Consider the following 229057-nt stretch of genomic DNA (forward strand, 5'->3'; position numbering starts at 1 on the left):
CTCGGTGAGCATTGTCAGCATGCGGGATACGGCGAACACGCTCGCCACGACGCCAGAGGCGGTCGCGGTAATGGCGATCACAATCGTGAACCAGAACCCTACGCGGCCAAGCGCGGGTTCTGCAGCGGCCGCCAGCGAGTAATCCCGCGCCTCCACGATCTCGTCGATACCAAGGCTCGCACCCACTGCAGCCGCAACGAGGAGGTAAGTCACGACGCAGATGCCAATGGCTATCATGATCGTGCGCCCGACATTGCGGTGCGGGTCAACGATCTCGCCGCCGCTGTTCGTGATTGTCGTGAAGCCCTTGAAGGCAAGGATCGAGAAGGCGACGGAAGCAACCATGCCTTCCCATCCGAATTGGCCTGTCGGCTCGGCAAAGACTCCACCCGAAAGCCCGCTCACCCAGAGCGCGGCGATGGCGAAGATCGCGATACCCCCAATCTTGATCGCGGACATGACAATCGAGACCATGCTCACCGAGCGGTTGCCCGAAGCATTCACGAGATAGGCGAACACGATCAGCGCCAGTGCGAGTGCCGACTGCAGCAGGCCGTTGTCCTGCATCTCGAAGGGACGTAGCGCGTAGGTGGAAAATGTGCGCGCGACGAGGCTTTCATTGATCACCATAGAAAGTGCCATGAGAAGCGAAGCCGCAGCGGCGACGGTGCCGGGGCCGTATGCCTTTTGCAGGATCATCGCGATGCCGCCTGAAGATGGCCAGGCGTTCGACATCTTGATGTAGCTGTATGCCGCCAACGCAGTGACGATGGCACCGGCGATGAATGACAGCGGGAACAATGGTCCGGCGAGTTCGGCGATCTGTCCAGTGAGTGCGAAGATACCCGCGCCGATCATCACCCCGATGCCCATGGCGACAGCGCCGCCGAGCGTTATGCTTCCCTTTTCTTCTGATCCGCCGTGGGAATGCTGACTAGCCCTGTGGTTATGGTGCGCTTCCGTCACAGCCTTGCCGTCCGCAAGCGCAGGGAGTTGAGGACCACCGAGATCGAGGATGCACTCATCGCAAAGGCAGCGAACATCGGACTGATGAGCATGCCCATGACCGGATAAAGCACCCCTGCTGCAACGGGCACGCCCGCAGCATTGTAGATCAGAGCAAAGAACAGGTTTTGCCGGATGTTCCGCATGGTCGCCTGGGCAAGTCGGCGGGCGCGGACGATCCCGTCGAGATTGCCTTTCACGAGAGTGATGCCTGCGCTTTCGATAGCGACATCGGCGCCGGTGCCCATGGCAATGCCGACATCGGCCTGTGCCAGTGCGGGGGCGTCATTCACCCCGTCGCCTGCCATGGCCACCCTGGCTCCGCCATCCTGCAATTCGCGAATGATGCGAGCCTTGTCTTCGGGCAGGACGTCGGCACGGATTTCGTCGATACCGAGCCGCGCGGCGACAGCCTTGGCGGTGCGCTCGTTGTCGCCCGTCGCCATGATGATGCGGAGGCCAAGCGCGTGCAGTGCCCTGAGCGCATCTGGCGTCGTTTCCTTGACCGGGTCAGCCACGCTGACGAGCCCGGCAATCGCTCCATCGATGGCGACGAACATGACCGTCTCGCCTTCATCACGGCGCTTGTTGGCCTTTTCGACCAGATCACCGGCGGCCAAGCCAAGGTCTTCGATCATCGCCTTGTTACCGAGTGCTACCGCGTGTCCATCTACCTCACCCTTAACACCTTTGCCGGTGATCGCCTCGAACTCCTTGGCATCAACCAAGGCGATGCCTCGCTCCTCGGCACCGTTCACGATCGCTTCTGCCAAGGGATGTTCGGAGCCTCGCTCGAGCGAGGCAGCCGCTCGCAATACTTCTTCTTCATCCTTTCCAGGCTGGGGCAGGATGGCCACAAGCTTTGGCTTGCCCTCGGTGAGCGTTCCGGTCTTGTCGACGATCAGCGTGTCGATCTTCTCGAAGCGTTCCAGCGCTTCGGCGTTCTTGATCAGCACGCCAGCTTGCGCGCCCCTGCCGGTCGCGGTCATGATCGACATGGGAGTGGCCAGGCCAAGCGCACAGGGGCAGGCGATGATCAGCACGGCAACTGCGGCGACCAGGGCATAGGCCAGGGTGGGTTCTGGTCCCCAGATGGCCCAGGCGATGAACGCGAGCACGGCCACCCCGATCACTACCGGCACGAACCAGCCGGCGACCTTGTCCGCATATTTCTGGATCGGCGCGCGCGAACGCTGCGCGGCTGCCACCATCTCGACGATTTGCGAAAGCATGGTGTCCGATCCAACCCGCTTGGCTTCGATCACGAGGCTGCCAGTGCCGTTGATCGTTGCCCCGGTGACGGGATCGCCAGCGACCTTCTCGATCGGAACAGGCTCGCCAGTAATCATGCTTTCATCGACGGAGGACCTGCCATCGACGACTTGGCCATCGACCGGCACTTTCTCGCCGGGTCGCACGCGCAGGCGGTCGCCGACATGGACGTGTTCGAGCGGGATCTCCTCCTCGCTGCCATCATCACGGATGACCCGCGCGGTCTTCGCTGCAAGGTCGAGCAACGCGCGGATTGCCTTGCCTGTGCCTTCGCGAGCACGCAGTTCCATGACTTGCCCTAGCAGGACCAGCGTCACGATAACCGCTGCTGCTTCGAAATAGACGCCGACATGGCCCTCGGCATCGCGGAAGCCGTCAGGGAAAATATCCGGAGCTATTACAGCCACCACGCTGAACAGCCAGGCCGCGATCACGCCCATCCCGATAAGCGAGAACATGTTGAGGTTCATCGTTCGGAACGAATTCCAGCCGCGTACCAGGAAAGGCCAGCCGCACCAAAGGACCACCGGCGTCCCCAATACCAGTTCGATCCAAAGGGTGGCGCGTTCTCCAAGGAATTCGCGAATGCCGGAGAACCCTAGCAGTGGCCCCATTGTAAGGACGAGCAAAGGAATTGTGAGAACCGTTCCCACCCAGAAGCGCCGTGTGAAATCGACGAGTTCCGGGTTCGGTCCCTCATCCAGCATCGCCGCGGATTCGAGCTCCAGACCCATACCGCAAATGGGACAGGAGCCCGGGTGCGTTTGCCGCACCTGCGGGTGCATGGGGCATGTATAGACCGCACCGGCGTAACCTTCCGGGACGCTATCGTAGCGTCCATCCTTCGGCGCCTTGTCGCCATGACCGTGTTGGTGGCAATGATGTTCGTCGTGTTGAAGTTCTTGCTCGTTCATGGGCGTTACTCTTGGGTCACGTGTTATCGGTTAGTTCGGCGGCGGCATCGGACAAGGGGCCAGCCAACGAGATTGCGTTGCTCTCATGGAAAATGGAGTTGGTGGTGACGATCCGCGCAGCACCAGCATTGAGGATCTGGTTGTAGGCATCGCCCGAAAAGACAGCGTGGATGACAACGCAAATGGGCGGGCTGCATCCGGCATCGGCCAGTCGCGCGATCGCCTCGATCATCGTCCGACCCGAGGACGCAATATCGTCTAGGATGACGGGCGTTCCACCCAGCAGCGCCTCGCTTTGAGGAACGCTTACCTGCACCTCGCGATCTCCGCTGCGAACCTTCTCCAAGACCTCGAATGGACGGCCCGCGCGCTGTGCGACCTCGGCAACCCACTGCCGGCTCTCGCCATCCGGGCCGAGCAACACTGCGTCAGGCACGTTCGGCTTGATCCATTCGGCAAGCAGCGGTGCAGTCTCGACGCGCCGCGTGGGGATTTCGAACAACTCGCCAAGCGAATGAACCCGGTGGAGGTGCGGATCGGCAGTAACCAGCCAGTCGATGCTCTCCTGAAGGAAGCGTGCGAATATCGGCGCGCTGACGGCCTGACCGGGAGCGAAGCGCTGGTCCTGGCGCATGTAGGCAAGATAGGGCGCGATGAGGCCGACGGACCTTGCTCCGAACTCCCGCGCAGTGCTGGCTGCAAAGGTCAAAGGGAGCGCGAGGGGGTCTGGTTCGTGCAGCGTTGCGAGGATAGCTACGTCCTGATCGACAAGCTGTTCGGGCAAAGTGACGAGGGTTTCACCGTCTGGAAAATGGTGCAGATCGACCGGGTGGGCATGATTCCCGGTTCGCTCGACAATCTGCGTGGCAAGCGCTTCCATCCCTGGAAAGACGAGAAGGACGCTCATTGCCCATCACCAATCGTGAACGCCGTAGCGCTCGAGCGCGCATAGTCTCTTGCCCAATCGAGCTCGCCCGAGGTTTCGGCGTGGATTTCGTAGAGAGGATCGCCCTGATCGACACGCTCGCCAGGCCGCTTGTGCAATAGTACCCCGGCGGTCTTCCGACCGGGCGCGCCGGCGAGTTTGGCGATCCGCGCGATCCTTCGGTTGTCGATCTCTGCGATCACACCGCCAACAGGCGCCGTCTCGACCGCATGGAACGGGGCAAGCCCGGGCTCGAAAAAGCCCCCTTGTGCCTCGCAGATTGCGCGAAATTTGGCCTCCGCTGCACCGCTGGCGAGGAGCGCTTCTGCTTGTTCGCGCCCGATCGGCCCATTGCCCTGAGCAAGCTCAAGCAGCGAACCGGCAAGATCGAGTGCACGTTCGCGCAAGTCCGAAGGCGCATCAGCCTGCCGCCTGAGGACGGCGAGCACGTCGCGCGCCTCGAGCGAGGGCCCGATACCGCGCCCGACTGGCGCCGATCCATCGCTCACGTGAATGCGCAGATTGAGGCCGAGCGCAGCAGCAACAGATTCCATCCTGGCTGCCAACGACACAGCCGCTCCTGGCGACCGAACCTTGGCGGTTGGTCCCACCGGAATGTCGATAAGGACGTGGTTCGAGCCCGCAGCAGCCTTCTTGGACATAACGCTCGCCACGAGCTGACCGTCGCTATCGAAATCGAGCGGGCGTTCGATCCTTATCAGCAAGTCGTCGGCCGGGCTGAGGTCGAGCTCGCCGCCCCATGCAAGGCATCCTCCTTCGGCTTCGACTACCCGGCGCAGGTCCGCGATCTTGAGCGCGACCGGGGTCATGACCTCCATGGTATCGGCGGTCCCGGCCGGAGAAGTGATCGCGCGGCTCGAGGTCTTGGGGATGCGGAAGCCCGCAGCCGCTACGATGGCGACCACGATCGGCGTAGTGCGATTGCCAGGAAGGCCGCCAACGCAGTGCTTGTCGAGGACCATCCCCTCGCCCCAGTCGAGGGTTTGTCCCGCATCCTGCATTGCGCGGGTCAGGGCGATTGTCTCATCGACGTCCAACCGATCTCCCGCGCACGCTGCGATGAACGCGGCCAGATCGAGATCGGAAAGGCGGAAGGCCAGAACATCTTTGACGATTGCCCCAAAGTCGTCCTGCGCCAGCTTCTGGCCATAGACTTTTGCGCGAATGGCAGATGTGCTCTCTGCCGGTTCTGCGTGTCCGAAGAAGCCCTTTTCCCCCGGCCGGACACCAAGACTGGTCCATGCTGAGTTGCTGAGAGCTGCAATGTCCGGCGCGAGCCAATCGGCATCGGTGACCACGTTCAGCGAAGCGATGATCTTCCGTTCACGAAGTGTGATTTCGACCCGGGTCAGCGAGCTGAAGCCCTCTGCCCGGCAGAGGTGGCAATCCTTGTGCATGAAGACCACCGGTTGGCGGTAGGTATCGATACCGGCACGAACAAGCGGAATGGAGTGAACATTGTCGCTCATTGCGGGGACCTGATCGAAACTCGTTCGAGGTGTTCTGGCACACGGACATCCCAGCCGAGCTCGTGTTCGATCCGGAAGCGCAAGGCATCTGCGGCATCAGGTTCACCATGCGTCACATAAGTCATTTGCGGCGGCTTCGCCTTGCCCATCCAGGCAAGTAATTCGTCCGCATCCGCATGGCCGGAAAGTCCTTCAAGCTGGATAACTTCAGCACGGATTGGAATCTCGTCACCGAAAATTCGAAGCGTACGCTTTCCTTGAACGAGCGCAGCACCACGGGTGCCCCCGGCCTGGAAACCGGATAGTACGATCGCGTTCTTCGGGTCTTGGCCGAAGCTGACGACGTGGTGCAGGATGCGGCCGCCGGTCAGCATGCCGCTGGCGGAGATGATGATCTTCGGGGTGGTCACCCGATTCAACGCTTTCGATTCCTCGACCGTGCGGACTCGCTCGGCGAGGTCAAACATGGCCTTGCAATCATCCCTGCTCACGCGATGCTCGCCGTGATGCCGATGATAAATGTCGGTCGCGTTGGCGCCCATGGGTGTATTAAGATAGACTGGAATGTCAGGGATTTCTCCACGTTCGCGCAGCCGCGCTATCTGAAGCATAACCCCCTGGACCCGTCCGACAGCGAATGCCGGCACGAGGATTGTCCCTCCCCGGCCCACAACTTTATTGATGACCTCGGCCAGTTCGGCCTCGGCATCGACCGAAGGATGCGTGCGATTGCCATAAGTCGACTCGCTTACGAGTATGTCTGCTCCAGAAAATCGATCGGGACTGCGCATCATCGGGTCTGTCGGCCTCCCGACATCGCCGCTGAAATGGAGGACGCGCCCGTCGATGGTCAGCCGTATCGATGCCGCGCCCAGCAGGTGCCCAGCAGGTATAAAGCGCGCCGATATGCCGTCGCCCATATCGAGCGCCGTATCGAACGAAACCGGATCGAAATGCCCGAGCGCGGCCTTCGCATCATCCAGCGTGTAAAGAGGCTGCGGGTCGCGATGCTTCGAAAAGGCCTTGCGCCTTGCATATCGGGCTTCCTCTTCCTGCAGATGCCCGCTGTCGGGTAACAGAAGGCCACAGAGTTCGGTGGTCGACGGCGTGGCGTGAATCTTGCCGCGGAACCCGTTCCGAACAAGCGCGGGTAAATAGCCTGAGTGATCCAGGTGAGCATGCGTAAGGAGCACATCGCTGATGCTTTCCGGCGGTACCGGAAAGGGGTTCCAGTTGCGGAGGCGCAACTGCTTGAAACCCTGAAAAAGACCGCAATCGATCAAGATCCGCCGTCGCCCCTGTTCGACGAGGTAGCGGGAGCCCGTGACAGTCCCGGTTGCGCCGAGAAAAGTGAGCGACGGTTGATCTTTCTCTTGCATTGCCCTTGCCTCTATCTCGAGAATTCAGGCGCCCCGCTTGCTGAAGTACCTATACAGCGGGACCGCGATGACGGCGATGTACCAGCCATAAAGAAAGCTGCCGATCGCCCCGGCGGCGAACCCAAGGGGCGTCAACCACTCGAAGCCCGGCAGGAGGGGTGCCCATGCTTCAACCATGTGAAACCTGCCAGGAACCGCGAGGCCGAAGCCTATGCAAATCAGATAGGACGCTAGGAGAAAGACGCTGAGCGTCCATCCCCACACCTTGATGCTCGGAACATCGGACGAATTCGACATGTCGACTCTCCTCTCAATATACTGTAGGGGGGTATAGTATATGACCTACGGAAAATCAAGTGTCGTAACGCCTCGGGGGAGATTGGCGCGAGGAGACAAAGCTGGCATGGAACAGCGTATGAAGACGAAGTTCGAGAAAGAGATCGCGCGCATGCGCAGGATCGAAGGCCAAGCTCGTGGCATTGCCAAGATGATGGAAGAGGACCGGTATTGCATCGACATCCTCCAGCAGTTTGCGGCAATGGAGGCCGCCTTGCGCTCAGCCCGCATGGAAGTGCTCAAAATCCACGCGAGCCATTGCCTGGAAGAAGCGGTCGAACTTGGCTCAAAGGATGATCAGCGAACCAAGATCGCCGAACTTATTGCCCTGCTGGAAAAGCAAGCTCGCTGAACTGCTCGCCCAACAGGGCTATGATTTTTGTGTCATGAGGTCGGCTCAACCCGGACCATGACCCTTATGCGTCGCGTGATCTTCTGCAGGCGCTTCCGCAGACGGAGTGTCACCATCGGGCTTGGCGCCTGACTGATGATCACCCATCATACCATGATCCATCTTGGAGTGGTCCATCATACAGCAGGACATCTTGCCATCCTTGCCCTTCATCATCATGCCCTGCATTTTCATCCCGTTGTGCATCATCTCGCACATCTCGGGCTTTTCGCCGGATGCCTGAGCATCGCTTGCGGGCGCCTCGCTTGACTGCGCCAGAGCGGGTCCGGCCAGCGACAGACCTGCGACCAATCCAATCAGTATTTTCATGTCGATTCTCCTCGTCGTGATCAGTTGTAGGTATTGAAGACGGTACGGCCTGATTTGCCGAAAGCGATCACCTGATAGGGTTGGGTCTGGCCGTTCATTTCCATGCCGGGCGATCCAAGAGGCATTCCGGCTACAGCCAGTCCCTCGACGCCCGCAGGGCGCTCACGAAGAAGGCGCGCAATATCGGCTGCGGGGACATGGCCCTCGATTACATAGCCATCCACTACCATCGTGTGACACGAACGCAGCTCATCGGGCACCTGATGCCCGTCCTTGACGGCTGCCATGTCCGGGCTGTCCTGTACGGCAACCTCCGCAGAAAGGCCTGCGCGAACATGATCTGCCCAGTCTTCGCAGCATCCGCAACTGGGATCGCGGAACATGGTGTAGGTGGCGGCTTGGGCGGCACCGGCGCATGCTGCAAGCAGCATCGCACCGAAGAGCGGAAGCAGGCGACGAGTTTCGAAGGCTGGCTTTGTCATGATCACTCGTGTCCCATTGCTTTCATGTCTTCGTCCGACATGCCGGTCATGTCGTGACCGGCGTGCGGATCGTTCGAGGCGGTTGGTGAGGGAGCCGGTGCTGGCCGGGCGGGCCCGGGCGTCGCCGCACCAGTCTTGGGCTTGGCTGGCGCTACTGCGGGCTTTGGACTGGGCGATGGTGCGGCAGTGGTGGTCGGAACGGGATCGTCACTCACAGCAGAATTCGCGACCGCAGCCGGCGTGGCTGTTGTCGTAGCAGCGGGCGTGTCGATTGTTGCCTCGCTCGCCGCGCTCTTATCAGGTGCAGGGTCGGAGGGCGCGTCGCACGCGGCCAGGCTGGCGGTGATCAGAGGAAGCAGGCCTAGTGTCGGCATCCGCTTGAAAAAGGTCGTTTGCATAGAGGTTACTCCAAACCAAGATGATTGGGGCCAAACACCATTTCGCCGCCGTGATAGCCCTGGATGACCAGGGCAACCGCCAGTAGGGCGATTACGAAACGGAGTGCCTTCCTGCTTCCAGGGCGGAAGGCCAGCCATGCGGCCATGATCGCGACAGCCGCGATTGCCGTCCCGTTCCATCGATGGAGAGCGAGTGTCTCCGAACGATCTTCCAGGCGCCAGCCACCGGCAAACCAACCGAAGACAGCAGCCGCTGCAGCGCCGGCAGCTCCACCGGAAACGAGAAAGCGTACGGTTATTTCAAGCCCCCATGCTGGACGCATGAACAACAAGATTTCAGCGATTGCAGCCATCAAGAGCAGGGCGATGGGGAAGTGTGCCGCAACGGGATGAAGTCGCCCGAGCAGGTCCCCCGCAGAGGTTATCCGGTTCTCCGCGATTTTCGCCTCGAGAGCCTGCTCGGCCGTCACTGGCGTTGCAGCCGTCGTGGCGGCGGGTTCGGTCTTTCCCGAGGCCAAATGATCGCGAGCCGCCGACGGCGCTCCATGCATGTCCGCGTCTCCATGCATTTCCATCTGCGCCATCTCGGCATCGCTCATGTCTTTCTTGTGGCCATCGTGCGCACTGGCATCAACTGGCAAGGAAAGAGCAGCGACCAGCAGGATGGCGAAGTGAGACCGAAGGATGCGAAGGACCGTCATGCTCGAAATACGCGTCAACCATTCGAAGCCCTCGAAAAAAATTTCGAGGGCCAAATGCGCCGACTTCGTATAGGTAGCGAAGGAATTGAACCGAATGAACAAGAACGAACTCTTAGAGCACGCGTTGGCGGACCTGGGGAACATGCCCGCCCCGTCGGTGTCCGACGGCTTCATGGACGGCGTCTGGATGCGAGCGGGTCAGCTCGAGGAAAGGTCTTCGGAGCGTACACGCCTGGCGTTGTTTGCGGCCATGGCTTTCGTCGGTCTCGGTGCAGGTATTGGTGCTACCGCAGCGCCGGCAAGTGCCGAGGCCGCAAGCTTCCGCCTTGTCGATGGTGCAGACCTTTCTCCTGCTGCGTTGCTCCACGTCGAACCATGAAGATCAGCGCATTCCAATTTGCAATTGCCGCTCTTCTTGCTTTGGCGGCCGGGTGTATCGGAGCGTTTGCCATAGGCGAATGGCGCGGTGTCGCACATCCGCAGACGCTGCACGACTTTGTCCACGAGGAGCTCGACCTCGACGCTTCACAGAGGGAGCGGCTCGAGCGGCTCGAGGCGCGGTTCACCGTCGAGCGAAATGAACTTGAACACTCCCTTCGCGCAGCTAATGCCAGGCTCGCGGTCGCCATGGACGAGGAGCACGAATACGGCCCCAAGGTAGCCGCAGCCATCGACGATGTGCACGGTCGCATGGGCGATCTACAGAAGGCCACAGTTGGCCATGTTTTCGCGATGCGCGCTCTGCTGAAACCCGAGCAGAAGGCGCGGTTTGATCGTCAGGTTTCCTTGTCGCTGACCGGCGAAGCCGACGAATGACCATTCGTGCAGGGGCTCGACGACACTATTGAATCCGGCCTCGTCGAAAAGGTCAGGGCTGGTAACAGGACGGCATTCGGCCGGCTTGTCGAACCCCATTTGCCGCGACTGCTTGGGCTCGCCCGCCGAATGCTTGGATCTTCGGAAGAGGCCGAGGACGCTCTGCAGACTGCTCTTGCATCAACATGGGTAGCTCGAGCCAAGCTGGACCCCGCCAAACCGATTGCGGCTTATCTTACGACCGTAACACTCAACAAATGCCGCGATAGGCTCCGGCGACGCAAGGTCTCACAATTTTTGGGCATTGGATCGTTCGATCCGGAGATTCCGATTGCCTCTGACGAGCCAGGCACCGAAACCCTGGTTGCCGACCGGCAAATGCTCCATGAAGTCTCACGGGCAATCGAAAGGTTACCAGTCCGACTACGTGAAGCGCTGGTCCTGGTCGCCGTGGAAGGACGAAGCCACCGCGAGGTTTCGCAGTTACTTGGCGTGACGGAGAAGACGGTCGAAACGCGCGTGTACCGTGCCCGTCAGCGCCTGCGCGAAAAAAACTCGGATATGTTTGAGGCCTAATCGCAGTTCATGCGTAAGGCTGGGTATGAGCAACACGAAACGCACTCAACAATTTGCTTTTGACCGCCGCAGATTTCTGACCCGTAGCGCCCAAGCCGCGACGTTTATGGGGCTAGCGCACACCGTCCCGGCATGGGCCCGAGGAGGTGATCTGCACAACGGGGCGATCCGCCCCGGCTTCGACGAAGTGTCGGGCCGCGACATCGCACTGACGATCGGCGAAGGGCCTCGCGTCGTGCAGGGCCGCCGCGGACACGCTGTTGCCGTCAACGGTAGCGTGCCGGGTCCGCTGGTTCGCCTCCAGGAAGGTCAGCCGGTTCGGATCGCGGTCACGAACACGCTCGACGAAGACAGCTCGATCCACTGGCACGGGCTGCTTCTGCCATTCCAGTACGACGGCGTACCGGGTGTCAGCTTTCCCGGCATCAAACCTGGAGAGACTTTCGTCTATGACATCCCCGCGCTGCGACAGAGCGGCACCTACTGGTGGCATAGTCACTCGGGGTTGCAGGAGCAGGCCGGGCACTACGGCCCGATCGTGGTTGAACCCGCCGGGGCGGACCCCGTGCAAACGGACCGCGACTATGTTCTACTCCTGAGCGACTTCACGCCTCTTCACCCCCATACGATCATGGACAAGCTGAAGAAGGGCGAAGGCTACTTCAATTACCAGCAGAACACCTGGACCGACGACTATCCGCTGTCGGGCGAGGACCGCCGGATGTGGGCGCGTATGCGCATGATGGCGACCGACATCCTCGACGTGACCGGCTCGACCTACACCTATCTCGCCAACGGGCGCGGCCCGGAAGAGGGTCTGGAGTTCCTGTTCAACCCTGGAGAACGGGTACGGCTGCGCGTCATCAATGGCAGCGCGATGACCTTCTTCAACGTCCGCATTCCCGGCGTGAAATTCTGGGTGGTCGGCGCCGACGGCCAGAACGTGCGCCCGATCGAGGTCGAGGAGTTCCAGATCGGCACGGCGGAGACCTACGACATCGTCGTCGAGCCGACCGGCGAAGCCCGCACGATCGTCGCCGAAAGCATGGATCGGTCAGGCATGGCCGTAGCTACCTTGGCATCCCGCCCCGGCGCGCGGGCAACCGTGCCGCCCCTGCGCGATCCGCCGCTGCTGACGATGGCGGACATGGGTATGAATCACGGGTCGGGCGGGATGGACCATGGCGGCGGCGACATGGCCGGCATGGATCATTCGGCCATGGGCCATGACATGCCGTCGCAGGGTGGGACTGCCGAGCCGATGGCCGGGATGGATATGAGCGGCATGAACATGCGAGACACGTCCTTGCTGCCGCCCAGCGTGAAGGTCGGCCCCGGAATCGACATGGTGTCGATGAACCCCGTCGATCGAATGGGCGATCCGGGCCTTGGCCTGGACAACGTTCCGCACAAGGTTCTCAACTACAAGGATCTCGTGGCGCTCGAACCGAACGACGATCTGCGCCGCCCGTCACGGAGCATGGAAATTCACCTGACCGGCAATATGGAGCGCTACATGTGGTCGTTCGACGGCAAGAAGTTCACCGCCGTCAGCGACGATCCAATCCGCTTCGCCTATAACGAGCGAGTCCGGGTCAAACTCGTCAACGACACGATGATGGCGCACCCGATCCACCTGCACGGCCATTTCTTCGAACTGGTCAACGGCGCGCCTGCCGATCGCCAGCCGCAGAAGCACACGGTGATCGTCCAGCCCGGCGGCAGCGCGACCTTCGACCTCACCGCCGACGAACAGGGCGACTGGGCCTTCCACTGCCATCTGCTCTACCACATGCATTCGGGCATGTTTCAGATCGTGACCGTCGCCAAGCCGCCTTCGGCACCCGATGTGAAGCGGGTGGGAGAAGACTGATGCGCCTGGTCGTCGCCATGCTCCTCGCGAGCGCCGCAACTCCCGCTATCGCACAGGACCATTCAGGTCACGCGCTGCCTAGCGCGCAATCGCCAGCCCAGACCGAATGCGAACAGGAAGCCGCACGCCATCGCGCCATGGGCCATCCGGTGCCCGAGGGGGCTTGTGAGCCTGCCACGCCACCGGGGGAACCAGTCTCCGCCGATCGGCACGAGGGCCATTCTGGCATGGATCATTCGCAGATGGACCACGCTCAAATGGAAGGAATGGACCATTCCGCCATGGACCATTCGGCGATGGATCATAGCGAGATGCCGGCGATGGAACATTCCAATATGGAAAGCATGGACCACGCGGCGATGGGCCATGAAGGGATGCAATCGTCCGGCCAAGCGCCGATGGACCATCAGACGATGGACCATGGAGACATGGACCACGGAGCCATGGACCATGGCACGATGGACATGACACCCATCCCACAAGGACCGCCTCCGGCAGCGGCGGGATCGGGACCGCCCCGCGCCGCCGACGCGATCTGGGGCGCCGAAGCGATGCGCGCCTCGCGCGATGCTCTGCGCGCCGAGAACGGCGGGATGAACGTGTTCTGGTTCCAGGGCGATCGGGCTGAGTATCGCGCACGGGAAGGTGGCGATGGTTACTTGTGGGACGTGCAAGGCTATTACGGCGGCGACCTCGACAAATTCTGGTTCAAGAGCGAGGGCGAAGGTACCTTCGGAGAGAAGCCCGAGTCCGCCGAAATCCAAGGCCTTTGGAGCCACGCGATCGGTCCTTGGTGGGACCTGCAGGCTGGTGTTCGACAGGACCTGACCGGTCCCGAACGCACCCATGCCGTCATCGGCGTGCAGGGACTTGCACCTTATATGTTCGAGATCGACGCGGCCGCGTTCCTGTCCACCAAAGGCGATCTGACGGCACGTGTGGAAGCCGAACTAGACCAGCGCATTACCCAGCGCCTGATCCTCCAACCGCGCGCCGAAGTGAACCTGTCAGCGCAGGACATTCCCGAACTGGGTGTCGGAGCAGGTCTCGAATCGGTCGAACTCGGACTGCGGCTGCGCTACGAATTCGCGCGTGAATTCGCGCCCTATGTCGGCGTTGAACAGGAATGGAAGGTGGGCCAAAGCGCCGACTATGCCCGCATTGCGGGCGAGGATCCGAGCGTGACCAACTACGTTGTGGGCGTCCGATTCTGGTTTTGAACACCGCCGCTTAGTGTGGGCGAATGGCGGGCCTTCATTTTTGATGTGTTCAATTTAGGACAGCTAATGAACATCCTATTTGGATGATCACGTAGCTTTTTTGGGACTCAACATTGGTTCTGCGGCTACTGAAGTCAGGGCGGGATCAATGTACGCCTTGCACCTCATTTCGGTCTTCTGAGACTGCATCCAATGACGTCCAAAGCCGACCCTCCGCCAGTCATTGTCAACGCATGGGGCGCGCGAGGCTTTCGAGAATGCGACACTCGCCTACACTGTCCGAACGGCAGGAATGAAGAAGCTGCCCAAGCTCGCCATGGAGTGACTGCAAATCTAAGATCTTGCGTTCGACATCCTCGAGATGATCCCGCACGATTTGATCAACATCTTCGCAGGGCTTGTCGTCGTGATCGGAAAGCATGAGCAATTCTTTCACTTGCACCATGTTGAATCCCAAGCCTCTAGCCCTACGCACGAAAGTCAGGGTAGCCAAATGGCTGTCGGAATAATCACGGTAGTTACTATCAGTCCTGTCGGCGACGGGCAGAACACCTTCACGCTCATAATAGCGGATGGTTTCCGCCTTGGTGCCGGTGGCTTTGGCGAGTTCTCCGATACGCATCGCTTGACCTTGTAGTTGCTACAAGGTGCATATGTGCTTGCGACTCGAATGTTGCAAGGAGAGCCGCATGGCCAAGTCCTGCTGCCAGACACCGGAACCCGATACCGCTGCGCACAATGAGCCGCGCTGGCGCCGCGCCCTTTGGATCGCGCTCATCGCGAACGCAGCCATGTTCATAGTCGAAATGGTAACGGGTATCGCTGCCGATTCCCGCTCCCTTCAGGCCGACGCGCTCGATTTCTTCGGCGATGCAGCGAACTATGCGATCAGCCTGGGCGTTGCCGGGATGGCGCTCGCATGGCGGGCGAAAGCTGCTCTGATAAAGGCAGCAACCATGCTCGCCTTCGGTATCTGGGTGATCGGCTACGCCATCTATGGCTTCATAGCAGGTGCCGATCCGGAGCCTTCGACGATGGGAATAGTCGGCACGCTGGCGTTGGCGACCAACGTAATCGTCGCACTTATGCTTTTCCGCTTCCGCGAGGGCGATGCGAACATGCGGTCGGTCTGGATTTGCTCGCGCAACGACGCCATCGGGAACATCGCGGTTCTCGGGGCCGCTCTCGGCGTTTTCGGAACGGGTCAGGCATGGCCCGACCTGCTGGTCGCCTCGATCATGGCCGGACTGGCGTTCTGGGGAAGCATCGAGGTATTCGGGCAGGCGCGGCGGGAGCTGGCCCATGAATAGCAATACCATCAGTAGCAGGAATGCATTCCTCGCAGAAGAATACCGACGCGCAGCGAAGGCCGCGAAGGAGCAGAATTTCGAGGAAGCCTGGCACCATCTCGAGCGCGCCCACGTGGTCGCTCAAGACCGTTTCGGACCGCACTGCGTCGCGCATTTGCGCATGCTGCGGCTTGCCTGGAGAGTAGGAGACTGGCGGGAGGTCCGCGGTCAGATGTTCAGGCTTGCGCTCGCTCCCCTGGGTAACGCTACAGGAAAGCTGCCGGTCGGAAACACCGGCCGTTCCAATGTCAGTGCTTTCACCCGGATGGAAATAGAGCCGGAGATCAGACGCGTGCTCGGTCTATCGCCAACTCGAAATGATTGCTCATCAAAGAAAAGCGTTTGGTAGAGTGGGCGATATTGTCATGACATCACATTTCGTCATTCAAGATTGTTCTTCCTTGGTGAAGCTCGCGCTGCTACCGGACACCCGATGACCCGGTTCTTCGCCCGTTCTCCGTTGCTACGGCTTATCACGCTGTGCACCGCGCTCGGTGTCCTATGGGCACCGGTGGCGGAAGCGGCCGAATGCGCGGGAGAGCCCTCGGTAGCATCCCAACTCGAGCAGCACGACGAGCCCGGCGATGATGACCGTGGCCCGGAGAAGCACGGCGCATGTGCGCATGGCCATTGCCATCATGCTTCGCAGGCCGTCGGACGGTCGTCTGACGCCGTCACCTTGGGCTCGGTGATGAGCGGCCTACGCGCTGGCGACCAGCCCTCGTTCGCGTCCAATCTGACCGAACTGGCAACGCCCCCTCCTCGCGGCTGACGTTCGCCGCGCGTCGGACCTGTTTTCCGACGCTAACTGAACGTCACCAAAGGAATACCCATCAATGTTCGCCATATCGTGGCGAGCAGCCCCCGTCTGGGGGCTGATACTCGCCCTGTCCACGGGACCTGCCAGCGCGCAGGACCCGCGTGTCGTCACGCTCGACGACGCCCTCGAACTCAGCGGGGTCGCCGCTGAGGCCGATACCGCCACCACCAACCCTCGCCTCGTGGGTCCCCGCGCGGAATCCGAGGCGGCAGCGGCGCTTGTCGATCAGGCTCGCCTCCGGCCTAATCCCGAAGTGTCCTTCGAGGTCGAGAACCTCGCTGGCAGCGGGGCTTTTTCCGGCCTTCAGGCGACCGAGTATACACTCTCTGTAGGACAGCGTCTCGAACTAGGCGGCAAACGCTCCGCCCGTGTCAGTGCGGCTGAAGCCCAGGCGGGACTCGCATCCCTCAGGGCCGATCTGACCACGGTCGAACTCGGCCAACTGGTGCGCGAGCGATACCTCACGGCTGTTGCCGCAGCTGCCAGGGTCGAACTTGCGCAGGATGTGGTCGCGCGCAATGAAGAACTGGCGCGTATAGCTGGCGTCCTTGTGGAAGTCGGCCGCGAGCCGCCTCTGCGCGCGCTGAGAGCGGATGCAGCCCTCGCCGAAGCGCGCGCACATCTGGTCGAGGCCGAGGCGGAGAGCCTGTCGGCTCGAACTGCGCTCGCCGCTCTATGGGCGGGCGGTGAAGCGCCCTTCGTTCCAGCTGAATTTCCGAATGTTCTCCCGCCCGCCTCACTTATGGCCGATGCGACGGAAAGTCTGACCTACAGGGTCGCGCGTGCCGAAAGCACGGCTGCTGCGGCGGAAATTGAGCGGCAGCGAACTCTGCGTATTCCGGATCCGACAGTCTCCGCGGGCGTGCGGCGCTTCGGGGAAAGCGGCGATAACGCCTTCCTCGTCGGTGTTTCGATCCCGCTTCCCTTTCGGGATCGCAACCAGGGCAACGTTGCGGCTGCCGAGGCTCGGTTGCGGGCAGCGAACGCTCGCGAAGCCGTAGCCCTCGCGGACTACGAGCAGGCGGTCGCCAGCGCCCGCGCAAGGTATCTTGGTGCCGAAGCGCGCGTCGAGACCCTGTCGCGGACATCGCTCCCGCAGGCGGAGGAGGCGCTACGCCTCGTGAGCATCGGATATCGCAACGGACGTTTCCCCCTGATCGAAGTTCTCGCTGCCGCCGAGGCGCGCGACACGATCCGCGAGGCGCTCATCGCCGCCCGCGAACAGAGGGGCCTGGCCGCAGCCGAACTGATCGGGCTGGCCGCACAATGAAAGATACATCCATGATACGCAGAAATCTGGCGATCCTCGTCGGTATCGTAATCGCGATCGGCGCGCTGACGCTGATCTTCTGGCCGACCGCCAAAGACGACGACCATACGGAGGAGGAAGCGGAGGCGGAGACACCCGAGGGGGTGGTCACACTGAGCGAGGAGCAGATCAGCGAGGCCGCGATACAGCTGACCGCCGTGCGGTCTGGCGCCGCTGTCGAGCTCGTCTTCCCGGCGACCGTCGCTGCAAGCCCCACCGCTTCCGCGCGGATCGACGCCCGTGCTTCTGGCGTCGTTCGCTCGGTGGGCAAGACGCTCGGCGACTATGTGTCGCGCGGGGAAACCGTCGCCCGCATCGAAAGCGCGGACGCTGCGGCTCTCGCCTCGCAGCTCAGTGCCGCGCGTGCGCGGGTGGGCGAGCTGTCGGCCGCCTACGAACGCGAACGGCGGTTGTTCGAAGCAAACGTCACCGCCCGCCAGGACCTGGAAGCCGCGCAGGCCAATCTCAGCGTAGCGCGTTCGGAACTGCAACGGGCGCAGGCGGCAGTAGCAGCAGCCGGTGTCAGCGGTGATGGGCGATCGCTGGCAGTCACCTCTCCTCTGGCCGGCAGAATCACCGCGGCACCCATTGTGCTCGGAGCCTTCGTGAACGCCGGCGAGGAGCTTTACAGCGTGGTCGATCCGAACGGGCTTCAGATCGAGGTGGCGCTCCCTTCCGCTGAAGCCTCCCGCATCCAGCCTGGTGACGAGGCCGTGCTGGTCGTCGGCGATGGCCGCGAAATTGGCGCCCGGGTGCGTTCGGTCACGCCTTCTCTCGATCCGGAAAGCCGCAGTGCCACTGCGGTCCTGTCGTTGTCGCGCGGTATTCCTGGCCTTCAGCCGGGCGCGTTTCTCCAGGCGCGGATCAGACCTTCGGGTGAGATCGACCGCGACCGCATCGCGGTGCCGGAGGACGCTATCCAGGTGGTCGAGGGGCGCGATGTCGTTTTTGTCCGGACGAAGACCGGGTTCCAGGCCCGCGAGGTCCAAGTCGGAACTCGGTCTGCGGGCATGGTGACAATTCTCTCCGGCCTCCAGGAGGGATGGCGGATCGCTGTCGCCAACGCCTTCCTGCTCAAGGCCGAACTCGGGAAGGAGGGCGCCGAACATGGTCACTGAGACACGGCCCACGCCCGAGGTGGGAAACCACACCGGTTCGGCCAGCCATCGCCACGGTTTGATCGGGGCTATCCTCGACATCGCCGTGCGGTTCCGCTGGGCGGTCATCGTCCTCACCGTCTTCGCCGCGATCTACGGCGCCATGAACCTTTTGCGCCTGCCGATCGATGCGGTGCCGGACATCACCAACACGCAGGTGCAGATCAACACCAGCGCGCCCGCGCTCTCCCCGTCGCAGGTGGAGACGCAGGTGACATTCCCCATCGAGACCGGGCTTGCCGGGATCGAGGGGCTCGAGATGACCCGCTCGATCTCGCGCAACGGCTTCAGCCAGGTCACGGCGATCTTCGAAGAAGGCACCGATATCTACTTCGCGCGCCAACAGGTGAACGAACGGCTCGCCCCGATCGGTGCCTCGCTGCCGGAAGGAGCGGAGCCCACGATGGGACCGATCTCGACGGGCCTGGGCGAAGTGCTCATGTATACGATCGAATACGAGTACCCGGGAGGTCGCGATGCGCCCAAGGGTGGTCGAACCGGCTGGCAGCCGGACGGGAGCTTCATCACCGAACGCGGCGAGCGCCTCGACACCGAAGTCGCCAAGGCAGCCTATCTTCGCACGGTGCAGGACTGGGTCGTTGCACCGCTCATGCGCTCAATCGATGGCGTCGCAGGCGTGGACTCGATCGGTGGCTACGAGAAGCAGTTCCTGGTCCAGCCCGATCCCGCCCGGCTGACCGGCTACGGCCTGTCGTTCGACACCCTGATCGATGCTCTGGAAGCGGCGAACCTTGCTGAGGGCGCCAATTTCGTCGATCGCGCCGGAGAGGCTCTGCTCGTCCGCGTCGATGCGCGGCTTGGAGGCACGCAAGATATCGAACAGGCGGTCGTCGCGACCCGCGAGGGCGTTCCGATCCGGATCGGAGATGTCGCCTCGGTTCGCATCGGCGGCGACCTCAGAACCGGTGCTGCCTCGCTCAATGGCGAGGAGGCGGTTGTGGGTACGGTCCTCATGCGCAGCGGCGAGAACAGCCGCACCGTGGCCGCCGCCTCGGCCGAACGACTGGAAGAAGTTCGCGCCTCGCTCCCTGCCGGAGTGGTCGCCGAAATCGTCTACAACCGCTCGTCGCTCGTCGATGCGACTATTGCAACCGTTGAAAAGAACCTCGTCGAGGGCGCGCTCCTGGTTATCGCAGTCCTGTTCCTGATGCTCGGCAATATCCGGGCAGCGATCATCGCCGCATTGGTCATTCCGGTATCCATGCTGATGGCCGCCGTGGGAATGGACAGGCTTGGAGTGTCGGGCAATCTGATGAGCCTCGGGGCACTTGACTTCGGCCTCATCGTCGATGGCGCGGTCATCATCGTCGAGAACAGCGTCGCGCGGCTCGCTGCGAGGCAGCACCACGAAGGCAGACTGCTCAGCCTCGGCGAGCGGCTGACCGAGACGCGGCTGGCGGCACAGGAGATGATCAGGCCGACCGTCTACGGCCAGGCGATCATCCTCTTGGTCTATGCGCCGCTTCTCACCTTCACTGGTGTCGAGGGCAAGACGTTCTCGCCCATGGCCATCACGGTCATGCTGGCGCTCGCCTCCGCCTTCGTGCTGTCGCTGACCTTTGTCCCGGCGATGATCGCGGTGCTCCTCAATCGCAAGCTGACCGAGAAGGAGGTCAAGCCGGTCCGGATCGCGAAGGAACGCTATGGCCCGGCCCTGCGCCGTGCCATCGCACGCCCATGGCCGGTGATCGGAGCGGGTGCCGGGCTGTTTGCCGTAGCAGCTTTGATGTTTACCTTTCTCGGCAGCGAGTTCACGCCCCAGCTCGACGAGCGGGACATCGCGGTTCAGTCGCTGCGGATACCGTCGACCTCGCTCGAACGCTCGCTCGCCATGCAGAGACAGGTGGAGGACAAGCTCGAGGCCTTCCCACAAGTAGAACTGGTTTTCTCGCGCACCGGCACGGCCGAGGTCGCGAGCGATCCGATGCCGCCGAACGCGTCCGATGCCTACGTCATCCTGAAGCCGCGCGAGGAGTGGCCCGATCCCGACCTGTCGAAGGACGAACTTGTCGCCGAGATGGAGGAATCGCTCAGCGGTCTGGTCGGCAACCTCTACGAGTTCAGCCAACCCATCGAACTGCGCTTCAACGAGCTGATCGCGGGTGTTCGCGGCGACGTGGCGGTCAAGCTCTACGGAGACGACCTCACGGCGCTGACCCGGTCAGCCGGAGAAGTGGCCGGGGTGCTTCGCGGCGTCGAGGGTGCTGCCGACGTCAAGGTCCAGCAGGTCACCGGCTTCCCCACGCTCGACATCGCCTTCGATCGACCGACGATTGCCCGCTATGGTCTGACCGTGGAGGAGGTCGCGCAGTCTGTGGCCATCGCGCTGGGCGGCCGCCCTGCGGGACTGGTGTTTGAGGGTGACCGCCGGTTCGATGTCGTCGTGCGGCTCGCCGATGCGACCCGGGACGATTTCGATCAGCTCGGCGCTCTTCCCATAGTGCTCGAAAACGGGGTCACCGTTCCCCTTCGCACGCTGGCGGATTTCCAGGTAGTCGACGGCCTCGCCGAGGTCCGGCGCGAGCAGGGTCGCCGGCTGGTGATCGTGTCGGCGAACGTGCGCGAGCGCGATCTCGGCTCGTTTGTCGAGGAGGCCCGGGCGGGCGTCTCCGAGAACGTCAATCTGCCGGCTGCCTCCTTCATCGAATGGGGCGGACAATACCAGAACCTCCAGGCCGCGCAGGCGAGGCTCGGGCTCGTCGTTCCGGTCTGCTTCGCGCTGGTCTTGCTGCTGCTGTTCATGGCGCTGGGCGGGTGGGTTCCGGCACTCGCGGTGTTCAGCGCGATACCGATGGCGCTGGCAGGCGGAGTGTTCGCGCTTGCCTTGCGGGGGATGCCGTTCTCGGTGTCCGCCGCGGTGGGCTTCATCGCTCTTTCGGGTGTCGCGGTGCTGAATGGCCTCGTGATGATGACGGCAATCCGACAGCGCCTCGACAAGGGAATGTCGCTCGATGACGCGATCTGTGACGGTGCGCTGGCAAGACTGCGGCCAGTGCTGATGACTGCGCTGGTGGCTTCGCTCGGCTTCGTGCCCATGGCCATCGCGACTGGAACCGGCGCCGAAGTGCAGCGTCCGTTGGCTACGGTCGTGATCGGCGGATTGATCACCGCGACCGCGCTTACGCTCTTCGTCCTTCCCGCCATTGCCAGGCTGGTGCTGCGGGAGAACGGTCAAGATGTCGGATGGCGAGAAAAATGGCGAGCGATGCTCCGGCTCAACCTGACCCGCGATGAGCGCCGCGAATATCCCACTGGGGAGATCTGAATTTATGGCTGACAATCACGATCACGCGCATGGGGCTGCCAAGCTTTTCGGCCTGCCCGTAGAGCTGGCCTTCGCACTCCTTTCCGGCATCACGCTGGCCGTGGGGTTCGCGGTGGAAAAGCTGGTGCCCGCCGCGCCGGACTGGTTGCCTCTCGCAGGGTATGGTGCCGCCTACTTTTTCGGCGGACTGTTCACGCTGCGCGAAGCAGTCGAGAATGCGCTGGCGCGCCAGTTCAAGATTGACTCGCTCATGCTCGTCGCGGCGGCGGGCGCGGCGATCCTGGGCGAGTTCGCGGAAGGTGCACTGCTGCTGTTCCTGTTCAGCCTGGGTCATGCGCTAGAAAGTTTCGCCATGGGCCGCGCGAAGCGCGCGATCGACGCGCTGGCCGAACTTGCACCCGAACGCGCGACCGTGCTGCGCGACGGATCGCCGGTCGATGTCGCAGTCGAGGAACTTGTCGTCGGCGACGTCGTGCTGGTCCGTCCCAACGAGCGCCTGCCTGCCGATGGTTTCATCATCAAGGGTCAGTCTGCCATCAATCAGGCACCCGTGACCGGCGAGAGCATTCCGGTCGACAAACGTCCGGTTGAGGATCGTGCCGCAGCGCGCACGGCTGCCGGCGCCGTCGATGCCGTCTCGCGCGCCTTTGCCGGGACCATCAATGGCAGCGGCGCGCTGGAAATCGAGGTGACGCGTAAATCGAACGAAAGCACGCTCAGCAAGGTTGCCGCGCTGGTGGCTGCAGCGGAAACCGAACGCTCGCCCACCCAGCGGATGACCGACAAGTTTGAACGCGTATTTGTCCCTCTCGTGCTACTGCTGGTCGCGCTGTTGCTCTGTGCGCCGCTGGTGATCGACGAGCCTTTCAGCGAGAGTTTCTATCGTGCCATGGCCGTGCTGGTCGCGGCCAGTCCCTGTGCCCTGGCAATCGCCACGCCCAGTGCCGTGCTGTCCGGTGTAGCCCGCGCGGCACGTGGCGGCGTGCTGGTGAAAGGCGGCGCAGCGCTGGAAGACCTCGGCACGCTGAAGGCCATCGCCTTCGACAAGACCGGCACGCTCACCGAAGGTGAGCCGCGGATAACCGATGTGATCCCGGCCCCGGGCATTGATGAACGTGAGCTGCTGCAAGTCGCCGTGGCGGTCGAGGCGCTGAGCGACCATCCACTGGCGCAAGCGGTCGTTAGGGATGGCAAGGCGCGTCTGGACGCACCAGCGGATCGGAAAGCCGAGGGCCTGGAAAGCCTCACCGGACGCGGTGTGAAAGCCATGCTCGAAGGTGAGACGGCATGGATCGGCAAAGCGGAGATGTTCGGTGCGGATGGGCTCAAACCGCTCGGCACACCGTCAGCCGACGCCATCGAGAAGCTGCGCGATAAGGGGCGCACGACCATGGCCGTGCGCTACGGCGGGCGCGATCTCGGCGTAATCGGGATGATGGATACGCCGCGCGACGGCGCGCAGGAGACGCTAGCCGAACTTCGCAGGCTTGGCATTGAACGGATGCTCATGATCTCGGGCGATCACGCCAAGGTAGCCGAGGCGATCGCTGCCGAGGTGGGGCTGGACGAGGCGCGCGGCGACCTGATGCCCGAAGACAAGGTCGCGACTATCGAGGCGCTCAGCCAGGAAGCGAAGGTCGCCATGGTCGGCGACGGAGTGAATGATGCGCCCGCCATGGCGCGCGCCACAGTCGGCATTGCCATGGGCGCCGCCGGATCCGACGTCGCGCTTGAAACGGCGGACGTCGCCTTGATGGCGGATGATTTGCGCCATCTGCCCTTTGCCGTCGGCCTGTCTCGCAAATCGCGCAGCATCATCCGCCAGAACGTCTATGTCAGCCTGGGCGTAGTCGCTCTGCTGGTCCCTGCCACCATATTCGGCCTCGGGATCGGGCCCGCTGTCGTGATGCATGAAGGATCGACGCTTCTCGTCGTCTTCAATGCGTTGCGACTTCTTCGCTACGATCCATAGCTGAGCGTTTTTTGCGCTCCGGACAGGCCAGATTCCCCGCAAGCAAGCAGAGCCAGTGAGCGAGATGAAGGGCAAGATTGCGGCTACGCTCATCAATCTGACAACGTTGAATACCGCATTCGACCTGCCAGAGGAGGCGGTCCGGAATACCTGTGATTTCGGGCCATGCTGCCAAGTCCCCGGCGATTTCCATTGTCCTGCAACCAAATTCTTCCGCATGACTATCGCGCTGAGCCCGGTGAACCTTGCGGCAGCGCGAGCGCGGTCGAGTATGCAGAAATCGATTTTGGTGTCTGACATAATCCGGGTAACCCGGCCCATGTCGTAATCGGCTTGCATTAGACGCTGCATAAAACGCGACACGTACGACCGGGCTGCACTCATCCGCTCATCAACGGTTAGATAGTCCCCGTCCCACGCGGACTGTCACTCACGTAAGCGGATGGGCTCTGCCCGAGCGAACGCTGCGGTCATCGATCCGTCAAGCAAACTGGTTGCATATACCGGCAAGCGCAGAGGCGCTCTGACGCAGATCAGGAAAATCTTGGTTCGACAACAATCGAAATATCGATTGACGCGTTGCGTGCCACATCATATTTCGATCAATCTAGAAGGATCGACAAGTCATGGTAGAAACGAGCGCTCAGGACTGGTCTGTCGATGCACTCGGCGCACTTGCCCACGAAACACGCCTGTCCGTTTTCCGGATGTTGGTAAAGGCGGGACCCGAGGGTTGCATTGCCGGCGCGATTGCCGAAAGGGCGGGCGTACCTCCCTCGACCATGTCGCATCACCTTGCGACCCTTGAGCGGGCGGGTCTGGTTCAGTCGGAACGTGAGAGCCGCCTCATTCACTACCGCGCAGACTTTGGCGGTATGCGCAAGCTGCTTGCTTTCCTGATGGAAGATTGTTGCCAAGGCGATCCGCTGGTCTGCGCCAACCTGTTCGAACTTAGCGCCTGCAAGCCCTGACTGCAGATCAGAGCTCACCTTCCCGAAACTGCGCGAGGCTTCCATGTCCGACAAAATTTACAATGTCCTCTTCCTCTGCACGGGCAACTCCGCCCGCTCGATCCTGGGCGAAGCGTTGACGAACAAAATGGGCGGAGGTCGCTTCCGTGCCTACAGCGCGGGTAGCCAGCCCAAGGGCGACGTACACCCGATGTCGCTCGAAGAGCTCGATAGCTTCGGTTATCCGACCGAGGGCCTGCACTCGAAGAACTGGAACGAATTCACCAAGCCCGGCGCGCCCGAGTTCGATTTCATCTTCACCGTCTGCGACAACGCCGCGGGCGAGAGCTGTCCGGTATGGCCAGGCAAGCCGCTCACCGCGCATTGGGGCGTCGAGGATCCCGCCGCGGTCGAGGGCGATGGCCAGCGGCAGGCTTTCGTCGATGCGCTCAGCTATCTCAAACGCCGGATCGAACTCTTCCTTATGCTGCCGCTCCAGAGCATCGACGATATGGCAATGCGCAGCAAGCTGGCCGCCATCGGCCGCCATGAAGGCGCGAGCGCCAAGGCCAAGGAATCCTGAATGACCACCGACATCGTCATCTATCACAATCCCGAGTGCGGCACTTCGCGCAATACGCTGGCGATGATCCGCAATGCCGGGATCGAGCCGCATGTCATCGAGTATCTGAAGACGCCGCCATCGCGCGCCATGCTCGAAAGCCTGATCGAGCGCGCCGGACTTCGTCCCAGGGAGCTGCTGCGCGAAAAGGGTACGCCTTATGCCGAGCTGGGACTGGGCGATGAGAGCCTGAGCGATACAGCGCTGGTGGACGCGATGATGGAACACCCGATCCTCATCAACCGACCACTCGTCGTGTCGCCGCTCGGCGTCGGCCTTTGCCGTCCGTCCGAGGCGGTGCTCGACATTCTGCCAAACCCCCAACAGGGTGCCTTCACCAAGGAGGACGGCGAACAGGTCGTGGACGCGGCGGGCGAGCGTATCGCCTGATGCTGCTGGCGATCGCGATCTTCGTGGTCACCATCACGATGGTGATCTGGCAGCCGCGAGGACTCGGCATCGGGTGGAGCGCGATCGGCGGAGCGCTTCTGGCTCTTGCCACCGGCGTCATCTCGCTCGCCGACATTCCGGTTGTGTGGGACATTATCTGGAACGCCACCGGCGCCTTTGTTGCGGTGATCCTGATCAGCTTGATCCTCGACCGGGCGGGATTCTTCGAATGGGCTGCGCTGCATGTGGCGCGGTGGGGGCGCGGCGACGGTCGCTGGCTATTCGTGCTCGTGGTATTGCTGGGTGCGGGCGTTGCCGCGATCTTCGCCAATGATGGTGCGGCGCTGATCCTGACCCCGATCGTGATCGCGATGCTCCGGGCGCTGGGATACAACGCCAAGGCGACGCTGGCTTTCGTCATGGCGGCGGGTTTCATCGCCGACACGTCGAGCCTGCCGCTGGTCGTGTCCAATCTCGTCAACATCGTGTCGGCCGATTTCTTCGATATCGGGTTCGGCGAGTATGCGCTGGTCATGGTGCCGGTCGATATGGCGGCTATTACCGCCACGCTGGCAGCGCTGCTGCTGTTCTTCCGCAAGGACATTCCGACCAGCTACGACGTCACCCAGCTGCGCGCTCCCGCAGAAGCGATCCATGACCGCGCGACCTTCTGCGCCGGCTTCGTTGTGCTTGCCCTGCTGCTGATCGGGTTCTTCGTGCTCGATCCGCTCGGCGTGCCGATCAGCGCCGTCGCTGCCGTCGGTGCGCTGGCGCTCATCGCTATAGCTGCGCGCGGCCACGTCATTCCCACGGGCCAGGTCATCCGCGAAGCGCCCTGGCAGGTCGTGATCTTCTCGCTCGGCATGTATCTGGTCGTCTACGGCATGAGCAACGCGGGGCTTGCTACCGCGATCGCCGGCCTTTTGGAGCGCTCTGCCGAGGGCGGCATATGGGGCGCGGCCTTCGGAACGGGGCTTCTATCCGCCGTGCTTTCCTCGGGCATGAACAACATGCCGACCGTCCTCGTCGGCGCGCTATCGATCGATGCCACCAGTGCCACTGGCCCGGTTCGCGATGCCATGATCTACGCCAACGTCATCGGCTGCGACCTTGGGCCGAAGATCACCCCGATCGGATCGCTCGCGACCCTGCTCTGGCTGCATGTGCTGGGACAGAAGGGCGTGAAGATCGGCTGGGGCTATTACTTCCGCGTCGGCATCACGCTGACGACGCCGATCCTGCTGGTGACCCTGGCAGCGCTCGCCCTCCGATTGAGTCTCGCATGAAACTGTTCCTCGTCTATCCGCTTGCGGCGCTGTTCGAAATCGCCGGTTGCTTCGCATTCTGGGCCTGGTGGCGGCTGGAGAAGAGCCCCTTGTGGCTGCTGCCCGGCATGGTGTCGCTGGCCCTGTTCGCATGGCTGCTAACTCTCGTTCCGACCGACGCCGCAGGTCGCGCCTTCGCAGCCTATGGCGGGGTCTATGTTGCCGCGTCGCTGCTGTGGCTGTGGATCGTCGAAGGCACCACGCCCGACCGGTGGGACTTCATCGGCGGCGCAGTCGTGCTCGCCGGCGCTGCCATCATCCTGTTCGGCCCGCGCGGCTGACGACCCGAATTCGGAGAATTTCCTTGTCCCGCCTGCGTCCCTTGCCCGATCCCGACACCTTCCCGGCGCTCGATCCGGCCTTCGTCCATGCCCGGCCCGCCGAAGGTCTCGGTGACGACCAGCCACCGCCGCGCATCTTGTTGCTCTACGGCTCCCTGCGGGAGCGCTCGTATTCGCGCCTCGCGGTCGAGGAAGCTGCTCGATTGCTCCAGCTGTTCGGCGCCGAGACGCGCATCTTCGATCCCTCCAACCTGCCGCTGCCCGATCAAATTAACGGTGACGACCATCCTGCCGTTTACGAGCTGCGCGAGCACGCTTTCTGGTCCGAAGGCATGGTGTGGTGCAGTCCAGAGCGCCACGGTCAGATCACGGGCATCATGAAGACCCAGATCGATCACCTGCCGCTCAGCATCGGAGGCATGCGCCCTACTCAGGGGCGGACGCTGGCAGTCATGCAGGTCTCGGCCGGCTCGCAGTCCTTCAACTCGGTCAACACGCTGCGACTCCTAGGCCGCTGGATGCGGATGTTTACCATCCCTAACCAATCCAGCGTGCCCAAGGCATACGAGGAGTTCGACGAGGCCGGCCGTATGAAGCCATCTTCGCTCTACGACCGCATCGTCGATGTGATGGAAGAACTGGTCCGCTTCACGGTGCTGTTACGGCCACACGCAGAACAACTCGTTGATCGCTACTCCGAGCGCAAGGATCGGAATGAGCCAGTGATAACCCCGGCCGACGATGCGGCTATCGTCACAAGAACATTGTCCGAAGAAGAGAGACGATGACCAGGACTGTTTTGGAGCAGGTCAAAGCGTTCGTTGAACGTCTTAAGCCTGAGGCGGTTTGCGACGACTGTATCACGGAACGTCTCAATTTGTCGGTTCGGCAGCACGCCAATCACAAGACGCGCGAGCTTGCAGGAATTGCTGGCTTCCAACGACAGATCGGCCACTGCGCCCTGTGCAACGCGCAAAAGAAGGTAATCTGCGTCATGCGCACGTGAAGCGCGAACAACCAATCCGCTCCTTGTCCGGTATGAAGCCAGCATCGGGCTGAAAAATATTCATGCGACTGTGGTGCGATCACGCCTGGCGCAATTTATCCCGCAATTTCCGATTTCGAGCGATTGCGGGATAAGTCGCAGAAATCATGGCATGTGCGAGCGTCATGGTGGTCCCGACAGAATCCTGTGCTTCAATCAAAGCGAACACATGAGATCGGCTTCGACAGGCTTTTCTAAGCCTCGTCAATTGGCGAAGATCCTGCCTGGCACCTCAAGCCCAGTCGGCCAAAATTCAAATCAAGATCGTGCGTGAGTGGTGTAATAGCCTTCATTTAAGCCGCGTCGCTATCCAGGCCTCCACTTCATCTTCTGCCCATGCCACCGAGTATCCACCCAGTGGCACCGGCTTTGGAAACTTGCCCTCGCTCATCCAGCGATAGATCGTCGAACGGCCAAGCCCGACACGGTGCTGAACCTCGGGCAAGCGAATGAGACGAGTGACCCGACGGGATTCGGTCGCTCCCTTGTCGATCTCTTCACCCACGACGGCCTCCTTCGCCACCCGCGAAGACATCGCCAAGCAGCGCATCCTTGCGCTCGAGCTCGTCGATGTGGTCGGAGAGCAGGCGCGCAACCCGGTGCGCGGTGCCTTTGGCCCAACGCGGCTTCACGTCATGAACCTGGTTGCCCAAAACACGTTCGAGCGCTGAAGGCAGTTCGCCGGAAAAGTCCTCGAAGAATTGCGCGAGGTCCGATTGCAGCCACGCAATCGCGTGATCGCCGCTGCTGACGAGGAACAGCAGCAGGTGCGCATGAGGAGCGACGCCGCACGCGGCGAGAATTCGCAAGGCTTCGCCGAGGCTAGCCGAGCGTTCGCCGGCAAGGACGCGGCGCAGCGCATCCTTATGGATCTGCGCGTCGCGCGCGATGTCGCAGCGTGCACGACCGCTGGCTTCGACGGCTGCCAAAAGCAGCCGGGCGAGGTCGGCGCGAACCTGTTGTTCGGCAAAGAGCGCCATGTTGGTCATCGACGAATCCTTATCTCTAGAAGTGATCGACTCACCGCTAACCGCGAAGGAAGCCTGTAGGAAAACAAAAAGAACATTAAGAGAACATAGAGGAAGGGCCGAATCAGCTTCCTTCGACGATTCGCGCGCATTTCGGTCGTGTTCGCGCTCATCGCGGCTCGCTTCGCTCAGACGCCGGCACAGTCGGCGCTGCTCCGCAATCGGCTTGCGCGAATCCCGTCCATCGCACCTTCCGATGTCGCTTTTTGCTTGGTCGCCACCCCCAAAAATCCAGTTCCCGATTTCCTACAGCCCGGCTCCGGGGAGAGGAAAGAACATACAGCGAACGCATCGCTGGCTGATGTTCAATCCTCTCGGAGTTTCCATCCATGACCACCAAGACCGCCCTTCCTGCCCAAGGACGCACGCCCAACCGCGTTCGGGGCCGCGATTACGTCCTCCCGGCCTGCGTGGCACTCGCCTGCGCCGGTGCCGCCTTTGCCGGCGCAGATACCACCTTCGATCCCGCGCTCACCAAGTTCACCGACTTCCTCGAAGGCTCCGGCGGCAAGATCATCACCGTGCTCAGCCTCGCGGGCGGTCTGATCGGTCTCGCCTCAGGGCGCTTTTCGCTCGGCCAGGTCGCAGTCCCGGTCGGCGTCGGGATCGGTGTAGGCACCGGCGTGCCGATCGTCACCTCGGTCGTGACCGCGGTCATCTGATCAGCGGATCCGGTCACGACAGGAGGGCGGCATGGCCGACAGGTACCTTGTTCCACGGCGGCTCGACGACCCGGAGCTTATCGGCTTCTGGACCATCGACGAGTTTGCAGGGATTCTCATTCCCTTCGCCTGGGGCATTCTCTCGCAGCATATCTTCATCGGTATCGGCCTGGCCGCCGGGGCCTGGCTTGCCTTGCGGAAGGCAAAGGCACGCGGCGCCGGTTCGGCACTGGTGCATGCTGCGTACTGGTACCTGCCCGGGAGCTTTCTCGGGCTGAAAGCCACGCCGCCCTCCCACTGCCGCCTGTTGGCGGGCTGAGGGAGGCAAACCATGCGAGCAGAATTCGCACACGAACAGGCGCAGACCTACCTCCGGCAACGCAACCGCTTTGCCGGGTTGGCAGGTGTCCTGGGCCTGACCACGCTGGTCAGCCTCGGCGCTGCGGTCACCCGCGACGAGCAGGTGGTGCTGGTGCCGATCACCGCCGAGCGGATCACCGTCTCGAGCGGCGGGATCGACGCGCCCTATCTCGAGCTCGTCACCCGCGACACCTCGCTGATGCTCCTTAATCGCGCACCCGAAAGCCTCGACTACTGGATGGCGAACATCCTGAAGCTCGCCGATCCCGCCGCGCACGGCCGCCTCAAATCCGAGCTCGTCAGAATCGTCGAGGAACAGCGCGGCTCGGACATCAGCCAGGCCTTCGTGATCGCGGAAATGCATGTCGATCCCAAGGCCCTGACCTCGACCGTCACCGGCACGCTCAAGACCTTTGTCGGCGCGCAGGTGATCGCGAGCCAGCGCCGCTCCTTCCGTTTCCGCTGGTCGAAGCATGGCCTCAGCCTCGCGCTCGCCGGCTTCGAACAACTTCCCACCGACAAGGAGGAACCCGGCCAATGAGCCTTCTCCCATCTCCCCTCGCTGCTGCGCTTGCCGGAACCGGCCTTGCCTGTTTCGCGATCGGCGCGACAAGGCGCCCCGATCCCGGGCTCAAGCTGACCGGCCTCGCCGTAATCGCCTTCGCGCTCGCGCCGGTCCCGGCGCATGCCGACCAGTTCGTCGAAGCTGCCGACAATGCGACCATCGACTGCGAACTCGCCCGCGGCGAACTCACCCGGATCGCGCTCATCGATGATGGCTTTGCCAATGTCTCGAAGATTGCGAGCGGCTTTCCCTACAACGACTTCCAGGTGACGCACGAGCCGGTGCGCGGAGACATCTATATCTCCGTGCCCCCGCAGTTTGCCGCTGGCCGGGTCAGCTTCTTTGCGACCAGCAAGGCGGGCTATGTCTACAAGTTCGCCTGCCGCCTCGGCGGTGAGGAAGCGACCCAGCTTTTCATCACCAATCCCGCGCTGGCTAAAGCCGCGGCTACCGAATGGGAAACCGAGACCGGCCCCGAGGACGCTGCGATCCGCCTGATCGAGGCGATGGCGAGCGATGCCGTCCTGCCCGGGTTCACTGCCCGCGCCGAACTCTCTGCTCCGCGCCGTACCGGCGGGATCGAGGTCCAGCTGGTCGCGGAATACCAGGGCGATGAACTCACCGGACAGCGCTTCCTCGTACGCAACCTCGGCCAGGAGAGCCTTGCGCTTGGCTCCGAGCGCGAAGGTCCCGCAGGCGCGCTCGCCTTTGCCTATGGCCGCGATGCACTCGCTCCCGGTGAAGCGACCAGTGCCTTCCTTGTCTTTGCCAAGGGAGGGCTCGACTGATGGCCAAGGCAACACAGAAGGACGCCGAAAAGAGGCCTCTGCCGGGCTCGCCGGAAGCGCGAGAACGCGGACGGCGCAACCTCAACTCGCAGATCGCGCAGCGCCAGAAGATGCTGCTCGCCGGGATCGGGGCCATCGCGCTCATCGGCGGCGGGATGTTCATCTTCGGCAGCGATGGCGGCAAGGACGGCACCGATGCCAATGGTGCGGCGACGATCGACACCGGCGGCCTCGTCAATCGTAACCTCTCGCAGCGCGAGTTCGTCGCTAGCTACGGTAACCGGCTCGATGCACAGGGCCGCGCGATCAAGGATCTGCAGCAATCGCAGCTGCCGCGACCCGAGATCGAGCAGGAGCTCGAAGCCCTTCGCAGCGAGAACGCGCAGATGCGCTCCGACGGCCAGGCAGCGATCGACGCGATCTCGGCCGAGAATGCCAATCTGCGTTCGCAGCTTAGCGACGCTGCAAAAGCACCTGCAGCCGCACCGCCGCTGCCGCCGCCACCGGCCTATGGCCCCGGCGTCGGCACCGGCGGAGCTGTCCAGCCACCACAAGGAGCGCCGGAAACGCAGGGCGGACAGCTCAGCCTGATGAGTTTCGGCACGGAGACAGGCAAGGACGGCAAGCCGCGCGCGGCAGAGACTGCGCCGGCCTTGCTGCTCGAAGCAAGCCGCGATTACCTGCCGCCCAACAGCTACGCACCGGCAACGGTCATCGTGGGCGTCGACGCCTCGACCGGCGTTGCCAGCCAGAGCGATCCGCTTCCCGTGGTGCTCCGGATCACCGGACCGGCCCGCTCGGTGATGCGCGGCAACATGCTGCTCACCACCGACATTACCGGCTGCCTCGTCAATGGCGCGGCGCGCGGCGATCTCTCGGCGGAGAAGGTCTACGTCAAGCTGGTGCGCATGACCTGCGCGCAGCCCGGTGGCCGCTTCGCGGTCAGCGAGGTCAAGGGGTTCATCTCCTTTGCCGGAAAGTCGGGTGTGCGTGGCCGCGTGGTCAGCCGCGAAGGCAGCCTTGTCAGCCAGGCGCTGCTGGCCGGGATCGTTGGCGGCTTCGGGCGCGGATTTTCCGCCAACGCCAACGGCATCTTCACCGGCCAGGTCGGCGCCAACGGTCAGCGCGAGGCGCTGTCGCCGACCGACATTCTCGCCGGTGGCTTTGGCCAGGGTGCCGGCGAAGCCGCCGACACCGTCAGCCGATACCTCATCGAACGCGCCGAACAATACCAACCCGTCGTCGAGATGCCGACCGGCATCGAGGTCGAGATCGTCTTTCTCGACGGCGTCCACGTCAGGAGCCCCTCCAAATGAACTACAATGACTCGCCGCCGGGCCTGAAGGCCCGCGCCGCCCACCTTGCCCTTGCCCTCTCGAGCGCCGCCGCCGTGCTGACGCTCGGCGTCTCTGCCGTCACCGCCATGCCTGCGAGCGCTGCCGGCATGGCCAGCGATGTCGCGCAGGCACTGAAACTGCGGCTGCCCAAGACCCCGATCGATGCGATCAGCTGCGACACGCTGGGCCCCTGGTGCGAAGTCGTCTCGGGCGACACGCTGTTCTACATCGACGAGACCGCCCGCTATCTATTCGTGGGCCGTCTCTACGACATGGAAGAGCGGCGCGACGTGACCGCCGCCCGCCTGCTCGAACTCAATCCCGACCTGCTTGCGGCCGGTGCGGCACGCGTAGCGAGCGATGCGCCGGCGGGACGCGACGAAGCGCCTGTGCAGGCGGCCGCCAGCCATGTCGACCTCTCGTCGCTTCCGGTTGCCGGCGCGATCCATTGGGGCAACCCCAAGGGCGAACGCCTGGTCGTCTTCTCGGATTTCCAGTGCGGCTACTGCCAACGCCTGACCGCTGAACTCGCCAAGGCCAAGGTTATGATCGAAGAGCGGCCGATCTCGATCTTTAACGCGGCGAGCCGCAAGATTTCCGAGGCGGTATTGTGCGCCAAGGATCCGGCAAAGGCGCTGCATGCGGCCTACGCCGGTCAGGCACCGGCGAGTGCCAAGACCTGCAAGGACGCCAAGGCGCTCGATGCCAACGAAGCCTTCGCTAAGGCCAACGGGTTTGCCGGAACTCCGGTCATTGTGCGCGCCCGCGATGGGGCGGTGCTTCATGGCTACCGCGATGCCGCGGCGATCCGCCGCTTCGTCGCCGAGGGCAAGGGAGAGGCGCAATGAGCCGGCTCCCGATCCTTCGCGCCGTGGTACTCGCCGCGCCGCTCCTTTTGGCCAGTGGCTGCGCCAGCCTTGGCGGCAACGTCAAAGGCAGCTTTGCCTGCCGTGCTCCCGAAGGGACCTGTGCGCCCACCTCCACGATCGATGCCGGGGCGACCGGCATCAAGAAGGCTGACACGTCTGGCGCGCATCGGACGGTGACCCCGACCGGGGAAGCGGTTCGCCGCCTGCAGATCGTGTTGACGGGATACCGTGACGCGGCGGGCCGCGACCATGAGGCGCGCGTCGTTCACCTGACGCTGCCCGAACAGGCAGGCACAGGCTGGCGCGCCCCGCAGGGCCGCCGCGAAGTGCTGCGCTCGCTGGCATCGACCATTGCCGCGACGCGCGAGGGCAACCCCGCACCTGAATTCCAACCCACAGACACATTGCCGGAACAACTGTTCATCCCCTCGCAGCCCGTTCCGGCGATGCCCGGCGCTGACGCGCCGGAACCCGGGGGACCTGGCTCGTTTTCTCCTCCCCGCGAGCCGGTCCCCCAACCTGACATGACCGAAGGAGAGAGCCAGTGACGCTATCCCTTGCTGCCGCGCGCGACGCACTCTCGCGGGGCCTGTTTGCCGACACGGCTCGGCCCGAAAAGCCGCAGGCGCATTTCGGGCTCGATATGCTCACGGACTGGCTGCCCTACCGGGTCTATGACGAGGGGGCGAAGCTCTATCGCAACGCCCGCTCCAAAGGCTTCGTGCTCGAAGTCACCCCGCTGATCGGGGCCGACGAACGGACCGGCGAGATCCTCGGTCAGTTCTTCTCCGAAGGCCTGCCGCAGGGCGCCTGCCTCCAGGTCCTGAACTTCGCATCTCCGCGGATCGGCAGCGTGGTCGGCCCCTGGTTCGCTCCGCGCTACGAGCAGGGCGGGATCTACGAGGCCATCGCCAGGGCGCGCACCAGGCGCCTTTACGATCTCGTCTGGAGCTCGGGCTCGGCGCATGCGCCCTTCCATGCTCGCAACGTCCGGCTGATCGTCTCGCTCGGCGTGCCGGTGCCCGGCAGTGTGACCGATGCCGAACTCTCCGAATGCCGCGAAGGGCTGATGGGCATGCTCCATTCGCTCGGCCTCTCCGCGCAAGAGCTGCGTCCGGGCGGATTGCTGGCGCTGATCGACGAGCTTACTTCGCCGACCACCGCGCACGAGACCGACATCCATGCGTGGAACCCGCACGATACGCTCGATGTCCAGGCCATCCGCCGCGACATCGAACTCGAGGTCGGCGACGATCGCCTGATCCTCAGGACCGAGCGCTTTCGGGAGACGGGCCGAGACGAGGAGGGCAATCCTGAAGTCGGCGAATGCTATCCCGACCATTTCGACGTGCGGCATTATGCCGTGCGCTCTACCCCTGAGCGCTGGGCACCCTGGGAATGCGCGCGGCTCATCGGCGACATGTTTACCGACAAGCTGCGCTTCCCCTGTCCAACGGCGACCATGCTGTGCCTCGTCTACCCCGACCAGGAAGCCGCCTCGGCGCGCGCTGGCTTCAAGTTCATGCGCACGACCAGCCTCAGCCAGACCAAGAGCGCGCGTTTCTTGCCCAAGCTCGCCGAACAGTCGGCCGAATGGCGCCACGTCCAGGCCGAACTCCAGGCCGGCAAGAAGCTCGTCAAGCTGTTCTACGGGCTCACTTGCATCTCGCCGCTCGGCCAGGGCGACGCGCACGAACGCATCATCAAGGCGATCTACAAGGCAGCTGGATGGGATCTGGCCGACGAGCGCTTCCTCCAGCTGCAGGGCCTCGTGGCTGCCTTTCCCCTGAGCCTTGCCGATGGCCTCGCCGACGACATGGCGCGGCTAAAGCGTCTCAAGACCATGCTCTCGACGACAGCGGCACATATTGCGCCGATGCAGGGAGAATATCTCGGCGGCGTGATCCCGCACCTGCTGCTCGTCGGCCGCCGCGGCCAGCCTTTCTGGTGGTCGCCGTTCGAGAACGGTGCCGGCAATCACAATATCGCGATCTGCGGCAAGTCGGGCTCGGGCAAATCGGTGCTGCTGCAGGAGCTTTGCGCCGCCCTGCGCGGCGCGGGCGCCAAGGTCGTCGTGATCGACGACGGGCGCAGCTTCGAGCATTCGGTCAAACTGCAGGGCGGACGCTTCGTCGAGTTCACGCTCGCCTCGGGCTTTTCCCTGAACCCCTTCTCGATGGTCGACGATGCCCGCGCGCACGAAGACGAGGATTACCGCCTCGACTGCTTTGCCATGATCAAGGCGATTGTCGGCCAGATGGCCCGTCCCGGCACCGCGCCGAGCGACACCGAACGTGGGCTGATCGACCGGGCCGTGACTTTGACCTGGGAGGCCCTGGGAAGCGGCGCATCGGTCGACGATGTCGCGCATGCGCTCCATGGATCGGAAAGCGAGGCGGGCCGCGATCTTGCTACCGCGATCGCGCCTTTCTGCCGCGGCGGCAGCTACGGCGGGTTCTTTGCAGGCAAGGCGAGCTTCGCGCTCGACGATGATTTTACCGTCTTCGAGATGAGTGACCTCGCAAGCCGCGAAGAACTGCGCAGCGTCGTCCTTTCGGCGATCATGTTCATGACCAGCCAGGCGATGACGCGCTCATCGCGGGCGACCAAGAAGTTGCTGCTGATCGACGAGGCCTGGGCCATGCTCAAGGGCGGTTCGATGGGCGAGTTCGTCGAGACCTATGCCCGCACTGCGCGCAAATATGGCGGCGCGCTCGCCACCGCGACCCAGTCCCTCAATGACTATTACAAGTCCGATGGCGCGCGCGCCGCGCTCGAGAACAGCGACTGGATGCTGGTGCTCCAGCAGAAGGCCGAGACGATCGCCGATTTCAGGGCGAACGCGCGGCTCGACATGGACGATCGCACCGAGACGCTGATCCGCAGCCTCAAGCGTTCGGGGACCGAGTACAGCGAGGTCTTCATCAAGGGTCCCGAGACCGAGGCCGTCGGCCGGCTCGTGCTCGATCCCTTCTCGGCGACAATCTACTCCTCCGATCCCGACACCTATGCCGCGATCCAGGACTGCGAGCGGCGTGGGCACAGCCTCGCTGATGCCATTCGCATCGTGGCGGGAGGCGGACAATGATGGTCTCGCATCTCGCCGACCGGACCCCTCCGGCAAACTTCCGCAGCCTGCTGCCGTTCCTGCAAGGGAGCTGCTTCGTCCTCATCGAGACCGCGCGCTTTGCCGCGACTTCGCTGCTGATTGTGCTGGGATTGCCGCTCGCGCTGTTCCTGTTCGTTGCGGGCTGGGACCTCGGCGGCCTCTTCACCCAGCTCGCCAATCTGTCGGACCGCTACCTCGAAGCCGACGGCCTGCGCCGCAGCCTGTTCAGCCAGGACCTCAAGGGCTGCTTCCTGGTGCTGACCGGTGCGGTGACGCTGTTTCGCATGCCGCGCTTCCTGAAGCAGCTCGTGGCCGATCTCGACAACCATCCGGCCCGGGAGGCAAACCGTGACTGACACGCGCAGATTACAATCTCTTAATCGCCCGCTCTTGCTGAGAATTCTTGCGGTGCTCGCGCTCGTGGCCGCACTGCTCTGGGCAGCCTGGGTCAGCCGCGAACTGTCCGAGCCGAGCCAGCAGATCGTCACCGTCCGGCTTGCCGAGACCATCGCCGCATTCGTCGATGCCGAAGCGCGCGGGCAGCAGGATCCCGAAGCCAGTCAGGCGCGCGTGCTCGCCTTCCTCCAGGCGTCCGAGCGTGCCGTTGCAGAAATGGGAACCGATGGCCGCGTGGTGCTGGTCGGCGAAGCGGTGCTCGCTGGCGATGCCCCCGATGCCACCGATGAACTGCGCATGCGGATCGCCCGCCAGCTTGGGCAGGGAGGCGGTCAGTGACGCAGTTTGCCTCTCGCCTTGTTCGCACGATCAAGCGGCCGTTGGTCCTAACCGCGCTGGTGTTGTTGCCGCTCGGATGGGGCGCGGTCGACGCCTTCGCGAAAGACCATGCCTTCCTCATCAACGCCAGCCCGAGCCTGCCCAACTGGGCCTTCTGGCTCGACAAGCACGCGCGGATCGAGCGCGGCAGCCTAATCTTCTTCGAGCCGCCGGCAAGCAGGCTCGTCGAAGTGCATTTCGGAAAAGGCGCGCAGCTCTTCGGCAAGCGGGTGCTGGGCGTGCCGGGCGATGTCGTGAGCCACCGTGGCCACGAGGTCTTCATCAACGGTCGCAAGATCGCCGCGCGGCTCGATGAGACCCGTCTCGGCGTTGCGCTTCACAAAGGCCCCGAAGGACCGATCCCCGACGGCTGCTTCTACACCGGGACCAGCCATCCCCGCGGCCTCGACAGCCGCTACGCCGAGATCGGCTTCGTCTGCCGCGGCCAGATCCTCGGCAGCGGGAGGGCGATCCTGTGAGCAAGCTCATCCTCCCTGCGGCGCTGCTTGCAGTTCTGCTCTGCCCTGCCGAGGTGCAGGCGCGCGACTATGGCCAGCGCGGCACGGTGTTTCCCGTGATCGAGCGCGACCTCCTCGAACAGATCCATTCGCGCCTGACGCAGATGGAACGTTCGGGCGAGACCGCGCGGCTCAATGAAGACCTGAAGCGCCGCACGATCGCGCGGGTGAACCGGCCCGACCCTGTCGCCGGGATCGTCCGGGCGAGCGAAGCCCGGCGCTGGCACTTCGATCCGACGATCACGCTCGCTGCCGATATCCGCGGGGCAAAAGGCGAGCTGATCCATGCCGCTGGCACGAGGGTCAATCCGCTCGACAGCGTCGGCCTTCGCGCGGACCTTCTGTTCCTCGACGGCGACGATCCAGACCAGCTCGCCTGGGCGCTCAAGCAGGGTGCCAATGCCAAGCTGATCCTGGTGAAGGGCGCGCCGCTCGAGCTGATGAAGGTCCGCCAACGCCGCTTCTATTTCGACCAGGGCGGCAAGCTCACGGAGAGGTTCGGGATCAGGTCGGTGCCTGCACGCGTGCGCCAGCAGGGCCGCCTGCTCGAGATCAGCGAAATCGCGCTGCCCCCAAAACGGAGGACAGCCCAATGAGCCGTCTAAGAAAGCTGGCGCTCATTCTGGCCGCTATTGTTGGTCTCGCCACCGCAACGCCCGCCATGGCCGATGCCGGTCCCGGTCGCTGCACCGGTAGCTTCGTCAACCCGATCACCGACATCTGCTGGTCTTGCCTGTTCCCGATCTCGATCGGCGGGCTGGACATCTGGCCGTCGAGCCGGCCCGATCCGGATAACCCCGATCTGCCGGTGTGCCTGTGCGGTCTGAGGCCCGGGATCGCGATGGGCTTCTGGGAGCCGGTGCGGCTTGCCGATGTCAGCATGAAGCCGTGGTGCTTCGTGAACCTCGGCGGCATGAAACTCGATCCGGGCTTGGATATCGGCTTCCGCTCGATCTCGGGTCCATCGGCAGTGGGCGGCGCGAGCCAGTATTATTCGAGCTGGCACGTCCACTGGTATGCCTATCCGCTGATCTACTGGATGGAGATCGTCGCCGATTTCCTGTGCCTGGAATCGGGCTCGATCGATATACTCTACATCTCCGAGATCGATCCGCTGTGGCAGGATTCCGAGCTCACCGCGATCATCAACCCCGAAGCCGTGCTCTTCGCCAACCCGCTGGCGCTCGCTGCCTGTGCAGCCGACTGCGTCGCCTCGACCGCGAGGCTGCCTATTGACGAGATGTTCTGGTGCGCGGGCTGCCAGGGTTCGATGTATCCGATGAACGGCAATGTCTCGGCCTCCATCGGGCACGTCCAAGCCTCGCGGCTCGTGCTCTCGCGCTTTGCCTACAAGCTCCACCGCGAACTCGTCTCGTGGGGAACGATGGGGTCCAAGGGCCTGTGCGGCAAATACCTGATGCCGGTGATGCGCAAGCAGCAATACCGCTTCCAGGCCACCAACCCCAGCCCGGCGACCTCGGGCCGTTACGCCTGCCCACCCATCGGCGCCTCCACCACCTTTCAATCGGCCGGACAGGTCATCCCCGCCATCGGCGAAGACATGGGATACCTCGTCTGGCGCAAGCGGAACTGCTGCGCGCTATGAACAAGCACCTCCTCGTTTTGCCCGTCGGCCTTGCCGTCACCCTCGGTGGCCTCGCTCTCGCCCAGAGCGCGCCCGACGGCATCGACCTCGAAGCGATCCGCGAGCGTGCGGCCGAACACGCCGAGGATGCGCAGGCGCTCAGCACCAATGTCCGCCAACGCGCCCAGGCGCTTACCGAAGACGCAGAGGCTATCCAGGCGCAAGCGCAGGCCAATCGCACCGCCTATGCGGACAGCATCGAGGCAATCGAGACCGACGCCGTCCTCGACTTCGACGCGATGATCGCGGGGCAAGCCGCCGCCGAGAAGGCATCGCTCGGGGGAGCCCCGCGCTTCATTGCCTTTGCCAGCCTGTCGATGCCGCCCGAGGCGCTGAAGGAACTGGTCCGCGACATGACCAGGGCCGGAGGCGTCACCGTGCTGCGCGGCTTCCCGCAAGGAAACAGCGAGGCGTTCAAGAAGCGCCTGGCTGCCATCTGGAGCAGCCGCGACGCGGCCGGTTCGCTCGGCATTGATCCAAGGCTGTTCCGCGCCTTCAACATCGAAGCCGCACCGAGCTTTGTCATGCTGAGCACCGAGTTCAGTCCCTGCGACGGGTTCGATTGCACCAGCGAAGTGCCGCCACACGACCGTATCGCCGGCAACATCAGCGTGGGCGAAGTCCTCGAGACCTTCGCCTCGGGCAAGGGTCCGGGCGCCGAGCTTGCCCGTCTCCATCTGCGCCAGCTCTCCAGGGAGGAACGGCCATGACCGGCAGAACTCTCGCCAATCTCCTTGCCGCACTCATCGTCCTCACCGGCGCGTCGTCACTTCACGCTCAGACCCGCGATGAAGCCCGGGCGGATGGCAAGGACTTTGCCACCGAGCTGCTGGGCGAGGCGCGCGAGGCAGCAACGACCAATCCCGACGCGGCGCGCGTTCCCAATTTCGATCCGCAGGCGACGCGCGACCTGCAGGATCTTGCGCGCGATCCTGACCAGATCGAGGCCCGCGGACGCAGCGCCGCGACGACCAGCACGCCGATGCGGACCATCCGCGACAGCATGGCCAATCGCGCAAGGTTCGAGCCGAATGAGATCGAGGAGGTGATTGCCCGCAGCCTCGCGATCAATGAGACGCCGCTCGACTACACCAGCGGCATGGCAATTTCGGGCAGCCAGGGATCGTGCGTTTCGCTGCCGCCCGGTTCGGGGTCGGCAGGCACCTATACCGCAACCTGCAATATGGGCACACGGATCGATCAGTCGGTGGGCCAGTGCACGGTGCCGCTCGTCGCCGCGGTCAGCCAGCGACCGCAGTATCATTACCTCTGCAACCGCTTCGGCGATTTCAACGGCTCGGGCGAGCCCGAATGCGCCGGCTTCGACGGCTATTCCTGTCGCGTGACAGGACGGCGCGACACCTGCCTGCAATGGAGTTCGTCGGGCGGACGGCCCTGGTGTTCCGAACCGGGAGATCCGGTCACCGAACTGACCTGCGACGATCAGGTGCCGGGGCAAACACCCTACATGATCACGACAGCGGCCACGGTCACGACCACACCTAACGAAAGCCAGTGCACAGATCTTGCGGACAATAGCGATTGTACGCTGGACGCAGAGATCTGCACCGATAGCGATCCGCAGACCCGGGTGGTCGATGGCGTCACTGTCACACGCCCCTGCTGGGAATGGCAACGCAGCTACACCTGCATTGTGCGCGAAGCGGCGACCGACTGCTCCGACATCGAAAGCCAGGGAACCTGCCGCTTTGTCCGTGAGGAATGCCTTACCGACGAAGACCCCTGCGAGACCTGGGAGCGCATCTACGAGTGCCCGCTTCCCGGTACCGACAGCTCCACCCAGTATGTCTGCGACGGCGATGTCTATTGCATCGACGGCAGCTGCGAGACGATCGAGCGTACCGCGAACAACGAGTTCAAGGATGCTGTCACCGCGCTCCATGCGATGGACGAGGCCCGCGGCCAGTTTGATCCCGAGACGCTGACGCTGTTCCGCGGCACGCGTAACACCTGCTCCTCCAAGGTCTTTGGCGTGCTCAACTGCTGCAAGGGCAAGGGCTTCCCGCTCATCCCCGGTATCAGCCTACTGGTCGCGCTCGGCTGCAACCGCGAAGAAGTGCTGCTCCACGAGCGCGATGCGCAGGGACTGTGCGCTTATGTGGGGACCTATTGTTCGGACAAGTTCCTCGGCGTCTGCCTGACCAAGAAGAAGGTCTACTGCTGCTTCGAGAGCAAGCTCTCGCGGATCCTGCAGGAACAGGGCCGACGCCAACTGCCCAAGCCGTGGGACAAGCCCAAGGAAGAGCAGTGCGAGGGTTTCACGCTCGACGAGTTCGCCCGGCTCGACCTCAGCCAGATGGATTTCAGCGAGGTCTATGCCGAATTCACCGAGGCTGCACGGCTCCCCGACGAGCTCGAGACCAGCATCCTCATCCAGCAGAAGATCGAAGACTATTACGCAAGGAGTGGCCAATGACGCGCCGCCAATCACTGCCGATGCTGGGACTCCCAGTATTGGCCATGTGTCTCGCTGCACTGCTTCCCGTTCGGGCAGCTGCCCAGGAAGCGCGCCAGGCAGAGCCAGCTGCCTCGGCAGACAGCCTCTACTGCGAGCAGCGCAGGCTCGGCTACTGGTTCTATTGCATAAAGCCGGTGCCGGCAGAGGAGCCGCAGATGGCGCAGCCACCGGCCCAGGTAACCGCCACGCAAGAACTTGACGCGGTCACGGGGGAACTGCGCGAGCTCAAGGCACGCGCGATCCTCTATCCGACGCCGGAAAACGTCACCGCCTATATCCGCTTCCAGCGTGCCCAGCTCGACCGGGCTTCGCTGTTCTCCGATGTCTGGCAGCGCGCGATCTGGCAGGATCCCGATCTCGACTATACGCTCGAACGACCGGTCGGCGCGCTCGCCAAGAAGCAATGGCAGGACGCGCGCGCTGCCGACCGCGATGCGGTGATGGCCAGGCTCTCTGAGCGCTATGGCCTGTTCTACTTCTTCGCCCAGACCTGCGGCGCATGCGAAGTGATGAGCCCGATCGTGCGCTCGGTGGCGGACCGCTGGCATATCACGGTCCGGGCGATCTCGACCGATGGCGGACCGTCCCGGCACTTCCCCGACTACAAGGTCGAAAGCGGTCAGCGGCCGCGCATGGGGCTCGAACCCGGCATTACCCCGGCACTCGTGCTGTGGGACAGCGTGGCCAGGCGCCCGATCCCGATCGGATATGGCGTGCTCTCGGCCGACGAGCTGCAGGATCGCATCTACCTCCTCACCTCGAAGGAAGCCGGACATGATTACTAGCATCCGCAATGCGGCGCTCACCATAGCTGCCGCCAGCATGGTCGCGTCGCCTGTCGTCGCAAACGTCGGCGACAGCATGGACCGCTTCATGGACGACATGGGCGCTGCGGCCAATGTCACCGGGCCGAGCGCGTTCGAAGGCCAGTCGGCGGGCTATTACAGCCTCGGCAATGTCTGGACGCGCTTCCCGCAGAAAACGACCAACATCGCCAATCTCCAGCTGCCGCGTGCCCGCGCTGGTTGCGGCGGTATCGATATCTTCGCCGGGTCCTTCTCCTTCATCAACGCAAGCGAGATGGTCGCGCTCTTGAAGGCCGTCGCGAACAATGCGGTTGGGTTCGCCTTCAGCCTCGCGATCGACACGGTCTGTCCCGAGTGCTCGAAGATCATGCAGGAGTTCAGCCAGAAGGCGCAGCTCATGAACAACCTCTCGATCAATTCCTGCGAGATGGCGCAGGGGCTGGTCGGCGGCATCTGGCCCAAGGGCGATCTCGCCGACAAGGCAATCTGCGAAGCGATCGGCAATTCTGAAGGCATCTTCACCGACTATGCCGCCGCCAAGCATGGCTGCGGCACGCGCGGCCAGCGCGCCTCGACCAACGAGGGTGCCGGCGCCGCCTATGCCGACGTCAATCCGGGGATCCCACGCAATTACACCTGGCATGTCCTCAAGCAGAGCGCCTTCTTCAACGTGGGCGGCACCTTCGACCGCGATCTCGCCGAATATGCGATGACGCTCATCGGGACGGTGATCTACGTGCCGCCCCGCGACGACGAGCCGGGAAAATTCGTACCTTTCGCCGGTGATGCCTCCTCGACGCTGGTGACCGCGCTGCTGGACGGGACGCAGGGCCAGTCGGTGCGGGTTTTTCAGTGCGACGAGCCCGACCAGTGCCTCAACCCGACTTTCCAGCAGATGAGCCTCTCGAGCGCGAAGGCCATCCGGCCCCGCGTTGCCCGGCTCATCGGCAGCATGGTCGAGGCCATCCGCAGCGACACCGCGATCGGCGACGAGGAGAAGGAGCTGCTCCAGGTGGCATCGGTGCCGCTCTACAAGATCCTCACCGTGCAGGCGGCCTATGGACGCGGGATGGCAACCGACGACCGCGACACGCTGGCCGAGATTGCCAGCATCGATCTCCTCTATGCCATTCTCGAGCGCATCACCGCCGAGGCTGGACGCTCTATGGCGAGTTTCATCGCCGCCGATGAAGCCAAGCTCGCGATCTGGCGCGCGCAGGTCGCCGAGGTCCGGTCAAGCCTCGCCCAGCGGCAAGCGACCGGGCAAGCCCGGGTCTCGGCGATCATGCAGATCATTGAGAAGACCGCGATGATCGAGAACATGCTCGCCGCTTCGATGTCGCCGTCGATGGCCGCCGCGCTCGACTGGTCGCGCGGGATGCAGTCCCGTTCCATCGTTCCATAAGGGTCAGACAACGTGGTCGAGATTTTCACGGTCGGTGGCGGCGAGTATATCGTCAACGTTCTCAACGCCGTTGCCGCCTGGACCGGTGCGGGCGGTTACAAGAGCCTGATCCAGGTCGCGCTGGTGATGGGCATGGTGCTCGCGGTCATCGTGGTCGCGTTCAACCAGGACTGGCGCGCCTGGCTCAACTGGTTCCTCGGCGCGACGCTCATCTACATGTGCCTGATGGTGCCGCGCATGGACGTCCATGTGACCGACCGGGTCAATCCCAGCCTTGCCCCCGCGACGGTGGCCAATGTCCCGCTCGGGCTTGCCCTTATGGCCAGTTTCACCAGCCAGGCGGGGGATTACCTGACCCGCTCGGCCGAGCTCGTCTTCGGCCTGCCGGACGACCTCAACTACTCGAAGAACGGCATGATCTATGGCGCGCGGCTGCTTGAATCGACGCGCAGCTTGCGCATTTCCGATCCGGAGTTTGCTGCGAACTTCGACGAGCATGTCCGGCAATGCGTGTTCTACGATCTGCTGCTCGGCCGCTATTCGATGAAGGAGCTGTCCGAGAGCGATGACATCTGGACGACGATCGAACCGGGGAGCGCGGCGCGCGCGCAGAAATTCCTGACCCGGCAGGCCGACGACAGCGTAACGGCCTCGATCATCACCTGCCGCGAAGCTTACACCGCTCTGTCGGGGCAATGGGCGAGCCTCATCGACGAGATGACGCTTGTCGCGGGGCGCCAACTCTATCCGCGCCAGACCGAAGCGCTCGCCAAGGCCAAGCTCATGGCGGACCTCCCGATTGCTTATCAGTATCTCACCGGCATCTCGCGCAGTGCGAGCGACATCTTCCGCCAGGTGCTGACGATCAATGCCATGAACCAGGCCATGCACGGCTTTGCAGGTGCGAGCGGCACCGGCAGCATCGACGTCTTCGCGCAGACCCGGGCCGATATTCAGACCGAGCGGACCTATTCCTCGATCGCACACAACGCGATGAAATGGGTCCCGATCCTCAACGTCGTGCTGACGGTGGTGTTCTACGCGCTGTTCCCTGTCCTGTTTCCGCTGTTCCTCATGCCGCGGACCGGACCCGTTGCATTGAGAGGTTACGTCACCGGCTTCTTCTACCTTGCGGCGTGGGGACCGCTCTTCGTGATCCTGCACATGATCCTGATGTTCAAAGGCGCAGGCGATGTCGCCGCCGCTGGCGGCAGCACGGGCCTCAGCCTGGCGACCTTTGCCGGCATGAGCGACGTCAACAGCGATATTGGCATTCTAGCGGGCTATCTTGTCGCCTCGATCCCGTTCCTTGCCGGCGGGGTGGCGCGCGGTGCGCTGGCGATCTCGGGCCAGGCAACGAGCTATCTCAACCCGAGCCAGAATGCAGCCGAGGAAGCCTCGCGCGAAGCGAGCACCGGCAATGTCTCGCTCGGCAACTCGAACATCGACAATTCGACGGTGTTCTCCCGCCAGTTTGCCCAAGGCAATCTTGCACCCAACATCGCCTATGGCGCCACGCAGACGCGTGGTTTCAGCGACCGCGGCACGCAGACGACCAGTTTCCCCGATGGCGAGTTCGCTGCTGTCCCGAATTCAAGCTATCCGTTCACCCCGACACTGGGGCAGGACTTCACCGGCCGCCTCGGAACGATGGCAAGCCAGAGCCGGACGCAGAGCGAGACCTATGCCAACCTCGCCCAGCAATCGACGAGCTCTGCGCTCACCCGGTTCAGCGAGATCCGCAACGCCTACAGCCAGGGTCAAAGCTCCGACACGGTCAGCGGCGTCGGCACGAACGACAGCATCGGCACGGCATTCAGCGAAGTCGACAATGCTTCAAGGACGCTTCAGCAGCAGTTCGGCCTGTCCCGGCGCGCGTCCGACGACATTACCGTGTCTTGGTTCTTGAATGGTGACGCTGGCATTGGCCTAAAGGGAGAAAGGGGACCGGTACAGGCGTCTGCGGGTTTGCGGGGTGGTCGCAATCAGACTTGGACGGACAGCGATATCGGGATCGCCTCGGAAGATCGCGGCAGGATCATGGGTGCGCTGCGGCAGCTTTCGGATAGTCGCAATTGGTCGAACACGCGTGAAGGCTTCCTGCGCGAGACGAGCTCGAGCTCGGTATCGCAAGTGTCGACGAGCTCGTCGGGTCTCAGCCGATCGCTGACCGAAGCCGAAAGCTACACGCGAGAGGCGCGTCGGGCCGAAGAGATGGCCAGCCGCCTCGAAAACCAGGCCAGCTGGTACGAGGCCAACAGCGCCGCAGGCACGCTGAACCTGAGCCAGGCCTATCGCGAATGGGGCATGGCCGAGATCGAAGCCAATCGCGACTATTACGGGCCGGTGCGCTTCGACGACATCGAGTTCCAGATGAGTGCGCGCGGCCAGCAGCTGCAATCGCGGTTTGTCGAAAGCTATGCTGATCGCCTGCAAGACGACATCGAAGCCGACCTTTCGCTGCCGGACTTCGCTCCTGTCAGCCGCCCCGGGATCGGAAGTGCTGGGCAGGTACGTGCGAGGGGTGCCGTGGGCTCTGCGGATGGTCGCTCAATGCCCGATGCTCCTGATCGGTCTGGCATCACCGATGAAGTCGAGCAGGTTCGCCAGCAGGGTCGTGGTAGGATTGGTACCGTTCGAGGTTACCTCGACCGCCAGACGCAGGGCGCAACGGGTGCAAGCGAGGAAGCAGCTGACGACGTGAAGGAATGGTAGGCGGTCAAAGTACCAAATCGTAGATCACGACATAAACGATGAATGCCAAGAATAGGAGCGCGAAGGCGATGAAACCGGCTCTCCCCCACGGGTCGGCCCAGGCCTTCTTCCATGAATAGGACGTTAGGCGGTTTTCAGAGATGGCACGGTCAATATCCTGCAAGCCTTCCCAGCGATGCTCCGAGTTGTGCGGGGGGTCTTTGCGCCCAGCCATGACGTTCTCCAATCGAAGAGAGTTTAATGTATGAAAATCGAGACATAAAGCCGGAATTCAGACTTAATGCGTCGATTTTGACACCTTATCTCTCGCAGAGCCATCAGCGGCTTTTCGGCGCGTTCGCGCGCCTCCATTTTTGACAAGCCGTGGCGAATGAACGGACCGTCTTGTCAAAATCGCACTGCAGCATCGCGGAAAGTAGGTCTTCGTAGCTAGCTTTCTCGACCTCGATCCGGATGTCGGTCACCCCGCCACCCTTCGAGTCGAGTTCAAGCCAAAATTCGAGCTTCTTGTCGTGTGTCGCGATATTGACTGGCAGGTCCCGCTGGTACCAATTGTTCGACGATTTCCCGCCACGGTCTGCCTTGATACCCATTGGGTATGAACTCCTAGTTCTTGACGCGACGCCCCTTGCGCTTCTTCCCGCCGAGTTCTGTCGATACCTTGAGCAAGCGCTCGACGTGGAAGTTGAGCTCGTCGCGGTCCAGCGTTGCGAGCGGCAAGCTTGCCATTGCAACAACTTCCTCGGAGTCGCCGACCTCGCGGAGGGCGACGGTCGTGGCGTTCTCCCAGGCAGCGGACATGAGCTTCTTGAGCGAAGCGACCGTTGGGCGAGCGCCGAGTGTAGCGATTGGCAAAACCAGGTTCACGATCGGGTTTCCCGGTGACGACCGCGAGCAATCCTCGACCATGATAAACTCGCCCTTGGCGCTGCCTGGGCGAATGCCAATCTGCCCGGAGGCACCGTCCAGTTCGACCTTGTAGCCGGCCTCTTGTATCCTGGCCTTGAGCATTACCATGTAGGCTGGCGGTTCTACCTGCCGTTCAAGCACGCTATTTCCGCCAACCTTGATGACCTGATGGCGGGTCAGGTCAGCGCCGGTCTTGGATGTCTCGATCTCGACGCGAACGGGTTTGCCCGTGGCTATTCGATCTCCTAGCTCGAGCACGGCTTCCATTCTTGGCGCAGGAGACTTTAGCCTACTGTCGATCCGCGAAAGCCCGGCGAAGGCGTAAACCGCCGCAGTGACCAAGGCTCGTACCCGCGGGCCAGTTTCGAGGTTGCTTTCGAGTTCTTCAAGGCCCGACGGCTCGTGAGACAGGATAATTGCGAGCGCAGCACGGCGACCGATCTTTTCGCTGTCTGCCAGGCTAGGAATGTCAATCTCGGCATCGATGACCTTTTGGCATCCGCGCACCCAGGATTCTGCTTCTGGGCCATGATCTGCCAAGCGGCCTTCGACATCTGCGAGGAATTCGCGCCGATCAAAGCCGCGTTTGCCGAAACGAGATCGCAGCGCCTCGATAGTAGCTGTCCAGATCGAGACATCGACCTGCGAAGTACGAGGTTCGAGCGCAAGCAGGAGGCGTCGACCGTTCTCAGCAAGATCGGTTCCCGGCTCTTTGAGGAAGTGGCAGATCGCTTCATCGAAGGTGTTTTCCGCCAAGAGATCGATGATTCCCGCCGCGAAACCCCCAAGAAAGTCGAGGTCGCTTCGTCTGCTCGGCTGCTCGACCGGAAGCTCTTGTAGGTCTGTAGGGCGTTCGCCAGATTCGCAGACCGGCCACTTCGCTGCAAGTTCGACGATGTTCATGGGAACGTCGGGAAATGCATCGTAAGATGCGTTGAAGTTCGCCAACGAGGCCTCGTCCCGGAAGTAGGCCGACCTGACCGTCGTTATCCTCTCAGGGCCACCAAGCAATTCCATGGTTCCAGGTCCCGGAGCAGCCTCTCCTTCTCCTGCGAGGCTGAGCAGGACCCTGTCCCCATCTTCACCCTCTGAGATTGCCCAGGCGGGAACCTCGCCAATGAAAGCGAACAGTCCGTTGGCAGCGTAGCTCTGCAGGTCCCGTGCCGCATCGCTTTTCAATGATCCACCAAGGTAGCCAGACGCCAACGCAAGGGCAAAATTGTCGGCGTGGATCGGCACGAGGAGTTCCCAGCTTGATGCCTTGCCTTCGGCTTTCGGTTCGAAATCGAGCTCGAGTTCGCGCTTATCGTCTGTCACTCGGCTGCCTCCATTTCTTCGAAATCATCGTTGGCCTCGATGGCCTCTTGGAACACCCCGACGCTTTGGTCGAGTGATCCGAGGCCCACATACCGGCACAAGTCCATGCTTGGACGAGGCAGCAAGCGGAACGATGCGGGTGGAGCGGCCCTTGGATCTATGTCCTTGAACGCGATGTAGAGCTCGGAACGGGCACGGGAACTCATAACGTAAAGTGCCATCCGCTCGTTCAAGAAGCCCGAGGTATCGACACTCATTCCTTCCATGCCGAGGAAGAAAACGATGTCGAATTCTAGACCCTTGGCAGACTGTGCATGGAGGAAGGTAATCGTGTTGCCACTTTCAAAGTCCAGAGACTGGTCGGTGTGCGTACTGTTTCCGCTGAGGTACATCTGCAAATGCGGGGGCTTGGCCAGCTCGCCAACCCGCGTTTTGACCTGGTTGTAGGCCCGCTTTACGTCCTTGGTTCCACCGTAGACGATCACGCCGACCTGCTTACCGGGGTTGATCTTCGCCTTTCGCGCAATGAAGTCAGCGATTTCACGGTCATTGGCAGCGAAGACAACCTGCGGGTTCTCACCATCAGCGTCCGGCAGTTCCGCTATGCCGCTCTCGTTTCCGACTTGGAAATGCTTGGCAAACTCGGCGATCGGCCGCGTGTTGCGAAAGTTCTTTTTCAAGTTGAAAACGCGATCGGCCGCGGCACCGAGGAAAAGGTAATCCTTGATATCCTTGATCCGGCTATTCCGGTCAGCCTGCAAACGCTGGTTGTCGTCCGCGAAGATCGTCACCTGCGCCGCGACACCGTGCGCTTCCATTTGCTTCAGCATCATCCCTAGGGCCATGTACATCTGGGGAGGAAAGTCTTGCCCCTCGTCGATGATGAGATGTCCCCAGGTAAACTTGCGGCTGGCACCCTTCTGGAATGCATTGATCGCCCGGGCGCATATGTCGGGCCAATCGTGGGCCCAGCGATCACCGGCGATCATCGGAGGCCAAGAGCCCGTCGCCCGCTTCCACCACTTGCCTGCCCAGGTATGCATCGTGCTCACGCCAACATCGGGAGCCACGTTTGACCTGCTGGACGTGTACTTGGCCAACACCTTGTTATACATGATAACATGCGGATCTTGACCAAGCTTTCCGAGCTTCTGGGCACGGTGAAAAGCCATGACCGTTTTCCCGGTGCCGGGCGGGCCCACGACCAAGATCGCACCGTCGGCAGGTGCATCGCCGTAAATGCGACGCTGCTCTCGGTCGAGATCACTTAACGAGGGAAACCGCATCCTTAGACCTCTAGAACCTTGCTGAAGTAGCCAACCGGCTCGCGAACACCGCGACCATTCTTCCGTCCGTCGCCGGACACCAAGACACGGTCGAGGAGTACGTTCGAGAAAGTACAGCTTGTCTCCGCGACAAGCGAACACGCGTGGCACGCTGCACGGTTCAAGCCATCGACACCTTGCGCGTCAAGCTCGCGGCAGACCGGGTCCCCGGAACACCATTGGCTGCGTGACACGGCGCGGTAGATGACATCCTCGAGCCTTTCGGGCGCACCCATCTCGCTCAGGCCACCCATAGATCCCTCGGCATCCGAGTCGGCCGTGTAGATGAGCAGTCCGGCATACGGCTCGGAGTCCGTTCCGCAGTAAATTCGCTCCCTTAGCGAGGTCGAAGAATATCCGCAGTCGAAAGACAGCTGGTTCAGGAGCAAGTGGGCAAAACTGTGGACCATGATGAATGTTGGATTCGCGTTGAAACCCATGCGCACCGGCAATCCCAGCGCCTCGGCACCCACGAGGTGTGACTGGGTGAACTCCTCGATTTGCTCTTCGTTCTCCTTCCTCCAGCCAGCGATCGCGGAATTAGAGAATTCCAAGAAGACGCCTTCGCCAAGCACCATCATGGCCGGCAACCAGTCAGGCTGCTGCCGTCCCAGCGAGGGCGAGATCATGGCGTGTTTCTCGGAGACGTTGCGCCGCTGGAAGCCTCGGAATGCACGGACCTCACGGAGTCTTTCAACCCTAACGAAACGCTCGAACAGCTCATCGAGACCGAAGCGCGAAGTTGGCTTCTCCGGCCGGGCTATAAGCCACCGGGAATTCTGTCCCTTGGGGTTCGCAAGGACGGGAAACTCCTGGTCGAGAATGCTTTGCTGGCTGATCTCGCCTGCCGGAGGGGTGGGTCCAGTTTCGGCTGGACTAGTTCCTAGGTCCGCTTCGAAGCAAGCAAGCGCATCCTCGACGGAAATACCAACATCGTTGGCGCGTGCCTCGAGGCTTGGGCGGCTTGTCTGGATCGCCATGGTAGTATCGCCGCCCTGTAAGCCCGCGAGCATCCGCGCAGTTTGCAAGGTGTTCTGGTAGATCGCGTCGGTACGGAGCTTTTCCCAGCTATCCTTCTCGGTGTCGCCGTCGATATCGAGCGCGGAGATCACTGACGCGTAGTGAAGAGAACTGGAACCTCGCGGCTCCATGTAGAGCGGCTTCGGGGCCCCGGGATTTTTCTTGTTGTCCGGGTCTACGCAAGTCGATGATTGCTCTCCGGGTTGGTAGCCACGGCATTTCTGTGGGAGCGGGCCATCTGCTATCCCCTCCAAGTTACCAGATGATCCGCAACTGCACCGTATGACCATGCTCGAGAAGTCACCGCCGCTCTTGCCAGTTACCTCGAAGTGGAGCCTCGATGTTTGACGGCTGCATGCACCATGTTTCGCGGGCTCGTGTGACCGGTGCGCCCACCAGTACCAATCGATCTCGTCGATGTGGCCATTGTCGCAAGCCGCAACGAACCGCATGGGAACCAGCCTGGCGTTCTTGCACTTCCCGCCGTCACAGGTTGGCTTGGGAAGACTGCCGTCGTCCTTTAGGTTTTGCTTGTCTTTTTCCGGGGTCCACCGGGTCATCTTGCGGCATTCCGGGCAAAAGTGCCAATGCGGGAACCGCAGTATAGCGACCGATTCCGTTGGTTTTCTCAGCTGGCGAGGCCGGAGCCAATCGGTGAGCGATCCCACCTCGATCTTCTCGAGATTGTAGCCCTTCGCCCAGCTTCCCGTGCCGCGGACAAAAAAGGACTGGCCGTCGATCTCGCATAGCGAGCCAACACCGAATGGGCTTATGAGCTGCGCGCTACGAATTGTTGGCTTGGGCAAGTGCCATATCCTCCAAGATAATTTCCTTGTCGACGTGCCGCATCGATTGCAGCGTGTGCCAGCCTGCCCCGTCGATCTTCTTGTTACCGTAGCGAACGAGTAAGTGCGGGCGCTGCTGGTTGCTGGCAAACGTGTACTGCAGCCCCTCCACTGCGCTTGCCCACCCGGCCCACTCCATCACCTTCTCGGTCAATTTCGTCGAGATGCGATCCCGCTCTTCGGCTTCGCGTGGTCCATCGTACGCCCTCAATAGGCGTTGCTCGAGGCGCTCGATGATAGCTGCAATCGCATGCTCAGCGGGATCGAACTGCCTTGCTGCCGCGTTTTTTCGTAGTCTTGTCCCATGACGCACGACCGTCACCAAGGCCGCGTGGAGGCCCCTTTCGATCGCCGGCAAGGCTCCGGGCGTGACGCTCGTTGGCTCGACGAAGCTGTAGAAGCGCTCGTGGTAGTCGCGGAAAGACTCGTAATGCGAGCGGTCCCTTGGCTTGCTCGGAGAATAGGCTGCCAAGACGAGGCCGGGCACTGCGCCACGTCCCACCCGGCTGGTCGCCTGGATGTATTCTGCACTGAGCTTGGGTTGACCGTTCACCATCATCATGCCGAGACGGTCGATATCGACGCCGACGGAGATGATGTTGGTGCAGGGGACCACGTCGATCGCGGGTTGTTCTGGCCTATGCCGTCGGGCCAATAATTGCCTCGCCCTCGGTACCGGTGTCTCCGCGTGTGCCTTCAATTCTAACACCTGGAAGTTCGATGGCCTCTCCACTTCCTCGTCTGAGGCATAGACCTTCATGCGTGTCGGAATTTCGTCTCGGGTGGCGTTGACGATACGACCCAGCTCGCGCTTGCTGTTATGGTAGGCCACCAACGTCCAGTAGGAATCCGCCTCGTTCGCTGTTAGCTCGCCTGCTTCTACGAGTTCGTATGACGACTGGAGTAGCGTTGCCATCGTCCAAGAGGCCGCGACAGTCGATCGAAGGCCCTGCGCCATTACCCCTGCATAAAGTCTCGACCTTTCCTTGTTGCCCCTATCGAGCTTCGAGAAAAACGAATCCTCCGCGCGCAGACCCGGTGACGGAAACACCATTGATGGCCTGCCGTATATCCTCCTGCATTGGACGGACGCGTTCCTGATGGTTGCTGTCGAGGCAATCACTTTCGGCGGCTTCCCACCGGATGCCATCAGGGTCTCGAAAGCCGCTTCGTAGATTCCTGCCAGGGTCCCGAGTGGACCCGAGATCAAGTGCAGCTCGTCTTGGATCACGAGCGAAGGTGATGACCATTTCGTGCCGAGCCCGAGCAGGACCCCGCCGTTTTCCTTCCACGGGATCATCGCAAACTTGTCGATGGTCCCGAGCAAGAAGGAAGGCGGTGCGCGGAGCAACTGTTCGTCGATGAAGTAGACAGGCAATCCCCCGTGGAACGCGCAGTCTTCTTCCGGGCACCTCGTCGTGAAACTGTTGGCGGTCGCAATGAACCCGTAATAGGCCTCGTCAGGGCTTCCATCCGGCTTCGTTTTTTTTTCTTCTGGAACAAGCAGGGTCCCGCACGATGGGCAGCTCTCGATGGGGTAAGGGTTCGCATCGCGGGGTTGGCTTGAATCCAGGAGCTCCTGCGTCCTCGACATCGCCCCGTCATGGCTGCCCGCGAAGGAATTAGGGCTAACTTCGCCCCCAACGAATAAGCCGATCGAGAATTCTTCTTCGCCAACCGATGGATCGCCGGAAGCGGTCAATTCGCGCCTGATCATTTCCATGGCACAGATCACGCCGGCAGTACGCTGGAACTGGTCGGCGGTCAGGAAGCGGTAGGTATAGCGGTTTATGACCCCGGTTCCGCCACCTGCTTTCCCATCGAGAATCCGCCTCCTGAAAAGCTCGAAGGTAGAGACGAACAAGTATGCTTCCGTCTTACCTCCGCCGGTCGAAAACCAGATGACATCGACAAGATCACGATCGGGAAGCTCGGCTCCGGCGAGCGACGGCAACACGAGAAGAAAAAACGCCAGCTGGAACGGGCGCCATTGAGCAGGATTGTCGAAATAGTCGATTGGGCCAGATTCGGCCTTTCCAAGCGCGAAGGGGCCTTGCATTCCGTCTTCGCGCCCCCGGCCGGTCGCCCGGCCCGCGTGGGACATAGACATGAGCATCGCGCGGTTCGCCAACATGAAACAACGGGCAATGCTCTCGTCGCTTTGAAGGATGCGAATACCTTCCTTCATGCGTTCGGCACTTCGCTCGCATCGTCCAATCATTCTGGAGGCGTCGGCTTCCAGTTCGGAGTCAACCGGTATCGCAGCCTGGGAAGCTATCCATTCTTCGTAGAAATCGACCAATCCAGTCAGGCGCTCGATTAGCTCGGGACCAGAAAGGTCACCGTTGGCAAGGGGCGCGATCTTGAACAATTCGTCGTCGTCGAAGGAAACGAGTTCACCGTCCCTTGCGATCGACAGGTTGTCGAAGACCGGTCGCCAAACGTGGGCGGTGGGAAGGGCCTCGGTGCAGACCCATTCGCACATGTCATTTGCAAGTTTCCAATCGGTCGCCACCCCGTGCCCCACGGCATAGGGGCGTTGCTCACCGTAAATGACCCGGAGTTCACGTTCCTCGTCCGTGGGTGGAACGTAGCGGGCCGCCGGGTACTTGAGGATTTGGCCTTCGAGGGGCTCGGCTCGAATTGAAACCTGGTAAAGGGTGTCCTCGCTTGATCTCGCGTTCTTCGCCTCGTGGACGTTGGAGAGGCTAGTTGTCAGGAGAACGTCGCCACTTGGCAAGGTTCGCGCGAGCACTTCCAATGTCGCGTGATCCTCGAGGACGAGAGTCGTCTCCAAGCCGCTTGCGTCAACAGTTTGCGATGCCGGGGCCAACGCGCGACGTTGCCACCGCCCATCGGCCTTGCTTCGCCGCTTCGCTGCCTTCTCATCGCGAGGTGCATCTGCTGGTACCGCGGCGTCCGCGGCCTTTGCCTTTTCCTTGGCTACCTCGGGGTTCTCGGCATCTTCCCTCGGCTCGACCTGTTCGTAGACAGCTGCGTCGACCGTGATCTGCACCTTGCTGCCCGGCGCAATGCATAATGACATCCCCATCGAGGCCGGCAGCATCGCGTTAGACATGCTCAGCGGATCATCAGCATCCTCGTCGGAGGCGTCCTCCGCTTCGTCCCCGCCAAGGTCAGCAGGGGACCGTTCGGCGCGCGGGAACAACATGCCTTGCATGTAGGCGAGGCTCATGCGCCCTTCGATGATCTCGTCCGCGTGGGTCCCGCTGGGTCCGGGCTTGCCGAGACCCGGCCCGATGAGCCTGCGCCGCGTTTCGCGAAGGATCTTGTCCCTGCCTAGCATTCAATTTCCCCCCTACGACGCGCCATGGTTGGCGGCCTTGCCGGTCAGTTCGGCGACAGCTTCGCGGGTCGCGACCAGTGTGAGGCCGTGGTTCGCGCGCGAAATTCCCTTGTAGGCGCTCGAGGCAAAACCGTGCTCCTGCCCCAGTCCTGCCACGCAAACGAGCGGTCGTTCCAAGCCCTTGAAGTCTTCGATCGTCGCAACGAGTACACAGTCACGAGGTTTCCCGCCAAGGGCCCGCTTGCTCAATGCTTCTGACCGCACGTTCTTCGAGTCGAGGAGGTCCACCGCCTTGTCGATTTCAACACTGCTAGGCACCAGCAACGCGATCGAGTTTCGCGGCAGTTGCTCATCGTCACTCAACCATTTTCGGACCGCTGCAACTGCCCGGGGAAGGATTTCGCTTTCGGCCTCAACCAGCTGAAGGTCGACGATCCCGCTATCAGGCTTGCTGCTTGGCTTGCCGACATCCGCTCCCGCCAAGAGCTTGATTGCCTCGACGATTTTTCCCGCGTTGCGGATATTGTTCTTGAGGTTGGTCGCAACACCCTTGGACTTGAGGTAGTCGAGGCAATCCTGATCCACCGGGAAACTCGGGGAGACCTGGTAATTGGGATCGCCGAACCAGCGCCAGCGACCGTTCTCCCAGCCTCCTGTCAATACGCCGTCCACGAGGTCGATGCATTCTAAAGAGCAAAGGTCTTGCCCTTCGTCGACCACGAGCACGTCCCATGTTTTCCCTTGATCGTGAAACCTCTGGACCTCGTCGATCGTGGCGACGGTAACCCCGCTGGGCAATCCCTGGTTGGACAGGAAACCAGCCAGGTAGCTGCTGCGGGTCAGGAAGAGAACCGAGCGCCCCTCTGCTTCTTCGTAACGTGCGCAAGCGGCCGCTACGAACGTCTTGCCGGTACCCGCGCCACCCGCGACGAGTATCCGTTCGTTCTCGGAAATGGCGTCAAGCTTTTCGTATTGCTCGTCGGTGAACTGGTAGAGCCTTTGCTCCATGTCACGCAGCTGGCTGTTCAGAGAAGGAACGCGTTCGAAGTTCGGCCGCAGCGAATCCGAGATCGCCTTGACCAGCTGCGGCGAGAGCTCAACCGCGTTCCTTTGCTTTGATGCCCAATGGTCATAAGCCCTCGCCAAGAACTTCTTGAACGAGTTGTGACCCTTGCAGTCTTCTTCGTAAGCCGTGATCTCGTCTGGATGCTCGGGCAACAAGGTTGAGCCGTCGTTGGCGAGCCTAGGGATATCGGTAAACACCACCGCCCAACCGCGGGGCACTCCGTGCAACTCGCGGTAGAACTTGGGATTGAGGTAGTTCTTTTCCAGCGAAAAATATGCAGACTTGGCCTGCTCGGCGGGGCCTTCCTTCTTGCGGTTCGTTTCGTTGTTGCGGTTGGTGAATTCCCACATACCGTCCTTGCATGCGACCCGACCGCCCTTCACCTCGAGAAGGAGAATACCGCGCCGCCCGACCAGGAAAAAATCCGCTTCGCCCCATCGCTTGTACTCGTGGTGGCCGATGTTGAGTGAATGAAGCGCAACGTCGTAGGCACTAAAGCCCACTTCCGTGAGAAATCCGAACACCCTCCGCTCCGCAGCGGAATCGCACCCTAGGATTTGCGCAGGAATTAGCCTCATGTACCCCCGAGATCCGGTGCTCCCCGAATGCCAAGTGAAATAGGCGGGGACTTGTTAAGAACCGTGCAAGAGATTGGTAACCCGGCTAGTTTTTTTACTCAAGCCGGGTTCCCATGCTAATTTTCCTTGTCGCAATACTAAACCAAGCAGGAAGGAAGGCAGCACCACGAACTCCAACGGCCTTCGACATCGATCAACTGAAAAGTCGAAAACGGGGCGAAACACCTGGACCGCCGTCAGGCCCCGTGCTAGCAAACTAGGCATGACTCTAGACACCACGACTCTCGACAAGGACGGGACGACCGCGGCCCCGCTGACTTCCGCCGCAGAACCGACGACGACTCGTTCGATATATTCCGCGGTCGACTTGTTCGCCGGGTGCGGCGGGCTCGGCACCGGGCTCGAGAACGCCGGCTTCACAACGGTCTTCGTTAATGAGCTCGATAAGGACGCGATGGCAACCTACCTGCGCAACCGCGGGCACGAGCTCGGCGGCATGCGTTTCTCTGACAATGCCGACCTTCGCTGCCACGACGCGCACGAGCTCAAGGGCAAGCGGCTCGAGAAGCTGGTCAGCGATCTCGGATCGATGAGCGAGGTCGACTTGCGCTTCGAGCAAGCCAGCCTTTGCAAGCTCAGCAACCTTGACCTCGTTGCCGGCGGCCCTCCTTGCCAAGGATACTCGGGCATCGGGATCAGGCGTTCTTACGCGGTCGACAAGGAAGCCCTGCCTTCCAACCGGCTTTACGCGAGAATGACCAAGATCATCGACCGGCTTCGTCCGCGCATGTTCCTGTTCGAGAACGTGCGCGGGCTCTTGACCTCCCGTTGGACGCGCGAGGGTTCGCGAAAGATCTTCCCGGATGTCTTGGAAGAATTCCGCAAGATCCCCGGCTACGAGGTCCGGTGGTCGCTGGTCTACGCCAAGGATTACGGAGTTCCGCAGAACCGGCCGCGCGTGCTGCTCGTCGGAATTCGCAAGGACGTTCTCGAGGCCTGTAGCTTCCTCGACAAGGACGCGGACGCGGAAGACGCTGTCGCATGCGGGTTCTTGCCGCCGCCGAACCCGGGAGCGTTTCCCGACCTCGTCGACCTGCTTGGCGACCTCATCGATCCCAAGATCACGAAGATCCTGCGGAGCGGTGCATTTCCCGCCGGTTCGTTCGAGACCACTGCGTACCCGCGCAAGCCGATGAACGAATTGCAGGAGGGTTTTCGTACCCCGCCAGCCTGGGCCGCAGCACGGGCAGGCAAGCTGACGGAGCAAGAGTACAGTAAGCACAAGCGCGAGATCGTCGAGAAGTTCGACTACATGCTGGCGAACGGCGGCGAGATACCCGCCCATGCGCAAACCAAGAAATTCTCGCAGCGCGTCTTGAAGCCGCGTTGGGGGAATGGCGAGCCGAACATGACCGCGACCTCGCTTCCGGACGATTACGTCCATTTTAGCCAGCCGCGCATCCTAACCGTGAGGGAATGGGCGCGGCTCCAGATGTTCCCCGATTGGTACGAGTTCTCGGGCAAGCGTACGACGGGTGGTATCCGGCGGGCCGGTAACCCGCTCGAAGGTAACTTCGACCGCGAAGTTCCCAAGTACACACAGATCGGCAATGCCGTGCCCGTTGGCCTCGCCGAGGCCGTCGGCAAGCATTTCCGGAAGGTTCTCGACGAGGCCGTGGGCACCCGTGCTTGAGAAGAGCGACACGGACGTCGGCGATGTCCTCGCCACGTTCACGCGACACGAGATCGAGGTGGCACTCTTGGTCCCCACCGAAACGGGGCTGAAGAAGTCGATCATGGATGCGACCGCCAACGTGCGGGATTACCTCCTGTCGACCGGCATCCATGATTTCGACGACCAGGCGCAAGGCCCGGAGAACAAGGTGGTCCGCAGGGCCTACTTCGTCGAGCCCGATCGCCTCGTGGAATCGACGGTGTCCCTGTATCGTCCCCAGACGAAGTCCGGTGATCCGCGCATCTGGTTTGCCCTCCTCGGGCGCTACGCCGATCCGTACAACCTGCTCGCCGTCTTCGAACAAGAGGGCGACCTCTACGTTGTCAACGCGAGCCGACCCGAGGTCTTGGCCTCGCTCGACATTGCTGGCAGCCCCCTTGGGCATATCGCGGCAAAGTATCGACATGGCGAGGACCCTGTCGTCGGCGAATTGCTCGATGCGCTGAGGGAGATTTCCGCGCAGGGGTTCGTTCGCACGCTGCGTCCGGGCGACACCGGCGTCGGCATGACGTTGGAGACGTTGCTCGGCATCGCTGCCAATGCCGAGAAGACGCCCGACTTCAAGGGGATCGAGCTCAAGGCGAAGCGGATCAAGCGGGCTCCCACCAGGTCCACGCTCTTCTCGCAGTCGCCCGATTGGACCGTCAGCCCGGTCGGCTCGGCGTGGAACCTGCTCAGCACCTTCGGCTACCATCGCAACGGCAAGCTTCGCTTGAATTGCGAGATCAACGCGAAAGCACCAAACTCCCTCGGCTTCATGCTGAGCGTCGACACGGAAAAGGACTGGCTGAAGCAGGACCACGTCCGGGCCGAGGAAGAACGGCGCTCGCACGTGGTCACTTGGCCGCTCGAGGTCTTGAGGGGCAGGCTTCGCGAGAAGCATCCCCAGACATTCTGGGTCGGTGCGCGCTGCCGCGGTAAAGGCGCAGACGAGCATTTCCATTACATGCAGGTCGAACACACGCGCGCCCCGAACGTCCGTAATTTTCAAGCGCTCTTGGAAAGCGGCGTGATCTCGGTCGATTACCTCATGAGCCAGAGGGGCGAGAAGCAACTGGTCAGGGACCACGGCTACCTCTTCAAGATCAAGCAGAAAGACTTCCCGGCACTGTTCCCGCCATCCAATGTCCATGTCCTCGCCTGACACGGTTCTGGGGGCCGGCGAAAAGCGAAAGCTGACGCTCCTCGCGGCCGATCTCGCGGACTGGTACCGGCAGGGTGGAGGTCGATCCTTTCCATGGCGCGAACCGGGTACGCCGCTCTACCAGCTCGTTTGCGTGGAAGTTTTGCTCCAGCGGACACGGGCCGAGACGGTCGCGAGCTTCTACCACCGGTTCTTCACCCGATTCCCGGGTTGGCACGAACTCGCGGACGCACCAGCCGAAGAGCTCGAGGAGTTTCTCAAGCCGCTCGGCCTATGGAAACGCAGGGCCGCCTCGTTGCGCGCACTCGCGGCCTATGCTGCCGATCACGACGGCAAGTTTCCTAACCGTTACGAGGATCTCCTGCAGGTGCCTGCCGTTGGCCAGTACGTGGCTCACGCGATCTTGATGTTCCAGAATGGAGAGAGGTTTCCGCTCATCGACGTGAACATGGCGCGCGTGGTGGAGCGTTTCGTTCGTCCGCGCAAACTTGCAGACATCCGGTACGATCCTTGGCTTCAGCAAGCTTGCAAGTGGCTCGTGAGGCGAGGCAACCCGACAACGATCAACTGGTCTGTTCTCGACCATGCCGCGTTGACCTGTCGCGCTCGCAACCCCGACTGCCAGTCTTGTTTCGTCTCCAATAGGTGTGCGTTCAAGGCTGCCTAGGACCCTCGCGAGGCACGGTCGGCTTAGCAAATGACGCCAAGTAGGTTTCGACCTTCTCGATCGTTCGGCGCCGCGGTCGCCTCCCGAGCCTAAGGTCCAGAACGAAGCGGGGGTCACCGACTGCTCGCCTCCCGAAGCGCGTCGCGGACATCCGCGATTCCCGCAAGTGGCACTCGATCCTATCCAGCAGCTTCATGTCGTCCTCGACTCGCCTCGCTCTTGCGTTCTTCTTTTGTTCTTAGTAGGAAGATCCCATTGAGTCTAGGAAATTTCCTTCACCCCGGTGTCGACCGGAAGGGACGCGAGCGATGGAACAAGTACGAGAAGAACTCGATAGGCTGATCCAGCAAAGGCGGCTGGGATACTCCGCGATCTCTCGCATGATTGGACGTAACTCCGCGTATATCCAGCAGTTCATCAAGCGAGGATCTCCTCGTCGGCTCGATGATAACGACCGGCGAACGCTGGCAAGTTTCTTCGGTGTCGATGAGCAGGTCCTAGGTGGCCCACCGTTGCCGGCCCGCGACGGCTTGATCGAGATCCCGGTGCTCGATGTCGATGCATCGGCCGGTTTCGGGGCGATTGCCGAGAGCGAAACGGCGCATACCCGGTTCGGCTTCGACGAACGGTGGCTCAAGCGACTTACCCCGGCGAAGAGCCCCAGCCTCTCGATCATCCACGTCTTGGGCGATTCCATGGAGCCCACGCTCAGCGACGGCGACGAGGTCATGGTCGATGCGTCTGACCACGGTTCTCGCCTCCGCGACGGGATCTATGTCCTGCGGGCCGACGATGCCCTTGTCGTAAAGCGCGTCACCCTCAAGCCCGGTGGACGCAAGATCACGATCAGCAGTGACAATCCCGCCTACCCCAGCTGGGACGACGTCGACCGGTCAGGAATCCAGGTGGTCGGCCGCGTGATTTGGTTTGGTCGCGCCATTTGATCATTTCGACTTGATCCTGTGCGCGGGATCATGGCGTCGTTGGCAAACCCTCGACGAAATCTACCAGTTCACACGCGACCTTGAACTTGTTGGCCACCGAGCCTCGCGTGACGTTATTCGTATTTGCCTCGTTCCCATGGGCAATGTCATTGCGCCACTTGATGATCTCGTTCACTTCCTTTTTGCGCTCATCAGCCTTGACCCAGCCGTCGAATTTTTCTCCCCAAGAGGGGTCGAATTGGTCGAGTATCTCGCGGATAGCATCGGCCTTCATGTTCTTTGAGTTCGGCCAACCCGTTTCAACGTATCGCCTCACCCTAGTTTGAGAATTTGCGGTTACGTGTTCGAGCAATATTTCCTTGATCGCTTGCTCGAGATACCCGGAGATGAGCACGCAGTTGTATTTCGCCCAATGCGCTTGGAGCTCAAGCTCAAGGGCGACGTCATCGGCAGTTCCGACGTCCTTCTTCAGTAGCTCGGTTATCCGTTGGCGATACCTAATCCGGTTCGCGACACGAGCGACCATGGATCAATCCCCAAATATGGCTCGGGCGCGTTCGAGACGCTTCTTGACCCGGTCCGTATCGTTCACGAACTCTTCGATTGACCATTGATAGTCGGGGTCAGCCTCAAGTTCTTGAAGCTTGGCCTTCAATTGCTCTGCGTCGGGCTCAGGGTGCGCAATAAGGTATGCGTCATAGCCTGCCATGACGGCATCGAACCGCGAAACGGTAAGCGTGTTCCCACTTCGTAGGCCTTCACGGCCGATCGTATTCGCTACCCAGGTCGTGACATCCCGAAATGCTTGCGCGACTTCCTCGACCTTCTCCGTAGACATCTCTCGATGCTCCTCCATGAAGGTGTCCAAGAAGCGCGGCATCGGGGACTTGTAGCCATCGAGATTTTCCTTCAGCGCTACGAAGCGAAGGATCAGTTCCATGTCTTTTAAGCGCGAGTGCGGTTTTCCGAACAGTTCGCGCCATGGCTCGAAATTGTTTAGATCCCGGATCATCGTGTCCAGCGGGCCGTAAAAGATGCTCGTCCGGATTTCGTGCGCCTGTAGAGGCTTTCCCGAGGTGTTCAGGCGGCGGAAAATTTGCACGATTGCCTGATTGTATTCGTGTCCCCGTTCTGGATCATCGTGAGTCGGATCAGGCTTGATAACGATCGAATGGAGCACCGCGTCAGCAAGTGCCCTAGCATCGCTATCGCTCAAGACCTTCGAAGTCGGCGCCTTCGCTACATCTTTCGAGAAATAGCAGCCCCTAAGATCTTCCTGGATTTCCTTACCCGTAAGGTAGAACTTTCCATCCATGAAATCGCCGAGCGAGCGCAGTCGTTGCTGGCCATCGACTATGTTGAGGCTCTTGGTCTTAGCATCCTGTGCCAAGAACACGTTCGGCACTGGCAACCCGAGAATAAGGGATTCGATGAAGCGAGATTTCTCCGGCCCGTTCCATACGAACCCACGCTGGAAACCTGGAATGTAGATATCTCCGCGCTTGAGCCTCTTGACCAGACCTTCCACGTCAGAGTCCCATCCATAGCTGCTAACATTGTAGCGCTTCGGTGGCTCCGGGAGTTCCTCAGATTCCTCGTCTACTTCCTCATCGTCGAATTCTTGCTCCTCGCTGTCAGCCGCATTTTGCAACTCAGCTTCGTGCAAATCATCGCTCTGTGACTCTTCACCTTCAGCCAAGGTGCATCTCCATCAACATTCATCGTCCAAAAAATGACCCTTTGCTAGTCTGAATTTCCCTTGTCGAAAAGCGATCTTTCCCAAGCAAAGGAGAAGGCTGATGGGCATTAGTCGAAGCGGCCCTGGGAGACGCCATCGGCAGCACCGACGATCGCTAAATCCCGATCTCGAAAGGCTTTACCCTTTCCTTTGTCAGTTCGGACTTGTCACTTGCAGGCGAAGCGCTGCCAACATCCTTGTCTTGTGATAGGCCCCTGGCCGCTGCCGCCTTGAGCCTTTGCGTTACTTCGAGGGCCGATGCTTTCTCGCCGCTGTTGGACTTGATAGCCCGGCCGAGTTTTTCGGCATTATCTGCAATCAGCGTAAGGCCGTCGCGAAGCCGGGTGACCGTGACCAGGAAGGTCTGCCGATTGGCGAGATTGCGTTCGCGGCTGTCCATCACCGCGATCCCGCGATCAGAGGTCAGTCCCTGCGCCATATGCGCATTGAGGGCATAGGCGAGGTCCATGCGTTTGAGCATGGGGTCGCCGCGGCTCAGGCGGAGCTCTTTGCCCGCTGATGTCTCCACCAATATGCCCTTCGTATCGATGGCCACTATCCTCGCCTGGTCGGCGTTGAACAGCCCGCGCTTGTGGTCGTTGTCGGTCCAACGGATCTTGTCACCTTCGATGATGGACAGCGATTTGCGATCGAAGAGCGACAACCGGCTTTCGTTTGCGCCCGGCCGCAAGCGCGCGGGATTGAACTTGCGAAGACGCCCTTTCCTGTCCTCAAGCACGAGATGCTTGCGGGCATGGTCGATGGTCTTGACGGTGTAGTCGCCCTTGGAGAGTTTCTGGGTGCTGTCGCGCGACCGAAAGTTGAGGACCATGCCTGGTTGGTAAGTGCGAAGATAACGCAGCTCCTCGTGTGTCACATTCACCCGCGAATGAACGGTCAGCCGGCCCGATCGTGGGCCGAGCTCGCCGTTGGCCTTGAGTCCGCGCTGGACAGCCTCGTTGACCGCAGACCGTAAGGCCCGTCCCGACGCGTAGATCGACGTCCGATCCCGATCCGCCGGGCTGAGCGAAAGCCACTTTTCGGCAGCAACAATCGCGCTGTCCCCACGAGCCTCGATGGTTGAAGGAGCAAGAGCCTGGAGCGCATCGTCGATTCGTCCCTCCTGCGCGGCGGCCTGGGCTCGCCGCAGTATGGGATCGCGGGCGCGTAAATTCACATCCATGTTGGCGCGCGCGATCCCGGCCTGCTGTACGAGGTCGAAGGGCTTACCGGCATCGACGGCACCTAGCTGTCGCTTGTCGCCGACGAAAACAAGGCGATGAACGTCTGCAAGGTTCGCCAGCCGTACCAACTTGGCCTTGTCGTCGTTCGACACCATCGAGGCCTCATCGAGCACCAGGACATGGTCTCCGAGCGCGCTCCGAGCCTCGCCAAGCAGGGAGGCATTCCCCGGCTCGTGCAGAAGCCTGCCCCATTGCGCGAGAAAGCGGGCGATGGTCATCGAACGGATGCCGGTGTCGCGCTCGAGCATCTGGACGAGCGTGTTCTGCACGGCGAGCCCCAGCACCTGCTTGCCTTCCTCGCGGAGCAGCTGGGCGACCGGCTTCATCACGCTGCTCTTGCCCGCCCCGGCTATGCCCTGGATCGCTACGATCCTGTCACGCGACGAAAGGACAAGGCTCGCCGCATCCTCCTGCCCTTCGTTGAGCGAAATTCCGTGGTTGATCGCAGCAACAGCCTGAACCCGTTCTGCAGCGTCCGTCCGATCCAGGATGGGCGACACCGCACCTCGTCCCTGGTCGACATTCGCGAGAATGGTGCTTTCAAGGTCAAGCGCCTCCCGGCTCGCCAGCCAGCCCTTGTGCTCGCCTTTGCCGGACTCGAGTGCGCCGCTTCTGACCAATGCGTTCACACGGGTTTCGACGTGGTCCACCGTTGTCGGCAGCCCAAAATCGAGCGCCGCCTTCAGCAATCCCTCACGGGGAAAGGCTGCCTCGCGCTGTGAGAGATGACGCACCGCAGAGGCCACGGCCTGTGCGGCCGCGATCGTCGGTGCATCCTGCTTGAGAACATGAGCAGGGATCAGCGGATTAGCTGGATCGCCTTTGATCCGCTGCGCGAACTCTCTCAGCTTCGTAATCCCGCGCTGAAGGAGGCTCCCTTCTTTCGAGCTGGGAATGTTCTTCGTTGCAGCCCGCATCTGCGACGCATCGATCAAACCGGCAAGGTCAATTCCAACTTCCTGGGCTTTCTGCCGCCATGCATCGAGAAGTCCGTCCCGGTCCCTGACGGGCGCCTTACTCTTCCTTGTATCGAGCACAGCGATGTCGCGGGTTTTCGGGGTGTTCTCACCCAGATGGCGTACCGCGTCGAGGACTTCTTCGCGCCGCGTTGAAAAGGCCATGACCTGCTCGCGGGCAATGCCCGCTGCTTCGAAGTTGCCATGCTTTCCAACCGGCCCAGCCTCGTAGCCCATCTTCTCGACTGCCAGACGAAAGCGAGCCATCGTCATCGAGTTGAGCAGCGTGTTGAACGACCAAAGCTTGTCGTTGCGAAGCGCGCGCCACTTTCCGTCGCTGCCTTGCGTGACATTCGCCACGACCGCGTGAAAATGCAGGTTTGGCTCCTGGTTGCGGTTGGTGTCGTGCTGGAAAAGACCAATCGTCAGGTTATCTGTCGCGACCTTCCCGTAACCAGCCTGACTTCCCATCCGGGTCTGCGCCGCGTTCTTTTCTGCCCAGCGCACGGTCTCGATGACGGCCTCCCGATAGGCATCGATAATCCGCTGGTCGCCGCCCACCAGCGCGAGCAGCGACCAGCTTTTCGGGAGCGAGAACGTGAGGTCGGTTCCCGGCCTGTGGGCCTGACCCGCGTTGCCGACCTGGATACCTCCGGGAAGTTCTCCCCGCAGCAAGGCATCGAACTGCTCGGCGTTTACGCGGCCCTCAAGACCAAGACGTTCTGCTCCCTTCCCGACCCAGGTTCCGGAACGATCGGCATCGGCGCCGGTGTAGTAATTGTCTGCCGCGAAATAGCTCGCGGCAGCCGAAGGCGAACGCACATTGGCGACGGACAGCATCCAGTCTAATCCTCGTCGGGCTCCCCTCGCGGCCAGGTAATTCCCTCCCCATTTGCCTTTCACATATCGGGTTCGAACTCGCCGAAGTCCTTTTCCGGAGGATCTGCGACCGCACCTTCACGCAGGTCTTTTTCGACCGGCGTGAGCGACTGACGCCTGTTGGCCGCCGCACGGCCTCGTTGCGTCGAACCGCCCTTTCCAGCTGCATCATCGCCGGCGGTTCCTGGTTCGCACGGATGCTGTTCCGCGCCGATTGCTGGTGCATCCTCACCGGTTTGCACGGCAGCGAGAGGTAGCGTTGGCCCCCCATCCGGATGAGCATCGGAACGGGTTTCGGCACCGAGATCACCAACAGCGCGCCCTGCATTCAGCTTTTCAAGCGGCACAGGCTCCTGCCGATCTTGCGATTCATCGGCGACACGGTGCTGCCCCTCGAGGTCGAATTTGAGCTGCTTTGTATCGACAGGCTTACCGGCACCGTCATCATTCGAAGCGGGATGCTCGTCATTCGGTTTCGAACCCGGGTTCGCTTGGGGCGTCGCTGCCGCAGGACCCTGGCCAGGCTTTATGAGCGGTTTCTCGCGGGCGATGAAACCTTCGGCAATACGACCACGTGTGCGCGGAATGAGCGAGACCGGCGCAGCGGGGAATCCGTCGGGAAACTTGATGTAGGCCGACAGCCGCGGAAGGTTCATGAACTGGTCGGGCAGGAGCAACGGCTCGATTTGTCGCCGGGGGGTCAGGCTGACTGCATCGCGCGCATTGTTGTACCCGTAGCTGTAACCCTCTTCCATGTCGCGCACCTGCCGGTGACCGATGAAATCGGAGCACCAGGTCGCTGTCTCTCGATCGGCCGTCGCCAGGATGAGCTTGGTTCGCGCAAGCGAGGACAATGTCATGGCCATGTTCTCGCCGTAGACTTCCTTGAGCTTGGCAAACGCATGCACCCCGGTGACGATCGCACCGCCGAAGTTGCGCGCGGTTTGCAGCCCCTTTTCAAGCGCCGGTAGTCGGTGAAGGGCGCCGAGTTCGTCGATCAGAAACCACATCCGCAGGTCCTGTGTGCGCTCGAGCGTCATCAGCGTATTCATCGCCGTGTCGAGCCATAGCGTGAGCAACTGCGAGGAGATGCTCATGTCGACATAGCGGGCAGAGAGGAACAGGATCGAGCCCGCCTGGCAGTCTCCTTTGACCCAGTCGCGGACCGAAAAACGCGGTCCGGATGAGGGCAAGAGCTTGAGCACTTTCGCATTCGCATTGAACACCGCGCGGATCGATTCCGCCATGCGGGCCGCCTCCGGAGCGGTCAGCGGATCGGCCATCGTTCCTCGCATCAGCTTATGCACTTCGGACAGGTCAGCGGTCATCAGCCGCCGAGCCAAGGCCTCGTTGGTCGCTGTGCCGGCACGGGCAAGATGGAGACACATCTCGACGAACAGCATGCGCGCCGCGAGCACCCAGAATTGTTCGGAACCACCCCCGTCATGGGGCACGAGCGCTTCAGCGGCGGCATGAAACTCAGCTTCCGTCGTGCAGTCGTTGAACACGCTCCATAGCGGACACCGAAGATCGACAGGATTGAGAATGATGTCGCGCGCGGGATCGTAGAAGGCCTCAATGAAAGCCCCTGTGAGGTCGAAAATAACCGCGCGCTGGCCGCGTTCACGCGCTTCGGCAACAAGTTCTGTGAGCGCCACCGTTTTACCGGTTCCGGTCGTGCCAATGAGCATGGCGTGGCTCTGTTCGAGCCGCCACGGCCAGCTCACGCCGGCGAGATGTGCGGGTTGATAATGGCCCGCTTCGGCAAGCGCCGACGAGCTCGCAAGCCGCCACTTCCAGCCGAACTTGCGTCCCAATTCCTCGGCCCGGAATGCCTTGTTGTGACGCTCGATTTCTTCTTCGAGTTCGTCGAGCGAAACAAGCATTGCGCCGCGCTCGTGCTTGCGCTCCTTCGACCGCCCGCCAAAGCGCTCGGCGAACCACCAGAACAACACGAAGGCCGGGATCAGCAGTACCGCCGAGACCAGCAAACCCTGCTTCACTGCCGAACGGAATGCTTCGACCGCCTCGCGCATTGGCGGGAACTCGCGAACAATGCCAAAGGGGAGGCCGACCCTTTCGCCGTCAAGCAATTCAAGGTTGACCAGCTTGGCCGGATCGAACTCCATGAAGGCATAGAGACTGGCGTAGATATGCATCCAGACTAGGTAGATCTGGTGATCACTCAGAGCCGAACGCACTTCCCAATAGCAGGTGCCGACGGCAACCAGGCCGGTGACAATCAGTGGACCCTTCAGGCCGGCTGCAAACATGAAACCGAAGTGGCCAAGCAGCTGGCTCCCGCGGGTGAAGTTCAGGAGATTATGCTTCATGGGAATGGCCTCCCATGTTCGCGTTGACGGGGAGGCCAAGACGCTCGAGGCGTCGCCGGTACGCCTCATGGGTACGGTCGCGCAAACTCGCGTCCGAATGACTGGCCAGAAGCGCATCGAGCGCCACCGAAATGAAGATTGCCTGGCGCGCGGGATCAAGCCCTGCGGGGCGTTCCTTCGTCTCGTTATCGCGCTGCCACGCTGCGACAATGAGGTCACGGATAAAGATGCTGACACTGACGCCATGGTCCGCGGCACACTGGCGAACCCAGTTCCCTACGGAGAGAGATACGAATGTCTGAAGCCGATCTTGTCGGGTCATGAAACAGGTTCCTTGTCGGGCCGACGGAACCTGGCTCACCTTGCGGAAGGTGCTGCTGAGAATAAATCGTGAACAACTCGCAGTCAATCGAAAGATTCAGACATTATTTCAGTGTGATAAAGAGATGTGAGTTGTCAGCGGATCAGCGCAGAGCCGCTCTACTCGCAGACGGGTTGATTTCGCCCAAAACAACATTCTTTAGCAGTAACAGAGAGATAAATCCCGAAATCGCGGGGTAGGGTGTGCTCTCTTGTTCCCAAGTGCGCGAGGTGGTCCAGTCAGTAAGGGGGATTGATCAAGGATGACTTTTCCCGATCTTCATGTTGGAGCGCGAGCAACCAGGCCTGGCACCTCTTCGGATGCAGATAGAGAGCACTTCGACGCCTCCCGCCAAAGACAGCACCTGCGAAAGAGGCAGCGGCCAAGGGCGCGTGGGAAACAAGGCAAGCGGGGCATGTCGCGTGCCCAGCTTCCCGCCGCCCGACCCGGTGCCGGTTCGCAAGTGCGCGCGGGGCCCAAGAACAAATTACGCCGCACCCTCAGGAGCGCATCGCAAGATGCGCGGGACAGAGTGCGTCCACAGCCCCGCTCCATTTATCGGGCGCCGCCGCATTGTGGTGGGCGGCCGCCAGAGCAACCGACCGAACCTGTTTCTTATGCTTGATTGGACTACCCGGCGAACAAGAAAAAAGGGCAGGAACCGTTCCCGGTTCCCGCCCTGTCGGTCGTCTCAGAATTCGTCGAGCATGCCGCCGTGGACCGTGTGGACCACCCGCGCTGCGAGATGCGCTGGCAAGATGTTGTAGTCACCTTCGTCGAGGGCAAAGTACCCGAGTTCATCATCCTCGATAACGTGCTGATCGAAGAAGCTGTGCAGCGCTCTCTTCTCGGCTGTTTCCAGAGCCTCGAAATAGCTCCGGGACGGAAGTGCGCAATGCATCGAATAAGCCATGATAATCCTCCTGATTTCTGTCGTGAGACGACAGGAGGTGCGCGCGATGGTCTTGTGCATCCCGGGTCAGGGATCGCCCGAATGGGCGACCGCGATAGCGGCGGTGGGGGTAACGATTTTGTTCGCTGCCGGATGCAATCCGGTGGCGGGCAAAATGGTGGGGCCTCGCCGTCCTTGAGGCGGGAGGCGCAAGGCCATCATGCTAGGAGAACCGTGAGCAAGAACCCACAACCTCCGCCCAATATCAAACATCTCCTGCGTGCGAATTGCCTTTCCTACACCCCGGTGACGCGGGCATGGAAACAACCGGGGAGCAGATCCGAGGGGGACAAAAGGACAAGACACATGCCCCGAAACAGGAGCGCGATTGCAGCCCTGCAAAAGCTCGAAGCAGACCGCGAGGCGCTCGACGCCAAACAGCGCGAGCTCGAAGTACAAGCGGCCAGAGAACTCGGAGAAATCATCCTGGGAAGCGGCCTCGAAAGCTTCTCGAAGAAGGGCCTGAGGGAGGTTGCCGATGAACTCGGGAAACTCGGCGAGGATGCCGCGATCGAGAAACTGACTGGGCGCGGTGCAACCCGTGCCTCGAATGCAGCGCCGGGAACCCAGTAACCACAGAAGAAGAGGCCCTGCCGCTTGCGGCAGAGCCTCTTCGTAAGGGGACGATCGGGATCGATGTCAGTCGATCTCGGGAGCGTCGGTGTTGTCGCCTTCTTCACCCGAGCCGTTGCCGCGGGAGAGAAAGTCGACCTTGTCGGCGAGGATCTCGGTGCCGTAGCGCGTGACCCCGTCCTTGTCCTCCCACTGGGTGTAGTGGATGCGGCCCTGGACCGATACCAGCTGGCCCTTGGAACAATACTGGCCGACGGTCTTGGCGAGGCCGTTGAAGCAGGTCACCCGGTGGAACTCGCTTTCCTTGGCGGTATAGCCGTTCTCGTCCTTGTAGGTCTTGCCGTCCTTGTCGCGTGCGGGGCGATCGGTGACGACGGTAATCCCGGTGACATTGGTGCCGCCCTTGGTCTCGCGGGTTTCCGGATCGCGAGCGATGCGGCCGGTGAGGATTGCGATATTGGTCATGGTGATAATCCTTCAGTTCCTCAAACCGGAGACCATCTCCGGCTTGCGAACATCCAGAAGAAGCAGGGCATGGGAGGTCTGCACCGCAGGCCTGAAGGGCCGAAGGGAAACCTGTTCATGACGGGTGGTGCGGGCAGGCGCGCGAAGCGCGACCACACGGCCGGAAAGGAACAGGTTGCTGTCCTCAGCTGACCTGGTTCAGGACTGTTCGCGAAGAACGCCGGATGGGTATCGGGTGTGGGTCTTAAGGTGCCAAGACCCTACTGCAATCAGCCTGCTCCATCGCCTTCCGATGCCGCCAGGAGATCCATGAAGTTGCGCGCCGCCTCCCGGTCTTCCTCGCTTTCGAACGCCACGTCGAGGTCGGGGGCGGACCCGAACATGTGCAGGAACGACCACAGCGCAAAGCGCTTGCCCCGGTCCTCCTCAAGGCCGAGATCGACCCGGCAGTGCTCGATGCCAGCTGACAACGTGTCGGGGGCAACCCGGGAGAGGTCGGTGGTGGCAAAGTATCGCTGCAGCAGATCGTCAAGTTGCATGACCCGTCCATAGTCGGGTCGGCGCCGAATGCACATCCGGGCATTTCGGATATGGATGATGAGGAAGGGCCCTCACGACCCGGGAGAGGTGCCCAAGAGGCCGCGACGATCGACCACGGTGATCCGGCGCATCTTGGCATCGATCACCAGCCTTTCGGTCACGCCATTGCCCGGAAAGGCGACGACGTAACGCGGACCTAGCGAAAGCATCTGCTCGTTGCGCTTGAACCCAGCGCGAGCACCAAGCCGACGATCAAGCGAGTAGGTCAGCTGCTGCACTTCGCGGCGTTCAGCCCAACTCGCGGCCAGGCGATCGGCTCCCTGGCCGTCGCCGCCATGGACCAGGAAGAGATCGGGAACCACATCGCGAACCTTGTCGAGCGTCGCCCAGATATTGTCGGCGTAGACACGCGCATCCTCGGCGCTCTCGAAGCTCTGGCGACCACCGGCAAAAACGACCGGAGTTCCTTCCGGGATCAAGGCGTGGCGCCGGTTCTCAGCGCGTGCGCGGAGGAAGTCGCGGGCATCGATCACAGCCGAGGTAAGGTGGCGCGAATGGCTCGCGCGCGACCCGGAAACGGGCTTCCACGAGGAACCGGTCTCGTCGCGATAGAGTGCTGCCGCCGCCTCACGCATCTGCTCGAAGGCCAGCATGCTGGCTTCGGCAGCCTGCGCGCGCTCGACCTGCTCTTCGAGATTGCTCGAATGCACTTCGGAGCCATCGGCGGATGCAAGCAGGACACGGATCTCGTCGCTGGCCCGGTCAAGTTGAGCCGACTTGCGGCTGGCTGCGCGGTGGAACAGATTGACCATGCCCCAGGCAATATCCTCGGCATCGGCTTCCAGGGCCGTGTCGGAAAACATCGCGAAGAGGTCGGACCATACGGCGCCAAGCGTCTGTTCGATCGCATCCTCGCAGGGAAAGTCGGTTTCGTTGAATGGGGCCGGCCTGATGTTGAGGCCTGAAAGGTCAAGGCCGCTCAACTGGTCGATGAAGCTGTCGTACATGGGGTGTCTCCTGATCGCGGGGACAAGGAGAGGAGGCACCATTGCCTCGGCCCTGTCCGCCGGAGCCCGATCAGGGCCGGGAGAAGGGGCGAGACGCACCGCGCAGCGGGAAACCTGCGGCCCTAGGCTGGCGCGGGCAACACGGGCCGACGGGCCGCAGGTTGCGGCGCGCCCCGACCGGCCCAAGGGCCTCTCCCGGCGGTCAGGGACGAGGCAGGATCAGCAGCCGGTGTCGCAGGCGGATCGGGAGCGCTCGAAGATCGCTTCGCCATTCGAGAACCGCCCGACCAGGCGCAGCTCACCGAACAGGTCGATGAACCGCCCCGACACCTGGCCAAGCCAGTGCCGTGCTCTCGCCGTTCGTGGGTTGTCGAAATCGGCTTCCCAATAGCGAGCGTCATCGCGCTCGGCGAGCCAGATCGCGGCGAGCCCGCAATAGGTCGATATGCCGCAATCGGCGAAGGCGTTGCGCAGGAGGATACGGTCCTCGCGGCCGCGCCATCCCTCGAAGCGCTCGAAAGAAGGAAAGGCCGCCTTCGCGGCATCGATGACCTCTTCGACGAGGCACTCGTAGGCCCAGTCGACATCGTCGTCTTCGCCGTCATCAAGCAGGCGAAAGGCAACCACGGAGCCAGTTGGATAGCTGACGGAACGTCCCATTTCACCGCTCCTTAGGCTGCATCAGCGAGATCGACATCGGTCTCGCCTTCGCTTGATTGGTATCCGCCCAGTCCGAGCAGCAGGCTGGCCGCTTCCTCGGCCTTGGCCGCGGCGGTGAGGATCGCGCGCTCGTCCGATTTGAGGATCTGGAGCCAGGACGCGATGTAGCTGGCGTGATGGTCGAGGTGGGTGACCGGAAGGCCCAGTTCTGCCCCGAGAATGGCGGAGGACAGTTCGGCGATCAGTTCTTCGGCAGCATAGGCGTCGCTGCCGAAGCGGTTCTTGAGGTCGCGGTCGAGCCGCGAAGAATGACCCGTCCAGTGCGACAACTCGTGTGCGAGTGTCGCGTAGTAGTGGTCGTAGGCTTCGAAGAGTTCGGCTGGTGGCATGGTGACTCGGTCGCGCAGCGGCTCGTAATAAGCCTGCGCACCGTGATGGCGCAGGTCTGCGCCGATATGAGCAAAGAAGGCATCGAGCCGGTCTTCGCGTCCTTCGGGCGCAAGTGCGGCAACCAGCGGCTGGGGATGGTAAAATGCTGGGAGGCCATCGCACTGGTCAGCGTTGAACACGGCATAGGCCTTGAGCACGCGCCGGTTCTCGGTGTCAGCTTCGCCTTCGGCGTTCTCGACCTCTTTGGTGTAGCTCTTGTAGAAGATCGCGATGGTCGATTTCTCACCCTTGCGGACCTGTCCGCCGAGCTTCTGGCACTGGCGATAGGTCATCCAGTAGGGCGAGGCGTAGCCACAGCCGTCGGCCACCATCCACAACCAGAAGGTGTTCATGCCGCGATAGGGCGTCCCGCAGGATCGCAAGGGCCGCGAGACGGGTACACCGCGCCACGGCTTGACCCAGGGCTTTGTGCCTTGCTCGAGCTTTTCGATGATGGCGGCGGTGATGCGCTGGGAAGGCGAAGTCGAAGCAGTGCGGCGGGACTTGGTCATGGGAGTTCTCCTGATCGCCGAGACGGACATGTCCCGGTTCAGGAAAAGCAAAAGCTTCCTCCCCTCTCGTCTAATGATGACGGCTTTGCGCCCCAATAGCGGCCATAAAGTCAGGCGAGGACAAGCCTGAAAGCTGCCGTTCCAAAGTTTCGTCTGATTGAGGAAAATGAGCCTTCAATCGCAATAGGTCGAAAAATTTTCTTCGCGATGCGTCTTGGTCGCTGAAGTGAGGCGTATGAAATCCTCGTTAAGTTCGGCTTTGCCGTAACGTGACCGTGCACGAATTAAGTTGCGCCGTCATTATGATTTTCGGACGAGCACCACCCCAGCAATCGCAAGCGCGCCGCCAGCCAGAGGCCAGGATTGATCGACAAGCAACGCGCTAGCCACGATCAATGCGGCAGCTAGAGGGCCTTTCAAGGACTGACGCTCATTGCGAAGTCCAGCGAGCTGCTCGATACTGAGGGGATCGAGCTGAACCGGCACATATCCAGACTTTGCGATCGAGTTCGCAGTGGCAAGTATGTCGGGCAAGGACGCCGACAACCCCAGCAGCTGACCGCGAAGTTTCTTCAAACCCGACCGAGCGCTGCCGAGCGAGAACCGCTCGGCGAGAAGCTCCGTCATGATCGGCCGGGTGTCCTCGGCAATGTTATAGTCGGGTGCCAGTGATCGGACGACACCCTCTGCCGTAAGCAAGGTACGCAGAAGGATAGCCAGATCGGGTGGCAGGACCAGTTGATAATCCCGCAAAAGATCGAAAACGCGGGAGAAAATTTGCGAGAACTCGATTCCAGAAAGCACGGTCCCCCTGAACTCTCCGATCAAATGATCGAGATCCACCGCGAGCGCATCGCGATCCACCTTCGGCGCCCCCGCCCATGCGAGCAGGACATCCGCGACTTCGCTCGTTTCCTCGCCAGCGATCGCAAGCACGAGCCGAACGATCTCGTCGCGCCTCGTCTTGGTGAGCGTCCCGACTGATCCGAAGTCGATGAAGCCGACATCCTGCTCGCCGATCAGGAAAACATTGCCGGGATGAGGGTCGCCGTGGAATTCGCCGTTCAGGATGATCATGCGCAGGACAGCGTTGGCATAGCTTTTAGCGAAAGCCGCCACCCGCGGGTCGCCGGATGGGCTGCCCAGCGAAGACGCGGGCCTGCCGTACAGGCGTTCCTGAACGTTCACCCGCAGCCCGGTCAGTTCCCAATGGATGGCCGGGGTCCTGACGCCGATGGTATCGAGATATGCGCCGATCCGCTCGCAGGCTCGGGATTCCGCAGCGAGGTCCATCTCCCAGGCAAGATTGCGGCCGAAGGTCCGCAGAAACTCGACTGGCCGGTAACGCGCGATGTCAGGCGAGCGTGCTTCTGCGATCTCGGCAAGACGCACAAGCAGGCGCACATCGGCTTCCATGCGCGCGGCGGTGCCCGGGCGGCGAACCTTCACGATGACCTCGCTACCGTCCCGTAGCTTGGCGGAATAGGTCTGTGCAATCGAGGCGGACGCCAAAGGCTGTTCGTCGAACTGCGCAAAGTCGTTCCGCCAGTCCTCACCCCAGCTTGAAGCAAGTACGGGCTCGATATCTGCGAAGGGTACTGGCGACACCTGATCGTGCAGGGTTGAGAATGCCGTGATCCAGTGTTCGGTAAACAGATCGCTTCGTGTGGCGAGGAGCTGCCCCAGCTTTATACCAACTGGCCCGATGTCACGGAGGAACGCCACAACTGCGGCCGGACGAAATTCGCGAGGATCGATGACATTGCTCGAAGAGGGAATAAATCCGAGGGCTCCGGCAAGATTCTTCGCACCGTGCCTCATTAGGATTTGGCCGATCTCCGCGGCGCGAGCGATGCTGCTGATAGGCTTTTCCGGGGGCGATGCCATGATTTTACTCAGCCTCGGCCCGGAGTTGGTCCAGATTTTCTGATACCCTTGCAAGAATCTGCTGCAACGTTTGCTTCTCGTCGGCGGCAATGTCGCGCCAAAGCAGACCATGAAGCCTATCCGCGGAGCCTCTCAGTTCGGGCAGCAGATCGTCAAGCTGCTCCGTGAGGATGAGCTGCCACGCTCGCCGATCCGTCTCAGCTTGAAGCCTTTTCATCAGCCCGCGTGCGCAAAGACCTGCAACCGCCTGGCCGATGGTCGCCGATTCCAGTTCCAGTTTCTTGGCGATTTCAGCCTGCGTAAGGGCAGGATCGCGAAGAAGTTGTCCGATGATCCTCCACTGTGTCTGATTGAGACCGATCCTGGCGACCCTCGCATCGTACACTCTGCGCGCGCCGCGACTGATCTCGTCCATAAGATAGAGAATGCGGTCATCATCGGTGATGACCTTCTGCCGACGCTGAGACCGTGACATGGTATCTGGTTTTTCATCCATAGCGCTGTGTAGTCGGATAGCCTCGGATGCCCAAATGCAAACTGCTAAATGCCTTTACTATCTGGCTCACGGCTCATAGGGCGCGAGACGCGTTCACCTTTTACTGAGGCTGCCGAAAGAGTCAGATGACCGATAACTCCAACCAACCGGAGCAGGAGGGCACAACCCCAACGAAACCGCAATCGCGGCGTGGCTTGCGCATCGTGCTAATCCTCGTTGGTCTTGCCGTGCTGCTTGGCGGGATCTGGTGGTACTACCGGCACGTAAGCTACGGACAATACATGCAGTCGACCGATAACGCCTATGTCGCTGCCGACAGCGTCGTTATCTCTTCCAAGGTAGCGGGATACGTCGAAGAGGTCTTCGTGGGGGAGAACGAGCAGGTTGCTCTCGGCGGAGCCCTCGTACAACTGGATCTGCGGGATTATCAGGCGCAAGCGCAACAGGCGCGCGCACAGATCGCTGCGACCCTGGCCGGTGCCGACACAATCCGTTCTCAGGTAGCTGAACAGGATGCAGCCATTCGCCAGGCGCGGGGCCAACTCGCCGCCGCGCGCGCAGCACTCGACCTCGCGAACGACCAGGTGGCGCGATATCGGCCCCTTGCCGCGACAGGAGCCGAACCGCGGGAAAAGCTCGATCAGTATGAGGCGCAGGCGCGGCAGGCGCGGGCCGAACTCGCCGCTGCGCAGGCGGCGGTCGCTGCCGCGACCGCTCGCCGGGGGACCCTGTTCGAGCAGATCAGCCAGACCCAGGCGCAGGCGGACGCTGCTCGCGCTCAGCTGGAAACAGCCGACCTTACGGTTGAATCGACCTTGCTGCGCGCCAGCAAGGCCGGCCGCGTCGGCGATCTCTCGGTGAGGGTGGGCCAGTTCGTGCAACCGGGTCAACGTTTGATGACGGTGGTTCCGGTGAGGGCGATCTACGTGACGGCAAACTTCAAGGAAACGCAGGTCGGCCTGATCCGGGCCGGCCAGAGCGTCAGGCTCGAAGTTGACGCCCTGCCCGACCTTGAGATCGCGGGACGAGTGGTCAGCATATCGCCGGGAACGGGCGCGGAATTTTCCATCCTCCCCCCCGAAAATGCCACCGGCAACTTTACCAAGATCGTTCAACGGATACCCGTCCGCATCGCTATCGATGCTCCCCCTGAAGTGCGGCGTCTGCTCGTTCCCGGCATGTCGGTAGTGGCTACGGTCGACACCCGGAATGCTGCCGGCGAATTGGAAGAGATCTCGAGTCGGACTCAATGACCGAGATACTGGCAGCGCAGGACACTTCGATCGGGCCGGCCGGGAGCCGAAAGAACGCAGACGTTACTGCCTGGGTCGCTGTGGCCGCGGGCGCGCTCGGCGCCATGCTCGCGACGCTGGACATATCAATCGTCAATTCCGCACTCCCCGTCATTCAGGGCGAGATCGGTGCCACAGGCGCCGAAGGCACCTGGATTGCTACGTCATTTCTCGTTGCTGAGATTGTCGTCATTCCACTGAGCGCTTGGCTCGAACGGCTGTTCGGTCTGCGAACCCTCCTCATCATCGCGGTCAGCGCGTTCACCGCATTTTCTGTGCTATGCGGTGTAGCCACCGACCTTACGACCATGATCATCGGCCGCACGGGCCAGGGCTTCATGGGCGGAGTCCTCATTCCGACCGCAATGACTATTGTGGCTAAACGATTGCCGCCGCACCAACAGCCAATCGGAATGGCGCTGTTCGGCATGACTGTGGTTCTTGGCCCCGTGATGGGGCCATTGATCGGCGGCTGGCTGACCGAGAACCTGAGCTGGCACTATGCCTTTTTCGTCAATGTGCCAGTCTGCGCAATCCTGCTGCTCCTGCTGTTTATCGGGCTGCCTCACGAGAAGCCCAAGTGGGAATATCTCACGGACGCCGATTGGGCTGGCATTCTCGGGCTGATCCTCGGACTGGGCGGTCTGACTGTTGTACTCGAGGAAGGGCACCGTGAGGAATGGTTCGAGTCCTCACTCATTCGCTGGCTAACGGTGGTGACCATTATCGGCTTTGCCTGTTTGATTTACGGACAAGTGAAAGCACGCAAGCCGGTCTTGAAGTTGCAGCTCCTGTTCAATCGACAGTTCGCCAGCGTCGCGATCATGGCGCTCGCCCTGGGCATGGTGATGTATGGTTCGACCTATGTCATTCCGCAGTTCCTCGCGATCATTTCTGACTATAATGCTTTTCAGACGGGACTGGTCATCTTCTGGATGGGTGTCCCGGCCTTTCTCCTGATGCCGGTTCTGCCTCTGATGATCCGCAAGGTGGACATCCGCATTGCCGTCGGCACCGGAATGCTGCTGATGGCGATCAGCTGCTTTGTCAGCACGAGTCTGACCGCCGAATCCGGCGGCGCTGTCTTCACTGAAGGTCAGCTTATCCGCGGGGCCGGAATGATCCTTGCGATGATGTTCCTGAATCAGGCAACGGTGGCTTCGGTGGCCAAGGAAGACGCGGGCGATGCCTCGGGCATTTTCAACGCGGCCCGCAATCTTGGCGGATCATTCGCCCTCTCGGCCCTCGCTTCGTTCCAGGACCAGCGGATCTGGCATCATAGCCGGCGGATGGAAGAGACCCTGAATGCGAACAGCGTTTCGCTACAGGACTATCTCGAAGGGCTGGCGCGAAACTTCGGCGGCATGGAGGGGGCGATGGCCGTCCTGAGCCGCACCCTCCAACGCGAGGCGTTCATAATGACCTACAATGACGTGTTCCTGGTTATGGGGATTCTGACCCTCGCGACGGTTCCGCTGGTCCTCTTCCTGAGGCCGCTTCCAAAAAATGTCTCCCTTTCGATGCACTGAGCCCTACACGATGCGCCACTTGCTACCTCCGCTTGTCACTATCGCCTTGCTAGCTGGATGCACGGCAGGGCCCGATTATGCAGGCCCCCCGGAAGTTGTGTCAGCAGACACGGGCACTCGCTTTGTGCGCGCTGGCAGTGATGTGAGCGCATCTGATCCGGTTGTCGCTCAATGGTGGCTGCTGCTCGGCGATCCCGAGTTGACGCGGCTGGTGGAGGCTGCGCTGTCCGGCAACCCCTCGCTCGCCGCAGCGCAGGCGCGCATTGCCCAGGCACGGGCATCCATCAGGCAAGACCGTGCGGGTCGAATGCCATCGCTTGGGGCACAGGCCACCACCGTGCAGGGCCGGCTTCCTGGTCTCGACCTTCAAGGCGGGGCGCCCCCCCCGTCAGAGCAAACCAATTCCGACGCAGAGACCGATGACTCGCTGAGCTTTTACAATGTGGGCCTTAACGCCAACTGGGAGCTGGAGTTCGCCGGTGGCTCGCGCAGGCGCATTGAGGCCAGCAATGCCCAAGCTGCTGCAACGGTGGCCAATGCAGAGGACGCAAAGGTCCAGTTGACTGCCCAAGTGGCCAGCACCTACGTCAATTTGCGGGAGGCCCATTTCCGCGCAGAGCAATTTGAGGCGCAGATTTCGTTGCAGGAAGAGATCCTGGCGCTGACATACCAACGCTATCAGCGCGGTGCATTGCCGCTTTTCCCGGTAGGCACCGCGAATGCCGAACTGGAGATGCTCAAGTCACAACTTGCCGAAGCTGAAGCGGATATCGCAGTCCTGTCTGATGCACTCGCTATACTGACCGGACAGGTGCCGGGATCAGTTGATGCAGCGCTCACGACTGCGCGCTCCATTCCCATGCCGCCAGAGCAGGTCGCGATCGGCGATCCGGCAAGCCTGGTGGCGCGTCGGCCTGACATAAGGGCGGCCGAACGGTCTCTTGCCGCGTCGACGGCGCGGATCGGGGTGGCCGAGGCGGCGCGGTTCCCGAAATTGTCCTTCACAGGGATCTTGGGCCTCGGCGGATCCTCGTTGGACGACGTTGTCGATGTCGGCGAATTCTCCGCACTCGCGATCCCGCGCCTCCAGTGGAATTTTCTGGATTTCGGCAGGGTAGACGCTGCGATCGACCAAGCCGGGGCAGCGCGCAACGAAGCAGTCGCCAATTACCAGCAGACGGTGCTTCTGGCACTGCAAGACGCCGAACGTGCCTTGGCTCGCTTCGGCCAGCAGCGTGTTGCGCTCGCTGCCAGTATGCAAATCAAGAAGCAGGCTGACGTCGCGGCAGACCTGAACCGCCAACGTTTTGCCGCAGGAGCGATCTCGAAGGCTGACCTCAACCGGGCCCTGCGAGAACAGCAGCAGGCCTCAGCAGACCTCGTCCGGGCAAAAGGTGCCCTTACGCTGGCGTGGATAGCGCTGCAGAAGTCGCTGGGCCTTGGGTGGCAAGAGCCTGTTCGAGATCAATAGTCCCGCCGCGCTGATCAAGTGATCCGGTTGACGAGAAGTAGGCGCCCCTGCCGCTGGCGACCAACTTGTCGTCGGGCTCGAGAACCCGGGTTTCGGCCACCGAAGTCTGTCGCCCGATCTTCACGATCTGTCCGTGAGCAGTGAGAGGTCCTGAGGTTGCAGGACGGTGGTAATCGACATGCAGATCGGCCTTCGCTCTCGCCGCGACGCCCCCGGCAAGCAGAGTATAAAGCCCGGTGAGGTCGACCAGTGAAGCCAGGATCCCTCCATGCGCCGACCCAATCATAGGGTTCGACACGATCTCTTCGCGCCATGGCATGGTGATCGCGATTGACTGGTCGGAGCATGTCGCAATCTCCAGCCCAAGCCATCGGTGAAACGGCGCGATATGCAGCATTTCCTGCAAGCGCTCTCGATCGATCATAGCTCCCTCGTCCCCTGTGGCTGAGCCGTATCGGATGAGTGATGGCGCCCTAGGAAATCGACGATAGCGGCGGAGAAGGCATCGTTCGCATCGCCCACGACCATGTGCGTGGCATCGGCAATATCGGTGTATTCTGCATGGGGGGCGAGTTGTCGCAGATGCAAAACGGCCTCTTCGGAAACAAGATCGCTAGAGCCGCCTCGGATGAGGTGAAGCGGAAGCGTGAGATTCGCCGCAGCTTGGCTCAGCATTGCCGATTGACGTTCTTGGCTGTCTGGGTCGCCTTGTCTGGCTGACATTATATTACGGATAAACACCGGGTCCCAGTGCCAATAGAAGCGCCCATCCGACTTCTGCCGCAGATAGTTTTTCAGACCATCGCTCGCGCCCCGCTTGGGACGATGCGGCATGTAGCGAGCGATCACGTCGGCCGCCTCCTCTGGTGAGGCGAAGCCGCTATCGACATGCTCTTCCATGAAACCAACCACGCGCATCACACCGCTGGGCTCCATGCGCGGGGCAATGTCGACCAATGTGAGTGAAGCAAAGCTACCTGGAGCAAGCTCCCCTGCGGCAATCAGTCCAGCGAGCCCGCCCAGTGAAGCGCCGACCAGCGCTGGCTTCTGGTCCAGGCGCGACGCTGCAGCGACCAGATCCGCCGCGAAGTCGCGCATTTCATAAGCTCCGCATGGCGACCAATCGCTGTCTCCGTGACCGCGCATGTCGAAGGCGATTGCACGAAAGCCGGCTTGAGCCAGCTCGCTGACCACCCTTCTCCACGCGCGCCGTGTCTGCCCGCCGCCGTGCGCAAGAAGGACGGGTTTAGCGTAGGCATCCCCCTCAGCCTCGGCTGTAAGAGAAATCGCGCCTGCGCCCTCAATCGTAAAGGTTTCTCTCGCCATCTCTGGATGGTAGGAAAGGCGCGCTAAATAGTAAACCGATTTAGTTTGTGGCTCTCGGCTCCGTGTTGGCTGTCCTGCAGGGCGTTTCAACGACGGCAAAAGTCTATGCCAAGAGGGGTTTCTCCAGACCATTCTCTAATGCACCGGCTTGCGATTCGGTCAGCAGTCGCTGTCCGCTTAATCCGCTCAAAGATATAAAAGCTGCCTTTCCGCTTCCGGCCCACCTCCCGCCAAGCTGCAACCGTTCTCTTTGTGGCCAATCATGGCCGAGGAGAACGACAATGGGCTATTCGAGATTTGATCCTGCCATACAGGCGCGTGCAGCGTGGAATGCTGGCAAGACCGTCGGCACAAAGCGACCACTGACACAAAAACAGATTTGGGCAATACGCTTCCATCTGGATCGTGAAGGTCGGCTACGGGATAAGGCGCTATTCGACCTAGCAATCGATAGCAAGTTGCGCGGATGCGACTTGGTCAAGATCAAGATCGGCGACGTCATAGCTGGGACCGACATCCGCACTAGGGCAATTGTCGTCCAGCAGAAGACCAATCGGCCAGTTCAGTTCGAGCTCACAGCCGATGTCCGTTCAACCCTGCTTTCCTGGCTAGAACGTCGGGGCGGCTCGACCAGCGAGTACCTCTTTCCAAGCAGGATCGACCACGCCGGACACATGAGCACGCGCCAGTATGCGCGCTTGGTGGATGAGTGGGTTACTGCGATTGGCCTACGGAAATCTGAGTACGGGACGCACTCGCTTCGACGGACGAAGGCCGCGATGATCTACCGCGCTACGGGCAACATCCGCGCAATTCAGATACTTCTAGGTCACACCAAGATCGAGAACACCGTTCGCTATCTTGGGGTCGATGTCGAAGACGCACTACTACTGGCGGAGCGCACGGAAATCTGACACCTTCGGGCGGTCGACCTCACCTGGTCGACCGCTTTCGGGTTGCGCCTGGAAAGGTGCGGCCTTGTCCTTGTTGGCAAGGTGCATTGTGCGAGGTTCACTTGGCGTCCTTGGCTCTCACCCCTCCTATCACCTTCACCGAACTTCTCCGGGCGTTCACCCGCATCGGCCTGCTCAGCTTTGGCGGGCCTGCTGGGCAGATTGCGCTGATGCACCGCGAGCTGGTAGATGAACGCAAGTGGGTCGAGGAGGAAGATTTTCTCCACGCGCTCAATTTCTGTCACCTGCTGCCGGGCCCCGAAGCGCAGCAGCTTGCCACGTGGATCGGTTGGCGGTTGCATGGCTGGCGCGGCGGTCTGGCAGCGGGGTTGCTGTTCGTCATTCCGGGCGCGGCCATCATTCTGGCGCTGTCGGTCCTGTATGCCATTACCGCCAATCTCGCATGGGTCGAAGCACTGTTCCTCGGCGTGAAAGCGGCGGTGCTGGCGATTGTGGTGCAGGCCTTGTTGCGAATTGCCGGACGTGCGCTGGATACGGTGTTGAAGCGTGCGCTGGCGGTGGCCGCGTTCATCGGGCTGTTCCTATTCGACCTGCCGTTTCCGCTAATCGTTTTGGGTTCCGGGGTGATTGGAATGGCAATTGCGGCCTGGCGTCCTGACCTGTTGGCGCTGAAACCCACTACAACTGGCGGTGCTTTACCCGAACGACCGTGGCGCACCACAATCCTGTCGATCGTCCTTTGGGGAGCGGTCTGGGCTGCGCCAATGGCGCTGATCGCGCTGACGCTGGGCCGCGAACACGTTCTGTGGGAGATCGGCGCATTCTTCTCGCAGCTCGCCATCGTCACCTTTGGCGGGGCTTATGCAGTGCTCGCCTACATGGCGCAGGAAGCGGTGCAGGGGTTCGGGTGGCTGAAACCCGGCGAAATGGCCGATGGGCTGGGCCTTGCGGAAACCACGCCTGGGCCGCTGATCCTGGTGACACAATTCGTCGGTTACCTCGCGGCCTTCCGTGCGCCGGAGCCGTTCACGCCTTTCGTCGCGGGATTGCTGGGGGCGGGGCTGACCACGTGGGTGACGTTCGCGCCGTGCTTCATGTGGATCTTTGCCTTCGCGCCGTGGATCGACCGACTGGGTAACGCCGTGCGGTTGAAGGGCGGGCTCGCAGCAGTGACGGCGGCGGTTGTGGGCGTCATCGCCAACCTGACCGCATGGTTTGCGCTGCATGTGCTGTTTGCTGAGGTGGGCCAGCGCCAATTCGGCCCGCTGCGGTTATATTGGCCGGACCCGGCGAGCTTCGAATGGCGCGCAGGCGTGCTGGCGGCAATCGCCTGCGCAATGGTGTTCGGGCTGAAATGGTCAGTGCTGCGGGTTCTGATGGCCGCCGCGCTGGGCGGCATGGTTCTGGTCTTGGCAATCTGAGGAGGACGACATGAGCATCATCACACGCAGGCAAGCAATCGGCACAGCAGCCCTTTCGGTCACGGGTATCACGCTGGCAGGAACGGCAAGCGCAGCGGCGGCGCAAGACCCTGCCGCAGCCGCTTCCCGTGCCGCTGCCTTTGCCGGCAAGCACACGCCGAAGCGGCTGCGGTTCAACCCCGCCAAGCTCACCGGCCTGTCCGAGCGGCTGATTACCTCGCACTGGGAGAACAATTATCAGGGCTCAGTGCGCGGGCTCAACACCATCGAGACCCGCCTCGCCGCCGCCATGGCCGATCCCGACTTTCCGCCGGTTGCTTATGCCGGGCTGAAGCGCGAGGAACTGCACCGCACCGGATCGGTGGTGCTGCACGAATATTACTTCGATGCGCTGGGCGGCAACGGCAATCCGGCAGGCTCGATCTACGAGGCGCTCGATGGCTGGTTTGGCAGCTTCGCCGCATGGGAAGCCGAATTCCGCCGCACCGCAATGTCACTCGCGGGTGGATCGGGCTGGTGCATCCTCAGCTACAACCGCCACACCCGGTCGCTGCATAATTACTGGGCCTTCGATCACATGCATGGTGCAGCCACCGGCGCGCCGCTGATCGCGCTCGATATGTATGAGCACAGCTTTCACATGGACTACGGTGCGGCGGCAGCGAAATATGTCGATGCCTTCCTGGCCAACCTCGATTGGGAGGTGGTGGAGGCACGGTATCAGGCGGCGATGGCGTAGGAGGGCACGATGACAGAAGAACCCCAGCGGCACTGGGACCGGGTCTATTCCGACATGGCACCCGGCGAGGTCAGCTGGTTCCAGAGCGAACCGCGCCCTTCGCTTGCCGCGCTGGTACGCTTTGATGTGCCCCACACGGCCCCTTTCGTCGATATCGGAGGGGGCGCCTCCAATCCCGTTGATGCCCTGCTGGCGGGTGGATGGCGCGATGTGACGGTGGTCGATATTGCCGCCCCGGCTCTGGCGGCGGCACAGGCCCGACTGGGAGAGGCGGCAGCGGGCGTCCACTGGGAGATCGCTGACATAACCCGCTGGAACCCGCCGCGCCGCTATGGGGTGTGGCATGACCGGGCCGTGTTCCACTTCTCACAGAGCCGGAGCAGCGGGACGCCTATCGCCGTGCGCTGGTGGCCGGAACCGCGTCCGATGCGCTCGTCATCATCGCCACCTTTGCGCCTGATGGGCCAGAAAAATGCAGCAGCCTGCCGGTGCAGCGCCACGATGCGGCAAGCCTTGCCGCTGCACTCGGGAGTGCGTTCACATTGCTGGGCGACTGGCGCGAGGAACACCTCACCCCGTGGGGCGCCGCGCAGAAATTCAGCTGGTGCGCGTTCCGGCGAGAGGCATAGCCCCTCTCGCAAGGCGCTCTGCCGGGACGCAGACTGCGGTTCCTTCGCTTCGGTTGTCCTGTGCAGCAGGTGCGCGCGCAAGCGACATCGCGGCTCCCACCAGAATCAGCGCCGGACCATCCCCCAGCGCAGTCCGTGCGGCGAGCGGCAGCAGTTCGAGGCAGGTGGTGAAGATCCGTTCCTCCGGCAGGCTGGCGTTTTCGACCATCGCCACCGGCGTATCGCAAGCTAGGCCAGCGCGCTGCAATTCGCGGGCGACCAGCGGGGCTGCCGCTTTGCCCATGTAGATCGCCAGGGTCGCGGCAGGATCGGCGAGCGCGCTCCAATCGAGATCGAGCGGTTCGGTGCCGCGCGCATGGGCGGTTACGAAGGTCAGGCGCCGGGCCAGCCCGCGCAGGGTCAGCGACGTGCCAAGGCTGGCGGCCGCCGCGCTGGCGGCGGTCACACCGGGGCAGATGTGCGTCCGCACGCCTGCGGCCCGGCAGGCGGTGAGCTCTTCTGCTGCCCGCCCGAAGATGGCGGGATCGCCGCCCTTCAACCGCACCACCCGCTCGCCCGCCAGCGCGGCGGCGACCAGCAGCGCGTCGATCGCTTCCTGAGGTTTGGAATGGCGGCCTGACCGCTTGCCCACCGACACCCGGCGCACGCCCGCTGGGATCAGATCGAGCACGCCGGGGCCTACCAGCGCATCGTGGAACACCACGCTGGCCGATGCGATCAGGCGCGCCGCCTTGACCGTCAGCAGATCGGGATCGCCTGGGCCAGCGCCCACCAGCCACACCTCGCCCGGCACGATCATGCGGCGGTATCCAAGGCGCACGTGCCTGCCTCAGCCTGACGGCGCGGCGCCAGCACCGCTTCGCGCAGCAGGAACAGGCGCCCGCTCTCCACTTTCAAGGGGATCGTCGGCGTGCAGCCGCGATCATCCCCCAGCGCCTCGCCCGTGCGAAGCGAGATGCGCCAGTTGTGCAGCGGGCAGGTGACGCTGTCGCCGTGAACCAGTCCCTCGCTCAAGGGCCCATGCTTGTGTGGGCATTTGTTGACAAGCGCGAAATATTCCCCGCGGGTGGTGAGGAACACCGCGATTTCCTCGCCTCCCAGCACGGGAAGCGTGCGCCCAGTGCCAGCCTTGATCTGGGTGACGGGGCCGATATCGAGCCATTGGCCCGCAGTATCGCTGTTCATTGCGCCTTCTCCAAAGCAAGCGGGCGGACTTCGGCGAGGTGCTGGTGCAGATCGGGATGCGCTCCGGCCGCGCGGCCTGCCCAGGGGTCGATCTGCCAATATTTCTGCGACAGCCGGAACCGCGCAGCCAGCCTGCTGATGCGGTCAGGATCAGTGAACAGCTGCGCTTTCAGCCATTCCAGCCCCTTGCGTTCGATCCAAGGCGCGGTGCGTTCGAGATAGTGCGCTTCCTCGCGGTAGAGCTGGATAAAGGCGAGGCAGTGCTCCATCGCCTCGGCTTCGGTCTCGACCTTGCACAAAAGATCGGTGACCCGCACCTTGATCCCGCCATTGCCGCCGACATGGAGTTCATAGCCGCTGTCGACACAGACGATGCCGAAGTCCTTGATTGTCGCCTCGGCACAGTTGCGCGGGCAGCCGCTGACGGCGATCTTGAACTTGTGCGGCATGTAACTGCCCCAGGTGGCCTGTTCGATCTTGACGCCGAGCCCGGTCGAATCCTGCGTGCCGAACCGACACCATTCGCTGCCCACGCAGGTCTTCACTGTGCGCAGCGCCTTGCCATAGGCGTGGCCCGATACCATCCCTGCGGCGTTCAGGTCGGCCCAGACGGCGGGCAGATCCTCTTTCCTGATGCCGAAGATATCGAGCCGCTGGCCGCCGGTGACCTTCACCATCGGCGCGTTGTATTTTTCCACCACGTCGGCAATCGCCCGCAATTCGCGCGGAGAGGTTATGCCGCCCCACATGCGCGGGACGACGGAATATGTGCCATCCTTCTGGATATTGGCGTGGAGCCGTTCGTTGACGAAGCGGCTGGTCTCGTCATCCGCATATTCGCCCGGCCAGGCGCACAGCAGGTAGTAATTGAGCGCCGGGCGGCAGGATGCACAGCCTTCGGGGGTGGACCAGTGCAGCTCCTGCATCACCTGCGGGATTGATTTGAGATTACGCTCAAGGATCAGGCGGCGCACGTCATCATGGGTGAAGCTGGTGCAGCCGCACAGGGTTTTAGGCCCGGCTTCGACCTCAGCGCCGAGCGTCAGTGCGAGCAGGCTTTCGACGATGTTGGTGCACGATCCACAGCTCGCCGAAGCCTTGCAAGTCGAACGGAGGGCAGCGACGCTGTGCGCGCCTTCGTTGATTGCGCTTATGACGGCGCCCTTGGAGACGCCATTGCAGCCGCACACCTCGGCATCATCGGAGAGCGCTGCGACAGCGGCGTGGGGATCGCCGCCCGCGCCGCCTGCGGCATAGGCCTGCCCGAAGATCAGCGACTGGCGGATGGCGGCGATGTCCTCTTGCCGGCGCAGAAGATCGAAATACCAGTTGCCGTCCGCCGTATCGCCATAAAGCACTGCGCCGATCAGCCGGTTGTCCTTGATAACGAGCCGTTTGTAGATGCCATGCGCCGCATCGCGCATCACCACATCCTCGCTCCCCTCGCCGCCCGAAAAATCGCCCGCAGAGAAAACATCGATGCCGGAAACCTTGAGCTTCGTTGAGGTGACCGAGCCTTCAAAGCCGCGCCCGCTGCCGACGCCGGTGAGGCAGTCGGCCAGCGCCCGGCACATCTCCCAGATTGGAGCGACCAGACCATAGCACGCCCCGCGATGCTGCACGCATTCGCCCACGGCGAGGATCGCGGGATCGCTGGTGACCATGTGATCATCCACGACAATGCCGCGCTCGCAGGCAAGGCCCGCCGCTTTCGCCAGCGCCACGGAAGGCTTGATCCCGGCCGCCATCACCACCAGGTCGGCGCGGATGCGGGTGCCGTCCTCCAGCACGATGCCTGCCACCCGGCCCGCCGCGCCAAGGATCGCCTTGGTGTTGGCGCTCGAAAGAATGGTGTGCCCGCGCCGTTCGAGTTCCTGCCGCAGCAGCCATCCGGCCGCTTCATCCAGCTGACGCTCCATCAGGGTGGACATCAGGTGCACCACGGTCACCTGCATTCCGCGCAGGGCAAGACCGTGCGCTGCCTCCAGCCCCAAGAGGCCCCCGCCGATGACCACAGCGGCGTTGCTGCCTTCGGTCTCGCCCGCTTCGGCAGCGGCGATCATGCGGTCCACATCATCCAGATCGCGGAAGGTGACGACGCCGACCAGATCATGCCCCGGCACCGGGATGATGAAGGGATCAGAGCCGGTGGCGATTACCAGCCTGTCATACGGCAGCACCAAGCCCCCACGCGTGACGACAGTGTGCGCCTCGCGGTCGATCATCTCTGCCGGATCACCGCTGATGAGCGCGATGGCATTGTCCGCATACCACTGCGGGCCATTGATGATGATGTCGTCAAACGCCTTCTCGCCCGCCAGCACGGGTGACAGCATGATGCGGTTGTAATTGACCCGCGGTTCGGCCCCGATGATCGTGATGTCGAACCGGCCGGGCGCGCGGGCCAGCACCTCTTCAACCGTGCGGCACCCGGCCATGCCATTGCCGATCACCACCAGCTTTTCGCGGCTGCCGGGCGTATCGGGAAAGGGAAAAATCGCGTTCATGCGCTGTGATCCTGTGCCGACAACGCACGCAAAAAAGCCGCCAGGTCATCCGAAAGACCGGCGGCGCCATTGCCACGTTGTGATGGGGAGAAGGTAAGGTCAGGCGCGTTCCTTCGTTGGAACGCTGACGAGTTGGAAACTACCTGAGTCGCACCGGCTTGCCAACCTCCTTTTTGCATTGCAGCATAATCACCGGATCAGCGCGATCATCAGCGCCGCCGCCAGCACTGCGCTGACCACTTGCCACAGCACAACCGGATTGCGAATCAGAAGCGGCGCAGGCTGGGGATGGGTCAGCGCGGTGTTGGGGACGCTGAGATCATGCACAAAGGCGCTGACGTGCTGGTAACGCAGATGCGGTTCCACGTGCAGCGCATGGGCAATGGCGGCATCGGCCCAGTCAGGCACGTCATCACGATATGTCGCGACCGGCACATACCGCAGGCGGCGCTGGCGCGACAGGGTGTCAGCCGCGCCCGCGCGCGGGCCATAAGGCAGGTGCCCGGTCAGCAGGAAATAGGCCATCGCGGCGAGCGAATAGAGGTCGCTCTGCTCGCTGGCGGGCAGGCCGCGATAGAGTTCGGGTGCGGAAAATTGCAGGGTTCCGGCAAAGGCATCCTCGCCCGCCCTCGGCGCGTGTTCGGTCATGCCATCAATCCGGGCCGACCCCAGATCAATGATGTTCGCCGTGCCATTGGCATCGATCATCACATTGGCCGGGCGCAGATCGCGGTGGATGATCTGGCGGCGGTGCAGCGCATACAGCCCGCGCGCCACCTGAGTGATGATTGCGCGCACAGCAGCAATATCAGCGCGGGGGTGATCTCGCTGCCATTGTTCCAGCGTGATGCCATTGCAATAGCCGCTGACAGCATAAAGGAACCGGCGCGGGCGGGCGCGCGGCGGGACGCTCAGCACGTGCGGGCTGCGCACCCGGCCAAGCGCCCATTCCTCCAGCAGCAGCTCGCTGCGCGCCTGCGGATCGCCCGCGCGTTCGGCCGAGAGCCGCTTGATCGCCGCCGCAGCCCCGGTGGAATTGTCGCGGGCGAGCCATACGTGGCTGCGGCCACCGATATGGAGCGGGCGCAGCAGGGTGTAGCCATCGCAGTCCAGCCCGGCCTGCCATTCCGGCGGATCGGGCAGCCGGGCTTCGGCCGCGAGCAGATCATCCGCCGCGCCCTGACGAACGCTGTCCACCTGCACCAGCTGCACGGTGAGGTTGTCCTCGGCCCCTGCCGCCAGTGCAGCCTCGCACATCTGGCGGGCGGCGGCGCTCATATCCGGGTTGGCGTGGACGATCTGCGCAATCTCGCGGTCTGTCAGGCCGTCGCCAAGCCCGTCAGTCGCCAGCAGCAGGATATCGCCAGGCTGGACGAAGATGCGGCTGTGATCGATCTCGACATGGCGGCCCATGCCCAAGGCGCGGGCGAGCAGATGCGTGCCGCCACCAGCGGGCACACGGTGCGCCTCGGTCAGCCGTTCGAGGCCGCCCGCGTTCACCCGCGCTGCCACCCCGTCACCCAGATGCAGGATGTGCGCGGCGGCATCGCGCAGGATCAGCGCGGTAAAGGTGGTGATGAGACCCTCGGCCTCACGCGCCCGGTCACTGTCGGCGTAACCGGCAGCCATTCCGACGAGCGCGGCGTTCTGGCCGTGCATCCAGCTGTTGATCGCTGCAATCACCCGCTGGGCGCTGGTCTGGGGCGACCAGGCATCGGGGGTGGCATAGTAATCGGTGAGAAAGCCCGCCACCGCCGTTTCCGCCGCCTCGCGCCCGCGGCGACTGGTGCTGATCCCGTCGGCCACCACAAAGGCCATGCCCTTGTAGATGAGCAGATCGCCATCGGGGAGGATGCAGCCGTAAAAATCCTGATTGGCCAGCTTGGCCCCGGCACAGGAATATTGCCCCACCGTCACGGTGAGCCTTTCGAGCGGCGCATTGCCTTGCGCCGCCCCCACAGGTTCAGCCCGTTCAGGCGGCAATCTTCAACTCCGCCGCATTGCGCTTGGGCGAAGTGCGGTAGTGGGTCGAATAGAGCATCAGCCCGGTGAACGTCAGCCCGCCAACCAGATTGCCCAGCACCACCGGCACTTCATTCCACAACAGGTAATCGGCGATGGTGAATTCGCCGCCCAGCATCAGTCCGGTGGGGAACAGAAACATGTTCACGATCGAATGTTCAAACACCATGTAGAAGAACAGCATGATCGGCATCCACATCGCAATCACCTTGCCGCTGACCGTGCTCGACATGCTGGCGCCGACCACGCCGGTCGATACCATCCAGTTGCACATCACCGCGCGCACAAAGATCGTCAGCCACCCTGCCGCGCCATATTCGGCATAGCCCAGCGTGCGCTTTTCCCCGGTGATCGCCATCGCCTGGCCGACCGGATCAACCTCTGCGGCAAAGCCATAGGTCCAGTAGATCGCCATCATCACCGCTGTCACCAGCGCACCGGCAAAATTGCCGACGAACACCAGTCCCCAGTTGCGCAGCACGCCGCCCCAGGTGCAGCCGGGCCGCTTGGCCCACACCGCCAGCGGGGCGAGCACGAACACGCCGGTGAGCAGATCATAGCCCAGCAGATAGAGCAGGCAGAACCCCACCGGAAACAGCACCGCGCCCGCCAGTGGCTGGCCGGTCTGAACATTGATCGTCACCGCAAACGCCGCCGCCAGCGCCAGAATTGCGCCTGCCATGAAGGCGCGGATCAGCGTGTCCTTGGTCGACATCATGATCTTGGATTCGCCCGCTTCAATCAGCTTGGGCACGAATTCACTTGGGGCAAGATAGGCCATATTGCGTCTCCTTGAGGTCAGAATGCGATTTCGGTCTGGAGCCAGAATTTGCGGGTGTCGGCGGCAAAGCCGTCGGCCCGGTAGCTGGCAAAGCGGGCGAGGAAGGATGCGCGGCCCACCGCAAGGCCGGCGGACAGATCGATCTCGTCGCCGTAATGCCGACTGCCGAAATCGCTGTCGAAGCGGTGGTAAACGGCCAGCAGATCGACCGTGCCGAGGCCCTTCACGGCAAATTTCTTGCCCGCGCGGGCGAAAGTGTCGGTCAGCCCGGCATCGGGCGTGCGCAGGAACAGGTCGGCCCAGCCATTAAAGGCAAACAGCGTGGCCAGCGGGGTCTGGAACGCGCCGCGCCCGCCATCACTGCCGAGCTGTTCGACCCCGGCCCCCAGCGAAAATCCGGCCCAAGTCGCACCCAGCTCGCCTTGCAGGTAATGGGCGGTATAGGCGACCGGGTTGCCACCGGTATCGGACTGGGTGGCCAGCGTCGCCCTGGCGGTCAGGGTCGCCGGGCCGACAGGCAGTTTGAACGCAGCCTTGGCGCCGAAGGTGTTGCTTGACGCGTTCAGGCGGGCGTCGAAATCGAGAAGATAGGCAAAGCCAGTGATCTCGCCGCGGGCCAGCTTCACCCCGGCGTTGAGGAACACCAGATCGCCGTCATAGCGGAAATTGGGGCTGTCCGCGCCAAACACGGTCTGCACCGCGCTGGCATAGGTTGCATCCACGCGGACCGGGCCGAGCGCGGTCTGCCCGCGCACGGCATCAAAGGTCTGCTCGTTCTGTCGCCACACGACATTGCCGACGAAGCGGGCATCATCAAGAATGATCCGCTGACGACCCAGCGTGACGCTGCTTGCGCCATCGCGCCAGGCGATCTGTGCGCGGTTGAGTTCGAGGTTCTCAGGATCGGCCACCACCGAAAAGCGCGTCCGGCCATTGCCGGGGATGGTGTTGTTGAAATTGTCGGTCAGCTCCGTTGTTGCCTCGCCCTCGATCAGCAGCGAGACCGCACCGCTGGCGATTTCAAACCCTGCATGAAGGCGCGCAGTAAGTGCATTGGCGGGCTCAATCGGCTTGTCCTCGTCAACCGTCTCGCGGCGCACCTTTAGGGCGAGGATCGGGTCGAGCGTCACGCCTTCGGCGAGGGTAATCGGGTCGCCGGGAGTGGCCAGCGCCGGGACGCTGGTGGCGGATGCTGACAGGGCAAACAGGCAGTAGGCAAATGCGCGCATGGATCACCTCTCTGGCTAAAGCCGGACCATGACCGGCCACGAGAGGCGAGCGCCGTTGCCCGCCGGATGAAGCATCAGCCAGGGCCGACGCCGGAAATCAAAAAAGCCGCCACGATTCGCTACCTTTCAGAAGCGGCTCGGGCGGCGTCGTTGCCTTAAGAATTCGTGGGTGGCTGCTCGCATTGCGGGTCCGACATTGGATCACCCAGCAGCAACATCGCGAAGACTACGCCAGCTTGTGCAGCCTCGTAAAGGCCTTTTTTGCAGCGCAGCAAATTTTTCAACTCAGGGCAAGCTGGCGAGATAGGCTTCAATCTGGTCAGGATCGAAGGTCAGCCCATCGAAAAAACGGTTGGCCGACAGCGTCAGCGTGCCCTGCTGCGCGCCGACCTGTGTCATCTGCGTGACGCTGCCTTCGACCTTGGAACTGGCATTGGGCAGATCATCGCCGGTATCGATCAGCGCAGCGCGGTAGATATCGGGCCGGAACACCCGCATCGCCCGCGCCGCATCGGCCGGATCGAAGGCGATATGGCCCCAGCGCGCCATCTGCGAATAGAGCCACGCGGCCTGGCTCATCCACGGGAAATTGGCCGCCTCGCTGTGCTGGAACATCAGATCAGGCAGGTGCACCGGCGCAGCGCCGTGGGCCAGAACCAAGCGGTCCGATATCGCCCGCAGCACCAGCGCAGGGTTGGCATCGAGATAGGGGGGCGAGGCAAGGATGCGGGCATTCTCGGCGAAATTGGCCGGGTCGATGAAATGGCGGCCCGCCCGGCGCATGGCCCGGATCAGTGCAGCAAAGGCTTCGGCCTTGTCGGCCAGCACCGGCTCGCGCACCGCGAGCACCTTTTCCACCCCGCGCCGCCAGATTTGCGCGGAAGCCAGCACGATTGTGCCGACATCACGCTCGACACAGACTGAACTCCACGGTTCGCCCACGCAAGACCCGTCGATCTCCCCGCTGGCCAGCGCATCGGGGACAAACGGCGGGGCGATGGTGACGATCTCGACATCGTGATCAGGCCGGATACCGCAGGCGGCGAGCCAGTAACGCAGCTTGTAATTGTGGCTGGAAAAGCGGTGCACCACCCCGAACCGCAGCCGCCGCCCCTGCGCCTTGGCCGCCATCGCCGCTTCGCGCAACCGCGCGCCGACAGCCGCCGGATCGCCATATTCGCCCGGCGATGCGACCATCGCGGCCAGTGGTTTGCTCAAAGTGATCGCATTGCCGTTCAGACCCAGCACAAAGGGCGCGGTCAGCGGCTGCGCCGGGCGGCCCAGCCCCAGCGTGGTGGCAATCGTCAGCGGCGCCAGCATGTGCGCGCCGTCGGTATGGCCGTAGAGCAGCCGGTCTAGCACGGTGGCCCAGCTCACATCGCGCACGAAGGTCAGCGCCACGCCCTCGTCAGCGGCAAAGCCATGTTCGTGAGCCAAAATCGGCAGGCAGGCATCGACCAGCGGCAGAAACCCGATGGTAAGCGTCGCGTCGGCCATGGTCAGTCCCCTCCCAGCAGATCATGCGCGGACACGACCGCTTCGGCGATTTCGGCGATCCGCTTGTTCGAAGACATCGCCTTGCGCCGCAATTCGGCATAGGCTTCCGGCTCGGTGATACTGCGGCTGCGCATCAGGATCCGCTTGGCACGGTCGATATGGTCGCGCTCGGCCAGCTTGCCCTGCGCGTCGGCCAGATCGGATTGCAGCCGGGCAAAGGCGTGGAACCGCTTGATGCACAGATCGAGCAGCGGCTTGATCCGGTGACTGGCGAGGCCATCAACCACATAGGCCGAAACCCCCGCATCGATCGAGGCGGCGATGGAGGCATCGTCGCTTTCATCGACGAACATGGCAATCGGGCGCGACAAAGCGCGGCTGACCGCAAAATATTCCTCCAGCACATCGCGCGACGGGTTGCCGAGGTCGATCAGCACCACATCCGGCGCGATCCGTTCAATCGCGGTGAGCAGCCCGTGGCGCTGCGTGAGCGTGAAGATTTCGGCATTTTCGAGCTGGCCCAGGCCTTCTTCGATGATCGAAGCGCGTATGGAGCTTTCATCGACGATGGCGATCTTCATACGGCCACATTGCACCCCGATTGCGCGAAAACAAGCAGCTTTGCCGATAGTCAGAAGCCGGTTACGCCTGTGGTATCGCGGTCGGCACTGTGCCGGACATGATCGGGGCAAGGCTTTTGCAACCAGGTGAACACAGCAGCGATCGACATCGCCTCACGCAATGGCGGCCCGAAGATCCCGCTTTCTGGCAGGCGCAGGGCGAACGCATCGCGCGGCGCAACCTCTATATCTCGATCCCCGCCCTGCTGCTGGCCTTTGCGGTGTGGATGGTGTGGTCGGTGGTGGTGGCCAAACTGCCGCAGGTCGGGTTTGCCTATAGCACTGATCAGCTGTTCTGGCTGGCGGCCTTGCCCGGCCTTTCGGGGGCGACCTTCCGCATCGTCTATAGCTTCATGGTGCCGATCTTCGGCGGGCGGCTGTGGACCACAATATCCACCGCGTCCCTGCTGATCCCGGCCATCGGCATCGGCTATGCGGTGCGCAGCCCTGATACGCCCTACACCACCTTGGTGGTGGTAGCCCTGCTGTGCGGGCTTGGCGGGGGCAATTTCGCCTCGTCGATGTCGAACATCAGCTTCTTCTTCCCCAAGGCGCAGAAGGGCAACGCGCTGGCGCTCAACGCCGGGCTGGGCAATCTGGGCGTGTCGGTGATGCAGTTCGCCGTGCCGCTGATCATCACCGCAGGCGTGTTCGGCGCGCTCGGCGGGGCTGCACAGCAGACGGCAGATGGCGGCCCGCTGTGGCTGCAGAACGCAGGCTTTGTGTGGGTGCCGTTCATCATCGCCAGCACCCTGCTCGCATGGTTCGGGATGAACGACATTGCCGATGCCAAGGCCAGCTTTGCCGACCAGGAGGTGATCTTCCAGCGCAAGCACAACTGGCTTATGTGCGGGCTTTATACCGGCACATTCGGCAGCTTCATCGGCTTTTCCGCCGGCCTGCCGCTGCTCGCCAAGCAGCAGTTTCCGCAAGTGGACGTGCTGCAATTCGTTTTCCTCGGCCCGCTGGTGGGGCTTCCTGGGCATGTTCATCTTGATGTTCTTCATGACCGGGGTGGGCAATGCCTCCACCTTCCAGATGATCCCCAACATCATCCGGCAGGAAGTTCCGCACCTGATGCCCGAGCTCGCCCCTGATGCCGCGCTGCGGCAGGCCGAGCGGGAATTGGCGGCGATCATCGGCTTCATCTCGGCGATTGCGGCCTACGGCGCCTTCTTCATCCCCAAGAGCTTTGGCAGCGCTATTGCGGCGACCGGATCGCCGATGGCGGCCTTGTGGGGCTTCCTGATCTTCTACGCCAGCTGCGCCGCGCTGACGTGGTTCGTCTACAACCGCCGCGGCGGTCTGCTCCACGACATCGAACGCGGAGCGGGCCACGCGTCATGATCGTGATGCAAAGGCGACTGCCCGGCAGGATCGACCAAGTCTTCTGGCCAAAAGGGGGTCGGTTTGCGAATTTCCGCTTCTGGCGAGAAATCCGTCGAAGCGGCCCGGCAGGTGTCAGGATCGCGGTGCGTTCCCGCTTATGACCGCAGAGAGGGTGGAAAACGGACATCAATTGTTTCCGAAGTGCACTGCCTGTGGCTGCCAATGCTGTTGGCTAGGCTTGATGCCCTTGCCCATTACTTCAAGCGTCTGTGGTAAGAAGCGGATCAGGGCGAGGTCGTCAGGATAATTGGGCCATTGTGACCGATAATGCTCAGGGGGACCATGAGCCGCAATCGACGGAGCGTCTGTGTGAACCGAAGCGTGCCCAGTGAAGCTCGCGTAGTAGGCATTCTTCGTACCGTTTGCGATGTCGTCGAGGCCGAAGTGAAGAGCTGCTCTGGGGTTTGCCATGATCTGCTTCGTCTTTCGGCTTCCTCGCCTTGTCGACATCCATAAGCTCCAGTCGTCTGTCGGGTCATTGACACCGACAGGGCGGGCGCGAGGCATGCCAGTCTCATCGATTGTGATCAGTACGCCGACCCAATCTTCCTTCATAATTTCGCGGGCGGCGGCCATGATAAGCTCGGGATCATCGACCCGATAGAGGTCGTGTGACACGCCTTGGGCGACCGCCGCTTTTGCCGCGTTTCCAGAGAGCAAATTCACCAGGCCTGCAGCTTGCGCAGCCACGAGCAAATCCCGCCTTCTCAAGTTCATGATCCCCCCCGCGAGCTGCGCAGACCGCCCACAAAATGCCCCAATCTCTAAACATCCGCAACGGCGTCGTTTGCGGAACGTCGGCCTTGGTCGTCGCGGCGCCTGGGAGCGGACAGACAATTTACGGCCCAAAATTTGACATGGTAAAGGCGGCCCGTCCCGATTGGGACGGACCGCCCGCCGAGTGACCTGGACCTGTCAGGAGGGGTCAGGCAGCCTGCTCGGCAATCTCGCCAGTTCCTTCTGCGTTGGCCACCTCGTCGCCTTCGTGGTCGGCCAATTCGACATCTCCGGTACCACCGAAACGCATGATCGAAGGAACCCAGGCTTGTGCCCGTTCTTTAAGCTCGGCCTCGCCGATGAAGTTGCCCGAGAAGATGCGCTCGGCTGCGCTCGCAAGCTCAGCCTTCTTTGAGGCAGCGTAGCGACTGACCAAATCGGCACCGCCGACGGCGTCGAGTGCTTCGAGCGTGCGCGCCTTGGCCACGCGGTCGAAATAGTTGGCAGCGCTAGGACGCCACCAATGCGCGGTCTCGATTTCGAGGAGCGAGCCGAGCGCCTCGTGCAGTGGCACCGAGCGCTCACCGTAACAGGCAAGGCTGGCAACCAGCGTGCGAGAGACGACATGGCCGAGCCAGGCCGAGCGCGCCTCGTCGGAAAGGGTCCGGAATCTCGCGAACCGCTCGACATCGTTTGTCCCAGCACGCCAGCTTTCATCGAGCGACCCGGCAAACTCGGCCAGAGCAGCGCTCGCCGGTGCATTCTTGGCCTCGAACCCAGTAATCGGGCCGGACGCGGCCGAGCCGACAAGCGTGGACGCCTTCTTGGCACGCCAGTCGTGTCCATCGGCATCGGCCAGCGTAAAGACCATGAAGTCGAGCGCCAGTGACGGATCGTTGGCGAGATGGATTGCCAGTATGTCGCGCCGCTGCATCGCGAGCTCGTCGAGCAGGCGCTGCGACAACGAGCTGCCCTTGGGCTTTGCCGCTCCACTTTCCTCGATTGCTTCGACCACACCTTCGTCAATGATGACCTCGGTCTCGGTGTAGTACTGCGGGACCAATGTCGGCTCGCCATTGCGCGAGAGGACAAGGAAGGCACCAGCCTCGGATTTCAGCTCGTCGGCAAGCACAGGGGGACGATCATTGAGCTCGCGCATGGCGCGGTCGATGACGACCAGTTCGCGTTCGGCTTTGGCGATCTCCTCTTCGTCGCTGTCCTCGTCTTCGAGCACGGCGGCGACGCGGTCGTAGTCGGCCTCAAGTTCTCCGAGTTCCCGTACTTCCTGTTCGGTCATCGGCGCAGGTTCGCAAGGCAAGCGGCTCATACCTTCGACAAGGTCATGGCTGACATAATTGCCAAGCGTCGGACGCACCCAGGCAAGGCCATATTCAAGCGCGGCCTTTTCTGCGGTTTCTTCCATGGCTTTGTGCGCGAGGCCTTCGAGCAGCGCGACATCGATCCAGCTCTCGCTGGCATCGTCGTCGAACAGTTCGCGTTCGATCCGGCCACCCGCAGCGAGGTAGACATCGCGACCGACAAGAACAGCGCGTGGATCGGAACCGCGCACCGTGGCGTCGAGCACCATGCGGCGGATCGTGTCAGGCGTGATCTGGTACCAGGCGTCCTGCAGCTCGGCATAGACATGCGCTTGGCGCTCCACGTCGGAGATCGCGCCGTAGGCCTTGGCCATGTCGAGCGTGATCGTGCCTTCGGCGAGCGCTTCGAAGACGCAAGGCGCGAGACTTGCCAAGCGCAGACGTCCTTCGACGAAACGGACAGTGAGGCCGAAGCGGCGCGCCACGTCTTCGGTGGTAGCGCCTGCCTCGATGATCGCCGCGAAGGCCTGCGCCTCGTCGGCTGGGTTCATCGCGAGACGCTGGAAGTTCTCGGCAAGGCTGGCCTCGCGCACTTCGCTTTCCTCGCCTTCGATGACGAGGCAGGTGACCTCATGGCTTTCGGGCAAGGTGCCCTCTTCGGCCAGTGCCTGCAGCGCGGCGAGCCGGCGACCGCCGGCCTCGACCTCGAACTTGCCGCGCTTTCCTTTGCGCACGACGAGGTTTTGCAGCAGACCGCGCGCAGCAATGTCTGCCCGCAGCTGGAGGTCGGCCAGCACGTCGCTCGACTTGCGAACGTTGCGCGGGCTCGGAACGAGCTTCTTCAGGTTGATCGACTGAATCATGGGTGTTCTCCTGATGGATTGAAGGCGCAGGTGAGGATCACGAGGCCCACAAGCCCAATGGGCTCCCTCCACTCTCATTCTGAGATTGGGGTCTGCCCGAGGGATCAGGCGGCAAGCGCGGGGAGGACCGACGAGGCTGCGGAGACTGGCACGAACAGCCGCGTGCGGTAGCGGATGATCTCGGTGAAGCAGCCCTTGCCCTTGTACCAATCGAGCCGATCGGGCGAGAACCCGGTAAGCTCAAGGCGCTGTTCGCCGCCGACCAGCGAGCGCTTCACGGTGAGTGGATCGTGGCTTGCAAGGCCCAGCGGCTTGCCGCTGGCGAGAACGAGGTCACCGAGCTGCTCTGCGGCTGGTCCGGCAACCCCGGAAAGGCCATAGGTCTCGGCGATTGCTGCGAGATCGATATCGAGCACTTCGCGCCCGATGACCGATTGACCATCTTCGGCAACGAGCCGGGTGACGCGGACGTGATCGCCGGGCAGGCGCTTCCAGACCGGAAGCAGAAGTCCGGTAGCGAAATGGACTCGCTCAGTTACCGGTGAAACGGCAGCCTCCTCTTCCTCGGCCCGCCAGGCGCTCGTGAACGCAGCGACGCCAATTTCATTCCAATGGCTTTCACCGAGTGCCTCAAGTGTCCAGCTCGCGGACTTGAGCGGACGCAAGAGGCGCCGACGTTCTATCACGGCCCCGTCGTCGGCGATCAGGCGCCGGGCAGGAACCGACAGCGCAACCTTGCCCGAGCGCGCATTGCGCATCGGGATCGCGTGCGGGCTGCCAATCTCGTGCATCCGCACCAGGCGCTGCAAGCGTAGGGGCCGAAGGTGCCTTGTCACTTCGAGCGAGACGAGACGGGTCTCCGCTCCGGTCACGGGGTCTGTGCGCAGGAACTCATCGGCGAGGACCATGAAGTGATCGACCCTCACGGTTTCCAGCCCCTGGTCGAGCGTTCCAGCTTCGCGCGCGGCTTCAATCCGTGCTTCGACGAGGCCAAGATATTCATCGAATATGGCATTCTGCAGCGCGATCGGAAGCGCGAGGATGCGGTTTAGCCAGCGCTGGATCGTGGGGAGATTGTCGCTGAGCCCGCCGTCGGGGTTTTCAAGCCGTAGGCCAGTGCGCTCGACGAAGTTGGCGAAGCTCGTGGCTTCGAGCTTGCCGTCATAGAGCAGCTGGAACCAGCGGCTGAGCGCGTCGCGCGCATAGTCGCTTTCGAGATTGTCTGCCGGGTCGAACAGGTTCTGACCGCCGGTCTGGCGCTGGCCGCGCGTCAGCGCGCCCAAGGCATCGAGCCTGCGCGCAATGGTCGAGATGAAGCGGCGTTCGCCCTTCACGTCGGTGGTTACCGGCCGGAAGAGCGGGGCCGAGGCTTGGTTGGTGCGGTTGGTGCGGCCGAGACCCTGAATCGCGTTGTCGGCGCGCCAGCCCGGCTCGAGCAGGAAATGAACACGGCGCTGCTGGTTCCGGCAGCCAAGGTCGGCGTGGTAGGAACGTCCTGTGCCGCCCGCGTCCGAGAAGACCAGGATGCGCTTGGTCCCTTCCATGAAGCTTTGCGCTTCGGCGACGTTGGCGCTGGGGCTACGCCGTTCGAGGCGCTGCTCACCATCGCGGCCCTGGACCAGCCTCCGGGTTCGGCCCGTGACCTCGGCGACGGCGTCGGTTCCAAAGTGCTCGATAATCGCATCGAGCGCAGTGGCGATGGGCGGCAGTGCGCAAAGCTGTTCGATCAGCGCATCGCGCGCAGCAATGGCGCGCGGGCAGAAAACGGGATTGCCCTCTCCGTCGCTCATCGCCTCGGAGCGAAGATTGCCGTCTTCGTCGGCGAAGACCTGCATCAGGCGCACCGGGAAGCTCTTCGAAAGGTAGTCGATCACGTATTCACGCGGAGACAGATCGATATCGAGCGCTTCGCGTTCTTCGTCGGAGAGGTCGGCAAGGCGCCGGTCGAGCATGGTCTCGGCGGTCGAGACCAGCTGCACGACAACCGAATGCTCTTCGCCAAGCGCTGCTTCCATCGCGGGGATCAGGCTCGGCAATTTCATCGAGAGCAGGAGCTGGGCAAAGAAGCGCTGCTTGGTGCCTTCGAAGATCGACAGCGCTGCCGCCTTGGCGTTGCGATTGAGCGTATCGCCGCTGTCCTCGTCGACAACGCGGGTTGCTTCTAGCGCTGCCTCGAGGTTGCGGTGAATGATCGCCCAGGCCTCGGCATAGGCGTCGTAGATCCGCACCTGCGCTTCGGTCAGGCTGTGTTCGAGGATCTCGTACTCGACCCCGGCGAAGGACAGCGCGCGGGCGAGATAGAGGCCCTGGGCCTTGAGATCGCGAGCGACAAGTTCCATCGCCGCGACGCCGCCAGCGCGGATCTCGGTCATGAACGCCTCGTGGGTCGGGAAGGCAGTTTCGGGTCCCCACAGGCCGAGCCGTGAGGTGTAACCGAGGTTGGCGATGTCCGAGGCGCCGGTGGCCGAAGCATAGAGCACGCGGGCGCGCGGGAGATGGTTCTGCAGCCTGAGGCCCGCCATACCCTGTTCGGACCCCTTGACCTTGCCACGGGTTGAAGAGCCCCCGAGGGCATTGGCCATGGCGTGGGCTTCGTCGAAAGCGATCACGCCGTCGAAATCCTCGCCCGCCCAGGCAAGGATCTGGTCGAGCCGCGTATCCTCGGCGCGCCCCGAGCGCAGCGTCGGATAGGTGACAAAGAGAATACCTTCGGACATCGTTACAGGGTGGCCAAGTTTCCAGCGCGAGAGCGGCTGGATATCGAGCGGCAGCCCGCCAAGCGCTTCCCAGTCGCGGCGTGCATCTTCAAGCAGCGCTTCGTTCTTGGTGATCCAGACATGCCGGCGCTCGCCTGCGAGCCAGCGGTCCATGATGACCGCGGCGATCTGCCGTCCTTTGCCCGCTCCGGTCCCGTCGCCAAGGAAAAAGCCTTGGCGGTATGCGTGTCCATCTTCGGAGAGTTCCAGCGAGGTGCCTTCCTGGCTAACCTTGAACCGGCCCGGAAGATCGCGCGCAAATGCCTGGGCAGCGTAGACCAGTGTTTCGCATTGCGCTTCGGACAGCAGGCCATCGGCCTGCCAACCTGCGGGAAGCCGCGGGCAAACATCGGGCTGCGGTGCCGCGACCGAACCCATGGCAACCGATTCCACGAGCGGAGTAGGATGAACCGGCGCGTCTTCGAACGCGATGCGGCTGGGGCGGTAAGGCAAGTAGATGCCTGCCTGTTCAGGCACCGGCGCGGGGTCAGCGAGAACAGAATAGGCAAGATTGACCGCATTCGCCTTGGCTGCTGGCGTCGCAGCGAACGGCGCTACCGGTCGGACCGGCGTGCGTTGGGTCGAAGGTTTGCAAACAAGGCGCGCTGGCTTGCCGACGGGCAGGCAATGGAGGCCGGCGGAGGTCTTCGCTCGTGGCGGCAGCTCGGTGACAAGTTCGCCGAGCGCAATCAGGTCGCAGGCATCTCCGATGATCGTTGACGAGGATGCAGTCGGCACCTTGTCGATCACGACCAGGCGAACGGCAATCCCCGTCCCTGTCCGGCGAAACATCTGCTCCAAGCGGACATTGAGCAGGAGCGACGCTTCGTCCTGTGCTTTGGCGAACGTGGAAGCGTCAAAGCCATCGGGCATGATGGCGATTATCCTCGCCCCATTCGCGGCCGCTCGGATCGCACCGCGCAGGTGACGCATAGCGGTATCGCCGTCCTTGCCGCGTTCATGGCTATGAGCGAATGGCGGGTTCATTAGCACGGCAGACGGAACAGGGCCGCGAAGCAAGTCGGCGATCAGTTCCCCGTCATGCGCAGTGATGGTGGCCGTGGGGAAGACGTGGGCCAGACCGTCTCGTCTTGCCGGATCAATCTCGTTGAGGAGCAGCGAAGCGTTCTGGAGGTAACCCCACAGAGCAAGGGCACCATTGCCTGCGGACGGTTCGAGGAGCGTGTCTTGCGCGCAGACAGCTGCGGCCTTCGCCATCAGCCAGGCCAGCATTGGCGGGGTCGAGAACTGCTGGAGCTCGACCTGTGCTTCGCTGCGAACGTGCCGTGGCGGCAAGGCTGCTTCGAGCCAGTCGAACCGCGCTTCGACTTCGTGTACGTTCGTCGCCAGATCGATCCGTGAGGACTCTCGAAGCCAGAGTAGTGCGCCGATCTCGACCGCGCTGTTATAGTCGTCGATCGTCCAGGCACCTCCCCAGTCCAGAACACCGGTCTCTTCGGCGAACAGCCCGGAAATGTCGGTACGGGTAAGATGACGTCCCGAAGCAAGAAGCGCGGCAACTCGGGTGCCAATGGCATAGGCCAAGGGCATGGACGGCAACTGCTCGCCGCCGGGAAACAGGTCTGATTGAAACATGGCAATTCGTCCTCCTGATGGGGGCATCGGGACACGCCCTCTGCCGGATCAGGAATTCGAGAAGCCCTCTCTCCTCTACCGCGCCGCTTTGCGGCGCAGCCATGATGTAAGTTCATCGTTCCAGTCGGTGTCGCGTGAGGATGGTTTGCGAACGTGGATCGTCCGTCCATCGCGTGCATAAGCGGCCAGGCCACGCGACGCGGCCAGTTCGCCGCCAGCATCATGATCGACGAAGAGGTGGAGTTCGGTCAGGCTCTCGGGCACGCTCACGAGACCGAAGCGCTCATTGCCCAGGGTCGCCCAGACGGGAATGCCGGTGAGAGCATAGGCCGACATCGCGCTCTCGATACCCTCGGCGAGGCCGAGCTTGCCGGAGGCCGGAGCGAACAGACGGACAGCAGCTTCACAGAGCGCGCCGAGCGCGCGTTTCGGCTTTTCGAAAGCGGCCTTGCCTGAAGCCTCGGTAGACAGGAACGTGCGGTGGATGGCGATCGGCCCCTTGTCGAGGCTGACCGCCGCGATCATGGCGGGCAAAAAGCGGGTGCGTCCCTTCGGACCAAGCGGCGTTCGTGGATGGAAGCGGAGCGCCGGAGATGCGGCGAGGATGCCGCGGCTTTCAAGATATGCCTTTGCCGGACTGGCACGCAAAGCTTGCGCTTCGCGCCAGATCCTCAGCGCTACCGCCGAGGGTTTGCGGGTGCTGGTCGATTCGGGTTCGTTGGTGGTCGCCGAACCTGCAAAAAGCGCCGGTGCCTCGAAACCTTCACGCGCCAGAGCAGCCAGCACGCTCTGCTGATCGCATCCCGCGAAACAGTGGAAGAGGATGGCCTGTCGGCCGAGCGACACACCGAGTGACGGCGTGCGGTCATCATGCGCGGGGCAACAGGCCATGCCCTTTGTGCCGGACCATTTGCCCCCTCGCGATTCGCAAATGCGACGGGCGGTCTCGGCAAGCGACCGGTTGGGATGAGTTTGGACAGACAGGGACATGCGAGCTCCTCAGCATGCAAAGTGGCCCCCTCATCAGCGTTCCTCTCCTCTCCCAAAGGCAGGCATTCGCGGCTTTCCTACAGGCACATGTTCTTTTTATGTTCTCCTTCGATTCGAATCAATGGAGCACAAGTCGAGATGAACTGCCTCAATTGTCTGACCGCGCTAGCGGTCGCCTGTCTGGTAATGATCGCGACCTCCTCACAGCAAGTTCGCGCCCAGGATTTCACCTTGTTCGAGCACGCGATCGTTCCGCCGAAGACGGACCAGCAGCCGGCAAGGGAATATCTTCCTGCAATCTACCAGGCCGAGCCAGCAAACGTATCCTACCGGGAAGGCTTGTATATGGCGGCGATAGCCGAGGCTGAACGCCGTTACGGGCTTCCGACCAACCTGCTCCGTGCTCTTATCTGGGCTGAGTCCCGCTTCAATCCGATGGCTGTTAGTCCAGCCGGTGCTGCCGGGCTGGCTCAGCTTATGCCGGCCACGGCGAGAGAACTGGGCGTCCGGAACCGTCATGACCCTCTTGCATCGATCGACGGTGGCGCCCGGTACCTTCGCGATATGTTGGACCGGTTCGACGCAGTCCACCTGGCCTTGGCTGCTTACAATGCTGGCCCAGGTGCCGTCTCCCGATCACGCGGCATTCCCAACAATGGTGAAACGCCGCAATATGTCCGGTCTGTGTTGGGACGTTGGCAAGCAATTGGTACGTACAATTGACGAAACTACCTGATTTCCGGCTATTGTCTGAAATCATGTGCCGGAATGAAGACGGACAACGCCAGTGAATGAGACCCCCGGTGAGCCGTTCGATTTTCGCAAGGCGTTGAAGGCAAAGAAGCGCCGGAAGCTTAGAAAGGAGATCGCGTTGGGTTTGGGAGCATTCGCGATCGTATTTGCTGGAGGGATGCTGGCACTCAACTGGCCAGTCCATGATGCCAGCCTTGCTGACGGCGATCAGCAGCCTCAGGCTTTATTCCAGCAAGCAAGCTCCCCACAATTCGACATCTGCGGATCCATCCGGCGCACATGCGTCGTGGATGGAGATACTTTCTGGCTTGATGGCGTGAAGATCCGGATTGCCGACATCGACACTCCCGAGATCAGCGAGCCTCGTTGCGACTATGAATACCAGCTCGGCATGCGCGCGACGCACCGCCTTGTCGAATTGCTCAATGACGGGCCCTTTGAACTGACGACTATCGGGAGCAGAGATGAGGATCAGTACGGTCGCAAATTGCGGGTTGTAACGCGCGGCGGCCGCTCGCTGGGCGATCAGCTGGTCAGCGAAGGGCTGGCGCGGACCTGGACCGGGAGACGTGAGCCATGGTGCTGAACCGCGATCAGGAATTGTGGGCCGTCGCGCTCTGGGTCGAAAAGAACCATGGCGAAGAGGGAACCGCTTATATCGCGCAGCAAATCCAGCGGCTATCCAACGAAGGGGACGAGGCAGGCATAGCAACGTGGAAGACTGTTGCTGAACGCTTCGATCAACTTAGCTGCCAAAGCTCTACGAACTGAGGCTCGGCACGATGCGGAATTGGCTTCGAATCTGGGGCATCAGAATTGAGTTCGCCGTGCTGGCGTCAGTGTCCCTGATAGGGCTGATCCTGAGCCTTCAATCCTGCATTGGCTGAGAAGAAATTCGATCTCCCGATCAACCCTTCGCAAACTTCCCCATGATGACCTTTCCTCCTGTCCGCAGCTCATCGAGGTAGTCGCTCCACCATTGAGCCATTCGCACGCGCTCGTCCCAATGTTTGCCGCGATGGTAGATGCCACGCACAACATTGCTGTCGCCATGTGCCAGGGCACGCTCGATCGCATCGGGATTCCAAAGGCCCGACTCGTTCAGGAATGTCGATGCTGTCGCACGGAGTCCGTGAGCGGTGACTTCTTCTTTCGAGTATCCCATGCGACGGAATGCGGCATTGAGCGTGTTTTCACTCATGGGACGCTTGGAGCTGCGCGCAGATGGGAAAACATATCCTTCGCGGCCGAGCATCTCGGCCAGATCAGTGAGATAGCCTCTAACCTGCTTGGAAAGCGGGACGGCATGCGCTCGGCGCGCTTTCATTTTACCGGCAGGGATCTTCCAGACCCCATCGACGAGGTCGATCTCATGCCATTCGGCGTGCCGGAGTTCGCCGGGGCGTACGAACACATGCGGCGCTATCTGCAAGGCTAACTTCGTCACCATGTAGCCAGTGAAGTCGTCGATTGCGCGGAGCAACCCGCCTAGCTCGGTGGGCTCGAGAATTGCTGCATAATGCTTGGCTCGCGGCGTTACGAGTGCACCCTTCAGCATACTGGTCGGATCGGATTTGCAACGGGTCGTTGCGACACCATAGCGAAACACGCGGCCTGCGAACGAGCGGCATTTCTTCGCAGTCTCGTGCTTACCAGTAGCTTCCAGTCGTTTCAGAGGAGCCAGGACTTCGAACGGCTCGATCTCGTTGATGGATCGGTTCCCGATGGCAGGCGCAAGCTTGTCGAGGAAATAATTGGCCTTGACGATCGTGCCATCGGCACGGCCATTCTGGACCATCATCTGTTCAATATACTCACGTGCGACTGCCTCGAACGTCTGTGCAGAAAGGAACTCGGCGCGGATTTTCCGCTTGCGCTTCTCAAAGGCCGGGTCGCCCCCTGAAGCAACAGCTCGTCGTGCCTCGTAGGCTTCGTCTCGCGCTTGCTTGAGGCTGATTTCGGGATAGCTGCCGATGCAGAGCTTCTTTTGCGCGCCGCCGATCCGGTATCGGAATCGCCAAAGTTTGCCGCCGGTCGGCGTGACCTCAACATATAGGCCGCGCTCATCGGTGACCTTGTACGGCTTATCCTTGGGCTTGAGTGCGCGGAGGCGAGTATCTGTCAGCGGCATGTGGGGGCCTTTTCATCTGGGCCTTTGCGAAACGGCCTCAAAAGGCCCACAAAAGTGTCTGGAAGCCCCGAGAACAGGCGGGACGATCCGGAACGATCCAAGGGCCAAATCCCTAGGATTTCTGCGGGTTTTATAGATTATTTGGGAGAACGTGAGAAGAACAAATGGTGCCCAGAAGAGGACTCGAACCTCCACGCCCTTGCGAGCGCCGCCACCTGAAGACGGTGCGTCTACCAATTCCGCCATCTGGGCACACTGTGCGTCCGGTCATCGTGGTCCGGGCCGCGGGTAGGGGCGGGCCACTACGAAGAGTCGCGCGGCCTGTCAACGGTCATGTCACGGGGGATATCGTGGCGGTTGCGGGACGGGCCCGCTTGGGGCATGGCGAGCACGCAATTGCACCCACGGATTCTCGACACAGGATTGCCTCCCGATGCCTGCCATTTCCCCCCTCGCCAACAAGCTCGTCACCGTCTTTGGCGGTTCGGGGTTCCTCGGCAAGCATGTGGCGCAGGCGCTGCTGGAGCGCGGGGCGCGGCTGCGCATCGCCAGCCGCCATCCGGAGAAGGCCTATACGCTGAAGCCGCTGGCCAACCTCGGCCAGCTGCAGTTCGCCCGGTGCAATATCCTCGATGAGCAGAGCGTCACCGCCTGCCTTGCGGGTAGCGATGCGGTGGTCAACCTCGTCGGCTCGTTCGAGGGCGACCAGGTCAAGTTGATGGGTAAGGCCCCGGGCGCGATCGCGCGCCTCGCGGCAGGAGCCGGGGTGGAGGCTTTCGTCCAGGTCAGCGCCATCGGGGCCGATCCCGAGGGCGAGACCGACTACGCGCTGGGCAAGGCCATGGGCGAGACGCGGGTGTTGGAAGCGTTTCCAAAGGCCACAATCGTACGCCCGTCGGTGATCTTCGGCGAAGACGACAACTTCATCAACATGTTCGCCGGGCTCATTGCCAGCCTGCCCGCTTTGCCGGTGTTTGGCCCCAAGGCAAAGATGCAGGCGGTGTTCGTCGATGATGTCGCTGAAGCCATCGCGACAGCTCTGGCCAACCCTGTGGCGCATGGCGGCAAGACCTACGAGCTGGCTGGACCCGAACAACTGACGATGCTGGAGATTCACCAGCGGATCGCCGAGGCGCAGCGCCGCAACCGTGCCTTCTTTCCCATGCCGGATTTCGCCAGCGCCACTTTCGCCGCGCTGCCGCTGACACCGATGAGCCGCGACCAGTGGGCGATGCTCAAGGCGGGCAATGTCGCCTCGGGCGCGCTCCCGGGGCTGGAGAAGCTGGGGATCGAACCCAAGCCGCTGGGCCTGTTCCTCGACGACTGGATGGTCCGTTACCGCAAGCACGGGCGCTTCAACGAAGCGCTGGTGTAGGGTGGTCTACGCTTCAGGAAGGGCGGGCTTGCCCGCTTCGATCGCATCGGCTGGCGCAACGAGAAGGATCGCGCCTTCGCTTCCGGTCACGCGCACGCGCTCGCCCGCTTTCATGTCGATGCCCTTGGCGAGCCATTCGCTGTCGCCCAGCTTCACCCGGCCGCTGCCCCCGGCGAAGTCCTGCACAACCACGGCGGTCTCCCCGACGAGCCTTGCGCCGCGCTTGTTGAGCAACGGGTCGGCGCTGAAGATCGGTGTGTCGCGCAGGATGCGCCGGGCGCTGAACGCGATGATCAGCGAGAGGAATACGAAGTTGACGATCTGTAACGGCACCCCGGGGTCGAGCACGAACGTCAGCACCGCGGTGAGCAGCGCAGCCACGGCCAGCCAGATCAGGTAGACCCCGGGTAGCAATATCTCGGCCGCCGCCAGCAGCAGGCCGATGGCGGCCCAGAACCAGTAGGCCTCGATCCCGTCGAGCATCGCGCCTTACCCCTGGTCGCGCGAGCGCGGCACGCTGGTGCGTGGCCGTTCTGGCGGCAGCGGCGTGCCGGTGTTGACGGTCTGGGTATCAGTGCCCAGCGCGCCCTTGACCAGCTCGCCGATCCCGCCGAGCGAGCCGATCAGCTGGGTCGCCTCCATCGGGAACAGGATGGTCTTGGCATTGGGGCTGTCGGCGAATTTGCCGAAGGCCCTGGTGTATTCCTGGGCGATAAAATAGTTGATCGCCTGGTTGCCGGAAGACGCGATGGCGTCCGACACCAGCTGCGTCGCCTTGGCTTCGGCCTCGGCGGCACGCTCGCGGGCCTCGGCGTCGCGATAGGCGGCTTCGCGCTTGCCTTCCGCTTCGAGGATGGCCGACTGCTTGCGGCCCTCGGCGCGCAGGATCGAGCTGGTCTTGTCGCCCTCGGCCTCGAGGATTTCGGCGCGCTTGAGGCGTTCGGCCTTCATCTGCCGCGCCATGGCTTCGGAAATGTCGTGCGGCGGGCGGATGTCCTTGATCTCGACGCGCGTGATCTTCACGCCCCAGGGCGAGGTCGCGTGATCGACCACGCTGAGCAGCCGGGCGTTGATCTCGTCACGCTTCGACAGGGTTTCGTCGAGATCCATGCTGCCCATCACCGTGCGCAAATTGGTGGTCGTGAGCGCCATGATCGCCTGGTAGAGGTTCGATACTTCATAGGCGGCCTTGCCGGCATCGAGCACCTGGAAGAACACCACCGCATCGACCCCGACCATGGCGTTGTCGGCGGTGATGATTTCCTGGCCCGGGATATCGAGCACCTGCTCCATCATGTTGATCTTGCGCCCGACGCGGTCGATGAACGGGATCAGGATATGCAGGCCGGGTTCTGCGGCGTTGTGGAAGCGGCCCAGCCGCTCGATGGTGTAGACGAAGCCCTGCTTCACCACCCGCACTCCCATCGCGAGGAAGACGAACAGCAGGAGCAGCAGTGCGGCCAGTACGAATTCCATGGCGGACATTCTCCCTGAGAACAGTTCCGCCAGACTAGCGCCATTCCGGCCATGGACAAGCGCGCAGTGGTCCGGCACAAAAGGTTGCAAAGCGCGACTGACAGAATCGCGCCGGAGGGGAGAGGAACAATGAACCATTTTGCCATGCTGGCGGGGCTGGCAGCGCTTGCTCTGAGCGCTTGTAGCGGCGAGGAAACCATCGTCGAAGGCGGGATCGATAGCGCGAAGCTGGTCGGCGCTGGCGCGGACACCGCAAACTGGATCACCCATGGCCGGACTTATGACGAGCAGCGCTTCTCGCCGCTCGATCAGGTCAATCGCGAGAATGTGAGCCAACTGGGCCTCGCCTGGTCCGCCGACATGGATACGGCGCGCGGGCAGGAAGCAACCCCGCTGGTTATCGACGGCAAGCTCTATCTCACCACCGCCTGGAGCAAGGTGAAGGCCTACGACGCCAAGACCGGCAAGCCGCTGTGGGAATACGATCCCAAGGTGCCCGGCGAAACCGGTGCCAAGGCCTGTTGCGACGTCGTCAACCGCGGGCTCGCGGCGTGGAACGACAAGCTCTACCTCGGCACGCTCGACGGGCGGCTGGTCGCGCTCAACCGCGAAACCGGTGCGGTCGAGTGGGAGAAAGTCACCGTCGACCAGACCAAGAGCTACACCATCACCGGCGCACCGCGGGTCATCGACGGCAAGGTGCTGATCGGCAACGGCGGGGCCGAGTTCGGCGTTCGCGGCTATATTGCCGCCTACGACGCTGCTGACGGCGAAGAACTGTGGCGCTTCTACACCGTGCCCGACGAAGACAGCTCGGACGACCCAGAATATCTGCAGAAGGCGGCTGAAACCTGGTTCGGCAACGTGCTGGGTAGCGACAGCGGCATCGGCGGCGGCGGCACAGTGTGGGATTCCATGGCCTATGACCCGGAGCTCGATCTGCTCTATTTCGGCGTCGGCAATGGCAGCCCGTGGAACCGCGCCTATCGCAGCCCGGGCAAGGACGGCACGGGCGAGGGTGACAACCTATATCTCTCCAGCATCGTCGCCATCCGGCCCGACACCGGCGAATATGTCTGGCACTACCAGACCACGCCGGGCGAGACCTGGGATTACACCGCCACCCAGCATATAATGCTGGCCGATATCACCATCGACGGAAAAGAGCGCAAGGTGCTGATGCAGGCACCCAAGAACGGCTTCTTCTATGTCCTTGACCGCGCCACCGGCGAGTTCATCAGCGCGGAGGATTACATCCCGCAGAACTGGGCCAAGGGCATCGACGACAAGGGCCGCCCGATCGAAGTGGCCGAGGCGCGGGTCGACAAGACCGGCAAGCCGGCGCTGGTGATGCCGGGGCCGCTGGGCGGGCACAACTGGCACCCGATGGCCTTCAGCCCCGCCGACGGGCTGGTCTATATCCCGGCCTTCGAAGCGGCTTCGATGTACGCCCCCGAAGCCAACTGGAAGCCCGACACCGCACGCGGCTTCAATGTCGGATTCGACCTGGGTGCCGGTGACCTGCCACCCGATCTCGGCATCCGCCGGGCGGTCTATGGCACGGTCAAGGGCAAGTTGACGGCCTGGGATCCGGTCAAGCAGGAAGCCCGCTGGACGGTGGAATTCCCGGGGCCGTGGAACGGCGGCCTGCTCGCCACCGGCGGCGGCCTCGTGTTCCAGGGCAATTCGGGCAGCGAGTTCAGCGCCTACAACTCGGCCACGGGCGAGAAGCTGTGGAGCTTCCCGGCCCAGACCGGCATCGTCGCCCCGCCGATCACCTACACGGTCGACGGCGAGCAATATGTCGCGGTGCTGGCCGGCTGGGGTGGTGCCTATGCCATCACTGCCGATGGCCATCTGGTCAACGATCAGGGCCCGGTGCAGAACATCAGCCGCCTGCTGGTGTTCAAGCTGGGCGCAGACGGCAAGCTGCCCCCGATGAGGGAACTCGCCAGCCTGCCGCTCGACCCGCCGCCGAGCCGCGCAAGCGATGCGGTGCTGGCGGTCGGCAAGGCCAAATACGCCCGCTATTGCGCGGTCTGCCATGCCCCGGCAGCGGTCGGCTCGACTGTGCTGCCGGACCTGCGCCGCTCGGCCACCATCGCCAGTAAGGACGCCTTCAGCGCGGTGGTCTATGACGGCATCCTCAAGGATCGCGGCATGGTCAGCTTCGAGGGTTCGCTGACCAAGGAAGAGATCGACGCGGTGCGCGAATACATCATCAAGCGCGCCAATGAGGACAAGGTGCTGGAAGGCAGCGGGAAGGTTGCCCAGCGATAAGCCGCCCGCAGATCCGGATGACATCCGCAACTGGCAAAGGCGGCCCGACGGGATAACCACCTCGGGCCGCCTCCAGCCGGACGATCCCGCGCGGCTGGCGGCGATCGGGGTGCGGCATGTCATCAACCTGGCGCTGGACAGCCACCCGGAAGCGCTGGCGGACGAGGCCAGTCTGCTGGGTCGGCATGGCATTGCCTACACCCATATCCCCGTGCCCTTCGATGCCCCGACGCAGGAGCACGTGGCCGCATTCGAGGCTGCGCTCGAGGCGGCCGAGGGGCCGGTCCACGTGCATTGCATCATGAACTACCGCGTGACGGCCTTCTTCTACCTGCTGGACCGGGCGCGCGGCCTGTCCGAAGCGGAAGCCACCGCGCGCATGGCCCGCGTGTGGGATCCCCGCAGCAGCGACGAGCCAGCCGCACAGCCATGGAAGTCGCTGCTGCAAGGCTGAACAGCGCACAACGCCGACTTCAGCCATATGTCACCCACTCTCCCATAGCCCCTTTGCCGGGTCGCCTACTGGGGAGAATCTCGATGAGATTTGCGATGGTGTGTTCGGTTGCAATCGCAGGAGCCGGTTTGGCGCTGTCTGCGAATGTGCAGGCTCAGGCCCTTACCAACGGTGATTACGCGCAATGCGCGGTGTATGATCGTGACGGCGACTTTTCCGGCTACGACAGTGTCTGCCTCGAGCGCAAACGGGCTGCGCTGCGACGGTTGCAGGAGCGGGAGGATCGGCGAGGCGGTTCGAGCTACGACAGCGGTTACACCAGTTACTACGCCACCAATGCCTGCCCGCTCTATGCCAATGGCGGCGCGGGATACTCCAGCACAACCTACACCGACGGGCGCTGGCCATCGGGCAGCGGTCCGTTCGATGCCATGGTCAATGGCAACCCGTGTATCCCGCAGCAGCCGAACATCTTCCTGCCCGGAGTGCGCTAGGCGTCAGCCTTTAAGGGCACTTTCATAGAGCGCCAGCAAGCGGCCCCACGCCCGCTCGGCTTCGGCCTGGTCGTAGGTCGGGTTGTCGAGCACGCACCAGCCGTGATCGCCGCCATAGACCTCGATCTCGGCCTTGATCCCGGCAGTATCCGCCGCCTCGCGCAGCACGGTCTTCTCTTCGGGAGCCTTCTCATCGTCGTTCTTCGCAATGGCGATGAGGTAGCTTGTACCCGGTTGGAAATTCTTATGCGGGCTCGCTTCATCCTCGCGCACCAGCCCGCCGCCGTGGAAACTGGCCGCGGCCTTGACCCGATCGGGCCGGGCGTGGGCCGAATAGACGGTGAAAGGCCCGCCCATGCAGTAGCCCTGCGTGCCGATGCCTTTGGCGGTATCGACCGCCTCCTGCCCGTCGAGCCATTTAACCAGCGCATCGGTATCCGCCTTCACGGCATCGCTCGACAGCTTGCCACGCCAAGGGCCGACTTTCTGCCAACCCCCATCGGCGCGAAAGGAGGCCATGTCGGCGAACTGGTCGGCCTGCACATCGCGGTAATAGGGGTTGGCAACCAGCACGGCATAGCCTTCCGCAGCCAGCCGCCGCGCCATGACCCGCTTGGCCTCACGGAGCGAGGCGATGTCGGGCCACAGAATGACAGCGCGATGCTTTCCGTCTGAGGGATGCACGAAGAAGGCATCCATCTCGCCTTCCCGCGTATCGATCAGCACCATTTTCTCGGTCAGGCCCCCAGCGGACTCCGTATCGCTGCCTGCGGTGACCGTGCCCGAACAGGCGGTCAATGCTACTGCCCCGCCCATCAGGCCGAAGTCGCGGCGCGAGAGCCCCTTGGCTGCCAGCTTGTTATCCCAACCGGCCAGATCGGTTTCGTCGCACATCGCTTGTCTCCTTTAGCTGCGCATGAATACCCGCGCGCTTTGCCCGTCGTCGATACGGATGATGGCCCCGGTCACGCATTCGCTCGACGGCGCGACGAGATAGAGCAGCGTCGAATCCATCTGCGCCGGGACTGGCACCCGCTTGCGGGCAACATGCTCGCGCGGGTCGCCGATGCGTTCGAACATGCCGTCGGTCATTTCGCTGACGAACATCCCCGGGGCGATGGCGTTGACGTTGATACCGGCATAGGCCCATTCGACGCTGAGCGCCTCTGTCATGCGGGCGATGGCGGTCTTGGTCACGGCATAGAGCGCCGCGCCGCCGCCGTCATAGCGGTAATGCGCGACCGAGCTGATGTTGACGATATTGCCCGGCTTCTTCGCCGCGATCAGCCGTTTGGCGACTTCGCAGGCGAGCAGCCAAGGGCCGCGCAGATTGACGCCCAGCACCTGGTCGACCAGCTCGACGCTCATCTTGTGGGCGCGCTGGGCGTCAGGCATGCCGGCATTGTTGACGAGGATATCGATGGTGCCAAAGGCCGCCTCGCCCGCATCAACCGCCGCGACCAGCGCAGCGGCATCGGTCGCGTCCATCTGTACCGGCAGCGCCCTGCCACCAGCTGCCTCGATCTCTGCCGCGAGCTTCTCCAGCCGGTCGAGCCGCCGCGCTGCCAGCACCACTGCCGCACCCTGGCTCGCCAGCACCCGGGCAAAGCGTTCGCCCAGGCCTGAGGATGCGCCGGTTACCAACGCGACCCGGCCATGCAGGTCCATGGATGCATTCGGCAATGGATAATCGGTCATGTCTCTCTCCCCAGAGCTGTTCTGTCTCTAACTTCGGAAAACCACCGTCCGCTGGCCGTTGAGCAGCACCCGCTCTTCGACATGCATCCGCACTGCCTCAGCCAGCACACGGCTTTCGATATCGCGGCCCTTGCGGACCAGATCGTCCGGACTGTCGGCATGGCTGATCGGCTCGACATCCTGGTGGATGATCGGCCCTTCGTCGAGATCGGTGGTGACATAATGGGCCGTCGCCCCGATCATCTTTACCCCGCGCGCATGCGCCTGGTGATAGGGCTTGGCCCCCTTGAAGCCGGGCAAGAAGCTGTGGTGGATATTGATGCAGCGTCCGGCAAAATGCGCCGCCTGCTGGTCCGACAGGATCTGCATGTAGCGCGCCAGCACCACAAGCTCGGCGCCGCTGGCCTCGGCCACGGCACGGACCTGCGCTTCCTGTTCGGCCTTGGTCGCGGCGGTCACTGGCAAATGATGAAACGGCACTTCGCCGATATGGGTGTGGCTGATCGCCTCGCGCGGGTGGTTGGAGACGATCGCGACCGGGTCGATCGGCAACTCTCCGATGCGCCAGCGGTAAAGCAGGTCGGCGAGGCAATGATCGAACTTGCTGACCATGATCATCACCCGCCGCGGCCGGTCGCGGGCGACCAGCTTCCAGTCCATCGCCAGCTCTGTCGCAAGCGGCAGGAAGGCGGCCCGGAGGCCATCGGCAGTGGCGCTCAACGGGTCGAACTCGATCCGCATGAAGAACCGGTCCGCCTCGCGGTCGTTGAACTGCTGCGCCTCGAGGATGTTGCAACCCTGCTCGAACAGGAACCCAGTGACCCGCGCAGTAATCCCGGGCCGGTCAGCGCAGGAAAGGGTGAGGATCAGCGGCTCGCTCATGTCAGCGCCGGGTAAGCGCCTCTTCGCTTTCGCGCATCAGCTGGGCAATGATGTCCGCAGCAGGCTCTTCCTGCGTCACCATGCCGACCGACTGACCCGCCATCAGGCTGCCGCCCTCAACATCGCCGTCGATCACCGCGCGGCGCAGCGCACCGGCCCAGAAGTGCTCGATCTGGAGCTGCGCCTCGCCCATATCGACTTCGCCTGCGTCAAGCAGGGCAGCAACTTCGCGTTGCTTGGCAGTGAAGGCCTCGGTGCCCTTGTTCTTGAGCGCGCGGACCGGGATCACCGGCAAGCGCGGATCGACCTGCACGCTGGCCTCGGCATCGCGGGCCTTGGCTCGGAAGAAGGCCTTCTTGAAATCGGGGTGGGCGATGCTCTCGGTAGCGCAGGCAAAACGGGTGCCGAGCTGCACGCCGACCGCACCCATCTCGAGATAGCCCGCGATCGCCTCGCCCCGGCCGATCCCGCCCGCCACGAACACCAGGTGGTCCTCGGCCAGCTCGGGCAGGAACTCCTGCGCCAGCACGCTGGTCGCGACCGGGCCGATATGGCCGCCCGCCTCCATCCCCTCGATCACCAGCGCATCGCCGCCCGAACGCAGCAGCTTCTTCGCCAGCGCCAGCGTGGGGGCGAAGACGATGACCTTGGCGCCGAAGGCCTTGATCGCCTCGACGCTGCCCTTGGGCGGGATACCGCCCGCCAGCACCACATGGGTCACGCCGTGTTTCTCGCACACGCCGATCAGGTCGAACAGCTGCGGGTGCATGGTGATGAGATTGACGCCGAAGGGCTTGGAGGTCCGCGCTCTGGTCTCGGCGATCTCGGTATCGAGCAGCTCGGGCGTCATCGCCCCGCAGGCGATCACGCCAAAGCCGCCCGCATTGGAGATGGCGGAAACGAGGTTGCGCTCGCTAACCCAGCTCATCGCCCCGCACAGGATGGCGTGCTCGGAACCGAGAAAGTCGATCCCGCGCTGCATCAGTGCGGTGGTCTTGGGACTGGCGGTCACGCGGCGGGTTCCTCGGCATCGAGGCCATAGGCCGTGTGCAGCACGCGCACCGCCAGTTCGGTCTCGTCCTCGTCGATCATCACGCTGACCTTGATTTCCGAGGTCGAGATCGCCTGGATATTGATCCCGCGCTCGCTCAGCGCCTTGAACATGGTGCTGGCGACCCCGGCGTGGCTCTTCATGCCGACCCCGACCACGCTGATCTTGGCGATCTTGCTGTCCGTGATGATGCGGTTGTAGCCGATCACGTCGCGCTTGTCCTCGAGCAGCGCCTGCGCCCGGGCGAGGTCGGCCTGTGGCACGGTGAAGGTCACGTCGGTCTCGCCCTTGTCGCGGCCGACGTTCTGGATGATCATGTCCACGTTGATGCTGGCGGCGGCCAGCGGGCCGAAAATATTGGCCACCGCGCCGGGCCGGTCGGGCACGCGGGTGAGGATCACCTTGGCCTCGTTCTTGTCATGCGCGATGCCGGTCACGAGCTGGCGTTCCATATCGCCCTCCTGAAGTATGCGTTCCATTTCCTCGTCCGACACGATCATCGTGCCGGGCAAATCGTCTGCCGGGATGGCATCGTCGCCGACGAAGCTGGAGAGGACCTGCACCCTCACCCCTTCCTTCATCGCCAGACCCACCGAGCGGGTCTGCAGCACCTTCGCTCCCACCGAGGCCAGCTCCAGCATTTCCTCGTAGGTCACGGCCTTCTGCTTGCGGGCGCGGGCGACGATGCGCGGGTCGGTGGTGTAGACCCCGTCGACATCGGTGTAGATGTCGCAGCGGTCGGCCTTGATCGCCGCCGCCACCGCCACCGCCGAAGTGTCAGAGCCGCCGCGACCGAGCGTGGTGACGCGGCCATCCTCGCTCAGCCCCTGGAAACCGGGGATCACCGCAATCACGCCTTCGGCCATGCTGGCGAGCAGGGCTTCGCTGTCGATGTCCTCGATCCGCGCCTTGGCATGGGCTTCAATGGTGTGGACCGGCAATTGCCAGCCGAGCCAGCTGCGCGCCTTGCAGCCCAAAGATTGCAGGGTCAGCGCCAGCAGCCCCGAGGTAACTTGCTCGCCCGAGGCCACCACCACGTCGTACTCGGCCGGGTCATAAAGCGCATTGGCTTCGCGGCAGAAATTGACCAGCCGGTCGGTCTCGCCCGCCATGGCGCTGACCACGACGGCGACCTCGTCACGGGTCCCGTCGGGCTTTGGGGCCGCCTGCTTGCGCACGATATTGGCGACGCGGCGAATCCGCTCGGTCCCCGCCATCGAGGTGCCGCCGAATTTCATTACGATACGGGCCAAGAATGCTGCTCCCGCTGGAATGCTGCTTGAGGCGCTGTTAGGGGGGAGCCATGAGCGATGCAACCGGCCAGAGCGAAACGAAAACTTCAGCCAAGCCAATTGGTGCCACGACGATCCGCCCGGAAGAGGCGGCACATTTCGGCCGGCTGGCGGCGGAATGGTGGGACCCCAACGGGTCGAGCGCCATGCTGCACAAGCTGGGTCCGGTGCGGCTGGGCTTCATCCGCGAGGCGATCGACTTGCATTGGGGCGGCGATATCGACGGCTACCAACCGCTGGCGGGCAAGACCGCGCTCGATGTCGGCTGCGGTGCGGGGTTGCTGTGCGAACCGCTGGCCCGGCTGGGGGCGCAGGTCACCGGCGTCGATGCGGCGGCGGAGAATGTCGCGGCGGCCCGCACCCATGCCGAAGGGTCGGGGCTGGCCATCGATTACCGCCATGGCGAACTGGCCGCGCTGGGGCTCGGGCAGTTCGATCTCGTCACCTGTCTCGAAGTGATCGAACACGTTGCCGACAAGCCGGCCTTCCTCGCTCAGCTGGCGGCGCATCTCGCGCCGGGCGGGCTGATGATCCTCTCCACCCCCAACCGCACCGCGCAATCGCGCCTGCTGCTGGTCGGCGCGGCGGAAGCGGTCGGCATGGTCCCGAAAGGTACGCACCACTGGGACGACTTCATCGGGCCGGAGGAGTTGAGCGCGATGCTCGTCGATGTGGGGCTGGCCGTCACCGAGACACGCGGCATCGCCTTCTCGGTCGCCAAGGGGCTGCACCTCAGCGCCGACCAATCGCTCAACTACATCCTCAGCGCGCGCCGGGACTGAGCCTACTCCATTCCCGCCAGCAGCACCGGATCGTCGGTGAAGACCCCGTCGACCCCGGTCCGCTTCAGAATCTGCGCCAGCTTGCCCATGTCGCCGGGAGCGCCCTCGCCACCGGCGCTGCGCAGCTGCGGGGGCAGGAAAGCGTTCTCCTTGCGCAGCGTCCAGGCGTGGACCTTCAGACCTGCGGCATGGGCAGCGGTGACGAGGGCCGAAGGCGTGCCGTCGAGTTCGAGCAGCAATTGCACGTTCGCCCCCACCGCGTCCGCATAGGTGGCGATCTCCGCCAATCCGGTCGACGTGACCATCTCGGCATAGCTCATCCCCGGCTCATCGGCCGGGCCTCCGCCGACGTTGATCAGTTGCACCAGCTTGAAGTCGCTGCGCTGGTTCAGTCGTCGCAGCGGGGCGATCTCGAAGCTCTGGATAAAGACCGGGTCGGCTGCGGCAATGCCCAACCGCGCCAATTCGGCCAGCAGCAGGTCGACTGTATCGATTCCCTCCGATTGGAGCAGAAACTCGGGATGCTTGAGTTCCGGGTAGAGCCCGATCCGCCGCCCGGTCTCGACCTCCTTGGCGCGCACCAGACGGACGATCTCCTCCAGCGTCGGGACCTGATACAAGCCGTCGTAGCGCGCGTTCTGGGGGCGGATAGCCGGCAAGCGCTCCTTGGCCCGAAGCGTGCGAAGCTCGGCCAGCGTGAAATCTTCGGCGAACCAGCCTGCCATCAGCTGCCCGTCGATGGTCTTGGAACGGCGGCGGTCGGCGAATTCCTCACGGGCTGCGACATCGGTTGTGTCCGACAGCTCGTTCTCGTGCCGCGCCACCAGCACGCCATCCTTGGTCGGCACGAGGTCGGGCTCGATATAGTCCGCGCCCTGGTCGATCGCCAGTTCATAGGCGGCCAAGGTATGCTCGGGCCGCTCGCCGCTCGCACCGCGATGGGCGATGACGATGAAGTCCCTGTCGGTAGCGTCGGTAGCGGCGGCCACCTGCGGCAGTGCCGCCATCACCAGCGCCAGCAGCGCGCCCAGCCATGCAACCCGTTTCATGATGTGTCCCCTTGCCGGGCGTGCAAGCCCGTGATCACTTCGCGCGCCGCCTGCCCTCGCTGGCGCCAGTCGCCTGAAACGCGGGTGAACGGCACCTTGGCGCGATGCAACATCTCTTCCGCCACCGCCGCGAATTGCGCCCGCGCGTCGGCCGTGCCGAACATCCGCGTGCCATCCTCACGCCACGGCGTGTCGGCCCGGAACAGCAGGTAATGCTCGGCCTTGGGATAGGCGAGCAATGTGTCAGGCACGTTGCCGAACAGCATTTGCGCCCACGCCGCCGTCATCAGCGGATCCGTATCGAGGAGCACCAGCGGCGGTTCGCCAAGGCAGGTCGCCCGCATCGCCGCATCCTGTCCCTCGGCGATGGCGAGCAGGTCCGCAATGGTGAAATCGGTGCCGTGTTCTTCGGCATAGGCGCGGCCATATTCGGGCACCCAGGGGCAACCCGACTCGCGGCTGAGCGCCTCTGCCAGCACCGACTTGCCGGTGCTTTCCGCCCCGTGGAAGCAGACACGGATCATGCCGGCTGCTGCGCCTTCGCCGCGCGCCACCATTCGCGCAGGCCGACGACCGAGAGGATGAGGAACGCGACATAGAGCACCGCCAGCAGGTTGAGCCCGCGTGTGACGAAAAGCCAGATCGAGACGACATCGATCACGATCCACAGCACCCAGTTCTCGATCCGCCGGAACGAGAGCAGGAACTGCGCCGCGATGCTCATCCCCGCCACGGCGCTATCCGCCATCGGCAGCGCCGCATCGGTATAGCGCGCCAGCGCCCAGCCCAATGTCACGCTGGCAAGCCCGGTCGCGAGCGCCCAGCCGATCCGCGCCGACCAGCCGAGCCAGCCGACCGCAACCGCGTGCTCCATCCCGCCGGCGCGGCTCCACAGCCACCAGCCATAGACATTGACCACGAAGAAGAACGCCTGCAGCCCGGCCTCGGCGTAGAGTTTCGCCTCGAACAGCACCACGCCGATGCAGCTCACCATCACCATGGCGGCGGGGAAGTTCCACACCGAGCGGCGGATCAGCAGCACGATATTGGCAAAGCCGAAGACCGTGCCGACGATCTCGAGCGGGCTCACGCCTTCAGCCCCACGCGTTTTCCCATTCGCTCTGGCTGAAGCCGACGAGAATACGTTCGCCGTCCTCGTGAACCGCCACCGGGCGCTTGATCAGGCTGGGATGCTCCACCATCAGCGCGATGGCCCTGGCACGGTCGATATCGGCCTTGGCGGCTTCATCGAGCTTGCGGAAGGTCGTCCCGCGCCGGTTGAGCAGCACTTCCCAACCGACCCGGTCGGCCCAGCGTTCGAGCTTCGCCGGATCGGCCCCTTCCTTCTTGTAGTCATGGAAGGCGTAGGCGAGCCCCTGGCCGTCGAGCCAAACCCGCGCCTTCTTGACCGTGTCGCAATTGGGGATGCCGTAGAGGTGGATCATGCTGCCGCTCCGTGCCCGTTTGAGTGTCCGTTTCAGTGCCCGTTTCAGGGGCCATGTCACACTTGTCACACTGTCCTGAAGGAAAACTCCGGACTGCCTCGGCGAGACGTACTCGCAGACGCAAAGACCGGAAGATTCATGCGATTCATCCCTGCTCGCTAGCGGATCGTGGGGCTGTAGGACAGATGCGCATCGGCGATGGCCACGGCCAGCGCATCGGCGGCATCGGCCCCGGCAATCTCGATCGCCGGCAGCAGCACCCGCAGCATGGCCTGCACCTGTGTCTTCTCCGCCCCGCCGGTGCCGACCACCGCCTTCTTGACCAGCCGCGCGGCGTGTTCGTTGACGGTGAGGCCCGCTGCTCCGCACGCCGCCAGCACCGCGCCGCGCGCCTGGGCCAGCTTGAGCGTCGATTGCGGGTTCTTGTTGACGAAGATTTCTTCGCACGCTGCCCGGTCGGGCCGGTGCTGGGCGATGACCCCGGCGATGGCGCGATAAAGCTCGGCCAGCCGGTCCGCCGGAGCAGCCTTGGCCGAAGTCGCGATCTGGCCATGCGCGACATGGGCGATGCGCGACCCTTCCGCGCGGATCACTCCCCAGCCGGTGCAGCTGAGCGACGGGTCGAGGCCGAGGATCAGCATCCTTCCCCCTCCCGCTCGCGGGAGGGGGTCAGGGGGTGGGTGAGAGGTCGGACCAGGCCCACCCCTAACCCCTCCCGCAAGCGGGAGGGGAATTCATCACCCCAGCCTCTCCATGATCTCGTCGGGGATTTCGTAATTGCCCCATACGGTCTGGACATCGTCATCGTCGTCCAGCGCATCGACCAGCTTGAGCAGTGTGCCCGCAGCAGCTTCATCGATGGCGACAGTGATGTTCGGCTTCCACGCCAGCTTGACGCTGTCGGCTGCGCCCAGCGCGGCTTCGAGCGCGGTAGCGACGGCGTGCAGGTCTTCCGCGGCGGTCCAGATGCTGTGGCCGTCTTCGCTGCTTTCGACATCGTCGGCGCCCGCTTCGATCGCGGCTTCGAGGACCTTTTCCTCGTCGCCCGCGCCGGCCGGGTATTCGATCAGGCCCTTGCGATCGAAGCCGTGGCTGACCGAACCTTCGGAGCCGAGGTTGCCGCCGTTCTTGCTGAAGGCGGTGCGGACATTGGTGGCGGTGCGGTTGCGGTTGTCGGTCAGCGCCTCGACGATCAGGGCGACACCCGCCGGGCCGTAGCCTTCGTAGCGCACTTCTTCGTAGTTCTCGCCGTCGCTCGCGCTCGCCTTGTCGATCGCACGCTGGATATTGTCCTTGGGCATGGACTGCGCCTTGGCCGCGTTGACCGCCAGGCGCAGGCGCGGGTTCATGTCCGGATCGGGCATGCCCATCTTCGCCGCCACGGTGATCTCGCGGCTGAGCTTGGAGAACATCGCCGAGCGCTTTTTGTCCTGCGCCCCCTTGCGGTGCATAATGTTTTTGAACTTGGAATGGCCTGCCATGGCTCGCTTCTTAAACCTGCTGTGATGAGAAACTCAGGCGCTGCCCCTAGCGGGTCGGCGCGCGCTGGGCAACGGGGGCGAGCATCGCATGCTAGAGCGGCAGATGCTCCGCCAGGAAACCGATCACCGCCGCGTTGAAGGCATCGTTCTTGTCGCCCGCCACCATATGCCCGGCATCGCTAACATCGACCGCGACAGCATGCGGCACCTTGGTCCGGAAGGAAGCCACGCTGGTGTCGGAGACGATATCGCTGAGCTTGCCGCGCACCACCAGCACCGGCACGTCAGGTAGCTGCCCGAGCTTCTCGGTCGAGCGCATCAGCGGGTCGCGGAACTGGCTCCGGTCCTCGACCGCGAACATCACCGGGTCCCAATGCCAATAGAGCCGCCCGTCCTCGCGCTGGCGCAGGTTCTTCATCAGCCCGCTGGGGTCCTTGGGGCGCGGGCGTTCAGGGTAATAGGCCGCCACCGCATCGGCGGCTTCGTCCAGCGAGGCAAAGCCGCCGTGATGGGCATTCATGAAGCCGACGATCCGTTGGACACCGGCGGGTTCCATGTCAGGCACGATATCGACCAGCACCAGCGCGGCGGGCCGCGCGCCCTCGCCCACCGCGTGGATCGAGGTCAGCCCGCCCATCGATGCGCCCACCAGTGCACAGGGCACCCCGGCCCCGTCGATCACGGCATGGATATCCTTGATCCAGTCGGCAATGAAATAGGCACGGCTGGCCGACCAGTCGCTTTCGCCATGGCCGCGCGCGTCGAGATTGACGACGCGGTACCCGGCAGCGGCCAGCGCCCGCATCGCGCCCGCCCAGCTGTGCCGGGTCTGCCCGCCGCCGTGCATCAGCAGGACCAGCGGCGCACCCTCGGGGCCGAGCACATCGCCGACGAGCGTCAGCCCGTCGCTGCTTCGGAATTGGGTGCGGACCGCGTTTGACAAAGACCTCAGATCCGCACCGCCGTGCCGCTGGCGCTGACCATCAGCATCGAGCCATTGGCGCCGATCACCTCGTAATCGAGATCTATGCCCACGACGGCATTGCCGCCGCGGCTGGCGCACTCGGCCTGCAGTTCCTCGATCGCCTGATTGCGGGCGTCGGCCAGGATGCGCTCGTAGCTGCCCGAGCGCCCACCGACGATATCGCGGATCCCGGCAAAAAGGTCGCGCATGATATTGGCCCCGACGATCACTTCACCGGTAACGATGCCGAGATAGTTCTGGATCGGACGGCCTTCGATGGTGGGGGTGGTCGAAACGATGACGCCGCGCGCGTCCTTCCAGGGGCCTGCCATGCTGTGTTTCCTCTCCTGCCGATGCTCGCTTTCTTAAGCATTCGCTGGCAGGTGCCTTAGCCATATGAGTGCCGACGAAACAAGCCAGCTTGCACCTGCCCCGACGCTCTGGGCGGAATGGGGACGCTATCGCAGTTTCGTGCGCCGCCCGACCCTGCCCCAACGGGCTGCGCCGCTGTCGGGCGCGAGCTTGATCGCCGCCTGGCGGCTGGCAGCGCTCGATCTGACAGTGGCGGGCGGACTGATCCTGCTGGCGATGGCGGCAACCTTCGGCGGCTTCGACCCGCCGAGTCATGCGCTGGACGGACTCAGTTGGACCCCCGAGATCGTTCTCGCCATCGTGGTAATCGCGCCGCTGACGGAAGAGCTGTTCTTTCGTGGATGGCTGTCGGGCCGGCCGGACGCGGTTTCGCCCGTGATCCTGCTCGGCATGGCGGCCGTGGCGCTGGTTTTTGCGGGGAAGGACAACGCGCTGGCCGCCGCCGGTGTCGCGGGCGTCGCGGTGCTGGCCGCCTTGGCGCTCGCGTTCGTGCTGCGCAAACGCCCGGCGTGGGGCTGGTTCACCCGCGCTTTTCCGCTGTTCTTCTGGCTCAGCACCACCGCCTTCGCGCTGGTTCACCTGCTCAACTACGAGGAGGGTTCGCTGGCGATGCTGCTGCCGCTGGTGCTGCCTCAGTTCATCGCCGGATCGATCTTCGGCTATGCCCGCGTGACCTATGGCCTGTGGGCGAGCATGCTGCTGCATGTGCTGCACAACGGAGCGCTGGTGGGCGGTATCGCCCTCGCGCTCCGTCACGCAGGCTAGAGTCGGTCAGCCGAGACCGAGCGCGGCCTTGTAGGTGTCGAGTACCATTTCCATTTCGTTGCGGTCGTCGGGCTTCATCTTCCGCAGGCGGACGACCTGGCGCATGATCTTTGGGTCGTAGCCGACCGCCTTGGCCTCGGCATAGACGTCGCGGATATCGTCGGCGATGCCCTTCTTCTCTTCCTCGAGGCGTTCGATACGCTCGATCAGCAGGCGCAGGCGGTCATCGGTGGCTTCGGCCATTTTCCATCGTCTCCGAAATGGGGTGATTCGTTGCGTCCCGACTAGCTTTCAAGCCGTCCCACGTGAAGGCCATCGCGCAGAAAACCGTGGGCTGAGGCAGGGTGCCCGGGGGCGAGTTGCGGGTGTGTTAGCGCTATGATACAGCAAGCTCGTCAACCAAGGAGAGCATCCCCATGAACCGTCTTCTCTTGGCCGCCCTCGTGCTATTCAATGGTACGCCCGCCATGGCGCAGGAACTCAATTCGAGCCCCTATGACACGCGCGAGGATACGATCGAGCCGGTAGAGCGGATCGAGGTCAATGGTGCCTTCAAGGTGATGGTCTTTTCGACCGATGGCGAAGCGCGGGTGACCTTTCACGGCCCGGCGGAGATGATCGCCGATGCCGAAGCGACCGTCATCGACGGGACACTCACCATCGCCTACCGGGATGGCAAGCCGTGGAGTTGGAACGCCGGATCAGGCACCAACGTCGTGATCAAGCTTCCCCGGATCAGTTCAGTCAAGACCGTCGGTCCGGCCGATGTTTCGGTGTACCGGCCGGCGAGCGACGAATTTGCCGCTTCGACCACCGGTGCGGGCCGCATCGAAGTGTCGGATATTGCGGCAAGGACTGTCGCGGCGGCGGTTGGCGGTGCGGGGACGATCAAGCTAGAGGGCACGTCGCTGGCTGCGCAATACGCCACCGGCGGCGCTGGTTCTATCGAGGCCAAGCGCCTGCGTTCTGCCAGAGCCGAAATCGCGATCGGCGGTGCGGGATCGGTCTATGCCGATGTCTCGGAGAGCGCGACGGTCGCCAAGAACGGTGCGGGCAGTGTCGAAATCGTGGGCGGTGCCACCTGTACCATCTCGCCGCCCGACGCACGCGGGGTCGAATGCCGCTAGCGGCAGCACCGCGTCACTCTGTTGCGTTCTTCTTCAGGCTCGCCTCCATCGCCGCCAGTTGCTCGGGCGTCGCCTCGCTCTGGCGCGTCGCCTTCCATTCCGCCATCGGCATACCGTGGATCAGCTCGCGCGCGGCCAGCTTGTCGCCCTCGAACCCCGCATCACGGATCCAGTCGGCAAGGCAGTTGCGGCAGAAACCGGCCAGGCCCATGAGCTCGATGTTCTGGGCATCGTGGCGATGCCGCAGGTGCCGCACCAGCCGACGAAAAGCCGCTGCCGCGACGGCATCGTCGAGTTGGTCGAGCGCATCTGCTGAATTCGTATCCATTGTGACTATTCCTTGAGTTGCAACGAAGCTGTGCCATAGCTCGCGGCCATGCAAAAGCTCGATCCCCGCGGCCGCAAGGTCAAGATCCTCGCCACCGTCGGCCCTGCCAGCCGCGACCCGGAAATGCTCCGCAAGCTGTTCCGCGCCGGGGCCGATGCCTTCCGCGTCAACATGAGCCATGGCGAGCACGCCACCCACGCCGAAACGATCAAGGCGATCCGCGACCTCGAGCGCGAGTTCTACCGCCCGGTTGCCATCCTGTGCGACCTGCAGGGCCCCAAGCTGCGGGTCGGCACCTTCAAGGACGGCAAGGCGGTGATCCGCCATTCGGGCCATTTCACGCTCGACCGTAACCCCGAGCCAGGCGACGAAACCCGCTGCGAACTGCCGCACCCCGAACTGTTCGGCCTGCTGAGCAAGGGGCAGCGGCTGCTGATCAACGATGGCAAGATCCGCCTGCGGGTGATCGAGGCCGATGATGATCGCATCCTCTGTTCGGCCGAAGTCGGCGGAGTGATCTCCGACCGCAAGGGCGTCAACGTGCCCGATGCGGAAATTCCCATCCCGGCGATGACGCCCAAGGACCGCCGCGACCTCGCCTTCGCGATGGAGCACGGCGCCGACTGGATCGGCCTCAGCTTCGTCCAACGCCCCGAAGACCTCGCCGAAGCCCGCAAGCTGATGGGCGGCAAGGGCGCGCTCTGTGCCAAGATCGAGAAGCCGATGGCGGTCCGCCGTCTGGACGAGATCATCGAGATGTCCGACGGCATCATGGTCGCGCGCGGGGACCTCGGCGTCGAGCTCGAGCCGCAGGAAGTGCCGCCGCTGCAGAAGAAGATCGTCAACGCGACCCGGCTCAAGGGCAAGCCGGTGATCGTCGCCACGCAGATGCTCGAATCGATGATCGAAAGCCCGGCCCCGACCCGCGCCGAAGTCTCCGACGTTGCCAATGCGGTCTATGACGGGGCCGACGCGGTGATGCTCAGCGCCGAGACCGCCGCGGGCGACTGGCCCGAGGAAGCGGTCACCATCATGCACAAGATCGCGGTGCAGGTGGAGCAGGACGAGGCCTATCTCGAACGCGTCCGCCTGCTCGATACCCCGCCCGATCCGACCACCGCCGACGCACTCAGCCATGCCTGCATGACCATCGCCGACACAGTCAATATCGCCGCCATCACGGTCTTCACCGGCAGCGGCTCGACTGCACGCCGCGTCGCCCGCGAACGGCCGAGCGTGCCGATGCTGGTGCTGACCCCCTCAATACGCACCGCGCGGCGGATGTGCCTGCTATGGGGCGCGCATGCGGTGGCGACCAAGGACATCGGCAGCTTCGAGGAAATGATCGCCAAGGGCAAACGCATGGCCCTGCGCCACGGCTTCGGCCAGGCCGGCAGCAAGCTGATCGCGTTGGCGGGCGTGCCCTTCGGAACGCCGGGGAGCACGAACCTGCTGCACGTCGTGACGCTGATGGGCGACGAGCTGGAGAAGCATGAGGGTTAGACGTTGAATTAACTCGGCAAGCGTGGTCGGCTAGCAGCGAAGACCGCTGCTGTCCTGCTTGCCTTGGCACTTGTCCCGGCTGCCGGGATGGCCTTCGTCGCGGGCATGCTGATTGGCAATCCGACGGCGGACATCACGACGACCGTAGGATGCTTGATGCTGATGGTTGCCGGACCAATCTGTCTTATTGGCGCGATGTCGCAGTTTTGGGCCATCGCAACATCAGCCGAAGTGTCGCGGCTTAGCGCTGCATTGCTCCTCACCGCCGTTGGAGCCGCAAGCTACGCAACTGCCTTCATGATCATTCCGTAAACTACATCAAATCGTCACCCCGGACTTGATCCGGGGTCCCGCTGCCTTCGGCGGTGCGCAAGGAAAGCGGGACCCCGGCTCGGGGGCCGGGGTGACGTTTAAAACGGGGCGTCATTCGCACTGGCCGAATATCTGCCCGGCGTTAACACCTCCGGATGGGTTCGGGCGCATAGGCTCGTGCGTCAGGAACAAACCTATGAAATTCGTGAGCCTCAAATCCCGCGGCGGTGACTATATGGTCGTCGCCAGCAATATCGCGTGGCTGCGCACCGGCGAGAATGGCCAGACGCTGGTCGGCATGGTCGGGAGCACGCCGCTGCTGGTCACCGGCAGCGTCGAGGAAGTCTCGCAGACGATCCTGGCGGGGTAGAGGGCGGCCTTTAGCCTGCTGCCTGTGTTAGCCTTGCCCGTGCCTCGGCCTCGCCGATCAGGGGCAGCAGCTCCGCCATATCAGGCCCGTGGTCCATCCCGGTTAGCGCCTGGCGCAGGGGGAGGAACAGAGCCTTGCCCTTGCGGCCTGTGCTGTCCTTGAGCGACGCGGTGAGCGCGTGCCATGGGTCATCGCCCCAGCTCAGCGCTTGCGCGGCCTCGGCCAGATAGGCCCGGTCTTCGTCCGAAAACTCCGGCTGCTCGATCGGGCCGGTCACCAGCCGCCATAGCTCGCTCGCTTCGGCGACATGCGCCAGGTTGGGCCGGATGGCGTGCCAGCCGGCCTCGTCGATCCCTTCGGGCAGGCGATGCGCCACATCGGCAAAGTCCAACTGGTGGACGATGGCGGCATTGAGCCGTTCCAGTTCGGCATCGTCGAAGCGCGCCGGTGCGCGCCCGAAGTGCGCGAGGTCGAAGCTTTCCACCAGCGCTTGCCGGTCGGCAATCGGCTCGACCGGCTGCGAAGTGCCAAGCCGCGCCAGCAGGGCGATGATCGCCTGCGGCTCGATGCCCTTCTCGCGGAAAGCATCGCAGCCGAGCGAACCCAACCTCTTCGACAGCTTGCCTTCATTGCCCACCAGCAGCGCCTCATGTGCGAACTGCGGCAGATTTTGCTGCGGCCCATGCTGCGCAGCATGAAGTGCGGTAAACATCTGTATTTGCACCGCTGTGTTGGACACATGGTCCTCGCCGCGCAGCACATGGGTGACACCCATCTCGATATCGTCGACCGCGCTCGGCAGCATGTAGAGCCACGAGCCATCGGCGCGCCTTATCACCGGATCGCTGAGCGTGGCGGGATCGAACTTCTGCGCGCCCCGGATGCCGTCGTCCCACACGATCGGCTCGTCATGGTCGAGCTTGAAGCGCCAGTGCGGGGCAATGCCCTCGGCTTCCTTGGCGGCGCGATCCGCTTCGCTCAGCGTCAGCGCGCCGCGATCGTAGATCGGTGGAAGCCCGCGCCCGAGCTGGATCTTGCGCTTGAGATCGAGCTCCTGCGCGGTCTCGTAGCAGGGATACACCCGGCCCGCCTCGCGCAGCGCCGCGAAGGCCGTTTCGTAATGCGTCAGCCTCTGGGACTGCCGCTCCTCGCCATCGGGCTCCAGCCCCAGCCACGCCAGATCGGCGCGGATCGCCTCGACATATTCCTCGCGGCTGCGTTCGGCATCGGTGTCGTCGATGCGCAGCATGAAGGTGCCGCCATGCTTCTTTGCCAGCAGCCAGTTGTGGAGCGCGGTGCGGATATTGCCGACATGCAGCCGCCCGGTGGGCGAGGGGGCGAAACGGGTTGTGACCATGGCCAGCGCGTTAGCCATCGCCGGGCTGGCGCTCAAGCGTAAGGTGCCATCATTATGCCACTTGAAATCGGCGTGGGGATGAAAGAGATAGGAACCCAGGGGACGCAAGGGGTCGAATTCTATATGAAAAAGACGATTGCCGCTGCCGCGCTGGCAGCGACCGTGTTCGGTGCAACCGCTGCGCAGGCGCAAAAGGAAACGCGCGAGCAGCGTGCCGCAGCGGCCGAAGAAAAGAAGCGGCTCGGCTCGCTCTATCTGCGCTGCGACGGCGAACCGAACAACATGACCGGCGGCGAAAGCTTTGCCCGCCTGCTCGGCGCGCTGACGCTGCTCAGCATCTTCGCCCCGGCGCCGGAATCGCCCGATCCGTCGAAGCGCCTGTTCGGCGAGGCCGGGGTCGATGCCTGCAACCAGCTGATCGACGGCGACAAGGCCGAAGGCAATGCGGTGCGTCGCATCCCGCTGATCCTGGCCCGCGCGCTGCACCAGATCGAAGCCAAGAACTATGAAGCCGCGCTGATCGATGTCGACAAGGCGCGCGCAGAAGCCGCTGCTGCCGGCCTCGCCGGCAATCCTTACTTCGACCGCTCGATGGGGCTCAGCTTCAGCACCATTGAGGCCGAGGCGCGGCTGCGGCTGGGCGATGCGGACGGGGCCAACGAAGCCTCGCTCAAGCCGCTGGAGAACATCACCTACAGCTTCGTGCCGAGCATCGTGACGCAGGACTATTCCGAATATGTCCGCACGCTGACTCCGGCCGCCGAGAGCAAGGCCGCCGCCAATGCGCGGATGCTGCCCTTCCTGCTGGGCGAATATGCCGACAAGCTGGAGGAGGTCGACCGCTTCGCCGAGGCTGCGGCCAAGCGCGAAGGCCTGATCACCATGCTCGAGGGGATCGACACCGAGTCGAAGTCCTCGATCTACTACGCCCGCGCCGCTCTCTCGCACGCGCTGGCCGGGCAGTGGGAACAGGCCGAGACGCGAGCCGCATTCGCCCGCAGCAACATGGCCGCACGCCGCGCCGACGGCAAACCGGAGGAGGACGCGGCGAAGGTTGTCGAGGTGCTCGACCTCTATACCATCCTCACGACCGCCAATGACGGGGATCTTGCCGCCGCCCGCCGCCTGTTCTCGGGCCGCTCGCAATGGGTCGAACCCAGCTTCGGCTCGGTCCGCCAGGCCAACAGGCTGTTGCGCGACGGGGCCGAAGAAGCGGAGCTGGTCGGCCCGCTGAAGGTGACGCCCGAAGAGATGTGGCAAGGCCGCTATGACGACCTGATGGCGGTCAAGCTACAGAAGGACACCGACAACAAGACGCTGTTCCAGTATGTCCAGCCCTACGCCAAGGTCGACGAGTTCGAGAGCCGCAGCAAGGACACCTGGCGGATCGCAAAGTCCAGGATGATGTCGAAGGAAGCCGACGAGGACGGCTATTGGCGCATCTATTCGACCGGCAATCTCTACACCGGCATCGATGCGATCATGCTCCATGCCGCGCTGCAGGCGAAGGCGAAGGGCAAGGAAGGCTTCACCATGCTGATCGTGCTGCCGCAGCGGCAGGACAGCGATTACTATTATGTGCCGGTCACCGTCGGTTTCACCCGGTTCGTAAATCAGGGCGAGGACGGCGCCGACGAGACGCTGTTCATCCCGGCCCAGGCGGTGATCGACGAACTCTCGCCGGTGATCCCCTCCCCCGAAGAACTGAAGGCGCGCAAGGCCAAGCGCAAGTAAGGCCCAAGGCGACTAAAGGGTTGCGCCGGAAGCGCTAACTTCGCACTCTCCCCGCCTCAGTCGGAGGGGAGAGGACGATGGACGACAGCGCATTCGTGAGAGTGGTGGAAGAGGCGGCGCTACCCGGTGCCGCCTGCATCATCGTGGACCGCGACGGCACGCGCTATGCCCGCGCCTTCGGCCATGCCGATGCGATCCGCGGCACGCCGATGGCGCTCGACACGCCTTGCCAGATCGCGTCGATGACCAAGGCGCTGGTCTCGGTCGCGGCGATGCAGCTGGTTGAGCAGGGCAAGCTGTCGCTCGATGGCCCGGTCGGCGACGTCTTGCCCGATCTTGCCGATGCGCAGGTGCTCGAAGGGTTCGACGAGAGCGGCGCGCCGCAGCTCCGCCCGGCCGCTCGCCCGGTCACTCTGCGGCACCTGCTGACCCACACCGCGGGGCTGGGCTATTTCTTCATCCATCCGGAAATCCTGCGCTATTTCGCTTACGTCGGTATGCCAGAGCCGGGTTCGCTGGCGAGCCTCCGGATGCCGCTGATGTTCGATCCCGGCGACAAATGGGAATATTCGGTCAGCACCGACTACACGGGCCTCGCAATCGAGGCGGCGAGCGGGAAGCAGCTCGGAGACTATTTTGCCGAGAACATCTTTGCCCCGCTCGGCATGACCGATACCGGCTTCCGCCCCGAACTGGCCGATCACGCCGCCACGGTCCATCGGCGCAAGGAAGGCGGCGGGTTCGAGGCTGCCCCGATGATCCTGGGCGGCGGCGAATATCAGAGCGGCGGCGGGGGGCTGACCTCGACCGCGCCAGATTATGCCCGCTTCCTGCAGGCGATCCTGCGGCGCGGCGAACTCGACGGCAATCGGATCCTGAGCGAGGCAAGCATCGCCGAACTCAGCCGCAACCAGATCGGCGACATTCGCGCCGGCTACATGGGCTCGGCCATGCCCGAACTCGCCGCGCCGTTCGACAATTTCCCCGACCAGCACACCGGCTGGAGCCTGGCCTTCCTGATCAATCCCGAGCGCGGCCCCAATGGCCGCTCGCCGGGGAGCCTTGCCTGGGCCGGGATCTTCAACAGCTACTACTGGATCGACCCGAGCGAAGGCGTGGCCGGGGTGTTTGTCTCGCAGATGGCCCCCTTCGGCGATCCCGGTGCGCTCGAAGCCTTCGGGGCACTGGAGCGGTTGGCCTATAGCTAAGCCCTTGCTTGCAAAGAAAACCCCGCCGGAAGCGATCCTTCCGGCGGGGTTTCTCGTGTCAGTGAGTGTCAGGCTTACTCTTCGCCATCAGCCTCGGGGGCTTCGACCGGAGCCTCGGTGGCGACATCGCCACCCATGGCTGCGGCCATGGCGTCCATGTCCATCACCTGCGGTGCCGGTTCCTTCTCGGTTTCGCCCGAAGCGGCAAGTGCGTCCTGTTGCTTCTTCCACGCGGCGCGCAGTGCGGCGTCGCGGGCCGAGGCGGTCACGCGCATCCGGTTCATGCCGGCGCCGGTCCCGGCGGGGATGAGACGGCCGACGATCACGTTCTCCTTGAGGCCGATCAGGCTGTCGCGCTTCCCTTCGACCGCCGCCTGCGTCAGCACGCGGGTGGTTTCCTGGAACGAGGCGGCCGAGATGAACGAGCGGGTCTGGAGCGAAGCCTTGGTAATGCCGAGCAGCACCGGGGTGCCGGTCGCGGGCTGCTTGCCCTTGGCCAGCTTGGCATTGGCTTCGTTCATTTCATCGAGGTCGACCTGTTCGCCCGGCAGCAGCACGGTATCGCCACCGTCGGTGATCTCGACCTTCTGCAGCATCTGGCGAACGATCACCTCGATGTGCTTGTCGTTGATCTTCACGCCCTGCAAGCGATAGACTTCCTGGATTTCCGCCACGAGATATTCGGCCAGAGCCTCGACCCCGAGGACATCGAGGATGTCGTGCGGGTTGGGGCTGCCCGAGATCAGCGTGTCGCCCTTCTTGACGAAGTCGCCTTCCTGGACGTCGATCACCTTGGTCTTGGGGATCAGATATTCCACCGGATCGCCTTCCTCGGGCACGATCGCGATCTTGCGCTTGGCCTTGTACTCGCGGACGAATTCGATCTTGCCGGAAATCTTGGCGATGATCGCATTGTCCTTGGGCACGCGGGCTTCAAACAGCTCGGCGACCCGCGGCAGACCGCCGGTGATGTCGCGGGTCTTGGCGGCTTCGCGCGATGCACGGGCGAGGATGTCACCCGCTTCGACCTGCTGGCCGTCCTCGACCGACAGCGCCGTGCCCGGGGCGAGCATGTAGCGTGCCGCCTCGGTCTCGTCGCCGGCTTCGTTGAGAAGGGTGAGCCGCGGACGCAGGTCTTCCTTCTTCTTGCGGCCGGTGGCGCGGTTCTCGGTCACGACGCGCTGGGCAATACCCGTCGCATCGTCGACCATCTCTTCCATGGTCACGCCGTCGGCGAGATCCTGGTAGCGGACCACGCCCGACTGTTCGGTGATGATCGGCAGCGAGAACGGATCCCACTCGGCCAGGCGTTCGCCTTCCTTCACCTTGCCGCCATCCTTGTGCATCAGCACGGTACCGTAAGGCACCTTGTGGATTTCGCGTTCGCGGCCTTCGGCGTCGATCACCGCCAGTTCGCCGTTGCGGGCGAGCGAGAGGATACGGCCCTTCTTGTCGGTGATGGTCGGCATGTCGCGGTAAACCACGGTGCCGTCCGAAATCGCCTCGAGGTGGCTCGTTTCGTTGAGCTGCGCTGCGCCGCCGATGTGGAAAGTCCGCATCGTCAGCTGGGTGCCGGGCTCACCGATCGACTGTGCGGCAATGACGCCGACAGCCTCGCCGATATTGACCGGGGTCCCGCGGGCAAGGTCACGGCCATAGCAGGTGCCGCAAACGCCCTGTTCCGCCTCGCAGACCAGCGGCGAGCGGATCTTGGCGACCTGCACTTCGGCTTCCTCGATGGCCTTGACCATCGGTTCGTCCAGCAGCGTGCCGGCCTTGACGATCACTTCGCCGGTCTTGGCGTTGACGAGGTCCTCTGCCGTGGTGCGGCCGAGGATACGCTCGCCGAGCGAGGCGATCACCGAACCGCCCTGCACGATGGCGCGCATTTCCAGCGCGTTCTCGGTGCCGCAGTCGTCGACCACGATCACGCAGTCCTGCGACACGTCGACCAGGCGGCGCGTCAGGTAACCCGAGTTCGCCGTCTTGAGCGCGGTATCGGCCAGGCCCTTGCGGGCGCCGTGGGTCGAGTTGAAGTATTCAAGGACGGTCAGGCCTTCCTTGAAGTTCGAGATGATCGGGGTCTCGATGATCTCGCCCGACGGCTTGGCCATCAGGCCGCGCATACCGGCGAGCTGCTTCATCTGCGCCGGGCTGCCGCGCGCACCCGAGTGGCTCATCATGTAGATCGAGTTGATCTGCGATTCCTTGCCGTCCTCGTCGAACTTCTGCGACTTGATCTCGGCCATCATCGCGTCGGCCACCTGGTCGCCGCAACGGCTCCAGGCGTCGATCACCTTGTTGTACTTTTCCTGCTGGGTGATGAGGCCGTCCTGGTACTGCTGCTCGTAATCGGCAACCAGCTTCTTGGTCTCCTCGATCATGCCGTCCTTGCTGTCCGGAATGATCATGTCGTCCTTGCCGAAGCTGATGCCGGCCTTGAACGCGTGGCGGAAGCCCAGCGCCATGATGGCGTCGGCGAACAGCACCGTGTCCTTCTGGCCGGTGTGGCGATAGACCTCGTCGATCACGTCACCGATGTCCTTCTTGGTCAGCAGGCGGTTGACGATGTCGAACGGAACCTTGTGGTTCTTGGGCAGGCATTCGCCGATCAGCATGCGGCCCGGCGTGGTGACGAAGCGGACCATCGACACATTGCCCTGCTCGTCGGCCTGCGGGACGCGGGCGATGATGCGGGTGTGCAGCGTGACCGACTTGACCTCGAGCGCCTGGTGCACTTCGGCCATGTCGGCGAAGCGCGGCAGCTTCTCGATCTTCTCGCCGTTCTCGCCGTCGATGTACTCGGGCGTCTTCTCCTGCCGTTCCATCGACAGGTAATAGAGACCCAGCACCATGTCCTGCGAGGGCACGATGATCGGCTTGCCGTTGGCGGGCGAGAGGATGTTGTTGGTCGACATCATCAGCACGCGCGCTTCGAGCTGGGCTTCCAGCGAAAGCGGCACGTGGACGGCCATCTGGTCGCCGTCGAAGTCGGCGTTGAAGGCCGAGCAGACCAGCGGGTGCAGCTGGATCGCCTTGCCTTCGATCAGCACCGGCTCGAACGCCTGGATGCCCAGGCGGTGCAGCGTCGGCGCGCGGTTGAGCAGCACCGGATGCTCGCGGATCACCTCATCGAGGATGTCCCAGACTTCCTTGCGCTCCTTCTCGACCCACTTCTTGGCCTGCTTGAGGGTCATGGAGAGACCCTTGGCGTCGAGGCGGGCGTAGATGAACGGCTTGAACAGCTCGAGCGCCATCTTCTTGGGCAGACCGCACTGGTGCAGCTTGAGTTCGGGACCGGTCACGATGACCGAACGGCCCGAATAGTCGACGCGCTTGCCGAGCAGGTTCTGGCGGAAGCGGCCCTGCTTGCCCTTGAGCATGTCGGAGAGCGACTTCAGCGGACGCTTGTTGGCGCCGGTGATGACGCGGCCGCGGCGGCCGTTGTCGAACAGCGCATCGACCGATTCCTGCAGCATGCGCTTTTCGTTGCGGACGATGATGTCGGGCGCGCGCAGCTCGATCAGCCGCTTCAGGCGGTTGTTGCGGTTGATGACGCGGCGATAGAGGTCGTTGAGGTCCGACGTGGCGAAGCGGCCACCGTCGAGCGGCACCAGCGGGCGCAGTTCGGGCGGGATGACCGGCACGACGTCGAGGATCATCCATTCGGGGCGGTTGCCCGATTCGATGAAGCTTTCGACGACCTTGAGCCGCTTGATGATCTTGGCCGGCTTGAGCTTCGACTTGGTGGTCGCGAGCTCTTCCAGCAGGTCTTCCTTTTCCTGCTCGAGGTCGAGATCCATCAGCATGATCTTGACCGCTTCCGCGCCGATACCGGCGGTGAAGGCATCTTCGCCATACTCGTCCTGCGCTTCTAGGAGCTCATCCTCGCTCAGCAGCTGGAACTTCTCCAGCGGGGTCAGGCCCGGCTCGGTGACGATGTAGTTCTCGAAATAAAGCACCCGCTCGAGCTGCTTGAGCTGCATGTCGAGCAGCAGGCCGATGCGCGACGGCAGCGACTTCAGGAACCAGATGTGCGCCACCGGCGCGGCCAGTTCGATGTGGCCCATGCGCTCGCGGCGGACCTTGGTCACCGTCACTTCGACGCCGCACTTTTCGCACACGACGCCCTTGTACTTCATGCGCTTGTACTTGCCGCACAGGCATTCGTAATCCTTCACCGGACCGAAGATACGCGCGCAGAACAGGCCGTCACGCTCGGGCTTGAAGGTGCGGTAGTTGATCGTTTCCGGCTTCTTGATTTCGCCGAACGACCAGCTGCGGATGCGCTCGGGCGACGCGATGCCGATCTGGATCTGGTCGAAGGTTTCCGGCTTGGCGAGCTGGTTGGTGAATTTGGTCAGTTCGTTCATGGCGTTTCTTCGGTTCCTGTGCGCCTTGCGGCGGCTTCTCAATTCTGTGTTCGGGCGGCGGACGGTTGCGGTCAGGTCATTCCGGATATCAGCGGCGGGATGGCGATCGGCGGTCGATCGGGCAGGTTGTCGGCATCGAGCGGGTGTGGCAGCTGCCCCAGCGGATCGCGCCTGGTCGAGCGATCCTTGCGCAGCAGCGTTACCTCGACCAGCTCGAGCAGCTCGCCCTCGCGGGTGCGCAGCGGCTGCGCGAGGTTGTTGGCGTGCAGGTGGACGACATCGAAATGGCGCGCCAGGCGGCGGATCACCGGGCCCATCACCAGCCGGCCGAAATCGGTCGCCAGTGCATCGAGATGGTGCAGTTCCAGCACGATCACGCGAAACCGTTTGAGCAGAGCATCGCTGGTCTGCGCCAGCGCGAGCCATTCGTGCCCTTCGATATCCATCTGCAGCAGCAGATCGTCCGAACCGGGAGCCTTGGCTGAGACCCAGTCACCCAGGGTGATGGTGTCGCCATGGCTGTCGATCCCGATGAATCTGGCTTCGAAGTCGTTGGCTGGATCGACCAGCGGCGAAGAGGCAATCGAGCCATCGGCCTGGAAGCTTTTCATGCCGCGGGCGATACAGTCGCGTTCGAACTCGGCGGTGGTATCGACACCCGGCGAGAATACCGCGGCGATGCCGTCGAGATCGTCGGGCACCAGATAGCCGCCGTCATGCGCTGCCCCCAGACGGATCAGCGCATGCTCGGTCTGCACCGGATGCAGGCCGGCCAGCACGGCACGCAAGGCCGCGCCATCCGGCTCGCGCCGGAGAACGTAGCCCTGTGAACCGGCCAGATTTCGGATCGTCCTGCTGATACGCATCACTCCGTGCCTGCCCCGTCCCGAAGGCCGAGGCAGATCACATCCTCCTGGTTACTCGGCAGCAATCTGCATGTCGTCGCCGTCCTCGTCGGTGCCGTCGGTGAGCGACGACAGTTCGACGTTGAGGCCGAGGCTGCGCATTTCCTTGACGAGCACGTTGAAGCTTTCGGGAATGCCGGCCTCGAAGGTGTCGTCGCCTTTGACGATCGCTTCGTAGACCTTGGTGCGGCCGACCACGTCGTCGGACTTCACCGTCAGCATTTCCTGCAGCGTGTAGGCCGCGCCGTAGGCCTGCAGTGCCCAGACTTCCATTTCTCCGAAGCGCTGGCCACCGAACTGCGCCTTGCCGCCCAGCGGCTGCTGGGTGACGAGCGAGTAGGGGCCGATCGAACGGGCGTGGATCTTGTCGTCGACCAGGTGGTGCAGCTTGAGCATGTAGATGATGCCCACGGTCACCTTGCGGTCGAAGGCCTCACCGGTGCGGCCGTCATAGAGCACCGACTGGCCGTCGCTGTCGATCCCGGCAGCCTGCAGCTGCGCGGTCACGTCGCTTTCACGCGCGCCGTCGAACACCGGGGTGCCCATCGGAACACCGGCGGTGAGGTTCGAAGCGAGCTCGACGATTTCGGTCGTCCCGCGCGAGGCGATATCCTCGGCATAGCGATCGCCGTAGATTTCCTGCAGCTTGGCCTTGACCGCTTCGGGCGGAGCGCCCGCTTCGGGATTGGGGTTGGCTGCGCGCCACTCGTCGAGCGCCACCTTGATCTGCTGGCCCAGACCGCGGGCGGCGAAGCCCAGGTGGGTTTCGAAGATCTGCCCGACGTTCATGCGCGAAGGCACGCCGAGCGGGTTGAGCACGAGATCGACCGGGGTCCCGTCTTCGAGGAACGGCATGTCCTCGACCGGCAGGATGCGCGAAATCACACCCTTGTTGCCGTGACGGCCGGCCATCTTGTCGCCCGGCTGCAGCTTGCGCTTGATGGCAACGAAGACCTTGACCATCTTGAGCACGCCCGGGGCGAGTTCGTCGCCGCGTTCGAGCTTTTCCTTCCGGTCCTCGAACTTCTCGTCGATGCCCTTCACAGCCTCGTCATACTGGGCCTTGATCGCTTCGATCTGGCTCTGACGGGTGTCGTCGGCGACCGCGAACTTGAACCATTCGTGGCGCTCGACTTCCTCCAGCAGGGCCTCGGTAATTTCCGTGCCCTTCTTGATGCCCTTCGGCGCCGCCGAAGCGGTCTGGCCGAGCAGCATGTCGCGCAGGCGGTTGTAGGTCGCCCGGTTGAGGATCGCGCGTTCGTCCTGGCTGTCCTTGCGCAGACGTTCGATCTCTTCCTGCTGGATCGCACGGGTACGGTCGTCGACCTCGATCCCGTGACGGTTGAAGATGCGCACGTCGACGATGGTGCCGCTGGTGCCCGGCGGCAGGCGGAGCGAGGTGTCGCGCACGTCGCTGGCCTTTTCGCCGAAGATGGCGCGCAGCAGCTTTTCTTCCGGCGTCATCGGGCTTTCGCCCTTGGGCGTGATCTTGCCGACCAGAATGTCGCCCGGATGCACTTCGGCACCGATGTAGACGATCCCCGCTTCGTCGAGGTTGCGCAGCGCTTCCTCGCCGACGTTGGGGATGTCGCGGGTGATGTCTTCCGGCCCGAGCTTGGTGTCGCGGGCCATGACTTCGAACTCCTCGATGTGGATCGAGGTGAAGACGTCGTCCTTGACGATGCGTTCGCTGATCAGGATCGAGTCTTCGTAGTTGTAGCCGTTCCAGGGCATGAAAGCGACGAGGCTGTTCTTGCCCAGTGCCAGCTCACCGAGATCGGTCGAGGGGCCGTCGGCGATGATGTCACCGGCCTCGACCGTTTCGCCGACCTTCACCAGCGGGCGCTGGTTGATGCAGGTCGACTGGTTCGAACGCTGGAACTTCTGCAGGCTGTAGATGTCGACGCCCGACTGGCCGGGTTCGACATCGCCGATCGCACGGATAACGATACGGCTGGCGTCGACCTGGTCGACCACGCCGCCGCGGGTGGCGGTGATCGCCGCACCCGAATCGCGGGCGACGGTTTCTTCCATGCCGGTGCCGACCCAGGGTGCCTCGGCCTTGACCAGCGGCACCGCCTGGCGCTGCATGTTCGAGCCCATCAGCGCGCGGTTGGCGTCATCGTTTTCGAGGAACGGAATGAGCGAGGCGGCGACCGAGACGAGCTGCTTGGGCGAGACGTCCATCAGCGTGATGGTTTCGCGCGGCGCCATCAGGTTGTCGCCGTTCTGGCGTGCCGAGATCAGTTCCTCGACGAACGAGCCGTCATCGTTGAGCTCGGCCGAAGCCTGCGCCACGGTGTGCTTCTGCTCTTCCATGGCCGAAAGGTAGATCACTTCGCTGGTGACCTTGCCGTCCTTGACCACGCGGTACGGCGTTTCGATGAAGCCGTATTTGTTGACGCGGGCAAAGGTGCTGAGCGAGTTGATCAGACCGATGTTCGGGCCTTCCGGCGTTTCGATCGGGCAGATGCGGCCATAGTGCGTCGGGTGAACGTCGCGGACTTCGAAGCCGGCACGCTCGCGGGTGAGACCGCCCGGCCCGAGCGCCGAGACGCGGCGCTTGTGGGTGACTTCGGACAGCGGGTTGGTCTGGTCCATGAACTGCGACAGCTGGCTGGAGCCGAAGAACTCGCGCACCGCGGCCACGGCCGGCTTGGCGTTGATGAGGTCGTTCGGCATCACGGTCGACACATCGACCGAGCTCATGCGTTCCTTGACCGCACGTTCCATGCGCAGCAGGCCGACGCGGTACTGGTTTTCCAGCAGCTCGCCCACCGAACGGACCCGGCGGTTGCCGAGGTTGTCGATGTCGTCGACTTCACCCTTGCCGTCCTTGAGGCCGACGAGTTCCTTCACCACCGCCAGGATGTCTTCCTTGCGCAGCGTGGTAACGGTGTCCTCGGCGTCGAGGTCGAGACGCATGTTGAGCTTGACGCGGCCAACGGCCGAAAGGTCATAGCGTTCGCCATCGAAGAACAGGCCTTCGAACAGGGCTTCGGCGGTTTCCTTGGTCGGCGGTTCGCCCGGGCGCATGACCTTGTAGATCGCCTCGAGGCCTTCGTCACGGTTCTCGGCCTTGTCGGCCTTGAGCGTGTTGCGGATCCACGGGCCGATGCCGACGTGGTCGATGTCGAGCAGCTCGATCTTGTCGAACCCGGCAGCGTCGAGCGCCTCCAGGTGGTCCGGGCCGACTTCGTCACCGGCTTCGATGTAGATCCGACCGGTCGACTCGTCGATCATGTCGTTCGCGGCATAGCGCGCGAAGATTTCCTCGGTCGGCAGCAGCAGGGTGGTGAGGCCATCCTTGGCCGCCTTGTTGGCGGCACGCGGCGAGATCTTCTGGCCGGCGGGGAACACTTCCTCGCCGGTCTTGGCATCGACCAGCGGGAAAGCCGGCTTGGCGTTGCGCCAGGCTTCGGCGTGGAACGGTATCTTCCACCCGTCCTTGGCACGGTCCCAGGTGACGGTGTTGTAGAAGTACCCGAGGATATCTTCGGCATCGAGACCGAGCGCGAACAGCAGCGAGGTGACCGGCAGCTTGCGCTTGCGGTCGATGCGGACGTTGACGATGTCCTTGGCGTCGAATTCGAAATCGAGCCACGAACCGCGGTAGGGGATGACGCGGGCGGCAAACAGCAGCTTGCCCGAGCTGTGGGTCTTGCCCCGGTCATGGTCGAACAGCACACCCGGCGAACGGTGCATCTGCGACACGATGACACGCTCGGTTCCGTTGATGATGAAGGTGCCGTTCTCCGTCATGAGCGGCATGTCGCCCATGTAGACGTCCTGCTCCTTGATATCGAGCACCGAGCGGGTTTCCGTCTCGGTATCGACTTCGAACACGATCAGGCGCAGCGTGACTTTCATCGGGGCGGCATAGGTGATGCCGCGCTGGCGACACTCGGTGGTGTCGTACTTGGGATCTTCGAGTTCGTAGTGCACGAAGTCGAGTTCGGCTGTGCCGGCAAAGTCGCGGATCGGGAACACCGAGCGCAGCGTCTTCTCGAGGCCCGAGACATAGCCCGTGCTCTTGTCCGAACGCAGGAAGTGTTCGTAGCTTTCGCGCTGAACCTCGATCAGGTTCGGCATCTGCACCACTTCGTGGATGTCGCCGAAGATCTTGCGGATGCGCCGCTTCGCCGTGCCCGAAGCCTTGGTCAGTGCCGTCGGGGTTTTCGCCTTGCTTGCCATGGAGGAGTGTCGCCTCTTCTCGTGCTGCGCCGGACGCGCAAACGGCGGCCCGGCAGGAAAATCTCATGTCGAACGCGAGAGGGATCCTAACCGGGACGCGAAAAGGCCGCAGCTCGGGCGCACCGATTCCCGGCGGCACTGCTGCAGCACACTCAAAGCGTCGCGATTATGGAGCCCGCTGCTTCCATTCCTTGACCGATTCCCGCGCATGAATCGGTCTTGCTCGAAGCGAGCGGTCGGGGGCGCATATAGGTAGGCAGGGGCAAGGGGTCAAGCGCGGTCGGCGGGACTGCGGCCAAGGCCGAAGGTCAGGCCGACGACCGACCGGATCAGCGCCGGATCGTTCGCGACTTGCCCCGAAAGGATAAGGTTGGCCAGCCCGTGAACCAGCGACCAGGCATGGATCGCGGCGCTCGCCCGGTCGCTGCCGGGTTCGAGCTGCGGAAGCACGCTGGAGATCCCGGCCTGAAGCTGCCGGAACGCCTCGTTGTCGTCGCTTGAGGCGTCGGCCATGTCGGGACCCGGCTTGCAGGCGAAGGTCACGGCAAACAGCGCCGGATTGGCCACTGCCCACTCGACATAAGCGACCCCGGTTGCCTGGAACGCGGCATAGCCCCCGCCTGCGGCCGTGGCCGCCGTCAGCTGCGACTGGCCGAGCTGGCGAATGCCCTCCCTCGCCAAGGCATCGAGCAAGGCATCCTTGTTGGCGAAATGCCGATAGAGCGCCGTGGCGCTGACCCCCAGTTCCCGCGCGATGGCACGCAACCCCAGATCGGGCACGTCCTGCGAGGCCAGTTTTTCAAGCCCCAGCGCAATCGCCGCCGCGCGCAGGTCGCCGTGGTGGTAGGCCTCGTCGGATTTTATGTTGACAGTGTTATCATTAGCGGTCATGTTAACATCATAAACATTCCGACTCGTTGCTGCAAGGGAGCAAGGGCCATGGCCAGCGTTATCGAGAAGACCATCCGTTCCGCCGTCACCAAGGGCGTCCTCACCGTCGCCGATTTCAACCGCAAGCGGCTGCGTGAACCAGCTGGCGGGCACCCCTATCTGACCGGACTGCACACGCCGATGACCGAGGAAGTGACGCTGAGCGAGCTCACTGTCGATGGCGAGATCCCGGCGCAGCTTGACGGGCGCTACCTGCGCATCGGGCCGAACCCGGTGACCCCGCCCGATCCGGGCAGCTATCACTGGTTCGTCGGCGACGGCATGGCCCATGGCGTGCGGATCAGGGATGGCAAGGCCGAATGGTACCGCAACCGCTGGATCCGCTCCAACGCGGTCAGCGACGCGCTGGGCGAGCCGCGCAAGCCCGGCACCCGCAAGCCCCGGACAGACAATGCCAACACCAATATCGTCGGCATCAATGGGCGGACCTATGCGATTGTCGAAGCGGGCGGCAATCCGGTGGAGCTCGACGATACGCTGGAGACCATCGCCCACAACCCGTTCGACGGCACGCTGCAGAACAGCTTCTCCGCCCACCCGCATCTGGACCCGGCGACCGGCGAGATGCACGCGATCTGCTATGACGTGCAGCAGCCCGAAACGGTCTGGCACACGGTGGTGGATAGCCACGGCAAGGTCGTCCGCGAGGAACCGATCCCGGTGAAGGACGGACCCTCGATCCACGATTGCCAGATCACCGAGAACTATGTGCTGGTGTTCGACCTGCCCGCCGTGTTCTCGATGAAGCGACTGGTGGCGGGCTACAGCTTTCCGCTGCATTGGGACCCGGCCCACGGCACAAGGCTCGGCCTGCTGCCGCGCAATGGCAAGGGCGAAGACACCATCTGGTGCACCATCGACGAGCCTTGTTACGTCTATCACCCGGCCAATGCCTATGAGACAGCCGACGGTAAGGTCGTGGTCGATGTGGTGGTGCACGAGAGCACCTATGACAGTTCGCCGCACGGCCCCGGCGGCAAGTGGATCCGGTTCGAACGCTGGGTCGCCGATCCAGCGGCGCGGCATGTCGAGCGGACAGTGCTGCACAATCGGGCGCAGGAATTCCCGCGCTATGACGAGCGGCGCAGCTGCCAGCCCTATCGCTATGCCTATTGCGTCGGCCTGGCCGAGCGCGAAGGGCTCGACATGGGCGGGACGCAGCTGTTCAAGCACGATCTCGAAGCCGGCACCACCGAAGTGCGCGAACTGGGCGCGGACCGGCATCCGGGCGAGTTCGTGTTCGTGCCCCGCTCGCCCGATGCAGTGGAGGATGATGGCTGGTTGATCGGCCTCGTGATCGATGCGGCGAAGGACACGACCGAGCTGCAGATTCTCAAGGCCAACGACTTCACCGGCGCGCCGCAAGCGGTGATCCATATCCCCCACCGCATCCCGCCCGGCTTCCATGGCAACTGGGTCCCCAGCGCCAGCTGACGAGCATCCTCCCTCAGGGGCCAACCCCTCTCAAGACCCTGCCTCGAGCCCGCCCCGGTTTTCCGGTGGCGGGCTTTCCGTTTGCTCCTACTCGACAAACGACTTACCGTTTTTCAATATTATTGATTGACGATATAATGGCCACGGCATATTGAGTTTCGATATCAACCTGAATGGAGATTCGAAATGCAACGGCTTTCTACCGCGCCTGCTTCATGGCCCGTCTTCCCATGGAACTGACGCCACGCCCCGCGGCTGGGCGCCGCGATGCCCTCTTGGCTGTCGTCGGTTGGATGCTCACCATTATGCTCTGGCTCAGCGCCCTCGCGGCGATTGTGGCCCTCTGCCTTATCCCGCTCAGCTATGCCAAGAAGGAAGTAGCCGGCCTGCAGCTCGTCGAGCAGCATTTCCCCACCATCGCCGCGATGCTCTTTCTGGCCGCCGTGGCGGCTACGTTAGGCTTCTTCTTAATTCGGCACTTGCGCAGGATCGTCGACAGCGTTGCGGTCGGCGATCCGTTCGCTCCAGCCAATGCCGATCGGCTGTCCGCGATGGCCTGGCTGACCCTTGCCTACCAGGGGGTCCAGATCCTGCTGGCACCCTTGCTGATCTGGTGGGACGCTGCTCCGATGCGGGCCAATGTGCATCATGGCGACGATGGACTCTCGCTGGCGACGATCGTCCTGGCGATGATCCTGTTCATCCTCGCCCGCGTGTTCCGCCATGGTGCGGCCATGCGCGAAGACCTCGAAGGGACTGTGTGATGCCGGCGGATGAAGGAACCAACATCGTGGTCAGGCTAGACGATCTGCTCCACGCCCGCCGTATGACGCTGACCGAACTGGCCGAGCGGGTTGGCCTCACACTCGCCAATCTGTCGATCCTCAAGACCGGCAAGGCCAGGGCAATCCGCTTCTCCACGCTTGAGGCGATCTGCCGCGAGCTGGAATGCCAGCCGGGCGATCTGCTGGGGTATGCCCCGAAATGACCGCTTTCGCTTGACAGCAGCGCCCGAATCCTTAGAGGCCCGCCCCCGAACGGCGGGTCTCTTCGATTCTGCGGTTCATCCGTCCGAGACAGTTGGTGAAGGCAATCTGGCCTTCTTAATTTCCAGCCTAGACGGGGAAACGAGTTTTCCGGCCCCCTCCATACAGGTGGCCATCTGGCGTGTATGCGCCCTCCTTCCCCATCATTGGACACAGTGCTGCGCCGCATGAGCGGCGGAGCGAATTGAGCCGGCCGTGCGGGAGCCATTTCGCCCGGTCATAGTGAAGGAGTATGGCATGGATCGTTCGCAAAAAGCCGACGCGGTTGCCCAGCTCAATGCAGTCTTCAACGAGGCGGGCGTGGTGGTTGTCACCCGCAACCTCGGCCTGACGGTGGCCCAGTCCACCGACCTGCGCCTGAAGATGCGTGACGTTGGTGCTTCCTACAAGGTTGCGAAAAACCGTCTTGCCAAGATCGCCCTCAAGGACACGGCTTACGAAGGCATGGCTGACATGCTGACGGGCCCGACCGCGATCGGTTATTCGACCGACCCGGTTGCTGCAGCCAAGGCTGCGGTGGACTTCGCCAAGACGAACGACAAGCTCGAGATCGTCGGCGGCGCAATGGGCGGTCAGGTGCTCGACGAAGCCGGGATCAAGGCGCTCGCCGCCCTTCCCAGCCTCGACGAGCTGCGCGCAAAGCTGGTGGGTCTCGTCAACGCCCCGGCGACCAAGGTCGCCCAGGTCGTCAACGCCCCCGCCGCCAAGCTCGCACGTGTGTTCGGTGCCTATGGCGCCAAGGACGCGGCGTAAGCGGTTTTCGCAAGAACAGACATTCCACCGGGGCCAGCCACAAGCACCCCGACCATTATTGGAGTACGTACAATGGCCGATATCAAGGCTCTCGTTGAAGAACTTTCGAAGCTGACCGTCCTCGAGGCAGCTGAACTCGCCAAGGCACTGGAAGAAGAGTGGGGCGTGAGCGCCGCCGCTGCTGTTGCTGTTGCCGGCCCGGCTGCTGGTGGTGGCGACGCTGCCCCGGTTGAAGAGAAGGACGAATTCGACGTCATTCTCACCGGCGACGGTGGCAAGAAGATCCAGGTCATCAAGGAAGTCCGCGCCATCACCGGCCTGGGCCTGACCGAAGCCAAGGCTCTCGTCGAAGGCGCGCCGAAGGCCGTCAAGGAAGGCGTCAACAAGGCCGAAGCAGAAGAAATCAAGAAGAAGATCGAAGAAGCCGGCGGCACCGTCGAGCTCAAGTAAGGGGCTCGCTCAGGCAAGCCATTGCCCGCAGGGGCGCTTACGCTTCGATCTCCCTCGCGAGATCACAGGAGGGCGGTGCCGCAAGGCGCCGCCCTTTTGGTTCGGGCCGTCAGATTTCGATTGGTCCTATCCCCCCGACCGCGGCCCCGCTGCCATAGCTGTGTCACGGTTTCTCCCCAGACACGCGTGCTGTGGCAAATGCGCCGCTGTGGGGGACTGAAGTTGCACCTGGGCCAGGGGATCGCTTCAAGCCGGGCTTCCTCGCGCCTATCCGGGACGGCTTTATGACGCACGCGCCTGCCTCTTCCCCAGCCTCGGCTTCCCCGTGGATGGCCGAGATCGCCGCCACCTTCCGGCTGGCGTGGCCGCTGGCGCTCGCCAACCTGCTGCAGATGCTTGTCCATGCCGTCGACGTGATCTTCGTCGCCCGGCTTGGCGAAATCGAACTGGCTGCCTCGGCGCTGGGGATCGCGCTGTTCGGCTTGCTGATGTGGGCATTCTCCGGCCTCACCGGCATCGTTGCCGCACTGATCGCGGAGGAGCTGGGCCGCAAGGGCCATGCAGTGCGCGAAGTGCGCCGTTCGGTGCGCATGGGGCTGTGGGTCGCGGTGGGTGCCGGCATGGTGGGGATGGCGCTGTGCTGGAACGGCGAGCGGTTGCTGCTGCTGACAGGCCAGACACCGCACCTCGCTGAACGTGCGGGCGATTTCCTGCAAGTCATCATGTGGGCGATGGTGCCGATGATCCTCGCCAATGTGTTGCGCAATTTCGTATCGGCACTGGGCCGGCCGATCTTTGCCACCGCCATCACCGGCGGAGCCTTGGGGGCAAGCCTGCTGTTCAACTGGATGTTCGTGTTCGGCAACCTCGGTGCGCCCGCGCTGGGGCTTGAGGGCTCGGCACTCGCCAGTGTGCTGACTTCGCTCTTCGTGCTGGCGAGCTACCTCGTAGCGATCCGCACCGATCGCCGCCTGCGCCGCTACCGTATCTTCGGCAACTGGTGGCGGCCCGAATGGTCGCGCCTCGTTGAAATCCTGCGGCTAGGCAGCCCGATCATGATCATCATCATCGCCGAGGCCGGACTGTTCAGCGGCGCAGCGCTGCTGATGGGCCGGATCGGCGCATCGGAGCTGGCCGGACATACGGTCGCACTGCAAATTGCCGCGCTTGCCTTCCAGGTGCCGTTCGGCGTCGGGCAGGCAGCGACGATCCGGGTGGGGTATCACTATGGTGCACGCAACCGGGAAGCTATCGGTCGCGCCGGCTGGGTCGGGCTGGCAATGGCGGCTGGCTTCATGGCTATCCCGGCTGCGCTGATGTTGTTCGCACCCTTGTTGTTGCTGCGTATCTACGTCGACCCGCTGGCACCCGAGAATGCGGCCATGGTCGGTTTCGCGGTGCAGTACATGCTGGTGGCGGCCGCCTTCCAACTGTTCGACGGGGTGCAAGCGGTAGCAGCCGGAGCCCTGCGTGGCTTGCAGGATACCCGCGCACCGATGTGGATCGCGATCTTCAGCTATTGGGTGCCTGGCTATGGCGTTGCCATCTGGCTCGGCTTCTACACCCCGCTGCAAGGGACCGGCGTATGGATCGGCCTTGCCACCGGCCTGGTCTTTGCAGCCTTCCTGCTGACCCGCCGCTGGGCGCGGCGCGAGGTGCTGGGCCTCACCGCAAAGGCCGGCTGAAAGGCAAAAAATTTTTGCCGCCCGGTTGTTGACTCTCCCTCGCCGCACACCCATCTGCGCCGCGTTGGCACTCTCATGGTGGGAGTGCCAAGCGCATTCCAACCTTTCAAACGAAGAGGTCACATCATGGCATTTCGTCCGCTGCACGACCGCGTCCTGGTCCGTCGCATCGAAGCCGAAGAAAAGACCGCCGGCGGGATCATCATTCCCGACAGCGCCAAGGAAAAGCCGAGCGAAGGCGAGATCGTTGCCATCGGCGACGGCGCCCGCGACGACGATGGCGAGCGTATCCCGCTCGACGTCAAGACCGGCGACCGCGTGCTGTTCGGCAAGTGGTCCGGCACCGAAGTGACGGTCGACGGCCAGGAGCTGCTGATCATGAAGGAAAGCGACATCATGGGCGTGATCAGCTGATCACGCACACCCCTGCGAAAGCAGGGGTCTCTAGCCGCTTTGTAAATCATTCGAAGGCCCCGCTGGGCCGAACCCGATCCCAGCTTGCGCTGGGATGACGAAACAGGAGAAACACCAATGGCTGCCAAGGACGTGAAATTCTCGCGCGACGCACGCGAACGCATCCTCAAGGGTGTCGACACCCTCGCCAATGCCGTCAAGGTCACGCTGGGCCCCAAGGGCCGCAATGTCGTGATCGACAAGAGCTTCGGCGCCCCCCGCATCACCAAGGACGGCGTCACCGTCGCCAAGGAAATCGAACTGAAAGACAAGTTCGAGAACATGGGCGCGCAGATGATCCGCGAAGTCGCCAGCAAGGCGAACGACGCGGCCGGTGACGGCACCACCACCGCCACCGTGCTGGCCCAGGCCATCGTCACCGAAGGCATGAAGTCGGTTGCCGCCGGCATGAACCCGATGGATCTCAAGCGCGGCATCGATCTTGCGGTGACCAAGGTCGTCGAAGACCTCAAGGGCCGTTCGAAGGACGTCTCGGGCTCCTCGGAAATCGCCCAGGTCGGCATCATCTCGGCCAATGGCGACACCGAAGTCGGCGAGAAGATCGCCGAAGCGATGGAGAAGGTCGGCAAGGAAGGCGTCATCACCGTGGAAGAGGCCAAGGGCCTCGAGTTCGAACTCGATGTCGTCGAAGGCATGCAGTTCGACCGCGGCTATCTGAGCCCCTACTTCATCACCAACCCGGAAAAGATGACGGTCGAACTCGAAAACCCGTACATCCTGATCCACGAGAAGAAGCTGTCGAACCTGCAGTCGATGCTGCCGGTGCTCGAAGCCGCGGTCCAGTCGGGCCGTCCGCTGCTGATCATCGCCGAAGACATCGAAGGCGAAGCGCTGGCGACCCTCGTGGTCAACAAGCTGCGCGGCGGCCTCAAGGTTGCGGCCGTCAAGGCTCCGGGCTTCGGCGATCGCCGCAAGGCCATGCTGCAGGACATCGCGATCCTGACCAAGGGCGAGATGATCAGCGAAGATCTCGGTATCAAGCTCGAGAACGTCACGCTGGGCATGCTCGGCCAGGCCAAGAAGGTCACCATCGACAAGGACAACACCACCATCGTCGACGGTGCCGGTGACGAAGCCGACATCAAGGCCCGCGTCGGCGAAATCCGCACCCAGATCGACAACACCTCGAGCGATTACGATCGCGAGAAGCTGCAGGAGCGTCTCGCCAAGCTCGCCGGCGGTGTGGCCGTGATCAAGGTCGGCGGTGCCACCGAAGTCGAAGTGAAGGAGCGCAAGGACCGCGTCGATGACGCGCTCCACGCAACCCGCGCGGCGGTGGAAGAAGGCATCGTCCCGGGCGGCGGTACCGCGCTGCTCTATGCCACCAAGGCTCTCGAAGGCCTCAAGGGCATCAACGACGACCAGACCCGCGGCATCGACATCGTCCGCAAGGCGATTCTCGCACCGATCCGCCAGATCGCCGAGAACGCCGGCCATGACGGGGCGGTGGTTTCGGGCAATCTGCTGCGCGAAGGCGACGAGACCCAGGGCTTCAACGCTGCGACCGACACCTACGAGAACCTCGTGGCGGCCGGCGTGATCGACCCGACCAAGGTGGTGCGCACCGCACTGCAGGACGCAGCCTCGGTGGCCGGCCTGCTGATCACCACCGAAGCGGCGATTTCGGAAGCTCCGGAAGACAAGCCTGCCCCGGCGATGCCCGACATGGGCGGCATGGGCGGTATGGGCTTCTGACGATCCCCAACAGGATCGTCACCCCGGACTTGCATGCCCCGGACTTGATCCGGGGATCCGGGGTCTCATACCGCTGGGTCAGACCCAGCCGAGAGAGATCCCAGCTTTCGCTGGGATGACGGAAACAGGAAAGGGCCGGGAGCGATCCCGGCCCTTTTGCTTTTTCGGCGATATTCGGATCCTCACATCGCCATCGGTTTGGCCAGCATCCACACGGCCATGCCGATCATGAAGAGGTTCTCGGTCAGCGAGACGAAACCGAGCGGCACATTGCTGTCGCCGCCGACACAGGCGCATTTGAGCTCGCGGCGGTCGACATAGACCGCCTTGAACACGCTCGCTGCGCCCACGGTGCCGATGAACAGCGCCACCGGGATCGACAGCCAGTCGAACGCATGCGCCGTCATCAATACGCCCGCCAGCCCTTCGGCGAAGGGGTAGATATAGGCGTAGGGCACCCAGCGCCGCGCCAGCAGGTCGTAGTTGAGGAACATGGTCGAGAAGCTCTCGACATCGCGCAGCTTGAGATAGGCGAGGCCGCACATGGAGAAGCTGACGAACCATTCCGCCGACAGCACCGAGATCGGCTGGCCCGTCGCGACATAGGCGGCAGCGACCGCCATCAGCGCCATCATCGCGAACAGGGCGATGACCGGGCGATAGGTGGTCTCGCCCTTCTCCAGCACACGGCGGCCGAAGTGCTTGCGCAAATCGATATAGCCACCGATCCTTTCATTGCCGATCCATGCCTGCGGAGTGGTCGCGACGTCATGCTGCGCCTTGAAGGCATCGGTCTCCTCGCGGGTCAGCAAGGGATGGTCCTCGACCTCATAACCTTCGCTCTCGAGCAGCCATTTGGCCTTGAGGCCCGAGGGGCAGAGGTGGTCCGGCAGGACCATGCGATAGAGCGTTGCGGTCTTGCCGGTCATTTGCGTGTCCTTTCGATCAGGTCGATCAGCTCGGAGAATTTCTCGCGCTGGTCGGCCTCGTCGCCCGAGGCGATGGCCGAGGCGACGCAGGATGCCGCGTGGCGCTTGAGCACTTCGCTTTCGACCTTGGCCAGCGCGGACTTGATCGCGGCGATCTGGGTCAGCACGTCGATGCAGTAACGGTCCTGCTCAATCATGCGAACCACGCCCTGGACCTGCCCTGCAATGCGGTTAAGCCGGTTGACGGTGCTCTTCGTATCCTTGCAATGCGGTTCCGACATGGCCGAAAGACCCTCTTTCAATATACCCTATGGGGGTATATATAGGCGCCATGAACAGAATCATCAAGTCTGCCCCGGTCACCTTGTCCCGCCGCGGCCTTATCACCAGCACCGCTGCGCTCGCTGCTGCCTCGGCCCTGCCCGTCCCGGCCTGGGCCAAGGGCGGATCGATGCACGGTCACGAGGCGAAGAAAGGCTTCGGCACCTATTCGGGTGAGGATATTCGCCTCGGCATCGGCCATGCCAAGTTCTCGACGGGGGGCCGCAGCGGGCACGCAATTGCGGTCGACGGGATGATCCCTGGCCCGCTGATCCGGCTCAGGGAAGGGCAGAACGTGCGGCTGCACGTCACCAACAACCTCGACGAGGACAGCTCGATCCACTGGCACGGGCTGCTGCTGCCGTTCCAGTTCGACGGCGTACCCGGCGTCAGCTTCCCCGGGATCAAGCCGGGCGAGACCTTCACCTATGAATTCCCGATCCGGCAGGCCGGCACCTATTGGTGGCACAGCCATTCGGGCCTGCAGGAGCAGATGGGGCATTACGGCCCGATCATCATCGAGCCCAAGGACGGCTCGGACAATCGCTTCGACCGCGACTATGTCGTGCTGCTGAGCGAGTTCACCCCGCTTCATCCGCACGAGATCATGCGCAAGCTCAAGGTCGGCGAGCATTACTTCAACCGCGACATGATGACCGCGACCGAAGGCGAGATGTCGGGCGAAGAACGCCGCATGTGGGGCGCGATGCGAATGAACCCTCGCGACATCGCCGACGTCAACGGCACGACCTACACCTATCTCATCAACGGTCACGGCCCGGCAGATAATCTCGAATACCTGTTCAAGCCGGGCGAGAAGGTGCGGCTGCGCATCATCAACGGCTCGGCCATGAGCTTCTTCAACATCCGCATTCCGGGCGTGCCGATGACAGTCATCCAGGCCGACGGGCAGGATGTGAAGGAGGTCACCGTCGACGAGCTCCAGATCGGCACCGCCGAAACCTATGACGTCGTCGTCACCCCGCCCGACGGCAGCCACGCGTTGGTGGCCGAGGCGATGGACCGCAGCGGCATCGGCGTGGCCAGCCTGACCTCGCATCCGGGCCACAAGGCGACCGCGCCTGGCCTGCGCGAAGTGCCGACGCTGACCATGGCCGATATGGGCATGGGCGGGATGGATCATGGCGATGGCGGCCACGGTGGCATGGACCACTCCATGCGCGACAAGTCGCTGGTGCCGCCCGATGTCGAAGTCGGCCCCGGCGTCGATATGATCGCGCCGATGCCGGTCGACCGGATGGACTTCCCCGGGCTCGGCCTCGACAATGTGCCGCACCGGGTGCTGCGCTACACCGATCTCAGGTCGAAAACGATGAACCCGCACCGGATGCCCGAGCGGACCATGCAGATCCACCTGACCGGCAATATGGAACGGTACATGTGGAGCTTCGACGGCAAGAAGTTCACCGCCGTCACCGACGATCCGATCCGCTTCGCCTATAACGAACGGGTCCGGGTCAAGCTCGTCAACGACACCATGATGGCGCACCCGATCCACCTGCACGGCCATTTCTTCGAGCTGGTCAACGGCAAGGACCCGCACGACATGTTCCAGCCGCGCAAGCATACGGTGATCGTCCAGCCGGGCGGCAGCGCGACCTTCGACCTGACCGCCGACGAGCCGGGGGACTGGGCCTTCCACTGCCACCTGCTATATCACATGCACGCCGGGATGATGCAGGTGGTGACGGTGCGGCCGTTCCCGGAGAAGGCATGATGCGAACCGCCCGTCTCGCGCTCCCGCTGCTGGCGCTGGCGCTGGCAGCGCCGCTTGCCGCACAGGATCACGGATCGCATGACCCGCATGCCGGGCACGACATGCCGCCGGCCGCCACGCCTGCGCCTCCGCCCGCCGAGCCCATGGACCACGGGGACATGGACCACGGCGAGATGGATCACGGCGCTCCGGCTGCCGACGTTCCGCCTCCCGCCGCCACCTTCGAAGGCCCGCGCCATGCCGCCGACGCGATATGGGGCGAGCAGGCCATGGCGCCTTCGCGCAAGAAGCTTGGCGAAGAGCATGGCAGCATGACCACCGGCGTGCTGCTGGTCGAGCGGCTCGAAGCGCGGGTGAAGAGCGGTGAGGACGGCTTCGTCTGGGACGCGCAGGGCTGGTGGGGCAGCGATCTCGACAAGCTGTTCGTCAAGACCGAAGGCGAAGGCGAACCGGGCGGCGCGGTCGAGGATGCCGAAGTCCAGCTGCTCTATAGCCGCGCCATCGGGCCGTTCTTCGACTTGCAGGCGGGGGCGCGGCTAGATCTCGAGCCGGAGAGCCGCAGTCACCTCGTGCTCGGTGTACAGGGACTCGCGCCCTACATGTTCCATGTCGATGGGGCGCTGTTCCTGTCCGACCGGGGCGATCTGACGGCGCGGCTGGAAGGCGAGTACGACCAGAAGATCACCCAGAGCCTGATTCTCCAGCCGCGCGCCGAACTGGAGCTGGCGGCCCAGGACATTCCCGAACGCGATCTCGGTGCCGGTTTCACCAAGCTCGAAGCCGGGCTGCGGCTCCGCTACGAAATCGTGCGCGAATTCGCCCCTTATGTCGGCGTGGAATACGAGGCAAAGCTGGGCCAGAGCGCCGATATCGCCCGCGCGCAAGGCGAGGACCCGGACGGTTTCGCCGTGGTGCTGGGCGTGCGAACCTGGTTCTGACGCAGCGCGACCCGGCGCCGAACACAATTCATGCTTAGGAAACGGCCGTACAGGACCCAACCGCGCGGTGGGCCGTTGTTTTCCCGACACCCGCAATCAGGAGAACCAATCCATGCGACTTCCGCAAAACGCCCATGTCGCCGTCGTCGACGGCACACAGTTCCGCTTGTTCCGGAACACCGGTCGGGGCGACGCAATCAAGCTGGAGGGCATTTCGGCCGACGAGGTCGATGCAACCAACAAGAGCGCCGGCATCCGCGATCATGAAGCGACCAACCGCAATGACGGCGGCCGGCATCTCGAGGAATTGAGCCATGCGGCGGGCGTCGCCGAAAGGCTCAACAGCATGGCGATCGCCGGCACGATCGAGAAGATCGCGATCATCGCCGATCCCTCGAGTCTGGGCGAGATGCGGCGGCACTACCACACCGAGCTGCAGAATGCGCTGGTCGGCGAGATTGATTCGACCCTGACCAACAGTGCAGTCGAAGAAATCGTTCGCGCTTTGGAAGAGGCGTAACGAGCAGCACAAACAACGTTAGGGGGCGGCGCAGCAGCGATGCTCGCCCGCCCCCTTTTCGTCTGCCGGCTCAGCCGCCCTTGCGGCTTGCCTCCGCTGCAGCGACCACATCGGCAGGCCAGGTCACCTGCGTCTGCGTTTGCGGGTTGAACACGTCGCCGGGGTAGATGGCCGCTTCGGCGGCCGCGATTTCCTCTGCCGTCAGGAACTCGCTCGGCTCCAGCGCGAAGACATCAAGCCCGCGCGCGATCTCGGTCGCGTAGATGCGGCCCTTGTACCAGTATGCCGACCAGTACCCGCCGGTGACCAGTTGGTCCTTGTCCACCGGCCCGCGGTCGAAATAGGCGATTTCCTGCACGTTGGCCGGGTCGGTGAAGTCGATCACGCTGATCCCGCCCTGGTACCACGCCTGGACGAAGATATCGCGTCCCGGGACCGGGATGATCGACCCGTTGTGGGCGACGCAGTTTTCCTTGTCGCTTTGCGGGGCGGGCAGCTTGTAGGTGCCGCGATAGACCAGCTTGCCGTTCTCGACGCCGTAGAAGGCGTTGGCCCCCCAGTTGGTGGGGTCGCCCGCCAGGCAGCGCGGCCGCCCGCCGCCGCCCCATTCGTCGGTGAACAGCACCTGGGTGCCATCGTTGTTGAAGGTGGCCGAATGCCAGTAGGCGAAGCCCTTGTCGGTCACGTCGTCGATGCGCTTCGGCTTGAGCGGGTCGGACACGTCAAGTATGATCCCGTTGCCCGAACACGCCCCGGCGGCCAGCTTCTTCGACGGGAACACAGTGATGTCGTGGCACTGGTCGGTCTCGGCGGTTTCCTGCGTCCCTTCGCCGTGATCGCCGCCGCGCCACAGGCCGGCGATCTGGCCTTCCGCCGCAAACACGCGCGGGCGATCGACGATGCGAGCCTGGCCCGGATTGGCCAGCGGCACTTCGATCACGTCGATCGAAAACAGTGCGGTATCGTCACCCGGAAGCGTGGTGCAGCCCGCCAGCTCTTCGCCCAGGCGGACCCCGCCAGTGCCCGAGGCATAGACGATCAGCCGCCGGTCATCGACGCTGACGATCGAGTGGGTGTGGCTACCGCGACAGGTTTGCACCTGCCCGACCTGGCGCGGCAAGGCGGGATCGGAAATGTCGAAGATGCGCAGGCCCCTGAAACGCTCGGCAGTGGCGCGTTCCATATTGCCCTGCAAACCGCAATCGACCCGCCCGCGCCCTTCCTCGACGCTCATCACCAGCAGATTGCCGGCAACCGAAACGTCGCCCTGCCCGCCGGGACAGACGACCGAGCTGATCAGCCCGGGCATTCCGTCGGCGTCGAGGCGATAGATGTTGAAGCCGTGATAATTGCCCGCAATCATCAGATCGCCGGAGAAAGCGATATCGGTGTTGGCGAAATCGAGCATCGAGCCGCGGTTCGACAGCTTCGGCGTTTCCGGCTCGCGCTCGTCTTCGGCCAGGGCCAGCGGATCGTTGGGGTCGGCGGCAGGCTTGGGCTTTTCGGCCGCAGCGGGCTTTTCCGCACCTTCGGCTTTCGCTTCCTCAGCCTTGGCCTTGCGTGACTTGGCGGCGAGGGGCTGCAATCCGGCCGGGTTGGCCGGATCGAAGAAGCCGGCCGGCTTCTCGAGGCTGGCGAGCTTCTTCAGGCCCGAAATCGCCTCGCCTGCATCGCGGAAACCCGCCTTGAGCGTCGCCCGGGGATCTTCCGAAATGCTCGCCAGCCGCTTGTTCATGCGGGTAATCTCGGCGTTCTGGTCGCTCATCACATCGGCGGTGAACTGGTTCATTTCGGGGTCCGAGGCGGTGCCGTACCAATTGAGCAGGTTGCGCGTCATGTCGACTGCGCCGCGGTGGTGGGCGATCATCAGCTGCAGGAACAGCCGGTCGAAAGCGATCCCTTCGGCAGCCGCCAGCGCGGCCATCTGCGCGGGCGTGGCCATGCCTTCCATGATCACCATGCCCTTGCCCGCGGATGGCATCGGATGGTCCATGTGGTCGCCGTGATCCATGCTTTCCTTGCCCATGGCAGGCATGGCGGTCGGCTCGCCCCGGCTGGTCAGCCAGTCCATCATGAACTTCATCTCGTCGGCCTGGCTGGCCTCGATCCGGCGGGCGATGCGGCGAATATCGGGATCGGTGGTACGCTCGGCGACCAGCGCCGTCATGTCGATCGCCTGCTGGTGGTGCAGGATCATGTGCTGCATATAGGCGACATCGCCGGGGGAGTAGCGCATGTCGGCCAGATCGATGGCTTGTTCGGGCGTCAGCACCTTGGCCGGCTGGCCCGGGGCACCGGGCTGGACAATGGCGACGGGCTGGGCGAGCGCGGCGGCAGAGGTCGAAAGCAGGAGGGTGGCGGCAAGCGCCCGCAGCGAAATGGTCATGTGGCAATCCCCAGAGTTGAGCGCCGATATGGCAGGCAAGGCCGGCCTCGCGTCAAGCGGAACTTCTGCGAACGACTTGTGGCGGGGCACCAATGGCCAGTGGCGAAGTGCCCCGCCCCGCCTCCCTAGCCATACTTGCCGCGTTTCGGCCCGAGATAGCCGAACAGATAGGCCCCGACCTTGCGCATCTGGATTTCCTCCGCCCCTTCGGTGATGCGGTAGCGGCGGTGGTGGCGGTAAATGTGCTCGAACGGCTTGTGCCGCGAATAGCCGATCCCGCCGTGTACCTGCATCGCCCGGTCGGCCGCCTGGCACACCAGCCGGTTCGCCCAGTAGTTGCACATGCTGACCTTGTCGGAGATCGTCCGTTCGATCTCCTCATGCGGCATGTTGTCCATTTCCCAGGCAGTCTTGTAGATCAGCAGGCGGAGCATTTCGCACTGGGTCGCCAGCTCGACCAGCGGGAACTGGATCGCCTGGTTGCGCGCCAGTTCCTCGCCGAACGGCTTGCGGTGGCGGGCGTATTTGACGCTTTCCTCGACGCAGTAGCTGGCTGCGCCGAGCGAGCTGGCCGCCTGGCGGATGCGGTTCTGGTGGACGAAGCTCTGCGCCAGCGCTAGGCCGCGCCCTTCGACGCCCAAGATAGCGCTGTCGGGCACCCAGACATTGTTGACGCTCAGGCGCGGATGGTCGGTCGGCATGTTGAACGTCCACATCCATTCCTCGATTTCGAGACCGGGGGTGGGGTTGGGGACGAGGAAGCAGGTGATCCCGCTGGCGTCGCCATCCTTGCCGCCGGTGCGGGCGAACATGGCGCAGTGGGTGGCGACATGCATGCCGGTGATCCACATCTTCTCGCCATCGATGCGCCAGCCATCGACTCCGTCGCGGCTCTCGCGCACCGCCTTGGTTTCCATGAAGGTCGCGTCGCTGCCGTGATGCGGCTCGGTCAGGCCGAAGGCGACACGCCGCGTCCCCTCGAAGCCGCCGAGGATGAACTCCTGCTTCTGCTCCTCCGTGCCGAAGGTTTCGAACATGGCCACGAAGGGGAAATTGCCGACGATGCTGTGTTCGTTCTGCAGATCGTTGTGCAGCCCCAGCCCGCGCGCTGCAAAGCGGTCACGGATAACCGCCATCCACAGGTTGGAGCCATCCTGGCCGCCGTATTTCTTCGGCGCGGAGAAACGCCAGTGTCCCGCCTCGTCGGCAGCCTTTCGCGACTGGCGCAGCAGATCCTCCCACTCGTGGCGCGGCAGGCCGCCGTTCTCGAAATCGGTCCGCGCCCATTCGCGGCGATGGTCGAAGAAGCGGATATTGTCGTCCGCCTGCTCGAGCGGGATGATCTTGTCCTCGATGAACTTCTCGAGCTCGGCGTAATAGTCCTCAAGCGCCTGCGGTACGGTGAAATCCATCGCTTAGTCCTCTCCAGTCCATTTATTCCGCGCAACGGCAAGCGCAGGGTATTTGGGCACATCGGTCTCAAGTTTTTGGAGCGCGCGCTGGCGCAGCTCGTTCAGCAGGTCGCGCTCGGCCAAATTCGTGGTTCCGGCGAAAATGTCAGCGCAAAGCCCGGCATCGGTCACTGGTCTGCGAAACGGCCGATCCTCGCGTGCCAGCATACCGAGCGCATTGCGGGCCACGGCCAGCTGGAACCTGTCGTGCCATTCGACCTTGTCCTTGAGGGTCGCCAGCCATTCCGCAATTGCCGTGGCGATTTCGCCAAATCCGGCCTCGCCACGACGCGTCTCCTGACAGGTCGCGTCATCGGGCAGGACTTCAAGTTTGCTGTCGCGCAGAGCGGCGGGCGCATCCTCTTCCAGCAACAGAAGCAAGTCGAGTTCGTTCTCGCTCGTCCGGCGCGAGATCACCACCCGCTCCAGCATCCGGTCCTGACCGGTGCGCCAGAAGCTGGCCATCCGCAGACACCCCAGCGCCCACCACACGGTGCGGTAGATCATCCAGAAGCGGAACCGCTCCCGGTCCACCGGCGCGCCGCCCGCCGCTTCGTAGGCGGCGAAATAGTCCTCCAGCGCGCCCAACCCCAGCGCGGGCCGGTCGTAGCGGGCGAAGCGCCACACTGCCATGCAACCGAAGGCGAGGTCCTCGTGCCGGTCGCCGAAATGGGCCAGTTCCCAGTCGAGCACGCCGGTGAGGTGCGAATCCTCGGCGAGAATATTGCCGAGCCGGTAGTCGCCATGGTTGAGCACCGGCGTCGCCGCATCCGGCACATGGTCCGTCAGCCAGCGCAGCCCCAGCGCGATGATCGGGCGGTCGCCGCCGGCATCCTCGAACTGCTGGCGCATCCCCGCGATGCCTTCGGCATAGTCCATCGTCGGGATCGAGGCCGGGAGCCGGGCGGGATCGAGCGAATGGATCCGTGCCAGATCGCCCGCGACTTCGCGCAGCAACTGGTCCGGCTGCTCCATCGCCAGGATCGCCTTGGGGTCGGGCGTGCCGGGCAGCGCCCGCATCACGAAACCGCTGCCGATGCCGTCATCCGGCACCAGCTCGACCATCACTTCCGGTGCCTTGACCCCGGCCCCATGCGCCGCGCGGATCACCGCCGCCTCGACATCGTGACCGTAGGGCCGCCCCTCCATGAAGGCGAGGCTGGGCGCGCGGCGGAGGACGTAATCCTCCCCGCCCGCCGAAAAGCGCCAGCTTTCCATGGTCGCCCCGCCGGTCAGTCGGCGCAGCCCGGAAATGTCCGAATAGCCCGCGCGGGCCATCGCCGTGGCCAGCCCGCCTTCCAGCGTGCGAATCGCGTCACTCTCTCCCATCGGTACAATCGTTGCAGCGCAGGCCGCGTTCGACAAGCCAAAGTATCAAATCGAAACGGATTTCGGATGGTTGTTTTCGCACCAAGGCATCAATCGGGCCGCGCAACGGAATCATCTGTCGCAGTGAGGTCACATTCCGTCTCAAGCCTGTTGAAGAAATCGGCCTGCGCCTGTGTAACCTCCCGTAAAGCATACGGGGGTAATACTCGGGTCCATGATATCGCGCTTTTTCAGGATTGCCACGGCTGCCGCCGCAATGGCAGCCAGCCTCGCCGCCGTTCCGGCCCATGCCGACGGCACTGAACTCGAAGCCGTCTTCGACAGCACCTTCGGCACCGAGACACGCAAGCCGCAGAGCTTCGAAGCGCGTTATGAAACCCCGTTCGAACAGCGCATCGCCATGCTGGCCGATGGCTCTGCCGGACGGATCGGCGTTGCCGCGATCGACCTTTCAAGCGGTCAGGAAATCTCGATCCTGGGCGACCAGCGCTTCCCCATGGCCAGCACCAGCAAGATCGCCGTTGCGGCGGTGTTCCTCGAGGGAGTGGAGCAGGGTCGCTGGAGCCTGACCAGCGAATTCCCGCTGATGATCCCGACAGCATCGAAGAAGTATTCCAGCGCGGCAGCCCCGGTGCGCGCGGGCAATTACATGCCGGCCATCGATCTGATCGAAATCATGATTACGCGTTCGAGCAATCCGGCCACCGACGCCTTGCTCAAGGTGGTTGGCGGCCCGAAGGTCGTCAACGACTGGGCGCGGCGCAACGGCATCCGCGAGTTCAGCCTCGACCGCGACATTGCCACGCTCGTGCGCGACGACGGTGAGTATGACCCCGCGACCTATATCGACCGCCGTGACAGCGCGACGCCGCGCGCCATGGTCGATCTTCTCGCCGGGCTTTACCAGGGCCGCTTCCTTACGAAGGCAAGCCGTGATGTCCTGCTCGGCGCGATGAGCCGGACTGTGACCGGTTCGCGCCGCATCCCGGCCATGATCCCGGGCGATGCGCAGGTGCTGCACAAGACCGGTTCGCTCAACAACACCTCGAGCGACGTGGGGATCGTCAAACTACCCGATGGCCGTGCTTTCGCCGTCGCGATCTATGTCACCGGGCAGGGTAGCCGGGGCCAGCGCGAAGCCAAGATCGCCGAGATTGCCCGCGCGCTTTACGATGGATACGTCGATGCGCCCAAGCGGCAATATGCCAGCGCGGGCTACGGCGGCGAGTAAGCGCCGAAGCCGGCAGCTTGAAGCATGGAAAAAGGGCGGCGCCGCGAGGCACCGCCCTTCTCTTGTCCGGAAATACCGAAAGGCTTACTGAGCAGCAGCTTCGTCGGTAGCATCTTCAGCCTGATCGGTAGCAGCTTCGGCACCGTCAGCAACGGCTTCAGCGCCCTCTGCGGCTTCGTCGGCAACAGCTTCGGTGCCTTCAGCGACGGCGTCGCCAGCAGCTTCAGCGTTCGCTTCCATGTCGGCAGCAGCGCCTTCAACGGTGGCGTCAGCAGCTTCGGTGGTTTCCTGCGAGCAGGCAGCGAGGGTCAGGGCAGCGGCGCCAGCGGCGGCGACGAGAGCGATCTTGCGCATAGTTTCAATTCCTTACTCTAGCGAGTGGGTATCCCTGCCCGGCATCGTGCCAGGCCGGAGAAACCTCCCGAAAAAGGTTGGCTTCTGCCGTGCTAAATAGTGGCAAGAATATGGCAAGGCAAGCGCTTTCGCCACAATTGGTCGTATTTTGCCACATTTGACAACGCCGCCGGTTGCAAGAAACAGGCTGTCCTGCCGCGCCGCGCCTGCTAGCAGGGCGACATGCCCGAAACCGAACACACCAAGCAGCATCTCTATCTCGTCGACGGGTCTTCCTACATCTTCCGGGCCTATCACCGGCTGCCACCGCTGACCGACCCGGAGGGCACGCCGGTCGGCGCGGTATATGGCTATACCACCATGCTTTGGAAGCTGGCGGATGATCTCGACAAGGCCGACGGACCGACCCACCTCGCCGTGGTGCTCGACAAGTCGAGCCAATCGTTCCGCAACGAGATTTACGACCAGTACAAGGCCAACCGCCCCGATCCGCCGGAGGATCTGGTCCCGCAATTCCCGCTGATCCGCGATGCCACCCGCGCCTTCAGCCTGCCGCTGATCGAGGAGGAGAACGTCGAAGCCGACGATATGATCGCCTCCTACGCCCGTGCCGCATCGCGCAAGGGGTGGGACGTTACCATTGTCTCCAGCGACAAGGACTTGATGCAGCTGGTCGGCCAATGCGCCGAGAACGATCTCGAGCCGGGCGTCACCAGCGGCGGGTGCATCGATATGCTCGACACGATGAAGAACCAGCGGATCGATATTCCCGAGGTCGAGGAGAAGTTCGGCGTCGGGCCCGAACTGGTCGGCGACGTGCTGGCCCTGATGGGTGACAGCGTGGACAATATTCCCGGTATCTTCGGCGTGGGTCCCAAGACCGCGACCAAGCTGATCCAGGAACACGGTTCGCTGGCCGCGGCGCTCGATGCGGCACAGGAAATGAAGCCCTCCAAGCTCAAGGAACGCCTGATCGAGCACCGCAAGGATGCCGAACTCAGCCGCATCCTGGTGACGCTGAAGGAAGACTGTCCTCTCCCCATCGCGCTGGAGGACATGCGACTGAGCGGCATTCCCGGCGAGCCGCTCGCCGCCTTCCTCGAGAAGCATGGCTTTACCTCGCTGCTCAAACGGCTGGGTGCCGGGCATGGCAGCCCCGAGCGGGCCACCAATCTCAACCCGGCCAAGCCCGAAAACAGCGGCGCGGCGGCCTCGAGCGACAGCAATAGCCAGCCCTTGCCCGAGCTGCCCGAGATCGATCGCAGCGCTTATGAAACAGTGCAGACGATGGAGCGGCTCGAGCACTGGATCGCCAAATGCTTCGCCACGCGGACCATCGCGGTGGACACGGAGACCAGTGCGCTCGATGCCATGCGGGCCGATCTGGTCGGGGTGAGCCTCGCGACCGGGCCGAACGAAGCCTGCTACATTCCGCTGGGTCATGGCAGCAGCGACATGTTTGCGGAGAGGCCCGAGCAGGTTCCGCTCGATGCCGCCCTCGGTGCGCTGAAGCCGCTGCTGGAAAGCGATGCCGTGCTCAAGGTCGGGCAGAACATCAAATACGATCTCAACGTGCTGGCGCGCTACGGTGTCCATGTCGCACCGATCGACGATACCATGATCATCAGCTTCGATCTCGATGCCGGCCGCTCGCAGGACGGCATCGGGGGCGGTCACGGGATGGACGAGCTCAGCGAGCGCCATCTCGGCCACATGCCGCTGGCGTTCAAGGATGTCTGCGGCACCGGCAAGAAGGCGATCCCCTTCGGCGAAGTCCCGCTCGACCGGGCGACCGAATATGCCGCCGAGGATGCCGACGTTACCTTGCGTCTGCACGGTTTCCTCAAACCCCGGCTTTCGATCGAAGGCGGCACACGGGTCTACGAGCGGGTCGACCGCCCGCTGATCGCCGTGGTCGCCCGGATGGAACGCCACGGCATCAAGGTCGACCGCGCCAGGCTGGCCAGGTTGTCCGAGGAATTCGCCAGGGAAACAGCCCGGCTCGAAGGCGAAATCCACGGTCTCGCGGGCGAGGAGTTCACTGTCGGCAGCCCGAAGCAACTGGGTGACATCCTGTTCGACAAGCTCGGCTACAAGGGCGGGCGCAAAGGCAAGAGCGGGCAGTATTCGACCGACCAGGCGATCCTGGAGGGGCTCGCCGCGCAGGGCGCGGAAATCGCCACCAAGGTGCTCGAATGGCGGCAACTGTCCAAGCTGCGCTCGACCTATACCGAGGCGCTGCAGGAAGCAATCAACCCCGATACCGGGCGCGTCCACACCAGCTACAGCCTGGTCGGGGCGCAGACCGGGCGGCTGTCATCGACCGATCCTAACCTCCAGAACATCCCGATCCGCACCCCCATCGGACGCCAGATCCGCGAGGCCTTCGTGCCCGAGGACGGCAACGTGCTGCTAGCCGCCGACTATTCGCAGATCGAGCTGCGGCTGGCGGCGCATATGGCCGATGTGCCGGAACTCAAGGAAGCCTTTGCCCATGGCGAGGACATCCACGCGCGCACTGCGAAGGAGATGTACGGCACGGTCGATCGCGACACCCGCGCGCGGGCCAAGACGATCAACTTCGCCATCCTCTACGGCATCTCGCGGTGGGGCCTTGCCGGGCGACTGGGCGTCACGGCGGAAGAAGCGCAGGAGGTCATCGACACCTATTTCAAGCGTTTTCCCGGCATCCAGAATTACATCCACGAAACCCTCGAAAGCGTGCGGGCCAAGGGCTATTCTGAGACCCTGTTCGGCCGCAAGACCTGGTTCCCGCGCATCAAGTCTTCCAACCAGGCCGAACGGCAGGGGAGCGAACGCGCCGCCATCAACGCCCCGATCCAGGGCACCAGCGCCGATATCATCAAACGGGCCATGGCCCGGATGATGCCGGCGCTTGACGATGCAGGGCTGGGCCATGTGAAGATGCTGCTGCAGGTGCATGACGAACTGGTGTTCGAATTGCCCCAGGCCGATGTCGCCGCCGCCAGCCCGGTGATCGAGCGCGTCATGACCGAGGCGGCCCTTCCCGCAGTGGAACTCTCTGTCCCGCTGGGCATTGAGATAGGGACCGGCGCAAGCTGGGATGCGGCGCATTAAGGGTCAATGAAGCCCACCATTTTTCGCTGTCCTACAGCATGGCCGTAGTGCCATCGTACAGGCATGACGGGCCTCGAGAATGCGCATCGCAGGCAGCCACGGCCCCCCGGGGCTCCCTTACCGTCACAATCCGGCGATTGATGGGGAAAATAGTATATATATCCGATGTTTAATATCCCGTAGCGAAATTGACACGGTGTCAACTTCGTCAAGCAAGCGTCAAGTGCAAAGCGCCGCCTCGCTTGCAAGCCGGTTCCACCCCCAATAGGGCGCACACCCATGTTGCAGAGACTGAACCCCCAGAACTGGACCTTGGACTGGATCGCCATCGCCGAATCGGCGCTGATCATCGGCCTGGCTGTCGCCGCAGCCTATCTGCTCTATCGCGGAATATTCGCCATCGCGTCCCGGCTCGCACGGGCATCGGAAACCGCGCTGGACGATCTTGTGGTGCAGAAGATCCGCCGCCCGGTCAAATGGGCGATGATCGCCATTGCCATCACTTTGGTGGCTGGTGCCAACGAGAACCTGGCAGCGGTGTGGGAACCCATTGCCCGCTTCGTACGGCCGGCCCTGCTGGGCTGGATCGCCTACACGCTGGTCAAGGCCTTCGCGCTGGGTCTCGAATACCGGCTCCAGACAAGCGAGGAGGGCGGGGTAGCGGACATTGCGACGCTGCGCAGCCGCAAGACCCGCATCTCCATCCTGTCGCGCACGGCCACTTTCGTCATCGTCTTTATCACTGTCGGTCTGATGCTGTTGAGCATCCCGCAGGTCGCTGCGATCGGCACCACCGTCCTTGCCTCGGCAGGTATCGCAGCACTGGCTGTGGGTGCCGCTGCCCAGCCTGCCCTGAAATCGCTTATTGCCGGCCTGCAGATGGCCCTGACGGAGCCCCTGCGGATCGGCGACCTCGTGGTGATCGACGGATTCTCGGGCCGGGTCGAGGAAATCCGGATGAGCTATATCATCGTGCGAATGTGGGACGAGCGGGCCGTGATTGTCCCGACCAGTCGATTCCTCGACAACAGTTTCGAAAACTGGTCGCGCAAGAACGAGAAACTGACCGGCCCCGTCATGCTTCATCTCGACCCGATCGCCGAAATATCTCCGATCCGGGCCGAGTTCGAACGATTCGTCGACGCACACCCGCTGTGGGATCGCCGGACAGCGGACCTGCTGATGACCGATGCCTATCCCGAGAGCATAGCCCTGCGCCTGTCGGTCAGCTCAGCCACCATCGGCGACCTGTTCCAGCTCCGCTGCGACCTGCGCGAACACATGTTGGCATGGCTGCGCGAGCACCAGCCGGATGCGCTGATCCGGCACCGGCTGGAACTGCCCGGCGGCCACGCCAAGGCGCCCGAAGCCGAAGCGCCCTAGCCTTTGGCCTAACCGTGCTTCTGGTCGCGCGTGGGAGAAACCATGCCATCGTAGACGAAGCCGATCGGACGCACGTCGGCGGCCCGCTTCTTCAGCTCGCCCTGCATCTTCTTGTATTCGGCTTCCATCTCGCCGGTCACGGTGGCGCGCGAGTCGGCCAGCGCTTCGGTAAAATCGGCAGCGGTCACATTCTTCACTTCGGCGCCCGCGCGATGGAGCGCGTTGAGGCCGGCTCGGCGAACGACGTCCTCGAGGTCAGCCCCGGTGAAGCGTTCGGTTTTCTCTGCGATATCCGCCAGCCTGACGTCATCGGCGAGCGGCATCTTCGATGTGTGGATGCCGAGGATCTGCTCCCGGCCCGCCTTGTCGGGTGTGCCGACATAGACCAGTTCGTCAAACCGGCCCGGCCGCAGCAGTGCCGGATCGACCAGCGCCGGGCGGTTGGTCGCGCCGATCACTACCACCGACTGGAGTTCCTCCAGCCCGTCCATTTCGGCAAGGATCGTGTTGACCACGCGGCCTGTCACCTGCGGCTCGCCCTGCCCGCTACCCCGCGCCGGGACGAGGCTGTCGATCTCGTCGATGAAGATCACGCAGGGTGCCACGGCCCGGGCGCGCTGGAACATCTTGGCGATCTGCTGCTCGCTCTCGCCATACCATTTGGACAGCAGGTCGCTGCTCTTCATCGAGATGAAGTTGGCTTCGGCTTCCTTGGCCACGGCCTTGGCCAGAAGGGTCTTGCCGGTTCCGGGCGGGCCATAGAGCAGGAATCCCTTGGCCGGACGAATGCCCAGGCGTCGGAAGGCATCCCGGTTCTTTAGCGGAAGCTCGATCCCTTCCTTGAGCTTCCCTATGGCATCACCGACGCCGCCAATGTCGTCCCAGCCGACATTGGGCATCTGCACCATGACCTCGCGCATGGCCGAGGGCTGGACTCGCTTGAGCGCCGAAAAGAAATCGTCGCGCTCGACGCAGAGTTCCTCCAGCACCTCCTGCGGTACTTCGCGGGCATCGAGGTCGATCTTGGGCATGATCCGGCGCACGGCATCGATCGCGGCCTCGCGGGCCAGCGCGGCGAGATCGGCCCCGACATAGCCGTAGGTCATCCGCGCCAGCTCGGCGAGGTCGACTTCCTTGCCCAGCGGCATGCCGCGGGTGTGGATGCCAAGGATCTCGCGGCGGCCCTTCTCGTCGGGTACGCCTATCACGATTTCGCGGTCGAACCGGCCCGGACGCCGCAGCGCCTCGTCGATGGAGTCGGGGCGATTGGTCGCCGCGATCACCACGATATTGGCACGGGTTTCGAGTCCGTCCATCAGCGTCAGCAACTGGGCAACCAGCCGCTTCTCGGCCTCGCCCGCCACGCGGTCGCGCTTGGGCGCAATCGAGTCGATCTCGTCGATGAAGATGATCGCGGGGGCGTTCTTGGCCGCGTTCTCGAACACTTCGCGCAGCGCCTTCTCGCTCTCGCCATAGCCCGAGCCCATGATCTCCGGCCCGTTGATGATCGAGAAATGCGCGTCGCTTTCATTGGCGACCGCCTGCGCCAGCCGGGTCTTGCCGGTTCCGGGCGGACCGTGCAGCAGCACGCCCTTGGGCGGATCGACCCCCAGCCGGGTGAACAGTTCGGGATAGCGCAGCGGCAGCTCGACCATTTCGCGCAACTGCTGGATGGTATCGTCGATCCCGCCAACATCGTCGTAGTTGACCACGGCGCGGCCGGCCTTGGCTTCCTCAAACTCCGCGCGGAGCTCGACTTCGGTGTCTTCGTCGATATGGACCACGCCCTTGGGCACGGTCGACACCACACGCAGGCGGATCTGCGTCAGCGCATAGGCCGGGGCGTTGAACATGCGGCGCACTTCGGGCGGCATGTTCTGGACCGGTTGCTGGCCGGTGGTGGCGACCAGGTCTCCCGCCACGATCGGCTTGCGGAAGAAGTTGCGCTTCAACGCCTGAGTCGGCCCCTGCAACCGCATTTCACGACTGGCAGGCGCAAACACGACGCGGGTGGCCGGGCGCGATTCGGCGGCGCGGATAATCACATGCTCGCCCGAGGCCGCTTCGGCATTGCCGCGCTGCAACCCGTCGAGGCGGACGACTTCGAGACCCTGGTCTTCCGGATAGGCCGCCATGGCGATAGCCGCAGTCGAGCGCTTGCCTTCGATTTCGACAACGTCGCCTTCGGTAATGCCGAGCGTCTGGAACGCGGTGCGCGGCATGCGGGCAATGCCCTGGCCGCTTTCCTCCTGCCGGGCCGCCGCCACCTGCAGGCGCGCCTGCCGTTCCTTCACTGCGCTTTCCGCGTCGGACATCCCGTTCGGCTCCCCTTGCTATCCATCGGCATCAGTACGAAGCGCCTAGCTAGGGAGCGCTGCCGCACTATGCAAATGCGGGGGGTTGGCCGGCGGTTCCTTGCCGCGCCCCGACCCTCCCGGCCCCGGGGCAAGAAAAAAGCCCGGCTGGAAGAACCAACCGGGCTGGAAAGTTTGGGAGAGGATGCCTGAAAGGCCTGCTCCATATGCGGTTTCGCGCATTTTTGTGCAAGTGCGAAATGCTCTCTGAATGTTGCATCTAACGCAACACTCGGACTCTCCATTACGCAGGCTTCTGAAATTTCATCATGAAACGATCGGTCTTTCCGCGGATTCCCTCGTCGAATACCGACTTCCCGATGTCGTCATTGCTGCGCCGCAGCACGTCGGACTGCTCCACAAGCTTGAATCCGGCCTTGGTCATGTCGCGGATGACGGTCTGCGGATCGATCCGATGGACCCTGTTCACGATCTCGCGCGTGTCGCCGGCAGCACCGACGTGGTCGATGATGGTCACCGTGCCGCCCGGCTTCACCGCTGCAAACCAGTTGGCGAGCATGAAGTCGACATCGAGCCGGGGGAATTTGAACCGCTCCGACTCGAAATAGAGATCGTGGAACACGAGATGGGCAAAAATGCTGTCGACGCTGCCCGGGGCAAGTTGCATCGCCCGCGCATCGGTCACCATGGTGCGGATGTTCTTGTCCGCCGCGAGCCGCTTCTCCCACTCTTCGGGATTGTGGAACGACAGCGGGTTGACCGCATAGACCGTGCCCTTCGGTCCGACGAGATCGGCCAGGAGAGCGGTGTAGTAACCACCTCCAGCCATGAAATCGGCCACGACATCGCCGCGCTCGATGCCCGAGAAGGCCAGTACCTCGGCCGGATGACGCCCCTCGTCCTGCTCCCGATCGGCTTCGCTGCGATCTTTGGCCGTGACTACGCTCTGGGCTGTCTGTGCCGACACCGAGAGGGGCACAGCCAGCGTCAGCCCAGCCGCTGCCAAAAAACAGATTCCGTGTCGCATGATCCATTCCCCTCAATGCCGCAATCCGCGGATGATGCCTTTCCTGGGCCTTCGGCGCAAACGCGGGAAGTCGTTCTCGACTAACCTGCCTGCGCGCCCGATGGGCGGATGACAGCCCCCCATCCATTGGCTATGCCGCCGCATCACCTGCCGGCGCGCCGCATGGGCGCATGACGAGGACCGAAATGCAGAAACTCTATCCCGACGCCGCCGCTGCCCTCGACGGGCTGCTCCGTGACGACATGCTGATCGCCAGCGGGGGCTTCGGCCTGTGCGGCATCCCCGAACGGCTGCTCGTCGCGATCCGTGACAGCGGAGTGAAGGGCCTGACCTTCGCCAGCAACAATGCCGGGATCGACAACGAAGGCATCGGCATGCTGCTGCGCAGCCGCCAGGTGAAGAAGATGATCAGCAGCTATGTCGGCGAGAACAAGGAGTTCGAGCGGCAGTTTCTCGCGGGCGAGCTCGAGGTCGAGTTCTGCCCGCAAGGCACGCTGGCCGAGCGCATGCGCGCAGGCGGTGCCGGCATTCCCGGCTTCTACACCAAGACCGGCGTCGGCACCCAGGTGGCCGAGGGCAAGGAGACCAAGGTCTTTGACGGAGAAGAATACATCCTCGAACGCGGCATCTTCGCCGACCTCGCCATCGTCAAGGCATGGAAAGCCGATGAGACCGGCAATGTCGTGTTCCGCAAGACTGCGCGCAACTTCAACGTGCCCGCCGCAACTTGCGGCAAGGTCTGCGTGGTCGAGGTCGAAGAGGTGGTGCCCGCCGGGTCGCTCGATCCCGATGCGATCCATCTGCCCGGCGTCTATGTCCAGCGGATGATCGTCGGCGCGCCTTACGACAAGAAGATCGAATTCCGCACGGTCCGCGAAAGGGAGGCGGCCTGACCCGGCCATGCGACTGCGGCTTGCACTTCCTCTGATCTTTGCGGCGGCGCTGCAAGGTTGTGTTGCGGCGGTGATCCCGCTTGCCGCAGGAGCGGCGATAACCACCGCGCGCGCTAGCAGCGAGCGCGATGCCGAGACCGATGCCGATGCCGATGCCGAGGTTTCCCTGACTACGCCGCCAGCACCAACCAACACTGCAAACGCATCCAGCCCCGCGCAAAGCGACCCCGCAGCAAGCGCTCTGCTGCCCGAGACGCAGGAAGCGTTGCGTCGCTTCGACCTGGGTGCAGGCATCGAGGTTGTGACAAGCGGCAGCCTTACCACCCGGGCCTTGCCCCCCTCCGTGCCCGGCGCAGCCGAACAGGCCACTTTCGCCGCCTTCGCCGCCTTCGCCGATTATGCACTCGGCGTCGCCGCGCTCGATCCGCTCAAGGGCGAGGTCCGCCAATCGGCGCTATTGGCCCGTCCCGGCGTGCTGGTGCCAGACCGCGCGCCGTGCAATTTCGTCGGCAATTCGGTGTTGATCGATCTCGATCCGGCCGCAGGCGCATTCGATCCGGCGCGCCCGATCCAGCATTCCGCATTGGCCGATGCCCTTGCCAAATTGCGCGCGGCCGAGATCGAAATTGTGTGGGGTACCTCGCTCACGGCCGACCGCGCCGGTGACGTGCGCAACTGGCTCAAGCGCAGCGGGCTCGATCTCGCTGGCAAGGACCGTCTGCTGCTGCTGCGCTATCCGGAGGATCGCAAGCAGACCCGGCGCGAGGACGCCTCCTCCGAACGCTGCCTGATCGCCATGCTGGGCGACGAGCGCGCCGATTTCGACGAATTGTTCGACTATCTCAAGAACCCCGACGCTGCCGTCGGTCTCGATGCCATGCTGGGCGAAGGCTGGTTCCTCGCCCCCGTTTCACAGCCACAATCCGAGGCGACAACGGACACGGCTACCCCCAAAGAAGGACCCGAAGAATGAGCTGGACCCGCGACGAAATGGCCGCCCGCGCCGCGCAGGAATTGCAGGATGGCTATTACGTCAACCTCGGCATCGGCATCCCGACGCTGGTGGCGAACCATATCCCGGCAGGGATGCAGGTAACACTGCAGAGCGAGAACGGCATGCTCGGCATCGGCCCCTTCCCCTATAATGACGAGGTCGACCCTGACCTCATCAATGCCGGCAAGCAGACCATCAGCGAACTGCCCCACAGCGCCTATTTCGACAGTGCACAAAGCTTCGCGATGATCCGTGGCGGACACATCGATCTGACCGTGCTCGGCGCGATGGAGGTGGCCGAGAACGGCGACATCGCCAACTGGATGATCCCCGGCAAGATGATCAAGGGCATGGGCGGTGCGATGGACCTTGTCGCCGGGGTCAAGAAGATCATCGTGGTCATGGAGCACAATGCCAAGGACGGCAGCCCCAAGTTCATCCCCGCCTGCACCCTGCCGCTGACCGGCCGGAACGTGGTGGACATGATCATCACCGACAAATGCGTGTTCCACCGCGCCGATCACGCCAGCCCGTTCCGGCTGATCGAACTGGCACCGGGCGTCAGCGTGGAAGACATCGCCACCAGCACGACGGCGCATTACGAGGTGGCGCTGGGCTGATCCGCCATGTGGCTCGACGATCCTCGCAATCCCAATGCCCCGCTGGCCGGGCTGAAGGTGCTCGAACTCGCCCGGGTGCTGGCGGGGCCATGGGTGGGGCAGATGCTGGCCGATCTGGGCGCGGATGTGATCAAGGTCGAGGCCCCGGAGGGGGACAACACCCGTATCTGGGGCCCGCCGTGGGTCGAGCATCGGGGCGAACGGACCTCGGCCTATTACCACGCCTGCAACCGGGGGAAGCGCGGGATCGTCGCTGACTTCAGGGATGCAGATGATCTGGCGCGGGTCAGGTCGCTCGCAGGCAGCGCCGATGTGGTGCTGGAGAATTTCAAGCCCGGCGGGCTGGCGAAATTTTCGCTCGACTACGCCAGCATTGCGGCCGCCAACCCGGCGGTGGTCTATTGCTCGATCACCGGCTTCGGGCAGGACGGCCCGCGATGCAACGAGCCCGGCTATGACTTCGTCATCCAGGCGATGAGCGGCTTCATGGCGCTGACCGGCGCGCCTGATGGCGATCCGATGAAGATGGGAGTTTCGATCAGCGATCTCACCACCGGGCTATGGGCCGCCAATGCCGTGCAGGCGGCGCTGTTGATGCGGCACCGGACCGGGATGGGCCAATGGATCGACATGAGCCTGCTCGATTGCTCGGTCGGCCTGCTCGCCAACCAGGCGATGAACCTGTTCGCCAGCGGTACCAACCCGCCGCGAATGGGCAACGCCCATGCCCAGGTCAGCGCCTATGGCGTGTTTCCGACCAGGGACGGCCCGGTGGTGCTGGCGCCTGCCAATGACGGACTGTTCCGCAAGTTGCTCAAGGTGCTGGGGCGGCACGACCTGCTGGGCGATGTCCGCTTCGCCGACAACGAAGGGCGCGTGATGCATCGCGCCGAGATCGACCGGCTGATCGCTGCCGAGACACAAAAGTGGCCGCGGGAGGACCTGCTGCGCGCCTGTGCCGAAGCGGCAGTGCCAGCCGGTCCGATCCAGCAGCTCGACGAAGTCTTCGCCGACCCGCAGGTGGTGGCGCGGGGCATGAAGATCGAGCCGGGCGGAATGCCCGGGGTGCGCAGCCCGTTCCGGTTCTCGGATGCGGAACTGGCGCTGGATGCGCCGTCACCGACGCTGGGCCAACACCAGCCGGACTAGGCTCAGGCCAGCGCGACCCTGAGTTGATCCACCAGATCCGTGCGCTCCCACGGAAAGGTTTCGCCCTCGGCCTTGCGTCCGAAGTGGCCATAGGCGGCCGAGACGCGATAGATCGGCTTGTTGAGCCCCAGATGGGTGCGGATGCCACGGGGGGTCAGGCGGACGAGTTGCGGCAGGATCTGCTCGAGCTGGTCCTCCGTCACGCCGTTGGCGGTGCCATGCAGGTCGACATAGAGCGACAGCGGCTCGCTGACTCCGATGGCATAGGCAATCTGGATGGTGCAGCGGCGGGCGAGCCCGGCGGCGACCACGTTCTTGGCCAGGTAGCGGGTGATATAGGCTGCCGAACGGTCGACCTTGGTCGGATCCTTCCCGCTGAAAGCCCCGCCGCCGTGGGGTGAGGCACCGCCGTAGGTGTCGACGATGATCTTGCGCCCGGTCAGGCCAGCGTCGCCGTCCGGCCCGCCGATCTCGAACCGGCCTGTCGGGTTGATATGGTAGACGGTTTCAGCCGTGAGCAGTCCAGTCGGCAATACCTCGGCAATGACACCCTTCACATAGGCCACGAGCTCGGCATACTTCGCCGCATCGCCGCCCGAGTTTTTGCCATCGCTCCAAGGCATGCAGTAATCGACCGCATGCTGGGTCGAGACGACAATCGCGGTCGCTTCGACCGGCTTCTCGTTCTGGTAGCGCAGCGTGACCTGGCTCTTGGCATCGGGCTCGAGGAAGGGCGCGGTGCCATCCTTTCGGTCCTGCGCCATGCGCTGAAGGATCTTGTGGCTGTAATCGAGCGTCGCCGGCATAAGGTCCGGCGTCTCGTCGCTGGCATAGCCGAACATGATGCCTTGGTCGCCCGCGCCTTCATCCTTGTTGGAGCCTTCGACCCCGGCATCCACGCCCTGCGCGATATGCGCGCTCTGGCCGTGCAGGTGGTTCTCGAAGGTCAGCGTTTCCCAATGGAAGCCGTCCTGCTCGTAGCCGATTTCCTTGATCGTCTTGCGCACCGCGGCTTCGATCTCGTCGCGCGCGCCCGGTGCCCAATAGCTGTTGAACTTCCACTCTTCGCGGGTCGGATCGTACATCGGGGCGCAGCGGATTTCGCCCGACAACATCACCCGCTGCGTGGTGGTCATGGTTTCGCAGGCGACCCGCGCCTCCGGATCCTTGGCCAGCATCAGGTCGACGATGGCGTCCGAGATCTGGTCCGACACCTTGTCCGGATGGCCTTCGGAAACGCTTTCCGAGGTGAAGAGAAATTCGCTGCGCATGGGGCCTCTTTAAGGGAAAAAGCGTCGATGGGGGATATAAAGAAAGCTTTATGTCTTGATACGAATCTCTAGCTCCGCCGCCAGCGCATGGCAACCAGCGAGAGCGCCAGCAGCAACGCCGCCCAGCCGAGGCCGAGGGCATTGCCGAGCCGGGCGAACAGCGTCGGCTGCTTGGCCGGGGGAACGAGGCCGGTGAGCCGGTCACGCGCATGCATGCCGAGCGATTGGCGGACCACGCCATCGGCATCGATCACGCCGCTGATCCCGGTGGTGGTGGCGCGAATGACCGGCAGGCCTTCCTCGATCGCGCGCATCCGGGCCTGGGCAAATTGCTGCGGCGGACCCCAGGCGCCGAACCAGCCATCGTTCGACGGGTTGAAGATGAAGTCGGGCCGGTCGGTGTCGTCGACGACGTTCCCCGAGAACACGATTTCGTAGCAGATCTGCGTACCGACCCGGCCATATTCGCCAAGGTCGAGCGTGCGCGGGCCGGGGCCTTCGCGGAATTCGATGGTGCCCGCGACCAGTCGGCTGAGTCCCAGCGGTTCGAGCAGTTCGCGCAGCGGCAAATATTCGCCGTAAGGCACCAAGTGCGCCTTGCGATAGGAGCCGATTATCCGGCCCTTCCCGTCCAGCGCGGTGACGACATTGTAGGCTGCGGCAGCCTTGCCGTTCTCGATCTCGAGGTCGGTCGCACCGGTCAGCAGCACCGTGTCTGGACCCATCATTGCCCCGACCCTGCGGCGGGCATAGGCCGGGTCTGCCCCGGCGGTCGTGGCGCGGTAGTAACGCGCCGGATAGCCATCGCGCAGATAGTCGGGCATGCCCGATTCCGGCCACAGGACGATACGCTTGCCGGTCTCGCCTTGCCGGCGTTCGCTGAGGCCGGTTATGCGGACGAAGGCACGTTCGTAGAGGCGCGGATCGGTGATGTCGTCCTGGCTGAAATCGGGCTGGGCGACGAGATAGGCACGGGTGCCCTCCATTCGCTCGCCGACAGGAAGATACATCAAGATCGCGGTCGCGATCGCCAGGAGTGCTGCGGGCACCCAGCGCCTCTCACGCAGCCACCAGACCAGCAGGCCGGCGATGACGACGCCCATGCCCGAAAGGGCATAGGTCCCGAACCACGGCAACAGCATGGCTACGCCGGGCATCGTGTCGGGCCCCAGCAGGGCAAGGCTGAACGGCCCCCATGCATAGCCGGTGAAGACCCAGGAGCGCAGCCATTCGGTGACGATCCACAGCGCCGCGAAGGCGAGGATCATCGCCAGTGGCCGGGCCTTGTCCCGCACGAGCAACCATGAGCCGAGCGCGGCCAGTGCCGGATAGACTGCAAGGTAGAACGAAAGCAGCGGCACTGCGAACCAGCCGAGGATGGCCGGCATTTCGCTCTGGTGGGTGAAAGCCGTCGCGATCCAGGCGTTGGTGGTGGTGAAATGCGCCACCCCGAACAACCAGCCGCGCAGCAGCGCTCCGCGCCATTGGCCGGATCGCGTGAGGTGAAAGACCGCAATGCCCATCGCCAGCAGCGCGAGCGGCCACAGCTTGAGCGGCGGGTAGCCGGTAGCTGCCAGCGCGCCGAGCAGCAGGCTGGCCGATCTGGGGAAGCGATCGAGCAGACGGTCGAGCGTCGGCATCACCTTTTCCCGATGTTCTGCTCCACCCGAAGGATCAGCCAACCGCGCTCAGCGTCTCGCTGTCGCCATCGTCGGCAACAGGGCGGCGACGGCGGCGCGGCTTGGCCGGTGCCTCGCTGTCTTCTGCAGCAGCTGCAATTGACGGCGGCAGCACCGCAGCATCGATCTCGCCTTCGACCCCGCGCGGGCCTTCGTTGTTGCGCCCTTCGTTGCGCCCTTCGTTTCTGGGCTTGCGGGCACGGCGATTGCGCTGGCGCTCGGCGCGTGCAGCCTCGGCGGCCTCGCGGTCGTCCTCGCCGATGTCGCCGTCCTCCTCGGATTCGTCGCTTTCGTCGCGCCGATCGTCGTTGTCACCGCGGCGCGAATTACGCCCCTCACCCCGGTTATCGCGGCGTGAGCGGCGATTGTCCTCGCCGTCCTCGTCCTCGTCCTCGTCGTCGCGGTCATTGCCACGCTCGGCGTCGCGCTTGGCGCGTTGTTCGTCCTGGCGGGCCTTGTTGTCGGCGATGACGCGGAAATAATGGTCCGCGAACTGCAGGTAGTATTCCATCTGCACGCGGTCGCCATTGTGCTGGGCGTCCTGCGCCAGCTTCTTGTACTTGTCGAGCAGCTGGGGGGCATTGCCCCGCGCCCGGCTGTCGATGCGGTTGGCATTGTTGCCGCCACCGCCGCCACCGCCGCCCTGGTTGCGATTGCCGCGACCGCGCCGGCGGTTGTTGTTATTCCGGTTCTGGTTCAAGGAATACTCTTCCTCATCTGTCGGGGTATTTTCATCCCGTTTGGCGCCCGGGCGATATGCCCCGGGCCGCAGCCCCTCATCTGCTGTGAGGGCAAGCGCGAAGGCGCTCGCACACATCTGCAAATGTTGGATCAAGACCGGGGAGAGCACCATGCAATCCGCAGGTCTTGGGCTAGAGTTAGCCCTTGATTCGCCCTTTGCCAAGCCCAAAGCGCAGAATCATTCCCCGAGAACGCCCGGCGAGATCGCGTTTCAGCTCCGATTCGGCCCCGCATTCGGCGGCAATCTGCGCTACCGATTCGGCTTGGGATGCGCCGATTTCCAGCACCGCCACCCCGCCCGGCAACAAAAGGCTGGACAGTTGCGGGATCAGTGCGCGGTAGTCGTCAAGCCCCCCCTTTCCGGCAAACAGTGCCGCAGTCGGTTCGTAGTCGCGCACGGACCGATCGAGCAGGGCATCGGCCTCGACATAGGGCGGGTTGGCGATGACCAGGTCGAACTGGCCGAGGTCGTCGGCCCAGCCGGCTTCGTGCCAGTTGGCGTGGACAATCCGCGCACGGTCCGCCACGCTCAGCCGCGCCGCATTGGCCGCAGCCACCGCCACCGCGCCGAGCGAGGCATCGATCCCGACACCGCTAGCGAGGGGTCGTTCGGCCAAGAGGGTGAGCAGCAAGGCGCCCGATCCTGTCCCGCAATCGAGCACGCAGGCGTCCTCAGGCATCACGGCCAGAGCCGCTTCGACCACCTGCTCGCTGTCGCTGCGCGGGATCAGTACATCGGGCGTGACGATGAAGCAGCGGCCGAAGAACTCCTGTTCGCCCGTGATATAGGCCAGCGGCTCGTGGGCGATGCGACGCGCGACCAGCGCTTCGAAGCCGTCGGGCACCGCATCGTGCTGACGCTTCAGCAGCATGTCCGAACGCGATACGCCCAGCGCATGGGCCATCAGGAATTCGGCATCGAGGCGGGCGGTGTCGCTTGTCGCGGCAAGGCGCTCCGCGCCTGCGCGGAGGGCGTCAGCGACGCTCACCCCTCCATCGCCGCCAGCCGTTTCGCCTCGTCCTCGGCGATCAGCGTATCGACCAGTTCCCCCAGCCCCGGTCCGGCCAGAATCTCGTTGAGCTTGTGCAGGGTCAGACCGATCCGGTGGTCGGTCACGCGGCCTTGCGGAAAGTTGTAGGTGCGGATGCGTTCGGAGCGGTCGCCGCTGCCGACCATCGCCTTGCGCGCCTCGGCCTCGGCGCCCTGAGTCGCCTCGCGCTGCGCCTCGTAGAGCCGCGCGCGCAGGACCTGCATCGCCTTTTCCTTGTTCTTGTGCTGACTGCGCCCGTCCTGGCAGGTCACCACCGTGCCCGTGGGCAAGTGGGTGATACGCACAGCGGAGTCGGTGGTGTTGACGTGCTGACCGCCCGCGCCGCTGGCACGATAGACGTCGATCTTGAGGTCCTTGTCCTCGATCCGGATATCGACCTCGTCGGGCTCGGGCAGCACCGCCACCGTTGCCGCGCTGGTATGGATGCGTCCGCCGCTTTCGGTCACCGGCACACGCTGGACGCGGTGGACCCCGCTCTCGAACTTGAGCTTGGCGAAGACCCCGTTGCCGGTGACATTGGCGACCACTTCCTTGAAGCCGCCGATGTCGCTGGCGTTCATGCTGATTGGCTCGACCTTCCAGCCCTGCTCGGCGGCGTAGCGTTCGTACATGCGATAGAGATCGGCCGCGAACAGTGCCGCCTCGTCGCCGCCGGTCCCGGCGCGGATTTCCAGCATCGCCGGCTTGGCATCGGCGCTGTCGCGCGGAAGCATGGCGACGGCGAGCTGGCGTTCGAGTTCGGGCAGCTCCTCGCGGATCTTCGCCAGCTCATCCTCGGCGATGGCCTTGAACTCGGGGTCCTCGCGCATGGCCTCGAGCGCCAGCACTTCCTCGCGCATGGCGGCGACGAGGCCGGCGGCTTTGGCCACCGGCTCCAGCTCGGCATAATCGCGGCTGGCCTGGACAAAGGCCTCGCCCTCGAGCGTACCCGAAGCCATCCGCGCTTCGAGCTCGGCGAAGCGATGGGCGATCTGGTCAAGGCGTTCGGCGGGGATGGTCACAAGTTACTTTCTACATTCGTCATCCCGGCCTTGCCTGCCCCTGCGAAGGCAGGGGAGCCGGGATCCCGCTCTTCTTCTATCCCGCCGCGAGAGGAAGCGGGACCCCGGATCAAGTCCGGGGTGACGTCAAGCGTGTAAGCAATCAATCATTTCACACCCAGTGTCGGACGAGAGTGAAAGTACCCCGATATCGTATGGCGATTGGATGGGTCACCGTCGATTGAAGCCAACTGGTCTTCCAACATCGCCAGCTTCACTTGCTCGATGGCATCCATTTCCAACTCGGGGGAGAATTCCAGAACCCTTTGCTCACCGGTCTCTAGGTTCTTCAGTTCAATCTGCGCACTGGCCCAGCGTTCGGCATCGACAAAGATGACGTGAGTCGCGCCGGAAGCATTTGCTTTTTGCAGCCGCTTTTTCATGTTTCCCTTGAAACTGATATCAGCCGGAATCCCTTCCAGGCGGCAGTATTGCGTTGCCAAGCACGCCGCTGATTCAGCATCTGCGTTGACGGGAATGACAACCACTGAGCCTATTGCACCTACACGCTGTGGGACCTCCCCCACCAACATCGCCAGCCGCTCGATCCCGGCAGCCCAGCCGACCGCAGGCGTCGGCGCGCCGCCGAGGCTTTCCATCAGGCCGTCGTAGCGCCCGCCGCCGAGGATGGTGCTCTGGCTGCCGAGCTTGCCTGCCGCCTCGCTGCCCTCATCGGGGATGAACTCGAACGCGGTGTGGCGGTAATAGTCGAGGCCACGCACCAGGCTTTCGGCGCGGACCCACTTCACGCCCGCAGCATCCAGCCCGCTGGTGACAGCCTCGAAAAAACTGCGCGCCTCGTCAGTCAGGAAGTCGTCGATCCGAGGTGCGGCTTCGGCAATCCTGCGGTCAGTGGGATCCTTGGAATCCAGAATTCGAAGTGGGTTCTGCTTCAGTCGTAGCGCGGACTCATCAGACAAGTTCAAAACATGGTCGTCAAAGTAGTCGATCAGCGCCGCGCGCCACGCGCTACGGGTCTCGCCGTCGCCCAGCGTGTTGAGGTGCAGCGTCACGCCGGTAATGCCCAGCTCGCGGATGACCTGGTCGGCCATCGCCAGCAGCTCGACATCGGCCTGCGGTTCGGCCGCGCCGATGATCTCGGCGTCGATCTGGTGGAACTGGCGATAGCGGCCTTTCTGCGGGCGCTCGTAACGGAACAGCGGGCCATGGGTCGCGACCTTCAGCGGCGCGTGCTGCTGCCAGCCGTTGGTCAGGTATGCGCGGGCGATCCCGGCGGTGAATTCGGGGCGCAGGGTCAGGCTCTCGTCGCCCCGGTCGAGGAAGGAGTACATTTCCTTCGACACCACGTCGGTCGTCTCGCCAATCGCGCGGCTGAACACTTCGGTCTTCTCGAACACCGGCATTTCGACCCGGCGGAAGCGATAGAGCTTGCGCACGCGCTCGAAGGTTTCGACCACGAAGGCGAAGGCCTCGGCATCGGCGCCGAAGATATCCTGGGTGCCGCGGATTGCTTGCGGGGTGTTCTTGCTCATGCGGGCGCAGTTAGGCGGTTGCCGCATGTTTCGCAATCGGCCACGCGAAACCCCTTTCGCAGGTGCAGCATAGCGGGTAAGGCGCGCGCCACTATGGACATCAGCAAGATCCCCGTCGGCGACAACCCGCCCGAGAGCCTCAACGTCATCATCGAAGTGCCGACCGGCGGCGAGCCGGTGAAATACGAGTTCGACAAGGCGTCAGGCGCGCTGTTCGTCGACCGCATCCTCCACACGCCGATGCGCTATCCGGCCAACTACGGCTTCGTGCCGCACACGCTGTCGGACGATGGCGACCCGATCGATGCGCTGGTGATCAGCCGCAGCCCGTTCATCCCCGGCTGCGTCGTGCGCGCCCGGCCGATAGGTGTTCTCCACCTCGAAGACGAGCATGGCGGCGACGAGAAGCTGATCTGCGTGCCCGTCGACTCGACCTTCCCCTATTACTCGGACGTCGGCGAGCGCAAGGACCTGCCCTCGATCGTGCTGCAGCAGATCGAGCACTTCTTCACCCACTACAAGGACCTCGAGGTCGAGAAATGGGTGCGGGTCGGCAAGTGGGGCGACGCCGAGGAAGCCCGCCGGATGGTGGTCGAAGCGATCGAGCGCTACCGCGCGGGCAACTGAGCTATTCCTGCGGACGCGCGGGATCGAGCAGGTCTCTGGTCTTTGCTCCCGCCTGCTCGCGTTCCTCGTCCACCATCCGGGCGATTTCCCGCTCCGGTCGGACATCGGTCTCGGCGCTGCCTGGCCTGCTGGCCGGCTGAGGTCGTGCGCCTCGCTCGGTCCCGCTTCGGGCATCTTCGGTAGAGCGATTCTCCCACTCCAGCGGCAAGGCGCTGGTACGCGGGTCGAAGCGGAGCCGGTAGATCGGCTCGGGCAGGGCGAAGCCCCCGGCCTCGAGCGCGTCCTTGACTTCGGCGATGGCAAGGCTGCGGGATTTGAGCCAGTCGGCATGCTGCTGGTCGACCCAGCCGAACAGCCGCAGGTTGATGCTCGATTCGCCGACTTCCTCGATGCTGCCGAGCGGTTCGGGCTGCTGCAGGATATACGGCAGGCGGCGCAGGGCGGCGAGGGCGATCTCCAGTGCGACCCGCGGATCGTTATCGGCATCGATCCCCAGTTCGAACTGGAAGCGCCGTTGCGGATTGCGGGTGTAGTTGAGGATGATCGCCTTGAAGACCTGCGCATTGGGGATGCGCACATGGTTGCCGTCGAGTGTCATCAGGATGGTGGCACGGCTGGTCAGGCGGATCACACGCCCTTCCCGGTTCTCGATCACCACATGGTCGTTGGCGCGGAACGGCTGGCGCAGGCTCAGCATCAGCGAAGCGATGTAGTTCTCGACCGTTTCGCGCATGGCGAAACCCAGCGCGATGCCGACGATGCCCGCCCCGCCCAGCACGGCCCCGAGCAAGGCACCCGCACCCAATATTTCCAGCGCGACCACTATGCCCAGAGTCACGAAAGCCAGCCTGATGGCTCCGATCAACAGTTCCGCGAGGAAGATATTGGGGGTCAGGCGCCGCCATAGGCCGCCCATCCCCGCGATCAGATAGCCGAGCGTCCCGATCGCCAGCGCCGCCGCCACTGCCAGCCCCAGCAGCGGGAGAATGTCGAGCCAACCGCGGACCCGGTCGGCCAACTGCTCGAGCGTGCCGAGCCCGCCGGCTACGGAGCGGTCGCGTTGCAAGCGGTTCTCGATCGTGGCCACGCCCTCGATCCGGCCGGCGATGCCGGCAGCGCGAGCGATGTCGGCCTGCTCCGGGACGGTGCCCGTCAGCGTGACGACACCGTCGTCGACTTCCACCGCGACCGCGGCGAAGGCCGGCAGTTCGGCGAAGATACCCTCGATGCGCCGGGCGATGCGGGTATCCTCGCCGGCGTCCTGGCTCTGGCCGATGGCCTGCGTTTCGGCTGGCGCTGCCGGATTTTCGGGCGACGGCGCGGCGGGCAGCACCGCCCCTGCCTGCCCGGCAAGGACGCACGCAGCAGCAAGCGCCATCAGCGCGCGAAAGATCCGTAAAATGAATGTCCGCACATGACTAAAGCGGACGCGATGGGATGAGGTTCCCGCGCCGTGTCGGCGATCACGCCGCGGCGGCGAAAATCACTTTGAAAAGCGCCGTCAGCACCAGCGGCAGGCCGATGGCCATCGCCCACAGCAGCACCTGATCGCGGCGATAGGCCGGAGCCAGGGCCTCGTCGGCAGCCTGGGCATCGGAAAGGTCGCGCCAGCGCCGTTCGAAGCGACGGCAGGCGGGGATGATGCCCGCGACCAGCACCACCAGCGCGAGATAGGGGAGGATCGACATCCCTTCGGTCTTCATCGCGGTCACGGTCACGAAAATGGTGAGGCCGGTATAGACCAGGAGGGCGTAGGCAACGTTATCGCTCATCGATCGTCGCCAGTCGCGCCCCCGCACGGCTGGAACGTGTTTGGCATGCTCGCGCGCCACCTTGGTCATCTGCGCTGTCTCCCCCGCAGTGTATGTTCGACTCGGACTATCTCAAAGACCGGCGTTGCAATCAAGAGGTGGTAACCAAACCGCAACAGTGCGGCCCGTGCTGTTCGTCCATGCATAAACCTTGCCAACCGTGCCGAAACGGGGTTTTCCCGGCCACGCGCGATGCTACATGGGACGCATGAGCATGCTCGAAGCCGAAGCCATGGCGCTGTCCAGCGCATCCCAGCCGATCCCGCAGGGCGGGCTCGAAGTCATTTCCATCGCCAAGAGCTATGACAAGCGGGCGGTGCTGACCGATATCTCGCTCACTGTCGGCAAGGGCGAAGTGCTCGGCCTGCTCGGCCCCAACGGCGCGGGCAAGACGACCTGCTTCTATTCGGTGATGGGCCTGGTGAAGCCCGACCATGGCCGGATCGTGATGGACGGCGAGGATGTCACCCATCTGCCGATGTATCGCCGGGCGATCCTGGGCCTCGGCTATCTGCCGCAGGAAACCAGCATCTTCCGCGGCATGACGGTGGAGCAGAACATCGCCTGCGTGCTGGAGATGGTCGAACCCGATCGCGCCACGCGCGAGAAGGAGCTAGACCGGCTGCTTGACGAATTCGGGCTCCAGCGGCTGCGCACCTCGCCCGCCATGGCACTGTCAGGCGGTGAACGCCGCCGCTGCGAAATTGCCCGCGCGCTGGCGGCCAAGCCCTCGATCATGCTGCTCGACGAGCCCTTCGCCGGGATCGACCCGCTCTCGATCAGCGACATCCGCGACCTGGTGAAGGATCTCAAGACCCGCGGCATCGGCGTGCTGATCACCGATCACAACGTGCGAGAGACGCTGGAGATCGTCGACCGCGCCTGCATCATCTATGGCGGGCAGGTGCTGTTCGCCGGCACGCCGCAGGAACTCGTCGCCGACGAGAATGTGCGGCGGCTGTATCTGGGTGAGAGCTTCACGCTATGATGTCTTCTCCCAGCCTTGCGGCTGGGGCGCGGCACCAGCCCACTCCCCCTCCCAGCCACCCGATGATTTTCCCATATCCTATCGGGTGGCTGGGAGGGGGAGTGGGCTGGTGCCGCCCGAGCGTTAGCGAGCAAGAATAATGGCGCTCGGCCCCCGCCTCGACCTCAGGCAATCCCAATCGCTGGTGATGACGCCGCAGCTGCAGCAGGCGATCAAGCTGCTGGCGTTGTCCAACCTCGAGATCGAGACCTTTATCGGCGAGGCGCTGGAAGCCAACCCGCTGCTCGAAGCTGGCGAGGTCCGGCGCGAGGATGGCGAGAGCGAGACGATCGCCACACCCGAGGAAACCGGGGCCGACAGCTTCGACGGCGAGGGTAGCTCGCTCGACCTCGCGCCCGAAGCGCTCGACCGCGACCGCGACACCGGGGACGGCGAATGGGGTGCGGGCGGCGCAGCGGCACCATCGGACGATCTCACCCCGATCGAGGACCGCCGCAGCGCCGAAATCTCGCTCGCCGACCACCTGCACGAACAGGTCGGCGCGATTGCCTATACCGAGCGCGAGGAAGCCATCGCCCGACACATCGTCGACCTGCTCGACGAGGCAGGGTACCTCGACACCGACCTGCGCGAGATCGCTGCCGAACTCGACGTGGCGCTCTACGAAGTCGAGGATGCGCTGGAACTGGTCCAGTCGCTCGATCCCACCGGGGTGGGCGCGCGCAATCTGGGCGAGTGCCTCGCGCTGCAGGCCAAAGAGGCAAACCGCTACGACCCTTGCATGGCGCGGATGCTCGACAATCTCGACCTGCTGGCGGCCGGCGAGTTCGCCCGGCTCCGACGCATGTGCGATGTCGATGACGAGGACTTCGCCGATATGCTGGCCGAACTGCGCGGCTACGATCCCAAGCCGGGGCTGCGCTATGGCGGGGGCGAGGCCAGCGCGGTGGTGCCGGACATCCTGCTGACCCGCGACGAGAAGGGTCACTGGAAGATCGCGCTCAACGAAGCGACCCTGCCCCGGCTGGTGGTCAATCGCGGCTATTTCCTCGAACTGAAGCAAGGCTGCGCCGATCGCGCGAGCAAGGGCTGGCTCAAGGAAAAGCTCGCCGATGCCAACTGGCTGATCAAGGCGCTGGACCAGCGGCAGAAGACCATCCTCAGCGTGGCGGCCGAAATCGTGAAGAGGCAGGCGGCGTTCTTCCGCGAAGGCGTGAGCGGGCTGAGGCCCCTGACCCTGCGCGAAGTGGCCGAAGAAATCGACATGCACGAAAGCACGGTCAGCCGCGTCACCAGCAACAAATACCTCGCCTGCGAGCGCGGCACCTTCGAACTGAAATACTTCTTCCGCTCGGGCGTTGCCAGCGCAGACGGCGAAGGCGCCTCCTCCGAAGCGGTCAAGGCCCGCATCAAGGCCCTGATCGACGCCGAGGACCCCAAGAAGATCCTCAGCGACGATACGCTGGTCGACATGCTCAAGGCCGAAGGCTTCGACCTCGCCCGGCGCACCGTAGCAAAGTACCGTGAGGCGATGGGGATCGGCTCGAGCGTGCAGCGGCGGCGGGCGAAAAAGCTGCGCGGGATGACTTGAAGAGATTTTTGCTAGACAAGTTTGGTGAAGGGTCGCGCTACGACGCCAAGACGATCGGGGGACAAGCACATGCGAGGAAGATGGTGGGTTCGTTTGGCCGCAGCGATCGCGGCAACGACGTTCGGGCCGGCTGCCCAGGCGAATGGTTTGCCAAAACTCGCATATGTCGATGTGCCGCTTTATGCGGACGCGGACGGCGGCCAGAAATCCGCAATTTTCACAATAAATACCACGGCATACGACTCCAGCAGCAGGAAGGATAGTGATGTCCCGATAGCGGTCCGGATGTATGTCCGCGACCGCGATGTTCCGACCAAGAGGGGACCGCATGACCGTGTCTGCATTCGCGGGGCTTCCGAAGAAATCCTGCCGCTACTGGCGATAACTCCGATAGCAAGTAAGCCGGGAACAGATACGATCCTTGGAAACGCGCAGCCGAACGGGGCCAAGATCGTCTGCTCCCTGTTACCTGCCGCCGATTCATATCGGGTTTGGAGCAAATCATCCGTCGCGCTCGAGCCTTCGGACGCATGGCAATGGACTACGCCTGAAGTCTTCCGTTCGCTGCCGCAGTGGCGCAATCAGAATGATTTCGCCTCGGCGGACAAGATCCTGAACACTCTTGCCGACTCGCTGCAGCTTGATGGAGTCTGCCTCGAAATCAACGTGCTTCGAGCAGAGTTTTCCGCACCGGACGAGATCATCGGCCAGCCGCGATGGATGCTGGCGCAATACAGGACCGCCAATGACCTTAATCAATATTTGAGCGACACGGAGGAGTGGACGTACAATGAAATGGACATGTCGCGCGGCAACCTTCATTTCAGGTCATTTGCCACTCAGGATCTCGATACGGCCGGAACTGTTATCCCTTACAGGATGGGGTTCGGCACATTCGAGGAAATACAAAAGCTGCTGACCACAACCAGGTTGACAAGGGACGGAGGTTGGGCAGTCCAAGGGGGTGTGGCCGGCTGCCTCGGAGATAAAATCGACGTGCACATCCGTGGCAATCAAAATACTGAAACGACTTCATATTTTGGATACATAAGCCTCGCCATCGTTCTTCCGTACTGGCTCGAATATGAAAGCGCGAGCCCTGCCGCCAAAGCATTCTGGCAGGCTTATCATAACGAACTCGCGATGCATGAACTGGTGCACGTCTATGACGAGCTCAAGATCATGAACGAGATTGTGTTTCAGTCCAGGGGCATGGCGATGCTTCAGCAGAATTTTTCCCGAGCGCCTCAGTGGCCAGGCGAAGCCAAGGAACTCGGACTATCGCTTGATCGGTCCATGAGACCTTCTCCTGCCGAGGCACTCTTTGTACCGGCCAATGTCACAAAAAGACAGGCCGGGGATTATGCATCCGCAGTCTTTCACGCGGCAACGCTGCGTCCCGGCACACCGACGGAGCCCGCCATAGGACTCGACATCTGGCTACGCCCGGGCGTTGCGCGCACATTTGGCGACCAGCGCGTGTTGTGGGAAGAAAGGCGAAAGGCCCTTCAGACGATGGGGCTCGAATAGCCTGATGCGGCTTCGTTGACCATCTCCGTCACACCGGTGGGTATCTGTGTCAATGCGCTGTCCCGCAGGCATTCTCACGCGCTTCAGCGTTGACGGCTCGTCCGATCGTCGATCCCGCACAAGTCTCCGACCATGGTCGCGGTGGCGCGGAATTCGGGTAAACCTCGCAAGCCCCGACAGCCCGTGCTGTTGGGTTTTGGTGTGAACTTAGTGTGACCTTTCGCGCCCCGGACACCGCCTTTATGCACCGGGCGCCCCTGCGCATCCACCGCATGCCCTTTCCGAAAGGCCGCTCAGCAGCAGCCTAACTGACTCAAATTGCCGCCTTTTCCCGGCCATCGATGCCACGCAACCCTCGGGAATCGTTGCGTTTACACGATATTAACCTTTTCCGTTCAGATGTTTTGTGGTTAATCCGAGGCAACACCTCTGAACGGGGCGTTACCATGTCCCCTCGGGGACACATGAAAGGGTCAAGGGGGAATACCCGATGCGTGTACTGCTGATCGAAGACGAGCCGACCACCGCCAAGGCGATCGAGCTGATGCTGACCACGGAAGGCTTCAACGTCTACTCGACCGATCTGGGCGAGGAAGGCCTCGATCTGGGCAAGCTGTATGATTACGATATCATCCTGCTCGACCTCAACCTGCCGGACATGCACGGTTACGACGTGCTCAAGAAGCTGCGCGTTTCCAAGGTCCAGACCCCGGTCCTGATCCTGTCCGGCATTGCCGAAATGGACAGCAAGATCCGCAGCTTCGGCTTCGGTGCCGACGACTACGTGACCAAGCCGTTCCACCGCGAGGAACTGGTCGCCCGCATCCACGCCGTGGTGCGCCGTTCGAAGGGCCACAGCCAGTCGATCATCCGCACCGGCAAGCTGGCCGTCAATCTCGATACCAAGACCGTCGAAGTCGACGGCGCCCGCGTCCACCTGACGGGCAAGGAATATGCGATGCTCGAGCTGCTGAGCTTGCGCAAGGGCACCACGCTGACCAAGGAAATGTTCCTCAACCACCTCTATGGCGGGATGGACGAACCCGAGCTAAAGATCATCGACGTTTTCATCTGCAAGCTGCGCAAGAAGCTCAGCCTCGCCTGCGGCGGCGACAACTACATCGAGACGGTATGGGGCCGCGGCTATGTGCTGCGCGATCCGGACGAGGTCGAAGAAGCGGCATAGTTTGTTTGGCCTCAAGCGCCGGGCTTCGCCCGGTCAGCTTCGCTTCCCGGCCCCTTAGGTTACCGCGCTCACTGCGCGACGACCGCCTGGTCTTGCGGATCGCGAGCGAACCGTCGACACAGAATCAGCGAATTCCTCTCGGGGGAATTGGGGGAAACGCCCGGGACCGATGGTTCCGGGCGTTTTGCCATAGGGAGAAATGTTGAGGGGGTGAAATCCGATCTGTGCTGCCGTAGGCTCCGTTAGCGCTGTAAATCCGCGCCATTAACCGGCGAAGGAACGACGCGGGATGGATTGGCTTGGTATCGATCTCACGGCGCTGTTGCCGTTCATCGCGGTCGGCTTTGCCGCGCAGCTGGTCGACGGGGCGCTGGGCATGGCCTTCGGCGTCATCACCAACACGCTGCTGGTCGGACTGCTCGGCATCTCCCCGGCACAAGCCTCGCAGAAGGTCCATGTCGTCGAGTGCTTCACCACCGCGACATCGGGCCTCAGCCATCTGTATCACCGCAACATCGACGGCAAACTGTTCGCGCGGCTGGTGATCCCCGGCGTGATCGGCGGCGTGACCGGGGCTTACCTGCTGACGTCGATCGATGGCGAAGCGATCAAGCCCTATGTGCTGCTCTACCTCGCGGCGATGGGGGTATACCTGCTGGTGCGCGGGCTGCTCTATCCGCCCAAGCTGCGCGAAGCGAAGCATGTCGCGCCATTGGGCCTGATCGGCGGCTTCCTCGATGCCGCAGGTGGTGGCGGCTGGGGGCCGGTGGTCACCTCCAACCTGCTGGTCCAGGGTGCCGAGCCGCGCAAGGTCGTGGGAACGGTCAATGCAGCCGAGTTCTTCCTGACGGTCAGCATCTCGGCGACCTTCATCTACCACCTTGGCGTCGCGGACCTCGCCGGGGCGACCTTGGGCCTGCTGATCGGTGGTGTCATCGCGGCGCCGTTTGCGGCGGTCGCGGCCAAGCACTTCAGCCCCAAGCTGATGCTGATCATGGTCGGCGTTGCGCTGATCGCGACCAGCGCTTACGGCATCTGGACGGCGTGGGGCTAGGCCGCTAGGCGGCAGCCCCATGTCCGCATACAAGCCCGGCGATCCGACCACGCTCAACCGGCTCTATGGCCGCAGCCAGGGCAAACCGCTCCGCAAACACCAGCAATCGCTGGTCGCCAATCTGCTGCCCCAGATCGCTGTGCCCGCCGAAGGTCCGGTAACGGCGCAGGCGCTGTTCGGCGAGGATTGCCCGCTCCATTTCGAGATCGGCTTCGGCGGCGGCGAGCATCTCGCCTATCGCGCCGACCTCTTGCCCAACCACGGCTTCATCGGCGCCGAGCCCTTCGTCAACGGCGTGGCGCAGGCGCTGACCCATATCGAAGAGCAGCGGCTTGCCAACGTCCGCCTGCACATGGGCGATGCGCTGGAGGTGCTGGCGCGGGTGCCCGACGGGGCGCTGACGATGCTCTACCTGCTCCACCCGGACCCCTGGCCCAAGAACAAGCACGCCAAGCGCCGGATGATGAACGATGGCCCGGTGCGGATGTTCGCCGACAAGCTCAAGCCTGGCGGCGAGTTTCGCTTCGGCACCGACCACCCGGTCTACCTGCGCCACGCGCTGATGGTGATGCGCCGCCACACTGACGCGTTCGAGTGGATCGTCGAAGGCCCCCCGAACTGGCAGGTCCGCCCGAGCGGCTGGCCCGAGACCCGTTACGAGCACAAGGCGCGAACGGTGTACGGTCACGAAGTGTGGTACTTCCGCTGGCGGCGTAGATAGCAGCGGGCCGCGCATGGTTACGGCCCGCTGCGTTGCGCTCCCCAGTCAGAAACGCAGCCCGATCCCGGCTACCACCTGATCCGTCGTCAGATCGCCAAAATCGCTGTCGAGTACATCCTTGTAGCGCGAGCGGCGGTATTCGATCCGCCCTTCGAGCGGGCCGGGAAGCTGGACCAGAAGGCCGCCGCCGAACCGCAGGCCGCCGGCGTTGTCATCAAGCTCTTCAAGCGATCCCGCGCTGGTGAAGGCTTGGGTATCGAGCGCGGTGTAGCCGATCTTGCCGTAGGCGGCGATGCCGGGGGTCAGCGCGAAACCGGCCCGTGCGCCGATGTAGTACTGGCCATCAGCGTCCAGCCCGTCGCGTGCTCCGGCGAAGCTTGAGGGAAACTCGGTGGTCCCGCCGCTTGTGGAAAGTTCGCCTTCGACGCCGACAAAGGCGCTGCCAAGCGAGAGATCGTAGCCGGCAGTAATCCCATAAACGGCGGAATCGGCATCGGCGGTGACACTGCCGTCACCAGACTCGACATCAAGGCCTTCATAGCCGGCGAGCGCTCCGACATGGAACCCGCCTGGTGCGGAGCTTTGCTCTTGCGCAAGAGCGGGAGTTGCGATGGACCCGATGGCCAAAGCGACAAGGATTTTTCTCATGATAGTTCCTTTCACGCGCTCGGGGAAGTGCGCGTGCGGCCCTGTTCGTCAGCACTCGCTTGCCCGCAGGTGAACGCCAGGTGCAATCCAGGCTGGTGCAAGGTGGGCGGACAGCCGCACGCGATGAACCGTATGACGGATCAGTCGCTGGTGGCAGCCCTCTGCGGCACCACCCGGATCTCGATCGGGGCTTCCTTGAAATAGGCCTTGGCCGCCTTCTGGATGTCCTTGGGCGTGACCGAGCGAAGCAGTTCCGCCCGCGTGCGGCGGCGATCGAGGATGTCGGGATTGCTCTGGGTGTCGGAAACGATGAAGGTCCAGCCCATGTTAGTCCCTTCCTGCCGCTCGTAACCTTCGAGGATCGGCAGGCGCGCCCGCAGCAGCGCGTCGCTGGTCGGAGGGGCGTCGGCGAATTCCTGCGCCAGCTCGCGCATGGCTTCGGCCAGTTGGGGCATGTTGCCGGGCTCAGCCGAAGCCAGCACGGTCAGGTGGCCATAGCCCTTGAAGGCGAGCGAATCGGCCGCGAAGGCATAGGGCGAATAGGTCGCCCCCAGCTCCTCACGCAGCTTTTCGACCGAGCGCAGTTCCATCAGCTTGGCCAGCAATTCGAGCACCAGCGATTCGCGCAGGTCGCGCGCATCATCGGTCGGCCAGCTGAGCGAAATGACCCCCTGGTCGGCCTCGCCGCTGTGATAGAGCGTACGCATGCTGCGGTCGCGCGAGAAGCTGAGCGGCGCGACCGCCTGGTCGGTCGTGTTCCGCTTCATCGCTCCGAGCGTCGTCGCGGCGACCTTGATCATCTCTTCTTCATTGAAGTCGCCGACCAGCGCCAGTTCGATCGGACCAGTGGCCATCTGACCGCCGATAACGGTCTTGAGATCGGCGACGGACCTCTGGGTCAGCACTTGCGGGTCGGTGAAGCCCAGGCGCGTGTCGCCATCGGTCAGGATCGAATCGAGCGCGTTGAAATACATGTCCATCGGGGCAGCGGTGATGTCAGTCGCAATGATCGGGGCGTAGCCGGTCCATTGCCGCTGGGTCTGCGTGCCGAAAGCCTTGTCGGCGACTTCCGCGGCGAGCAGTTGCATCTGGAAATCGGCATTGTCGCGAGTCGTGTTGCCTTCCATCACCACGGCATCCTGCTCGACCGAGAAGCCATAGCCGAGTTGCTGGCCCGACATGATCCGGCGCAGATCGTCCATGTCATGCGCACCCAGGCCATCGATCGGAGAGACGATCTGCGTCATCAGCGTCAGACCGGGATAGTCCTGCGGGATGACCGACGAACCACCGCCCACTTCGAGACGATATGCGACATGGCCCGGCTCGTAGCGGGTCCGCTTCATGTTGAGCTTGAAACCATTGTCGAACGCCACCGCGCGGATGCCGAGGTCCGAAATCCACTTGTCGGAGACGACTTTGCCGGGCGTGCCGAAATCGGTGTAGGCGAATTCCACATCGCCCAGCTCGGTCGGCTCGGCGACGGCGACTTTCGCGCTTTCGGCCAGGGCCGCAGCAATGGTCGCAGTTTCGCCGGGCAGCGGCGTCTTGCCGGCCACCATCACATAATCGGGTCCGCTGCCCCAGTTGGATCGGATATACTCCGCCACCGCATCCGGCGTGATGCTGTCGGCGAACTCGCGATACAGATCGCGTTCCTGAGCCGGTGACAGGTAGACAGCGTTGTTAAGCGAAGTCAGCGCAATGGTCTGCGCCAGATCGCCGATGTTCATCGACGGCGCCTGCTTGGCCCGGGCGGAATAGTCCGATTCAAGGTTGCGCTTGGCTTCGGCCAGCTCGCCTTCGGTGATCCCGAACTGGAAGAGGCGGCGCCATTCCTGCTCGCCAAGGTCAAGCGAGCTGCGCCATTGGCCGTCATGCGCCAGCAGAATGAAACCATAGGTCTTGGCCGACTGGAAGTAGTCCCACGCCCCGGCATTGCCGCCCAGGGTGACGGGGTTTTCCTGCTTGGCAAACACATTGAGCCGGTTGGTAATGGTGGCTGTGACGATCTGATCGAACACCTTGCCACGGAAATCGGCCAATGTGTTGGTCGGTGCCTGATAGGGCACCACCCGCTGCATCTCGACGATTTCCGGTACCGTCGGATCGACAAAGGTGCCGAACGCGGTTTGCGTCTTGGGTGCCAGCGTAGGGTCGAAGCGCGGCCGGGCCTCGCCCTCGGCCTTCCAGTCGCCGAACAGGTCGATGATCTTCTGCTGCATCCGCTGCGGGCTGTAGTCGCCGACGACCACCAGCGTCGCCCGGTCGGGGCGATAGTAGCCGTCGTAGAAAGCACGGAGCTTGGCTGCATCGAGCGACGAGAGCTGTTCCGGGGTCGCCCCGGTGCGGCCCGCAACACGATCGTTGAAAGCGGTGCGGAAGAATTCATTGCTGCGGCGGGCAGGCGTCGTGTTGCGCAGTTGCGCCTCGGACCGCATGATGCCCTTCTCGCGCTCGACCGCGCCTTCGGGGAAGGTCAGCTCGCCCGCGATTTCACGCAGGATCTTGAGCGAGGTGTCGACCACTTCGGCGCGTGCGCTCGGCAATTCGAGCTTGTACATCGTGTAATCCATCGCCGTTTCGGCGTTGGTGTCAGGCCCGAAAGCAAGGCCCAGCCGCTCCAGCATCGGTATCAGCGTGCCTTCCGGGATATTGGTCGAGCCGTTGAAAGCCATGTGTTCGACGAAATGCGCCGCGCCGACTTCACCTTCTTCCTCGGCCAATGCGCCGGTGTCGATCAAGAGGCGCATCGAGATCTCGCCCGAACCGCGAACATGTGGCTTGATCGCATAACGCATGCCGTTCTCGAGTATGCCATAGATGATCGAGGCATCCGGCGTCAGCTCGTCGCTGGCGATGCTCCATTCTTCGATGCCGGGCTCCGCCTGGGCCGGCGCAGCGGGCAGCGCCGGCGTGGTTCCGCCTGCACCGTTGTTGTGTTGGGCACGCGCCGGAGCGGCGACGACCAGCGCACCAAGAACAAGCGCAAAGCCGAAAGTCGGTACAATTGCCAGCCGACGGAAGAAGCCACAAATCACGAAATCATCGCCCCGAATGAATGAAGTAGGCGCGCCGGACTGTGCCACAGCAGCACCCAATTGCAAAAGCTTACTTCATCCTATGCGACGAACGGTGAACTCAGCCGACCACCCCCGCCGCCGCCAGCACTGCCAGCGTCAGGATGTCGGGCGCGATTGACGTCATCGGGACGATCTGGACCGGCTTTTCCATCCCGATCAGCATTGGGCCGATGGTTGCATTGCCGGCCAGCTCGCGCAGCAATTTGGCCGAGAGATTGGCCGACTGCAGCCCGGGCATGACCAGCACATTGGCCGGGCCCGACAGGCGGCTGAAGGGATAGAGCTTCATCACCTTGGGATTGAGCGCAGCATCGGGGGCCATCTCGCCCTCGTATTCGAAGTTCACGCCAGAGTCGGCATCGAGGATCGCCACCGCATCGCGGATATTGCCGAGCCACTGGCCCGAGGGATTGCCGAAGGTCGAATAGCTGAGGAAGGCGACGCGCGGCTCATGCCCCATGCGCCGGGCGACCGCTGCGGTCTCGCGCGCGATATGCGCCAGCAGCTCGGCGCTCGGCCGTTCGTTGATGGTGGTGTCGGCGAGGAAGGTGGTGTGGTTCTTGCCGACCATCATGTGGATGCCGAACGGCACCGCTCCCGGCTTGGGATCCAGTACCCGGTTCACTTCGCGCGCGGTCTGGGCGAAGGTGCGGGTGAGGCCCGAAATCATCGCATCGCCATGGCCCAGCGCGACCAGCAAGGCGGCGAAGACATTGCGCTCCTGATTGACCATGCGGCGCACGTCGCGCTCGGTATAGCCTTTGCGCTGGAGCCGCTTGTAGAGATAGTCGACCATCGCCGGGACATGTTCGGAATCGGCCGAATTCTGGATCTCGAAGCTGGCGGGATCGGGCACGCCCAACATGTGCAGCCGGTCGACCACCTGCTTGGTCCGCCCGACGAGGATCGGCTTGCCGTAACCGAAGTCGCGGTACTGGATCGCCGCGCGCAGCACCACGTCCTCTTCCGCCTCGGCAAAGACCATCCGCTTGGGATTGGCCTTGCACACCTCGTAGACATTGGTCAGCGCCGCAGTGGTCGGGTTGAGCCGCGCTTTCAGGGCCTGACGATACTCGTCGAAATCCTCGATCGGGGCCTTGGCCACTCCGCTATCCATCGCCGCCTTGGCCACGGCCGAGGACACCACTTCGATCAGCCGGGGATCGAACGGGGCGGGGATGATGTAGTCGGTGCCGAACTTCTGGTTGATGCCGTAAGCGGCGGCCACTTCATCGGGCACGCGCTCGCGCGCGAGGTCGGCAATCGCCTTCGCCGCGGCGATCTTCATCTCCTCATTGATGGTCGTCGCCTGTACGTCGAGCGCGCCTCGGAAGATGAAGGGGAAGCCGAGGACATTGTTGACCTGGTTGGGGAAGTCGCTGCGCCCGGTGGCGATGATCGCGTCGGGGCGCACGGCCTTGGCCTCGTCCGGCATGATTTCCGGCGTCGGATTGGCCATGGCGAAGATGATCGGACTGTCGGCCATCTTGCGCACCCACTCGGGCTTCAGCGCCCCGGCGGCGGAAAGGCCGAGGAAGATATCTGCCCCATCCAGCGCTTCCTCGAGACTGCGAGCCTCGGTCGGCACGGCGTGGGCGCTCTTCCACTGGTCGACCCCATCGCGGCCCGGATAGATCGGGCCGGAGCGGTCGCAGACGATGACGTTCTCGTGCGGCACGCCCAGCGCCTTTATCAGTGCAGTGCAAGCGAGCGCCGAGGCACCGGCACCATTGACCACCATGCGGCAGTCCTTGAGGCTGCGCCCGGTCAAATGGCAGGCGTTGATCAGGCCGGCGGCCGCGATGATCGCGGTCCCGTGCTGGTCGTCATGCATGACCGGGATGTTCATCCGCTCGCGCAGGGCCTGCTCGATAATGAAGCATTCGGGCGCGGCGATGTCTTCCAGATTGATCCCGCCGAAGCTGGGTTCCATCAGCGCCACGGCATTGATGAATGCTTCAGGGTCCTCGGTGTCGAGTTCGATATCGATCGAATCGACGTCGGCGAAGCGCTTGAACAGCACGGCCTTGCCTTCCATCACCGGCTTCGACGCCAGCGCGCCGAGATTGCCCAAACCCAGGATCGCCGTACCGTTGGAGATCACCGCCACCAGGTTCGAACGGGCGGTATATTTCGCCGCCAGTGACGGGTCGCGGGCAATGGCTTCAACCGGGGCGGCGACGCCCGGCGAATAGGCCAGGCTCAGGTCGCGCTGGGTCGCCATCGGCTTGCTGGCAATGATCTCGATCTTACCCGGACGGATCGTCTCGTGATAGAACAGCGCCTCGCGCTCAGTAAAACCGGTCTGCTTTTCGTCGGCCAAGGGTGGCTCCTGTTGTCGCTTGCGGGCGCGATACAAAAGACCGTCCGCCAGCGATAGGGGGAAAGCTGCCGCGCGCCGCTTCCCGAATCGGATTGTGCGCCGCTACGGCATCGCAATGTCGGGCAAGCCTTCCCCCATGATGGAGCAGTATCTCGGCCTCAAGACCGAGGCCCGGGCCGGCGGGGCTTCATGTCTGCTGTTCTACCGCATGGGCGACTTCTTCGAGTTGTTCTTCGACGACGCGCGGCAGGCTGCCGCGATCCTCGACATTGCCCTCACCAGCCGGGGCGAGCACGGTGGCGAGCCGATCCCGATGTGCGGCGTGCCGGTGCATGCAGCTGAGGGCTATCTGGCGCGGCTGATCAAGGCTGGCTGCCGCGTCGCCATTGCCGAGCAGGTCGAAACCCCGGACGAAGCGAAGGCCCGCGCCAAACGCGAAGGCACGCCATCGTCCAAGGTGGTGGTCAAGCGCGACATCGTCCGCTTTGTCACTGCCGGAACCCTGACCGAGGATGCGCTGCTCGAACCGCGCCGGGCCAATGTGCTCGCGGCAGTATGCGAAGTGCGCGGGGTGATCGGCATTGCGCACTGCGACATCTCGACCGGGCGGATGGAGCTGGAGGATTGTGCGCCCGATGCGCTCGGTGCGGCGCTGGCGCGGCTGGGGGCGAGCGAATTGGTGGCTCCAGAGGGCTGGGACGCTGCCCCCCACGATGCGATTGCCCGCGCCCGCTCCCAATTCGCCAGCGACGAAGGCGAAGCTCGGCTGAAGGCGGTGCACCAGGTCGCTACGCTCGAAGGCTTCGGCACCTTCTCCCGCGCCATGCTGGCGGCTGCGGGCGGGTTGATCGGCTATCTCGAACATGTCGGGCGCGGGACGCTTCCGTTCCTGCTGCCCCCCGTTTCAGCCAACGGCTCGGCACGGCTGGCGATGGATGCCGCAACGCGCAATTCGCTGGAAATCCTCGCCAGCCAGCAGGGCGGTCGCACAGGGAGCCTGATCGCGGCGGTTGATCGCTGTGTGACAGGGGCCGGCGCGCGCCAGCTGGCGGAAGACCTCTCCGCGCCGCTCACCGACAAGGCCGCCATTGAAGCTCGGCTGGCACTGGTCACCTTCTTCCACTCCGATCCGCTGCTGCGCGCCGACTTGCGCGAGGTGCTGCGCGGCGTGCCCGACCTCGCTCGCGCGCTCGGGCGGATCGTCGCAGGACGCGGCAGCCCGCGTGACCTGGGGCAGGTGCGCGATGGTTTGGCCGAAGCACGCCGTATCCGCGACCATCTGGCGGCAAAGCCCGACCGCCCGGCGCTGCTCGAACTCTTGCTTCCCGACATGGCCGGCCACGGCGCGCTCGTCGATCACTTGCAGCGCGCGCTGGTTCCCTCGCCGCCGACCACTCGCGACCAGGGCGGCTACATCGCGCAAGGCCACGACGCTGCGCTCGACGAATTGCGCGCCATCAGCGGCAACGCCCGCCGCGCCATCGCCGCGCTCGAAGCACGCTATCGCGACGATACCGGCATCGCCGCGCTCAAGATCAAGCATAACGGGGTGCTCGGCTATTTCATCGAAGTCCCGGCCAAGCATGCCGATGCGCTGATGGCACCGGACAGCGGCTTCACCCATCGCCAGACCATGGCCGGTGCGGTCCGCTTCAATTCGCTGCAACTGCACGAGGAAGCCAGCAGGATCAGCGAGGCCGGAGGTCGCGCGCTGGCGGCCGAGGCAGCGCATTTCGAGGAACTGGTCGAAATGGTCTGCGCTGCCCGCGAAGCCATCGCCGCCACCGCCGCCGCGCTGGCGCGGATCGACGTCGCCGCAGGGCTCGCGGAGCGCGCCGCAGAGGGCGACTGGTGCCGCCCGCAGATCACCGAGGATCGCGCGCTGGATATCCGTGCGGGCCGCCACCCGGTGGTCGAGGCCGCGCTGCGCCAGACCAGCGAACGTTTCGTCCCCAACGATTGCACGCTTTCTCCGCAAGACCGGCTCTGGCTGATCGGCGGACCCAATATGGGCGGCAAGTCGACTTTCCTGCGCCAGAATGCGCTGATCGTACTGCTGGCCCAGGCGGGCAGCTATGTCCCAGCTGCCGAAGCCACCGTGGGCCTCGTCGACCGCCTGTTCAGCCGCGTCGGCGCATCGGACAACCTTGCCCGCGGCAGGTCGACCTTCATGGTCGAAATGGTCGAGACCGCCGCCATCCTGTCGCAGGCGACCGAGCGCAGCTTCGTCATTCTCGACGAGGTCGGCCGCGGCACCTCGACCTATGACGGGCTGGCCCTGGCCTGGGCGGTGGTGGAAGCGGTCCACGAAACGATCCGTTGCCGCTGCCTGTTCGCAACCCATTACCACGAGCTGTCGCGCCTCGCCGAAACCTGCGATGCGCTTTCGCTCCACCATGTCCGGGCCAAGGAATGGAAGGGCGATCTCGTGCTGCTGCACGAGCTTGCCGAGGGCGCGGCCGACCGTAGCTATGGCCTCGCCGTGGCCAAGCTGGCAGGCGTGCCGCCACCGGTGGTCAAACGAGCGCGGGCCGTGCTGGACAAGCTCGAGAAGGGCCGGGCCGAAACCGGCGGGCTGGCGGCGGGATTGGGCGAGTTGCCGCTGTTCGCCGCCATGGCGCAAGAGCGCGACGCGTCCGAGGCTGATCACCTGCGCGAAACCCTGGCAGCGCTCGATATCGATGCCCTCACTCCCCGCGAGGCGCTCGACCTCCTCTATCGGCTCAAGACCGAGGCCGGGTCTACCGATCGTTAACCGCCACCTGTCACAATGGGTGGCATGAAGAACTATATGTTCCAGAGCAAGGGCGGCGCATTGGTGTTTGTCGGGCTCACGCTCGCCAGCGTCGCTGCGCTCGTCGGCACGGAAGACGAAGATGGCGCGCTGACCTCCGCGACCTCGCAGATCGAAGAGCAGGGCGAGCAATTTCGCAGTCAGGCCGATGCCGCCGCGAACCCTGATCCCGACCCCGATCCCGTCATGGTCGAAGTGGAGAACGAGGGTGAGTTTTCATCCGATGCCGACCTCGTCCTCGACCCCATCGGCTTTGAACCCGTGGGCATGGAGCCCAGCCCCGATGCCAACGACAGCGAAGTGGTCGAAGTGATCGAAGAACCGGCCAGCGAAGAAGCCATTGTCGAACAATCGGCCGAGTGATCGGGGCGCGCTGACGTGCCCCTCTGTCCCGGCCTGAGCAACGATTGAACGATTGTTCTGAGACCGGCCTAGTCGGTATCGACGGTGGCCTTGCCATAGGTATCAGGCTCATCGTCATGGTTCGGCTCGCCGACAAACGCCGACATGTCGACCGTATTGCCGCGATCCATCTGCTTCATGTGATCGACCAGGTCCTGCGCATCAGGGGCGTTGAAGGCGCTTTCGACACGCGAACTGTCGCTGCCAAGCACACTGGTCGCCCGGTCGATAGCATCCGCTGTGACGGTCTGCGCCTGCGCCGGGGCGTCGACCTGCTCGCTATTCTCGTTCTCGGGCGCGAGCGCGTCGGTTTGCGCGCGTTCGCCATCGAACTTGGCAGGATTTTTCTGGGTGCGGGACATAATCGTTCTCCTTTGCTGGAAGAACGTGCCGCACTGCACCTGTGTTCCGCAGCTTACCGCGTCGGCACCGGCATTTCGCCCGAATAATCGTAGAACCCTTTGCCGGTCTTGCGGCCGAGCCAGCCGGCCTCGACATATTTCTGCAACAGCGGCGCGGGGCGGTACTTGCTGTCGCCGGTGGTGTTGTAGAGCACCATGATGATGTCGAGGCAGGTGTCGAGCCCGACGAAATCGGCCAGCTCCAGCGGGCCCATCGGGTGGTTGAGCCCGAGGCGACAGCCCTTGTCGATATCGGCGATGCTGGCGGTCGATTGGCCGAGCACGAACACGGCTTCGTTGATCATCGGCAAGAGGATGCGGTTCACGACAAAACCCGGCTCGTCCTGGCTCAGCACCACCTGCTTGCCCAAACCTTCAGCGAAAGCGACAGTGCGGGCCTCGACGTCGTTCGAGGTGGCCAGGCCGGGAATGACTTCGATCAGGCCCATCACCGGCACCGGGTTGAAGAAATGCAGCCCGATGAAGCGCGCCGGGTCGACGGCATAGTTGGCCATGCGGGTGATCGGGATCGAGCTGGTGTTGGAGGCCATGATCGCGCCTTGCGCCAGCACTGCGCTGGCTTTCTCGAAGATCGCTTGCTTGATCGCCTCGCGCTCGGTCGCGGCTTCGATGATCATGTCGGCTTCGCCCATCGGGGCATAGTCGGCCACGGGGGTGATGCGGGCGAGCGCCGCTTCGGCCTCGGCGATTTCGATCTTGCCGCGCCCGACCAGCTTGGCCAGCGCCTTTTCGATCCCGGCCTTGGACTTTTCGGCCACTTCCAGCGAGACATCGGCCAGCAGCACCTGCAGGCCGTTCTGGGCAATCGTCTGGCTGATGCCCGAGCCCATCTGGCCCGCGCCGATGACGCCGATTGTCTTCATGATGTCCGCTCTCTTCGCAGTTGCAGCAAAGCGCGTGCCCTAGCGATGCGACTCCGCTCTGGCTAGCGGTTTGCGCGCTATCTGTTCGCGCCCGGCACCCACTTTACGTCGGCCTTGCCGTCGTCGTTGGCGACGCGGGCGAGGACGAACAGCAGGTCCGACAAGCGGTTGATATAGGCGAGCGCGGCAGGGTTGACCGTCTCTTCTGCCGCCAGCGCGGCCATGGCGCGTTCCGCCGCGCGGGCGGTGGCGCGGGCGACATGGACGCGGGCCGCGGCCTCGCTGCCGCCGGGCAGGACGAAGCTGGTCAAGGGTTCGAGCCGCGCGTTGAGCGCGTCGATGGCGTTTTCGAGCCATACGACCTGCGAGGGCACGACGCGCAGGATCATCTCGGAGGGCGCGAAGTCATCCCCCGGAGTAGCAAGGTCTGCGCCCAGATCGAACAGGTCGTTCTGGATGCGGAACAAGGTCTCGGCATTGCCGGTACCCTGCAAGGCGGCAGCCGCCAGGCCGATCGCCGAATTCGCCTCGTCCACGACGCCGATGGCAGTCATCCGCGCATCATGCTTGGCGCGGCGTGAGCCATCGACGAGGCCGGTGGTGCCGTCATCGCCGGTGCGGGTGTAGATCTTGTTGAGCTTGACCATGGGCCGGCCCGCTAGCGGGTCTAGCGAGAAACCGCCAGCAGGATGGCGACCACGACGATGGCCAGCGCCTGGTATTTGATACGGTTGAACATCATCTTGTTCTGCAGCAGCTGCATCTCGGTGACGTTCTCCCCTTTGCCCGTTTCGAGGTCGATCTTGGTGCTCTGCAGGAAGGCGACGATCCCGCGGATTAGGGAATAGAGCACGAGGCCCATCAGGATCACGAGGGCGATGATAAGTATCCAGGTCATGAACCCTATCTAGGCCTTCCCGAGCGAAATGCCAGACGGCCATTGTCCCGTACGCAGGCGATCGGCCCATGCGTGCCCGTCTTCGCCCGCCAACCGGTGGTCGGACAGCGCCGGGGAACCGCGCCGCTTGGCGAGTTTCTGCCCGCTCTCGTCGAGCAGCAGCGCATGATGGTGCCAGCGCGGCACCGGCAGGCCGAGCAGCGCCTGGAGCAACCGGTGGACATGCGTCGCGGCAAACAGGTCGCGCCCGCGGGTGACCAGCGTGACCCCATCCGCGGCATCGTCGAGCGTGGCCGCGAGATGATAGCTCGCCGGCAAGTCTTTGCGCACCAGCACCACATCCCCCAGCGTCAGCGGGTTGGCCTGCTGCACCTCGGCAAGATCGTCTTCCCATGCCAGCGGCCCGGTCAGCGCCAGCGCCTTTTCGACATCGAGCCGCAGCGCGGCAGGCTCTGCGGGATCGACCGCCCGTCCCTTGCAGGTGCCGGGATAGACCAGCCCCCCTGCCCCGGCCCACGAGCCGGGGTCCGGTCCCGTCGAGGCACCCGCCTTCTCGATTTCCTTGCGGGTGCAGGTGCAGGGATAGAGCAGACCCATCGTCTCCAGCCGCGCAGCCACCGCGCGGTAGTTCTCCAGCCGGGTCGATTGCGCGGGCACTTCTTCCCATTCGAGGCCGAGCCACTCGAGATCGCGGCGGAATTCGTCTGCCAGTTCCGGGCGACTGCGAGGACCGTCGATATCCTCGATCCGCAACAGGAAGCGGCCTTCGGCCTCGCGCGCCAGATCGTGCGCCACGATGGCGCTGAAGGCATGCCCCCAATGGAGCGGCCCGTTGGGGCTGGGGGCGAAGCGGGTGGTGGTCATCGGTGGGATTGTGAGTCCAAAATGCCGCAGTGCAAGGGATAAGCCTGTGGAAAGCCTGTCTGTAACCGACTTGACGCCTTTCTGCGCAAATGCACACTCGCCATCAATCGGGGAGAACAAGCAAGATGTTCACGGCCGAACTGATCGAACGGACCGCAAGGCTGCGAAGTAGCATGGAGGATCCGACGCGCAATCTGGCGTCGTGCCCCTCCCTCGTCCTCAATGCGGACTATACTCCGCTCTCCTACTACCCGCTCAGTCTGTGGCCGTGGCAGACGGCGATCAAGGCGATCTTCCTCGGCCGGGTCGATGTGATCGAGACCTACGACCGCGAGGTTCACTCGCCCAATCTCGACATGAAGATCCCCAGCGTTATCGCGCTCAAGCAATATGTGAAGCCTAGCGAATTCCCCGCCTTCACCCGCTTCAACCTGTTCCTGCGCGATCGCTTCGCCTGCCAGTATTGCGGCGACACCCATCACCTGACCTTCGACCACGTCATACCCCGCCGGCTGGGCGGGCGCACGACGTGGGAGAACATCGCCACCGCCTGTGCCCCGTGCAACATGAAGAAGGGCGGGCGCACCCCCAAACAAGCCGGGATGCACCTCTACAACGCCCCGATCCGCCCGACCCACTGGCAGTTGCAGCAACACGGCAAACAGTTCCCGCCGAATTACCTCCACGAGACCTGGCGGGACTGGCTCTATTGGGACATCGAGCTGGAGGGGTGAGGGGTCAGTGGCAGGACATCGTGAGGCCATCCTTGACTTCATTCATCGTTTCCCCGGTCGAGACGACGATGAGATCTCGGCCGCACTACGGATCAGGCCCCGGCAGACGATAAATCAGACCTGTAGAGCCTTGGCAAAGTCGGGTCAGATCGTTCGAAAGCCAGGGCAGCACGGCAAAATCTGCAACTTTCCCAAGCTGCCCGTTGATCGGCGTGATCCGATCGCTCCTCAAGCCAATCCAGCCGTCGATAGAAGTCGATCAGCGCATACTGGGGCGTCGCCTACCGACGACTGGTTCTGGGAGGGCAATGTTATCGAAGCTGTTGGTTCTTTCCTTGAATCTGATGGCTGGGTAATCCACTCGAAGGCCAACACTCTGATTAAAGAACGCGGGATCGATCTCGACGCCCAACGCGGGAGCCTGCGAATACTGGTTGAGGCAAAGGGATATCCTTCAAAGGCTTATCGGGACCCCCGCAAGGCTGGACAAGTCAAGCCGACCAATCCAACGCTACAGGCTGGCCATTGGTTTGCCCACGCCCTCCTCAAGGTAGTGCAGCTTCGCTCGACTGAGCAACACGCTGTACCTGTGATTGCCCTGCCAGATTTTCCTAGGTATCGATCTCTCTATGGTGGAATCCAACCCGCGCTCGTGCTCCTCGGAATAGCCGTAATGTTTGTGGACGAAGGTGGAACCGTAGAATTTCTCGACTTTCCGTCTTCCAAATAGGCTTCTTACGAGGACATCGGAAGATCACGTCACCGCCGCCCGCTGCCTGAACTCGGGCCTGTCCCAAGCCCCGATCGCCAGAATGTCCGCCAGCTCCTGCGCCGTGCGCGCCATGTCCTCGAAGCAGAGGTAGGCCGGGGCGAAGCCCAGCCGCAGGATGTCGGGCGCGCGGAAGTCGCCGATGATCCCGCGGGCTATCAGCGCCTGGCACAGGGCGTAGGCCTCCGGATGGCGGAAGGAGAGCTGGCTGCCGCGTTGGGCTGGGTTGGGGGGGGAGGCGAGGGCCAAACTCCCCCTCTCCTTTAGGGGAGGGGGCTGGGGGGTGGGGGATGTCGATGAGCCGACCGAAGAGATTACAGGCCCCACACCCTCCGCGCCCTTCGACAAGCTCAGGGCGCTCCTCCCTCTCCCCTGAAGGGGAGAGGGATTTCGGATCACACCTGCCTCGGCCAGGCACTCCAGCAGGAACCCGCTCAGCGCCTGCGACTTGGCATAGAGCCGCTTGACGCCGATTTCGGCGATCAGCTCCACGCCCACCTCCAATGCACTCATGGCGAGGATCGAAGGCGTGCCGCACAGCAGGCGGTCGACGCCGGGAGCGGGCGCATAATCGTCGGAGAAAGCGAACGGCGCGGCGTGGCCCATCCAACCGGAGAGCGGCTGCCGGAGCGCATCATGGTGCCGTTCGGCGACGAAGGCATAGGCCGGCGCGCCGGGGCCGCCGTTGAGATATTTGTAGCCGCAACCCACGGCGAAGTCCGCCCCGCAGGCGTTGAGATCGACCGGCATCGCGCCGCCGGTGTGCGACAGGTCCCACAGCACCAGCGCGCCTGCCTCGTGCGCAGCTTTCGTCAGCGCCGCTATGTCGAACATCGCGCCCGATTTGTAATGCACATGGGTCAACAGCAGCAGTGCGACTTCCTCGTCGAGCGCATCGGCGATGGCAACGCGGTCAGCTAGCCGCCGCTCGGCCAAGCCCTGCCCTTCCAGCCCCTCGATCATGTAGAGATCGGTCGGGAAATTGCCCGGTTCGCTGAGGATAACCTTCCTGCCGGGCCGCATCTCGAGGGCGGCACTGATCAGCTTGAACAGATTGACCGAAACGCTGTCGGCCACGATCACCTCGTGCGGCTGCGCCCCTACCAGCGGCGCGATCTTGGCCCCGACCCGCTGCGGCAGGGTGATCCAGTCGGCGCTGTTCCAGCTCTTGATCAGATCGGTGCCCCACTCGTGGCGCACGACCTGCTCCAGTCGCGCCGAAGTGGCCTTGGGCAGCGCACCGAGGGAATTGCCATCGAGGTAGATGACTTCCTCGGGCAGGTCGAAGCGGTCACGATACGCCGCCAGCGGATCGGCGGCATCCAGTTCGCGGGCGCGCTCGAGCAGGCTCATATCGCGGTCCGCACGCTCAGCAGTTCAGGGAAGAAGGCCTGCTTCAGCACGCCCTCCAGATAGGGCACCCCTTGCGTCCCGCCGGTGCCGCGCTTGAAGCCGATGATGCGTTCGACCGTCTTGAGGTGCCCGAAGCGCCAGCGCTGGAAGTGGTATTCGAGATCGACCAGTTTCTCGGCCAACTCGTAGAGGTCCCAATGCGCCTGCGGATCGCGGTAGATTTCGGCCCAGGCCGCCTCGACCGCTTCCGACCGGACCCAGACCGCATCGAGTTTCCGCTTCAGCACCTCGACGGGAATGGCAAAGCCGCGCCGCGCCAGCAGTCGCACCGACTCGTCATAGATGCTCGGCCGGGCCAGTTCCGCTTCCAGTCCCGCCACCACTTCGGCCAAGTTCTTGTGCAGGCTCACCATGTCGCGGTTGCGCCCGCCGAGCAGGAATTCCATCATCCGGTACTGCGGCGACTGGAAACCGCTCGAGCGGCCCAGGTGCGGGCGGATCGCGGAATAGTCATGCGGGGTCATGGTGCTGAGCACGTCCCAGCTCTGGATCAGCTGGGTCTGCGCCCGGGCGACGCGGGCGAGCATCTTGAACGCCGGCCGGAGATTGTCGGCGGCGACGCAAGCGCGCGCCGCCTCCAGCTCGTGCAGGCACAGCTTGAGCCACAGCTCGCTCGCCTGGTGGACGATGATGAACAGCATCTCGTCATGCGCTTCGGACGCCGGATGCTGCGCCGCGAGGATGCGGTCGAGATCGAGATAGCTGGAGTAGGTAACGTCATGCGCCATGGCCGTGCCCTAGCGCGAAGCGGTTGCAGAGGAAACTACCCCTCGATCACCCGCGTATGCGGGTGATGCTTGTCGAGGTGTTTCTTCACGATCCTGAGGTTGCGGGTGTTGGAGCGATAGACGAAGTCCAGCGCATCGCCCAGCACGGGCACGGCGCCAACGGCGGTATCGAGCGCGATATTGCCCGCCATCCGTACCAGCTTCCATTTGGGCAGACCGAGGTTCTTCGCCTCCCAGATCAGATAGCTGCCCATCGCCGCCGCGATCAGGTCACCCACCACCGGGATCAGGCCGACGATCGAATCGAGTCCGACCGGCACATTGGTGCCGGGAATGACGAAGCTGCGTTCGAGCAATTGCTCCATCGCCTCGATCCGCTTGCGGACCGAAACCGGATCGGTCCCGGTCGGCAATTCGAAGCCCATCGTTCTCACGCGCGGACCATCGTTCATCTGAGGCGCTCCTTCGATTAAGAAATGGGAGCGATCGCCATGGGAAACAAGGGGTGGCGTGCCCAGCGGTTCTCGGCAAATCCACCGACACTGCCCCGTACCAGCGACCAGCGGAGCGGTGCGCCCAGCGGGATGAAGACTTCCTCCCTGGTCAGCGCACCCTCAGCCTCCGCCAACAGCCTGGTCATTTCCTGCGGCGTGGCAGCAGCGAGCGATTGTCGCACAAACAGGTCGGCAACCGGCGAGCAGAGAGGGCGGGCGACCGTGCAATTGAACTGGTTGAGGAACCAGCGGGCGTCGGCATACCGGGCGGGCCGGTCGACCAGCATGAGATCGGCCGATTCGCCATCGGCGGGTCGCTCGAGCCGCACCCCGATCGCCTCGAGATCCTCTCTCAGCCGTCCCAGGAGAAGGTTCGAGCCGGGGCCTGCCGGCAAATCGATAGTCAGGACCGGGGGTGAGTCGCGGCCACCGGCCCAGGCTGCCATACGGGTGCGCGCTACTGCCCGTCGCTGGTCGAGCGTCTGTCCACTCCAGCGCGCGCCCCTCGCCGTCGGATCGCCGGGAAGCTCGGCGGGCACGAGCCGGGTCGTCGGGGTCCACCCGGCAACGTTGAAGGGTTCGATCAGCCGGCTGCGGTCGATCGCCATCGACAGGGCTTCACGCCGCTCGGCTGTTTCCAGCAAACCTTCCCGGTTGCGAAAAACGATGCCGAACAGGCCAAGCCCCGAATCGATGCGGAAGGCGCCGGCGGACAAGGGGCCGACATCGGCCAGCGGCAAGGTCGAGAGGTTGCCGTCGAGCACTGCCTCGACCTCACCGCGCTTGAAAGCATCGACGGCGCGGCGCGCGGGCAAACCGCGAACGACCACATCGAGCACATTGTCGTTCCAGTCGCGGCGTTGGGGCAAGCCGCGCTCCTGCGGGGGCAGGGGTTGCAGGCGCAACATGCCTTCTGCGGAATCTACCGTGACCATCGGGCCGGTCCCCTCGCCCTTGACCCTCAGGCCGAGCTCGGGCTGCGACAGCAATTGCAGGAACTGCGGCATCGGGCTCTTGAGCCGGACTTCGATCACCCGCTCGGCCATGACCCGGATTTCGGCGATCTTGGCGAGGTCGAGGCCAAGCGTGGTGCCGTCATAGGCCTGGATCACCCGGCGCAATGCATCGCGCACCGAGGCGGCGTTGAGCGGTTTCCCATCGGGCCAGTCCGATCCCCTGATACGGAAGAAGTAGCTCTTGCCGTCCTCGGTCACGATCCAGCGTTCGGCGATAGCGGGCACGACTTCGCCCTGCCCGTTCATCGCCACCAGACCTTCCGCAGTGGCTTCACGGACCAGCTGCCCGGCATAGGACAGCCTTGTCCCGCTCTCGAACGGGTCGTCATTTTGCCCGATCACAGCGATCGTAACGGCCCCTTCATTGGCGCGCGAAGAGCAGGCCGAAACGGCCAGTCCGGCGAGCAGCAATGCGAGGGTGGCAAAACGCATGCACCCTGCCTAGCAGCGGTGCAGGTGCAAGTCAGCGCATAGGTTCAGATTTTGCGCAACGCGCCCGCGGGAGTGCCGATATGCCCCGGCTGGATGCTCGACGGCCGGACATACCGCGGGCTCGACAAATCGTCGACGCTGGCCTGCTGCACGCGGGCAAGCGCCGGATCGATTTCGCGGGCGAAGGCAATGCCGAAGCGGTTGTCCTGGACCCAGGCAACGCTGCCTTCGACCCAGTCGATGTTACGCAGCTTCACCGAAAGGCGCGAACCGCGCAGGACCCTGACGGAACCCTCTGCCATCATTCCGCCGGCCGACAGGTTGCGCACCTTGACCCGCTCGAGCGCCTCGGCTCCCTCAAGGCGCAGGTCGGCCATCAGGAACAGGCTGTCACGGGAAATATTGCGTGTGTCTACGGCAGACATTGAGCGACAGGGTCCTCTTATCGGTCCAATCGACGTCTCCCATCCACGGGATCGGCCATTCAGACTCACGGATACGCCGGTTACCCTAACGAAGCTTTAAGCGTGTTACATTTCGGCGGGTATTTGCAGACCCGGGGGTCAGTCGTCGCGGGAGATTTTCTCGCGCCGTTCGTGCGCTTCCTGCGCCTCGACGGTCATCGTTGCGACCGGACGCGCGATCAGCCGTTTCAGCCCGATGGGATCGCCGGTGACTTCGCAATAGCCATATTCGCCCTGGTCGATCCGGCGCAGCGCGCTGTCGATCTTGGAGATGAGCTTGCGCTGGCGATCACGCGTGCGCAGTTCGATGCCCCAGTCGGTCTCGCTCGATGCACGATCGTTGAGGTCCGGCTCGCGGATCGGACCGTCCTGCAGCGATTGCAGCGTTGCCCCGGCGGAAGCGTGGATGGATTTCTTCCATTCGAGCAGCAGCATGCGGAAATAGTCCTGCTGCTTCTCGTTCATGTAGGGCTCGTCTTCGCTGGGGACGTAATCCGCCCCCAGATTGCCCTTCACTTCTTTCAGGATATCGCTGTCGTCACGCGCCGAAACGGCCATGAGGGTCCTCTCAAACCAATGTGCCCGGTCCGGTCCGCCAATCCTGCAAGCCCCGGTTATCCGGTGGCCAGGCCGACCTGATGTGCGCGCCTATAGGGGGCGAGGCGTAACCATACAAGCGGCAATCCGGCACAGCCCGATAATGTGCACAGCTGGTACACGAGCGTGGCCGGACAAAGACAATTTACCTCGCGGCGGAGCCAAAAGTGGCAACAGCGTTAACCTGTTCTTTACCATAAACCGCTTGAACTCCTTCTCGTGAAGCCGGGGGCATGTTCGCCGGCCTCGACAGGGGGAAAGTGACAATGAAACTGACCACGTTCGATGAGAGGCAGCCCGCCGGGAAGATCCTGGGCCAGGAAAGCCTGGTCATCGCCCAATGCCTCGCCGCTGCTGCGGCTGGCGAGACCATCGCGCTCTACGATCTGGGCGTGATCTATTCGACCGGCAGCCATGGCGCCGATTACGACCTGATCGAAGCGCACAAGTGGTTCAACCTCGCTGCCTCGCACGGGCATGAGGAAGCCGCCTGGTGCCGGGCCGACATTTCGGACGAAATGACCGCCCGCGAAATCGCCGAAGCCCAGCGCCGCGCGCGCGACTGGCTGGTCGCTGAACGCAAGGTCGCCTGACCTAGCCTTTTCGAAAAGGCGTTCGCTGGTCGAGATAGTTGCGGTCGGCCTCGACCCCGCGCCGCTCGCGCTCGAGGAAATCGGCCACCGCTTCGCGAAACCCCGGATCGGCGATCCAGTGCGCCGACCAGGTCCGGACCGGTTCGTACCCCCGGGCCAGCTTGTGACCGCCCTGCGCCCCCGCCTCGACCCGCTTGAGGCCAAGCGCGATCGCCGCATCGATCGCCTGGTAATAGCACAGCTCGAAATGCAGGAACGGCACCTGCTCGGTGCAGCCCCAGTAACGGCCATAAAGCGCATCCGGCCCGATCACGTTCATTGCCCCTGCAACCGGCCGCCCGTCGCGATAGGCGAAGATCAGCAGCAGCTTCTCCCCCATCCGTGTCCCCAACAGGCTGAACGCCTCGCGGGTCAGATAGGGTGAGCCCCACTTTCGCGCGCCCGTATCCTGGTAGAACACCCAGAACGCGTCCCATTCGGCCTCGGTGATCTCCGCGCCGGTGAGGTGCCGGATCTCGACCGCCTCCTGCGCGCTGGCCCGTTCCTTGCGCAAGGCGCGGCGCTTGCGGCTGGCCAGTTCCCCGAGAAAGTCGTCGAAGCTGCCATAACCCCGGTTCTCCCAGTGGAACTGGATGTCGCTGCGCAGCAGCCAGCCCGCCGCCTCGAAAATCGGCAGCTGCGCCGGATCGATGAAGGTCGCATGGGCGCTGGAGAAGCGGTTCTGCTCGCAGAGTTGCTCGGCAGCGCGGAGCAAAGGCACCCCCAGCGCCTCGTCCGCCAGCAGCAGGCGCGGCCCGGTGGCGGGGGTGAAAGGCGCGGCGATCTGGAGCTTGGGATAGTAGCGCCCGCCGGCCCGCTGGTAGGCATCGGCCCAGCTGTGGTCGAAGACATATTCGCCCTGGCTGTGGCCCTTGAGATAGGCCGGAAGCGCCGCCAGCGGCAGCCCGCCACCGTTTTCCCGGGCGCTTTCGATCACGATCGGGGCCGCCTGCCAACCCGTCCCCGGACCGACGCTGCCCGAATCCTCCATCGCGGTGAGGAAGGCGTGCGACATGAAGGGGTTGTCGGCCCCGCCGAGCGCGTCCCAATGCGCCGCTTCGACTTCGCCGACCCCGCCGAGAATGCGTGCAGTGAAGGCCGCGTCGCTCATGCCCCGGCGGCTCCTGCCAGCCCCGCCCCCTCGCTGATCAGCGCATCGGCATTGAGCAGCGCCCGCGCCCGCGTCTCGGGCGAATTGACTGTCCAGGTCAGCACCGGCAGGCCCTTGGCGCGCAGACCGGCGACCCATGCATTCGGCAGCGCGGCGATGTGGTAGGCGAGGAAATCGGGCCGCGCTATCGCCAGCGCCAGCCGCCGTTGCCAGCGCCGCCGGGTATAGCCATGCGCGTCCTCGCGCATCACCAGCCCGGCGCAGGTCGCGGGCGAATGGTGGCGGAACCAGCGCGCCACACGGGGGTCGAAGCTCATCACCGCATGGTTGCCGCCATATCCGGCCAGCGCATCGCGGACGAGGATGCAGCTCTCGATGACGTCGTAGCCGCGTTTCGACTTGATCTCGATCAGCAGCGGGACTTGCCCTGCGACCAGCGCGAGAAGATCTCCCAGCGTCGCCGGGCTCTCTTCGCTCTCGACGTAGCGCAGCTGCCGCAATTCCATCGCGCTCTTGCCGCCCGTCAGTCCCTCGCTGCCGGTCAGTCGGGCGAGGTCCCAGTCATGGAACACCATCGGCAGGTTGTCGGCGCTGCGCTGGATATCGCATTCGATGCCCATCCCCGCCGCGATCGCCAAGCGCGCGGCAGCGAGCGAGTTTTCCGGCACTAAGTTCCCGTGCAGGCCGCGGTGGGCGTATTCCCATTCGGTCAACCAGGCCGGGACCGGGCGACTAGCCATCGCTCACCGCAACAATCGCATCGACTTCGACCGCCACCCCCAGCGGCAACGAGGGCACGCCGACGGCGGCGCGGGCGTGCTTGCCGGCCTCGCCGAAAACCTCGAGCATCAGGTCGGAGGCACCGTTCACCACCTTGGGCTGATCGGTGAAGTCGGGCGTGGAATTGACGAAGCCGCCCAGCTTGACCACCCGCTCGACCCGGTCGAGCGAACCGAGCGCCGCCTTGAGCTGAGCGAGGATCATCAGCCCGCAGCCGCGCGCGGCGCGCATGCCGTCTTCCAGCGAAACATCATCGCCCAGCCGTCCCTTGAGCAGCGTACCCTCGACGAAGGAGACCTGCCCGGAAACAAAGGCCAGCCCGCCGTGGACCACCACCGGGACATAGCTCGCCACCGGGGCCGCCGCTTCGGGCAGCACGATCCCCAGTTCGTTCAAGCGGGCTTCGATGGTCATTCGTCTTCCTCCAGTCGGGCAAGGATCCACGGCAGCGCATGCTCCCACTCGTCGATCCTGGCATGGGCATGGCCGGCCTTCTCGCCGCAGGCGATATGCGGCGCAATCGCCGGTTCGCCGCACAGGTGCAGCCGGGTGATATGCGGCACGACTTCGGCCGCCGAGCCGTGGTGCTGGGCGAGATCGTCGATGAACACCGCCTTCGAAGGCTGGTGCTCCGCAAGGATCTTGGCCAGCGCCGGACCCTTGGGGCCCTGGTTGGTATAGACCGGTGCATGGATGCCGTAGCGCTGCAATTGCTCGGCCCGGCGGTCGCGCCGCTCGTCGAGCAGATTGGTCAGGATCACCACATCGGCCTGCTGCGCCAGCGTGTTGATCGCCTCGACCGCGCCCTTGATCGGGTCCTGCCGGTCCATTTCGGTGTCGAAGAACAGGTTGAGATATTTCCAGATCTCGACCGGTTCGACCGTCTCGCCGCTGGCCTGCCAGGTCAGCGCCTTGCCCCAGTCGCCATTGTCGAGCGCGAAGTCGATGCCGTGCTGCTCGTCAAGGAAATCGCGGAAATGCGCGACCATGTGCAGCAGCACTTCGTCGCAGTCGGAAATGATAAGCGGGCGGTTCATCGGGCTAGCCTTTCGCGGGCGGCGAGCAGCACCTGCGGCTCGACGCTCAGGGCATCGGCGGCAAGCAGCAGGTCGGGTTCGTGATTGGCGAGGAAATCGAGCACGGCGGTCAGCACGGCGCGGTCGGTCAGCCGTTCGCGCAGGATCTCGGGCGTCAGGCCGGTCAGCGCCAGCAGCCGTTCCGCCCGCTCGTCGTCCGCCAGCACCCAGCCGAGCGCGTTGAGCGCCAGCGCATCGGCATCTGCAGAGTCGTGAGCGGCGGATTTGGGGGGGAACGAGATTGGCAAGGCTCCGCAATCTGGCCTAGGGGAAGGCGCAAAGGAGTGTCCCCAGTGGCAAAGAGAATACTGGTTGTCGAGGACAACGACCTCAACCGGAAATTGTTCTGCGATGTGCTGCGGTCAAGGGGGCACGAGGTACTGGGCTGCGATGATGGCCAGCAGGTCATCGCCGCCGCGCGGGAATTCTCGCCCGACCTCGCCATCATGGACATCCAGTTGCCGCATATTTCCGGAGTCGAGCTGATCGCCACCATGAAGAAGGACCCGCAGCTCGCGACCATTCCGGTGCTCGCCGTCACCGCCTATGCGGGCAAGGGCGACGAGGAGAAAATCCGCGATGCCGGGGCCGCCGATTATCTCTCAAAGCCGGTATCGATCGGCCCCTTCATGGCCGCGGTCCAGCGCCTGCTCTGAGCGATGCCTTCCTATGCGGCCTTTTGCCGCGCTTGACATTCGCCGCGCAAACCCGCTTTCCCCGCTCCGACATTTTGCTCCAGCAAGGATAGAAGCATGGACCGCGCCGCAGTCGACAGCCAGATCCGCGAGATCATCGATCCCTTCAACAAGAAGGGCGTCGAGATCACCGACGCCAGCACCTTCCAGAACGACCTCGAGTTCGACAGCCTGACGGTGATGGATTTCGTCGCCGAGATCGAGGACGCCTTCGACATCATCATCAGCATGAACCAGCAGGCCGAGATCGAGAATTACGGCCAGCTGGTCGATGCCGTGACCAAGATGGCTGCCAACTGAAGATTTTCCCTTTGGCGTTCGTGCTGAGCCTGTCGAAGCACGTTGGCGTCCCACTCGCGTCCTTCGACAAGCTCAGGACGAACGGAGTTTGGTAATGAGCGAAACTCAAGACCTTTTCAGCAAGTTCGACGATCTGATCGGAATGCGTGCCGCCTTGCTGGAAGGCGGGCAGGAAGACCCGTTCAGCCTGGTGATGGAGAAGGTGCTGAGCCCGACGCAGGCGATCTGCAACGGGCGCGACACGATCCTGCTCGGCACCTACAACTACATGGGCATGACCTTCGACGACGACGTGATCGCCGCCGGCAAGCAGGCCTATGACGATTTCGGCGCGGGGACGACCGGCAGCCGGGTCCTCAACGGCACGTTCTTCCATCACCGCGATGTCGAGGATGCGCTGAAGGAATTCTACGCCATGGATCACGCCATGGTGTTCTCGACCGGCTACCAGGCCAATCTCGGCATCATCAGCACCATCGCCGGCAAGGGCGACTACATCGTGCTCGACATCGACAGCCACGCCAGCATCTGGGACGGTTGCAAGATGGGCGACGCCGAAGTCGTGCCCTTCAAGCACAACGATATCGAGGCGATGGAGAAGCGGCTCAAGCGCATTCCCGAAGGCGCGGGCAAGCTGGTGGTGCTGGAAGGCGTCTATTCCATGCTCGGCGATATCGCCCCCCTGGCCGAGATGGTCGCGGTGGCAAAGAAGCACGGCGCCATGGTGCTGGTCGACGAGGCCCACTCGATGGGCTTCATCGGCGATCACGGGCGCGGCGTGTGCGAAGCGGCGGGCTGCATCGACGATGTCGATTTCATCATCGGCACCTTCTCCAAGAGCGTCGGCACGGTCGGCGGCTTCTGCGTTTCCAACCACCCCAAGTTCGAGATCATGCGGCTGGTTTGCCGCCCCTATGTCTTCACCGCCGCGCTGCCCCCCGCAGTGATGGCCTCGAGCGCCACCTCGATCCGCAAGCTCATGCATGGCGGCAACAAGCGGGCGCATCTGTGGGAGAATTCGCGCACGCTCCACGCCGGCCTGCGCGGGCTCGGCTTCCAGCTCGGCACCGAGGAGCCGCAGAGCGCGATCATCGCCGTGGTGATGCCCGATCTCGAACGCGGGGCGGCGATGTGGGAGGCGCTCTTGAAGGAAGGCCTCTACGTCAACCTCGCCCGCCCGCCTGCGACCCCGGCGGGGATGACCCTGCTGCGCTGCTCGCTCTGCGCCGAACATACGGCCGAGCAGGTGCAGACCATTCTGGGCATGTTCGAGCGGGCCGGGAAGGCTATCGGGATCATCTAATCCATTGTGGATGCGATGTTTATCCTGCATTCTTGCCTTTTGGGTGATTTGCAGGATAAATTGCCCGCATGGCCGATATCGTTCGTCCCTTTTCTGCCGAGCAGGCGCGCGCGCTGATCAACCTGCGTCCGCGCTACGAGTCATTGATCGAGGCGCAGCGCGCCTTGGCGCAGCTGCCCTACAACCTCGTGCGCAAGCGGGTCGGTGAACGCGAGTATCTCTACGAAGCGATCGACCGGCTGAATAACGGCAAGAGCCTTGGGCCGATGACACCGGAGCTCGAACAGCGACTGGCCGATTATCGCAGCCAAAAGGCCGACTTGCAGGGCCGCATCGCGACGGCCGAGGAACTTGTCGCGGAAATCGGCCGGTTGGCGAAACCGTTACGTTTGCCGACGCTGGCGGAAACGGCCGGCGAGCTCTTGCGCGAGCTTGACCGGCGGCGACTGCTCGATGGCACATTGCTGGTCGTCGGTACCAACTGCATCCCGGCCTACTCGGTCGAAGCGGCAGGTGCGATTTCCGATGCACCTGACGAGACGGAGGATTTCGACCTCGCCTGGGCCGCAGACGAGCAAGCCGAGGATATGGCGCTCTGGAACGCGCTCAAGGCGGTCGATCCCACCTACACGCTCAACACCGAGCGGACGTTCCAGGCCCGCAACCGCAAGTCCTACGAAGTCGAACTGCTCGCCGCGCCATCGCGTATCGGCACCATGGGAGCGCGAGAAAAGCCCAAGCCGATTCCGCTGCCGGAACAGGAATGGCTGCTGCTCGGCACCCCGGTCGACCAGGTCGTGCCCTGCCGCGACGGGCGGGCGGCACGGCTGGTGGTGCCCGATCCGCGCTGGTTTGCGCTGCACAAGCTGTGGCTGGGAGCGCAGGCCAAACGCAATCCTCTGAAGCGGCGCAAGGATGTGGCGCAGGGACTGGCCGTGCTGAGCGCGGTGGCGGACGCCATGCCGCAATATCCGCTGGACGAGGCCTTCGTGGCGACCATTCCACCCGAGCTGGAACCCTATTGGCAGCAGTGGCAGGCCAGCCGCAGCTGACCGGCGCTTCAATTGATCGAGATCACCCCGTCGACCGCGCGCCATTCGCTCGGGCCGATCAGATGCTGGTGGGCCACCCTGACCGAATGCAGCACCGCCTCGATCTCGCGCCGCCAGAAGGCGAGGAACCGGTCCAGTTCCGGGAAGCGCGGGGCGATGTCGTATTGCTGCATGACGAACATCTGCAGCAGGCTGGGGTGGTCCGGCAGGTAGTAGTGGATCTGCACGGTCGCGAGACCGTATCCCTCGAGCTGGCGGGCGAAATCGCGGCTGGCCATCGGCACTTCCCTCCTTGCTGGCGGACCAGAGAAAAGTCTTGGCGGAATATTTCGCCAAACCGATTCGCCCGTCAAGGGGTTGCGGGCGGCCTCTCCGCAAGGAGCCAGCGGGCGAGGATCACGGCGCTGACCGCTCCCGCCAGTTGCGCGGCGACGAACAGCGGCACGTCGGCAGGCGCAATCCCGGCGAAACTGTCGCTGAGCGAGCGGACCACCGTTATCGCCGGATTGGCGAAACTGGGGGACGATGTGAACCAATAAGCACTGGTGATGTAGAGCGCGACCGCCATCGGAATCGCTTCCGCACGGTGCCTCAGCAGCGTCAGGATCACCAGCACCAGCCCGAAGGTGGCGACGAATTCGCCGCTCCACTGGCCGATCCCGGCGCGGGCCTTGGTGCTGAATTGCAAGATCGGCAGGTCGAACATCAGATGCACCGCCCAGGCGCCCAGCGCCCCGGCGGCGATCTGGACGAGGACATAGAGGAGCGCGGTGCGTGCCGCGGTCTCGCGCCTGAGCCACAAGGCCAGCGTCACCGCCGGGTTGAAATGCGCGCCCGAGATCGGACCCAGCATGGCGATGAGGACATAGAGGATCGCACCGGTGGCGATGGTGTTCGCCAGCAGCGCCAGCGCCACGTTCCCGCCCGACAGGCGCTCCGCCATCACGCCCGAGCCGATCACGGCGGCAAAGAGGAAGAAACTGCCCAGCCCCTCGGCGGCGAGGCGGCGGGAGAGATTGCTCTCAGCCATGGGTCGCGCCTTCCATTTCGCGCCCGATGCGCGTCACCGCATCGCGCCATGCGCGCGGCTTCATCGCCTCCTCGTCGAGCGCCAGCAGCGCGTCGATGCGGGTGGCGAGCCGCTGGTATGCCGTCTCGAAATCGTCCAGCGCGCCGTCGGTGCCATGCCCGGCCGGGTCGGGAATGCCCCAATGCGCCTGCGCCGGATGGCCGGGCCAGATGGGACACATTTCCCCTTTCGCGTTGTCGCAGACGGTGATGACCAGGTCCATCACCGGTGCGCCGGGTCCGGCAAAGACGTCCCAGCTTTTCGAAGCGAGGCCCCCAACGTCGTGCCCCTTCGCAGCCAGCAGCTCGAGCGCGCAGGGATTGGGCAAACCGCGCGGCTGGCTCCCGGCAGAGTATGCGACGAAGCGGGTACCGCCGCGCGCGGCGAGGATCGCCTCGGCCAGGATCGAGCGGGCCGAATTGGCGGTGCAGAGGAACAGCACGTTGCGCGGCATCGTCAGTCAGTCCCCGATTTGCGGGGCACAGCACGCGGAAGGCGCAGCATTGACCGAGACCAATTGCGCCAGCGCCGGCCCCTGCCCGTAGTCCACGCTCTCGCCCATCGTGTGGAAGGTTTCCCACACCACGCCCTGCGGATCGGCGATCCAGCTCTTTTCCGAGCGGGCGTAGCAACAGGTCGTCGCCCCTTCCTCCAACACCGGTGCGTCGGCGGCCTTCAGCCTTCCGTAGACCTCGGTCAGTTCCTCGGCGCTTTCGACCTGGATGCCGAGATGCTCGATCCCGCGCGCAGCATGTCCGCCGCTCGAGATGGCGAAATTGACCCGCGGATCCTCCAGCATCCATTTGGCGTAGTCGCTTCGGGTGACGCTCGGCTCGGCCGCGAACAGGGTCGAGTAGAAGCGGATCGAGGCGTCGAGGTCGTCGACTCCGACATGGACATGCAGGCGTTTCATCGCGCTTTCTCCTTGCAGGCTGGTTCGGGCACGGCACACTCCGCCCCGGCGCAGCAGTTCTCGGTGAGGAAGCCGAGCAGCCGCTCCATCGCGGCAAAATCGGCGGAATAGATCAGGCTGCGCCCCTCGCGCCGTTGGGCGACGAGGCCCGCCTCGTGCAGCTGCGCCAGATGGTGCGAGAGCGAGGAGTTGGGCACGCCCAGCGCTTCGGCGATGCGGCCTGCCGGAAGCCCGTCCGGTCCGGTCTGCACCAGCAGCCGGAACAGCGCCAGCCGGTGCTCCTGCGCCAGTGCGGCAAGGGCGGAGATGACGTGATTCGCTTCCATTTCGATACTTATCGAAATGTTCTGAAGGTCTGGCAAGCGTTATTTCGAACTTTATCGAAATATTTGCAGTCAGCCCGCTGCGCTCTCCAGCGTGGCGTTGGCGCAGGGATCGCTGGCATCGTCCTTGTCGCCGCCGAACTGGGTCAGCACCAGGATCCCGCCCACCACCAGCACCACGAAGGCGGTGGTGACCAGGCCGAGATATTCGTCGATGAAGCGCTTGATCGGCGCGCCGAAGATGCGGAACAGCAGACCGACGGTGAAGAAGATCATGCCGCGACCCGCCAGGCTCGCCAGGGTGAAGGTGACGAGGTTCATGGAGATGAAGCCGGCGGTGATGGTCATCAGCTTGAACGGGATCGGGGTCGCCCCGGCGATAACGATCGCTTCCCAGTCGTACTGCTTGAGATAGCACGCCGCCTGCGGAAAGCTGTCGGTCAGGCCGAGCAGCCCGAGCAGCCATTCGCCGACGAGATCGTACAGCCCCCAGCCGATGAAATAGCCGAACAGCCCGCCCGCGACCGAGCTCAGCGTGGCGATGATGCCGAAGCGCAGCGCCTTTTGCGGTTCGGCGAGGCACATCAGCCCCAGCAGCGGGTGCGGCGGGATCGGGAAGAAGCTCGCCTCGACGAAGCAGAAGAACGCCAGCCAGCCCTGCGCATGGGGATGCGCGGCCTTCTCCATCGTCCAGTCGTAGAGGCCGCGCAGCGGTTTCATCAGCATGTGAGACAGCATCCCGTCAGTGTCGATCGCGCCTCTAGGCGAGCCGCGACGCCCACGCAACCAGAGAGAAATAACCTATTTGGCACTTTATTATTGACATCGTCACGCTCTTTGGTTAGAGAACCGGAACATCGCGATAAACCGATTCGAGCCGGGCGGCCCTGCACCACGCAGCGCCGCCCGTTGGCGTTCAGGCGCCCGTGTCGGAATCGCCCGGACAGGACGAACCGACGTGGCACGCAAGAACTGGCAATCGATCTTCATCAACGAACTGGCTGAATCTTCCAACGTGAAGAAAGCCTGCGAGGCCGCAGGCGTCAGCCAGAGCCTGGTCTACAAGACCCGCCGCGAGAAGGCAGATTTTGCCCGCCTGTGGTATGCCGCACTGGCCGAAGGTTACGACAATCTGGAGATGGACCTGCTGCTGCGGCTGCGCGAAGGACGGCTGGAGGATGTCGACGAGGACGGCAACAAGCGCAAGTTCGACATCGGCACCGCCTTCCGCTGCCTGGCCGCGCACCGCGAGAACGTGGCGCGGGAGAAAGGGCGCCAGACGCTGGCCGACGAAGTCGCGACGATGAAATCGATCAATGCCAAGATCGACAAGCTGCGCGAGAACGAGGATCGCGCGGCCGCGCTCAAGGCCAAGCGGGCGCGGCCCGGCGGGGAGGCAGGGTAGTGCCGCACAAGCAGCGCGCCAGTCGCGGCAACTGGTTCAGGCTCGCGGGCGAGGAAGGCGACGAACGCCGCTTCGAGCTGGAGAAGGCACTCGCCCCGCACGAGCTGGCGGCGCTAGGCAACTGGCACTGGGAAGTATGGGGCCGCGACGAGCAGCACCCGCCGCAGGGCCCGTGGCGCGTCTGGCTGATCAAGGCCGGACGCGGCTTCGGCAAGACCCGCGCCGGGGCCGAGTGGGTGCGCAATGTCGCGCGCCACGATCCGGAGGCCCGGATCGCGCTGGTCGGGGCCTCGCTGGTCGAGGTCCGCAGCGTCATGGTCGAGGGCGAAAGCGGCGTGCTGGCCGCCTCGCCCGGTGCGCTGGCACCCGATTTCGAGCCCTCGCTGCGGCGGCTGGTCTGGCCCAACGGGGCGCAAGCCTATCTCTATTCGGCGGGCGAGCCGGAAAGCCTGCGCGGGCCGCAGCACAGCCATGCCTGGTGCGACGAGATCGCCAAATGGGAGAACGCCAACCAGCGCGCCATGGCGGCGTGGGACAATCTGCAGATGGGGATGCGGCTGGGCGATCACCCGCGCGTGCTCGCCACCAGCACCCCGCGCAGCGTCGCGCTGATGAACCGGTTGATGGCCGAGGCCAAGACCGGCGCGGTTGTCGTCGCCGAAGGCCGGACCGAGCAGAACACGGGTGTGCTGCCCAACTCCTACTATGCCGCGATGCTCGACCAGTACGGCGGTACCGCGCTCGGCCGGCAGGAGCTCGACGGCGAGATGCTGGCCGAGGTCGAGGGCGCATTGTGGAGCCGGGCGCTGCTGGAGCAGTGCCGGACTCCCCCTCCCCTTCAGGGGAGGGGGCCGGGGGGTGGGGGCTGTAGCGGATCAACTGACAGGCCCCACCCCAACCCCTCCCCTGAAGGGGAGGGGCTTTTCGGACCCCACCGCCGCGTCGTCATCGGCGTCGATCCGCCCGCGTCGGCGAACGGCGATGCCTGCGGGATCGTGGTCGCGGCGCTGCTGGAGGATGGCAATGCGGCGGTGCTGGCCGATTGCTCGGTCGAGAAGGCCAGCCCCGAACGCTGGGCCCGCGCCGTCGCTTGTGCCGCGCAGGCGTGGCAGGCCGACCGCGTGGTGGCCGAGGCCAACCAGGGCGGCGCCATGGTCGCCAGCGTCCTGCGCGCGGCGGACATCACCCTCCCGGTCAAGCTGGTCCACGCCGCCCGAGGCAAATCCGCCCGCGCCGAGCCGGTCGCCGCGCTCTACGAAGCGCGCCGGGTCAAGCACGCAGGGCTGTTCGCGAAGCTGGAGGACGAGCTGTGCGGATTGATGGCGGGAGGTGGCTACGAAGGGCCGGGCAGGTCGCCGGACCGGGCCGATGCGCTGGTGTGGGCCCTGAGTGAGCTGATGCTTGCGCGGAGGGGGGAGCCGAGAATACAGCAATTTTGATGCGAGGTAACAAGTCGATACCGCTGTTCAGTCCGCCTTAACGGATAGGAACACATAACCCTCTTAGACATTAATGACCTTGCCGAGATCGACTCCGCACTCTATGTCCAGTTCAATTGAAGGGAGCTCCGCATGATCTATCGTGAAGGTGTGGGCGGCTAAGGACACCTACCAAAAATTGCTGCCGACCATCTATCAATTTTGGCATACCTACGGCTCCGACATTCAGTCCGGGGCCGTAGTTTTATCTGCAATTGCAGCTTTCGCCATCATTCGTTCAACACGTCAGAATGGTCGGCGTCGAAACACTATGGATCTGATTCTACACCAAGAATCAGATCGCGATCTCATTGAAGCGCGCGCAGCCTTCAACGAGCTGAAGGCTGGAGAAGTCAAGCTGGCCACCTACGCCAAGCCAGAAACCAAGAACAGCGAACAAGCGCAGACAATCCGGAAAATTCTGAACCTTCATGAATTGACAGCTGTCGCGATCGAAGAGGGCGTGATCGACGAACGGGTGTACCGACGCTGGTTCAACACAACCTACATCAAGGATTATGTCGCAGTCGAAGCGTATATTCTTGAAGCGCGAAGAACCTATGAGAATCCGAAGGCGTTCTGCGAGTTCGAGAAGATGGCAAAGCGCTGGAAATCGGATAAATCGTGGTACGCTAAGCCCTCTTGGCTGCAGCGAAAAAGCGAAGCATTTGCGCGCCTTAGACGCGCCTAATCCAATCAATTAATCAACAATTAGGTTAACCTCACGGAGCAATCCGATGGGGCAAAAAACGCGCGCCTACGCGAGCTAAGGGACTCTCCATGTCATTCCTCACTACCCTGACCTCCGCCTTCAAGGGCGGGGGGCAGCCGCGCGTGCCTGTTTCGCGTGGCTTTATCTCGCCTTGGACGACTGCCTTCGACGCGGGCACGCGCCGCCCGTTCGACTACGGCTCCGCGCTGCGCGAGGCGTTTGTCGAGAATCCGGTGGCGCAGCGGGCGGTGCGGATCGTCGCCGAGGGGGTGGGCAGCGCGCCGCTGGCCGACACCGATCCGCGTCTTCTCGCGCTGATCCGCGCGCCCAGCGCAGGGCAGTCGCTGGTCGAGACGCTGGCGCTCCACCTGCTGCTCCACGGCAATGCCTATGTCCAGGTCGCCAAGGACGCGGCGGGCCAGCCGGTCGAGCTGTTCGCCTTGCGGCCCGAGCGGGTCTCGGTCGTGCCCGGCCCCGACGGCTGGCCGCGCGGTTATGATTATCGCCTCGCCGACCGCACGCTCACCGTCGCGCTCGAGGACGAGGACGGCTGGCCCAACATCCTGCACTTGAAGAGCGTCCACCCGGGCGACGACCATTACGGCGCGGGGTGCCTGTCCGCGGCGCGGGCGGCGGTGGCGATCCACAATGCCGCGAGCGAGTGGAACCGGGCGCTGCTGGCCAATTCGGCGCGGCCCAGCGGCGCGCTGATCCATGACAATGGCGACGGCGGCACGCTCAGCCCCGACCAGTTCGAGCGGCTGCGCACCGAGCTCGAGCAGGCCTTCAGCGGGCAGGCGCAGGCCGGTCGGCCGATGCTGCTCGAAGGGGGCCTCAGCTGGCAATCGATGGCGATGAGCCCGGCGGACATGGACTTCGCCACGCTCAAGGAAGCTGCCGCGCGCGATATCGCGCTCGCCTTCGGGGTGCCGCCGATGCTGCTCGGTCTGCCGGGGGACAACACCTATGCCAATTACCGCGAGGCCAATCGCGCGTTGTGGCGGCTGACGCTGCTGCCGCTGGCGGGGAAGATTCTCGGCGGGATCGCCGACGGGCTTTCGCCCTGGTTCGCGGATGCTTCGCTCAGCGTCGATCTCGACCGGGTGCCCGCGCTCTCCGAAGACCGCGAGCGGCTGTGGACGCAGGTCAGCGCCGCCGCCTTCCTCAGCGACGACGAGAAACGCCGCATGCTCGGCATCACAGGAGAACGCCAATGACCCGCGAAGACATGCTGGCGCGGCTGATCGCGCAGGCGACGCATGAGGGCGGCGATCTCGTCACCCTGCGCGCCATGGTCGAGGAAGCGAGCGAGGTCGGGGCCGAGCGCGCGCTCCATAGGCTCGGCCTCTCCGACGAGAGCGCGCAGGACGATATCGACGAGCTGCGCGAGCTGCTGCAGGCCTGGCGCGATGCCAAGGCGAGCGCGTGGAAAGCGGCGGTGGCGTGGATCGTGCGCGGCATCTTTGCCCTGCTGCTGATCGGCATCGCCGTGCGGCTGGGCGTGGGGGAGCTGCTCAAATGACCCCGGATCAAGTCCGGGGCTGGGCCGGCGCGATGCGCCTCGCCGGATACGCCGCGCTGTTCGGCACGCCCGATGCTGCGCGCGACACCATTGTGGCGGGGGCCTTCGCCGAGACGCTCAGCGCTCGCCGAAACCCGCTCCCGCTCTACTGGCAGCACCGCCCCGACCAGCGCATCGGCTGGGTCGAGCGCGCCGAGGAGGATGCGCGAGGCCTGCGTGTCATCGCCACCATCGACAACCCGCAAGGCCGTGCCGCCACCCTGCTCGCCCGCCGCGCGGTCGACGGCCTCAGCTTCGGCTACCGCGCCCGGGGCTATCGCCACGAACCCTCCGGCCGCGTGCTGGAAGACATCGAACTGTTCGAAGTCAGCCTCGTCACCCACCCGCTCCAGTATGGAGCGCGGGTGCATTTTGTTTCGCAAGATCCTCCCCGGAACGGGGAGGTGGCAGTCGCCGCAGGCGGCTGACGGAGGGGTCGAAAGCGCGCCGCCACCGCCAATCGGCCCCTCCACCACTTCGTGGTCCCCCTCCCCGTTCCGGGGAGGATTGCTTGTCCAATCCCCCACCGAAAGGCACAAATACCAATGGATATCGAAACCCCCGACGCCGCTACCCAGAGCTTCGACATCGTCGCCCGGCAGGACCGGATCGACAGCGAGGTCGCAAACTTGCGCTCCGACGTCGACGAAGTGAAGGCCCGCGTAGACAGGATCGGCCGCGCCGCCACCCGCCCCGCCATCGGCGGTGCCGACAGCCAGGAAGTGAAGGGCTTCGTCGACGGCTATCTCCGCCGCGGCTCGACTTCGGAAATCAAGTCGATCAGCGGCGCGGTGCCTTCCGACGGCGGCTATGCCGTGCCGCGCGAAATCGACGCGGCCATCGCCCGCGCCCTGACCGAGATCAGCCCGATCCGCGCCATCGCCCAGGTCGTCCAGACCGGCACCAGTGGCTACAGCAAGCTCGTCAGCCTCGGCGGCACCGCCAGCGGCTGGGTCAGCGAGACCGCCGCCCGGCCCGAGACCGACACGCCCAGCTTCAGCGAGATCGCCCCGCCGACGGGCGAGCTCTACGCCAACCCCGCCGCCAGCCAGGCGATGCTCGACGATGCCGGCTTCGACCTCGAAGCCTGGCTCGCCAGCGAGATCGCGACCGAATTCGCCCGGGCCGAAGGTGCCGCCTTCGTTCACGGCAATGGCGTCGACCAGCCGCGCGGGTTCCTCAACGCGCCGACCAGCGAGGAGTTCGACGGTGACCGCGCCTTCGGCACGCTGCAATATATCGGCACCGGCGATGCGGCGGGCTTCGGCAGCAATCCCGATGCCAAGCTGATCGACCTCGTCCACACGATGAAGGCCGGCCACCGCCAGGGCGCGAGCTTCGTGATGAATTCGGCGACTTTGGCCGAGGTCCGCAAGCTCAAGACGGCGGACGGGGCATTCCTGTGGCAGCCGGGCCTGGTCGAAGGCCAGCCCGACCGGCTGCTCGGCTATCCGGTGGTGGAGGCCGAGGACATGCCCGATATCGCCACCGGCGCCTTCCCGGTCGCCTTCGGCAATTTCCGCCACGGCTACCTGATCGCCGAGAGGACCGCGACGCAGATCCTGCGCGATCCCTTCACCAACAAGCCCTTCGTCCACTTCTACGCCACCAAGCGCGTCGGCGGGCAGGTGCTCGATTCGAACGCGATCAAGCTCCTCAAGATAGAGGTGTGATGATGTCTGCCCCTCTTCTTTAGAGGAGGGGCGGCGAGACCAAGGCCTGCGCAGCAGGTCCTGGTCGCAGCGGGGTGGTGAACGCGAGCCGACGCGCCGCTGCGCGCCGCGCCACCACCCCCGAACCCCCTCCTCTGAAGAGGAGGGGGCCAAACGTGCCCGCATCGCTGCGCATCCCTCCCCTGGCGAGCGGTGCGGGCACACCCCTATTCACATCCGGGAGACCGCCATGCAGCGGACATTGATCACGCCGCCCGACATCGGCGGCGCGCTGGCCGAGCTCAAGCACTGGCTCGCCATCACCACCACGCAAGACGATGCATCGCTCACCGCGCTGCTGCGCGCGGCGCTGGAGACCTGCGAGGCCTTCACCGGCACCATGCCGCTCGCCGCCACGGTGGAGGAGGTGCACGCCGCGACCTGCGAGTGGCAGGGGCTCTACGCCTCTCCCGTCCATCTGATCGACCGGGTCGAGGCTGTCGCTAACGACGGTACCCGCAGCGCGCTGCCGGTCGGCGATTACGAGATCAACATCACCGGCGACCAGCGCGGCCTTGTCCGCCTGCGTCACGCCGGGGTGGTCCGCCGCGTGGCCGTGCGGTTCCTGGCTGGCCTCGTGCCCGAGTGGGAAGCACTGCCCGATGGCTTGCGGCACGGCGTGCTGCGTCTGGCAGCGCATAACTATCGGGCGCGCGAACAGGACGAGGGTCCCAACCCGCCCGCCGCCGTGGCGGCCCTGTGGCGACCCTGGCGCCGAATGCGGCTCGCATGATCCGCGCCGAAGCCTCGCCCGCTCCGGCGCAGCAGCAGCGACGGCTGGCCGACAAGGCCAGAGCACTCGCGCTGGCGCACCTCGTGCGCACCCGCGACGCAGCGCGGGCCTGGCGCTCGCCTTCGGCCCTGTGGCCCTTGTTCGAGAGGAAGTGAGATGGAAATCGCCTTGCGCGCTGCATTGCTCGACTGGTTGCGTGGCGCACCCGCGCCCATCGCCGGACTCAACCTGGTCGACGAGCAGGAAACCGGCCGCGCCAATATGCCCTGGCTGGCGCTGGTCGCCAGCGCCAGCGCCGACTGGAGTGCCAAGGACCGGCACGGCCGCGAGGTCCGGGTCGCCTTCGAACTCAACCATCGCGGCGACCAGGTGGCGGCGCTGGCCGATACCGTCGCCGCGATCGAGCAGCGCATCCTCGCGCTCCCCCCTGCGCAAGCCGGCTTCACCGTGATCACGACCCGCTTCCTGCGCGCCCGCAGCGAGCGGCGGGCGAACAATGTCCGCGCCACGCTGGTGGAGTTCGCCTTCCGGTGTCTCGCATCCGGCTGACGTCCTTCCCGACTACCGCACCGCCCAACCTCTTCAGGTCACCCCGGCCCCGAGCCGGGGTCCCGCTTTTCTTCGCGCCACGCGCTCCGTCTCAAGGAGAGCGGGACCCCGGATCAAGTCCGGGGTGACGGAAACTTTTGGCTCAACATATCGGAGAACCCCCCATGACCGCCCAGAAAGGCTCCGCATTCCTGCTCAAGATTTCCGACGGTGCCCAACCGCCCGCCTATGACACTGTTGCCGGCCTGCG

The 229057-nt window shown here is 63.6% G+C and carries 221 protein-coding genes and 1 tRNA gene (2 of these 222 only partly in view); 111 read left to right on the plus strand and 111 right to left on the minus strand.

The window, feature by feature from the left end:
• From LY632_RS00575 to LY632_RS00600, 6 genes are all read right to left on the minus strand, one after another.
• Positions 1-873 carry the 5' portion of an APC family permease gene (locus tag LY632_RS00575; RefSeq protein ID WP_234093272.1) on the minus strand. The gene continues 387 nt to the left of window position 1, outside the view, so 873 of the gene's 1260 nt are visible here — the first part of the coding sequence; its start codon is at positions 871-873; its stop codon lies beyond the left edge, outside the window.
• An 89-nt stretch (positions 874-962) separates the two neighbouring features.
• The gene (locus tag LY632_RS00580; RefSeq protein ID WP_234091888.1) at positions 963-3191 is read right to left on the minus strand and encodes a copper-translocating P-type ATPase; all 2229 of its coding nucleotides are present in this window, start codon (positions 3189-3191) and stop codon (positions 963-965) included.
• Between the two features lie 16 nt (positions 3192-3207).
• A complete protein-coding gene (locus tag LY632_RS00585; protein ID WP_234091889.1) occupies positions 3208-4098 on the minus strand; it encodes a ribose-phosphate diphosphokinase in 891 nt (296 codons plus the stop codon).
• Positions 4095-5606 carry a thymidine phosphorylase family protein gene (locus tag LY632_RS00590; RefSeq protein ID WP_234091890.1) on the minus strand — a complete coding sequence of 504 codons (1512 nt, stop codon included), beginning with the start codon at positions 5604-5606 and terminating at the stop codon, positions 4095-4097. Before LY632_RS00590 ends, LY632_RS00585 begins: the two co-directional genes overlap by 4 nt.
• A complete protein-coding gene (locus LY632_RS00595; RefSeq protein ID WP_234091891.1) occupies positions 5603-6985 on the minus strand; it encodes an MBL fold metallo-hydrolase RNA specificity domain-containing protein in 1383 nt (460 codons plus the stop codon). Before LY632_RS00595 ends, LY632_RS00590 begins: the two co-directional genes overlap by 4 nt.
• Before the next feature lie 24 nt (positions 6986-7009).
• On the minus strand, positions 7010-7282 hold the full coding sequence (locus LY632_RS00600) for a hypothetical protein (RefSeq protein ID WP_234091892.1): 273 nt from the start codon (positions 7280-7282) through the stop codon (positions 7010-7012).
• Between the two features lie 106 nt (positions 7283-7388).
• Here LY632_RS00600 and LY632_RS00605 point away from each other — a divergent pair, with 106 nt between their 5' ends.
• On the plus strand, positions 7389-7673 hold the full coding sequence (locus LY632_RS00605; protein ID WP_234091893.1) for a metal-sensitive transcriptional regulator: 285 nt from the start codon (positions 7389-7391) through the stop codon (positions 7671-7673).
• 45 nt (positions 7674-7718) lie between these two features.
• On the opposite strand, the gene LY632_RS00610 is transcribed toward LY632_RS00605, so the two are convergent.
• The 3 genes from LY632_RS00610 to LY632_RS00620 all read right to left on the minus strand — a co-directional run bounded on the left by LY632_RS00610 (position 7719) and on the right by LY632_RS00620 (position 9725).
• Positions 7719-8042 carry a hypothetical protein gene (locus tag LY632_RS00610; RefSeq protein WP_234091894.1) on the minus strand — a complete coding sequence of 108 codons (324 nt, stop codon included), beginning with the start codon at positions 8040-8042 and terminating at the stop codon, positions 7719-7721.
• Positions 8043-8062: 20 nt separating this feature from the next.
• Positions 8063-8524: a DUF411 domain-containing protein gene (locus tag LY632_RS00615; RefSeq protein WP_234091895.1), complete on the minus strand. Its 462-nt coding sequence runs from the start codon at positions 8522-8524 to the stop codon at positions 8063-8065.
• Positions 8525-8927: 403 nt separating this feature from the next.
• On the minus strand, positions 8928-9725 hold the full coding sequence (locus LY632_RS00620) for a DUF2231 domain-containing protein (RefSeq protein WP_234091896.1): 798 nt from the start codon (positions 9723-9725) through the stop codon (positions 8928-8930).
• Here LY632_RS00620 and LY632_RS00625 point away from each other — a divergent pair.
• From LY632_RS00625 to LY632_RS00645, 5 genes are all read left to right on the plus strand, one after another.
• On the plus strand, positions 9718-10002 hold the full coding sequence (locus tag LY632_RS00625) for a hypothetical protein (protein ID WP_234091897.1): 285 nt from the start codon (positions 9718-9720) through the stop codon (positions 10000-10002). The two genes, LY632_RS00620 and LY632_RS00625, sit on opposite strands and share 8 nt — an antisense overlap.
• Positions 9999-10439, plus strand: a complete 441-nt coding sequence (locus tag LY632_RS00630; RefSeq protein WP_234091898.1) for a periplasmic heavy metal sensor — start codon at positions 9999-10001, stop codon at positions 10437-10439. Before LY632_RS00625 ends, LY632_RS00630 begins: the two co-directional genes overlap by 4 nt.
• A 6-nt stretch (positions 10440-10445) precedes the next feature.
• On the plus strand, positions 10446-11015 hold the full coding sequence (locus LY632_RS00635; RefSeq protein WP_234091899.1) for an RNA polymerase sigma factor: 570 nt from the start codon (positions 10446-10448) through the stop codon (positions 11013-11015).
• A 106-nt stretch (positions 11016-11121) separates the two neighbouring features.
• Positions 11122-12888, plus strand: a complete 1767-nt coding sequence (locus tag LY632_RS00640; protein WP_234091900.1) for a copper resistance system multicopper oxidase — start codon at positions 11122-11124, stop codon at positions 12886-12888.
• Positions 12888-14108 (plus strand): copper resistance protein B, encoded by a 1221-nt coding sequence (locus LY632_RS00645; protein ID WP_109808970.1) that lies wholly within the window; start codon positions 12888-12890, stop codon positions 14106-14108. Before LY632_RS00640 ends, LY632_RS00645 begins: the two co-directional genes overlap by 1 nt.
• A gap of 226 nt (positions 14109-14334) precedes the next feature.
• Here the strand turns inward: LY632_RS00645 and LY632_RS00650 are convergent, their stop codons facing one another.
• Positions 14335-14730, minus strand: a complete 396-nt coding sequence (locus LY632_RS00650) for a helix-turn-helix domain-containing protein (protein WP_234091901.1) — start codon at positions 14728-14730, stop codon at positions 14335-14337.
• Positions 14731-14797: 67 nt separating this feature from the next.
• On the opposite strand from LY632_RS00650, the gene LY632_RS00655 reads away from it, so the two are divergent.
• From LY632_RS00655 to LY632_RS00715, 13 genes are all read left to right on the plus strand, one after another.
• Complete coding sequence (locus tag LY632_RS00655; RefSeq protein WP_234091902.1) at positions 14798-15418, plus strand: cation transporter; 621 nt, start codon at positions 14798-14800, stop codon at positions 15416-15418.
• Positions 15411-15806 (plus strand): DUF3703 domain-containing protein, encoded by a 396-nt coding sequence (locus LY632_RS00660; RefSeq protein WP_144097304.1) that lies wholly within the window; start codon positions 15411-15413, stop codon positions 15804-15806. The genes LY632_RS00655 and LY632_RS00660 overlap by 8 nt, the downstream gene beginning before the upstream one ends.
• A 487-nt stretch (positions 15807-16293) precedes the next feature.
• Complete coding sequence (locus tag LY632_RS00665) at positions 16294-17547, plus strand: TolC family protein (RefSeq protein ID WP_234091903.1); 1254 nt, start codon at positions 16294-16296, stop codon at positions 17545-17547.
• Positions 17548-17558: 11 nt separating this feature from the next.
• On the plus strand, positions 17559-18704 hold the full coding sequence (locus LY632_RS00670) for an efflux RND transporter periplasmic adaptor subunit (RefSeq protein WP_144097416.1): 1146 nt from the start codon (positions 17559-17561) through the stop codon (positions 18702-18704).
• A gap of 58 nt (positions 18705-18762) precedes the next feature.
• Positions 18763-22029: an efflux RND transporter permease subunit gene (locus tag LY632_RS00675; RefSeq protein ID WP_234093273.1), complete on the plus strand. Its 3267-nt coding sequence runs from the start codon at positions 18763-18765 to the stop codon at positions 22027-22029.
• Between the two features lie 4 nt (positions 22030-22033).
• Positions 22034-24001, plus strand: coding sequence for a heavy metal translocating P-type ATPase (locus LY632_RS00680; RefSeq protein WP_234091904.1), 1968 nt, complete (start codon positions 22034-22036; stop codon positions 23999-24001).
• Positions 24002-24627: 626 nt separating this feature from the next.
• A complete protein-coding gene (locus LY632_RS00685) occupies positions 24628-24972 on the plus strand; it encodes a helix-turn-helix transcriptional regulator (RefSeq protein ID WP_234091905.1) in 345 nt (114 codons plus the stop codon).
• Positions 24973-25015: 43 nt separating this feature from the next.
• Positions 25016-25534: an arsenate reductase ArsC gene (locus LY632_RS00690; RefSeq protein WP_234091906.1), complete on the plus strand. Its 519-nt coding sequence runs from the start codon at positions 25016-25018 to the stop codon at positions 25532-25534.
• Positions 25535-25963 carry an arsenate reductase (glutaredoxin) gene (arsC, locus tag LY632_RS00695; RefSeq protein ID WP_234091907.1) on the plus strand — a complete coding sequence of 143 codons (429 nt, stop codon included), beginning with the start codon at positions 25535-25537 and terminating at the stop codon, positions 25961-25963.
• The gene (locus LY632_RS00700; protein WP_234091908.1) at positions 25963-27249 is read left to right on the plus strand and encodes an arsenic transporter; all 1287 of its coding nucleotides are present in this window, start codon (positions 25963-25965) and stop codon (positions 27247-27249) included. The genes arsC and LY632_RS00700 overlap by 1 nt, the downstream gene beginning before the upstream one ends.
• Positions 27246-27569, plus strand: a complete 324-nt coding sequence (locus LY632_RS00705) for a YnfA family protein (protein WP_234091909.1) — start codon at positions 27246-27248, stop codon at positions 27567-27569. The genes LY632_RS00700 and LY632_RS00705 overlap by 4 nt, the downstream gene beginning before the upstream one ends.
• A 23-nt stretch (positions 27570-27592) precedes the next feature.
• Complete coding sequence (gene arsH, locus LY632_RS00710) at positions 27593-28357, plus strand: arsenical resistance protein ArsH (protein ID WP_234091910.1); 765 nt, start codon at positions 27593-27595, stop codon at positions 28355-28357.
• Entirely contained in the window at positions 28354-28575 is a 222-nt protein-coding gene (locus LY632_RS00715; RefSeq protein WP_234091911.1) for a hypothetical protein, read from the plus strand. Before arsH ends, LY632_RS00715 begins: the two co-directional genes overlap by 4 nt.
• 328 nt (positions 28576-28903) lie before the next feature.
• On the opposite strand, the gene LY632_RS00720 is transcribed toward LY632_RS00715, so the two are convergent.
• The gene (locus LY632_RS00720; RefSeq protein ID WP_234091912.1) at positions 28904-29119 is read right to left on the minus strand and encodes an AlpA family transcriptional regulator; all 216 of its coding nucleotides are present in this window, start codon (positions 29117-29119) and stop codon (positions 28904-28906) included.
• Complete coding sequence (locus LY632_RS00725) at positions 29112-29603, minus strand: hypothetical protein (protein ID WP_234091913.1); 492 nt, start codon at positions 29601-29603, stop codon at positions 29112-29114. The genes LY632_RS00720 and LY632_RS00725 overlap by 8 nt, the downstream gene beginning before the upstream one ends.
• A 368-nt stretch (positions 29604-29971) precedes the next feature.
• Between LY632_RS00725 and LY632_RS00730 the strand changes: the two genes are divergently transcribed.
• The 18 genes from LY632_RS00730 to LY632_RS00815 all read left to right on the plus strand — a co-directional run bounded on the left by LY632_RS00730 (position 29972) and on the right by LY632_RS00815 (position 47674).
• Positions 29972-30304, plus strand: coding sequence for a hypothetical protein (locus LY632_RS00730; RefSeq protein WP_234091914.1), 333 nt, complete (start codon positions 29972-29974; stop codon positions 30302-30304).
• Positions 30305-30335: 31 nt separating this feature from the next.
• Entirely contained in the window at positions 30336-30623 is a 288-nt protein-coding gene (gene traL, locus LY632_RS00735; protein WP_006834208.1) for a type IV conjugative transfer system protein TraL, read from the plus strand.
• A 12-nt stretch (positions 30624-30635) separates the two neighbouring features.
• The gene (locus LY632_RS00740; RefSeq protein ID WP_234091915.1) at positions 30636-31205 is read left to right on the plus strand and encodes a type IV conjugative transfer system protein TraE; all 570 of its coding nucleotides are present in this window, start codon (positions 30636-30638) and stop codon (positions 31203-31205) included.
• Positions 31202-32017: a type-F conjugative transfer system secretin TraK gene (locus LY632_RS00745; protein ID WP_234091916.1), complete on the plus strand. Its 816-nt coding sequence runs from the start codon at positions 31202-31204 to the stop codon at positions 32015-32017. The genes LY632_RS00740 and LY632_RS00745 overlap by 4 nt, the downstream gene beginning before the upstream one ends.
• Positions 32017-33333, plus strand: coding sequence for a TraB/VirB10 family protein (locus tag LY632_RS00750; RefSeq protein WP_234091917.1), 1317 nt, complete (start codon positions 32017-32019; stop codon positions 33331-33333). The genes LY632_RS00745 and LY632_RS00750 overlap by 1 nt, the downstream gene beginning before the upstream one ends.
• Complete coding sequence (locus LY632_RS00755; RefSeq protein ID WP_234091918.1) at positions 33330-34202, plus strand: DsbC family protein; 873 nt, start codon at positions 33330-33332, stop codon at positions 34200-34202. The genes LY632_RS00750 and LY632_RS00755 overlap by 4 nt, the downstream gene beginning before the upstream one ends.
• A complete protein-coding gene (locus LY632_RS00760) occupies positions 34199-34771 on the plus strand; it encodes a hypothetical protein (protein WP_234091919.1) in 573 nt (190 codons plus the stop codon). The genes LY632_RS00755 and LY632_RS00760 overlap by 4 nt, the downstream gene beginning before the upstream one ends.
• Positions 34768-37311, plus strand: coding sequence for a type IV secretion system protein TraC (traC, locus tag LY632_RS00765; protein ID WP_234091920.1), 2544 nt, complete (start codon positions 34768-34770; stop codon positions 37309-37311). The genes LY632_RS00760 and traC overlap by 4 nt, the downstream gene beginning before the upstream one ends.
• Complete coding sequence (locus LY632_RS00770) at positions 37308-37688, plus strand: hypothetical protein (protein ID WP_234091921.1); 381 nt, start codon at positions 37308-37310, stop codon at positions 37686-37688. Before traC ends, LY632_RS00770 begins: the two co-directional genes overlap by 4 nt.
• A gap of 64 nt (positions 37689-37752) precedes the next feature.
• Positions 37753-38067, plus strand: a complete 315-nt coding sequence (locus tag LY632_RS00775) for a TrbI F-type domain-containing protein (protein ID WP_234091922.1) — start codon at positions 37753-37755, stop codon at positions 38065-38067.
• Positions 38064-38585, plus strand: a complete 522-nt coding sequence (locus tag LY632_RS00780; RefSeq protein WP_234091923.1) for a S26 family signal peptidase — start codon at positions 38064-38066, stop codon at positions 38583-38585. Before LY632_RS00775 ends, LY632_RS00780 begins: the two co-directional genes overlap by 4 nt.
• Positions 38582-39220, plus strand: coding sequence for a type-F conjugative transfer system protein TraW (traW, locus tag LY632_RS00785; protein ID WP_234091924.1), 639 nt, complete (start codon positions 38582-38584; stop codon positions 39218-39220). Before LY632_RS00780 ends, traW begins: the two co-directional genes overlap by 4 nt.
• Positions 39217-40230 carry a conjugal transfer pilus assembly protein TraU gene (traU, locus tag LY632_RS00790; RefSeq protein ID WP_234091925.1) on the plus strand — a complete coding sequence of 338 codons (1014 nt, stop codon included), beginning with the start codon at positions 39217-39219 and terminating at the stop codon, positions 40228-40230. Before traW ends, traU begins: the two co-directional genes overlap by 4 nt.
• The gene (trbC, locus tag LY632_RS00795; protein WP_234091926.1) at positions 40227-40979 is read left to right on the plus strand and encodes a type-F conjugative transfer system pilin assembly protein TrbC; all 753 of its coding nucleotides are present in this window, start codon (positions 40227-40229) and stop codon (positions 40977-40979) included. Before traU ends, trbC begins: the two co-directional genes overlap by 4 nt.
• On the plus strand, positions 40976-42706 hold the full coding sequence (locus LY632_RS00800; protein WP_234091927.1) for a conjugal transfer protein TraN: 1731 nt from the start codon (positions 40976-40978) through the stop codon (positions 42704-42706). The genes trbC and LY632_RS00800 overlap by 4 nt, the downstream gene beginning before the upstream one ends.
• Entirely contained in the window at positions 42703-43533 is an 831-nt protein-coding gene (locus LY632_RS00805; protein ID WP_234091928.1) for a conjugal transfer protein TraF, read from the plus strand. Before LY632_RS00800 ends, LY632_RS00805 begins: the two co-directional genes overlap by 4 nt.
• Complete coding sequence (locus LY632_RS00810) at positions 43523-44959, plus strand: conjugal transfer protein TraH (RefSeq protein ID WP_234091929.1); 1437 nt, start codon at positions 43523-43525, stop codon at positions 44957-44959. The genes LY632_RS00805 and LY632_RS00810 overlap by 11 nt, the downstream gene beginning before the upstream one ends.
• A 12-nt stretch (positions 44960-44971) precedes the next feature.
• A complete protein-coding gene (locus LY632_RS00815; RefSeq protein ID WP_234091930.1) occupies positions 44972-47674 on the plus strand; it encodes a conjugal transfer protein TraG N-terminal domain-containing protein in 2703 nt (900 codons plus the stop codon).
• Between the two features lie 4 nt (positions 47675-47678).
• Here the strand turns inward: LY632_RS00815 and LY632_RS00820 are convergent, their stop codons facing one another.
• The 7 genes from LY632_RS00820 to LY632_RS00850 all read right to left on the minus strand — a co-directional run bounded on the left by LY632_RS00820 (position 47679) and on the right by LY632_RS00850 (position 57987).
• Positions 47679-47888 (minus strand): hypothetical protein, encoded by a 210-nt coding sequence (locus LY632_RS00820; RefSeq protein ID WP_234091931.1) that lies wholly within the window; start codon positions 47886-47888, stop codon positions 47679-47681.
• Between the two features lie 103 nt (positions 47889-47991).
• Positions 47992-48267 carry a hypothetical protein gene (locus LY632_RS00825; RefSeq protein ID WP_234091932.1) on the minus strand — a complete coding sequence of 92 codons (276 nt, stop codon included), beginning with the start codon at positions 48265-48267 and terminating at the stop codon, positions 47992-47994.
• A 13-nt stretch (positions 48268-48280) separates the two neighbouring features.
• Positions 48281-49900, minus strand: coding sequence for a hypothetical protein (locus tag LY632_RS00830; RefSeq protein ID WP_234091933.1), 1620 nt, complete (start codon positions 49898-49900; stop codon positions 48281-48283).
• A complete protein-coding gene (locus tag LY632_RS00835) occupies positions 49897-51186 on the minus strand; it encodes an AAA family ATPase (RefSeq protein ID WP_234091934.1) in 1290 nt (429 codons plus the stop codon). The genes LY632_RS00830 and LY632_RS00835 overlap by 4 nt, the downstream gene beginning before the upstream one ends.
• A 2-nt stretch (positions 51187-51188) precedes the next feature.
• Positions 51189-53051 carry a DUF1998 domain-containing protein gene (drmB, locus tag LY632_RS00840; RefSeq protein ID WP_234091935.1) on the minus strand — a complete coding sequence of 621 codons (1863 nt, stop codon included), beginning with the start codon at positions 53049-53051 and terminating at the stop codon, positions 51189-51191.
• Complete coding sequence (locus tag LY632_RS00845; protein ID WP_234091936.1) at positions 53029-56286, minus strand: hypothetical protein; 3258 nt, start codon at positions 56284-56286, stop codon at positions 53029-53031. Before LY632_RS00845 ends, drmB begins: the two co-directional genes overlap by 23 nt.
• Positions 56287-56409: 123 nt before the next feature.
• On the minus strand, positions 56410-57987 hold the full coding sequence (locus tag LY632_RS00850) for a nuclease-related domain-containing DEAD/DEAH box helicase (protein WP_234091937.1): 1578 nt from the start codon (positions 57985-57987) through the stop codon (positions 56410-56412).
• Between the two features lie 316 nt (positions 57988-58303).
• Between LY632_RS00850 and LY632_RS00855 the strand changes: the two genes are divergently transcribed.
• From LY632_RS00855 to LY632_RS00870, 4 genes are all read left to right on the plus strand, one after another.
• Positions 58304-59734 (plus strand): DNA cytosine methyltransferase, encoded by a 1431-nt coding sequence (locus LY632_RS00855; RefSeq protein WP_234091938.1) that lies wholly within the window; start codon positions 58304-58306, stop codon positions 59732-59734.
• Positions 59727-60920, plus strand: a complete 1194-nt coding sequence (locus LY632_RS00860) for an MvaI/BcnI family restriction endonuclease (protein ID WP_234091939.1) — start codon at positions 59727-59729, stop codon at positions 60918-60920. The genes LY632_RS00855 and LY632_RS00860 overlap by 8 nt, the downstream gene beginning before the upstream one ends.
• The gene (locus tag LY632_RS00865; RefSeq protein WP_234091940.1) at positions 60907-61587 is read left to right on the plus strand and encodes a hypothetical protein; all 681 of its coding nucleotides are present in this window, start codon (positions 60907-60909) and stop codon (positions 61585-61587) included. Before LY632_RS00860 ends, LY632_RS00865 begins: the two co-directional genes overlap by 14 nt.
• A gap of 308 nt (positions 61588-61895) precedes the next feature.
• Positions 61896-62531, plus strand: a complete 636-nt coding sequence (locus tag LY632_RS00870; RefSeq protein ID WP_234091941.1) for a S24 family peptidase — start codon at positions 61896-61898, stop codon at positions 62529-62531.
• 28 nt (positions 62532-62559) lie between these two features.
• Here the strand turns inward: LY632_RS00870 and LY632_RS00875 are convergent, their stop codons facing one another.
• The 6 genes from LY632_RS00875 to LY632_RS00900 all read right to left on the minus strand — a co-directional run bounded on the left by LY632_RS00875 (position 62560) and on the right by LY632_RS00900 (position 70955).
• The gene (locus LY632_RS00875) at positions 62560-63057 is read right to left on the minus strand and encodes a HEPN domain-containing protein (protein WP_234091942.1); all 498 of its coding nucleotides are present in this window, start codon (positions 63055-63057) and stop codon (positions 62560-62562) included.
• A 3-nt stretch (positions 63058-63060) separates the two neighbouring features.
• Positions 63061-64230, minus strand: a complete 1170-nt coding sequence (locus tag LY632_RS00880) for a DUF262 domain-containing protein (RefSeq protein WP_234091943.1) — start codon at positions 64228-64230, stop codon at positions 63061-63063.
• A gap of 154 nt (positions 64231-64384) precedes the next feature.
• Positions 64385-67309, minus strand: coding sequence for a MobF family relaxase (gene mobF, locus LY632_RS00885; protein ID WP_234091944.1), 2925 nt, complete (start codon positions 67307-67309; stop codon positions 64385-64387).
• A 59-nt stretch (positions 67310-67368) separates the two neighbouring features.
• Entirely contained in the window at positions 67369-69681 is a 2313-nt protein-coding gene (locus LY632_RS00890) for a type IV secretion system DNA-binding domain-containing protein (RefSeq protein WP_234093275.1), read from the minus strand.
• Positions 69671-70003 (minus strand): hypothetical protein, encoded by a 333-nt coding sequence (locus tag LY632_RS00895; RefSeq protein WP_234091945.1) that lies wholly within the window; start codon positions 70001-70003, stop codon positions 69671-69673. Before LY632_RS00895 ends, LY632_RS00890 begins: the two co-directional genes overlap by 11 nt.
• A gap of 730 nt (positions 70004-70733) precedes the next feature.
• Complete coding sequence (locus tag LY632_RS00900) at positions 70734-70955, minus strand: hypothetical protein (RefSeq protein WP_050599527.1); 222 nt, start codon at positions 70953-70955, stop codon at positions 70734-70736.
• A 213-nt stretch (positions 70956-71168) separates the two neighbouring features.
• Between LY632_RS00900 and LY632_RS00905 the strand changes: the two genes are divergently transcribed.
• Positions 71169-71567, plus strand: coding sequence for a DUF6437 family protein (locus LY632_RS00905; protein WP_234091946.1), 399 nt, complete (start codon positions 71169-71171; stop codon positions 71565-71567).
• A gap of 66 nt (positions 71568-71633) precedes the next feature.
• On the opposite strand, the gene LY632_RS00910 is transcribed toward LY632_RS00905, so the two are convergent.
• The 7 genes from LY632_RS00910 to LY632_RS00940 all read right to left on the minus strand — a co-directional run bounded on the left by LY632_RS00910 (position 71634) and on the right by LY632_RS00940 (position 77563).
• Entirely contained in the window at positions 71634-72032 is a 399-nt protein-coding gene (locus tag LY632_RS00910) for a single-stranded DNA-binding protein (RefSeq protein WP_196847541.1), read from the minus strand.
• A gap of 269 nt (positions 72033-72301) precedes the next feature.
• On the minus strand, positions 72302-72571 hold the full coding sequence (locus tag LY632_RS00915) for a hypothetical protein (protein WP_234091947.1): 270 nt from the start codon (positions 72569-72571) through the stop codon (positions 72302-72304).
• Positions 72572-72643: 72 nt separating this feature from the next.
• On the minus strand, positions 72644-73579 hold the full coding sequence (locus LY632_RS00920; RefSeq protein WP_234091948.1) for a DUF2493 domain-containing protein: 936 nt from the start codon (positions 73577-73579) through the stop codon (positions 72644-72646).
• 219 nt (positions 73580-73798) lie between these two features.
• Entirely contained in the window at positions 73799-74239 is a 441-nt protein-coding gene (locus LY632_RS00925) for a hypothetical protein (RefSeq protein ID WP_234091949.1), read from the minus strand.
• A gap of 11 nt (positions 74240-74250) precedes the next feature.
• A complete protein-coding gene (locus tag LY632_RS00930) occupies positions 74251-75180 on the minus strand; it encodes an ArdC family protein (RefSeq protein WP_234091950.1) in 930 nt (309 codons plus the stop codon).
• 300 nt (positions 75181-75480) lie between these two features.
• Complete coding sequence (locus LY632_RS00935; RefSeq protein WP_234091951.1) at positions 75481-77067, minus strand: AarF/ABC1/UbiB kinase family protein; 1587 nt, start codon at positions 77065-77067, stop codon at positions 75481-75483.
• 4 nt (positions 77068-77071) lie between these two features.
• On the minus strand, positions 77072-77563 hold the full coding sequence (locus LY632_RS00940; RefSeq protein ID WP_234091952.1) for a MarR family winged helix-turn-helix transcriptional regulator: 492 nt from the start codon (positions 77561-77563) through the stop codon (positions 77072-77074).
• Between the two features lie 125 nt (positions 77564-77688).
• Between LY632_RS00940 and LY632_RS00945 the strand changes: the two genes are divergently transcribed.
• From LY632_RS00945 to LY632_RS00955, 3 genes are read left to right on the plus strand one after another with little or no spacing between them, the layout of a single operon-like run.
• The gene (locus tag LY632_RS00945; protein WP_086741073.1) at positions 77689-78816 is read left to right on the plus strand and encodes an HlyD family secretion protein; all 1128 of its coding nucleotides are present in this window, start codon (positions 77689-77691) and stop codon (positions 78814-78816) included.
• Positions 78813-80384 carry an MDR family MFS transporter gene (locus tag LY632_RS00950; protein WP_086741071.1) on the plus strand — a complete coding sequence of 524 codons (1572 nt, stop codon included), beginning with the start codon at positions 78813-78815 and terminating at the stop codon, positions 80382-80384. Before LY632_RS00945 ends, LY632_RS00950 begins: the two co-directional genes overlap by 4 nt.
• A gap of 10 nt (positions 80385-80394) precedes the next feature.
• Positions 80395-81855, plus strand: coding sequence for an efflux transporter outer membrane subunit (locus LY632_RS00955; RefSeq protein ID WP_234091953.1), 1461 nt, complete (start codon positions 80395-80397; stop codon positions 81853-81855).
• Here LY632_RS00955 and LY632_RS00960 read toward each other — a convergent pair.
• On the minus strand, positions 81785-82279 hold the full coding sequence (locus LY632_RS00960) for a hotdog fold thioesterase (RefSeq protein WP_234091954.1): 495 nt from the start codon (positions 82277-82279) through the stop codon (positions 81785-81787). The two genes, LY632_RS00955 and LY632_RS00960, sit on opposite strands and share 71 nt — an antisense overlap.
• Entirely contained in the window at positions 82276-83181 is a 906-nt protein-coding gene (locus LY632_RS00965; protein ID WP_066581753.1) for an alpha/beta fold hydrolase, read from the minus strand. The genes LY632_RS00960 and LY632_RS00965 overlap by 4 nt, the downstream gene beginning before the upstream one ends.
• Before the next feature lie 281 nt (positions 83182-83462).
• Between LY632_RS00965 and LY632_RS00970 the strand changes: the two genes are divergently transcribed.
• From LY632_RS00970 to LY632_RS00985, 4 genes are all read left to right on the plus strand, one after another.
• A complete protein-coding gene (locus LY632_RS00970; protein WP_234091955.1) occupies positions 83463-84095 on the plus strand; it encodes a tyrosine-type recombinase/integrase in 633 nt (210 codons plus the stop codon).
• 110 nt (positions 84096-84205) lie between these two features.
• Positions 84206-85516 carry a chromate efflux transporter gene (chrA, locus tag LY632_RS00975; protein ID WP_234091956.1) on the plus strand — a complete coding sequence of 437 codons (1311 nt, stop codon included), beginning with the start codon at positions 84206-84208 and terminating at the stop codon, positions 85514-85516.
• Between the two features lie 10 nt (positions 85517-85526).
• Positions 85527-86255, plus strand: a complete 729-nt coding sequence (locus LY632_RS00980; protein WP_234091957.1) for a superoxide dismutase — start codon at positions 85527-85529, stop codon at positions 86253-86255.
• A gap of 407 nt (positions 86256-86662) precedes the next feature.
• Positions 86663-86884 carry a hypothetical protein gene (locus LY632_RS00985; protein WP_234091958.1) on the plus strand — a complete coding sequence of 74 codons (222 nt, stop codon included), beginning with the start codon at positions 86663-86665 and terminating at the stop codon, positions 86882-86884.
• Here the strand turns inward: LY632_RS00985 and cobA are convergent.
• From cobA to LY632_RS01025, 8 genes are all read right to left on the minus strand, one after another.
• On the minus strand, positions 86853-87683 hold the full coding sequence (gene cobA / locus LY632_RS00990; RefSeq protein WP_222554704.1) for a uroporphyrinogen-III C-methyltransferase: 831 nt from the start codon (positions 87681-87683) through the stop codon (positions 86853-86855). The genes LY632_RS00985 and cobA overlap by 32 nt on opposite strands.
• Positions 87680-88069: a nitrite reductase small subunit NirD gene (nirD, locus tag LY632_RS00995; RefSeq protein WP_234091959.1), complete on the minus strand. Its 390-nt coding sequence runs from the start codon at positions 88067-88069 to the stop codon at positions 87680-87682. Before nirD ends, cobA begins: the two co-directional genes overlap by 4 nt.
• A complete protein-coding gene (nirB, locus tag LY632_RS01000) occupies positions 88066-90576 on the minus strand; it encodes a nitrite reductase large subunit NirB (protein WP_234091960.1) in 2511 nt (836 codons plus the stop codon). Before nirB ends, nirD begins: the two co-directional genes overlap by 4 nt.
• Positions 90577-90765: 189 nt before the next feature.
• Entirely contained in the window at positions 90766-92559 is a 1794-nt protein-coding gene (locus tag LY632_RS01005) for a bifunctional protein-serine/threonine kinase/phosphatase (protein WP_234091961.1), read from the minus strand.
• On the minus strand, positions 92549-93379 hold the full coding sequence (locus LY632_RS01010; RefSeq protein ID WP_222554654.1) for a formate/nitrite transporter family protein: 831 nt from the start codon (positions 93377-93379) through the stop codon (positions 92549-92551). Before LY632_RS01010 ends, LY632_RS01005 begins: the two co-directional genes overlap by 11 nt.
• 17 nt (positions 93380-93396) lie before the next feature.
• Positions 93397-94608 (minus strand): alginate export family protein, encoded by a 1212-nt coding sequence (locus LY632_RS01015; protein ID WP_234091962.1) that lies wholly within the window; start codon positions 94606-94608, stop codon positions 93397-93399.
• Positions 94609-94893: 285 nt separating this feature from the next.
• Positions 94894-96105: an ABC transporter substrate-binding protein gene (locus LY632_RS01020; RefSeq protein WP_234091963.1), complete on the minus strand. Its 1212-nt coding sequence runs from the start codon at positions 96103-96105 to the stop codon at positions 94894-94896.
• Between the two features lie 2 nt (positions 96106-96107).
• Positions 96108-96686, minus strand: a complete 579-nt coding sequence (locus LY632_RS01025) for an ANTAR domain-containing response regulator (protein ID WP_234091964.1) — start codon at positions 96684-96686, stop codon at positions 96108-96110.
• Positions 96687-96802: 116 nt separating this feature from the next.
• Between LY632_RS01025 and LY632_RS01030 the strand changes: the two genes are divergently transcribed.
• On the plus strand, positions 96803-97822 hold the full coding sequence (locus LY632_RS01030) for an MFS transporter (protein ID WP_305040819.1): 1020 nt from the start codon (positions 96803-96805) through the stop codon (positions 97820-97822).
• Positions 97803-98072: a hypothetical protein gene (locus tag LY632_RS14330; RefSeq protein ID WP_305040820.1), complete on the plus strand. Its 270-nt coding sequence runs from the start codon at positions 97803-97805 to the stop codon at positions 98070-98072. Before LY632_RS01030 ends, LY632_RS14330 begins: the two co-directional genes overlap by 20 nt.
• A gap of 168 nt (positions 98073-98240) precedes the next feature.
• On the opposite strand, the gene LY632_RS01035 is transcribed toward LY632_RS14330, so the two are convergent.
• From LY632_RS01035 to LY632_RS01050, 4 genes are all read right to left on the minus strand, one after another.
• A complete protein-coding gene (locus LY632_RS01035; protein WP_234091965.1) occupies positions 98241-98804 on the minus strand; it encodes a pyridoxamine 5'-phosphate oxidase family protein in 564 nt (187 codons plus the stop codon).
• Between the two features lie 235 nt (positions 98805-99039).
• Positions 99040-101013 carry a ParB/RepB/Spo0J family partition protein gene (locus LY632_RS01040; protein ID WP_234091966.1) on the minus strand — a complete coding sequence of 658 codons (1974 nt, stop codon included), beginning with the start codon at positions 101011-101013 and terminating at the stop codon, positions 99040-99042.
• 104 nt (positions 101014-101117) lie between these two features.
• Positions 101118-105365: a strawberry notch-like NTP hydrolase domain-containing protein gene (locus LY632_RS01045; RefSeq protein WP_234091967.1), complete on the minus strand. Its 4248-nt coding sequence runs from the start codon at positions 105363-105365 to the stop codon at positions 101118-101120.
• A 75-nt stretch (positions 105366-105440) separates the two neighbouring features.
• Positions 105441-106355, minus strand: a complete 915-nt coding sequence (locus LY632_RS01050; protein WP_234091968.1) for a toprim domain-containing protein — start codon at positions 106353-106355, stop codon at positions 105441-105443.
• Between the two features lie 138 nt (positions 106356-106493).
• Between LY632_RS01050 and LY632_RS01055 the strand changes: the two genes are divergently transcribed.
• The 3 genes from LY632_RS01055 to LY632_RS01065 all read left to right on the plus strand — a co-directional run bounded on the left by LY632_RS01055 (position 106494) and on the right by LY632_RS01065 (position 107879).
• On the plus strand, positions 106494-107078 hold the full coding sequence (locus LY632_RS01055; RefSeq protein WP_234091969.1) for a lytic transglycosylase domain-containing protein: 585 nt from the start codon (positions 106494-106496) through the stop codon (positions 107076-107078).
• Positions 107079-107142: 64 nt separating this feature from the next.
• Positions 107143-107694: a thermonuclease family protein gene (locus LY632_RS01060; protein ID WP_234091970.1), complete on the plus strand. Its 552-nt coding sequence runs from the start codon at positions 107143-107145 to the stop codon at positions 107692-107694.
• Entirely contained in the window at positions 107685-107879 is a 195-nt protein-coding gene (locus LY632_RS01065; protein ID WP_061921215.1) for a hypothetical protein, read from the plus strand. The genes LY632_RS01060 and LY632_RS01065 overlap by 10 nt, the downstream gene beginning before the upstream one ends.
• A gap of 136 nt (positions 107880-108015) precedes the next feature.
• On the opposite strand, the gene LY632_RS01070 is transcribed toward LY632_RS01065, so the two are convergent.
• Complete coding sequence (locus LY632_RS01070) at positions 108016-109239, minus strand: integrase arm-type DNA-binding domain-containing protein (RefSeq protein ID WP_234091971.1); 1224 nt, start codon at positions 109237-109239, stop codon at positions 108016-108018.
• Positions 109240-109404: 165 nt separating this feature from the next.
• Positions 109405-109491: transfer RNA gene (locus tag LY632_RS01075), tRNA-Leu, on the minus strand.
• A gap of 181 nt (positions 109492-109672) precedes the next feature.
• Between LY632_RS01075 and LY632_RS01080 the strand changes: the two genes are divergently transcribed.
• Positions 109673-110614, plus strand: coding sequence for a complex I NDUFA9 subunit family protein (locus LY632_RS01080; RefSeq protein WP_234091972.1), 942 nt, complete (start codon positions 109673-109675; stop codon positions 110612-110614).
• Positions 110615-110620: 6 nt separating this feature from the next.
• Here the strand turns inward: LY632_RS01080 and LY632_RS01085 are convergent, their stop codons facing one another.
• Both LY632_RS01085 and LY632_RS01090 read right to left on the minus strand, forming a co-directional pair.
• Positions 110621-111097, minus strand: a complete 477-nt coding sequence (locus LY632_RS01085) for an NfeD family protein (protein WP_234091973.1) — start codon at positions 111095-111097, stop codon at positions 110621-110623.
• Positions 111098-111103: 6 nt separating this feature from the next.
• Positions 111104-112090, minus strand: a complete 987-nt coding sequence (locus LY632_RS01090; RefSeq protein ID WP_234091974.1) for an SPFH domain-containing protein — start codon at positions 112088-112090, stop codon at positions 111104-111106.
• A gap of 129 nt (positions 112091-112219) precedes the next feature.
• Here LY632_RS01090 and LY632_RS01095 point away from each other — a divergent pair, with 129 nt between their 5' ends.
• The 3 genes from LY632_RS01095 (at position 112220) to LY632_RS01105 (ending at position 115318) form a co-directional block, all read left to right on the plus strand.
• Entirely contained in the window at positions 112220-114370 is a 2151-nt protein-coding gene (locus LY632_RS01095; RefSeq protein ID WP_234091975.1) for a PQQ-dependent dehydrogenase, methanol/ethanol family, read from the plus strand.
• Positions 114357-114824: a protein tyrosine phosphatase family protein gene (locus LY632_RS01100; protein WP_234091976.1), complete on the plus strand. Its 468-nt coding sequence runs from the start codon at positions 114357-114359 to the stop codon at positions 114822-114824. Before LY632_RS01095 ends, LY632_RS01100 begins: the two co-directional genes overlap by 14 nt.
• Before the next feature lie 146 nt (positions 114825-114970).
• A complete protein-coding gene (locus LY632_RS01105; protein WP_234091977.1) occupies positions 114971-115318 on the plus strand; it encodes a hypothetical protein in 348 nt (115 codons plus the stop codon).
• Positions 115319-115321: 3 nt separating this feature from the next.
• On the opposite strand, the gene LY632_RS01110 is transcribed toward LY632_RS01105, so the two are convergent.
• Genes LY632_RS01110 through LY632_RS01130 form a run of 5 tightly spaced genes read right to left on the minus strand, consistent with a single transcriptional unit; the run spans position 115322 to position 120202 of the window.
• Positions 115322-116212, minus strand: a complete 891-nt coding sequence (locus LY632_RS01110; protein ID WP_234091978.1) for a dienelactone hydrolase family protein — start codon at positions 116210-116212, stop codon at positions 115322-115324.
• 12 nt (positions 116213-116224) lie between these two features.
• Positions 116225-117016, minus strand: a complete 792-nt coding sequence (locus LY632_RS01115; RefSeq protein ID WP_234091979.1) for an SDR family NAD(P)-dependent oxidoreductase — start codon at positions 117014-117016, stop codon at positions 116225-116227.
• Positions 117017-117043: 27 nt separating this feature from the next.
• Positions 117044-117898, minus strand: coding sequence for a formyltetrahydrofolate deformylase (gene purU, locus LY632_RS01120; RefSeq protein ID WP_234091980.1), 855 nt, complete (start codon positions 117896-117898; stop codon positions 117044-117046).
• Position 117899: 1 nt separating this feature from the next.
• On the minus strand, positions 117900-118910 hold the full coding sequence (locus LY632_RS01125; protein ID WP_234091981.1) for a nitronate monooxygenase family protein: 1011 nt from the start codon (positions 118908-118910) through the stop codon (positions 117900-117902).
• Complete coding sequence (locus tag LY632_RS01130; RefSeq protein ID WP_234091982.1) at positions 118907-120202, minus strand: aspartate kinase; 1296 nt, start codon at positions 120200-120202, stop codon at positions 118907-118909. The genes LY632_RS01125 and LY632_RS01130 overlap by 4 nt, the downstream gene beginning before the upstream one ends.
• Before the next feature lie 50 nt (positions 120203-120252).
• On the opposite strand from LY632_RS01130, the gene ubiG reads away from it, so the two are divergent.
• A complete protein-coding gene (gene ubiG, locus LY632_RS01135) occupies positions 120253-121023 on the plus strand; it encodes a bifunctional 2-polyprenyl-6-hydroxyphenol methylase/3-demethylubiquinol 3-O-methyltransferase UbiG (protein WP_234091983.1) in 771 nt (256 codons plus the stop codon).
• A gap of 2 nt (positions 121024-121025) precedes the next feature.
• Here the strand turns inward: ubiG and LY632_RS01140 are convergent, their stop codons facing one another.
• The 8 genes from LY632_RS01140 to LY632_RS01175 all read right to left on the minus strand — a co-directional run bounded on the left by LY632_RS01140 (position 121026) and on the right by LY632_RS01175 (position 126294).
• On the minus strand, positions 121026-122072 hold the full coding sequence (locus LY632_RS01140; protein WP_370636548.1) for a glycerophosphodiester phosphodiesterase: 1047 nt from the start codon (positions 122070-122072) through the stop codon (positions 121026-121028).
• Positions 122069-122596, minus strand: coding sequence for an AAA family ATPase (locus LY632_RS01145; RefSeq protein ID WP_234091984.1), 528 nt, complete (start codon positions 122594-122596; stop codon positions 122069-122071). The genes LY632_RS01140 and LY632_RS01145 overlap by 4 nt, the downstream gene beginning before the upstream one ends.
• Positions 122593-123162 carry a nicotinamide riboside transporter PnuC gene (gene pnuC / locus LY632_RS01150; protein ID WP_234091985.1) on the minus strand — a complete coding sequence of 190 codons (570 nt, stop codon included), beginning with the start codon at positions 123160-123162 and terminating at the stop codon, positions 122593-122595. The genes LY632_RS01145 and pnuC overlap by 4 nt, the downstream gene beginning before the upstream one ends.
• A gap of 4 nt (positions 123163-123166) precedes the next feature.
• Entirely contained in the window at positions 123167-123517 is a 351-nt protein-coding gene (locus tag LY632_RS01155; protein WP_234091986.1) for an ArsC family reductase, read from the minus strand.
• Between the two features lie 158 nt (positions 123518-123675).
• Complete coding sequence (gene ruvC / locus LY632_RS01160; protein WP_234091987.1) at positions 123676-124158, minus strand: crossover junction endodeoxyribonuclease RuvC; 483 nt, start codon at positions 124156-124158, stop codon at positions 123676-123678.
• Positions 124159-124254: 96 nt separating this feature from the next.
• A complete protein-coding gene (locus LY632_RS01165) occupies positions 124255-124998 on the minus strand; it encodes a YebC/PmpR family DNA-binding transcriptional regulator (protein WP_234091988.1) in 744 nt (247 codons plus the stop codon).
• Positions 124999-125089: 91 nt separating this feature from the next.
• The gene (locus tag LY632_RS01170; protein WP_234091989.1) at positions 125090-125941 is read right to left on the minus strand and encodes an alpha/beta fold hydrolase; all 852 of its coding nucleotides are present in this window, start codon (positions 125939-125941) and stop codon (positions 125090-125092) included.
• Between the two features lie 5 nt (positions 125942-125946).
• The gene (locus LY632_RS01175) at positions 125947-126294 is read right to left on the minus strand and encodes a heavy metal-binding domain-containing protein (protein WP_234091990.1); all 348 of its coding nucleotides are present in this window, start codon (positions 126292-126294) and stop codon (positions 125947-125949) included.
• A 64-nt stretch (positions 126295-126358) separates the two neighbouring features.
• Here LY632_RS01175 and LY632_RS01180 point away from each other — a divergent pair, with 64 nt between their 5' ends.
• Entirely contained in the window at positions 126359-127099 is a 741-nt protein-coding gene (locus LY632_RS01180; protein WP_234091991.1) for a type II CAAX prenyl endopeptidase Rce1 family protein, read from the plus strand.
• A 6-nt stretch (positions 127100-127105) separates the two neighbouring features.
• Here LY632_RS01180 and LY632_RS01185 read toward each other — a convergent pair whose 3' ends face one another.
• The gene (locus LY632_RS01185) at positions 127106-127342 is read right to left on the minus strand and encodes a DUF2312 domain-containing protein (protein WP_118055007.1); all 237 of its coding nucleotides are present in this window, start codon (positions 127340-127342) and stop codon (positions 127106-127108) included.
• Between the two features lie 173 nt (positions 127343-127515).
• Between LY632_RS01185 and LY632_RS01190 the strand changes: the two genes are divergently transcribed.
• A complete protein-coding gene (locus tag LY632_RS01190; protein ID WP_234091992.1) occupies positions 127516-128226 on the plus strand; it encodes a GIN domain-containing protein in 711 nt (236 codons plus the stop codon).
• 13 nt (positions 128227-128239) lie between these two features.
• Here LY632_RS01190 and LY632_RS01195 read toward each other — a convergent pair whose 3' ends face one another.
• Entirely contained in the window at positions 128240-128554 is a 315-nt protein-coding gene (locus LY632_RS01195; RefSeq protein ID WP_234091993.1) for a DUF1244 domain-containing protein, read from the minus strand.
• 48 nt (positions 128555-128602) lie between these two features.
• Here LY632_RS01195 and pyk point away from each other — a divergent pair, with 48 nt between their 5' ends.
• The 3 genes from pyk (at position 128603) to LY632_RS01210 (ending at position 130739) form a co-directional block, all read left to right on the plus strand.
• Positions 128603-130057 carry a pyruvate kinase gene (gene pyk / locus LY632_RS01200; protein WP_234091994.1) on the plus strand — a complete coding sequence of 485 codons (1455 nt, stop codon included), beginning with the start codon at positions 128603-128605 and terminating at the stop codon, positions 130055-130057.
• 87 nt (positions 130058-130144) lie between these two features.
• Positions 130145-130369 (plus strand): hypothetical protein, encoded by a 225-nt coding sequence (locus tag LY632_RS01205; RefSeq protein ID WP_234091995.1) that lies wholly within the window; start codon positions 130145-130147, stop codon positions 130367-130369.
• 196 nt (positions 130370-130565) lie between these two features.
• Entirely contained in the window at positions 130566-130739 is a 174-nt protein-coding gene (locus LY632_RS01210; protein WP_234091996.1) for a hypothetical protein, read from the plus strand.
• Positions 130740-130749: 10 nt separating this feature from the next.
• Here LY632_RS01210 and gltX read toward each other — a convergent pair whose 3' ends face one another.
• Positions 130750-132096 carry a glutamate--tRNA ligase gene (gene gltX / locus LY632_RS01215; protein WP_234093279.1) on the minus strand — a complete coding sequence of 449 codons (1347 nt, stop codon included), beginning with the start codon at positions 132094-132096 and terminating at the stop codon, positions 130750-130752.
• A 123-nt stretch (positions 132097-132219) separates the two neighbouring features.
• Here gltX and LY632_RS01220 point away from each other — a divergent pair, with 123 nt between their 5' ends.
• The gene (locus LY632_RS01220) at positions 132220-133830 is read left to right on the plus strand and encodes a hypothetical protein (RefSeq protein ID WP_234091997.1); all 1611 of its coding nucleotides are present in this window, start codon (positions 132220-132222) and stop codon (positions 133828-133830) included.
• A 77-nt stretch (positions 133831-133907) separates the two neighbouring features.
• Positions 133908-135038 carry a serine hydrolase gene (locus tag LY632_RS01225; RefSeq protein ID WP_234091998.1) on the plus strand — a complete coding sequence of 377 codons (1131 nt, stop codon included), beginning with the start codon at positions 133908-133910 and terminating at the stop codon, positions 135036-135038.
• 74 nt (positions 135039-135112) lie between these two features.
• Here LY632_RS01225 and rpoC read toward each other — a convergent pair whose 3' ends face one another.
• The 4 genes from rpoC to LY632_RS01245 form a co-directional block, all read right to left on the minus strand.
• On the minus strand, positions 135113-139411 hold the full coding sequence (rpoC, locus tag LY632_RS01230) for a DNA-directed RNA polymerase subunit beta' (RefSeq protein ID WP_234091999.1): 4299 nt from the start codon (positions 139409-139411) through the stop codon (positions 135113-135115).
• Between the two features lie 71 nt (positions 139412-139482).
• A complete protein-coding gene (locus LY632_RS01235) occupies positions 139483-140277 on the minus strand; it encodes an FkbM family methyltransferase (protein WP_234092000.1) in 795 nt (264 codons plus the stop codon).
• A gap of 51 nt (positions 140278-140328) precedes the next feature.
• Entirely contained in the window at positions 140329-144510 is a 4182-nt protein-coding gene (rpoB, locus tag LY632_RS01240) for a DNA-directed RNA polymerase subunit beta (RefSeq protein WP_234092001.1), read from the minus strand.
• A gap of 270 nt (positions 144511-144780) precedes the next feature.
• On the minus strand, positions 144781-145401 hold the full coding sequence (locus LY632_RS01245; RefSeq protein ID WP_234092002.1) for a TetR/AcrR family transcriptional regulator: 621 nt from the start codon (positions 145399-145401) through the stop codon (positions 144781-144783).
• Positions 145402-145449: 48 nt separating this feature from the next.
• On the opposite strand from LY632_RS01245, the gene LY632_RS01250 reads away from it, so the two are divergent.
• The 8 genes from LY632_RS01250 to groL all read left to right on the plus strand — a co-directional run bounded on the left by LY632_RS01250 (position 145450) and on the right by groL (position 152998).
• Positions 145450-146895, plus strand: a complete 1446-nt coding sequence (locus LY632_RS01250) for a carotenoid oxygenase family protein (RefSeq protein ID WP_234092003.1) — start codon at positions 145450-145452, stop codon at positions 146893-146895.
• Between the two features lie 173 nt (positions 146896-147068).
• Entirely contained in the window at positions 147069-147659 is a 591-nt protein-coding gene (locus LY632_RS01255) for a DUF2975 domain-containing protein (RefSeq protein ID WP_234092004.1), read from the plus strand.
• The gene (locus LY632_RS01260) at positions 147659-147883 is read left to right on the plus strand and encodes a helix-turn-helix transcriptional regulator (RefSeq protein ID WP_234092005.1); all 225 of its coding nucleotides are present in this window, start codon (positions 147659-147661) and stop codon (positions 147881-147883) included. Before LY632_RS01255 ends, LY632_RS01260 begins: the two co-directional genes overlap by 1 nt.
• Positions 147884-148178: 295 nt before the next feature.
• Entirely contained in the window at positions 148179-148694 is a 516-nt protein-coding gene (rplJ, locus tag LY632_RS01265; RefSeq protein ID WP_234092006.1) for a 50S ribosomal protein L10, read from the plus strand.
• 72 nt (positions 148695-148766) lie between these two features.
• Positions 148767-149144, plus strand: a complete 378-nt coding sequence (rplL, locus tag LY632_RS01270) for a 50S ribosomal protein L7/L12 (RefSeq protein ID WP_234092007.1) — start codon at positions 148767-148769, stop codon at positions 149142-149144.
• A 329-nt stretch (positions 149145-149473) separates the two neighbouring features.
• Entirely contained in the window at positions 149474-150829 is a 1356-nt protein-coding gene (locus tag LY632_RS01275) for an MATE family efflux transporter (protein ID WP_234092008.1), read from the plus strand.
• Positions 150830-150955: 126 nt separating this feature from the next.
• Positions 150956-151243, plus strand: a complete 288-nt coding sequence (gene groES, locus LY632_RS01280; protein ID WP_234092009.1) for a co-chaperone GroES — start codon at positions 150956-150958, stop codon at positions 151241-151243.
• A 117-nt stretch (positions 151244-151360) separates the two neighbouring features.
• Entirely contained in the window at positions 151361-152998 is a 1638-nt protein-coding gene (gene groL, locus LY632_RS01285; protein ID WP_234092010.1) for a chaperonin GroEL, read from the plus strand.
• Between the two features lie 182 nt (positions 152999-153180).
• Here groL and LY632_RS01290 read toward each other — a convergent pair whose 3' ends face one another.
• Positions 153181-153927 (minus strand): MauE/DoxX family redox-associated membrane protein, encoded by a 747-nt coding sequence (locus tag LY632_RS01290; RefSeq protein WP_234092011.1) that lies wholly within the window; start codon positions 153925-153927, stop codon positions 153181-153183.
• Positions 153924-154208, minus strand: a complete 285-nt coding sequence (locus tag LY632_RS01295) for a metal-sensitive transcriptional regulator (RefSeq protein WP_234092012.1) — start codon at positions 154206-154208, stop codon at positions 153924-153926. The genes LY632_RS01290 and LY632_RS01295 overlap by 4 nt, the downstream gene beginning before the upstream one ends.
• Before the next feature lie 50 nt (positions 154209-154258).
• Between LY632_RS01295 and LY632_RS01300 the strand changes: the two genes are divergently transcribed.
• The 3 genes from LY632_RS01300 (at position 154259) to LY632_RS01310 (ending at position 157444) form a co-directional block, all read left to right on the plus strand.
• Complete coding sequence (locus tag LY632_RS01300) at positions 154259-155986, plus strand: copper resistance system multicopper oxidase (RefSeq protein WP_234092013.1); 1728 nt, start codon at positions 154259-154261, stop codon at positions 155984-155986.
• Positions 155983-156924: a copper resistance protein B gene (locus LY632_RS01305; protein ID WP_234092014.1), complete on the plus strand. Its 942-nt coding sequence runs from the start codon at positions 155983-155985 to the stop codon at positions 156922-156924. The genes LY632_RS01300 and LY632_RS01305 overlap by 4 nt, the downstream gene beginning before the upstream one ends.
• 112 nt (positions 156925-157036) lie before the next feature.
• Entirely contained in the window at positions 157037-157444 is a 408-nt protein-coding gene (locus tag LY632_RS01310) for a host attachment protein (RefSeq protein WP_234092015.1), read from the plus strand.
• Positions 157445-157514: 70 nt separating this feature from the next.
• Here the strand turns inward: LY632_RS01310 and LY632_RS01315 are convergent, their stop codons facing one another.
• The 3 genes from LY632_RS01315 to LY632_RS01325 all read right to left on the minus strand — a co-directional run bounded on the left by LY632_RS01315 (position 157515) and on the right by LY632_RS01325 (position 162610).
• Positions 157515-159830: a DUF305 domain-containing protein gene (locus LY632_RS01315; protein WP_234092016.1), complete on the minus strand. Its 2316-nt coding sequence runs from the start codon at positions 159828-159830 to the stop codon at positions 157515-157517.
• 125 nt (positions 159831-159955) lie between these two features.
• The gene (locus LY632_RS01320) at positions 159956-161242 is read right to left on the minus strand and encodes an acyl-CoA dehydrogenase family protein (protein ID WP_234092017.1); all 1287 of its coding nucleotides are present in this window, start codon (positions 161240-161242) and stop codon (positions 159956-159958) included.
• Positions 161243-161245: 3 nt separating this feature from the next.
• Entirely contained in the window at positions 161246-162610 is a 1365-nt protein-coding gene (locus LY632_RS01325; protein WP_234092018.1) for a phosphotransferase, read from the minus strand.
• A gap of 256 nt (positions 162611-162866) precedes the next feature.
• Here LY632_RS01325 and LY632_RS01330 point away from each other — a divergent pair, with 256 nt between their 5' ends.
• Complete coding sequence (locus LY632_RS01330) at positions 162867-163841, plus strand: serine hydrolase (RefSeq protein ID WP_234092019.1); 975 nt, start codon at positions 162867-162869, stop codon at positions 163839-163841.
• A gap of 84 nt (positions 163842-163925) precedes the next feature.
• On the opposite strand, the gene LY632_RS01335 is transcribed toward LY632_RS01330, so the two are convergent.
• A complete protein-coding gene (locus LY632_RS01335) occupies positions 163926-164195 on the minus strand; it encodes a hypothetical protein (protein ID WP_234092020.1) in 270 nt (89 codons plus the stop codon).
• A gap of 222 nt (positions 164196-164417) precedes the next feature.
• Between LY632_RS01335 and polA the strand changes: the two genes are divergently transcribed.
• Both polA and LY632_RS01345 read left to right on the plus strand, forming a co-directional pair.
• On the plus strand, positions 164418-167294 hold the full coding sequence (gene polA, locus LY632_RS01340; RefSeq protein WP_234092021.1) for a DNA polymerase I: 2877 nt from the start codon (positions 164418-164420) through the stop codon (positions 167292-167294).
• A 279-nt stretch (positions 167295-167573) separates the two neighbouring features.
• On the plus strand, positions 167574-168677 hold the full coding sequence (locus LY632_RS01345; RefSeq protein ID WP_234092022.1) for a mechanosensitive ion channel family protein: 1104 nt from the start codon (positions 167574-167576) through the stop codon (positions 168675-168677).
• 8 nt (positions 168678-168685) lie between these two features.
• Here LY632_RS01345 and LY632_RS01350 read toward each other — a convergent pair whose 3' ends face one another.
• Together LY632_RS01350 and LY632_RS01355 are read right to left on the minus strand one after the other, a co-directional pair.
• Positions 168686-170992 (minus strand): CDC48 family AAA ATPase, encoded by a 2307-nt coding sequence (locus LY632_RS01350; RefSeq protein ID WP_234092023.1) that lies wholly within the window; start codon positions 170990-170992, stop codon positions 168686-168688.
• A 283-nt stretch (positions 170993-171275) separates the two neighbouring features.
• A complete protein-coding gene (locus LY632_RS01355) occupies positions 171276-171959 on the minus strand; it encodes a class I SAM-dependent methyltransferase (protein WP_234092024.1) in 684 nt (227 codons plus the stop codon).
• Positions 171960-172204: 245 nt separating this feature from the next.
• Here LY632_RS01355 and LY632_RS01360 point away from each other — a divergent pair, with 245 nt between their 5' ends.
• The 4 genes from LY632_RS01360 to LY632_RS01375 are packed head-to-tail and all read left to right on the plus strand — an operon-like array spanning position 172205 to position 175675.
• A complete protein-coding gene (locus LY632_RS01360; protein WP_234093281.1) occupies positions 172205-172912 on the plus strand; it encodes a CoA transferase subunit A in 708 nt (235 codons plus the stop codon).
• A gap of 7 nt (positions 172913-172919) precedes the next feature.
• A complete protein-coding gene (locus LY632_RS01365; RefSeq protein ID WP_234092025.1) occupies positions 172920-173885 on the plus strand; it encodes a hypothetical protein in 966 nt (321 codons plus the stop codon).
• Positions 173882-174526, plus strand: coding sequence for a CoA transferase subunit B (locus LY632_RS01370; RefSeq protein WP_234092026.1), 645 nt, complete (start codon positions 173882-173884; stop codon positions 174524-174526). The genes LY632_RS01365 and LY632_RS01370 overlap by 4 nt, the downstream gene beginning before the upstream one ends.
• A gap of 6 nt (positions 174527-174532) precedes the next feature.
• Positions 174533-175675 (plus strand): CaiB/BaiF CoA-transferase family protein, encoded by a 1143-nt coding sequence (locus tag LY632_RS01375; protein ID WP_234092027.1) that lies wholly within the window; start codon positions 174533-174535, stop codon positions 175673-175675.
• Between the two features lie 2 nt (positions 175676-175677).
• On the opposite strand, the gene metK is transcribed toward LY632_RS01375, so the two are convergent.
• The 6 genes from metK to hisS form a co-directional block, all read right to left on the minus strand.
• The gene (metK, locus tag LY632_RS01380; RefSeq protein ID WP_234092028.1) at positions 175678-176946 is read right to left on the minus strand and encodes a methionine adenosyltransferase; all 1269 of its coding nucleotides are present in this window, start codon (positions 176944-176946) and stop codon (positions 175678-175680) included.
• 68 nt (positions 176947-177014) lie between these two features.
• Entirely contained in the window at positions 177015-178586 is a 1572-nt protein-coding gene (lnt, locus tag LY632_RS01385) for an apolipoprotein N-acyltransferase (RefSeq protein WP_234092029.1), read from the minus strand.
• Between the two features lie 34 nt (positions 178587-178620).
• A complete protein-coding gene (locus LY632_RS01390; protein WP_234092030.1) occupies positions 178621-179325 on the minus strand; it encodes a DUF4167 domain-containing protein in 705 nt (234 codons plus the stop codon).
• A 178-nt stretch (positions 179326-179503) separates the two neighbouring features.
• On the minus strand, positions 179504-180355 hold the full coding sequence (gene prmC, locus LY632_RS01395; protein ID WP_234092031.1) for a peptide chain release factor N(5)-glutamine methyltransferase: 852 nt from the start codon (positions 180353-180355) through the stop codon (positions 179504-179506).
• Positions 180352-181419, minus strand: coding sequence for a peptide chain release factor 1 (gene prfA / locus LY632_RS01400; protein ID WP_234092032.1), 1068 nt, complete (start codon positions 181417-181419; stop codon positions 180352-180354). Before prfA ends, prmC begins: the two co-directional genes overlap by 4 nt.
• 146 nt (positions 181420-181565) lie before the next feature.
• Positions 181566-182951, minus strand: coding sequence for a histidine--tRNA ligase (hisS, locus tag LY632_RS01405; protein WP_234092033.1), 1386 nt, complete (start codon positions 182949-182951; stop codon positions 181566-181568).
• Between the two features lie 93 nt (positions 182952-183044).
• On the opposite strand from hisS, the gene ppa reads away from it, so the two are divergent.
• The gene (ppa, locus tag LY632_RS01410; RefSeq protein WP_234092034.1) at positions 183045-183578 is read left to right on the plus strand and encodes an inorganic diphosphatase; all 534 of its coding nucleotides are present in this window, start codon (positions 183045-183047) and stop codon (positions 183576-183578) included.
• Position 183579: 1 nt separating this feature from the next.
• Here the strand turns inward: ppa and LY632_RS01415 are convergent, their stop codons facing one another.
• Together LY632_RS01415 and LY632_RS01420 are read right to left on the minus strand one after the other, a co-directional pair.
• Entirely contained in the window at positions 183580-184956 is a 1377-nt protein-coding gene (locus tag LY632_RS01415; RefSeq protein ID WP_234092035.1) for a mechanosensitive ion channel family protein, read from the minus strand.
• An 85-nt stretch (positions 184957-185041) separates the two neighbouring features.
• Entirely contained in the window at positions 185042-185350 is a 309-nt protein-coding gene (locus LY632_RS01420) for a hypothetical protein (RefSeq protein ID WP_234092036.1), read from the minus strand.
• Between the two features lie 253 nt (positions 185351-185603).
• Here LY632_RS01420 and lptB point away from each other — a divergent pair, with 253 nt between their 5' ends.
• The 6 genes from lptB to LY632_RS01450 all read left to right on the plus strand — a co-directional run bounded on the left by lptB (position 185604) and on the right by LY632_RS01450 (position 192459).
• Complete coding sequence (gene lptB, locus LY632_RS01425) at positions 185604-186377, plus strand: LPS export ABC transporter ATP-binding protein (protein WP_234093282.1); 774 nt, start codon at positions 185604-185606, stop codon at positions 186375-186377.
• 139 nt (positions 186378-186516) lie between these two features.
• Positions 186517-187968: an RNA polymerase factor sigma-54 gene (rpoN, locus tag LY632_RS01430; protein WP_234092037.1), complete on the plus strand. Its 1452-nt coding sequence runs from the start codon at positions 186517-186519 to the stop codon at positions 187966-187968.
• 93 nt (positions 187969-188061) lie between these two features.
• Positions 188062-189498: a DUF922 domain-containing protein gene (locus tag LY632_RS01435; protein ID WP_234092038.1), complete on the plus strand. Its 1437-nt coding sequence runs from the start codon at positions 188062-188064 to the stop codon at positions 189496-189498.
• A 490-nt stretch (positions 189499-189988) separates the two neighbouring features.
• Positions 189989-190684, plus strand: coding sequence for a response regulator transcription factor CtrA (ctrA, locus tag LY632_RS01440; protein WP_234092039.1), 696 nt, complete (start codon positions 189989-189991; stop codon positions 190682-190684).
• A 289-nt stretch (positions 190685-190973) separates the two neighbouring features.
• Positions 190974-191738 carry a sulfite exporter TauE/SafE family protein gene (locus tag LY632_RS01445; protein ID WP_234092040.1) on the plus strand — a complete coding sequence of 255 codons (765 nt, stop codon included), beginning with the start codon at positions 190974-190976 and terminating at the stop codon, positions 191736-191738.
• 19 nt (positions 191739-191757) lie between these two features.
• Positions 191758-192459, plus strand: coding sequence for a tRNA (guanosine(46)-N(7))-methyltransferase TrmB (locus LY632_RS01450; protein WP_234092041.1), 702 nt, complete (start codon positions 191758-191760; stop codon positions 192457-192459).
• Positions 192460-192504: 45 nt separating this feature from the next.
• Here the strand turns inward: LY632_RS01450 and LY632_RS01455 are convergent, their stop codons facing one another.
• The 3 genes from LY632_RS01455 to LY632_RS01465 form a co-directional block, all read right to left on the minus strand.
• Positions 192505-193107 (minus strand): outer membrane protein, encoded by a 603-nt coding sequence (locus tag LY632_RS01455; RefSeq protein WP_234092042.1) that lies wholly within the window; start codon positions 193105-193107, stop codon positions 192505-192507.
• Positions 193108-193247: 140 nt separating this feature from the next.
• On the minus strand, positions 193248-196148 hold the full coding sequence (locus tag LY632_RS01460) for a pitrilysin family protein (protein ID WP_234092043.1): 2901 nt from the start codon (positions 196146-196148) through the stop codon (positions 193248-193250).
• A 100-nt stretch (positions 196149-196248) separates the two neighbouring features.
• Positions 196249-198513: an NADP-dependent malic enzyme gene (locus tag LY632_RS01465; protein WP_234092044.1), complete on the minus strand. Its 2265-nt coding sequence runs from the start codon at positions 198511-198513 to the stop codon at positions 196249-196251.
• Positions 198514-198628: 115 nt separating this feature from the next.
• On the opposite strand from LY632_RS01465, the gene mutS reads away from it, so the two are divergent.
• Positions 198629-201268, plus strand: a complete 2640-nt coding sequence (gene mutS / locus LY632_RS01470) for a DNA mismatch repair protein MutS (RefSeq protein WP_234092045.1) — start codon at positions 198629-198631, stop codon at positions 201266-201268.
• Positions 201269-201292: 24 nt separating this feature from the next.
• Positions 201293-201670: a hypothetical protein gene (locus LY632_RS01475; protein WP_234092046.1), complete on the plus strand. Its 378-nt coding sequence runs from the start codon at positions 201293-201295 to the stop codon at positions 201668-201670.
• A 68-nt stretch (positions 201671-201738) separates the two neighbouring features.
• Here LY632_RS01475 and LY632_RS01480 read toward each other — a convergent pair whose 3' ends face one another.
• The 5 genes from LY632_RS01480 to gluQRS all read right to left on the minus strand — a co-directional run bounded on the left by LY632_RS01480 (position 201739) and on the right by gluQRS (position 204756).
• A complete protein-coding gene (locus LY632_RS01480; RefSeq protein ID WP_234092047.1) occupies positions 201739-202071 on the minus strand; it encodes a hypothetical protein in 333 nt (110 codons plus the stop codon).
• A gap of 53 nt (positions 202072-202124) precedes the next feature.
• Entirely contained in the window at positions 202125-202994 is an 870-nt protein-coding gene (locus tag LY632_RS01485; RefSeq protein WP_234092048.1) for a 3-hydroxyacyl-CoA dehydrogenase NAD-binding domain-containing protein, read from the minus strand.
• A gap of 77 nt (positions 202995-203071) precedes the next feature.
• A complete protein-coding gene (locus LY632_RS01490; protein ID WP_234092049.1) occupies positions 203072-203641 on the minus strand; it encodes a cob(I)yrinic acid a,c-diamide adenosyltransferase in 570 nt (189 codons plus the stop codon).
• A 20-nt stretch (positions 203642-203661) separates the two neighbouring features.
• Positions 203662-203892, minus strand: coding sequence for an HIG1 domain-containing protein (locus LY632_RS01495; protein WP_234092050.1), 231 nt, complete (start codon positions 203890-203892; stop codon positions 203662-203664).
• 9 nt (positions 203893-203901) lie between these two features.
• Positions 203902-204756: a tRNA glutamyl-Q(34) synthetase GluQRS gene (gene gluQRS / locus LY632_RS01500; protein ID WP_234092051.1), complete on the minus strand. Its 855-nt coding sequence runs from the start codon at positions 204754-204756 to the stop codon at positions 203902-203904.
• Between the two features lie 125 nt (positions 204757-204881).
• Between gluQRS and LY632_RS01505 the strand changes: the two genes are divergently transcribed.
• Together LY632_RS01505 and LY632_RS01510 are read left to right on the plus strand one after the other, a co-directional pair.
• The gene (locus tag LY632_RS01505; RefSeq protein ID WP_234092052.1) at positions 204882-205490 is read left to right on the plus strand and encodes an HNH endonuclease; all 609 of its coding nucleotides are present in this window, start codon (positions 204882-204884) and stop codon (positions 205488-205490) included.
• Positions 205491-205497: 7 nt separating this feature from the next.
• Complete coding sequence (locus tag LY632_RS01510; RefSeq protein ID WP_234092053.1) at positions 205498-206220, plus strand: helix-turn-helix domain-containing protein; 723 nt, start codon at positions 205498-205500, stop codon at positions 206218-206220.
• 24 nt (positions 206221-206244) lie between these two features.
• Here the strand turns inward: LY632_RS01510 and kynU are convergent, their stop codons facing one another.
• From kynU to dksA, 6 genes are all read right to left on the minus strand, one after another.
• Positions 206245-207606 carry a kynureninase gene (gene kynU / locus LY632_RS01515; RefSeq protein ID WP_234093284.1) on the minus strand — a complete coding sequence of 454 codons (1362 nt, stop codon included), beginning with the start codon at positions 207604-207606 and terminating at the stop codon, positions 206245-206247.
• Between the two features lie 2 nt (positions 207607-207608).
• Positions 207609-208400 (minus strand): tryptophan 2,3-dioxygenase, encoded by a 792-nt coding sequence (locus tag LY632_RS01520; RefSeq protein ID WP_234092054.1) that lies wholly within the window; start codon positions 208398-208400, stop codon positions 207609-207611.
• A gap of 35 nt (positions 208401-208435) precedes the next feature.
• Entirely contained in the window at positions 208436-208852 is a 417-nt protein-coding gene (locus LY632_RS01525; RefSeq protein WP_234092055.1) for a DUF4112 domain-containing protein, read from the minus strand.
• A gap of 17 nt (positions 208853-208869) precedes the next feature.
• Positions 208870-210342 carry an ABC transporter substrate-binding protein gene (locus tag LY632_RS01530; RefSeq protein WP_234092056.1) on the minus strand — a complete coding sequence of 491 codons (1473 nt, stop codon included), beginning with the start codon at positions 210340-210342 and terminating at the stop codon, positions 208870-208872.
• A 44-nt stretch (positions 210343-210386) separates the two neighbouring features.
• Positions 210387-210767, minus strand: coding sequence for a PilZ domain-containing protein (locus LY632_RS01535; RefSeq protein ID WP_234092057.1), 381 nt, complete (start codon positions 210765-210767; stop codon positions 210387-210389).
• A 138-nt stretch (positions 210768-210905) separates the two neighbouring features.
• Complete coding sequence (gene dksA / locus LY632_RS01540) at positions 210906-211364, minus strand: RNA polymerase-binding protein DksA (RefSeq protein WP_234092058.1); 459 nt, start codon at positions 211362-211364, stop codon at positions 210906-210908.
• A gap of 305 nt (positions 211365-211669) precedes the next feature.
• Between dksA and LY632_RS01545 the strand changes: the two genes are divergently transcribed.
• Entirely contained in the window at positions 211670-211996 is a 327-nt protein-coding gene (locus tag LY632_RS01545) for a hypothetical protein (protein ID WP_234092059.1), read from the plus strand.
• A 1-nt stretch (position 211997) separates the two neighbouring features.
• On the opposite strand, the gene LY632_RS01550 is transcribed toward LY632_RS01545, so the two are convergent.
• From LY632_RS01550 to LY632_RS01570, 5 genes are read right to left on the minus strand one after another with little or no spacing between them, the layout of a single operon-like run.
• Positions 211998-213146, minus strand: coding sequence for a GNAT family N-acetyltransferase (locus tag LY632_RS01550; RefSeq protein ID WP_234092060.1), 1149 nt, complete (start codon positions 213144-213146; stop codon positions 211998-212000).
• The gene (locus LY632_RS01555; protein ID WP_234092061.1) at positions 213143-213886 is read right to left on the minus strand and encodes a glycerophosphodiester phosphodiesterase family protein; all 744 of its coding nucleotides are present in this window, start codon (positions 213884-213886) and stop codon (positions 213143-213145) included. Before LY632_RS01555 ends, LY632_RS01550 begins: the two co-directional genes overlap by 4 nt.
• Entirely contained in the window at positions 213879-214340 is a 462-nt protein-coding gene (locus LY632_RS01560; protein ID WP_234092062.1) for a RidA family protein, read from the minus strand. The genes LY632_RS01555 and LY632_RS01560 overlap by 8 nt, the downstream gene beginning before the upstream one ends.
• Positions 214337-214963 carry an HAD family hydrolase gene (locus LY632_RS01565; protein ID WP_234092063.1) on the minus strand — a complete coding sequence of 209 codons (627 nt, stop codon included), beginning with the start codon at positions 214961-214963 and terminating at the stop codon, positions 214337-214339. The genes LY632_RS01560 and LY632_RS01565 overlap by 4 nt, the downstream gene beginning before the upstream one ends.
• Complete coding sequence (locus LY632_RS01570; protein ID WP_234092064.1) at positions 214960-215250, minus strand: DUF3572 family protein; 291 nt, start codon at positions 215248-215250, stop codon at positions 214960-214962. Before LY632_RS01570 ends, LY632_RS01565 begins: the two co-directional genes overlap by 4 nt.
• Before the next feature lie 45 nt (positions 215251-215295).
• On the opposite strand from LY632_RS01570, the gene LY632_RS01575 reads away from it, so the two are divergent.
• From LY632_RS01575 to LY632_RS01590, 4 genes are all read left to right on the plus strand, one after another.
• Entirely contained in the window at positions 215296-215658 is a 363-nt protein-coding gene (locus LY632_RS01575) for a response regulator (protein WP_234092065.1), read from the plus strand.
• A gap of 96 nt (positions 215659-215754) precedes the next feature.
• A complete protein-coding gene (locus LY632_RS01580) occupies positions 215755-215997 on the plus strand; it encodes an acyl carrier protein (RefSeq protein WP_234092066.1) in 243 nt (80 codons plus the stop codon).
• A gap of 94 nt (positions 215998-216091) precedes the next feature.
• Positions 216092-217300: an aminotransferase class I/II-fold pyridoxal phosphate-dependent enzyme gene (locus tag LY632_RS01585; protein WP_234092067.1), complete on the plus strand. Its 1209-nt coding sequence runs from the start codon at positions 216092-216094 to the stop codon at positions 217298-217300.
• A 68-nt stretch (positions 217301-217368) separates the two neighbouring features.
• Entirely contained in the window at positions 217369-218352 is a 984-nt protein-coding gene (locus tag LY632_RS01590; RefSeq protein ID WP_234092068.1) for a GSU2403 family nucleotidyltransferase fold protein, read from the plus strand.
• Positions 218353-218360: 8 nt separating this feature from the next.
• Here the strand turns inward: LY632_RS01590 and LY632_RS01595 are convergent, their stop codons facing one another.
• The 6 genes from LY632_RS01595 to LY632_RS01620 form a co-directional block, all read right to left on the minus strand.
• Entirely contained in the window at positions 218361-218630 is a 270-nt protein-coding gene (locus tag LY632_RS01595) for an usg protein (RefSeq protein WP_234092069.1), read from the minus strand.
• Between the two features lie 71 nt (positions 218631-218701).
• On the minus strand, positions 218702-219382 hold the full coding sequence (locus LY632_RS01600) for an MIP/aquaporin family protein (RefSeq protein WP_234092070.1): 681 nt from the start codon (positions 219380-219382) through the stop codon (positions 218702-218704).
• Entirely contained in the window at positions 219375-219875 is a 501-nt protein-coding gene (locus LY632_RS01605; RefSeq protein ID WP_234092071.1) for an arsenate reductase ArsC, read from the minus strand. The genes LY632_RS01600 and LY632_RS01605 overlap by 8 nt, the downstream gene beginning before the upstream one ends.
• 6 nt (positions 219876-219881) lie before the next feature.
• Positions 219882-220334, minus strand: a complete 453-nt coding sequence (locus LY632_RS01610) for an ArsI/CadI family heavy metal resistance metalloenzyme (RefSeq protein WP_234092072.1) — start codon at positions 220332-220334, stop codon at positions 219882-219884.
• Positions 220331-220660 (minus strand): helix-turn-helix transcriptional regulator, encoded by a 330-nt coding sequence (locus LY632_RS01615; protein WP_234092073.1) that lies wholly within the window; start codon positions 220658-220660, stop codon positions 220331-220333. The genes LY632_RS01610 and LY632_RS01615 overlap by 4 nt, the downstream gene beginning before the upstream one ends.
• A gap of 69 nt (positions 220661-220729) precedes the next feature.
• Complete coding sequence (locus LY632_RS01620) at positions 220730-221383, minus strand: YqaA family protein (protein WP_234092074.1); 654 nt, start codon at positions 221381-221383, stop codon at positions 220730-220732.
• Between the two features lie 232 nt (positions 221384-221615).
• Here LY632_RS01620 and LY632_RS01625 point away from each other — a divergent pair, with 232 nt between their 5' ends.
• The 11 genes from LY632_RS01625 to LY632_RS01675 form a co-directional block, all read left to right on the plus strand.
• Positions 221616-222062: a hypothetical protein gene (locus tag LY632_RS01625; protein ID WP_234092075.1), complete on the plus strand. Its 447-nt coding sequence runs from the start codon at positions 221616-221618 to the stop codon at positions 222060-222062.
• Between the two features lie 77 nt (positions 222063-222139).
• On the plus strand, positions 222140-223501 hold the full coding sequence (locus LY632_RS01630; RefSeq protein WP_370636581.1) for a DNA-packaging protein: 1362 nt from the start codon (positions 222140-222142) through the stop codon (positions 223499-223501).
• 142 nt (positions 223502-223643) lie between these two features.
• Positions 223644-224231: a DUF4760 domain-containing protein gene (locus LY632_RS01635; protein WP_234092076.1), complete on the plus strand. Its 588-nt coding sequence runs from the start codon at positions 223644-223646 to the stop codon at positions 224229-224231.
• Positions 224232-224320: 89 nt separating this feature from the next.
• Positions 224321-225469 (plus strand): phage portal protein, encoded by a 1149-nt coding sequence (locus LY632_RS01640; protein WP_234092077.1) that lies wholly within the window; start codon positions 224321-224323, stop codon positions 225467-225469.
• Positions 225466-225774 carry a DUF6127 family protein gene (locus tag LY632_RS01645; RefSeq protein WP_234092078.1) on the plus strand — a complete coding sequence of 103 codons (309 nt, stop codon included), beginning with the start codon at positions 225466-225468 and terminating at the stop codon, positions 225772-225774. Before LY632_RS01640 ends, LY632_RS01645 begins: the two co-directional genes overlap by 4 nt.
• Positions 225771-226241 (plus strand): HK97 family phage prohead protease, encoded by a 471-nt coding sequence (locus LY632_RS01650; protein WP_234092079.1) that lies wholly within the window; start codon positions 225771-225773, stop codon positions 226239-226241. The genes LY632_RS01645 and LY632_RS01650 overlap by 4 nt, the downstream gene beginning before the upstream one ends.
• Positions 226242-226358: 117 nt before the next feature.
• Positions 226359-227486: a phage major capsid protein gene (locus LY632_RS01655; protein ID WP_234092080.1), complete on the plus strand. Its 1128-nt coding sequence runs from the start codon at positions 226359-226361 to the stop codon at positions 227484-227486.
• Positions 227487-227715: 229 nt separating this feature from the next.
• Positions 227716-228258 (plus strand): hypothetical protein, encoded by a 543-nt coding sequence (locus tag LY632_RS01660; RefSeq protein WP_234092081.1) that lies wholly within the window; start codon positions 227716-227718, stop codon positions 228256-228258.
• A complete protein-coding gene (locus LY632_RS01665; RefSeq protein ID WP_234092082.1) occupies positions 228255-228413 on the plus strand; it encodes a hypothetical protein in 159 nt (52 codons plus the stop codon). The genes LY632_RS01660 and LY632_RS01665 overlap by 4 nt, the downstream gene beginning before the upstream one ends.
• Before the next feature lies 1 nt (position 228414).
• The gene (locus tag LY632_RS01670) at positions 228415-228807 is read left to right on the plus strand and encodes a DUF3168 domain-containing protein (RefSeq protein WP_234092083.1); all 393 of its coding nucleotides are present in this window, start codon (positions 228415-228417) and stop codon (positions 228805-228807) included.
• 164 nt (positions 228808-228971) lie between these two features.
• Positions 228972-229057 carry the 5' portion of a phage major tail protein, TP901-1 family gene (locus LY632_RS01675; protein WP_234092084.1) on the plus strand. 322 nt of this gene lie beyond the right edge of the window, so 86 of the gene's 408 nt are visible here — the first part of the coding sequence; its start codon is at positions 228972-228974; its stop codon lies off the right edge, out of view.

The organism is Erythrobacter sp. SDW2 (assembly GCF_021431965.1).
Taxonomy (GTDB): domain Bacteria; phylum Pseudomonadota; class Alphaproteobacteria; order Sphingomonadales; family Sphingomonadaceae; genus Parerythrobacter.

Coding starts and splice junctions, on each gene's coding strand:
- LY632_RS01520 (WP_234092054.1), bottom strand. CDS start 208,400: ATGGCGCATGACGTTACCTACTCCAGCTATCTCGATCTCGACCGCATC.
- polA (WP_234092021.1), top strand. CDS start 164,418: ATGCCCGAAACCGAACACACCAAGCAGCATCTCTATCTCGTCGACGGG.
- LY632_RS00715 (WP_234091911.1), top strand. CDS start 28,354: ATGACCAGGACTGTTTTGGAGCAGGTCAAAGCGTTCGTTGAACGTCTT.
- LY632_RS01045 (WP_234091967.1), bottom strand. CDS start 105,365: ATGTTTCAATCAGACCTGTTTCCCGGCGGCGAGCAGTTGCCGTCCATG.
- LY632_RS01545 (WP_234092059.1), top strand. CDS start 211,670: ATGAAACTGACCACGTTCGATGAGAGGCAGCCCGCCGGGAAGATCCTG.
- LY632_RS01090 (WP_234091974.1), bottom strand. CDS start 112,090: ATGGAATTCGTACTGGCCGCACTGCTGCTCCTGCTGTTCGTCTTCCTC.
- LY632_RS00920 (WP_234091948.1), bottom strand. CDS start 73,579: ATGTACGACAGCTTCATCGACCAGTTGAGCGGCCTTGACCTTTCAGGC.
- LY632_RS01010 (WP_222554654.1), bottom strand. CDS start 93,379: ATGGCCTATCTTGCCCCAAGTGAATTCGTGCCCAAGCTGATTGAAGCG.
- rplJ (WP_234092006.1), top strand. CDS start 148,179: ATGGATCGTTCGCAAAAAGCCGACGCGGTTGCCCAGCTCAATGCAGTC.
- LY632_RS01415 (WP_234092035.1), bottom strand. CDS start 184,956: ATGGCGCTTGCTGCTGCGTGCGTCCTTGCCGGGCAGGCAGGGGCGGTG.
- LY632_RS01660 (WP_234092081.1), top strand. CDS start 227,716: ATGCAGCGGACATTGATCACGCCGCCCGACATCGGCGGCGCGCTGGCC.
- LY632_RS00740 (WP_234091915.1), top strand. CDS start 30,636: ATGCGAGCAGAATTCGCACACGAACAGGCGCAGACCTACCTCCGGCAA.
- LY632_RS01205 (WP_234091995.1), top strand. CDS start 130,145: ATGGCCTTCGTCGCGGGCATGCTGATTGGCAATCCGACGGCGGACATC.
- LY632_RS00730 (WP_234091914.1), top strand. CDS start 29,972: ATGACCACCAAGACCGCCCTTCCTGCCCAAGGACGCACGCCCAACCGC.
- LY632_RS01490 (WP_234092049.1), bottom strand. CDS start 203,641: ATGGTCAAGCTCAACAAGATCTACACCCGCACCGGCGATGACGGCACC.
- LY632_RS00760 (WP_234091919.1), top strand. CDS start 34,199: ATGAGCCGGCTCCCGATCCTTCGCGCCGTGGTACTCGCCGCGCCGCTC.
- LY632_RS01015 (WP_234091962.1), bottom strand. CDS start 94,608: ATGCGCGCATTTGCCTACTGCCTGTTTGCCCTGTCAGCATCCGCCACC.
- LY632_RS01115 (WP_234091979.1), bottom strand. CDS start 117,016: ATGACCGATTATCCATTGCCGAATGCATCCATGGACCTGCATGGCCGG.
- LY632_RS01070 (WP_234091971.1), bottom strand. CDS start 109,239: ATGCCGCTGACAGATACTCGCCTCCGCGCACTCAAGCCCAAGGATAAG.
- LY632_RS01525 (WP_234092055.1), bottom strand. CDS start 208,852: ATGAACGATGGTCCGCGCGTGAGAACGATGGGCTTCGAATTGCCGACC.
- LY632_RS01155 (WP_234091986.1), bottom strand. CDS start 123,517: ATGATCCACCTCTACGGCATCCCCAATTGCGACACGGTCAAGAAGGCG.
- LY632_RS01175 (WP_234091990.1), bottom strand. CDS start 126,294: ATGGCAGGCCCCTGGAAGGACGCGCGCGGCGTCATCGTTTCGACCACC.
- LY632_RS00960 (WP_234091954.1), bottom strand. CDS start 82,279: ATGATCGATCGAGAGCGCTTGCAGGAAATGCTGCATATCGCGCCGTTT.
- LY632_RS01420 (WP_234092036.1), bottom strand. CDS start 185,350: ATGAGCGATAACGTTGCCTACGCCCTCCTGGTCTATACCGGCCTCACC.
- nirD (WP_234091959.1), bottom strand. CDS start 88,069: ATGAACAGCGATACTGCGGGCCAATGGCTCGATATCGGCCCCGTCACC.
- LY632_RS01095 (WP_234091975.1), top strand. CDS start 112,220: ATGAACCATTTTGCCATGCTGGCGGGGCTGGCAGCGCTTGCTCTGAGC.
- LY632_RS00915 (WP_234091947.1), bottom strand. CDS start 72,571: ATGCAACTTGACGATCTGCTGCAGCGATACTTTGCCACCACCGACCTC.
- LY632_RS01235 (WP_234092000.1), bottom strand. CDS start 140,277: ATGCGTATCAGCAGGACGATCCGAAATCTGGCCGGTTCACAGGGCTAC.
- LY632_RS00640 (WP_234091900.1), top strand. CDS start 11,122: ATGGGGCTAGCGCACACCGTCCCGGCATGGGCCCGAGGAGGTGATCTG.
- LY632_RS01590 (WP_234092068.1), top strand. CDS start 217,369: ATGGCCGATATCGTTCGTCCCTTTTCTGCCGAGCAGGCGCGCGCGCTG.
- ubiG (WP_234091983.1), top strand. CDS start 120,253: ATGAGCGATGCAACCGGCCAGAGCGAAACGAAAACTTCAGCCAAGCCA.
- LY632_RS01595 (WP_234092069.1), bottom strand. CDS start 218,630: ATGGCCAGCCGCGATTTCGCCCGCCAGCTCGAGGGATACGGTCTCGCG.
- LY632_RS00630 (WP_234091898.1), top strand. CDS start 9,999: ATGAAGATCAGCGCATTCCAATTTGCAATTGCCGCTCTTCTTGCTTTG.
- LY632_RS00820 (WP_234091931.1), bottom strand. CDS start 47,888: ATGGCTGGGCGCAAAGACCCCCCGCACAACTCGGAGCATCGCTGGGAA.
- ruvC (WP_234091987.1), bottom strand. CDS start 124,158: ATGCTGATCCTCGGCCTCGACCCGTCGCTCAGCTGCACCGGCTGGGGA.
- LY632_RS01320 (WP_234092017.1), bottom strand. CDS start 161,242: ATGGATTTCACCGTACCGCAGGCGCTTGAGGACTATTACGCCGAGCTC.
- LY632_RS00945 (WP_086741073.1), top strand. CDS start 77,689: ATGACCGATAACTCCAACCAACCGGAGCAGGAGGGCACAACCCCAACG.
- LY632_RS00875 (WP_234091942.1), bottom strand. CDS start 63,057: ATGGTCGCTCGTGTCGCGAACCGGATTAGGTATCGCCAACGGATAACC.
- rplL (WP_234092007.1), top strand. CDS start 148,767: ATGGCCGATATCAAGGCTCTCGTTGAAGAACTTTCGAAGCTGACCGTC.
- LY632_RS00835 (WP_234091934.1), bottom strand. CDS start 51,186: ATGCGGTTTCCCTCGTTAAGTGATCTCGACCGAGAGCAGCGTCGCATT.
- LY632_RS01360 (WP_234093281.1), top strand. CDS start 172,205: ATGCAGAAACTCTATCCCGACGCCGCCGCTGCCCTCGACGGGCTGCTC.
- LY632_RS00870 (WP_234091941.1), top strand. CDS start 61,896: ATGGAACAAGTACGAGAAGAACTCGATAGGCTGATCCAGCAAAGGCGG.
- LY632_RS01565 (WP_234092063.1), bottom strand. CDS start 214,963: ATGAACCGCCCGCTTATCATTTCCGACTGCGACGAAGTGCTGCTGCAC.
- LY632_RS01080 (WP_234091972.1), top strand. CDS start 109,673: ATGCCTGCCATTTCCCCCCTCGCCAACAAGCTCGTCACCGTCTTTGGC.
- groL (WP_234092010.1), top strand. CDS start 151,361: ATGGCTGCCAAGGACGTGAAATTCTCGCGCGACGCACGCGAACGCATC.
- LY632_RS00865 (WP_234091940.1), top strand. CDS start 60,907: ATGTCCTCGCCTGACACGGTTCTGGGGGCCGGCGAAAAGCGAAAGCTG.
- LY632_RS01670 (WP_234092083.1), top strand. CDS start 228,415: ATGGAAATCGCCTTGCGCGCTGCATTGCTCGACTGGTTGCGTGGCGCA.
- LY632_RS01370 (WP_234092026.1), top strand. CDS start 173,882: ATGAGCTGGACCCGCGACGAAATGGCCGCCCGCGCCGCGCAGGAATTG.
- ppa (WP_234092034.1), top strand. CDS start 183,045: ATGGACATCAGCAAGATCCCCGTCGGCGACAACCCGCCCGAGAGCCTC.
- lptB (WP_234093282.1), top strand. CDS start 185,604: ATGCTCGAAGCCGAAGCCATGGCGCTGTCCAGCGCATCCCAGCCGATC.
- LY632_RS00980 (WP_234091957.1), top strand. CDS start 85,527: ATGAGCATCATCACACGCAGGCAAGCAATCGGCACAGCAGCCCTTTCG.
- ctrA (WP_234092039.1), top strand. CDS start 189,989: ATGCGTGTACTGCTGATCGAAGACGAGCCGACCACCGCCAAGGCGATC.
- hisS (WP_234092033.1), bottom strand. CDS start 182,951: ATGAGCAAGAACACCCCGCAAGCAATCCGCGGCACCCAGGATATCTTC.
- LY632_RS01140 (WP_370636548.1), bottom strand. CDS start 122,072: ATGAAACGGGTTGCATGGCTGGGCGCGCTGCTGGCGCTGGTGATGGCG.
- LY632_RS01255 (WP_234092004.1), top strand. CDS start 147,069: ATGGAGATTCGAAATGCAACGGCTTTCTACCGCGCCTGCTTCATGGCC.
- LY632_RS01260 (WP_234092005.1), top strand. CDS start 147,659: ATGCCGGCGGATGAAGGAACCAACATCGTGGTCAGGCTAGACGATCTG.
- LY632_RS01315 (WP_234092016.1), bottom strand. CDS start 159,830: ATGACCATTTCGCTGCGGGCGCTTGCCGCCACCCTCCTGCTTTCGACC.
- LY632_RS01375 (WP_234092027.1), top strand. CDS start 174,533: ATGTGGCTCGACGATCCTCGCAATCCCAATGCCCCGCTGGCCGGGCTG.
- metK (WP_234092028.1), bottom strand. CDS start 176,946: ATGCGCAGCGAATTTCTCTTCACCTCGGAAAGCGTTTCCGAAGGCCAT.
- LY632_RS00660 (WP_144097304.1), top strand. CDS start 15,411: ATGAATAGCAATACCATCAGTAGCAGGAATGCATTCCTCGCAGAAGAA.
- LY632_RS01665 (WP_234092082.1), top strand. CDS start 228,255: ATGATCCGCGCCGAAGCCTCGCCCGCTCCGGCGCAGCAGCAGCGACGG.
- LY632_RS14330 (WP_305040820.1), top strand. CDS start 97,803: ATGCCCGAGCTCGCCCCTGATGCCGCGCTGCGGCAGGCCGAGCGGGAA.
- LY632_RS00910 (WP_196847541.1), bottom strand. CDS start 72,032: ATGACCAATATCGCAATCCTCACCGGCCGCATCGCTCGCGATCCGGAA.
- LY632_RS01620 (WP_234092074.1), bottom strand. CDS start 221,383: ATGCTGATGAAACCGCTGCGCGGCCTCTACGACTGGACGATGGAGAAG.
- LY632_RS01225 (WP_234091998.1), top strand. CDS start 133,908: ATGGACGACAGCGCATTCGTGAGAGTGGTGGAAGAGGCGGCGCTACCC.
- LY632_RS00655 (WP_234091902.1), top strand. CDS start 14,798: ATGGCCAAGTCCTGCTGCCAGACACCGGAACCCGATACCGCTGCGCAC.
- LY632_RS00965 (WP_066581753.1), bottom strand. CDS start 83,181: ATGGCGAGAGAAACCTTTACGATTGAGGGCGCAGGCGCGATTTCTCTT.
- LY632_RS01300 (WP_234092013.1), top strand. CDS start 154,259: ATGAACAGAATCATCAAGTCTGCCCCGGTCACCTTGTCCCGCCGCGGC.
- mobF (WP_234091944.1), bottom strand. CDS start 67,309: ATGCTGTCCGTCGCCAATGTGCGTTCGCCTTCGGCTGCCGCGAGCTAT.
- LY632_RS01505 (WP_234092052.1), top strand. CDS start 204,882: ATGTTCACGGCCGAACTGATCGAACGGACCGCAAGGCTGCGAAGTAGC.
- LY632_RS00690 (WP_234091906.1), top strand. CDS start 25,016: ATGTCCGACAAAATTTACAATGTCCTCTTCCTCTGCACGGGCAACTCC.
- LY632_RS01655 (WP_234092080.1), top strand. CDS start 226,359: ATGGATATCGAAACCCCCGACGCCGCTACCCAGAGCTTCGACATCGTC.
- LY632_RS00845 (WP_234091936.1), bottom strand. CDS start 56,286: ATGAGCCTCGCCTACATGCAAGGCATGTTGTTCCCGCGCGCCGAACGG.
- LY632_RS00755 (WP_234091918.1), top strand. CDS start 33,330: ATGAACTACAATGACTCGCCGCCGGGCCTGAAGGCCCGCGCCGCCCAC.
- LY632_RS01245 (WP_234092002.1), bottom strand. CDS start 145,401: ATGACCGCTAATGATAACACTGTCAACATAAAATCCGACGAGGCCTAC.
- LY632_RS00800 (WP_234091927.1), top strand. CDS start 40,976: ATGACCGGCAGAACTCTCGCCAATCTCCTTGCCGCACTCATCGTCCTC.
- LY632_RS00585 (WP_234091889.1), bottom strand. CDS start 4,098: ATGAGCGTCCTTCTCGTCTTTCCAGGGATGGAAGCGCTTGCCACGCAG.
- purU (WP_234091980.1), bottom strand. CDS start 117,898: ATGAGCGAGCCGCTGATCCTCACCCTTTCCTGCGCTGACCGGCCCGGG.
- LY632_RS01475 (WP_234092046.1), top strand. CDS start 201,293: ATGAAGAACTATATGTTCCAGAGCAAGGGCGGCGCATTGGTGTTTGTC.
- rpoC (WP_234091999.1), bottom strand. CDS start 139,411: ATGAACGAACTGACCAAATTCACCAACCAGCTCGCCAAGCCGGAAACC.
- LY632_RS01580 (WP_234092066.1), top strand. CDS start 215,755: ATGGACCGCGCCGCAGTCGACAGCCAGATCCGCGAGATCATCGATCCC.
- LY632_RS00625 (WP_234091897.1), top strand. CDS start 9,718: ATGAACAAGAACGAACTCTTAGAGCACGCGTTGGCGGACCTGGGGAAC.
- LY632_RS00890 (WP_234093275.1), bottom strand. CDS start 69,681: ATGAAGCATAATCTCCTGAACTTCACCCGCGGGAGCCAGCTGCTTGGC.
- LY632_RS01615 (WP_234092073.1), bottom strand. CDS start 220,660: ATGGAAGCGAATCACGTCATCTCCGCCCTTGCCGCACTGGCGCAGGAG.
- dksA (WP_234092058.1), bottom strand. CDS start 211,364: ATGGCCGTTTCGGCGCGTGACGACAGCGATATCCTGAAAGAAGTGAAG.
- LY632_RS01365 (WP_234092025.1), top strand. CDS start 172,920: ATGCGACTGCGGCTTGCACTTCCTCTGATCTTTGCGGCGGCGCTGCAA.
- LY632_RS00680 (WP_234091904.1), top strand. CDS start 22,034: ATGGCTGACAATCACGATCACGCGCATGGGGCTGCCAAGCTTTTCGGC.
- LY632_RS00600 (WP_234091892.1), bottom strand. CDS start 7,282: ATGTCGAATTCGTCCGATGTTCCGAGCATCAAGGTGTGGGGATGGACG.
- LY632_RS01605 (WP_234092071.1), bottom strand. CDS start 219,875: ATGCCGCGCAACGTGCTGTTCCTCTGCACCGCCAATTCGGCCCGCTCG.
- lnt (WP_234092029.1), bottom strand. CDS start 178,586: ATGCCGACGCTCGACCGTCTGCTCGATCGCTTCCCCAGATCGGCCAGC.
- LY632_RS01065 (WP_061921215.1), top strand. CDS start 107,685: ATGGTGCTGAACCGCGATCAGGAATTGTGGGCCGTCGCGCTCTGGGTC.
- LY632_RS01330 (WP_234092019.1), top strand. CDS start 162,867: ATGGCAGCCAGCCTCGCCGCCGTTCCGGCCCATGCCGACGGCACTGAA.
- LY632_RS01335 (WP_234092020.1), bottom strand. CDS start 164,195: ATGCGCAAGATCGCTCTCGTCGCCGCCGCTGGCGCCGCTGCCCTGACC.
- gluQRS (WP_234092051.1), bottom strand. CDS start 204,756: ATGACCACCACCCGCTTCGCCCCCAGCCCCAACGGGCCGCTCCATTGG.
- LY632_RS01535 (WP_234092057.1), bottom strand. CDS start 210,767: ATGTCTGCCGTAGACACACGCAATATTTCCCGTGACAGCCTGTTCCTG.
- LY632_RS01640 (WP_234092077.1), top strand. CDS start 224,321: ATGTCATTCCTCACTACCCTGACCTCCGCCTTCAAGGGCGGGGGGCAG.
- LY632_RS01650 (WP_234092079.1), top strand. CDS start 225,771: ATGACCCCGGATCAAGTCCGGGGCTGGGCCGGCGCGATGCGCCTCGCC.
- LY632_RS00895 (WP_234091945.1), bottom strand. CDS start 70,003: ATGACCCGACAAGATCGGCTTCAGACATTCGTATCTCTCTCCGTAGGG.
- LY632_RS01210 (WP_234091996.1), top strand. CDS start 130,566: ATGAAATTCGTGAGCCTCAAATCCCGCGGCGGTGACTATATGGTCGTC.
- gltX (WP_234093279.1), bottom strand. CDS start 132,096: ATGGTCACAACCCGTTTCGCCCCCTCGCCCACCGGGCGGCTGCATGTC.
- LY632_RS00930 (WP_234091950.1), bottom strand. CDS start 75,180: ATGACCAAGTCCCGCCGCACTGCTTCGACTTCGCCTTCCCAGCGCATC.
- LY632_RS01560 (WP_234092062.1), bottom strand. CDS start 214,340: ATGACCATCGAAGCCCGCTTGAACGAACTGGGGATCGTGCTGCCCGAA.
- LY632_RS01325 (WP_234092018.1), bottom strand. CDS start 162,610: ATGGGAGAGAGTGACGCGATTCGCACGCTGGAAGGCGGGCTGGCCACG.
- LY632_RS01085 (WP_234091973.1), bottom strand. CDS start 111,097: ATGCTCGACGGGATCGAGGCCTACTGGTTCTGGGCCGCCATCGGCCTG.
- LY632_RS01345 (WP_234092022.1), top strand. CDS start 167,574: ATGTTGCAGAGACTGAACCCCCAGAACTGGACCTTGGACTGGATCGCC.
- LY632_RS01020 (WP_234091963.1), bottom strand. CDS start 96,105: ATGGCCGACGCGACGCTTACCATCGGGTTTCTGCCGCTGGTCGATGCC.
- mutS (WP_234092045.1), top strand. CDS start 198,629: ATGTCGGGCAAGCCTTCCCCCATGATGGAGCAGTATCTCGGCCTCAAG.
- LY632_RS01485 (WP_234092048.1), bottom strand. CDS start 202,994: ATGAAGACAATCGGCGTCATCGGCGCGGGCCAGATGGGCTCGGGCATC.
- LY632_RS00940 (WP_234091952.1), bottom strand. CDS start 77,563: ATGGATGAAAAACCAGATACCATGTCACGGTCTCAGCGTCGGCAGAAG.
- LY632_RS01445 (WP_234092040.1), top strand. CDS start 190,974: ATGGATTGGCTTGGTATCGATCTCACGGCGCTGTTGCCGTTCATCGCG.
- LY632_RS00700 (WP_234091908.1), top strand. CDS start 25,963: ATGCTGCTGGCGATCGCGATCTTCGTGGTCACCATCACGATGGTGATC.
- LY632_RS00725 (WP_234091913.1), bottom strand. CDS start 29,603: ATGACCAACATGGCGCTCTTTGCCGAACAACAGGTTCGCGCCGACCTC.
- LY632_RS00950 (WP_086741071.1), top strand. CDS start 78,813: ATGACCGAGATACTGGCAGCGCAGGACACTTCGATCGGGCCGGCCGGG.
- arsC (WP_234091907.1), top strand. CDS start 25,535: ATGACCACCGACATCGTCATCTATCACAATCCCGAGTGCGGCACTTCG.
- LY632_RS01145 (WP_234091984.1), bottom strand. CDS start 122,596: ATGATCCGTGTCTGCTTCCACGGGGCGGAAAGCACCGGCAAGTCGGTG.
- LY632_RS01550 (WP_234092060.1), bottom strand. CDS start 213,146: ATGAGCGACGCGGCCTTCACTGCACGCATTCTCGGCGGGGTCGGCGAA.
- LY632_RS01220 (WP_234091997.1), top strand. CDS start 132,220: ATGAAAAAGACGATTGCCGCTGCCGCGCTGGCAGCGACCGTGTTCGGT.
- LY632_RS01310 (WP_234092015.1), top strand. CDS start 157,037: ATGCGACTTCCGCAAAACGCCCATGTCGCCGTCGTCGACGGCACACAG.
- LY632_RS00605 (WP_234091893.1), top strand. CDS start 7,389: ATGGAACAGCGTATGAAGACGAAGTTCGAGAAAGAGATCGCGCGCATG.
- LY632_RS01180 (WP_234091991.1), top strand. CDS start 126,359: ATGAGTGCCGACGAAACAAGCCAGCTTGCACCTGCCCCGACGCTCTGG.
- LY632_RS00665 (WP_234091903.1), top strand. CDS start 16,294: ATGTTCGCCATATCGTGGCGAGCAGCCCCCGTCTGGGGGCTGATACTC.
- LY632_RS00705 (WP_234091909.1), top strand. CDS start 27,246: ATGAAACTGTTCCTCGTCTATCCGCTTGCGGCGCTGTTCGAAATCGCC.
- LY632_RS01530 (WP_234092056.1), bottom strand. CDS start 210,342: ATGCGTTTTGCCACCCTCGCATTGCTGCTCGCCGGACTGGCCGTTTCG.
- LY632_RS01185 (WP_118055007.1), bottom strand. CDS start 127,342: ATGGCCGAAGCCACCGATGACCGCCTGCGCCTGCTGATCGAGCGTATC.
- traU (WP_234091925.1), top strand. CDS start 39,217: ATGAGCCGTCTAAGAAAGCTGGCGCTCATTCTGGCCGCTATTGTTGGT.
- LY632_RS01610 (WP_234092072.1), bottom strand. CDS start 220,334: ATGAAACGCCTGCATGTCCATGTCGGAGTCGACGACCTCGACGCCTCG.
- LY632_RS00825 (WP_234091932.1), bottom strand. CDS start 48,267: ATGGGTATCAAGGCAGACCGTGGCGGGAAATCGTCGAACAATTGGTAC.
- LY632_RS00810 (WP_234091929.1), top strand. CDS start 43,523: ATGATTACTAGCATCCGCAATGCGGCGCTCACCATAGCTGCCGCCAGC.
- LY632_RS00750 (WP_234091917.1), top strand. CDS start 32,017: ATGGCCAAGGCAACACAGAAGGACGCCGAAAAGAGGCCTCTGCCGGGC.
- rpoB (WP_234092001.1), bottom strand. CDS start 144,510: ATGGCAAGCAAGGCGAAAACCCCGACGGCACTGACCAAGGCTTCGGGC.
- LY632_RS00685 (WP_234091905.1), top strand. CDS start 24,628: ATGGTAGAAACGAGCGCTCAGGACTGGTCTGTCGATGCACTCGGCGCA.
- LY632_RS01290 (WP_234092011.1), bottom strand. CDS start 153,927: ATGACCGGCAAGACCGCAACGCTCTATCGCATGGTCCTGCCGGACCAC.
- LY632_RS00580 (WP_234091888.1), bottom strand. CDS start 3,191: ATGAACGAGCAAGAACTTCAACACGACGAACATCATTGCCACCAACAC.
- LY632_RS00745 (WP_234091916.1), top strand. CDS start 31,202: ATGAGCCTTCTCCCATCTCCCCTCGCTGCTGCGCTTGCCGGAACCGGC.
- LY632_RS00805 (WP_234091928.1), top strand. CDS start 42,703: ATGACGCGCCGCCAATCACTGCCGATGCTGGGACTCCCAGTATTGGCC.
- LY632_RS01055 (WP_234091969.1), top strand. CDS start 106,494: ATGAACTGCCTCAATTGTCTGACCGCGCTAGCGGTCGCCTGTCTGGTA.
- LY632_RS01165 (WP_234091988.1), bottom strand. CDS start 124,998: ATGGCAGGCCATTCCAAGTTCAAAAACATTATGCACCGCAAGGGGGCG.
- LY632_RS00650 (WP_234091901.1), bottom strand. CDS start 14,730: ATGCGTATCGGAGAACTCGCCAAAGCCACCGGCACCAAGGCGGAAACC.
- nirB (WP_234091960.1), bottom strand. CDS start 90,576: ATGAACGCGATTTTTCCCTTTCCCGATACGCCCGGCAGCCGCGAAAAG.
- LY632_RS01555 (WP_234092061.1), bottom strand. CDS start 213,886: ATGGCTAGTCGCCCGGTCCCGGCCTGGTTGACCGAATGGGAATACGCC.
- LY632_RS01025 (WP_234091964.1), bottom strand. CDS start 96,686: ATGAAGATCGCCATCGTCGATGAAAGCTCCATACGCGCTTCGATCATC.
- LY632_RS01480 (WP_234092047.1), bottom strand. CDS start 202,071: ATGTCCCGCACCCAGAAAAATCCTGCCAAGTTCGATGGCGAACGCGCG.
- groES (WP_234092009.1), top strand. CDS start 150,956: ATGGCATTTCGTCCGCTGCACGACCGCGTCCTGGTCCGTCGCATCGAA.
- LY632_RS01305 (WP_234092014.1), top strand. CDS start 155,983: ATGATGCGAACCGCCCGTCTCGCGCTCCCGCTGCTGGCGCTGGCGCTG.
- rpoN (WP_234092037.1), top strand. CDS start 186,517: ATGGCGCTCGGCCCCCGCCTCGACCTCAGGCAATCCCAATCGCTGGTG.
- LY632_RS00925 (WP_234091949.1), bottom strand. CDS start 74,239: ATGGGACGTTCCGTCAGCTATCCAACTGGCTCCGTGGTTGCCTTTCGC.
- pyk (WP_234091994.1), top strand. CDS start 128,603: ATGCAAAAGCTCGATCCCCGCGGCCGCAAGGTCAAGATCCTCGCCACC.
- LY632_RS01275 (WP_234092008.1), top strand. CDS start 149,474: ATGGCCGAGATCGCCGCCACCTTCCGGCTGGCGTGGCCGCTGGCGCTC.
- LY632_RS00970 (WP_234091955.1), top strand. CDS start 83,463: ATGGGCTATTCGAGATTTGATCCTGCCATACAGGCGCGTGCAGCGTGG.
- LY632_RS00615 (WP_234091895.1), bottom strand. CDS start 8,524: ATGACAAAGCCAGCCTTCGAAACTCGTCGCCTGCTTCCGCTCTTCGGT.
- LY632_RS01110 (WP_234091978.1), bottom strand. CDS start 116,212: ATGTGCGACGAAACCGATCTGGCCGGTTGGGATAACAAGCTGGCAGCC.
- LY632_RS01040 (WP_234091966.1), bottom strand. CDS start 101,013: ATGATTCAGTCGATCAACCTGAAGAAGCTCGTTCCGAGCCCGCGCAAC.
- LY632_RS01295 (WP_234092012.1), bottom strand. CDS start 154,208: ATGTCGGAACCGCATTGCAAGGATACGAAGAGCACCGTCAACCGGCTT.
- LY632_RS01455 (WP_234092042.1), bottom strand. CDS start 193,107: ATGAGAAAAATCCTTGTCGCTTTGGCCATCGGGTCCATCGCAACTCCC.
- LY632_RS00770 (WP_234091921.1), top strand. CDS start 37,308: ATGATGGTCTCGCATCTCGCCGACCGGACCCCTCCGGCAAACTTCCGC.
- LY632_RS00645 (WP_109808970.1), top strand. CDS start 12,888: ATGCGCCTGGTCGTCGCCATGCTCCTCGCGAGCGCCGCAACTCCCGCT.
- traL (WP_006834208.1), top strand. CDS start 30,336: ATGGCCGACAGGTACCTTGTTCCACGGCGGCTCGACGACCCGGAGCTT.
- LY632_RS00590 (WP_234091890.1), bottom strand. CDS start 5,606: ATGAGCGACAATGTTCACTCCATTCCGCTTGTTCGTGCCGGTATCGAT.
- LY632_RS00670 (WP_144097416.1), top strand. CDS start 17,559: ATGATACGCAGAAATCTGGCGATCCTCGTCGGTATCGTAATCGCGATC.
- LY632_RS00855 (WP_234091938.1), top strand. CDS start 58,304: ATGACTCTAGACACCACGACTCTCGACAAGGACGGGACGACCGCGGCC.
- LY632_RS00900 (WP_050599527.1), bottom strand. CDS start 70,955: ATGGCTTATTCGATGCATTGCGCACTTCCGTCCCGGAGCTATTTCGAG.
- LY632_RS01600 (WP_234092070.1), bottom strand. CDS start 219,382: ATGGCTGAGAGCAATCTCTCCCGCCGCCTCGCCGCCGAGGGGCTGGGC.
- LY632_RS01195 (WP_234091993.1), bottom strand. CDS start 128,554: ATGGATACGAATTCAGCAGATGCGCTCGACCAACTCGACGATGCCGTC.
- trbC (WP_234091926.1), top strand. CDS start 40,227: ATGAACAAGCACCTCCTCGTTTTGCCCGTCGGCCTTGCCGTCACCCTC.
- LY632_RS01050 (WP_234091968.1), bottom strand. CDS start 106,355: ATGTCCCTGTCTGTCCAAACTCATCCCAACCGGTCGCTTGCCGAGACC.
- LY632_RS01350 (WP_234092023.1), bottom strand. CDS start 170,992: ATGTCCGACGCGGAAAGCGCAGTGAAGGAACGGCAGGCGCGCCTGCAG.
- LY632_RS01250 (WP_234092003.1), top strand. CDS start 145,450: ATGGCCAGCGTTATCGAGAAGACCATCCGTTCCGCCGTCACCAAGGGC.
- LY632_RS00610 (WP_234091894.1), bottom strand. CDS start 8,042: ATGAAAATACTGATTGGATTGGTCGCAGGTCTGTCGCTGGCCGGACCC.
- LY632_RS01450 (WP_234092041.1), top strand. CDS start 191,758: ATGTCCGCATACAAGCCCGGCGATCCGACCACGCTCAACCGGCTCTAT.
- LY632_RS00935 (WP_234091951.1), bottom strand. CDS start 77,067: ATGGCATCGCCCCCGGAAAAGCCTATCAGCAGCATCGCTCGCGCCGCG.
- LY632_RS01495 (WP_234092050.1), bottom strand. CDS start 203,892: ATGACCTGGATACTTATCATCGCCCTCGTGATCCTGATGGGCCTCGTG.
- LY632_RS00595 (WP_234091891.1), bottom strand. CDS start 6,985: ATGCAAGAGAAAGATCAACCGTCGCTCACTTTTCTCGGCGCAACCGGG.
- LY632_RS00955 (WP_234091953.1), top strand. CDS start 80,395: ATGCGCCACTTGCTACCTCCGCTTGTCACTATCGCCTTGCTAGCTGGA.
- LY632_RS01645 (WP_234092078.1), top strand. CDS start 225,466: ATGACCCGCGAAGACATGCTGGCGCGGCTGATCGCGCAGGCGACGCAT.
- LY632_RS01190 (WP_234091992.1), top strand. CDS start 127,516: ATGAACCGTCTTCTCTTGGCCGCCCTCGTGCTATTCAATGGTACGCCC.
- LY632_RS01585 (WP_234092067.1), top strand. CDS start 216,092: ATGAGCGAAACTCAAGACCTTTTCAGCAAGTTCGACGATCTGATCGGA.
- cobA (WP_222554704.1), bottom strand. CDS start 87,683: ATGATCGTGCCGGGCGAGGTGTGGCTGGTGGGCGCTGGCCCAGGCGAT.